Here is a 226924-nt window from a genome sequence, read left to right as displayed (position 1 = left end):
CTTTTAACACACTGTTGAGTTCTCAAGAAACGGACGCGTACTTCCTCACCAGAACCCGTTCCCGGATCCTCGTTCAGAGGCGTTCATTTCGTCTTGCGTTCTTTCGTTGTGTCTTAATTCTTTCAGCCGTTCAAGTCTCTGTCAAATTGACCGGACTTACTCGACCTGCTGGAATTAAGTCGCGCCCGCTTCCGGGACAACCCCTCTAACTTACCAGCTCATTCAGACCGCTCTGAACCGTCTTGAATGAACCAGAAGGGAGTGGGATTTGCCGGGCTTCTGGTGAGGCTCTTGCGAGCCCCTCGGCCGCCCTGCGCGAAGCAACTCTAGCAGTCTCCCGCACCTACTTCGCGCCACACAGGTAATCGTAGGGTCCTTCCCTCGCCACAAGATCGTCAAACCTTGGTCATCGCCGCCCGCACGACACCCGAAGTCAAGCCGTCAGCAAGTCATCCGCAATCGTGCCTCGGTACGAAGGTAGCCACGAGCAGACTGCGCTCTCGGAGGTGCCCGCCATGACCCGCTCGGAGTTCGACGACATCCGTGCCTTCCTCGCCGACCCGGCGACCCATGCGGGAGACCTCCTGCGCATCGCCCGGACCCTGATCGACGACCTCGAACAGGCACGCGTGCGCGAGGCCGTCCTGCGTACCCAATACCTGCGGCTGCTCACGGCGGCGCGGACGACCGTGGCCGCGGACATGGTCGGCGCGCCCGACCCGCTCGCCTTCCTCACGCGCGAGCTGGCCGAGCGCGGTCAGCTGCCCGAGGACGAGGTCGCCGTGCAGCAGATCCTGTCCGACGCCCGTACGGCTGAGGCGCTGCTCGCCTGCATGCAGGAGGAGCAGCAGCAGCAGCAGCAGCTACCGCAGGAGCCGCCGGTCGTGCGGGTGCGCGGGATGCGCCTGCGGCGATGCGTCGGCGCGCACCGGACGCTCCCCCGGTGAGCCGGCCCGGCCGCTGATCGCTCAGGGCTGATCCCCCAGCGGCTCAGGCTTGGACCGGATGAGGACTGTGGCCATACCCGGCCTTGGCCACCCGGCTGTAAGACTGCGCGTATGTGGCAACGTGGGCTGAACTGGTCGGCAATCATCCTGGTCGGGATATTTGGTGTGATGTGGATCGGTGTTGTGATCTATGCGGACCAGGTGTCTTCCCTGTGGGTGCGTGCCGCTCAGGTGCTCTTCGGGGCGTTGCTGCTCGGGTGGGCCGTGCTCAAGGCGGTCGTCCTGGTCAGGGGTCAGGAGGGCTGAAACCGGTATCCCATTCCGGGCTCGGTCAGCAGGTGCACGGGGTGGGCCGGGTCGCGTTCGAGCTTGCGGCGCAGTTGGGCCATGTACTGACGCAGGTAGTGCGTCTCCTTCAGGTAGCCGGTGCCCCACACCTCGCTCAGCAGCTGCCGCTGGCTGATGAGTTTGCCGGGATTGCGAAGCAGGATCTCCAGGAAGTGCCACTCCGTCGGCGTCAGCCGTACGCCACCTGAGATCGTCTTGCCTGCGAGGTCGATCACGTGGTCGCCCAGCCGCACCGTCGCGGGTTCCTCTTCGTGCTGGTTCGTGCGGCGGGTCACCGCGCGGATGCGGGCCAGGAGCTCGTCGATGCCGAAGGGCTTGGTGACGTAGTCGTCGGCTCCGGCGTCGAGCGCGTCCACCTTGTCCGTGCTGTCGGTACGCCCCGACAGCACGATGATCGGAACCTTCGTCCAGCCGCGCAGCCCCTGGATCACCTCGACGCCGTCGAGATCGGGCAGTCCGAGGTCGAGGACGACCAGGTCGGGGTGCCAGTCGGCGGCCTGGCGCAGCGCCGACGCGCCGTCGGGGGCGACCGCGACCTCGTAGTGCCTGGCCGCCAGGTTGATGCGCAGAGCACGCAGGATCTGGGGCTCATCGTCGACGACGAGCACGCGGGTCACGGGGCCCTCCTCAATGAGACCGTCATGGTGAGCCCTCCTCCGGGGGTGTCCTCAAGGAGCAGCGTGCCGCCCATCGCCTCGGTGAGGCCGCGCGAGAGTGCGAGACCGAGGCCCACGCCGGTGTGGTTGTCGCGGTCGCCGAGTCGTTGGAAGGGCATGAACACCCTTTCATGCGCTTCCGTGGGTATTCCTGGCCCCCTGTCGATGACGCGCAGTTCGACGCGTTCGCCGTGCCAGCTCGCGGTGACCAGCACGGGCTCGGCTTCGAGGCTGTAGCGGACGGCGTTGGCCATCAGGTTCACCAGGACGCGTTCGAGCAGCGCCGGGTCGGCCTGGAACTCGGGCAGGTCGGCCGGCACGTCACTTTGACCCGGTCGCGCAGCGGGCCGAGGTCGTCGATGGCACGCGGCAGCACATCCTCGACGGCGACGGGCCGCAAGGTGACGCCCAGGACGCCGGCCTGGAGGCGGCTCATGTCGAGCAGGTTCGACACGAGCCGGTTCAGTTTGATCAGGGATTCGCCGGCGGTGGCCAGCAGTTCGGCGCGGTCGTCGTCGGACCAGACGATGTCGGTGCTGCGCAGGCTCTCCACGGCGGCCATGGCCGAGGCGAGGGGGGTGCGCAGGTCGTGGCCGACGGCGGCGAGCAGTGCGGTGCGCATGCGGTCGGCCTCGGCCAGCGGCTCGGCGCGCTCGGCCGCCTCGCGCAGGCGTTCCTGGCGCAGGGCGACGGCGGCCTCGGCGGCGAACGCCTCCATGACGCGGCGGTCGCTGGCGTCGAGCAGCCGGCCGCGGGTCGCGAGCACCAGCCGGTCGTCGATGGTGACCACGCCGCTCCCGGCGTCCGGCCCGGTGCGGTCCGGTGTGGTGGCGGGCGGGGTGGTGATCGGGGGGCCGCCGGACGTGGCGACGATGCGCCACTCACCCGACGGATCGTCCCTTTCGAGCAGGGTCACCGCGGTCAGCCCGAACGTCTCGCGCAGCCGTCCGAGCAGCGAGGCCAGCGCGGACTCCCCGCGCAGCACGTGTCCGGCCAGTGTGGAGAGCACCTCGGCGTCCGCCCTGGACCGGGCCGCTTCTCTGCTGCGCCGGGCGGCCAGGTCCACGACGGTGCTCACCATGGCCGCGACCAGGACGAAGATGGCCAGCGAGAGCACATTCTCCGGCTCGGCGATGGTCAGGGTGTGCACCGGCGGCGTGAAGAACCAGTTGAGCAGCCCGAACGCGAGCACCGCCGCCGTGATCGCCGGCCACATCCCGCCCACCAGCGCGACGCCGACGACCAGCAGCAGGAAGAGCAGGATCTCGCTGGGCAGGCTCAGGTCGAGCGGCGCGATCACGGCGGTGAGCGCCGGCATGGCGGCAAGGGTCAGGGCCCATCCGGCCGACGTGCGCCGACGCGTCAGCGCACCCCCGGACGGCGGCCGGCCGGAGCCTGCGCTGACGGCCTCGTGCGGGACCATGTGCACGTCGATCGAGCCGGACAGCGTGGCCGTCGTCATGCCCACGCCGCGGGTGAGCAGTTGGGCGAGCCGTCCCCGCCGGGAGGCGCCGAGGACGAGTTGCGAGGCGTTCACGCCGTCGGCGAACGCGATCAGCGCGCGCGGGATGTCGTCGCCCACGACCTGGTGGTACGTGCCGCCGAGGTCCTCGACGAGTTTGCGCTGGCGTGTCAGGTTGGCCGGGTCGCTCGCGGTGGACAGGGCGTCGGCCCGGGTGACGTGCACGGCGAGCAGGTCGGCGCCCTTGGTCCTGGCCGCGATGCGGGCGGCGCGGCGGACAAGGGTGTCGCCCTCGGGGCCGCCGGTGAGGGCGACGACGACGCGCTCGCGGGCCTCCCAGGTGCCCGCGATGTCGTGGTCGGCCCGGTACGCGATGAGCTGCCGGTCGACCCGGTCCGCTACCCAGAGCAGGGCAAGCTCCCGCAGAGCGGACAGGTTGCCGACGCGGAAGTAGTTGGCGAGGGCGGCGTCCACGCGTTCCGGCGGGTAGACGTTGCCGTGGGCGAGACGGCGGCGCAGGGCCTCGGGTGACATGTCGACGAGTTCGAGCCGGTCGGCCCGCCGGACGAGGTCGTCGGGGACGGTCTCGCGCTGCGGCAGGCCGGTGATCTGCTCGGCCACGTCGCGCAGGGACTCCAGGTGCTGGATGTTGAGCGTGGAGACGACGTCGATGCCGGCGTCCAGGATGTCCTGGATGTCCTGCCAGCGTTTGGCGTGCCGGGAGCCGGGCGGGTTGGTGTGGGCGAGCTCGTCGACCAGCACGGTTTTGGGACTGCGGGCGATGACCGCGTCGGCGTCGAGCTCGGTGAACGTGGCGCCCCGATGGACGACGGTGCGGCCCGGCACGGTCTCCAGCCCGTCGAGCAGGCGGGCGACTTGGTCGCGGCCGTGGGTCTCGACCTGGCCCACGACCACGTCACGTCCGCGTTCCCTGGCCCGTCGGGCCTCGCTGAGCATGGCGTACGTCTTGCCGACGCCGGGCGCCGCGCCCAGGTAGACCCGCAGCCGCCCGCGCGACGTGCTTCCCATTTCTCCAGGTTACGGCTGGTACGGCGGCGCGACTCCCCAGCCCCAGTGCGGAACCGGCGCCTTCGGGGGCGGGGTCGCGCCGGGCTGGGAGTTGTGCACGGCCAGCCTGGTGCCCCATTCGATGTAGCCGGCGAACGCGGCCCTGAACTCGGGGTCGTCGGGCAGGCCGACCTCGTCGGCGGCGTCCATGAGGAGGTTCACCCAGCGGCGGCGCTGCGGTTCGGTGATGGCCCGGCCCAGGTGGTGGGCGAGCATGTGGGGATATCCGCCGCGTTCGTGGGTGTACCGGTCAGGGCCGCCGAAGACCTCGCTGAGCCACATGGCGACGTATTTGGGGTGTTCGGGGTCCATGTGGGCGAACAGCGGCCCGATGAGGTCGTCCTTGAGGACGGTCCGGTAGAACGCCTCGGTCAGCCGTTCGAACGCCTCGGTCCCGCCCGCCCACTCGTAGATGGTCGGGACGTCTTTTTCCGTCATGTAATCATGTAATCAGCAGTCGAGGTTGCAGGACAAGACTTGTCCGGAAACGACGAAGTCCCCGGTCGCCGTGTGGCGACCGGGGACTTCGGATTGGTAGCGGGGACAGGATTTGAACCTGCGACCTCTGGGTTATGAGCCCAGCGAGCTACCGAACTGCTCCACCCCGCGTCGGTGTGTCGTTATTAACTATACCGCCCTTCTGGACTCCTCCGACCCGGCCGGGCTTGTCCGGGCGCGTCGGCGGCAGACCATGGGCCTCATGCTGCTCGCACCCCTGCCGCCACGGCGCCGGCTTCCCCGTCGGCGGAGCATCCTGCTCCTCGCGTCACCCGTCGCCCTGGCCCTGCTCGTCATGGCGCCCATGTGGGCGAATGATCTCCGCTTGGCGGACATGAAGGATCGGCTCCTGGCCCATCCGCTGCCGCCCGAGACCTCGTTCAACGCCGCCGGCGCCCAGGGGTCGGTGGGGGTGCAGGAGGGCAACGGCGACCACTGCGACTTCCTGGTCAGGTTCTCGCTGCTCACCAGGCTGCCCGAGGCCGAGCTCACGAGCTACTACGACCGGATCAACGGCAGGGTGTACTTCCAGGATGGCGACCCCGCATCGGCGGTGGTCGAGGTCGTGGAGACCGACGATGCCGGATGGGACCTGCGGTGCCACTGAAAAGCAACGAGGTCCTGGCCGTCGGCCAGGACCTCGAATCTTGGTAGCGGGGGCAGGATTTGAACCTGCGACCTCTGGGTTATGAGCCCAGCGAGCTACCGAACTGCTCCACCCCGCGTCGCTGTCTTGCTTCTCAAGACTATCGGCGACGGGGTGCGGGCGCAAACCGAACGGGCTAGGTGGTGCCTCCCGCCTGTGTGCCCGAGGGTGTCGGCGTCGGTGTGGACGTGGCCGGCGGTGAGGCGGACGGCGAGGCGGACGGCGTCGCCGACGGGGAGGCGGAGGGAGAGGCCGAGGGCGCCGGGGTGGCCGCCGGCTTGGCGTTGGCGCTCTCGATCTGCTTCAGCGCCTCCTCCAGCCGCTTCTGCGCCTTGCCGTACTCGTCCCAGTTCGGGGGGCTGGCCTGGAGGGCCTTCTGGGCGTCCTCGTAGGCCTTCTGGGCGTTGGAGATGGCGGTGTTCATCGCCGACGTGTTCGTCTGGTTGGGCGTGCTCTGCTGGGGCTGGGTGTTCGGCTGCTGCTGCTCGCCGCCGAAGACCTGCTCCAGCGCCTGGTCGAGGGTGTCACCCGAGCCGACCTTGTTGCCGAACGCCACCAGCACCCGCCTCAGGATCGGGTACGGCTCCTGGCCGGTGCCGGCCTTGGTCTGCACGTAGACCGGCTCGATGTAGATCAGGCCGTTCGCGTAGGGCAGGGTCAGCAGGTTGCCGTACCTGACGTTGGCCTGGCCGAGACCGAGGGGGCCCAGCTCGCCCGAGAACTTGTTCTGGAAGTTGTTCTGGGCCTGACCGGGGCCGGGGACCGTGGTGTTGGACGGCATGCGCAGGATGCGCAGCTTGCCGTAGTCCTTGCCCACCGTGGAGCCCGCCGCCATGAAGGCCGCCAGGTTGGGGCCTTCCCGTGGGACGAAGGTCGTGGTCAGCGAGAACGACGGCTCGGACTCGTCGGGCATCGTCGCCGTCAGGTAGTACGGGGGCTGCTTGACCGACTGGTTGCCCTGCGAGGGGTCGCTGGGGATGTTCCAGAAGTCCTGGGCGCTGTAGAAGGCTGCCGCGTTGGTGACGTGGTAGCGCGACAGCATGTAGCGCTGCACCTTGAACAGGTCTTCCGGGTAGCGGATGTGCGCCTGGAGGTCGGGGCTCATCTGCGAGGCGGGCTTGATCGTGCCGGGGAAGGCGTTGGACCACGTCTTCAGCACCGGGTCGTTGCCGTCCCAGGCGTAGAGCGTGACCGTGCCGTCGTAGGCGTCGACCGTGGCCTTGACCGAGTTGCGGATGTAGTTGATCTCGTCCAGCGGCTGCTGGGCGACCACGCGGCGGTCGGTGGCCAGGTCGCGGGTCATGTCGCCGAGGCTCTCGCTCTGCGAGTACGGGTACGCGTTGGACGTGGTGTACCCGTCGATGATCCAGGTGATCCGGCCGTCGACGATCGCCGGGTAGGCGTTGCCGTCGAGGGTCAGGAAGGGCGCGACCTTCTCCACCCGCTCCCGCGGGTTGCGCACGTAGAGGATCTTGGAGTTGTCGTTGATGTCGCCCGACAGCAGGATGTTCATCTCGCCGTACTTGGCGGCGTAGACGAGCCGGTTGAGTGCCGAGCCGATCGGCACGCCGCCCTTGCCGGTGTAGGTGGTGTTCTGCTGGCCGGTCTGGCCGCCGGAGACCGGGTAGTCGAGCTCCTGCGGGGCCTTGGGGTTGCCGCCGGCGATGACGTACTCGGTGGAGCCGGGGTTCTCGCCGAAGTAGACGCGCGACTCCTTGAGGCCGGTGGAGGCGGCGAGGTCGCCGGTGACCGGCATGTCCTTGCTGTCGTAGGCGGGCAGGCCGCCCGCGTCGACCTCGTTGCCCGGCGCGGCGACGAAGCCGTAGCCGTGGGTGTAGACCAGCGCGCGGTTGATCCAGTTGTTCTGGGGCGCGGGCGGGCCGAGCAGCTCGCGGACGCCGACCACGTGGTCGACCAGCTTGCCGTCCTTGCCGGGGTAGCGGTCGACGTCGAGCTGGTCGGGGAAGCCGTAGAAGCCGCGGATGCGCTGGGTCTGCTCGAACGTGGACGACACCAGCGCCGGGTCGAGCAGGCGCACGCCGGTCACCGACTCGTCGCCGCCGGCGCTGACCTTGGTGGGGTCGGCCTGGGCGTTGTAGTCGATCACTTCGGCGTTCTTCACGTCGTAGGCTGATCTGGTGGCCTGGATGTTCCGGTCGATGTAGGCGGCTTCCTTGACCTGCTGGTTGGGCTTGACCTGGAACTGCTCGACCAGCGCCGGGTAGACGCCGCCGATCAGGATGGCCGAGAGCACGAGCAGGCCGAACGAGACGCCGGGCAGCATGCCGCCGGGGCGCACGACGCCGGCGAAGAACAGCGCGGCGCAGATCAACGCGATGATCGCGAGGATGTTCTTGGCCGGGAGCACCGCGTTGACGTCGGTGTAGGACGCGCCGTGCACGTAGCCGCGGTCGGAGAAGACCAGACCGAACCGGTCGATGTAGTAGGCGACGGCCTTGAGCAGGACGAACACGCCGAGCAGCACGGAAAGGTGGATCCGCGCGGCCCTGGAGGCGTGCACGCCCGGCGACTGCAGCCGGAAACCGCCGTAGAGGTAGTGGGTGATCGTGGCCAGGACGATCGAGATGATCACGGCGGTGAACAGGAAGTTCAGCACCATCCTGATGAACGGGTAGTCGAACATGAAGAACGAGATGTCCATGCCGAACAGCTCGTCCTTCTTGTCGAAGGGGGCTCCGTTCACGAACTGCAGCCACGTCTTCCACTGCCCCGCGAACGAGGAGCCGGAGAAGAGCGCGAGCAGGCCCATGCCGACGATGAAGATCAGCTTGCGGTGGGGGTCGATCGCCATGCGATAGCGGTCGGCTCCGCTGCCGCCGCCGAACACGGCGGGGCCGAACATCGGCCGGGTGCGGAAGGCCAGCAGCATGTTGCCGCCCGTGATGCCGACCATGAGCACCGCTCCGACGAGGAACAGCACGATCTCGGTCAGCAGCACCCCGGAGAAGACCGACGTGTAGTTGGTCGCGTCAAACCACAGGTAGTCGGTATAAATCCCAGAAAAGAGAAAAAACAGGGCCACGATCGCGACCAGCGCGATGGCCACAGGCAGAAGCAGCCGCGGCCGGCGTGGCAAGCGCATCGCCCTGCCGGCCCCTGGGGTCCGGAAGCTCAAGGCCAACCCCTCGTCGTGATGAAGAAACGGTCCGTGTCTGGCAACTTACACTGCAGCGCCAGCCGTACGGCTAACGCACGGCGCTCGCCGGAAGTTTCATCCGGCCTCACAAGCGGGCACATTGCCCTTCCCGGTGCGCAGCGCGTCGAGCGCGAGCACCGCGTCGTGCAACGTGTCGGCCTTGACCAGGCGCAAGCCGTCGGGCACGGCCTTCATGGCCTCCGCGCAGTTGTCCGCGGGGGTGAGGAAGACGGTCGCGCCGGAGTCGCGGGCCCCCACCATCTTCTGGGCGATGCCGCCGATGGGCCCGACCTGGCCCTCGGTGTCGATGGTGCCGGTGCCGGCGATGCGCCTGCCCCCGGTGATCTCACCCGGGGTCAGCTTGTCGAGTATGCCGAGCGAGAACATCAGCCCGGCGCTCGGGCCGCCGACGTCGCCCACGTTGATCTCGACGTCGAAGGGGAACTTGAACTTCTCCTGCATGAGCACGCCGACGAGGGGCTTGCCGTCCTTGCTGGCGATCGGCTGCAGCGACACGTCGAGCTTCTGGCTGCCCCTGGTCACGTTGAAGGTCACGGTCTCGCCAGGCTTGTGCGCCTTGACGGTGTCGCCGACGAACTGCGAGTCGGTGGCCGGCTTGCCGTCGACCGCGTTGATCTGGTCGCCCTTCTGCAGCTTGCCGTCGGCCGGCTTGCCCTTCTCGGTGGACAGCACCGTGACGACCCGGTCGTAGTGGATCTTCAGCTCGTTGAGCGCGGCGGCCTTGGCGGAGTCCTGGGAATTGGTCATCTCGACCGCGTTCTCCTCGTCGACCTTCTTCGCGTCGCGGCCGGGCGGGAAGATCGTCTCCTGCGGGACCACCGCGACGGTCGGGTCGAGCCAGCCGCGCAGCGCGGTCAGCAGGTCGATCTGGGCGGCCGGGCCGCCCTGGTAGGCCACCGTGACCAGGCTCAGCGCGCCGCTGGTGGGATAGGTCTGCCGGCCGCTGATCGAGATCACCGGCTTCTTGTCGATCTCGCCGATGGTGTTCTCGGTGGGGCCGGGACTCAGCACGACGTACGGGACCGGCCGGAACGCGCCCAGCACGCCCAGCGCGAGCACGAAGAACCCCGCGAGCAGCAGGGTGAGGACGCGTCGTGACATGGTGATGAGCTTATTCGCAGGCGCCGACCCACTCGGTCTCGCCATCGGCGAACACCTGGTGTTTCCAGATGGGGACCTCGGCCTTGAGGTCGTCGATGAGCCTGCGGGAGGCCTTGAACGCCTCGTCGCGGTGTGGCGCGGCCACGGCGACGATCACCGCCGTGTCGCCGAGCCCCAGGTCGCCGACCCGGTGGACGGCGGCCATCGCGGTGACGGGGAAGTCGGCCGCGACCTTCTCGGCGACCCTGCGCAGCTCGTCGGGGGCCGAGGGGTGGGCGGAGTAGGAGAGCCGGGTCACGGGTTTGCCGTGGTCCTGTTCGCGCACGGTGCCGATGAAGATCGCGGTGCCGCCCGCCGCGTGGTCTCCCACCGCGGCCAGCACCTCGTCCACGGACAACGGGGTGTCACGAATGCCGAGCAACCGGATGACGTCCACGGAAAGAGCCTAACCTCACGTTCCTACTGGCGACGCTTTTTGCGGACCTGCCGGACGATCGCCGCGGTGCCGATGACGGCCACCGTCGCGCCGGCCGCGGTGAGCGTGGCCTCCTTGACCGGCAGCCGCCTGCCGACCACGGTGGTCCTGTTCTCGCGGAGTTCGAGGAGCTGCCGGAAGGCGGCCTCGTTGGTCCACGTCGGCTTCCAGCCCGCCTCGCGCAGCGCCGAGCAGTCGACGACCCACGGATAGACGACATAGTGCAGGTCGGTGGCGGGGGCCGGGGTGATGCCGAGCCGGTGCAGGCGCTGTGCGGTGCCGAACGTGAGCCCGGCCGGCAGCTCGAACCGCCGGATTCCGGACAGCTCCTCGACCTGCTCCTGCTCCAGCCAGCCGTCGGAGCCCACGGCCACCACGCCGGTGACCGCCCCCTTGGCGGCCAGCTCCAGCGCCGAGACGAGGTCGTCGATGTGGCAGAACTGCCAGTTGGGGTTGCAGCCCTTGACCGTGAGCAGCCTCGGCGACTCGAAGTGCCGGGTGATGACCGTGTCGACGCCCGGACCGACGACCGCCGCCGGGCGCAGCACCGTGACGTCGAGGCCGGGGTGGCTGCGCAGCGACCGGCGGACCAGCGACTCGATCTCCAGGTAGTCGCCCACGACGCCGGTGTCGGGCTCGGCGGCCACCGGGGAGTCCTCCGGCAGGGGGACCTCGTTGTCGGGCGCGGCGCCGTACACCATGGCGCTGGTGACCAGGATCACCCGCCGCACGCGGGCGGCGGCGCAGGCGGTGAGCACCGTCTGCGCGGCTCTGAGGTTGTAAGCGCGCCGCTCCCCCGGCTCGGAGTCGACGGCGTAGTCACCGGCCAGATGGACCAGGACGTCGATGTCGGAGATCCGGTTCGCCAAGAGCGGATCCCGTACGTCGATCACTCTCCACGTGGCTTCCTGAACGTCGCCGCGCTCCTCGTCGATGGCCACCACTCTGCGGAAATCCGCGGAGGATGCGAGCCTCACGAGCAACTCGCGGCCGATGCCGGAGGCCGCGCCGGTGACGGCGACAACGGGTTGACGCGGGCGTTTCGAGGTAGGCACCAGGTCCTCACTTTGCACTGATCCGCCGTAGGACGACTAACGTGGCGGATGTGGACTCCTCCATCCTGCACGAGGTAGAGCGGTGACTGACCTGCCAGGTCGCGAAAACGACCCTAACGAGAACCCGTTCGCCATGTTCGGCAACCCTGAGCAAATGGCTCAGGCGATGCGCCAGTTCGCCGACATGCTGTCGGCGCCCCAGGGTTCAGGCCCTGTCAACTGGGACATGGCCAAGAACATCGCACGACACGCCGTGGTCGCCCAGGGCGATCCGAGCGTCATGGAAGGCGAGCGCCGCCAGATCGTCGAGGCGCTGAGCCTGGCCGACCTGTGGCTGAACGAGGCGACGACGCTGCCGAGCGGCGTGTCCAACCCGCAGGCTTGGAGCCGGTCGGAGTGGATCGAGAACACGGTCCCGGTCTGGCGCAAGCTTTGCGAACCCGTTGCCGAACGCATGGTCGAGACCATGGGCGGCGCGCTCGGCGGCTCCGGGCTGCCGCCCGAGGCCCAGCAGATGGCCGGGCCGCTCATGGGCATGCTGAAGCAGATGGGCGGCATGATGGTCGGTCAGCAGATCGGCCAGGCGCTCGGCTCGCTGGCGCGCGAGGTCATCGGCACGACCGACATCGGCCTGCCGCTGTCCGGCACCGCGGCGCTGCTGCCCGGCGGCATCGCGTCCTTCAGCGAGGGCCTTGAGATCCCCGCCGACGAGATCCGGCTCTATCTGGCGCTGCGCGAGGCCGCGCACCACCGGCTGTTCCAGCACGTCCCGTGGCTGCGCTCGCACCTGCTCGGGGCCGTCGAGGAATACGCCAGGGGCATCACCGTGGACACCTCCGCGCTGGAGGAGCAGATCCGCGGGCTCGACATCAACAACCCCGAGGCGATCCAGGAGGCGCTGAGCGGCGGCGCGCTGCTCAAGCCCGAGGAGACCGAGCGGCAGAAGGCCGCCCTGGCCCGGCTGGAGACGATGCTCGCCCTGGTCGAGGGGTGGGTGGCCACGGTGGTCGACCGGGCCGCCGACGGCAAGCTGCCCTCGGCGGTCGCGCTGGCCGAGACCGTACGCAGGCGCCGGGCGACCGGCGGGCCCGCGGAGCTGACGTTCGGCACCCTGGTCGGGCTGGAGCTGCGGCCCCGGCGGCTTCGCGAGGCCGCGGCGCTGTGGCGGGCGCTGGAGACCGAGCGCGGCGTCGACGGGCGCGACGCCCTGTGGGGCCACCCCGACCTCATGCCGACGGCCGAGGATCTCGACGACCCCGACGCGTTCGTACGCGGTGAGGCCGCCTGGGACATCTCCCAGCTGGAGGCCAAGCCCGGCGACGAGAACGGCGAGCAGGACGGCGACCAGGACGGCGGCCGGTGACCCTGCACGACGACGCGGTGGCGGTGCTGTCCTCCTGGACCGCGCCGACCCCCGAGGAGGAGGCGCTGCGCGCCGAGTTCCTCGGCCATCTGCGGACGTACGACGACGCCATGTGGCGCGCGTGCGCACCCGGTCACCTGACGGCCACCACCGCCGTGCTCAGCCACGACGGCGCCCGGGTGCTGCTCACGCTGCATCCGAAGGCCGGGCAGTGGCTGCCCATGGGCGGCCACTGCGAGGACTTCGACGCCACGCTGGAGGCGGTGGCGCTGCGCGAGGCCACCGAGGAGTCGGGAATCTCCGGACTTGAGCTGCTGCCCGGCCCGCTGGCCGTGGACAAGCACGAGGTCTGGTGCCATCCGCCGCGCAGCTGGCACCTCGACGTCGAGTACGCGGCCGTGGCCCCTCCCGGCGCCGAGGCCGTCATGAGCGACGAGTCGCTCGACCTGCGCTGGTTCCCCGTCGACGAGATTCCCGAGCTGTCCGACGAGGCCACGCGCCGGCTGGCCGCACGCGGACGCGCCGCGCTCAGCTCGCGCTCGCGTTCGCTGGGCTAGAGTCCTTCGCATCGTTCCAAGGGGGGCCGCGTGGAGACTTCTGCCGTTGGCGGCACGATCGTGACGCCTGCCCGCAAGCCGCGGAAGCTGCCCGGCAACGTCCTGACCTGGCTGGCCGTGACGCCCTTCGCGGCCTGGGCCGTGGCCAGGGTGGCCGGGCTGGAACGCGGGTCGCTGCCCACGCAGCTGATGACGGCGACGCCGTACGCGGCGGCCGGGTCCCTGGTCCCTCTCCTGATCGCGGCGGTCGGGCGCAGGCGGGCCGCGACGGCCGTCGCGCTGCTCACCACGACCGCGCTCGGGTTCAGCGTCCTGCCGCGCGCGCTGGGCACGGCCGAGGCCACGACCGGCAGGCCGTTCAAGGTCATGACCATCAACATGCTGTTCGGCAGGGCCGACGCGCAGGTGATCGTGAACCTGGTGCGCGAGTTCCGTCCCGACGTGCTGAGCACCCAGGAGCTGACCCCCGGCGCGGTGGCCGACATGGACGCGGCCGGTCTGAAGGACCTCATGCCCCACCGCGTGCTTGAGGACGAATGGGACGCCGGCGGAAGCGGCCTCTACTCCAGGCACCCGCTCCAGCCGCTCGACGACGTGGTGCCCCCGGTCGGGCACAAGATGCCCGCCGCCATGGTGGCGCTGCCGGGCGGCAAGCCGGTCGAGTTCGTCGACGTCCATCCCTACCCGCCGCTCGGCCCCAACGTGGTCAACTGGAACGAGGCGCTGTCGAGCCTTCCCTCCGCCGGCGGCGAAACCGTGCGGATCCTCGCCGGCGACTTCAACGCCTCACTCGACCACGCCTCGTTGCGCAGGCTGCTGGCCAGGGGGTACAAAGACGCGGCCGACCAGGTCGGCGCGGGGCTGATCCCCACGTGGCCGGCCAACAAGCGGGTACCGCCGATCATCACCATCGACCACGTGCTGGTGGACGAGCGGGTGGGCGTCAGGGAGGTCAGCGTGCGCGACGTGCCGGGCACCGACCATCGGGCCGTGCTGGCCGAGCTCACCGTGCCCTGACGCGGGGTCAGCGGCCGGCGATCAGGGCGCGGGTGTTGTCCCAGCCTTCGAGACCCGGGTCGAGGCGTTCGACGTCGTCGAGCGTGCGCAGGCGGTGCCATCCGGAGATGGTGGCGACCCTGCGCGGGCCCGGTGCCTGCTCCCGGAGGACGGCGACGACGTCGGGATCGTCGAGGTCGGGGTCGGCCCAGGCCGGCAGCGGCAGCGAGCAGGCCAGCGCCGCCGCGCCGCCGTCCGCCGCGGGACAGATCGTGATCTCGGCCCGGCCCAGCTCCCTGAACAACTTGCCGACCAGCAGCGAGGGCAGGTCGGGCGCGTCGGCGTTGATCACCGCGGCCTGATCGCCGGACAGGCGGCCGAGGACGGTTCGCAGCGGCTCGTCCTCGTCGATGGCGACGATCTCCGTGCCGGGCCAGACGATGTCGTCGAGGCCGGGGACGGCCGTGATCAGGACCGGGGTGACGAACTCCAGGCCGGCGACCATCTCGTAGGTGTCCTCGGCCACGGCCGTCAGGAACTGCCGTGGATCGACGCCGGGGGGCGCCGCTTCGGCCATGCGGCCGCGTACCAGGACGGCGACGATGCGCGTCAACACTCCTCCGGTGCCGTGTGGGCCGCCGCAGAGAATCCTTCGAGGAACCCGCGCGCCCGCTCCGCCTTCGGATACTGTTCTACCAGCGCCCAGAACCCCGGGCCATGGCTCGGCACGATCAGGTGCGCGAGCTCGTGGATGATGACGTAGTTGATGACCCACTCGGGCAGGCCCTTGAGCCGGGTCGAGATCCTGATGGTGCCGTTCTCCGGGGTGCAGGAGCCCCAGCGATGCTGCTGGTTGTCGACCCATCGAACGCTCACGGGGTCGGGCCGGCCGTCGAGGTACTTCACCGACAGCTCCCTGGCCCGTTCGAGCAGGGCCTCGTCGGTCGGCCTTCGTCGTTCTTCCTTGGCGGCCAGCCGGTCGAGCATCCGGCTCACCCATTCATCCGCGTCTTCGCCGCTCAGCCAGGCGGGCAGGAGCACGATCGTCTTGTCGCCGTCGCGGTAGGCGGAGACCGTACGCCGGCGACGAGAACTGCGACGGACCTCGACTGTCTCGGGGGGCACATAAGCACGTTAGCCGAGACTGGCGAAATTCCACAGAGGGTGGACGTTGTTTTCGCTGGTCAGATGATTAAGAGCCGGTGAATTTGGGCATGCGCCTTTCCCGATGCGCCGCCAGGCCCTCCAGCAGGTCGGATGATGCCATGGTGACGGGCTGGGCCAAGGATTCCCACCTCAGAGCGGCTTCCAGGTCTTGATGCTCTTGGTTCAGGGCGACCTTTGTGAGGCGGGTGGCGACTGGAGCCATCTCTGCGATCTTCTTGGCGATGACCGAAACCTCGGAGAGAAGGTCATTCTTCGGGAAAGATTGATTTACCAAGCCTTTATCTGCCGCTTCCGTACCCGTAAGGAGACGGCCGGTCAGGAGCATCTCGCGGGCCAGTGCCGTACCGGCTCTTCTGGGCAGCAGGTAGGTGGCGGCCATGCCCGGGTGCAGCCCGAGCCGGGTGAAGGGGGCCAGCAGTTTGGCGTCGTCGGCGGCGTAGACGAGATCGCAGGCCAGGGCCACGCACAGGCCCGCGCCGACGGCGGGGCCGTTGACCGCGGCGACGGTGGGCACCTCCAGGTCGGCGATCATCAACCAGGTGCGGTAGAAGGCGAGCATGCGGTCGCGCAGCGGCGGCACGGCCTCGGCGCCGCGCTCGCCGATCCATGACAGGTCACCGCCCGAGGAGAACGCGCTGCCCGCTCCGGTGACGACGACGCAGCGCAGGTCGCGGTCGGCGGCCAGGGTGGTCATGGTCTCGCGCCATTCGGCCGTCATGGTGTCGGTCATGGCGTTGCGGAGTTCCGGGCGGTTGAGGGTGAGGACGGCTACTCCGTCGTCTGTGCGGTCGACCAAGATCTCGCTCATGCGGCGAAGCGTAACGCTCCGCGGGGCGCGGATGCGGTCCCTGGGCTACCTCGGGTGCGCTTGCGGGGGACGTTGTCCACAGGGTGGGCGTCGTCCTCGGAGGTTGTCCACAGGCGGCGCGGAACCGGCTCGGGATCTTGGTCGGACGTGCGAGCCTTCCGGCCATGAGGCCACGTGTGAAGCCGGCCCTCCGGCGAATCCTCCGCGACGAGCACACCCTGCAGTACGGCGTGCATCCCCTCCGGGCCATCACGCTGACCGGCCTGACGAGATCGGTGCGTCAGTGGGTCGAGGGGCTCGACGGCACCCGCGACCTGCGCCGGGTGATGCGCGACGCGGCGGCGGCCGGCCTCGACGAGCCGTGCGCCCAGGCCCTGCTCGACTATCTCGCCACGCGTGGCGCCCTGCACGACGCCGGCCCGTTCCCCGAGCCGTTGCGGGAGCTCTCCCTGGCCGAGCGGGATCGGCTGAAACCCGACCTCGACGCGCTCGACCTGGCCTCCAACACCCCCGAGGGCGGCGTCGAGCTGCTGCGACGCCGGCGGGAGGCGAAGGTCAGGGTCTACGGGGCCGGGCGCGTGGGGGCGCAGATCGTCGCTCTGCTCGCGGCCGGCGGAGTCGGCGACATCCGGGTGATCGATCCCGGGCCGGTCCGGCCTGGGGACATCACGCCGGGTGGGCTGACATGGGCCGAGGTGGGGCTGTCCCGGGAGGAGGGCGCGGCGGCGGTCGCCCGGCGGCTGCTCGCTCCCCCGCCGAAGAACGCGCCGGCCGTTCCGCCCGGCGGCACGACCGCACGACCCAGGCGGCCGGGCGTCACGCCGTCCGGCACCGCCGCTGGGCGGGTCTCTCCCGCTGTGCCGTCCCCTCCGGCTGAGGTGTGCCAGGGCGCTGTTCCGTCGTCCAACGTGCTGGCCGGAGCTCCGCATCTGGGGGACGGCACGGCGCGTCCCGACCTCGCCATCCTCGCGCCCGTGGGGCCTCTGGGCGGGGTGCTGGTCAACGAGCTGGCCGACTTCGGCATCCCGCATCTGCTGGCGTCGGCCTTCGAGGGGCACGGGTCCGTCGGCCCGCTGGTGTTTCCCGGTGAGACGACGTGCCTCCACTGTCTCGACCTGACCCGCCGCGACCACGATCCGGCCTGGCCCATCGTCACTGCCAGGCTGGGCGGCTATCCGCCCGGCGAGATCGCCTGCGACGCGACCCTCGCCACGCTCGTCGCTGCCGCGGCGACCGGCCAGGCGCTTGCTCACCTCGAAGGCCGGGCGACCTCTGTGACGAACGGCACAATGGACGTAATGCCTGATTGGTGCTGGAAAAGACGGTCGTGGAGTGGTCATCCGCAATGTCGTTGTATGCGAAACAATCCATATTCGCTAACAATGGACGTGTCACCTACCAGCGACTGACGTGCTCAGGGGACGACCACGAAGGGGGGAAGCGGCATCTCGGGCGAGGTTCCGCGCATGAGTGTGAGCGATCTTCCGCGCCGGGCAGTCACCCGCTCAGCCAAGTTGGCCACCCTTCCGCTCGGGTTCGCCGGGCGGGCCGCCCTCGGCCTCGGCAAGCGCATCGGCGGCAAATCAGCAGAAATCGTGGCCCAGGAGGTTCAGCAGCGCACCGCCGAGCAGATCTTCAAGGTGCTCGGCGAGCTCAAGGGCGGGGCTATGAAGCTCGGGCAGGCACTGTCGATCTTCGAGGCGGCGCTTCCGCCGGAGATCGTCGGCCCCTACCGGGCGACCTTGACGAAACTCCAGGACGCCGCTCCTCCGTTGCCGGTCGCCACCGTCCACAAGGTGCTCGCCGAGCAGCTTGGGGACGATTGGCGCAAGCACTTCCTCTCGTTCGACGACCGGCCCACGGCCGCCGCCTCGATCGGCCAGGTGCACAAGGCCGTCTGGAACGACGGGCGGGAGGTGGCCGTCAAGATCCAGTACCCGGGGGCGGGCAAGGCGCTGCTGGGCGACTTCACGCAGCTGGCCCGGCTGGGAAAGATGTTCGGAGCGCTGCTGCCCGGGCTCGACATGAAGGCGCTGCTGGCCGAGCTGCGCGAGCGGATCGCCGAGGAGCTCGACTACCTCCGCGAGGCCGAGGCACAGCACGCCTTCGCGCTGGAGTTCAACGGCGATCCCGACTTCCACGTCCCTGATGTGGTGGCGGCCAACGAGATGGTGCTGGTCAGCGAGTGGATGGACGGCACTCCCCTGTCGCGAGTGATCACCGAGGGCAGCAAGGAGGAGCGCGATCACGCGGGGCTGCTGTTCGTCCGGTTCCTGTTCTGCTCGCCTGCCCGGGTCGGCATGCTGCACGCCGATCCCCATCCGGGCAACTTCCGCGTGCTGGCCAACGGCAAGCTCGGCGTCCTCGACTTCGGAGCGGTCAACCGCCTGCCCGACGGCTATCCGAAGGTCTTCGGGCAGCTCACACGCATCTTCAACCAGGGCGACATGGACACCGTGATGACGGGTCTGCGTGACGAGGGGTTCATCCGTCAGGACATCGACATCGACCCTGATGCGCTGCGTGCTTTCCTGGCGCCGTACGTGGAGCCGACGGCCGTGGAGGAGTTCACCTTCAGCCGCGAGTGGTTGCAGGCCCAGGCGGCCAGCGTCACGGATCTCCGCCCGACGAACGTGGTTCGCCAGCTCAACCTGCCGCCGTCGTACGTGCTCATCCATCGGGTGCATGCGGCCGGCGTCGGGGTCCTCTGCCAGCTCGGCACCACGGCGCGCTTCCGTGACGAGGTGATCCGCTGGGTTCCGGGCTTCGCCGACGACCCGAACGGCGAGGCACTGGCGATCGGCTGATCAGGCGACGCTTGCCCTTCGTGGGCGGAGGCGGCGCCTTGAGTTATGGACAGGCACGACCGGCTTGGGAGATGTACGGCTGCTTGGGCGGGGCGCGGCTGGCTCCCCTGAAGTGAGGGTGATCGCAGCATTCGCTGCAGATGCGCTCAGGCCGCGCAGCGGGATGGCGAGGAAAGGGTGAGGAACATGGGCCTCATCCTCGCCTTCCTAGGCAGCCGACAAAGCGTGTCACCGTAAAGGTGGTTATCGGTCTTCCTCGACCGTCGCCCTCCCCCTCCACCTGGCTGTCGGTTCCGAGCTCCGGCCCCTTCGCTTGAGCTTGAGCTTGAGCCATGGGCTATGGGCTCCTGGCTTCCGCGCTCCCTACTCAGGACGGGCCAAGCTTCCGGCTTCCGGTTCCGGGCCCCCTGCTCCCGGCTCGGGGCCGGTTCCGGGCTTTGAGCCATGGGCTATGGGCTCCCGGCTCCGCGCGCCCGACTCACGGTGGCCCAAGCTTCCGCCTTCCGGTTCCGGGCTCCCCGCTCCGGGCTCGGGGCTTGGGGTCCGGGCTCCGGGCTTGGGCTCCTGGCTCCGCGCTCCCCACTGCCCGGGCTCACGGCTTGGGGATGACGTTCCTGGATGCGGGGCAGAGGACGCCTTCAAAGAACATGTCCAGGGCAATGGCGCTGAGCACGGACCAGCGACGACGTTCCTGGATGTGAGGCAGGGGGCGACCTTGGCGGGCGCGTCCGGGGGGATGGTGCCGGGGTGGGTCAGGGGTGGCGTTCTTGGATGCGGATCAGGTTGCCGGAGGGGTCGCGGACGGCGCAGTCGCGGACGCCGTACGGCTGGTCCATCGGCTCCTGGACGATTTCGGCGCCGCTGGCCTTCAGGCGTTCGAAGGTGGCGTCGAGGTCGGTGGTGGCCAGGTTCACGCCGGCGTAGGTGCCCTTGGCCATCATTTCGGTGATGGTGCGGCGTTCGTCGTCGGTGATGCCGTAGCCGTTCGCGACCGGTGGTTGCAGGACGATGGAGGTGTCCGGCTGGCCGGCGGGGCCCACCGTGAGCCAGCGCATCCCCTTGTAGCCGACGTCGTTGCGTACCTCGAAGCCCAGGGCGTCACGGTAGAAGGCGAGGGAGGCTTCCGGGTCGGTGTGCGGGAGGAAGCTGGAGTGGATGGTGATGTCCATGGAAGTCACGCTAATTGGGGTCAGGTAAGCGCGGTCTCTCGGTTCCTGATGGGTCTGGTCACCTGTTTCGCCACGCACGACGGCATCCCCGCGGTCGCGCTCGCCGCACGACGACGGTAGACGCTCGGCGGCACGCCGACCAATTCGGTGAAGCGAGTGCTGAAGCTGCCCAGTGAGGAACAGCCGACCGCGAAGCAGACCTCGGTGACGCTCATGTCGCCGCGGCGCAGGAGCGCCATCGCGCGTTCGATGCGGCGGGTCATCAGGTAGCCGTACGGGGCTTCGCCGTACGCGCGGCGGAACTCGCGGCTGAGGTGGCCGGCTGACATGTTCACACCGCGGGCCAGCGCCTCGACGTCGAGCGGCTGGGCGTAGTCGCGGTCGATGCGGTCGCGGACGCGGCGCAGCAGGGCGAGGTCACGCAGGTGCTGCGCTTCGGCGGGTCTGCTGGTCACATGCGCCATCGTACGTCGGCCCGAGGTCGGCCGGGACCGCCGGCCACCCAGCTCACAACGCACTCTCCGCCCTCACGAGCCTTCGCGGAGGCGAGTCCGATATGCCGGAAAGAGCCGAGGCGCCGAGGACCAATGGGTGGAAGCGAGGTTCCCGGTCGCACAAGAAGGCCATCCAAGGTCCGGATTGGTGAATCAGGCTCAGATGGTGAATCAGGGAAGGAGACAGACGGCCAAGGCTCTCAATTCAGGCGGCACCCTGCAACGCAGGCTGCGCCGTGCATCGCAGGCTGCGCCGTGCATCGCAGGCGACCGGACCACAGCTCATTCGACAGAGCGCAAAGGTCGCCGCCCCGCAGCACATCGCGCTGTGCCCAGACGTCCCGCAGCTCGCCGGACGGAGCACGAAGGTCCCGCAGCTCACCTGGCCAAGCGGAGAAATCCCGCGCCCACTCCACGGAACGCAGAGGACTCGACAGCTCACCACGCTAAGAACAGACATCCCGCAACTACGCCGGACGGAGCGCAAAAGTCCCGCAGCCCCTGGACGACCGCAGAAGTTCCGCGACTCACCCCACAGAACGCAGACAACCCGCAGCTCAGCCCGCTGAACGCACAGATCCCGCAGCTCGTCCGACAGAACGCGGAGGTGCGGGCATGGGGAGAGCCGGGCGCTGGGTGCGCCCGGCTCTTCAGATGCAGGTGGGGATCAGGAGATCCTGCGCCGGCGGCAGGACCTCCTTGATCACACCTGCCGGCTCAGCGCCTTCCGCAAGCGGTCGTTGGCCCGCTTGACCTCGCGTCGCGCCCGCTGTACGCGGCTTACGCGCAGGATGAGACGCTGCTCCTCCGCTTCGCGGTGGAGAGTTTGTATTCGGTCGTTGACCAAGTCATGAAACAGATACGGCACGGCCAGGCTCCTGGTGGAAGAAGTGCTCATCGGTGTTCTTGTTCTCTCTCGTTCGTAGGGCGGGTGGATGGTCAGGCAGCGACCGGGTGCTTGCGGGGACGCCCGCGCGGACGCTTGCGGGGAACAACCGTTCCCCTGAGGATCAGTTCGCCGCCCCAGACTCCCCAGGGCTCCTCGCGCTCCAGCGCGCGGGCCAGGCAGGCCTGCTGGATCGGGCAGCCGCTGCAGAGAGCCTTGGCGAACTCGACGTCCTCGGGTGACTCTGCGAACCACAGGTCAGGGTCGGTACGACAGGGGATCTTGGCTTCGTCGATCAGGTCCATGATCGTCTTGGCCCCCATCTGCTTCTCCTTTTGATCGAGCTTTTTGATCTTGGTCGGGCACCTCGGAGGTGGTCGGGGATCGCGGAAAAACAAAGAGGCCGCGGATCCTGTGTGCGGATCCGCGGCCTGGGGGCTGCTATGTGCCGGTCAGGTTATGACCGGAGCATCCCTCCAGGGTTGCGGACCGCACAGTCCACCCTTGGTGAGCTGGTTGGTCGGGGCAGCGATACCTGCGCCATAGACAGGAACGCCTTGCGGAGCGGCGACACCCGCGTGAGCCCTCGCACGGACGGCGGGGGCCTGGATACGGGCAGACTTCTCCTGCCGCAGCTTGGCCGGCCCATCGGCGAGCCTCACCGAGTCACGGCACGCGGAGGCGAGCCACTGCGTGGCCGACATCTGGATGCTCATCACCGGGGCTCACCTCCACTCTCATCAGATCGTCGGAAACAGGAGTGTCCGACTCGCTTGTCCATGACCCTAAACCGGGAAGCCAGGAAGGGGCAACATATTTTCTACCTGCGATTTTGTGACACAACCACGGTGTCACAACGTGCTGCGAACCGACTACTTCGCCACGCGGATCATCGCCTCCTGGACGACGGAGACCACGAGCTCGCCCGACGCGGTGAACATCTCGCCGCGCGCGAGCCCCCGAGCCCCCGCCGACCAGGGGGCCTCCTGGGCGTACAGGAGCCAGTCGTCGGCGCGGAACGGGCGGTGGAACCACATCGCGTGGTCCAGGGACGCGCCGATCACGTTCGAGGCTCCCCAGGCCATCCCGTGGGCCAGCAGGATCGTGTCCACGAGCGTGAAGTCCGAGGCGTAGGCGGCCAGCACGACGTGCAGCAGCGGGTCGTCGGGCAGGTCGGCGTCGTAGCGGAACCACACGTTGGTCTGGGCGCTGCGCAGCTCGGGGTTCAGGTGCGCCTCCCACGTCAGGGGCGAGACGTAGCGGGCGTCCACGGGGCGCGGGCGCGAGAGCCACTCCCGCAGCTCGGGGTGGTCGCCCAGCACCTCCGACATCCTGTCCTGGAACGTCGGCAGCGTCTCGGGGGCGGGCACGACCGGCGCCACCGACGCCTGGTGCTCCACGCCCTCCTCGAAGATGTGGAACGAGGCCGACATCGTGAAGATCGCCTTGCCGTGCTGGACGGCGACGATCCGGCGGGTGGTGAACGACCGGCCGTCACGCAGGCGCTCGACGTTGTAGACGATGGGGATGGACGGGTCGCCCGGCCTGATGAAGTAGGCGTGCAGCGAATGGACGTGCCGGTCCTTGGGGACCGTGCGGCCGGCCGCCACGAGGGCCTGCGCGGCCACCTGGCCGCCGAAGACGCGCTGGATGCGCTCCTCCGGGCTTCGGCCCCGGAAGATGTCCAGCTCGATCTGCTCAAGGTCGAGCAGGTCGAGCAGCTCCTTCAGCGCCTCGTTCACAGGGCCCCCTCACAGACGAACATTCCATGGACAAGTCTGACGTGCCACGCCTGTTCCCCCAAACCCGCCCTGCCTTGCCGGAATGCCCCCGTCTCGTCGTTTCGCCCGGTGGGGAAGGGACTCACGCGCGCGGGGGCCGGCCGTACGTGAGGGATCTCACCCGCGGCACAGGCCGAGGACGGCCTCGCCGTAGCGGTCGACCTTGACCCGGCCGATGCCGGCGATCGACAGCAGCTCCTGCTCGGTGGCCGGCGCGCGTTCGGCGATGGCCTGGAGCGTGACGTCGGTGAAGACGACGTACGGCGGGATCTTGGCCTCCTTGGCGGTGGCCGTGCGCCAGACCTTGAGGCGTTCGAGCAGGGCCTCGTCGTAGTCGGCGGGGCAGGTCGCGCACCGGCCGAGCTTCTGCTCGGCCGCGGCCACCAGCGTCTTGGCGCACACCCGGCAGCTCACCGGCGCGGCGACCGTGCGGCGTTCGCCCGCCGGGGTCGTCACGCGGGGCGGTGTGGAGGCGCGGCCGGTGAGCCCGTCGAGGAAGCGGGAGGGACGGCGGCTCTTGCGCCCGCCGGGCGCGCGGGCCAGCGCCCAGGAGATCGACAGGTGCTCACGGGCGCGGGTGACGCCGACGTAGAGCAGCCGCCGCTCCTCCTCGATCTGCTCGGGGGTCTCGGCGTAGATGATCGGCAGCATGCCGTCGGTGACGCCGACCAGGAAGACCGCGTCCCACTCCAGGCCCTTGGCGGCGTGCAGCGAAGCCAGCGTGACGCCCTCCACCGGCGGCGCGTGCTGCTCGGAGGCACGGCGTTCCAGCTCGGCGACGAACGCGGGCAGGTCGGCGCCCTCGGCGGCCATGTCCTCGGCCAGGTCGGCCAGGGCCTTCAGCGACTCCCACTTCTCCCTGGCCTTGCCGCCGCCGGGCGGGGAGGGGGTCAGTCCGACCCCGGTCAGGATGTGGTGCACCTCCGAGGCGAGCGGCTCGCCCGCGGCCGACCGCGCGGCGCCGCGCAGCAGCACGACCGCCTGCCGCACCTCGGGACGCTCGAAGAACCGCTCCGCCCCGCGCAGCACGTACGGGATCTCGGCCTTGGACAGGGCCTCCTCGTAGGACTCCGACTGGGAGTTGACCCGGAACAGCACGGCGATCTCGCGCGAGGGCACCCCCTTGTCCAGCAGCTTCCTGATGGCCCGCGCGACGCCGGCGGCCTCGGCCGGCTCGTCGTCGTAGTCGGAGAAGACCGGTTTGGGGCCGTCGGGGCGCTGGGCGATGAGTTCGAGGCGGTTGGGGGTCTTGGACTTGGCGATGACCAGGTTGGCCAGGTTCACGACCTGCGGGGTGGAACGGTAGTCGCGGACCAGCCTGATGACCGCGGCCTTCGGGTGCTCGACGGCGAAGTTGGTGAGGTAGCGGGGGCTGGCGCCGGTGAACGAATAGATGGTCTGGTTGGGGTCGCCGACCACGCAGATGTCGTCCCGGCCGCCGAGCCAGGTGTCGAGCAGGAGCTTCTGGAGCGGGTTGACGTCCTGGAACTCGTCCACGACGAAGTAGCGGTACTGCTGGCGGATCTGGGCCGCGACCTCCTGGTGCTCGGTCATCACGGCGGCGGTCAGTTCGAGGATGGTCTCGAAGTCGACCAGGTGGCGTTCGCGGCGGATGCGCTCGTACGACTCGTACAGCCGGGCCACCTCCTCCGGCGAGCCGGGCGGCGTGCGGTGGTGCTTGGCGGCGGCGGCCACGTAGTCCTCGGGGCCGATCTGGGAGACCTTGGCCCATTCGACCTCGGCCGCGATGTCCCGCAGCTCGGACCGGTCGGGATTTTTCCGGATCTGGCGGCAGGCCTCGACCAGCACCGGCAACTTCGACTCGATGACCGAAGGGGCCTCGCCGCCGATCACCCGCGGCCAGAAGTAGGTGAGCTGGCGCAGGGCGGCCGCGTGGAACGTACGGGCCTGGACGCCCGGCGCCCCCAGCGCCCGCAGCCGCTGCCGCAGCTCCCCCGCCGCGCGGGTGGTGAACGTCACCGCGAGCACGCTGGGCGCGTCGACCACCCCGCTGCGCACGGCGTGGGCGATGCGGTGGGTGATCGCCCTGGTCTTGCCGGTGCCGGCGCCGGCGAGCACGCACACCGGGCCGCGCACCGCCTCGGCGACCTCCCGCTGTTCCGGGTCGAGGCCGCTGAGGACGTCATCCACGCTGTTCACCCGATCTTCCTCCCCGCAAGTGGCGCCGAAGCACTTTATTCTGGCAACATGCGGCCCGACGTATGTTCATAGTCACCGAGATGCAAAGGAATGGTCTCTTCCCCCACAATGGGGCCGACCATGCCGCATGGGGGAAAGGAAGGCCGTGCGAACAGCGGTTTTCGCGGGCGCGCTGGTGCTCGCTGCCGTGGCGCTCACACCAGCCGTCGCGTTCGCGGCCGAGCCGCCCGTCCCCGTGGTGACGAATCCCACAGACCCCGACGGCCTCGGCGGGCTGGCCACGGAGACCCTTTCCTACGGCCGCCAGCGCAACCAGGACATGGACGTGTGGTGGACGCCCGACGGCCAGAAGCGCCCCGGCGTCTTCCTGATCCACGGCGGCTGGTGGTCCGGCGGCGACAAGAAGTACATGAAGGAGATCACCCGTAGCTACGCCGACCTCGGGTACACGGTCTTCAACCTGAACTACCGCCTCTCCGGCGAGGCCGCCTGGCCGGCGCAGCGCACCGACGCGCTGGCCGCCATCGCCCTGGCCCGCAAGAACGCCGACCGCTGGGCCTTCGACGCGAGCAAGTACGTCGTGGTCGGCTTCTCGGCGGGCGGGCACATCGCCGCCTCGGTCGGCACGTACGGCAACGGCATCGCCGGGCTGAAGGGCGTGGTCGGGCTGTCGCCGATCATCTCGCCGCTGCGCGCGTACGCCGACGGCGAGAAGAGCGCCGACCACGACAAGCGCAAGCTGCGCGAGGCCGCGATCCGGCTGGCCGGCGGCTGCGAGCCCAAGGGCAAGTGCTCGCGCGTGTGGGCGAGCATGGAGGTGGCCTGGCACGCCAGCGCCAAGGACGCCCCGATGCTCACGGTGCACTCCGAGGACGAGTTCGTGCCGCCGTCGCAGAGCCAGCTGCTCAAGCAGATGCTCGGCCAGGTGGGCGTGCCGATGACGATCATGACGGCGCCGGGCACCAACCACAGCGCTCCCCTGTACCGGGAGCCGGGCGTGGCCGAGCGGGTGCAGGCCTGGATCGCCGAGCGCATCGGTTAGAGGGCCCAGGGCAGGGATTGGCGGGTAGGGATTAAGCGGGCGCCTCCGCGTTGTTGCACCGAGCGCCTGATTTCCTGACCTTGGAGGGACAACCCGACATGGCGCTCACGGTCTACAGCACTACCTGGTGCGGCCCCTGCAAGCGGCTGAAGTCTCAGCTCGCGCGCGAAGGCATCACGTTCAAAGAGGTCGACATCGAGCGCGACCCGGCCGCCGCCGAATTCGTCATGAGCGTCAACAACGGCAACCAGACCGTTCCGACCGTGGTGATCGAGACCGCCCACGGCCGGATCGTCCGGACGAACCCCTCCGCCCGTGAGGTCAAGGACCTGCTCGGCGCGGCCTGATCACCAGTCGCCGATGAGCTCGCCGCCGTACCAGGTCTCGATCAGGCGGCGGGCTATCGACACGGGGGGCGGCAGGCGCACCTCGCCCGTCCGGAGCGCGGCCACCAGCTCGTCGCGGGTGAACCAGCGGGCCTCGGCGATCTCGTCGGCGTCGGGGGTCAGCGCGGTCGTGGTGGCGTCGGCGAAGAAGCCGAGCATGAGGCTGCGCGGGAACGGCCAGGGCTGGCTGCCCAGGTAGCGCGGGTTGACGACGTTGACGCCGACCTCTTCGGCGACCTCGCGGACCACCGCGTACTCCAGGGACTCGCCCGGCTCCACGAAGCCCGCCAGGATCGACAGGCGCCCCTCGGGCCACTGGGGGCCGCGGGCCAGCAGGCAGCGGTCGTCCTCGTCCCTGATCAGCATGATGACCGCGGGGTCGACGCGCGGGAAGTGCTGGCTGGAGTCGTTCGGGCACACCCGGACGTGGCCGCCGGCCTGCACCGCCGTACGGGCGCCGCAACGGGGGCAGAACTGGTGGGTGGCGTGCCAGGCCTCCAGCGCCACCGCGTGGACCAGCAGGCCCGCGTCGCGGTCGCCGAGCAGCCCGCCCACCTGGCGCAGGCCCGCCGGCACCGGACGGCCCTCGGGGGTGTCCTTCAGGCTCATCGGCATCGTCACCCGGCCGTTGAGGTCGGCGACCGGCGCGCCGGGCAGCGGCGCGGCCACCGCGAAGTAGGCGGTGCCGCCCTCGACGCCGAGCAGGTAGCGCTCGCCCGGCGGCGCCTCGGCGGAGGTGTAGAGCACCGCGTGCACCTCGTCGCCCGCCCGCCGCACCAGAGTGTGGCCGTTGTCGATCACCAGCACCCTGGTCCCGGGGTCGGCCCACGCCTTCTCCAGCCATCTGTCGTCGGCACGCAGCGCCGACGATCTGTCGATGGTCCCCCGTGCCAGGAGCAGTGGGCCTATGAGTTGCTCTTCCGCGGTCTTTTCCACTGGCCGCCCCTCCCCAAGTTCCTTGTCATCCTATGACCTCGCAGTTAGCCGCCGATTAGGGTGTGCGGGCACCGCGGCGATCATTCTCGGGCTAAGATCATCGAGTTAGGTTAGCCTTACCTGATTCTTCGGGGGTGCCTTCGCGTTGCGGCTCTACCTGACCGCGCTCAAGCCGACGGACTCGGTGACGCACGGCTTCCTGCCCGCGGCGCGGGCCCTCGGGTGCGAGGTGACCGTCCTGACCGACCGGCCGGAGCAGCACCCCGGCTCGGTGCGGTGCGACGTGCGCGACCCGCGCGCCCTGATCGACGCGGTCGAGCACCTGGGCAGGCCCGACGCGATCTTCTCCAACTCCGACCACCTCCAGGCGGAGACCGCCCTCGCGGCGGCGTACTTCGGGCTTCCGGGCAAGGACTGGCGGGCCTGTCTGGCCGCCAAGAACAAGTTCCTGACGCGCCGCGCGCTCGCCGCGGCCGGCGTCGAGACGGTGCGGTCCCTGCGGCTCGCGCCCGCCGATCCGGTGCCCGAGCGCCTCCCCAGCGCCGTGGTGCTGAAGCCCCGCGAGGGGGTGGCCAGCGAGGACGTCGTGCTGGTCGAGGACGACCTCCCCCGCGCGGTGGCCGCGGCCAGGCGGCGGCGTCCGGGCGAGACGCTGGTCGTGGAGGAGTACCTCGAAGGGCCGCTGCGCACCCTGGAGACCCTCGGGGACGGCTCGGCGACGCGGGTGCTGGGCGGCTTCGCGACCACGCTGGGCCCGCTGCCGCACTTTGTGGAGGAGCGGCTCGACTGGGCGCCCGCCGCCGACGCCCACGTGCTGGCCGCGCTGCGCGCCCTCGGGGTGGGCTTCGGCGCCTGCCACACCGAGTACGTCCTGACGCCCGCAGGCCCGCGGATCGTCGAGGTGAACTACCGGGCGATCGGCGACCACTGCGACTTCCTGCTGGCCGACGTGCTGGGCGTGCCGCTGTTCGAGTGGATCCTGCGCGTCCACCTCGGGGAGCCGGCGCCCGAGCCGCCGCTTCCGTCCCGGCACGGCTGCGCGGTCAGCGTGGTCGCCGACCGGCCGGGCGTCGTCAAGGAGGGGCCGCCGGAGGAGGACGTCGAGGACGGCGGCGTACGGCTGTGGCACCGGCCGCTGCGGGCCGCCGGGGACGTCATCGAGCTGACCCACACGAACCGGGACTACCTGGGCGTCATCCGGGCCGTGGGACCGGACCGGGCCCGCGTGGACGCCGCCGTCGAGCGGTACCGGGCGGCCCGGCCGTGGGTGGTCGGGTGAGGTCGCGGGAGGCGTACCTGGCCGCCCGGGTGCTGGACGCGCTGGTCCGCGAGGACTACGGCGGGCTGGCCGCCCGTCTCGACCGGACCAGCGCCGGGGCCGGGCTGCTGCTGGCCGACGGGCGGTGGGTCCGGATGGTCCCCGGGTCGCCGTTCCAGGACTTCGTGGTGGCGCCGGACGAGCGGCTGGGGCTGGAGCAGGTGCTGGAGACGCTCGTGGAGGTGTCCGACGCGGCCGACGCCGAAGGGGTGGCGGCCTTCTTCGACGAGTGCCTGACCGCCCTGTCCGCGCTGGAACTGCACGACGCGCACGCCGAGGAGGTGCTGCGGCGCGGGCCGACGTACGAGTCGCTGGCGGCCTTCGCCGACCACCCGGTCTACCCCACCTCGCGGGCCAGGATCGGCGCCTGCGACCGCGACCTGCTGGCGTACGCGCCGGAGTTCGCGCCCTCGTTCGCGCTGCGATGGGCGGTCGTCCCCCATGCGGCCGCCGAGCTGCCCGCGGACGTGCCGAGACCGGCGGGCGAGGGCGTGCTGTTCCCGGTGCACCCGATGGCCGTCGGCGAGGTGCGGAAGATCGACGGGGTCCGGGTGCTGGAGGAGGAGGCGGTCACCGTACGGCCCACCCTGTCCATGCGGACCGTCGAGGTGGGGCCGCGCACGCACCTCAAGCTGCCGCTGCCGGTGAGCACGCTCGGCGTGCGCAACCGGCGCTCGATCAGGGCGGGCACCCTGGACGACGGCGCGCGGGCCGAGCTGCTGCTGCGCCGGCTCGCCGATCCCGGCGTGCTCCTGGCCGACGAGCAGACCTACGCGCACGCGGGCCACGAGTACCTGGCGTGGATGGTCCGGCGGCTGCCGGAGGGCCGGATCGTCCCGGTCGCGGCGCTGGCGGTGCCCGGCGTGCTGGACGGCCTCGGCCCGGACGTGCTGCCCCGCTACCTGCGCCTGCTGCTGCGCTGGAACGTGCGGCTGTTCGTCCGGTACGGCGTCGCGCTGGAGGCCCACCAGCAGAACCTGGCCCTCGTCCTGCGGGACGGCGACCTGCGGCTGCTGGTCAAGGACAACGACGGCCTGCTGGCCTCGCCGTCGAGGCTGGTGGCGGCCGGGATCGACGTGCCGGCCTTCTCCGACCGGCGCATGCTCACCGACGACCCGCACGCGCTGGCCGACGTGTTCGTCACGATCACGCTGCACCTGGCCGCCGCGGCGGTGGCGTTCGCCGTGCTGCCGCCGGCGCGGGCGGCGGCCCTGGTGCGCGGCACGCTCGCCGAGGCGCTCGACGAGCACGGCGACCACCCCATGGCCCGGCTCCTGCGCGCCAGGACGCTCGACGCGGCCAGGCTCACCGGCAAGTCCATGGTCACCGCCGGGACGCTCGTGGCCAAGGAACGGTCCGGGGCGCGGGACGTGAACAAGTTCTACGGCATCACCGGGCCCAACTACCTGAGGAGAGCGTGAATGGACGTCCTGGCCATCGGGGCGCCGGCCGAGGAGGCGACGCTGGCGGCCCTGCTGCGGTGCTGCGTGCGCGAGGTGGCCGGGCCGAGGGGGCTGGTCTGGCCGGCGCCGCCGTACGTGCTGCTGCGGGTGGCGGGGACGCTGCTGCGCGCCCGTACGCACGGTGGAGCCGCGCTGCGCCTCGACGGGCCTCCGGAACGCCTGGAGGGCGGCTCCTGGCAGCCGCTGACGGTCGCCGAGCTGGTCCGGCTGGCCGAGGCCGACCTGACCACCTTGAACCTGACCGCCCTCGCCGACCCGGCCGACCTGACCGACCTCGCCGATCCGGCCGACCCGACCGACCTCGCCGATCCGGCCGGCCTCGCCGGCCTCGCCGACCGGCGGGACGAGCGGGCGCGCCAGGGCCCGGGAGCCGGCGCGGCGCACCTCTCCGTCGAGCCCAACGGCGAGTTCGCCCGGCAGGTGGCCGCCAGCAGGGACGCCATCGCGGCGATCCTGGCGGCCAGGGCGCGGGCCGAGCCGCCCGCCGACCCCTGGCTGGCCTCGGAGCAGGCGCTCGTGCACGGGCACCCGTTCCACCCCACCCCCAAGGCCCGCGACGGCGCGGACTGGCTGCGCTACGCCCCCGAGGCCCACGCCGCCTTCCCGCTGCGGCTGCTCGCGGTACGCGACGACGCGCTGGCCGAGGAGGGCGACCTGACGGCCCTGGACGCGCTCGGCCCGGCGCCCGCCGGGCACCGGCTGCTGCCCGCCCATCCGTGGCAGCTCGCCCTGCTGCGTCCGGCTCTCGGCGCCGAGCTGGCCGATCTCGGGCCGGGGCCGCTCGCGGTGCCGACCTCGTCGGTGCGGACCGTGTACGTCCCGGACGCCGAGGTGTGCCTGAAGTTCTCCCTGGACGTCCGGATCACGAACTGCGTGCGCAAGAACGCCTGGTACGAGCTGGCCGGGGCGGTCGAGCTCACCTCCCGGCTGGCCCCGCTGATCGCCGAGGTCGCGGCGCGGCACCCGGCCGTCCGCTGGCTGCCCGAGCCCGGCTACCGCACGGCGCTCGGGCAGCGCGAGGGCCTGGGCGTGATCGTCCGGGCGAGCCCGTGGACGGTCTGCGACCCCGGCGTCACCCCGGTCCTGGCCGCCGCCCTCGCCCTGGACGCCGCCCCGGCCGACCCCCTGGCCTGGTGGACGGCGTACGTGTCGGCGGTCGCGCTGCCGGTCGTGGACCTGTACGTCCGCCACGGCGTCGTCCTGGAAGCCCACCTGCAGAACGTGCTCGTCGGCCTGGACGCCGCCGGCCGGCCCGTCCGGGCGATCTTCCGCGACCTGGAGGGCGTCAAGCTCGTCGCGGGCCGTCACGACCTGGGCGGGCTGCACCCGGCCGTGGCCGCCGCGCTCACCCACGACCCGGCGCGGGGCTGGGCGCGCGTCGTCTACTGCCTGTTCGTCAACCACCTCACCGAGATCGCCGCCACCCTGGCGGGCCCCGACGACGAGCTGCTGCGCGCGTTGTGGCGGGCCGCCCGCGACCTGCTCGCCCGCCAGGCCGCCGAGCTCGGGCAGCCGCTCCCGCTGCGCGACCTGCTGGCCGGGGCGCCGCTGCCCGCCAAGGCGAACCTGCGCGTGCGGTGGGCCAGGGCGGCCGACCGCAACGCCGGTTACGTCCCGATCGCGAACCCACTCGCGTGAACCGCGTCCCGGAGGTCGAACCCGCTCGCGTGAACCACGTTTCGGAGCCCGAACTCGCTCGCGGGAACCGCGTCACAGAGCCTGAACCTGCTCGCGGGAACCGTGTGCTGGAGGTCGCTGCCCGGCTGCCGGCGCTGCCCGCCTACCTCTACGACCTGCCCGCGCTCGACGAGCACGTCGCGTCGGTGCGCGCGGCGCTGGGCGAGGTGGAGCTGTACTACGCGGTCAAGGCCAACCCCGACGCCGAGCTGCTGCGGGTGCTGGCCCGGCACGTGGACGGGTTCGAGGTGTCGTCGGCGGGCGAGCACGCGCACGTCTCCGCGCTGTTCCCGGGCGCGCGGCTGGCGCTCGGCGGGCCCGGCAAGACCGACGCCGAGCTGCGGCTGCCGCACCACCGCCTGCACGTGGAGTCGCCGTACGAGCTGCGCCGCCTGCTCGCGACCGGGCTGGAGGCGGACGTGCTGCTGCGGGCCAACCCGGACCTGCCGGTCGAGGGGGCCGCGCTCACGATGGACGGCCCCTTCGGCATGGACGAGGCGGCCCTGGCCGAGTGCCTGCCGCTGTTCACCGGCCGCGTACGGCTGCGCGGCCTGCACGCCCACCTGGCCAGCGGCCTGGACGCCGCCCAGCTCCTCCGGCTGGCCGGGGCACTGCTGGAGACCGGGCATCCGGAGGTCAATCTGGGCGGGGGCATGGCGGTGTCGTACACGTCGGGTGAACGCTTCGACTGGGCGGCCTACGGCGAGGGCCTGGCCGCGCTGCGGGCGGGGCGGCGGCTGCGGGTCGAGCCGGGCAGGTCGCTCACCGCCTACTGCGGCCACTATGTCACCGAGGTCGTGGACGTGAAGCGGGTGCGCGGCCAGGCGTACGCGATCGTCCTGGGCGGGACGCACCACCTGCGGACGCCGGTGGCCAAGGGCCACGACCAGCCGTTCACGATCCTGCCGACGGGCGACGGGCCGGGGGTCGCCGGCGAGCCCGTGACCTTCGTCGGCCAGCTCTGCACCCCCAAGGACGTCTTCGCCCGGAACATCGTGACGTCAGTGCGGGCAGGGGACAAGGTGGTGTTCGGCATGGCCGGGGCCTACGCCTGGAACATCTCCCACCACGACTTCCTCATGCACCCCCGCCCCGCCTTCCACCACCTAGGACTCTGAGGCGGGGACACCCTCGACGAGCGCGACCAGCCCGTCGGCGTCGAGCAGGTTGACCGGCCGGACGGTCCTGTTGGCCCGGACGTAGTGGAAGGCCGCGCCCACCTTCTCCAGCGGCACCCCGGCCAGGTGCGACCACGCCAGCCGGTAGGCGGCGAGCTGCACCGAGGCCGTGCGGGCCGCCTTCCCCCTGGGCGGGACGCCGGTCTTCCAGTCGACCACCTCGTAGCCGCCGTCGGGCAGCTCGAAGACGGCGTCCATGCGCCCGCGCACGAGCCGGTCGGCGATCATGGTCTCGAACGGCACCTCCAGGTCGACCGGCCGCCGGTCGGCCCACTCGCTCTCCTCGAACCGCTCCTGGAGCTCGGCCAGCCGCACGTCGGCCTCCTCCAGCTCCTCCAGCGGGTCGAGGTCGAAGTCGTCGATCAGCCGCTGCTGGTCCCACCGGCTCTCCAGCCACTTGTGGAACGACGTGCCCCGGCGGGCCAGCGGCGCGGGCTTGCGCGGCACCGGACGGCGGATCCTGCGGGCCAGCTCGGCCGGGTCGGTGGCCAGCGTGACCAGCGACGACACGGTCAGCTTGGCCGGCAGCTCGACGACGGTCGCCGGTCTGCGCCGGTTCAGCTCGCGCTCGCGCAGCAGCAGGTCGGTGTCGCGCTCCCAGGCGCGCAGGCGCTCCTCCTCGAACGGGCGCAGCGGCTCGTCGTCCTCGTCGGCCAGGTTGCCGGCCAGGGCGTCCTCGACCAGCCGGGCGCCGTCGAGCACCGACTCGTAGCGCAGGCCCTCGGGGGTGACCGGCCAGACGGCCTCGGCCGGCTCGGCGAGCAGCGGGTTCGTCGCGCCCTCGGCCAGGTCGCCGGCCCAGTAGGACACCCGGTCGGCCGTGTCGCGGATCTCCAGCAGGAACTCCGACGGCTCCAGCGGCTTGGTCGCGCTCCCCCAGCGGTAGCCGGAGGCGATGAGGTGGTAGTGGGCCCGGGTGACGGCGACGTACGCCAGCCGCCGCTCCTCCATCAGGTCGCGCTCACGGCACTGCTCGTCGAACGCGGCCAGCTCGTCCTTGCTCAGGCCGCCCAGCCGGGGCAGGTCGGCGGCGTCGCCGCGCAGCGGGTAGGGCAGCTTGCGCGGATTGTCGGTCCAGCGGCTGTTCATCACCGGCGTGGCCGGGAACACGCTGCCTGTCGCGACCGTGCCCTTCGAGCTGAGGAGCTGCGACAGGCCGGGCACGACCACGACCGGCCACTCCAGCCCCTTGGACGCGTGGACGGTCATCAGCTTGACGCTGTTGCTCTCGCCGACCCGGCCCGCCTCCAGCCCGAACTCCTCGCTCTCGGCCGCCTGGAGGTAGGCCAGGAACGCGCCCAGCGTCGGGTCCTCGGCGTCGCCGGCGAACCTGGCGGCCGCGTCGATGAAGGCGTCGAGATCGGCCCGCGCGGCGAACGCCCCGGCCGTGCCGCTGCGGGCGGCCACCTCGATGTCCAGGCCGAGCCGGCGTTCGATCTCGGTGACCAGGTCGGGCAGCGGCTGGGCGGTGTGGCCGCGCAGGCTGCGCAGCTCCTGGGCGAGCGCGACCAGCCGGGTGCGGGCCAGCGGCGAGAACGACTCCAGCCACTCGGGCCGGTCGGGCAGCTCGTCGAGCGCGTCGACCAGGCTGCCGCGCTCCTCGGCCAGGTCGGCGACCACCTGGTCGAGCGGGTCGTCGGCGCGGTGGCTCTCGCTCAGCTCGCGGGCCAGCTCCCTGGCGTGCTCCCCCAGCACCCGCAGGTCGGCCGGCCCGACCCGCCAGCGCGGCCCGGCCAGCAGCCTGGCCAGCGCGTCGCCGGCGGTGGCGTCGTAGAGCACGCGCAGGGTCGCCACGATGTCGCTGACCTCGGGCACGGTCAGCAGGCCGCCCAGCCCGACCACCTCGACCGGGATGTCGCGGTCCTCCAGCGCCTTGCGCAGCGCGGGGAACTGCGAGCGCTTGCGGGCCAGGATCGCGACGTCCTGGGGCTGGAGGGCGAGGGTCTTCTTGCGTTCCTTCTCGCCCCAGGGCAGGCCGTCGGGGGCGGTCTCCTGGCCGAGGATCCTGGCCACGCCGTCGGCGATCCACTTCGCCTCGTCCTCGGCGGTCTCGTGGAAGGCGCAGGTGACGCGGCCGCGTTCGACCCGGTTGGGGCCCGGCACCAGCACGGGCACCTCGCGGGCCTCCATGCGCAGCGGGAGCTGGACGCGGGCGGCGACGTCGAGCACCCGGTCGCCGTTGCGGAAGCTGACGCTGAGCTGGCGGACCGGCGCCTCCTCACCGGCGCGGGTGCGGAAGTCGCGGGGGAAGCGGCGCAGGTTGCCGGCCGAGGCGCCGCGCCAGCCGTAGATGGACTGGCAGGGGTCGCCGACGGCGGTGACCGGATGGCCGCCGCCGTAGAGCGAGCGCAGCAGGACGAGCTGGGCGTGGCTGGTGTCCTGGTACTCGTCGAGCAGGACCACGGAGTAGCGGGACCGTTCGATCTCGCCCACTTCCTTGTGGTTGGCGGCGATCCGGGCGGCCAGCGACATCTGGTCGCCGTAGTCGATGACCTCGCGGCGGCGCTTGAGCCGTTCGTACGCCTCCACCAGCGGCAGCAGTTGCTCCCTGGCCGCGTGCACGCCGACCGGCTTGCGCTGCGCCGCGGTCGTGCGGCCGGGCAGCGCGGCCAGCCGGGCCTCCAGCCACTCCCCCACCCGCCGGACGTCGGCGGGCCCGCGCAGGTGCTCCGACAGCTCGCCGGCCAGTTCGAGCAGGGCGGCGGTGACGGAGGGCGGGCCCAGCTCGATCTTGTCCATCGGCCCGTCGTACAGGGCCACCACGCGCGAGGCGAGCTGCCACGACACCGCCGGGGTGACCAGGCGCATGGTGGGTTCGAGCGCCTCGCGCAGGGCGTGGTCGGTGACCAGGCGGGCGGCGTAGGCGTGGTAGGTGGAGACGGTCGGCTCGTTGTCGAGCGCGCCGGGCGCGACCAGGCCCGCCTCGGCGAGCCCGGTCAGGCGTTCCCTGACCCGGACGGCCAGCTCGGCCGCGGCCTTGCGGGTGAACGTCAGCCCCAGCACGTTCTCCGGTTTGACCAGGCCGTTGGCCACCAGCCAGACCACCCGCCCGGCCATCGTCTCGCTCTTGCCCGAGCCCGCGCCCGCCATGACGACCATCGGTTCGAGCGGCGCCTCGATGACCGCGGCCTGCTCGCTCGTCGGCGGCAGGATGCCGAGCTTGTCGGCCAGTTCGACCGGGTTCAGCACACCTGGCCCCCGTTGTCGTTGACCGGGCAGCTCGCCCGCGCCGCGCACGTGCGGCAGCCGTCGTTCACCTTGGCCTGGAAGAACGGGCCCGACATGCCCGTGGCGACGGTGTCGACCAGGTCGCCGGCCCAGCCGGGGTTCTTGTCGTCGGCCAGCGCGCCCTGCCGCTGCTCGGTGGCGGCGTTCTTGCCGGCCGCCTTGCCGAGCTGGACCAGCGCGGCGCCGCCGGGCTCGGTCATGCCGTGCCGGGCGAACGCGCCCAGCAGCGCGGCGAGCTGGTAGACGCCGAGCTGCGGATGGCGGTCGAGCTCTCCCGCCTTGGGCTTGGAGCCGCCGGTCTTCAGGTCGATGATCACCGCGCGGCCGTCGTCGTCGCGCTCGACCCGGTCGACCCGGCCCTTGATCTGCACGCCCTCGGAGACCGTGGCGACGAACGACTCCTCGATGGCGACCAGCTCGCGCGGGTTGTCCTTCTGCCAGCGCAGGAACTTGCCGATCATCTGCTCGGCGACCTGGCGCTGCTTGCGGTTGTACCAGACGCCGCCGAAGTCGAGCTCGTTCCAGACCTGGTCGAGCCGGTCGCCCAGGGCGTCCTCGCCGGGCAGGTCGGTGGCGGCCAGCATGGCCAGCGCGTGGATGACGTTGCCGAGGCCCTGGGCGGTGCTGGTGCCCGCGGCGCCGACCGCCGTCTCCAGGAGCCAGCGCAGGCCGCACTTGGTGAAGCTCTCGACCGCGGACGGGGAGATGTTGACGATGTCGTCCGGCCAGCTCAGCGGGCGGTCGTCGGTGATGGGGGTGAGGGCGTACCAGTCGTTGGGGTGGGCGCCCTGGACCCCGGCGGCGGCCAGGCGGGCGAGCTGCCGCGCGGCGCGCTGCCGGAGCTTGGCCGGTTTGGTGGGGTCGGTCACCGCGCTGCGCAGGTCGGCCACCAGCGCCGACATGGTCAGCCAGCGCGCCCGGTCGTCGACCGTGGCCGACTCGACCTCGCCCGGCATCAGCTCCGACAGGAACCGGGAGGGCCGCTCGTCGGTGTCCTCGCCGCCGACCGCCGTGACCACCAGCCGCCGCCTGGCCCGCGTGGCCGCGACGTAGAACAGCCGCCGCTCCTCGGCCAGCAGCTTGGAGGCCAGCGACGCGGCGCTCGGCTCGGCGCCCTCGACCACCTCCACCAGGTCGTCGGCGCCCAGCAACGACCCGCGCAGCCGCAGGTCGGGCCAGACCCCCTCCTGGACGCCCGCCACGACCACGATGTCCCATTCCAGGCCCTTGGAACGGTGGGCCGTGAGCACCCGCACGGCGTCGCCGTCGGGCGCGCGGTCGGCCAGCGTGTCGCCCGGGATCTCCTGGGCGGCCAGGTTGTCGAGGAACACCTCGGGGCCCGCCTTGGGCATGCGGTCGACGAACTTGGCGGCGTGGTCGAACAGCGCCACCACCGCGTCGAGGTCGCGGTCGGCCTGCGCGCCGCGGGAGCCGCCGGACAGGCTCTGGTCGGTCCAGCGCCCGCCCAGGCCGCTGGCGTGCCACACGGCCCACAGGAGGTCTTCGGCGGTGCCCTCCTGCGCGGCGGCCTCGCGGGCGGCGGCGAGCAGCTTGGCGACGCGTTCGGCGGGGAGGGCGACGTGCGGCTCGACGCGGGTGAGCTCGCGGGCGTCCTGGATCGCCGCCACCAGCAGCTCGCCGGACGACCGCGCCCCGGTCTTCCCGGCGACCGGCTCCTCCGCGACCGGCTCCTCCGCGACCGCCCCCTCTCCCGCGACCGGCTCCTCCGCGGTGGCCGGCTTTTCCGCGACCGGCTCCTCTTCGGCGGCCGGCTCCTCCGCGACCGGCTCCTCTTCGGTGGCCGGCTTCTCCTCGGCGGCCATGGCCTCGTTCTCGGCTATCTTGAGCGCCCGGCGCAGGCGGCGCACGCCGATCATGTCCGTGCCGCCGAGCGGGCCCGTCAGCAGTTCCTCGGCCACCCCCTCGTCGAGCTGCGCCGGATCGAGCGCCACCCGCAGCATCGTGAGCAGCGGCCGCACCCCCGGCTCCTGGGCGATCGGCACCTCGTCGCCGGCGATCATCGTCGGCACCCCGGCGTTGACCAGCGCCCGCCGCAGCAGCGGCACCTGGCGCTTGGCCGAGCGCACCAGCACCGCCATGCGGTGCCAGGGCACCCCCTCGATCAGGTGCGCCCGCCGCAGCGTGTCGGCGACGATCGCGGCCTCCTGGCTGGTGCTGTCGGCCAGCAGGACGCGCACGTCGCCGGTCTCGACGCCGGCCGCCGGGACCAGGTCGCGGTGGCCGTGCCGCTGGTCGTGGTCGGGGGCCGGGGCGATCGGGAGGCGGGCGGCGACCCGGCGCGAGGCCTCCAGCAGGTCGGCCCCGCTCCTGCGGCACACGCGCAGCGCCACCACCGGCGCCTCGCGCCCGTCGAGCGTCCTGAACCGCTCGGGGAACTTCATGATCCCCTGGACGTCGGCGCCCCGGAACCCGTAGATCGACTGGTCGGGGTCGCCCACCGCGACGAGGTCGCGCCCGTCGCCGGCGAGCTGGTCGAGCAGGTACTCCTGGGCGGGGTCGGTGTCCTGGTACTCGTCGACGAACACCACGTCGTGGGCGGCCCGCTCGCGCTCGCGCACCTCGGGCCTGGTCAGCAGCGCCGAGGCGGCCCCGATCAGCTCGGCGTAGTCGTAGGTCTCCTCGGGGTCGAGGTCGAAGCGGTCCTGGTAGCGCTGGTAGAACCGGCCGGTGGCGATCCAGTCGCTCCTGCCGTGCAGCCGGCCGAGCGCGACCAGCCGCTCGCCGTCGAGGCCGCGCTCGGCGGCCCTGGACAGGAAGTCGCGCACCTCCTCGGCGAAGCCGCGGGTCTTGAGCGCCTCGCGCAGCGACGGCGGCCAGTCGAGCGCGCCGTTCTCCAGCTCGCCGTGGAGCAGCCGGCGGATCTCCAGAAGCTGCTCGGGGCCGGTCAGCAGGCGCGGCGGCGCCTTGCCCTCCAGCACGGACTCGCGGCGCAGGAGCGCGTAGGCGTAGGAGTGGAAGGTCAGCGCCAGGGGCGAGCGGGTGGTGCGCCGCAGCCGCCCGGTGACGCGCTGCCGCAGCTCCTCGGCCGCCTTGCGGCTGAAGGTGAGGATGAGCACCCGTTCGGGGTCGGCCCCGCGCCGTTCGATACGCTCGACCACGCTCTCGACGATCGTCGTCGTCTTGCCCGTGCCGGGCCCCGCGAGGACGAGGAGCGGGCCGCTCCGGTGCTCGACCACGGCACGCTGGTGTTCATCCAGCACTGGAGGCTCAACAGGGCCTCCGCTGCCACGCCGCACCAACCGCCAGGTCTGACCACTCACAGCACTAGATTCCACCAGACCACACGGACAGATCGTGCCGACTTACCCGGTCTCCCCCGCGATCCGCCTACGGTATCGAGGCAAATATCCGAATATCGTGCGACACGCCGAAGCCCCGGTTTCGCCGTGAGCGTCGCGCTGCCTGGGGCGATGCGACGATCCGCACGATTGCCCCACACACGCAGCGTTGTCTCTTGTAACGTTGGGTTGATACCCGCGCCTCTGCTAGGGGGTTGGTCACATGCGCTGGCAGGTCCACTCCGAAACGTCGCTCTACGCCGACCAGTGGCTGGACATCCGCATCGCGGATGTGGAGCTGCCCGACGGGCGGCACCTCGATCACCGGCTGGTTCGCACCGCACCGGCCGCGGGCGCGGTCGTCACCGACGACAGGGACCGGGTGCTGCTGATCTGGCGTCACCGCTTCATCACCGACAGCTGGGGGTGGGAGGTCCCGCTCGGCCAGGTCGACGAGGGCGAGATGCCCATGGCCGCGGCCGCCCGCGAGGTCGAGGAGGAGACCGGCTGGCGTCCGGGGCCGCTGCGCCCGCTGATGTCGGTCCAGCCGACCAACGGCTTCACCGACAGCCTCAACCACATCTACCGTGCCGACACGGCCACCCACATCGGCCCGCCCAGCGACCCCTGGGAGGCCGAGCGCATCGAGTGGGTGCACCTGTCGGGCGTCCGGCGCCTGGTCGAGGCCGGCGAGATCGTGTGCGCCACGACCCTGTCGGCGCTGCTCTACCTGCTCGTCGAGCGCCTGCCGGCCGCGCCGCGTCCCCTCGGTTACGAGACCGGCAAGCCCTTCATGCTCTCCGACCTGCCGATCGACCTCTGAGGCCGCGCCCTCAGGAGAACAGGTGGTCGACCACGCGGGCCGTCGCCTTGCCGTCGTCCTTGGGCGCGTACGTGGCCCGGAAGGCCTCGTAGCGGTCGGCGTGCGCGGCGGCCACCTCGTCGATGGAGCGCAGCGCGTCGATCACCTCGGCCGACGTCGGCAGCACCGGGCCGGGCGCCTGCTCGGGCAGGTCGAGGTAGAGCCCCCGCTTGGAGGAGTACTTCGCCAGGTCGTAGCCGTAGAAGACGATGGGCCGGCCGGTGGCGGCGAAGTCGAACATGACCGAGGAGTAGTCGGTCACGAGGACGTCGGTGACCAGCAACAGATCCGCCATATCCGGATAAGTCGTGACGTCGTGGGCGATGTCGGGGACGGCGGGCATGGCCTGCATCGGATGGGCGCGTACCAGGATCTCGTGGTCGGCGCCCAGGGCCTCGCGGGCCTTGGCCAGGTCGAGCTTGACCATGGCGTTCTTGCGGTCGTAGTCGCGCCAGGTCGGCGCGTAGAGCACCACCCGCTTGCCCTCGGCCAGCCCCAGCCGTTCGCGGACGGCGGCGGCCCGGACCTCGCGCTCGGGCGAGTTGAGCACGTCGTTCCTGGGCAGGCCGCTCTCCAGGATCTCGCCCTTGTAGCCGAAGGCCCGGCGCAGCACCGTGGTGGCCCACGGCGACTGCGACAGCAGCAGATCCCAGCCGCGCACCTCGGCCGCCTGCCGGTACCAGATCGGCGGACGGGGGTCGCGGGCCATGTGCGGCTGGTCGTTGCCGATGCGCTTGGCCGGGGTGCCGTGCCAGGTCTGCAGCACGACCTGGTCCTCGCGGGCGCGGAACCAGGCGGGCAGGAACGAGTTGGTGACGATGTGGCTGGAGCGGGCCAGCGCGGCGTGGTGCTCGCGGCTGCCCGCCCGCACCGCCCGCGCGCCGCCCGGCGGCACGAACGCGGCGTCCTTGACGATCCAGATGTGCTCGCGGTCGTCGCCCCTGCGCAGCCGCTCCTCGTAGATGGCGCGCACGCTGTCGGCGTAGAGCCGGCCGTCGTTGACGACGTAGACGGTCGCGTCGTGCAGCGGCTCGCTGCGCTGGGCCGGGTAGAAGACGCGGCGCAGCACGTGGGTGCCGGCCACGCCCCGCTCGTCGTTGGGACGCCCCTCCTCGACCGTGATCACCGGCACGTCGAACCGGGTGGAGATCATCCGGTACGCCCGGCTGTCGACCGTACGCGGCTCCTCGTCGAGCCCCGGCAGGGCGGCGTGGTCCATCCGGAACGGCACGATCTCGCCCGACGGGTGCCGGAAGGACATGTTCCAGGTGCCCGAGGCCAGCGGCACGGACTCGCCGAAGCGGTCCATGGACGAGGGCGTCACGCGGACGGTGAAGTCGTCGCCCGACCGGTCCATGGGCAGCGAGTACGACAGCCCCGACCGGTGGCGCAACGTCAGCACCCGGGGGCCGGGCGCGTCGGGGTAGTCGCCGCGCAGGACCAGCGTGGAGCCCTCCCAGACGGCGGAGGTGATCACCGGGCGGATGCGGTGGGCGGAGACCACGACGCGGTCGCGCCGGTCGCCGAGCACGGTGATCTCCCGGTCGCCCACCGGGGTGCGCGTCTCGACCAGGTCGGCGAGCATGACGGAGGCCGCCGGGTCGCCCTTGGGCTCGACCCACAGCCGCCGGCCGTCCTTCTCCTGGAGCAGCGCGGGCACGGCGAGCCCGATCGACACCTCGGTGCCGCCGCCGGACGGCGTGAAGTCGGCGGCGATGCGGTGGCCGCCCAGCCTGGCGTGGCCCTTGGTCACGCTGCGGCCGGGCAGGAAGACCTTGAGTTCGAGTCGTTCGTCCTGGACGGACACGCCGGTCAGCTCGGCCCTGTTGGGCTGGAGCACGACCTGCAGCGCGCGGTCGGACGTCCAGACCGGACGCACCCACCAGCCGGGCTTCAGCTTGAGGCCGGCCGGACGCTCGGGCCTGCCGATGGCCGAGCCGCGCAGCAGGCCGGTCGCCCGCGCGCCCCGGCTCCAGAAGACGATCTCGGCCCGCCACGTCGTCGCGTCGGGCACCCCCGGACGGTGGCGCAACCGCCGCCGCACGGCGTGGACCATGCCGCGCACGGCCCCGCGCCAGCGCAGCGGCCACGGGCTCAGCTCGGCGGTGAAGCCGGACCAGTCGTAGTTGCAGCCGGGCTCGCGCGCGCCGTGGGTGGCCTCGGGGGCGAGCACCCGCTTGGTGCGCATGCGGATCGGCGGCAGCCAGCGCGGCCCGCGCAACACCACGGTCGCCCAGTTGAACCTGCGGCTGCGCACCGACAGCCCCGCCAGGTAGGCGAAGCCGGTGACGCGCAGCCTGCCGTCGACCCACACGATGTCGTCGATGTGGGTCACCGGCACCATGTCGGCGCGGCGCAGCCGGTAGAGGCCGGGCGGCAGCTCGTCGCGGAAGGGCAGGTCGGCGTACCAGCTCAGGCCCTTGCGGATGCGCTTGGACGGCTCGGCCGCCGCGGTGACGACCTTGACCAGCGTCTCGCCGTCGACCAGTTCGTCGTCGGGACGGTGCTCGATCAGGTGGCAGATGACGCGGCGGGCGACGGGCAGGTCGCGCTTGACCTCCGCGGCCACGCCGGCCAGGTAGGGGCGGATCAGGGTGAGCATCTCGCGGCGCCGCGCCGGGCCGCGCTTGACCGCGAGGTCGATGCGCGACCCCAGAGGCCCGCTGAGCACCTCGGTGTCGAACGCCGCGTCGCGGCCGCCGGGCCCGACGGCACGCATGACCGCCTCAAGAGGCTCGCCACGATCGCAGAGATCCTGGACAGCCTTGAGGCGGTCGGCGAGCGTGTCGCCGCTGTGGCGCTGGGCTGTGACGCCGGTGGCCATCGTGGAGGCACCGCCTTTCGGGCCTGTCAGTGTTCAGCCCATGGTAATGGGAGTCACATGTCACAGAAGCGCCTCAACAGCGAAACCGCAGGTCAGGACCCTTACTGAAAATCGGCTGAACGCCCGTCCCAGCGCGCCCGGCTCATGTCCACCCGTTCGCCGCGCAGCGGGGTGCCCTCCTCGCGCCAGTGGGCCAGGCATCGTCGCAGGTGGTCGGGGGCGGCGCCGCTGCCGTCGGCGTGCACGACCCGCCACCACGGGACGCCGCCGCCCCAGGTGGACATCACCTTGCCGACCTGGCGGGGGCCGCCCTCGCCCAGGTACTCGGCGATGTCGCCGTAGGCCATGACCTTGCCGGGCGGGATGCGTTCGACCAGGTCGAGCACCCGCTCGGCGAAGGGGTTCAGGGGGTCCATGCGGCCGGGCCCGCGTCGATGATCTCGTCGAACTTGCCGATCTCCATCACCGTGCCGCCGGACAGGACCTCGATCACGCCGTCGCGCAGCGCGTAGACCTCGCCGTCCTCGCCCACCAGGCGGGCGCCGAGCGCGGCCGACAGCCGCAGGAGCTGGGCCACCTGCCAGTCGGAGCCGGGCTCGCCCACGACCTGGCCCTGCCAGCGCGCCACCGCGTGCCGGCCGCCGTCGTGGCCGGCCACGATCTCCTCAGATCCGCGCAGCTCGAAACCGGCCGGCGCGATGGCCTTCGCGAGCTCCGCGAAGGCGAGTGGCGACTCGCGCACCACCCGCAGCTCGTATCCCATGACGCGCGACCATAGCGGATCTTTAACGTCCACGCGGGCGAAGTACGAGCGGTTCATCACTCCTTGCGCTGATTGAGGACGATGATCGCCCCGCAGAACGTCACCAGCGCGACCAGCACACCCCCTCCGTACAGCCACAACCGCCACGGATCGGCCCCCGGACGGGTCGGCACCGGGGAGTCCTCGCCCCGGCCGAAGTGGTCCTTTCCCGGCGTGATCACGCTGCGCCGCTGACCGGTCAGGCGCTCGGCGGCGTTGAGCGCGGCCCCGGCGTCCACCACGCCGAACCCGGTGTTGTCGTCGTAGCCGGCGGCCGGACGGCCCCGCGCGCTGGAGGCCAGCGCCTGGGCCACCTGCTCGGGCGGCAGGGCGGGATAGCGCGACTTGATCAGCGCGGCCACCCCGGCCACGAGCGCGGCGGCCGAGCTGGTGCCGTCGGACAGCTCGTACCCGCTGGGCCGCTTGACCACGGGCACCTGCACGCCGGGCGCGCCGACGAGGACCGACAGGTTGTCGCTGCTGAACGTGGCCTTCCTCCCCTGCTTGTCGGTCGCGCCTACGCCGATCACGCCCGAGTAGCCGGCCGGGAAGCTCCAGAACGAGGTGCCCTTCTCCTTGGCGTAGGGCGTCTGGCCGTCGTTGCCGACGGCGGCCACCAGCACCACGCCCTTGCTCAGCGCGTACGACACCGCCTCCCGCTCGGACCTGACCGGCCCGTAGGAGCCGATCGACATGCTGACGACCTGGGCGCCGTGGTTGGCGGCGTAGCGCAGGGCGCGGGCCAGCGAGCTCTCCGGCGACTGGAGGTCCGTGGGCGGCAGCAGGTCGAACGCCGGCTCGTCGTCGGTGGCCAGGGGCAGCGACAGGATGCGCGCCCCGGGCGCGACGCCGATCAGCCCGTCGCCGGCGCCGGAACCGGCGATCAGCGCGGCCATGGCGGTGCCGTGCCGCCCCGGCTGCACCTCGCGGGCCACCGTGCCCGAGCTCATGTCGGGCCCGGTCGTGACGCGGCCCTTCAGCTCCTTGATCCCGGCGTCCACCGCGCTGTCCACGACGGCCACCGTGACGCCCTCGCCCTTGGTCACGTTCCACGCCTGCTCGACGTTGAGCGCGTCCAGCACCCATTGCTGCTGGTCCCTGATCGGGGCGGCCGTGGGCCCGAGGAGGACGAGCAGCGTGGCCGCGAGCGCCCGTACGGCGGTCAGCACACGTTCCCCTGGGTGCACGGCGGGACCTTGGGAGGATCCGCCAGGAAGTAGGCGATCTGGTTGCCGACCGACTTGGCCGCCGGCCAGAGCTCGCTGTGCAGGATCTCCTCCGGAGGGATGGCGGCCCTGGTGCGCCCGTCGGCGTACCCGGCGGTGGAGAAGACGATGTACGGCCCGGCGCCCACCCAGCCGGTGCGCTGGCGCTGCTCGGTGCCGAATCGTTCGGTCACGGTGCCGGGGAAGGCCACGGGCAGCACGCCCACCCGGTCGTCCTGGCCCAGTTGCTCGCCCGCCGACACCCTGGACTCCTCGTCCTTCAGCACGGCCACGCCGACGGTGATGACGAAGGTGGAGGTCTGGTCGACGTACGTGGCGCGCAATAGCGTGAGGCATCCGTGGCTGTCGAGGACCCCGGCGACGGAGGCGTCCACGCCCTTGCCGCAGTCGGTCTCGGGGGCGATGCCGACCCGCCTGGCGTACTGCTGGGCGCGGTCGAGGCCGAGGTACTTGACCTCCTCGGGGAAGACGCCCGTGGCCGGCCACGCCTGCCAGCGCCGGGCGATCTCCTCCTGCTTGTACTGGTTCTGCTCGGCCGGGGTCAGCGGACGCGAGCGCGTCTCGTTGAGCAGCCCGATCGTGCCCAGCAGCACCACGAGGGCCGACACGGCCACGACCGCGCCGACCAGCACGACGAAGATGCGCCGAAAGCGCACGCCCTGCTGGAGGGCCGCCAGCTCGGCGCGTTCCCTGGCCGCGGTGCGCGTCCGGGAGTTCGCCGCCGGCCAGGCGCGCACGCGGGACCGGCGGCCGGTCGACGCCCCGAGCGGGTTGCTGCGTCCCGATGTGGCCTCGCCGGCGCGCGGTAGCCCTGAGGTCGACCTACGTGCCTTCACCACCCTGGCCTCGTTCCCGCGTTCGGTCGGTGTCTATTTCGTCCCCGTTAGCAGGCGGATCATGCGTCGTGTGCGCCGTGGTCGCGCCGGACGCGCCTGACCAGGAAGAAGATGACCGCCAGCGACGCGAGCGCCCCGCCTGCGGCGCCCGCGGCCACGGCCGCGTAGATCGTCACGCGCCGGTGGTCCCTCGTGGTGACCCTGATCGGCCCGGCCGGGCCGCCCGCCAGGGGCCGGGCGGGGTCCTGGGCCTGCGGGCCGGTCGCGGTCTCGGTGTGCGTGGCCAGGCGGGCGGCCTCGGCCAGGGCCTTGCGGGCGTTGACGACGCCGAAGCCGGTGCCGGTGTCGTAGCCGCCGGGCGGGCGGTCGTCGGCGCTGTCGGCGAGCGCCTGGACGACCAGCGGCGGCGACATCCGCGGATATCTCGCCTTGATGAGGGCGGCCACCCCCGAGACGAGCGCGGTCGCCTGCGAGGTGCCCCGGCCGACCCAGTACTCGTCGCCCGGCCCCGCGCCCATGATGTCCACGCCCGGCGCGGCCACCAGCACCGAGGAGTTCCAGTTGGAGAACGTGGCCCTGCGCAGCCGCCGGTCGGTCGCCCCCACCGACACCACGCCGGGGAAGGACGCCGGGTAGGAGTAGGGCGCGAAGTCGCCGGCGGTCTTCCTGTCGCCGTCGTTGCCGGCCGCGGCCACCAGCACGACGCCCCTGGAGATGGCGTACCGGATGGCCGCCCGTTCCTCCCGGGTCGCGAGCTCCTTGGAGATCGACATGTTGACGACGTCCGCGCCCTGGTCGACGGCGTAGCGGATGCCCCTGGCGACGACGTCCTCGAAGCGCTCGGCCGAGTTGAACTCCCGGAACCCCGGCTCCTCGTCCTCCAGGATGACCCGTACCGACAGGACGCCGGCCTCGGGCGCGACGCCGATGACGCCCTTCCTTCCGCCCGGCCCGTGGCCGTGCCCGGCGATCAGGGAGGCCATGTACATGCCGTGCAGCCGCGGCGGCGCGACGCCCGGCGGGTTCGCGCCCGCGGTGAAGTCGCGGCCCACGGTCACCGAGCCGGCCAGGTCGCGGTGGGCCGGATCGACCCCGGAGTCGAGCACGGCCACCGTGACCCCCGAGCCCTTGGTGACGCGCCAGGCCGCGGGCAGGTCGAGCGTCTCGATCACGGCCCGCTGGCCGCCGCGCACGTCGTCGTCGGCGTGGGCGGGCGGGGCCGTCGGAAGTACCGCGAGCAGGACCGCGGGGGCGGCGGACAGCGCCCTCACGGCGCGGCGGCTCAGCACCGCCATCCCTCGGCCGCGCAGTCGGGCATCCGAGGGGTGCTGAGGCCGAGCAGCACGCGTTCGGACAGCTCGGCGGCGAAGGCGAAGATCGCCGGACGTGACTCGCCGGACGTGGTCGCGGGCCGCCCGTCCACCTGGCCCGCCGTGGTCAGCACGACGTACGGGCCCGCCTGGCGCACCGACCCGGCCTGCCGCATGGAGGGGGTGAACCGCTCGGCGACCGTGCCCGTGAAGCTCAGCGGCCGCAGCCCCGGCACGGGCTTGCCGTTGTCGGCGAACGCGCTCCTGGCCCGGACCGCGCGTGACTCGTCGGGCAGCGCCACCACGCCCACGGTGACGAGCACCCCGCGCAGCGCGTCGATGTAGGTGGCCCGCAGCACGCCTCTGCATCCGGCCTCGCGCAACGCCTTGACCGCCTTCGCGTCGACGGACCCGGCGCCGCAGCCGGTGTGCGGCGAGATGCCGATGCGCTCGGCCCGCTCCTGCCCGCCCTGCTCGGCCGCGTACGGCAGAGCCGCGGGGAAGACGCGCCCGGCGGGCCAGGCGCGCCAGCGTTCGGCGACCTCGCGCGTGGCGGCGGCACGCAGCTCGGCCGCGCTCGGGCCGCGGGTCAGCTCGGTGCCCGCCGCGCTCCCGGCCACCCCGGCGGCCACCGCGCAGATCAGGGTCAGCGCGGAGGACACCACCAGGGTGGGCCAGGGGCGGGCGTGGTTCACGACACCGACCTTAAGCGCCTCGGGGGGAGGTTCCCCGGAAAACGCCTCAGTAGCTGGGCAGGCTGGGGTCGACCGTCTTGACCCAGCTCAGCACCCCGCCGCCGACGTGCACCGCGTCGGCGAAGCCCGCGTTCTTGACGATCGCGAGGGCCTCGGCCGAGCGCGCGCCCGACTTGCAGTGGAGCACGATGCGCTTGTCCTGGGGCAGCTTCTCCAGGGCCGAGCCGTTGAGGAACTCGCCCTTGGGGATCAGCGTGGCGCCCGGGATGGACACGATCTCGAACTCGTTGGGCTCGCGGACGTCGACCACGTAGATGTTGTCGCCCTTGTCCATCATGGACTTGAGCTCCGCCGCGGTGATCGTGGAGCCGCTGGCGGCCTGCGCGGCCTCGTCGGAGATCGCGCCGCAGAAGGCCTCGTAGTCCTCCAGCAGCTCGGTGACCGTCGGGTTCTTGCCGCACAGCACGCACTCGGGGTCCTTGCGGACCTTGACGTCCCGGTACTTCATCTCCAGGGCGTCGTAGATCATCAGCCGGCCGACGAGCGGGTCGCCGATGCCCGTCAGCAGCTTGATGGCCTCGTTGACCTGGATCGAGCCGATCGACGCGCACAGCACGCCGAGCACGCCGCCCTCGGCGCACGAGGGCACCATGCCGGGAGGCGGGGGCTCGGGGTAGAGGCAGCGGTAGCAGGGCCCGTGCTCGGCCCAGAACACGCTGGCCTGGCCGTCGAAGCGGTAGATCGAACCCCAGACGTACGGCTTGCCGAGCAGCACGGCGGCGTCGTTCACCATGTAGCGGGTGGCGAAGTTGTCCGTGCCGTCGACGATGAGGTCGTAGCCGGAGAAGATCTCCATGACGTTCTCGGTGGTCAGGGTCGCGTTGTGGACGACGACCTCGACCAGCGGGTTGATCTCGCGGACCGACGCCGCGGCGCTCTCGGCCTTCAGCCTGCCCACGTCGGACTGGCCGTGGATGATCTGGCGCTGCAGGTTGGACTCATCGACGACGTCGAAGTCGATGATGCCGAGGGTGCCGACGCCCGCCGCGGCCAGGTACATCAGGGCGGGCGAGCCCAGGCCGCCGGCGCCCACGCACAGCACCTTGGCGTTCTTCAGCCGCTTCTGCCCGGCCATCCCGACATCGGGGATGATCAGGTGGCGCGAGTAGCGGCGCACTTCGTCTACGGTCAGCTCTGTGGCCGGCTCGACCAGCGGTGGCAACGACACGTTCTACGCTCCCGTTTCAGGGGGTCACATCTCTAGCTGAAACCTACTCGGCGAGTGGGGCATTCCCCAATCTCGTCTCACCGATCAGACGGCGCGCCTCCGCCGCCACCACGCGGGGCATCTCCATCATCGCCACGTGCCCCGCCGTCGGCAGCAGCACGAGCCTGACCTGCCGGAAAGTACGGGCCGCCTTCGCCGCCATGGCCGGGCGCACCAGGCGGTCGTGCCGGCCGTGGACGATGAGCGTCGGGGCCTCCACCTTGGCCGCCTGGCGCCACAGGTTGTCCTCGCCCCGCCGGAAGTACTCGGCCACGATGCCCCTGGCCGAGCCGATCATGGCCTCCCCCGCGTACGGGACGTCGTCGCGCCGGCGCATCTCCTCCACGGCGTCGGCCAGGCGCACCGGGTGGACGGCGTTCACGTCCGCCCAGACCATGGCGAAGGAGGCGTTGATGCGCTGCTCGGCGGGGAGCAGGCGCAGCTTGCCGGCGAACCACTCGCCCACCCTGGGCACGGCGGCGGCGGCCACGCGGACCGGGCCGTACCTGGGGAGCAGGTCGGGCAGGGCGGGCGAGACGAGCGTGAGCGAGCGGACCAGGTCGGGCCTGGCCGCGGCGACCCGCACCGCGACGGCGCCGCCCAGCGAGTTGCCGAACAGGTGGGCCGGGCCGGTGTGCTCCATCAGCCCGATCACCGCCGTGGCGTGGCCGGCCACCGTGTAGTCGCCGTCCCGCGGCGCCGGGGAGAAGCCCGCGCCGGGCAGGTCGAGGGCGTGGCCGGTGACGGTGTCCTTGAGCTCGTCCATGAGGTCGGTCCAGTTGGTGGCCGAGCCCGCCAGCCCGTGGACGAACACCGCCTGCTCGGCGGGGCCGCCGTCGGGGGTGGATCGCACGTGCACCGGGCCGATCATGCGTCCCGGCCAGTGAGGGACCGGCTCCACCGCTGTCATACGTCCTCCTTGTCGCTCTTCCACGATAACCAGCGCGCTCGGGCGGGGTCTGCATTCCGTACAGACGCCGCCTTCTCTGACCTATCAGAGCAGCACTGGACATACGGGACGCGAGGGGGGAGGTCGCGCTCCGCGCGGCGAGCACGGGGGACATGGGGGGCAGGCCCGAAATTTCCGCTCATAGATGTCTAATGGATCTCTTGGCGGCTTAAGTGCCCGGCAAAAGCTGTCTGTCCCCGTTTACCAGGTTCGATACGGGTAACCATGAGGAACGGATACAGTGCGCGACCTACCGGACACTCTTGGTTAGCGGCCGGAAAGTCGCGATCACCGGAAATCCATCGGGGAAGCGTAACGGCATTTCCCGAACGATCCCGACGACAGCATCGTCCAGCATTTCTCATGCCTGGCGCACAGGTGTGCCGGCGAGCATTTTCCGCGAGCCGTAAATACACGCATGGCCGCCGCCTTCCGGCGCGTCCAGCCATGCCGTCATTTCACGAGAAAAGCACGGCCGACACTGTCGGAACCCGATGTGATGGGCACTCCGTCATATGCACATAATCGGACATATCATGGCATTTCATTCGATAGAGCTGTAATGCAAGCAATAAGATTGCTAATGCATAGCAAAATAGGGCCACTCCTGTTTGCTGTAGCTCTGTCTCGGAAATGACATTTCACGGATGGCTCATCAGCTAGTCGTTCAAGACCTGGTTCCCGGCCTCTCGGGAACGTCGAGAACGGGGCAACCAATCCTTTAGGGGGAAAACGCAATGCCCAAGCTCAAAAGTGTTATCGCAGGTCTGGCCGTCAGCACCGCGCTGACCGGCGGCGTGGTCAGCCTGGGCGCGACGACCACCGCCAACGCCAGCACCGCCAACAACGTCACCAGCCCGACGACCCTCAGCTGGGGCGATGGGGACGGTCACGGCTGGTGGCACCGTCGTCACCACCGCTGCAACAGGAACCGCCACGGCTGGGGCGGCGGCTGGGGCGGCGGCGGCTGGGGCTGGGGCGGCGGCTGGGGTGGCGGCTGGCGCCGGCACCGCGGCGGCGGCGTCTGCGTCAAGATCTTCAACGAGAACACGAACGACAACACCGAGACGAGGACCAGCAACGAGCTGCGCGAGGACCGCCGGGCGCGCGGCGACCGCGACGACTGATCGCGCGGGGATGGTGCCCGTAATCCATGGATGGTCGCTCTTCACGGCGAAGTGAAACCGACCGGCGAGTATTGGGCTCTCAGGCAGTGACCGCACCCGGACCTTGCTGTCCTGCCTGAGAATCCATTCTCCTCTGTCACCGCGGCAATTCCCGGTGAGGGCTCCACTGGCATTATGCCGGTGGGGCCCTCACTGCGTTTCTCCCTCGAATGCGGGATCCGCCTCCCCCGCAATGCCGGACCCCCTCGACCCTGGTAGTCCGAAATGTCCGATTATGCACCATGATGCTCCATAGTGTCGGACAAGAGAGGACAATGTCCGTTTGTGGGGCATTCGGTCGGATATATCCCTGGCATGGATGCTCGCTAGCGGACATCCACGCCGCTCCGCAGAAATCCGGAAAGGCTCGGACGAAGCGGAGCGTCGAGTACGGGGCAATCAATCCTTTTAGGGGGAAACACAATGCCCAAGCTCAAAAGTGTTATCGCAGGGCTCGCCATGGGCACCGCGCTGACGGGCGGTGTGGTCAGCGCGGGCGCGGCGACCACCGTCACCGGCGCGAGCGCCGCCAGCGTCTCCGGCTCGGCCACCGCGGCCACCCTGGCCGGCTGCTTCCGGGAGGTCCGGTGCGGCTGGGGCGGCTGGGGCCGCAGCTGGGGCAACCGCTGGGGCGGCGGCTGCCACCGCCGCTGCGGCTGGGGCGGCGGCTGGGGCTGGGGCCGCGGGGGCGGCTGGGGCTGGGGCCGCGGCGGCGGCTGGGGCTGGCGGCGTAACAACGCCCCCCGGGTCCGCGTCGTCATCCACAACTCCAACCACAACAGCAACCACAACAGCACCAACGTCCAACGGCGCGACGAGCGCGACCACCACGACGACTAGGCGGCGGTCTCACCAGGGGAAGCCCGCCCAGCGAGAGCCCACCTGAGAAGTGAGACCACGCCGACGCAGAGGAGTGCCCGCATCCGGCCGACCGGCTCTCTCGACGGAGAGCGAGGATCGCCTCCCGGATGCGGGCACTCGACGTGTCCCGCGTCCTTCCCGAGCCGGCCCGCCCCCTCCGTGCCGCCGCACGGGATCGTCACCCGATGCCAAGACCGTACGGACGAAGAAGGTGAAACGAGTGAGTGCCCGCATCCCGTGCCAGGAGTTCGTTCTCGACGAGAACGAAGGTCCGGTGGGATGCGGGCACTCGGTCGCGCCCCGGGTTCAGAACCTGCGGTCAGCTCCAGTCGCGGTCGTCGTCATTGCGGACCTGCTGGCGGACGTCACGCGCGATCGCGTCGCGGTTCCGGTTCCGGTTGACGATGATGATCCGGATCCTGGGGAGCCGGTGGCGACGCCAGTTGTTGCGCCAGCCCCAGCCGCCGCCGCACCACGAACGGCGGAAGCAGCCGGACAGAGTGGTGGTGGTCGCCCCGGTGGTGACGTTCGTGGCGGCTTCGGCGCTGGTGGTCGTGGTCGCCGCGCCGAGGGCGATCACTCCGCCGCTCAGGGCCGTGCTCATGGCGAGCCCTGCGACAATACTCTTGAGCTTGGGCATTGCGTTTCCTCCTAAAGGTTTGGATGCCCCGTTTCTCGACGCTTCCGGATTCCCAGGAAACGACGTGGACGGTATGGCTTGCCATGCCTGCCATCCATGACCTTGATATATCCCCATGAATAGCCAGCAAACCGCAATTGTCCAGTTTTGCCGGTAGCCACAGATTCGCATGGCGACTCGCGCGCAAACGCAAGTGAGGGCTCCCCGGCCGATGCCGGTGAAGCCCTCACGAGAATTTCCGAAGACGCGGAGAGAATGAACCCTCCGGCGCGCCGGACCGTCATTCAGTCCCTTTTCCGAGCCCGGTACCCGGTGGTCGAATTCAGCGCGGCGCCGCCTTCATGAGGATGACGGTTCCGTCCGCCGTCAGCGCCAGTCGCGGTCGCGGTCGTGGTCGCGGTCGTGGTCGCGGACCATCGGCCGCACGGCTTCGGTGTCCGTCACCCGGTTGCGGTTGAAGTTGCGGTTGTGGATGGTGACCTTCACCTTGCCCACGCGGTTGTGGTGACGGCGCCAGCCCCAGCCGCCGCCCCAGCCGCCCCAGTTGTTGCCCCATCCCCAGCCACCGCACCGGGACCTGCGGAAGCAGCCGGCCTGGAAGCTGGTGGACGTGACGACACCGGCGCTGGTGGCGGCGTCGGCGCTGGTCGCGGTGGTCGCCGCGCCGAGCGCTACGACACCGCCGCTCATGGCCGTGCTGACGGCGAGGCCTGCGAGAATACTCTTGAGCTTGGGCATTGCGTTTCCCCCTAAAGGATTGGTTGCCCCGTTCTCAACGCTCCCCGGTTGCCAGGGAACTGCCCTTGGACGACCTGTGACGAGCCATCCGTGAAATGTCATTTCCTGGACGCGGGCATGGCAACACAGAACCGCCGCCTTTTTGCTATGCATTAACAGCCTTATTGCTTGCATTAAACATTTATTGACTGATATGCCATGATATGTCCGAATCTATCATGATCGCCGGGCGAGGGGGTCGGCCAAGGACGAGCGGCCTCGGAAACCCGAGCACGGCCCCTCGACCCGCGTCGAGTGTCGGTGATCAACCGATTTAACCGGTGGCAATTGATGCGGCTTATTGGGATTTGAAGACAATGTCCGCTTTATGGCTATTGGCCGTTATGTGAGCCAGAACGCGGACAGCCGGATCCTCGGCACACCGTGAGAGCCACACACCTTCTGTGCCGCCCTCGGGGCCGAGCAGGCGTTGCGGCTACCGCCACGCGACACTGAGCCCGGCCTGCGGCTTGTGCGCGTAGATGCATGCGCGTCCAGCCACTCCAGCACGTCGGCCGTGGGAATGCTCGTCCACCGCCATGAGCACGACCTGCTCGGCTTCCCGCTCTGTCGGGCGCGCGGTCACCACTCGCCCAGCCCCCTGGCTGTCGAGGCGCGAACCTGAAGGTGGACCCCTCACCCGATCAGCCGCCCCGCCGATTACCGCGCGCGATTACCGCGCGGCGATCGCCTCACGCCGGCGCGCCTGGCTGGTCCGCCGGGTGTCGCACGCGACCTGATCGGTCTCTTAGGCGGTCAAGGCTCGCAACGGGAGCATCCGGGCCGGGGTCGGCGGCTCGTCGCCACTCTTCAACACCGCAACGGTCACCGTCGCCGGCCCTCGCGCGCACCTCAGTGCCGCCCCAGCCTTCCGGCCAGGCGGTCTTCCCTACGTCACGGTGTGCGGGGGCGAACGTCCTGGGGGCGTCGTCGTACGGACCGACGTGGCAAAGGGGGTCAGGCGGACTTGCGGGCCTTGCGCTTCGGCGGGGCCTTCTCCTCTTCCTTGGCCTCCTCGGCCCCCTTCGCCGCCTTGGCGGACTTGCCGCCCGCCGCCTTCTTCGGTTTGGCCGGTTCCCCGGTCCGCTCCCGTTTCGCGGCCTCGACGCTGGCGCGCAGGGCGGCCATGAGGTCCACCGCCGGCCCCGCCTCTTCCTCCTCCGGCGCCGCGACGACCTCCTTGCCCGCCACCTTCGCCTCGATCACCTGCTGCAACGCCTCGCGGTAGGTGTCGTGGTACTCGCTCGGATCGAAGTCCGACTCCATGGTGGTGATCAGGGACTCGGCCATCTTGAGCTCCTGCGCCCGGACCTCGATGTCCTCCTCCAGGAACTCGAAGTCGGGGGCGCGGATCTCGTCCGGCCACAACATGGTCTCCAGGACGAACACGCCGTCCCGCACGCGCAGGGTGGCCAGCGACTCCCGCTGCCGCAGCGCCACCTTGACCACGGCCACCTGTCCCGAGCTCTCCAGGGCGTCGCGCAGCAGCACGTACGGCTTCGCGCCCTGCGCGTCGGGCTCCAGGTAGTACGACTTGGCGAAGTAAATGGGGTCGATCTGCTCAGCGGGGGTGAACTGGAGGACGTCGATCCTGCGCGACGTGCTCAGCGGCAGGTCCTCGAAGTCCTCGTCGGTGAGCACCACCATCTCGCCCGTGGCCAGTTCGTACCCTTTGGCGATGTCCGCGTACGGGACCTCCTCGCCGTCGACCGTGCACACGCGCTTGTAGCGGATCCTGCCGCCGTCGTCCCGGTGGACCTGGTGGAAGCTGACGTCTTTCTGCTCGGTCGCCGAGTAGAGCTTCACGGGGATGGTGACCAGCCCGAAGGAGATCGCACCTTTCCAGATGCTGCGCATGGGCACTCCTCAGCAGTAGCGGGCTCACCATATGGGCACATACCCGTCATGGGGCAACCAATGCCATACCCGATTGAACCAATGCTGGCCGTACCTGGGGAACTACCCTCCGATCGCGACCGGTACGGCCTGGAGGTCAAGTGGGACGGCATCCGCGCGCTCGTGCACCTCGACGGCGTCCTGAGAGTGACGGGACGGCATGGCGTGGAGTACACCCGGCGATACCCGGAAATTTCAGCGTTCGGGGTCAAGAACGCCGTGCTCGACGGCGAGGTCGTGGCGCTGGACCGGCGCGGCAGGCCCAGTTTCGTCCGGCTCCAGCACCGCATGCACCTGACCGACCCGGAACCGGCCGTGCTGGAGCTCTATCCCGTCACGTACATGCCCTTCGACCTGCTCTGCCTGGACGGCAGGCCGCTGTTCGACCTGGCCTACCGCGACCGCCGCGCGCTCCTCGACGAGCTGGACGTCGGCGCGCCCCCGTACTTCCCCGGGGACAGCGACCTGCTGGCCGCCACGCGGGAGCAGGGCCTGGAGGGCGTGGTGGCCAAGCGGCTCGACTCCCCCTACCGGCCGGGCGTGCGCTCGCCGTGGTGGATCAAGGTCAAGCACCTCAGCACCCGGGACGTCGTGATCGGCGGCTGGAAACCCGGCAAGGGCCGCAGAGCGGGCGGGATCGGCTCGCTCGTCATGGGCGTCTTCACCGGTGAAGGGCTGACGTACGTCGGCCACGTGGGAACCGGGTTCACCGACGCCATCCTGGACGACCTCCACCAGGAGCTCCAGCCTCTGGAGATCCCGCGCAGCCCGTTCACGAACGCGGTCCCGTGGAGAAATCGGTGGGTTAGGCCCGATCTCGTCGGGGAGGTGGGCTACACGATGTGGACCGACGAGCTGCGGCTGAGACATCCGGTGTGGCGCGGGCTGCGCGCCGACAAGCTCCCCGCGGAGGTGAGGCTGTGAAGAAGGTGCCGGTCAGGGTCGACGGGCGCGAGCTGACGCTGAGCAACCTGGACAAGGTGCTCTACCCGGAGATCGGCTTCACCAAGGCCGAGGTCATCGACTACTACAGCCGCGTGGCCCCCGTCCTGCTGCCGCACCTCGCCGGCCGGCCCCTGACCGTCAAGCGGTATCCCAACGGCGTCACCGGCCAGTTCTTCTTCGAGAAGAACGCGCCCGAGCACACGCCCGACTGGGTCAGGAAGGTCAACCTGCCCGCTCCCGGCAGCACCAAGAACCGCGAGAGCATCGACTTCGCCGTCATCGAGGACCTGCCGACGCTCGCCTACTACGCCAACCTCGCCGCGCTGGAGCTGCACGTGCCTCAGTGGCGCGTGGACGACGACGGCGCGGCGCTGCCGCCCGACACGCTCGTGTTCGACCTGGACCCGGGCGCGCCGGCGACGATCGTGGAGTGCTGCCGGGTGGCGCTCACGCTGCGCGAGGTGCTGAAGGGCGAGGGGCTCGACGCCAGGCCCAAGACCAGCGGCAACAAGGGCATGCAGCTCTACGCCGGCTGGGACTGCCGCGAGGAGCCCTCGGCGTACGCCAAGAGGCTGGCCCAGGTCCTGGAGAAGGAGCATCCGAAGGAGATCGTCAGCGTCATGGCCAAGAAGGCCAGGCCGGGCAAGGTGTTCATCGACTGGAGTCAGAACAATCCGGCCAAGACCACCGTGGCGCCGTACTCGCTGCGGGCCAGGGAGCGGCCGACGGTCTCGACGCCGCTGCTGTGGAAGGAGGTCGAGGACTGTGAACACCCCGATGACCTGGTGTTCACCGCGCCTGACGTACTCGCCAGAGTGGAGAAGCACGGCGACCTTTTCGGCCGGGCGTAGTCTGGACCCGTCCACACCAAGAGGGGGACCGAAGATGTCGGAAATGGACACCCGCGGGGACGAAAGTGTCTACGACGAGGAGGAGGAAGAGGAGTTGTCGCCGGAGACGCCCGAGGCCGACGCCGCCGAGCAGCATCGTGAGATCCGCGAGGAGACCGCCGGGGCGCGCCGGGAGCTTCCGCTCGACGCCGACCCCGCCGACGCGGCCGACCAGGACCGCGTCGTGGACTACGACGACGACTACCGCTGAGCACGGGCCGCCCGCCAGACCGAGCGCGTATGACGATGACCGCCGAGGTGTCGGCTGCCCGCACGTAGGATGTCGGCACAGTTCGCTGAGAGACCAATGGAGACCCGCGTGACCGCAACCCCGGACGCGAAGCCCCGGGGCACCCGGCTGCCCCGACTGGCCCGACGCCGGCAACTGCTGAGCGCCGCGCAGGAAGTGTTCGTGGAGAACGGCTACCACGCGGCCGCCATGGACGAGATCGCCGATCGGGCCGGGGTCAGCAAGCCGGTGCTCTACCAGCACTTCCCCGGCAAGCTGGAGCTCTACCTCGCGCTGCTCGACCTGCACGTCGACGACATGGTCAACCGCTGCCGCGAGGCCCTGGCCTCCACCCACGAGAACAAGCTGCGGGTGCAGGCCACGTTCAGCGCGTTCTTCGACTTCGTCTCCACGCAGGGGGAGGCGTTCCGGCTGGTCTTCGAGTCCGACCTGCGCAACGTCGCGCCCGTGCGCCAGCGGGTGGAGCGGTCCCTGCAGGAGTGCGCCGAGATGGTCAGCGCGGTCATCCAGGAGGACACCGGCTGCACCAGCGACGAGGCCCACCTGCTCGGCGTCGGCCTGGTCGGCATGGCCGAGGTGAGCGCCCGCTACTGGGTCACCGCGCAGGGCTCGATCCCCAAGGACGCGGCCGAGCAGCTCATGGCGCGGCTGGCCTGGCGTGGGATCAGCGGTTTTCCGCGTACGGCATAACCCGTTCGCTGGGCGCGATCATTCACCGCCTCCGGGCCCGCGAACGGCGACGATGGGATCGAGCGCTAACCCAGTCGACTAGGGAGCCACGATGGAAATCAAGATCGGCGTACGCTCGGTACACCGCGAACTCGTTGTCGAGACCGACCTCTCCGCCGAGCAGGTGGAAGAGGAGATCAGGAACGCGCTGTCGGTAGATCGCGGCGTCTTCGCCATCACCGACGTCAAGGGCCGGCGCGTGGTCGTGCCGGTGGCCTCGCTCGGTTTCGTCGAGATCGGTGAGGACGAAGCAAGGCCGGTCGGCTTCGGCGGCACCCTCTAACCACGCCAAGAGGCCCACGACGAGGGTACGGCCGTGATCAGCCGTACCCTCACAGCCACACCCGCCGCGCCTCACCAGCCACACGCGCCACACAGGGCTAACCAGCCGTACAGGGCTAACCAGCCGTACAGGCCGCGCACCGGCATCACGGGCCGGGCCGCACCGGCATCAGGGGTCGCATGCCTCGCCGTCGCCCGGTCGTCCGAGGCGGCAGCCCCGGACGTGAGGGCGGCGCCGCTCGGCGTGATCCCGGCTCTGGTCGCTCGTCGGGCATCCCGCGCTTCCCCTCCGCAGCACGACGCGCGAAGTCCAGCGATTCGGCCCACATCTCGTCAAGGAACTGCCGTAGCGGCGCGAGGCCCTCATGCCTGGGACGGTACATCCCCTTTCGTCCCCTCGCACCGCCAAAAGACCGGACCGGTCTCCTTCAGCACCCGGCAAGATGCGGCCGAGCCCGCGGGCCAGGCCATCCACGGTCGTCCCGCCCACCGGCCGGCGCTAGATGCCGAGGGCTGCCATCCGCTTGTTGTGCGCCTCCGTCAGCGTCGCGAAAAGGCGTGAGATGTCGGGCGTCTCGCCGCCCGCCGCCCTGGCCGACTCCACCAGCAGCAACGCCAGCTCCGGCCGTGCCGTCGCCACCTGCTGCCCCTGGCTGAGCGCCTCGCCGACGAGCCGCCGGGCCCACAGCGCCAGCCGCCCGCCCGCCGTCGGATCGGCCTCGATCCCGGCCCTGACCCGCTCGACGGCGAACTGCGAGCGCGCCTCGTCCACCAGCACCTCGTCCACCAGCTTGACGATCGACGGCTCCAGGTGCCGGGCGGCCTCCCGGTAGAAGTCGAGCGCGATCCCGTCGCCCACGTACGTCTTGACCAGGGCCTGCAGCCAGTCGGCCGGCCGGGTCTGGGCGTGCCAGGCGTCGAGGGCCGTCACGAACGGCGCCATCGCCTCCTCCGGATCGGCCCCCAGCTCGGCCAGGCGGTCGCGCAGCAGGCGGAAGTGGGCGTACTCGGCCACGGCCAGCTCGCTGAGCGCGGCGCGGTCGGCGAGCGAGGGCGCCAGGGTGGCGGCGTCCTCGGTCATCCGGGCGTAGGCGCTGAGCTCGGCGTAAGCTAGAACCCCGAGCAGGTCGACGACTCCAGGAGACTCCTTCATGGAGGCAGCGTACTTCCCGAAATATGCGGGAACATAAGCGAGCTCGGCCAGCGTTGTGGTATCGAGTACACTGCTCTGTGAAAGTGCGACCGCACTGTGTTAGTTCGGGGGATTCCCCCGATAACCCCCGATTCCCCGGGTGCGCGGTCGCTGATGACGCGAGAGGGCTGGCTCTACCGCGAGGACCCACGTAACGGGGGCTGTTTTCCGCCCGTCGGTCCCGGCAGGCCCGCCTTCATTTGAGACTGAGGCAGGCCACGCTGACGACTTTCCGAGACCTCGGAGTCACACCAGAGATCGCCGATGCCCTCGAGACCGAGGGTATCGTCACACCGTTCCCCATCCAGGAGATGGCGCTCCCGCTCGCCCTGAGCGGCCAGGACCTCATCGGCCAGGCGCGCACGGGCACGGGCAAGACCTACGCGTTCGGCATCGCGATGCTCCAGAGCATCGGCAAGCCGCGCAAGAACCGCAAGAAGCCCCGCGGGCTGGTCGTCGTGCCGACCCGCGAGCTGGCCGTCCAGGTCAGTGAGGACCTGGTCACCGCGGCCGGCAAGCTCGGCTCCCGAGTCCTGACCGTCTACGGCGGCCGGGCGTACGAGCCGCAGATCGAGGCGCTCAAGGCCGGGGTCGACGTCATCGTCGGCACCCCGGGCCGTCTGCTCGACCTGGTCAAGCAGAAGCACCTCGACCTGAGCCAGGTCACCTCCCTCGTGCTCGACGAGGCCGACCGGATGATGGACCTGGGCTTCCTGCCCGACATCGAGCGGATCTTCAAGCTGATCCCCGCGGAGCGGCAGACGATGCTGTTCTCGGCCACCATGCCGGGCGAGATCGTCACGCTGTCCCGCAAATACCTCAACCGTCCCACCCACGTGCGCGCGGAGATGGAGAGCGGCGAGGGCGAGACCACCCCGCAGGTGCGGCAGATCGTCTGGCGCGCCCACCGGATGGACAAGATCGAGATCGTCGCCCGGCTGCTCCAGGCCGAGGGCCGCGGGCTCACCATGGTCTTCTGCGAGACCAAGCGGGCCTGCGACATGGTCTCCGAACAGCTCGACACGCGTGGTTTCGCGGTCGCGGCCGTCCACGGCGACCTCGGCCAGGGCCAGCGCGAGCAGGCGCTGCGCGCCTTCCGCAACGGCAAGATCGACGTGCTGGTGGCCACCGACGTGGCGGCCCGCGGCATCGACATCGACGACGTCACCCACGTGGTCAACTACGACTGCCCCACGGACGACAAGACGTACGTGCACCGCATCGGCCGTACCGGCCGGGCCGGGCGCACGGGCATCTCGGTCACCTTCGTGGAGTGGGAGGAGCTGACCCGCTGGAAGATGATCAACCAGATGCTCGGGCTCGACTTCGCCGAGCCGGAGGAGACCTACTCCACCTCGCCGCACGTCTACACCGAGCTGAACATCCCCCCGGGCACCAAGGGCGTCCTGCCGCACGCGAGCCGTTCGCGCGCCGGGCTGTCGGCGGAGCGCATCGAGGACCTCGGTGAGACCGGCCGCACCCGCACCCGCGGCGGCAACCGCCGGCGCGAGGAGCGCGAAGAGCGCGAGCGCCCGCCGCGCGCCCAGCGCCAGCGTCGCCGCACCCGCGGCGGCAGGGAACTGGCCGAAACCGCACCCGCCGAGACGCCGGAGGTCGAGATCGTGGCCACCAAGACGGAGGAGACTCCCGCCATCTTCACGCCCGACGAGGTCCAGACGGCGGCCGCCGAGCCGAAGCGCACGCGCGTCCGCAGCAGGGGGGCCGCGTCGTCGGCCATCGAGCAGGCGCTGACCGAGGCACCGGAGACCCCGGTGAAGCGGACCCGCACCCGCAAGGCCGCCGACCAGCCCCAGGCCGCCGACCCGCGGCCGCGCGAGGAGGCCGAGGAGGCCGCCGAGGCGCCCGCGCGCAGCCGGGCGGCCGAGGCGGCTCCGGTGGAGCCGGTCCGGAGCCGGGCGGCCGAGGCCGCGCCCGAGCCGGTCGTGGCGTCCGTGCCGGAGCCGAGCTTCCTGGCCACGCCTCCGCCGCCGGTCCGCAAGGAGCCGGAGCGCATCATCCCGCCGAGCCCGTTCGCGGTGATCTTCCAGTCGCCCGACCTGGCCACGGACGACGATGACATCGCGCCGTCCGCGGCGACCGAGCGCAAGCAGCAGCGCCGCCAGTCCCGTGGCGGTGGCGGCGGCGGCAACCGCCGCCGCGCGGGCTAGCGACAACGGAACAAGGCGCGCATCCCGTTCGCGGGGTGCGCGCCTTTTTCGTCCGTAACGGCGCCGAGGCCGGGAGGGAGCCGTACGCGCCCCTCACGGCCTCACGGACGCACCGCCCGCCATATGCGCCCTCCACGCATCGCAGGGCCCGAGAGGCCGCCTCAGAGCCCGCCACGCCCGACTGGGGACGAGGACGTCGCCCGCCCACCTCCGGAGCGTGAAAGCCGCAAAGCTCACAAGTCGCCACAACTCGCACCAGCGTCGAAGCTTTGCCGGTGTCGAGGCGCTGACCTCTGGGTATTGTTGCCCCACGTGAGTACGCCGCGATTCCTCGACCTGCCACCCGGTGTGACGCCGCAGAAGCTCGAAACGCCCCATGGCGCGTTCGCGGCTCTGGAGGCGCTTCCGGTCAGCGGCGTGGTCGAGCGCTGGCCCGCCCTCCTGGTCCCCGGCCTGACCGGCAGCAAGGAAGACTTCATCGCGGTCCTGATGACCCTGGCCCAGTCCGGCCGCCGGGTGGTGGCCGTCGACCTGCGCGGCCAGTACGAGACCCCGGGCCCCGACGACCCCGCCGCCTACACCTGCGCCGCCCTCGGGGCCGACGTCGACCTGCTGGCCCAGGCCATCGGCGGCGGCGACCCCGTCCACCTGGTGGGCCACTCCTTCGGCGGCCTGGTCGGGCGGGAGGCCGTGATCGACGGGCGCACCCGGTTCGCCTCGTTCACGCTGATGAGCTCGGGCCCGGCGGCCATCGAGGGCAGGCGGGCGCGCAACGGCCGGGAGATCATGGACGAGATCCCGGCCCTGGGGCTCGAACACCTCTGGCACCACCGGATGGAGCCCGAGGCGCTGGCCGCCGACGTCTCCGACGAGATCCTGGCGTTCCTGCGCAAGCGGCTGCTGACCAACTCCCCCACCGGCCTGGCCCGCATGGCCGAGCAGGTCCTGCACGCCCACGACCGCACCGACGAGCTGCGCCAGATCGAGATCCCCACCCTGGTCCTCTACGGCGAGCACGACGACGGCTGGTCGCCCGAGACCCAGTCGGAGACGGCCGCCCGGCTCGGCGCCGACTGCGTGGTCGTGCCCGGCGCGGTCCACTCCCCCGCCGTCGAGGCGCCGGAGACGACGGCCGCCGCGCTGGTCAGGTTCTGGAACGCGGCCGAGAAGCACTATTTGGACACAAGGTCCAACGCCCTGTAATCCTTTACTTACTATGACGGACGAACTCGTCGTCCAGGCGCCGCGGAGCGCGACCTGGCAGGTGCACCTCGACCGTTCGATGTGGGTGGGCGGCGTCCGCGGCCTGATGTTGCAGGCGCTGCACCCGCTGGCCATGCTCGGCGTCTGGCAGAACTCCACCTTCCAGGACGACCCCTTCGGCCGCCTGCGCCGCACCGCCGACTTCGTGGGCCGGGTGACGTTCGGCAGCCCGGCGGAGGCCGACGAGATCGGCAGGCGGGTGCGCGGCATCCACAAGGCGCTGCGCATCACCGATCCGCGCACCGGGCGCACCCACCGGGTGGACGACCCGGAGCTGCTGCTGTGGGTCCACTGCGCGGAGGTGTCGTCGTACCTGGAGGTGGCCAGGCGCGGCGGGCTCGGGCTGAGCGAGCGGCAGGCCGACCGTTACCTGCGCGAGCAGCGCAGGAGCGCCTCCTACGTCGGGCTGCACCCTGAAGACGTGCCGGGCTCGTGCGCCGAGATGGACGCCTACTTCAAGCAGGCCCGGCCCGCCCTGCGGGTGACCGAGGAGGCGGCGGCGGCCGTGCGGTTCCTGCTGTGGCCCCGGCTGCCGCGCGGGCTGCGCATGCTGTCGCCGGGCAAACCGGCCTACTTCCCCTTCGGCGCGCTCTGCTACTACACGCTCCCGGAGTGGGCCCGCCGCATGTACGGCGTGCTGCCCGAGGTGCCCCCCGCGGCGGTCACCGCGGCGCTGAGGGCGTTCCGGCTGGGCATGAACGCGCTGCCGGAGCCGGTGCACGACCGGGCGTTCATGCCCTCGACGCGGGCGATGCTGGCGGGCGCGCGGGCCCGGCTCGGCGCGGCCGGCTACGACGTGAGCAAGGGGCTCAAGGGCCTGACCGACCCCCGTCGCTGGCCGGCGGCGCAGGCCGCTTGACCGTTCCGCCGGGGATCAGTCGGCCAGGCCGTCCCAGGGGTTGCGGTCGGAGCCGGCGGCCTGGCCCTCCGGGCAGTGGCGGCGGAAGTCGCACCACGAGCAGAGCGGGCCGGGGCTGGCGGCGAACACCGCGTCGAGCTCGGCGGGAACCTGGGCCGGGCCGACGACGGGACGCTCGCCCGCTCCCCGGCCCTGCGCCGAGGCCGGGCGCTTGGTCGAGGTGGGGGCGCCCATCACGGCGCGGTAGCGGTCGTCGGCGGTGGCGGCCTCGACGGCGATCTCCTCGGCGCGGCGCAGGTGCCGGCCCAGCGACTCGTCGGTGTGGCGCCACTCGACGATCTCGCCGGTGGGCAGGTGGTGCAGCTCGACCGCCCGGCACGGGGTGCGCATCATCGTGGAGGCCGCGATGGCGTACGTGGCCAGGGCCAGGGACGAGCGGGCGTCGTCCTGGGTCAGCGGGCGGCGGCCGGTCTTGTAGTCGACCACGACCAGCTCGTCGCCGCGCCGGTCGAGCCGGTCGATGCGCCCGGACAGCGCGACCACCTTGGTCCGCGTGGCGACCGTGCGCTCGACGCCGACCGGATCGTCCGCGGGATCTAAGGTCGTGACATATCCGGACACGAGGTCGCGGGCCCGGCCCAGCCACTCGGCCGACTGCTCGGCGTCCCTGAACCCCTCGGTGATCCACCCGTTCGTGAGCAGGACGGCGGCCGTCAGCGGCGTGCGCCGCTCGTACGGCTCGCGCCACCAGGCCGCCAGCGCGTTGTGCACGCTGGCCCCGACGCTGTTGTGCGCCCAGGCGGGCCCCTTGGAGGGCTGCGGCCGGTCCAGGTAGGTGAACCGGTAGCGGCGGCGGCAGTCGAGCCAGGTGTTCAACCGCGACGGCGTGCACGCGTAGAGCCGCCGCGGCATCCCGTCCAGCGGAAGCTGGTCGTACACCTACTCGTCGCCGGGGCCGAGCTTGATGCCGGAGACCCTGGTGCCGTCGGTCAGCGGGCCCTCGTCGTCGCGCGCGGCGGCCGGGTCGCGGGTCAGCGAGCCCGACACCCAGTCGTCGAAGTGCGGCTCCAGGTCGCCGACGGTGACCTCGTCACCGTGGTTGGCCAGCACCCGCGTGTCGGCCGGCAGCGTGAACAGCCGGCCGCCGATCGAGGTGAGCTGGTCGGCCAGCGCCGGGTACTCGCCGCCGAGCTTGCCCGGCCCGTCGGCCTGCAGGGCCTTGCCGGTGAAGACGGCGCCCAGCGCCTCGCAGTAGAGCGAGATCCCGCCGGGCGTGACGCCGGGCGTCTCCATGACGTCGAGCTGGACGTCGGCGACGCCGAAGACGCCGTCGTCCTCCATGTCGATGTCGGGCCAGGTCTCCCGCCAGGTCTCCCGCCACAGCGGCTTGTCCTTGGGGTGCAGGGCGACGACCGCCTCGTCTCTGCTGGCCACCTCGATGGCCGCGCCGACGTGGTCGGGCAGGCCCGCGGTGCAGATGACGGCCAGCACCTCACGCTCGCCCACCTGCTCGAGGATCTTCTCGGCGTCACGCGCCGCGTCGATGACGATGACTTCGTCGTCGTCACCGATGATCCAGGTGTTGTTCTCGACCTTGTGCTCGGTGCCGTCGATGTCGACGACGCCCTCGGTCACCACTCGCTCGATACGCGCTGTCACGCTTCCGAACTTTAGCCCGTCTGCATGAGAGCGCGAATCGCGTTGATGATGAGTTGCACGGCGAGCGCCGAGAGCAGCAGGCCGGCGATCCTGGTGACCAGCTCCACGCCGTTCTCCTTGATGACGCGGATGATGCTGACCGAGAAGCGCATGAACAGCCACAGCAGGATGTGCACGGCGGCGATGGCCAGCATCAGCGCGGCCAGCCCGTCGGCGCGTCCCTCGGCCTGCTGGGCGAAGACGATGGTCGCCACGATCGCGCCGGGCCCGGCCAGCAGCGGCGTGCCGAGCGGCACCAGGGCGACGTTGACGTTCGAGCGCACGGTGTCGGTGCGCGGCTCGGCCGTGCCGCGCAGCAGCTCCAGGGCCACCAGCAGGAGCAGCAGGCCGCCGGCGATCTGCATGGCCGGCACCTCGACGTGCAGGTACGACAGGATGGCCCGCCCGAACACCGCGAACACCACCACCAGGCAGAACGCCGTCACCGCGGCCTGCCAGGCGATGCGCCTGCGCTCGGCCGGGGTGCGGCCGAAGGTGTAGGCGAGGAAGAGCGGGATGACTCCCGGCGGGTCCATGATCACGAACATCGTCACGAACGCCTCGACGAAGAACCTGACCCCGGACACCGCTCCCCCAACCGGCCGCCCGGGGGAGGCGATCCTGTGCTCAGCCCCGCGCCCGATCCCGCGGGCGCGCGATTACCGGCCCTCAGTCTTCCAGCAGCGGCGAGAACCCGCCGAACGGCACCTCGAACTCGCGGTCGCGGGCGTCCTGGAGGGACAGCTCGGCCAGCGCGATCATGCAGCCGGCCTCGGCGGGCCAGGCGATGGTCCACAGCCAGTTGCCGAGCGCCTCGCCGGCGTAGACGGCCCGGTCGTCGATGCCGGCCAGGCACCACATGGCCGTGGGATGCCCCAGCACCTCGATCTTCGCGTTGGGCGGCCCGGAGTCGAACCCCTCGCCGGGGTCGGGCCCGTCGAGCCCCGCGAACGTCGCGCCGAGCCCGACGCCCGGTTCCTCGGCGATGACCAGCAGGTCGGCCGGCCCTTCGATCGGCGAGGGCCCGCTGAGCGCGACCACGCTGGCCCGCGAGCCGGTACGTTCGTCGCCGACCTCGCCGAACCCGGTGACCGTCCAGCCGGGCGGCAATGGCCAGGGCAGCCACACGGGCACCACCGAGCGTTTCCGCATGGCCTCCAGCGATTCGCCCGTGGGCGGTCGCGGAGGCTGGTACGGCAGGACGTCGCCGTGCGTGTCGCAATGGAACGCACTGGACGGGGTGCTCGACCCGTGAAGCGGGCCGAAGCACCTTGGGCAGGTAGGAGCCGCTCTCACAGCTACCCACGGTGCTTCCTCCGGCACGGTCGCGTCAAGACCGGGACCCGTTATCCCGTCGTAATCTTGGTCATGTGCGCGTAAATTGTGTCGGCGCGATCATTTTCGACGCCTCTGACCGGCTTCTTCTCATCCGGCGCGGCCGCCCGCCGGGCCTGGGCCTGTGGTCGCTGCCGGGCGGCCGGCTGGAGCCCGGCGAGACCGACGCGGACGGCGTCCGCCGCGAGGTCATGGAGGAGACCGGGCTGAGCGTCGAGGTGGGCCGCCTGGCCGGCACGGTGGAGCGTCCCGGGCCGGGCGGCGTCACGTACGTGATCCGCGACTACCTGGCGACCTGCGCCGGCGGCGTGCCCGTGGCCGGTGACGACGCCGCCGACGTGCGCTGGTGCGGCCCCGGCGAGCTGGCGCTGCTGCCGCTCACCGAGGGGCTGCTCGGCTGCCTGGCCGAGTGGGGGGTGCTCACCGGCTGGCGGTGAGGCTGGAGGTCCACAGGATCAGGTGGTCGGTGTCGTACGTCGTGGACCTGCCGAGCGCCACCACCTCCGTGCCGCTGATCGCCACGGCCGTCAGGGCCTGCATGCCGAGGCCGGAGAGCCGGTCCTTGGTCAGGGCCATGCGGTTCCACGACAGGCCGTCCTGGGAGACCCAGGCCGCGCTGTCGCCCTCGCCGGGGACGCCGTGCCAGCCGACCGCCACCAGGCCCTGGTCGCCGGCGGCCAGGTCGTGCACGGCCGCCGCCTGGTCCGCGGGCAGCCAGGCCGTCGTCCAGCTCTCGCCGTCGTCGTCGGACACGGCGGAGAAGGCGCGGCGTGAGCCGTCCGTCACGGCCGTGCCGATGGCGACCAGCTTGTCGTGGTACGTCGTGACCTGCCGCAGCCCGGCCGACGTGGCGTCCGGCGGGGTGACCCGTTTGCGGGCGGTCCAGTTCACGCCGTCGTCGGAGAACCAGACCACGCTGTTCTCCCGGTCGCCGGTCCCCGACCCGCCGACCGCGACGTAGCCGCCCTGGGTCGCGATCACGTCGTGGACGCGCACGCCCGAGCCGCCCTGGGGCAGCTTCCTGGACCGGGTGTACTTGCGCAGGTCGGGCGTGAACCACATGGCGGCGGCCGCCGAGCCCGCCTGGTCGCGGGACTCGCCCGCCAGCACGTACCCCTTCTTGCCCGCCGCCACGGCGTGGGTGTCCAGGTAGGGCCGGTCGCGGTCGCGGGCCAGGTCGCCCGAGACCGGCACGCGCCGCCAGTTCTCGCCGTCGTCGGAGGTGACGAGCAGGGGGTCGGTGACGGCCAGGTTCGTCTGGGTGCTGCCGGCCGCCAGCCAGCCGCGCCCGCCGTGGGCGACGTCCTCCAGGATCTGCCTGCCGGGGCCGCCGAGGCTCATCGACTTCCAGCGCTGCCAGTTGCTGATCGTCCACAGGCCGGCGTCGCCGGAGGCCGCGCCGACCGCGACGTACCGGCCGCCGGCGGCCGCCAGGCGGGTGGTCTCGCGCGAGACCCTGGTCAGGCCCTCGACCTGGCCGAGCGGGACGCGGGATGCGGCCCCGCGCGGCGGCGCGGCCATCAGCACGAGCTGGTTGTCGACGTCGGAGGCGGCCTGGTCGCCGCCGGCGAACAGGGTGCCGCCGTCGGAGATCGTGAACCCGCGCAGCGTGGCGCCCGCCAGGTCGCCGAGGTCGGCCCGCTTGGCCCAGCCGCGCCCGTCGGCGCTGGTCAGGACCGCGTACTTGCCCAAGGTGGCCTGGCTGATCGCGGCCACGCCGGACCGGTAGGAGACCAGCGACTCCACCCCGGGGCTCTCGCCGCTCAGGCCGCCGATGGAACCGCACTGCGACCACTGGGCGCCGGTGGGCGAGCAGTAGACGCGCACGCCGCCGTCGACCGTGCGCTGCCTGGTCGGCACCAGGACGAACCGTTTGGGCAGCACGGCCACCGTGCCCGTACGCGGCTCGGCCTCGGGGAGCTGGAAGCCGGTCGCCTGCCAGGCGCGTCCGCCGTCGGACGAGCGCAGCACCCGCGAGCCGGTCCCCTCGATGGGACGGCCGACGGCCACGACCGTGTCGCCCTGGGCGACGACCGCCCTGATCTCCTGGACGTCCAGGCCCCTGGTCTCCACGCGCTCCCAGGCCCGGCCGTCGGACGAGCGCCAGGCCGCCGGGCCGGGACCGCCCTCCCCCGGCGTGGCGCCGACGGCGACGAAGCCGGAGGCCGTCCTGGCGATGTCGTAGATCTGGTCGCCGGGCCGGAACGCGGCCATGCCGGTCGCGTTGACCGTCGTCCAGCTGAAGCCGTCGACGCTGGTCCACAGGCCGCGCTCGCCGGACGGGCCGTCGCCGCCGCTGGCCAGCCAGCGGCCGTCGCCGCCGACCACGCGCTGGACGATGGGCGTGGAGGCGCCGCTCACCTGGCCGAGCTGCCAGTGCTTGCCGGCGTCGGGCGAGAAAAGGAACAGCGGGCGCGGGGTCGGGCTGGTGGTGTCGCTGCCCACCGCGACCACCGCGCGGCCGACGGAGACGATGTCGTTGAGCTTCTGGTTGGTGCCGACGCCGGCGGCCGGGACGGTGAAGAGGTCGTCGCCCGAGCGGCCCGTGCCGGCCTCCAGGCGCAGTCCGGTGGCGTCGGTGTCGCTCCAGCGCCATACGAGCACCCCCGCGGCCACCAGGAGCGCCAGGGCCATGGTGAGGACGACGGGGGCGGCCCTGCTGCCCCGGTGCACGGGGCTGGACCTGCGGACGGCGGCCGGGGCCGGGCCTCTGTGGTGCCTGCCGCCGGCGCCGCCGGGGCGCGGCGGGCCGGTGGCGACCAGCAGGTCCGGTCTCGTGGGACGCCCGCCGGGCGGCCGGCCGACCCGCCTGACCTCGGCGTCCTCCTCACCGGCCGCCGCCGGCCCGGCGTCCCGCACCTCGAGGTCACGGGCTTCGGGGTCACGGGCTTCGGGGACGGGGGACTCCGGATCACGGGACTCGGGGTCGTGCGGTCCGGTGGCCTGGTGGTCAGGGGCTTCGGACCGCGGGGGCGGGGGCTGGGTGGTGGCGGGGTCGTGGGCCTCGTCGGCGGGGAGCGGCAGGTGGTAGGGCGGCTCGCGGTAGGGGCCTGCGGGGGCCGTGCCCTCCTGGGGGCCGTCTGCGGGCGGGGCCGGGGGCCCTGACGGGGGCTCGGAGGGAGGTTCAGTGGGCGGGGGCGCGGCGGGCGGTTCCTGGCGGGGCGGGCCGCCGGCGACGAGCTTGTCCGGGCGGTTGACGATGCGCCGGGGACGGCGGCGCGGCTCCACCTCGGGCTCGGCCGTCGGCGAGCTGTATGGTCTGCGCCCCTTGGGCGGCTCCTGCGGGGATTCCTCCGGGATCGGGGACGCGAACGGCGGCATGCCCCAAGGGGAGGTCAGGGGTAAGCCCCGGGCCCGGTCGTCGGTGGGCCCGGGCGGGGAGTGGCGGATCCTGGGCTCCCCGGAGGAGGACCCGGCCTGCCCGGAAGAGGTCCCGGCCTGCTCGAAGGAGGTCCTGGGCTGCCCGGGAGAGGTTCCGGGCGGCTCCGGGGAGGGGGGTTCCGCGGCGTCCTCAGGACGCGGGTCGTCGTCGTCCGGCGGTCGCCGTGGCGGAACGCTGGGGCCGGAGGCCACGCGCCGCACCTCCTAGTCGAACTCGTCGTACAGGTGGAACCCGTCGAATCGGACCTGGTCAACCGGGTGCGCGGGGAAACGGTGAGCGGACGGCCGGTTCTTACGGACCGTTCCACAAACCCCGTCCCACCTTATGCGCCTATTTTCTACCCCGTCCCACCAAAACGATCACCTCCGTGACACCCTCGCCTGTCCCACAGGAACCAGACCAGCATGCCTGAGCCGGATTGGCGAGACCTCTCTAGCGAGATTTCCCGCACCTCTCGCCTGATTTATCCGGAAACAGCACTAATTGCCCGCTTTTTGGATATATAGAACACACCAATCGCGTACACCCCGAGCTGCACCACCGTTCCCGACAACGCCTGCCACGGGATGGGCGTCTTGCCCTGATCCAGCGCGTCCTCCAGGCTGCCCGAGGCCGCGCTGAGCCCGAAGGCCAGCATGTTGTTCATCACGTGCAGCGCGATCGGCGCCTCCAGCCCACCGGTCCGTACGGCCAGCCAGCCCATCACCGCGCCGAAGGCGAACACGTCGAGCAGCCCCACCCACGAGTAGCCGTGCAGCGACGCGAACAGCAGGGACCCGATGAGGATCGCCCACACCGGATTGCGCACGTGCACGCCGACCGCCTGGACGAACCAGCCGCGGAAGATGTACTCCTCGGTCGCCGCCTGGAACGGCACCAGCAGCACGATCACCACGAGGGCGGGCAGGAACCGCCCCCAGCCGACCCAGCCGAACAGGTCGGAGTACCCCTCCCCCGACAACGACAGGGCCATGACCTGCGCGATCTGGCCCAGCACCAGCGCCAGCACGGCCAGGCCGAGGCAGCGCAGCAACCACGACCAGCGCAGCCGTCCGGCGACCGACGACAGCGTGCCGGGCCTGCGGCGCTGGACGAGCGCGGCGGTGCCGAAGACCAGCGGCAGCACGGCCGCGATCGACAGCAGCACCATCACCAGCCCGAACACCGGATCGCCGAAGATCTGCCCGGGGTCGGTCGGCGTGGGCAGGCCGAGGATCAGCTCGGCGGCCTTGCCCACGAGCAGCACGCCGGTGCCGACGACGAAGAACCCGACGCCGACGACGATCGTGCCCACGACGGCCCGCCACGGCTCGTTCGCCGCAGTACGGGCGAGATGGTCGTAACGCGCCCCCTGCGGCGTCGGCAGGAACCAGGACCGCTGCTGCGGCACGGGCGGCGGCCCATAAGGATAGACGGGCGGCCCAGGCGGCTGACTGCCATATGGCGGATTCGGTCCAGGGTTCTCCTGCATCCATACATTCTGTCTGCCGGGTGAGCATTAGTTCACAGACGACCCACCCCTTTGGGCGGATGCTCGGAGTCGTACGGCATTTTGCCCTTCCGAGTTTGGGAGCAGTCATGTCAAGGCTGGGACCTTTCATCACCCTGGCGGCGGGCGCGGTCCTGGCCGCGGGGCTGGGCGTCGCCAGCGTCACCGCGACCCCGGCGGCCGACCCCGCGCCCCCCACCCGCGCGGCGGCGGGATCCCCCACCGAGGCCGCCCCAGCGCCGTCCCCGTCCGTGTCGCGATCCGTGTCGCCGTCCGTGTCGCCGTCCGTGTCGCCGTCCGTGTCGCCGCCCGTGTCGCCGCCCGTGTCGCCGCCCGTGTCGCCCGCGCCCACGGAGGCCGCGAAGATCCCCAAGGCCGACTACGGCGGGTACGTCAAGGGCAACGGCGGCCTGATAGCGATCTCCGTCCGCGACGGCAAGGCCGTCGGCTACTTCTGCGACGGCAGGTCGGAAGCCTGGTTCAAGGGCGGCGAGGCCGGCGGCAAGGCCGTGCTGAAGGGCCCTGGGACGGCCCGGCTGACCGCCACGCTCGGCGTGGGACGCGCCAGGGGCAGCCTGTCCGTCGGCGGCGGCAGGTGGACGTTCACCGCGCCCGCCGTGGTCCGGCCGTCCGGGCTGTACCGGGCGACCGCGCAGGTCAGGGGCGCGAGGTTGCGCGCGGGCTGGATCCGCGTCCCGCGCCCCGGCGGCGGCTACGACCAGGTCGGCGCCGCGTTCCTGGGCCAGACCCAGGTGGAGATCCCCCGGCTGGACGCCGGGCGGCCCACCACCCCCGTGACCGTCGCCGGCGCCACCGTCCTGCCGAAGGACGTGGACGGCTTCATCGAGGAGATGCAATGACCGCCGTCCACCGCCCCTCGCACCGGCCCTCGCACCGCACGGCCGCCGTGCTGCTGATCCCGCTGCTGGCCGGCGGCCTGGTGGCGCTGGGGCTCGGCGTGTACGGCCGGGCGCACACGCCCACGGGGTTCGCGATCGGCCCGGCCGGGTTCTCCGGCGCGCTGCCGATGAAGGCGTGGCTGACGACCGGGGCGTTCGCGCTGGCGATCGTCCAGGTGGTCTCGGCGCTGTCGATGTGGGGAAGGCTGGGGATCGAGCTCCCGGACGCCGTCCACCGCTGGTCGGGGCGGCTGGCGTTCCTGCTCACGATCCCCGTCGCCTTCCACTGCCTGTACGCCCTGGGCCTGCAGTTCGACGTGCCGCGCGTGCTGGCCCACTCGCTGCTCGGCTGCTTCTTCTACGGCGTGTTCACGGCGAAGATGCTGGCACTGCCCAAGCGCGACGCGCCGGGCTGGACGCTGCCGGTGCTCGGCGGGCTGGCGTTCACGGCGCTGGTCGGGCTCTGGCTGACCTCGTCGTTGTGGTTCTTCACCGCGGTGGGCGTCAGGGTGTGAACGACTTCGTCCTGGACAGGCCGGCCGCCCGGCCCTTGGCGGCCACGACGAGCGCCATCTTGCGGGACGCCTCGTCGATCATCTCGTCGCCCAGCATGACCGCGCCGCGCCGCTCCACGGTGGTGTAGTGCTCGTACGCCTCCAGGATCAGCTCGGCGTGGTCGTAGTCGTCCTGGCTGGGCGAGAACACCTCGTTGGCCGCCTCCACCTGCAGGGGGTGCAGCACCCACTTGCCGTCGAAGCCGAGCGCGGCGGCCCGGCGGGCGATCCGGCGGTAGCCCTCGACGTCCTTGATCTGGAGGTAGGGGCCGTCGATCACCTGGAGGTCGTGCATCCTGGCGGCCATCAGCAGGCGCATGAGGATGTAGTGGTAGGCGTCGCCCTCCTCGTAGCCGGGCGGCTGCTCGCCGACCACGAGGGTGCGCATGTTGATCGAGGCCATGAAGTCGGCCGGCCCGAACACCAGGGCCTCCAGCCTCCTGGACGACCCGGCGATGGCGTCGGCGTTGACCAGGCCGCGGGCGTTCTCGATCTGGGCCTCGATGCCGATGCGGCCCACCTCGTAGCCCATCGACCGCTCGATCTGGGTCAGCAGGGTGTCGAGCCAGACGACCTCGGTCGGGTCCTGGACCTTGGGCAGGATCAGGCAGTCGAGGAACTCGCCGGCGCCCTCCACGACCTCGATCACGTCCCGGTACGTCCACATCGTGGTCAGGTCGTTGACCCTGACCGCGCGGGTCCTGCCGGTCCAGTCGCCCTCGCGCAGCGCGGTCACGACGTTCTTGCGGGCCTCGTCCTTGGCCAGCGGCGCGACGGAGTCCTCAAGGTCGAGGAAGACCTCGTCGGCGGGCAGGGTCTGGGCCTTCTCCAGGAAGCGGGGGTTGCTGCCCGGCACGGAGAGCACGGAACGACGTGAGCGCATGCGCCCACGCTAACGGCTGCGGGGCGGCCCGCGGCAGGCGTCCCCCGTCTATGGGCACGATCAGCTGTTCCAGTAGCGCTGCTCGCGCCACGGGTCGCCGTAGTTGTGGTACCCGGCCTGTTCCCAGAAGCCGGGCCGGTCGCGGTCGAGCAGGCGCAGGCCCTTGACCCATTTGGCGGACTTCCAGAGGTACAGGTGCGGCACCAGCAGCCGGGCCGGGCCGCCGTGCTCGGCGGGCAGCGGGTCGCCGTCGAAGGTGTGGACGATCCACGCCCTGCCGCCGCGCAGGTCGGCGAGCGGCAGGTTGGTCGTGTAGCCGCCGTGGCAGTACGCCTGCGCGAACTCCGCCTGCGTGTCCACGTCGTCGAGCAGGACGTCGATCGACACGCCCTGCCAGTCGGTGTCGAACTTCGTCCAGCCGGTGACGCAGTGGAGGTCGGTGTGCGGGGCGCTCTGGGGCAGGTCGAGCAGCTCGTCCCAGGTCCAGACGCGTTCCCGGCCGGCCTCGGTGACCAGGGTGAACGTCCAGTCGGCGGTGTCGACGCGGGGCGTCGGGCCCGCGGACAGGACGGGGAAGCCGGGCGTGAGGTACTGGCCGGGCGGCAGGCGGTCGTCGTGCCCGCCGCGGCCCTTGAAGCCCTTCGAGACGACGGCCACGGTCAGCTCCCTCCCTGCACGGGCGTCTCCAGCAGGCCGAGCCCCGGCATCGCGGCCATCATCCGGCCCGGCGCCTCCACCAGGGTCATGAGCACGTTGTCGCAGTTCGGGCAGCGCAGCACGGTGCCGGGGGCGGGGCCGTACACGGTGGCCTCCCCCAGCGGGCCGTTCATGCCGCACTGCGCGCAGACGCCCTGGGCCGCCGTCATGTCCCGGCCGAAGAACTGGGCCAGCGGGCCGGCCGCGGCGTTGCCGTCCACGGGTTGTTGCATGGTGTCTCTCCTAGCCGTACCGCTCGGTGCGGATGTCGGTGGGCGGGTAGCCCAGGGCGGTGAGGATCGCGGCGACGTGCTCGACGAACGCGGTCGGGCCGCAGACGTAGGCCAGCGGCTCGTGGGCGGGCGGCCAGGCCAGCCGGACCAGTTGCGAGCGGTCCAGCCGGCCCACGGGCTCGGGCCAGTCGGTGGGGGCCGAGCGGGTGTAGACGAAGGTCACCTCGGCGCCGGCGGACTCCAGCTCGTCGCGGTAGATCACCTGGCCGGGGTCGCGCACGGAGTAGACGAGCCGCACCGGGGTGCCGTCGCCCAGCCGGGCGCGGTGGCGCAGCATCGAGCGCAGCGGCACGACGCCGGACCCGCCCGCGACCAGCAGCAGCGGCCGCCGCTCCGGCATGGGCTCCCACACGAAGTAGCCGCCGATCGGGCCGCGCACCTCCACCTGGTCGCCGGCCCCGGCCACCTCCACCAGGTACGGCGACACCTCGCCCCCCGCCACCCTGACCACGGTGATCGAGGGCCGCTCGCCGGGCGCGCCGGCCAGCGAGTACGCCCGGGTCGCCTGGTAGCCGTCGTCGGCGGTCAGCCGCACGTCCACGTGCTGGCCGGCGCGGTGTCCCGGCCAGCCCGGCACGTCGAGCAGCAGCGTGCGCGTCTGGTCGGTCTCCGGGACGACCTCGGCGATCGTGGCCGGCTGCCAGGTCAGTCGTCGTAGTACCGCTGTTCCCGCCATGGGTCCCCGAAGTTGTGATAGCCGGACCGCTCCCAGAAGCCCGGGCGGTCCTCGTCCATGAGCCACAGCTCGTGGATCCACTTGGCGCTCTTCCACAGGTAGTGGGCGGGCACCAGCATCCGCACCGGGCCGCCGTGCTCGGGCGGGATCGGCGCGCCCTCGTAGGCGTAGACCAGCCACGCCTTGCCGTCCACGATCTCCTCGACCGGCAGGTTGGTGGCGTAGCCGCCGTAGCTGACGGCCAGGGCGTACCCGGCCGCCCGGTCGGCGCCGGTCAGCAGCCGGTCGAGGGACACGCCCGTCCAGGTGGTGTCGAGCTTGCTCCAGTGGGTGACGCAGTGGATGTCCACGGTGATCTGCTCGGCGGGCAGCGACAGCAGGTCCGTCCACGTCCAGGTGGGCTCGCCCGCGCCGCCCCTGACGGTGAACGACCACCGCTCGGTCCGGATGTGCTGCGTCGCCCCCGCGGTGAGCACCGGGAAGCCCTCGGCCAGGTACTGCCCCGGCGGCACCCGCCCGGCCAGCTCCGGCCGCGGCCGCCGGAAGTGCTTTCCGGCGAAGCCGCGAGAGACGATCCCCATGAATGCGGTTCTCCCCGGCAAGGCGCCCGGCGGACACCAGAAAAGGGCAAAGTGTTCAGCCGGTGAATCCGTGGGCGCGCAGGCGGGCGATCAGGCCGTCGATGCCGCACGGCTGGTTCCAGCCGGTCGAGGAGAAGATCTCGTCCCTGCCGCCGACGGCCCGGCCGCCGGGGTCGTCGGTCACCTCGTGCAGGATCACGCCCTGCGGGGGCGTCGACCAGGCGACCTGGCGTCCCTCGACGACTTTGCCGGTCGCTCTGGCGCGGTTCATGAACAGCAGCACCCGGGTGCCCGGGGGGACCGCGCGGGCGAAGTCGGCCACGCTGTGGACCGGCGTGCCGGCGTCGTCCACCGCCGCCCCCTGGTAGAAGGCGAGGTCCGCGACGTCCGCGGCGGCGCCCTTGAGCCGCTCGCCGACCCGGGTGCGCATCAGGACGTAATGGGTGCGGTCCCCCGGGATGCCCTCCTCGACCACGGGCCCGGCGACCCAGCCCGTCACGTGGCCGGTGACGACGGTCTCCACCTTCCCGGCGAGCGCCTCCGGCGTCGGGCGCGCCGGGTAGTCGTACACGACCTGCCGCAGGACGCGCGGGTCCAGCGGGCCCGTACGGGCGGAGGCCCGGCACGCGGACGGCGGCTCCGGAGCGGCGGCGCCGCAGCCCGCGACGAGGACGAGCACGAGGATGAACGACCGCATACCGGTGAAACGCGCGCAAGCCCCAAGCGGTTCGGGGGTTTCCGGGGGTTACAGTCTGATCGTGAGCGACGACATCGCGGCCATCGAGGAGGGCGCCAAGAAGTCCGGCATCCTCTGGCTCGCCCTCGACCGCCCGCGCCTGGCCTGGCACGCCTGGCACGACGGCGCCATCTACCTCGTGACCGGCGGCGGCGAGCAGGACCTGCCGGGGCTCGGGGCGCTCGACCGGGTGCGCGTGACGCTGCGCAGCAAGGACAACGGCGCGCGGCTGGTGGAGTTCGACGCGGAGGTCTCGGTCGTCGACCAGGCCGCGGCGGCCGACGCCGTGGCGGTGCTGGCCAAGGAGCGGCTCAACGCCCCCGACAGCGAGCACCTGACCGAGCGCTGGGCCCGCGACTCGACCGTCCTGCGCCTGACACCGCAACGCTGACCCCGGCCGCGCCCGGCCCGCGTGCCGGGCCCTGTTCCGGGCCGTGTGCCGACCTCTGCGCCGGGCTCACACCTGGGCGGTGATCTCGGCCGGGCGGTCCGGGGCGGGGGCGGGGGCGCCGCCCGAGGTGGCGGTCTGGGCGAGCAGCGCGCCGCCGAGCACGATCATCCCGCCGACGATCTGGAACACCCCCAGCGTCTCGCCGACCAGCGCCCACGCGACCACCGCGCCGCCGATGACCTCCAGCGAGGCGACCGTCGCCCCCACCGCCGCCGACAGCCGCCGCACCATGTTCATGCTGAGGATGTACGCCAGCGCGGTCGCCACCAGCACCAGCCACAGGTACGCCCCCAGCACCGGCAGCGTCGTGCCGCCCTGCGGGGCGACGGAGGTCGTGAAGGCCTCCCAGGGGATGTCCCAGGGCTGGGCGAAGGGGATGAGCACGACGGCCGAGCCGACCATGCCCCAGGCGACCAGGCCGAGCAGGTCGATGTCGGGGCCCAGGCTGTCGCCCATCAGGAAGTAACCGGCGCAGCACGCCCCGGCCAGCAGGCCGAGGAGCAGGCCGACCGCGTCCAGGCGCATGCCCTGCCACGCCTCGACGACGATCGCCAGGCCGACGAACGCGATCACCGCGCCGACGTACGCGGCCCCGGCCAGGCGTACCTTGCGGACGAGCCTGACCCAGGCCACGACCATCACCGGCGCCATGAACTCCAGCAGCAGCGCGATCCCCACCGGCAGCCGGGTGATGGCGACGAAGTAGAGCGACTGCACGCCCGCGACGGCCATCACGGTGTAGAGCCCGAGGAACGGCAGCCGCGCCCGCGGGATGCGCAGGGCCCGCGGCTTGACCACCGCCAGCACCGCGACCAGCAGCAGCCCGGCGCCCGCCATCCGGGTCCAGACGGCCTCGACCGGTGCCAGCCCGGCGGTGATGAGGTACTTGGCCATCGGCCCGGAGAACGCGAAACAACACGACGACACGAATGCCAGTGCGAGCCCCGCCAGCCTCATGGTGTACCCCTAGTGCCCGTAATCAGCGTTAAATGCGTTTGATACTGACATGCCAGGCAACCGGGGCGCAACGGCGTCTCACTGTTAGCCTGGCCCACGTGAAGATCTTCGTGGCCCGGCTGGCGGGGACCCCCGTCTTCGACCCCACGGGCGATCAGATCGGCCGGGTCCGCGACGTCGTCGTGGGCCTGCGCATCACCGGCAACCCCCAGGTGCACGGCATGGTCGTCGAGGTGCAGCCGCGCCGCCGGGTGTTCCTGCCGATCACCCGTGTGCGCCGCATCGAGGCGGGCGCGGTCGTCTTCACCGGACGGCTGAACATGCGCCGGTTCGAGCAGCGCGCCTCGGAGACGCTGGTCATCGGCGAGGTGCTCGACCTGTCCGTACGCGTCGGCGACGAGCCCATGACCGTCTACGACGTCGCCATGGAGGAGACCCTGCCGTCCCGGTGGGAGATCACCAGGGTCGCCCTCTTCAAGGGCCGCCGGCGCGAGCCCAGGACGGTCGGCTGGAACGAGGTGTCCGGCTTCGACACCCTGCAGAAGGACCAGGGCGCGGCCGGGCTGATCGCCGCGTTCGAGTCGCTGCGCGCCGCCGACATGGCCAGCGCCCTGCACGAGCTGCCCAGCAAGCGGCGCATCGAGATCGCCCGCGAGCTCGCCGACGACCGCCTGGCCGACGTGCTGGAGGAGCTGCCGCCCGACGACCAGATCGGCATCCTCGGCACCCTCGAACCCGAGCGGGCCGCCGACGTCCTGGAGGAGATGAGCCCCGACGACGCCGCCGACCTGCTGCACGACCTGCCCGAGGACCAGGCGGCCCGGCTGCTGGCGCTCATGGAGCCCGGCGAGGCGGCCCCGGTGCGGCGGCTGCTGACCTACGCCGACGACACCGCGGGCGGCGTGATGACCAGCGAGCCGGTCGTCCTGCCGCCCAACGCGACGGTGGCCGAGGCGCTGGCCCACATCCGCCAGCAGGACCTGCCGCCGGCCGTCGCCGCCCAGGTCTACGTGACCAGGCCGCCCACCGAGACGCCGACCGGCACGTACCTGGGGGTCTCGCACTTCCAGCGGCTGCTGCGCGAGCCGCCCTCGACGCTGCTCGGCCGCGTGCTCGACCCGTCGCTCGACCCGATCAGGCCCGAATTCACCCTGCGCCAGGTCCACGCCTTCCTGGCCAACTACAACCTGGTCGCCGCCCCGGTCGTGGACGAGCTGGGCAGACTCGTCGGCGCGGTGACCGTCGACGACGTCCTCGACCACCTGCTTCCCGATGACTGGCGCGAGGGGGACGCCCGTGACCACTGACCGGCTCGACCAGCCGCGGGCGCTGCGGCGCTCGCTGCGCCCGCACTACGACCCCGAGGCGTTCGGCCGCCTGTCGGAGCGCATCGCCCGCTTCCTCGGCACGGCCCGCTTCATCGTCTACATGACGGTGTTCGTGGCGATCTGGGTGATCTGGAACGTCGCGGCTCCGCCGGCGCTCAAGTGGGACCCGTACCCGTTCATCTTCCTCACGCTGATGTTGTCGCTCCAGGCCAGCTACGCCGCGCCGCTCATCCTGCTCGCCCAGAACCGCCAGGACGACCGCGACCGCATCCAGTACGAGCAGGACCGCGAGGCCGCCGACCGCAACCAGGCCGAGATCGAGTACCTCACCCGCGAGATCGCCGGCCTGCGCCTGGCCCTCAACGAGGTCGCCACCCGCGACTACCTGCGCGCCGAGCTCGGCCGGCTGCTGGAGGAGCTCAACAAACGTCAGTGACGTCGAGCCTGGCCAGCAGCGTCCGCACCGCGCCGACGTCGCCGTCGCCCAGCAGGTCGAGGAACTGGTTCTTGACCCCGCGCAGGTAGGTGGGCGTGGCCTCGGCCAGCCGCGCGGCGCCCGCCTCGGTCAGCACCGCGAACAGCCCGCGGGCGTCGTCGGAGCACGCCTCCCGCCCGACCAGCCCGTGGCGCTGCAACCGGTCGATCAGCCTGGTCAGCCCGCTGCGCGAGAGCAGCACGCGGTCGGCCAGGCCGTTCATGCGCAGCCGCCGCCCCGGCGCCTCGGCGAGCTGCGCCAGCACCTCGTACGAGGCCAGGGGAAGATCGTGGGCCACCAGCAGCTCGGCCTCCAGGCGGCGGGCGATGCGCACCTGGGCCCGCTGCAACATCCGCCAGACCGCCAGCTCCTCGGCGGTGAGCCCCTCGTCGCGCAGCAGAGTCACGCAGTAACCTTAGACGTTGTTGCACAGACACCTAACAGCGCGGATTAACTGAGCGGCGCCCCGGGTTCATACCATGGAGGGGCATTTCTCACTGGCTTTCAGCGCCTGTCACACATAGACCGACTAAGGAGGGACGGCACTCCCTCGTGCCGAGACTTCGATGGCACCAACCCAGGAACAGGTGACGGCCGCCCTCGCCACCGTCATCGACCCCGAGATCCGTCGCCCGATCACGGACCTCGACATGGTCAAGAACATCGAGATCGCCCCCGACGGCGCGGTCCGGGTGGGCGTCTACCTCACCGTGTCAGGCTGTCCGATGAAGGACACCATCACGCGCGACGTGAAGACGGCGGTCGGCAAGGTCGGCGGCGTGACGGACGTCCAGATCGAGCTCGACGTCATGAGCGCCGAGCAGCGCAAGACCCTGCAGACCAAGCTGCGGGGCGACCGGGGCCCGGAGAAGGAGATCCCGTTCAACCAGCCCGGCTCGCTGACCCGCGTCTTCGCCGTCGCGAGCGGCAAGGGCGGCGTGGGCAAGTCGTCGGTCACCGTCAACCTGGCCGCCGCGATGGCCTCCAACGGCCTCAAGGTCGGCATCGTCGACGCCGACATCTACGGTCACAGCATTCCTCGCATGCTGGGCGCCGCCGAGCGTCCCACCAAGGTCGAGGACATGATCATGCCGCCGTCGGCGCACGACATCAAGGTCATCTCCGTCGGCATGTTCAAGCCCGAGGGCAACTCGCCGGTCGTGTGGCGCGGCCCGATGCTCGACCGGGCGCTCCACCAGTTCCTGGCCGACGTCTACTGGGGCGACCTCGACGTCCTGCTGCTCGACCTGCCGCCGGGCACCGGCGACATCGCCATCTCGGTGGCGCAGCGGCTCCCGTCTGCCGAGATCCTGGTCGTGACCACGCCCCAGCAGGCCGCCGCCGAGGTGGCCGAGCGGGCCGGCTCGATCGCCGCCCAGACCCACCAGCAGATCGCCGGCGTCATCGAGAACATGTCCTGGCTGCCCTGCCCCCACTGCGACGAGCGGGTGGCCGTGTTCGGCGAGGGCGGGGGCCAGACCGTCGCCGACGCCCTGACCCGCACGCTGGGCTCCCGCGTCCCGCTGCTCGGCCAGGTGCCGATCGACCTGCGCCTGCGCGAGGGCGGCGACGAGGGCAAGCCGCTGGTGCTGACCGACCCCGACTCGCCCGCCGCCGCCGAGCTGCGGAAGATCGCCGCCGGTCTGAGCAAGCGCTCCTCCAGCATCAAGGGCATGCAGCTCGGCCTGTCGCCCAACCGTTCCTGACCCTTCCACGCAGAAGACGGGCCCGCCCAGCGAAAGCTGGGCGGGCCCGTCGCGCGTCTGCAGGGCGTGTCAGGTGGCCTCGGAGTCGTAGGGGGGCAGCTCGCCATAGGCGAGCTCCGACGGCGGCTCAGGGGCGTCGTAGGGCGCGACGGCGGCCGGCTCCAGGTCTCTGGGACGGCCGTTCCAGTCGTCCTCCAACTCGTCGAGGAGGTGCTTGCGGACGAAGTTCTTCGGGTTGAGGTCGGCGGGGTCGAAGTTCTGGAACTCCGGCCCGAGGCCCGCCCTCAGGTCGTCGCGCGCGTTGTTGGCCATGCGCCGCAGGTTGCGCAGCGTCTTGCCCGCCTGCGAGGCGGCCTGCGGCAACTTGTCAGGACCGAAGACCAGGAGCGCGATGACGATCAGCGCTCCGACCTCCATCCACCCGAGTCCGAACACCGTACGCTCCTACCCGCAGTCCACAATGCTCTCCACGCTCTCCACAGACTAAAGGCTCCAGCCCGTGGCTGAACCGTCCCCCATGGGTCATATCACTCAGGACGGGCTGGGAGCCGGCTGGTCGTCGGCGACGACGGTGAGGGTGGCGGTGCGTTCCTGGCCGGCGCGCTGGTACTTGATGGTGATCTTGGCGCCCGGCGCCTTGCTGCGGATCAGGGCGATCAGCTCGTTGCCGTCCTGCAGCGCGAGCCCGTCGACCTCCAGGATGACGTCGCCCGCCTTCAGCCCGGCCTTGTCGGCGGGGCCGTTGGCGTCGACCGGCTGGCGGCCCTCGGCGGGCTCGGAGGCGATGCGCACGCCCTGGCCCTTGTAGTCCTTGTCCAGCACGATGCCGATCTTGGGACGCTTGGCCTTGCCCGTGGTGATCAGCTCCTCGGCCACCCGCCGCGTCTGGTTCACCGGGATCGCGAAGCCCAGGCCGATGCTGCCGCTCTGACTGTTCACCGAACGGCTGAGGGTGGCGATGGCCGAGTTCACCCCGACCACCTCGCCCCGGCCGTTGACCAGCGGGCCGCCGGAGTTGCCTGGGTTGATGGCGGCGTCGGTCTGGATGGCGCTGATGTAGGCGGGCTCCTCGGTGGCGGCGCCCGTCTCGTCGCCGGCGATGACCGGACGGTTGAGCGAGCTGACGATGCCCGTGGTGACCGTGCCGCTGAGGCCGAGCGGCGAGCCGATGGCGATCACCGGGTCGCCCACCACGACCTGGTCGGAGTTGCCGAGGGTGATCTCCGGCGTGCCGAAGGTCTCCTCGGGCTTGACCACGGCCAGGTCGGAGCCCGGGTCGCGGCCGACGATGCGGCCCGCGGTGGTCTTGCGGTTGTTGAACATGATCTTGATCTCGCCGCCCTTGGCGGCCATGGCGACCACGTGGTTGTTGGTCACCACGTAGCCGTTCTTGATCAGGAATCCGGAGCCGGAGGCGCCCTCGGTGTTGGTGCCGTTGCCGACCTCCAGCGAGACCACGCTGGGCAGGACCCGCGCGGCCACGCCGGCCACCGAGTCGGGCGCCCTGTTGGTCGCGCCCGTCGGGGCCGGGCCGAGGCTGTAGGACGGGTCGGTGCCGCTGCTGCCCGACCTGGTCAGCAGGTACGTGCCCAGGCTGCCGAGCACGGAGGCCACCAGCGCGATGGCCACGGCGATCGCGATCAGCGCGCCGGCGTTGAGTCCGCGCCTTGGCAGCGCGCCCGCGCCTGGGCCGCCCTGCGGCGGCGGCGCCCATCCCGGGCCCATGCCCAGGGCCTGCCGCGGCGGCGGCGGGTGGTTCCCGCCGTACGCGCCCATGAAGGGCGGCGGCTGCATCGGCCGCGGGCCGGTCTCCGCCGGCCCGAAGGAGGGGGTCTCGTAGGCCCGCGTGCCGCCGGGGCTCTCGAACGGGCTCTCGAACCCCCGCGTCCCGGCCGGGCTCTCGAACGACGGGCCCTCGTACGCCCGCGCACCCCCGTCCTGCGGCGGCACGCCATCGGCACGCCCCGGCGACTCGTACGGCGACGCGCCCGAGCTGTCGGAACGGCCGGGGGGTTCGTACGGTGACACGCCCGGATTGTCGGGGCGGCCCGACGGGTCGCCCCAGGACGCGCCGAACGAGGCGGGCGGGTCGGAGCGGCGGTCCGCCTGCTCGCCCGGCTCGTCGGCGGGCAGGAACTCCGGCCGCCCCTGTGGCTCGGGGAAGTCCGACGTCGTGCGTCCTTCGCCCGGGCGCGTCTCGTCGGTCATCTACGTCTCACCACTCCTTGCTCGGCCACCGCAATCTTTGCTCTGGCGGCATACGAGGGTCATAAAAGGCTTTGTTTGCGACAAATCCCGAACCCAGATCGTATGCCCCTGGCATCGTCGACTACGCCACCCGAGTATCCCAGGCGAGCCCCCGGTTCAAGGCGTGGCGGTGGGCGGCGCGCTGGTGGCCGGTGAGTGCTGGACCCGCCAGAGCTCGACCGGCGGCGGCGAGGTCTGGGCCCCTGTGCCCGAGACCGCGAAGAAGGTGCCGAGTGCGACGGCGGCGGACACCACGCCCACCGCGACGTACGCCCCGCGCCGCCTACCGCCCCGCCCAGGGCCCGAGGCCCCAGCGGTGGCGTCCCTGCGCGGGCGGTTGTCCAGGGGCGCGATGCTGTGGGGCCCAGGGATGGGCACCCCCCCGAACGTACGGGTAGGGAAAGGGCGCTCCCTCGGCGGCAGCGGCCCACCGGGCTCCGCCATGCGCAGCAGCGACATGGTCAGATCGGCCGGCATCGCCGGGCCGTCGAGCGAGCGCAGGCGCGACTTCAGCGCCCGCATCGACTCGACCTCGCGCCGGCAGTCAGCACAGAAGGTCAGGTGGGCGAGCGCGCGATCGCGCTCGGTGTGGTTCAGCTCTCCGTCGACGAGCGCCGAAACGCGTTCTCCTAGATGAGCCATATCAGACTTCCTCCCCACTGATCACGGTCGGGGGGAGTTGGGTAGTACGGGGGGCTCGATGGTCGAGCGCCTCCCGCAACTGCGCCCGGCCACGGTGAATACGGCTTCGGACCGTACCCAGCTTGACGCCGAGCGTGGCCGCGATCTCCTCGTAGGACAGGCCCTCGATGTCACACAGCACGATCGCGGCCCGGAACTCGGGGGCGAGCGCGTCGAGGGCGGCTTGGATATCGGGCTCCAGGTGGGCGTCGTCGAACGCCTGCGCCGGCGACGGCTCACGGCCGCGCAGCCGCTCGGCGGCGTCGTCGGCCAGCCCCTCGAACCGGATGCGCTGCTTGCGCCGCGCCATGTCGAGGAACAGGTTCGTCGTGATCCGGTGCAGCCAGCCCTCGAACGTGCCGGGGGTGTAGCTCGACAGCGACCTGAAGACCCTGACGAAGACCTCCTGCGTGAGGTCTTCGGCATCGTGGACATTGCCGGTAAGCCGGTACGCCAGCCGGTACACGCGTGCGGAATGAGTCCGCACCACTTCCTCCCACGTGGGAGGCGTCCAATCAGACGACACGGGAGTATCCGCCTGGTGGTCGCTTTCGTCCACCAGCACTCCTCTCTCTGGGACCACCGCTACCGTCATAGTGCCTGGTTTCGTCCCTTCGTGCGCACTGCCTGCCTTCCGGACCGGCAAAGCCCGTTTAAACCTGCAACGCCTTCGGACCGTCCTGAGTTCCCGTCCCGGCGTGACTCCCCTAGGCTGCGATCGGTGACCAATCGCACGAAAGTGGGGGGAGGAGGCCGATGACCAGTCCGGTGGAGGCCACTCTGGCCTATGCGGAGCAGTTCCATCACGAGGATGAGATCCTGCACGCGGCGCGTCAGCGCGGGCTGGAGATGGGTGCGGTGCCCATCCTTCCCGGGGGCGGGGCGGCGCTCTGCTTCCTCGCCACCGTCGTCAACGCCAAGTCGGTCGTCGAGATCGGCACCGGCTGCGGCGTCTCGGGGCTGTGGCTGCTGCGCGGCATGCGCGGCGACGGCACGCTGACCAGCGTCGACGTCGAGCCCGAGCACCAGCGGCTGGCCCGACAGGCGTTCGCCGAGGCGGGCTTCTCCGGCGGGCGGGTGCGGCTGATCTCGGGCCGGGCGCTCGACGTGCTGCCCCGGCTCTCCGACGGCGGCTACGACATGGTCTTCGCCGACGGCGCCAAGCAGGAGTACGTCGACTACCTGGCCGAGGCGGTGCGCCTGCTGCGCGTCGGCGGCGTGGTGGCCTTCGACAACGCGCTGTGGCACGACCGGGTGGCCGACCCCACGCAGCGCGACCCCGACACGGTCTCGCTGCGCGAGCTGGGCAAGCTGGTGCAGGGCGACGACCGGCTGCGGTCGGTGCTCATGCCACTGGGCGACGGCCTGCTGGCCGCCGTGAAGATCGCCGACTAGCCGCCGCCCGAGCCGGGCCCCGGACCAGCCCCGGACCAGCCCCGGACCAGCCCCGGACCAGCCCCGGATCAGACCGGGTCAGCCCCGGGTGAGCCACTCCAGCAGCACGCGCACGCCGAACCCGGTCGCGCCCTTGGTCAGGGTGCCCTCGTCGACCGTGCTGCGGCCGACCCCGGCGATGTCGAGGTGCGCCCACGGGCGCTTGCCCGCGAACTCCCGCAGGAACAGCGCCGCCGTGATGGACCCGGCGCCGTACCGGGTGCCGCTCTCGACGTTGGCCAGGTCGGCGATCGACGACTCCAGGGCCGGGGCGTAGTCGTCGATCAGCGGCATGCGCCAGAGCCGGTCGTCGCTGGCCTGACCGGCGGCCAGGAGCTGGGCGGCCAGGTCTTCGTCGGAGGCGTAGACGGCGCCGACGTTCCGGCCGAGCGCCACGGAGATGGCCCCGGTGAGGGTGGCGATGTCCACGACGGCGTCGGGGTCGAGCTCGGCGTCGGCGTAGGCCAGCGCGTCGGCCAGCACGAGCCGGCCCTCGGCGTCGGTGTTCAGCACCTCGACCGTGCGGCCGCCGTAGTGCCTGATGACGTCGCTGGGACGCTGGGCGGTGCCGGACGGCATGTTCTCGGCGGCGGCGATCAGGCCCGTCACGCGGACGGGGGCGCCCAGCCGGGCCAGCGCGGCCAGCACGGCGATCACCACCGCGCCGCCCGCCATGTCGGTCTTCTGGGTCTTCATGTTCTCGGTCGGCTTGAGCGACAGGCCGCCAGAGTCGAACGTGATGCCCTTGCCCACCAGCACGACGTGCCGCTCGGCCGGCTGCTCGGGGACGTAGGAGAGCTGGATCAGCCGGGGCGGCCGGACCGAGCCGCGCCCGACGGCCAGGATGCCGCCGAACCCCTCGGCCTGGAGCTGCTCCTCGTCCCACACCCGCACCGGCAGGCCCTGCTCGGCGGCGCGCTCGGCGAGCCAGGCGGGATGCTTGACCGAGGACGGCATGTTGGCCAGGTCGCGGGCCAGCGCGACGGCCTCCGCCACGATCTCGGCCCGGCGCACCGGCTCGGCGTCGGCGCCGGCGAGCTCGATCGCCCGCACGCCCTTCCGGCCCTCTTTGCCGATCTTGAAGGTGTATCCGGCCAGCAGCGCGGCCTCGGCGAACGCGGCGACGTCGCCCTCGGGCGGCACCACGGTCAGCGTGTCGCGGCCCTTGACCTTGCGCGCCAGCGCCGCGCCGGCCCTGCGCAGCGCCCGCGGCGAGCCGTCGCCCACGCCGTACAGGAGCACGCGCCCGACCCCGCCCGCCCGCGCCACCGGGACCTCGACGATCTCGCCGGCCTCGCCCTTGGCCTCGTAGTGGGCCAGCAGGTCGGCGACCGGAAGGTGCAGCTCGACGTACGGCTCGACAGCGGGACGCAGGTCGGAGGCATAGGGCACGGCCAGCAGCTCGGCACCCTCGGGGACCTCGGCGACCGCGGAGACGGTGGTCTCGATGGGCACGGAACCCTCCAAACGTCAGCGACCCTGGCGCCGGACTTACGCCAGGGTCGGAGGATCAGGTTGTCTCGGGAGCGCTCAGCCGACGACGTTCTTCAACGCCTCGCCGAGCGCCTTTGCCTCGTCGGCGGAGATCTCCACGACGAGCCGGCCGCCACCTTCGAGAGGGACCCGCATGACTATGCCGCGCCCTTCCTTGGTGACCTCGAGCGGACCATCGCCGGTCCGCGGCTTCATCGCCGCCATGCGTGCATCCCTTCCTGCCTTGGGCTCCCGCGGCCCGCGATTTCCGACCGCCCGAGGGGGTGGTCGGCGCATTCACGTCTTCTGTGATGTCCTATTCTCCCGCATCGAGAGCCCTCATGGGTAACGATCTCCTCCCAGAATGCGTTGTCGAGGCAGGCGATGGCGTCCAAACTGGACTTCGTGCACGCTCGCGCCGCTCTCTTCGACCTGTACGGAGACCACCTGCGTGCGCGCGGTGGGCAGGCGACCGTGGCCGCGCTCGTACGGCTCATGAACCCCCTGGAAATCGCCGCTCCGGCGGTCCGCACGGCGGTCTCGCGGATGGTCCGGCAGGGCTGGTTGCGGCCGCTGCGGCTGCCTCAGGGAGCCGGCTACGGGCTCACCCCGAAGTGTGTCAGGCGCCTGGATGAGGCAGCGCTGAGAATTTACCGATCAGGGACACTCGCCTGGCACGGCCGCTGGCACGTGATCGTCATCGAGCCGGTCAGGGAGCGCCAGCGCCGGGAGCGGATCAGGGCCGACCTGACCTTCCTCGGCTACGCCTGCCTGTCGGAGACGACGTGGATCGGGCCGCGCTCCTCCATCGAGCTGGACAACCTGCTGGACGGCGAGGGCGTGCGGGCCGACCGGTTCGACGCGGCGCTGGAGGGCGACCCGCGCGAGCTGGTGGCGCGGGCCTGGGACCTGGCGGCGATCGGCGAGGCGTACGAGCACTGGCACGCCGAGGCTGTCACGCTGATCAGCACCCTGCCCGAGGACGCCCCGCCCGACCGGGTGTTCGCCACCAGGAGCAGACTGGTGCACGGTTGGCGCAACTTCCTGTTCCGCGACCCCGGGCTGCCGGCCGAGCTGCTGCCCGCGGGCTGGCCGGGCGAGAAGGCCCGCACGTTCTTCGAGCAGGAAGCCACCAGGCTGCTGCCCGCAGCCGCCGCGTTCGTCGACAGGGAGCTCATGTGATCCGTTACGACATGGCCGACGCCGTCGCCACCGTCACCCTCGACCGTCCGGAGTCGATGAACTCGCTCACGGCCGAGGTCAAGGCCGCGCTGCTGGCGGCGGTGGGCCAGGCGGCGGCCGACCCCGAGGTCAGGGCGGTGCTGCTCACCGGCTCGGGCCGGGCCTTCTGCGCCGGCCAGGACCTGCGCGAGCACGCCGCCAACCTGGCCGCGGGCCGCGGGCTAGCCGACACCGTGCGCGAGCACTACAACCCGATCGTGGAGCTGATCGCGACCATGCCCAAGCCGGTCGTGGCGGCGGTCAACGGCGTCGCCGCGGGCGCGGGCGCGGCCCTGGCCTTCGCCTGCGACCTGCGCGTCGCCTCCGACAAGGCCAAGTTCGCGCTGGCGTTCGCGGGCATCGGGCTGGCTCCCGACTCCGGCGCGTCCTGGACGTTGCAGCGCCTGGTCGGCCGGGGCCGGGCGGCCGAGCTGCTGCTGCTCGGCGAGCCGCTCGACGCCTCCGCCGCGCTCGACCTGGGGCTGGTCACGCGCGTGGTGCCCGCCGACGACCTGCCGAAGACCGCGCACGAGCTGGCCGTACGCCTGGCCGCCGGGCCGACCGCGGCCTACGCCGCCACCAAGCGCGCGCTGGCCCACTCCGCCACGCACTCGCTGGCCGACTCGCTCGCGCTGGAGGCCGACCTGCAGGACGCGTGCGTGGCCACCGCAGACCACCAGGACGCCACCCGCGCCTTCCTGGCCAAGGAGCGGCCGGTGTTCAGGGGCCGCTGAGCGGCCGGTCCCACGCGGGCGCTCAGCGCGCCAGGCAGCCCTCGATGTGGTCGTTGACCAGCCCGATCGCCTGCATCAGCGCGTACGCGGTGGTCGGGCCGACGAACCTGAAGCCGTGCTTGCGCAGCTCCTTGGCCAGGGCCTTGGAGCCGGGGGTGATGGCGGGCACGTCGGCCATCGTCCGGGGCACCGGCGCGTCGGGGTCGGCGAACCGCCACACCAGCTCCGACAGGCCCTCGGGCAGGTCGAGCGCGGCCCTGGCGTTGCCGATCACGGCCTCGATCTTGGCCCGGTTGCGGACGATCCCGGCGTCGCCGAGCAGCCGTTCGACGTCGCGCTCGGTGTAGGCGGCCACCTTGACGGTCGAGAAGCCGTCGAAGGCGGCGCGGAAGTTCTCCCGCTTGCGCAGGATCGTCAGCCACGACAGGCCCGACTGGAACGCCTCCAGCGCCACGCGTTCGAAGACCTCGTCGTCGCCCTTGACCGGGCGGCCCCACTCCTCGTCGTGGTAGGCGATGTACATCGGGTCGCCCATGCCCGGCCAGGTGCACCGGATGAGTTCGGTCACGGGCGCTCGTCCTTGTCCTTGTCCTCGCCCGGGGACGCGTGCATGGAGTCGTCGTCGTCCTTCTCGGGCTCTTCCTGCTCGGGCTCGTCGTGCGCGGGCTCGTCGTGCGCGGGCTCGTCGTGCTCGGGGGCGTGCCGGTCGTGCTCCTCCGACGGGTCGCGCAGCTCGGCGGTGGGCGCCTCGGGCTCGTGGTCGGTGCGCAGCCGGGCGCCGGGCGTGGCGTAGATCTCCTGGCGCGCGTGCAGCCGGCTGGACAGCAGCTCCGACACCCGCTGCTCCAGGACGGCGATCCTGGTGTCGCGGGCGCTGATGGCCTGGGCCGCCCGGCGCAGGGTCTCGTCGACGCTCTGCGTGTGGTAGCCGACCAGGTTGACCGGCAGTTGCAGCGCCATGAAGTCGACCGCCGTGAGCTGTCCGGCCTCGGGCAGGTCGAGCGGCGGGACGTCCGGCGGGAACTCGGTCAGCTCCCCGCCTCTGCCGAGGGAGACCAGGACCACGCAGGCCAGGATGGCGATCGCGGCGATGGCGAGTATGACCAGCACATTGGCATCGTACTCATATGGACGAGCACGTTCAGCGATCCACCACAAGTGCGGGCAATCGGGGCAGCCTGGTCAGCCGGTGGCCTCCCCCAGCTCGGCGATGCTCGGCCGGACCGGCTGCGGACGCGCTTCGAGGTGGGCGAACGCCTCCTCGACCGTGGTCGTCCAGGAGATCGCGTCGAAGACGTCGGCCCGGGTGAAGCCCTCGGCGTGCATGCCGGAGACGAGCTGCCGCAGCGGCTCGTACAGGCCCCAGGGGTCGAGGATCACCAGCGGGCGGTCGTGGATGCCGAGCACCCGCGCCGTCCAGATCTCGAACAGCTCCTCCAGGGTGCCGATGCCGCCGGGCAGCACGAGGAAGGCGTCGGAGCGGGCGTCCATGACGCCTTTGCGCTCGCGCATCCCGTCGGTGACGATCAGCTCGTCGGACTCGGTGTCGGCCACCTCGATGTCCACCAGCACCTGCGGGATCACGCCGACCGTGAACCCGCCGGCGGCACGGGCGGCGGAGGTGACCGCGCCCATGCACGAGACCGTGGCGCCGCCGCTCACCAGCGTGTGACCACGCCTGGCGAGCTCGGCGCCCACCTCTGCGGCCAGGTCGACGTACTTCCTGTCGATGCGGAGGCTGGAGGCGCAGAAGACGCAGATGTTCACGGGCCGACAGCCTATTGGGGCTCCGCGGTCTGGGCGGCGGCGGCCTCCAGTTCCTCCTCCCGCTGGCGGGAGCGGGCCCGGTCGGAGTCGGCGATGATCCGCACGGCCTCGTCGGGGTCGTCGGTGACGGAGATCAGGTCGAGGTCCTGGGCGGCGATCTTGCCGGTGCCGAGCAGGGTGTTCTTGATCCAGTCGAGCAGGCCGCCCCAGAACTCCGAGCCCATCAGCACGACCGGGAACGAGGTGACCTTGTGGGTCTGGACCAGCGTCAGCGCCTCGAAGAGCTCGTCGAGCGTGCCGAAACCGCCCGGCAGGGCGATGAAGCCGCGCGAGTACTTGACGAACATCGTCTTGCGCACGAAGAAGTAGCGGAACTCGATGCCGAGGTCGACGTAGTCGTTCATGCGCTGCTCGAACGGCAGCTCGATGCCGAGCCCGACCGACACCGCGCCCTCGACCTCGGAGGCGCCCCGGTTGGCCGCCTCCATGACGCCGGGGCCGCCGCCGGTGATCACCGCGTAGCCGGACTCGGCCAGCGCCCGGCCGAGCCGCCGGCCCATCTGGTATTCGGGGGTGCCCTCGGGGGTGCGGGCCGAGCCGAAGACCGTGATCGCCGCGGGCAGCTCGGCGAGCTGGCCGAACCCCTCCACGAACTCGGCCTGGATGCGCAGCACCCGCCACGGGTCCATGTGCACCCAGTCGGAGGGACCCTGCCGGTCGAGCAGCCGCTGGTCGTGGGTGGAGCTGGGGACGAGACTCCCGCGCACGACCGCCTGCCCCTGACGGCGTTCGGCTCGTTGCTTGTGTTCCATGCTGGTCACGCTAGTCCTCTCCGTACCGGCCCGCGGCGCCGTTCCCGACCGGGGCCGCGCCCGCCGAAGCGGGCACTTCGAGGATGAACGCCCAGGTCGAAGGCCAGATGACGGCTCCGAAAAAATCTTGAGAAAAGCAGGGAACCGAATTTCGACCCCCCTGCGTCTAACTGCCGAGGGTGCTGCTCGGGACTGAAAGTGGCTTTCCCCGCCAAATGGCCGGCGAGGAAAGCCACTTTCATTTTGTCAGCCAGTCGAGCAGGGCCCGCTCGCTCTCCGTGATCTTCGGGAGCGACACGTACTCGCCCTGCTGGTGTGCCAGGTTGGGGTCGCCGGGGCCGTAGTTCACGGCCGGGACGCCGAGCGCGGAGAAGCGGGAGACGTCCGTCCAGCCCAGCTTGGCGCGCGGGGTTCCGCCGACCGCGGCGGCGAAGGCGGCGGCCACGGGATGCGTCAGGCCGGGCCGCGCCCCGGGCGCCGCGTCGAGGAAGCTCACCCGGTAGCCCTCGAACACCTCGCGCACGTGCTGCTCGGCCTGCTCGACCGTCAGGTCGGGGGCGAAGCGGTAGTTGACGGTGACCACGCACTCGTCGGGGATGACGTTGCCGGCCACGCCGCCGCGCACGGCGACCGCGTTGAGCCCCTCGTGGTACTCCAGCCCGTCGACCACCGGCAGCCGCGCCTCGTAGGCGTTGAGCCTGGCCAGCACCGGCTCGATGCCGTGGACGGCGTTGACCCCGAACCACGACCTCGCGCTGTGGGCCCGCTTGCCGGTCACGGTGACGTCGGCGCGCAGGGTGCCCTGGCAGCCGCCCTCGATCACGCCGTCGGTCGGCTCCATCAGCACCGCGAAGTCGGCCGCCAGCCACTCGGGATGATCCCTGGCGACCCTGGTCAGGCCGTTGCGCTCGGCCTCGATCTCCTCGCAGTCGTAGAAGACGTACGTCACGTCGCGGTTGGGGGCCGGGACGGTGGCCGCCAGCTTCAGCGCGACCGCCACGCCCGCCTTCATGTCGGAGGTGCCGCAGCCGTAGAGCAGGTCGCCCTCCACCCGGCTGGGCAGGTTGTCCGCGACCGGGACCGTGTCGAGGTGGCCCGCGATCAGCACCCGCTCGGCCCGGCCGAGGTCGGTGCGGGCCACGATCGTCTCGCCGGAGCGGTCGACCTTCAGGTGCGGCAGCGCGGACAGCGCCCGCTCGACCGCGTCGGCCAGGGCCTTCTCGTCGCCGCTCACCGACTCGATGTCCACGATCGCGGCGGTCAGCGCGCGTACGTCCTGTGTCAGGTCCAGCATCAGGTGTTCACTCCATGTTCGCGCAGCACCTCGTTGAGTGCCGCCTTGTCGTGCCGCTGCTCCGGCTCCAGACGCTTGATCACCAGCACGCACGGCAGCCCGAACGTGCCGCCGGGGAACTCCTTCTGCCGCGTGCCGCCGACCGCCACGCACCAGTCGGGCACCCTGCCCCTGGCCAGCTCCTCGCCCGTCTGGACGTCGATCACGGGGATCGTGCCGGACAGGATCGTGCCCGCCCCGATCACCGCGCCCCGGCCCACCCGCGCGCCCTCGACGATCATCGAGCGGCTGCCGATGAACGCGTCGTCCTCCACGACGACCGGCACCGCGCCCGGCGGCTCCAGGACGCCGCCGATGCCCACTCCGCCGGACAGGTGCACGTTCTTCCCGATCTGGGCGCACGAACCCACCGTGGCCCACGTGTCGACCATGGTGCCCGAGTCCACGTACGCGCCGATGTTCGTGAACGACGGCATCAGCACCACCCCCGGCGCCAGGTACGAGCCCCAGCGCGCGATGGCGCCCGGCACCACCCGCACCCCCTCGAAGGAGGTCTTGAGCGGCACCCTGTCGTGGTGCTGGAAGTCGCCCACCTGGGAACGTGCCATGCCCAGCAGCCGGAAGGCGAGCAGGATCGCGCGCTTGGCCCGCTCGTCCACCACGACCTCGCCGCCGACCAGGCGGGCGACCCTCGCCTCGCCCTTGTCCAGCAGGTCGACGGCGCCGACCACCTGGATGCGCGCCTCCACGTCGGCCGGGGACAGCTCCGCGCGTCGTTCCCACAGCTCGTCCACCACCGGGGACATCACGTGACTCATGGCCACGGAGCTTATCCGGCCGGGTAGGTTCTTCAGGGTGCGCCTGCGCTTCTCCCGTGGAGTCATCACCATCGCGATCATCGTCGTGGTGCTCGCCGTCGGCGTCTCCGTGGGGCTCTATCTCCTGCTCAAGCGGGCGACGCCGCTGGTCCTGCCGGAGGCGTACTGCATGGTGCGCACCCCCGAGGGCGTCCTGACCCTCGATCCGGAGCAGGCGCAGGTCTCCGCGACCATCGCCGCGGTCGCGGCCCGCCGCCGGCTGCCCGAGCGGGCCGTCGTCATCGCGTACGGCACCGCGTTGCAGGAGTCGAAGCTGCGCAACCTCTCCTGGGGCGACCGCGACTCGGTGGGCGTGTTCCAGCAGCGCGAGTCGCAGGGCTGGGGGCGCAAGAAGCAGCTGATGGACCCGGTCTACGCCAGCAACAAGTTCTTCGCCGCCCTGGTGAAGGTCAAGAACTACCGCAAGCTGCCGCTGGCCGAGGTGGCCCAGGAGGTCCAGCGGTCGGCGGGCGGCTACGCGTACGCGCAGCACGAGCAGGACGCCAAGATCCTGGCCGCCGCCTTCACCGGCCGGGTGCCCAGGTCCGTCCACTGCTGGTATCCGCCGCCCAAGCAGACGCCCGCGCCGCAGGCCAGGACCGCCGAGGCGCGCAAGCAGCTCGCCAGGGCGCTCGGCGACCCGGCGATCACGACGAGGAAGCGGGGCTGGCTGGTGGCGTCCTGGTCGGTGGCCTACGCGGAGAAGTACCAGCTTCGGCGCGTCGGCTACAGCGGCGCGACCTGGGTCAACGACGTCGAGGCGGACGGCTGGAAGAAGGGCGGCCGGGCCGGCGACGGCGAGGTCGAGCTGTCCTGACCGCCGGCCGCGCCCCCGGCCGGACGGACGTCAGGTGGCGCGGGTGACGATGGTGATCGAGCCCGGCGGCAGCGGCTGGGCGTAGCTGGCGCTCCACGCGTGGCCCTGGATGCGGTCGAAGGAGAGCAGACGGCCGTCGGAGGCGTGGTAGTCGGCGAAGTCGAGCAGGCCGCGTTCGGGGTTGCCGGTCTCGCCCTCGCTCCTGAAGGCCGCGGTGCCGCGCTGGATCGGGAAGAACTCGACGCCCTCCATGATCAGCATGCTCTTGGCCGGGACCATGCCCTGCGTCGGCACCTCGGTCCACAGCAGCACCTCAAGATGGGACGCCTCGCCCGCGGCCTTGCCCTCGCGCACCTCGACGGAGAGCCACAGACGGCGGCGGGCGACGTCGCGCAGCAGGTACTCGATCCACTGCCGGCCCTGCCAGGAGACGTGCATCGCGCCGAGCACCCGGTAGGGGGAGCCGTGCACCTCGATCCGGTCGGCGACCTGGATCGTGCGCGGGTCGGCGTAGTCGGTGCCGGCGTGCCCGGGGGCCTCGACCGGCGCGGGCAGCGGGGCCTCGACCGGAGCGACCTCGGCCGGTGGCGGCGGCGCGCTCGACCGGCCCCTCCTGTCCTGCCGCATGGTGGCCAGGAACGCCCCCAGCAACAACAGGACGGTGGCGATGCTCAGCCCGAGTACGACCATGGAGGTCATGCTCATCCGTCAGCTCGCTCCACTCGCGGTCTGTCTCGGCAGACGCCTTTTTCAATTTGTCCGTGGCAATTTGTCCGTGCGCTACGACGGGCGATCCTACTGGAGGCGGCGCACGGCCGCACTGATGCGTTCGTCGGTGGCGGTCATCGCGACGCGGATGTGCCGTCCACCAGCCGATCCGTAGAAGTCTCCCGGCGCGACCAAAATCCCGATTTCGGAGAGCTTACTCACCTGATCCCAGGCGTTCTGCCCATTCGACGCCCACAGGTACAGACCGGCGGTCGAATGGTCGATCGTCCACCCCGCCCGCTCCAGCGCGGGACGCAGCACGGCGCGCCGCGCGGAGTACAGCTCGCGCTGGCGTTCGGCGTGCGCGTCGTCGCCGAGCGCGACCGTCATCGCGTCCTGGACCGGCTTCGGCATGAGCATGCCGGCGTGCTTGCGCGTCTCCAGCAGCCGCTTGACCAGGACGGGATCGCCCGTCACGAACCCCGCCCGGTAGCCGGCCAGGTTGGAGCGCTTGGAGAGCGAGTGGACGGCGAGCAGCCCCTCGTGGGAGCCCCCGCAGACGTCGGGATGGAGGACGGAGACCGGCTGCTCTTCCCAGCCGAGCTCGATGTAGCACTCGTCGGAGGCCACGACCGTGCCGCGCTCGCGCGCCCAGGAGACCACCTTGCGCAGGTGCTCGGCGGGCAGCACGCGCCCGGTCGGGTTGCCCGGGGAGTTGATCCAGAGCAGGTCGACGTGTTCCGGGCCGACCGACAGCGTGCTGTCGGAGGCGGTGGCGGTCGCGCCGGCGAGCCGGGCGCCCACGTCGTAGGTGGGGTAGGCCAGCTCGGGGAAGACCACCCGCCGGGCGCCGAGGTAGGTGGGCAGCCAGGCGACGAACTCCTTGGAGCCGATCAGCGGCAGGACGTCCTGCTGGTCGACGGTGACGCCGTGGCGGCGCCGCAACCAGCCCGCGGCGGCCCCGCGCAGCGCCTTGGTGCCGTGGGTCAGCGGGTAGCCGGGGCTGTCCGCCGAGTCGCGCAGCGCCTGCTGGACGGCCTCGGGCACCGGGTCGACCGGCGTGCCGACCGAGAGGTCGACGATGCCGTCGGGATGCGCCAGGGCGCGTTCCTTGTACGGTTCGAGCCGGTCCCAGGGGAAGTCGGGCAGCTTGTTCACGGTTCTCCAGGGTCGTTCGGGGCCGTACGCGCCTTGCCGCGGACGCGGGCGCACGGGGCCCGCCCGACGTGGACGGCCCCGGCGCACGCGACTCGCTAGTGGTCCTCGCCCTGCGGCGGCAGCGCGGCCACCACCGGGTGGTCCTTCTCGATCTTGCCGACCTTCGAGGCGCCCCCGGGCGAGCCCAGGTCCTCGAAGAAGTCCACGTTCGCCTTGTAGAAGTCCTTCCACTGCTCGGGAAGGTCGTCCTCGTAGAAGATGGCCTCGACGGGGCACACAGGCTCGCACGCGCCGCAGTCCACGCACTCGTCGGGGTGGATGTAAAGCATGCGCTCGCCCTCGTAGATGCAATCGACGGGGCACTCCTCGATGCACGCCTTGTCCAGGACGTCCACGCAAGGCTGCGCGATGACGTAGGTCACCTCGAGCTCCTTTTTCTCCGCACCATGGCATGACTCTGACCGCGGTTTGCTACGCCCTAGTATTGCCGTGCTTGCCAGCTGGCCGAAACGGAGGGTGGCAAACTCATGGCCGCACGCCTCGTCGTCGCGATCACAACTCAGGACATAGGCGCACGGATCACCACTCGAAGGCGCGTCCCAGAAGGCTTTCGGGACGCCGTCGGCGTGCTCGAATCCTGGACGGACGGCGTGTTGCGCGTTCGCAAGCGGGACGGCACTTTGGTGGAGATCGACGAGGAATCGCTGGTCGCGGCCAAGGTCGTTCCGGTCGCGCCTCCTCGACCTCGGGCGAAGTAACGGTAAGTATTCGTTGTGTGACCGTACGTATCTGCGCCGCCGTAGCAGCCGTTCTCGCCAGCGCCGGATGCGGCGCGTCCACATCCCAGTCCACGTCCGAGGGGGCCAAGGACCTGCCGGTGCTCAACGTCCGGGCCGCCTCGCTGAAGCAGGGCTTCGGCACGATGGCGCGCCTGGCCGAGGCCGCCAAGCGCGAGGGCCAGCTCACCGTGATCGGCCTGCCGCACGACTGGGTGAACTACGGCGAGATCATCGACACCTTCGCCGACAAGTACGACATCAAGGTCAACGAGCTGGAACCGGGCGCCAGCAGCAAGCGTGAGCTCGACGCCGCCGACCAGCTCAAGCCGGACGTGTTCGATCTCACTCTGGACATGGCCGTCTACGGGGCCGACAAGTTCGCGCCGTACAAGGTGACGGGCTGGCAGGACCTGCCCGACTTCGTCAAGGACCCCAAGGGGGCCTGGTACGGCGCGTACGGCGGCTACATGTCGATCGGCTACGACCCGCGCGAGGTCAAGGCCCCCGCCTCCTTCGCCGACCTGCTCAAGCCCGGCTACCGCGTCGCGCTCGACGGCGACCCGCTGCGCTCGGCGGCGGCGTTCGGCGGCGTGATGGCCGCGTCCATGAAGGCCGGGGCCAAGCCGGACGCCCGGCAGGGAGTGGACCTGTTCGCCAAACTCAAGCAGGCCGGGCAGCTCGTCGAGCCGGCCAAGGCGAACGTGATCATCGACTGGGACCACCTCAACGCGACCCGCAGCGCCGACCACGCCGACTCCTGGGAGGTGACGATCCCGCGCGACGCGCCGTTCGGCGGGTACCACGTCCAGGCGATCAGCAAGACCGCCCCGCATCCGGCCGCCGCCCGGCTGTGGCAGGAGTTCCTGTTCTCCGACGAGGGCCAGAACCTGCTGCAGAAGGGCTACGCCCGTCCGGCGCGCGGCGAGGCGATGCTCATGAAGGGCAAGCTCGACACCGAGCAGGCCGCCCGGCTGCCCAAGGCCGCCGGCCCTCCCGTGCTCATGATGATCCCGCAGACGGACGCGGCGAAGGCGTACTTGAAGCGGGAATGGAGCAAGAGCGTGGGATGAGTCCGTTGTGACTTGATATGTCGTAGAGACGATCAGGCTCTAAAGTGAACGGACAGCACGGCCACGGGGGCCCGATGTCTGACGAATGTGAGCTGATCGTCTTGCGATACGACGCACCGAGCTTGGAGCGGTGGAACAGTCGCGCCTACGACAGCAGTTTCGGGTACGTCTCCACCCAGGGCGCGCCGCTGGTCGACCTCCTCGACCCGCAGCCCGGGGAGCGCGTGCTCGACCTCGGGTGCGGCACCGGGGTGCTGACCGCGCAGATCGCCTTCAGGGGCGCGGACGTGCTGGGCATCGACGGTTCCGCCGCGATGATCGAGAAGGCGCTGGCCCAGTACCCGGGGATCGACTTCATCATCGGCGACGGCCACGACTTCACCGTGGTGGACCCCTACGACGCCGTCTTCTCCAACGCGGCGCTCCACTGGATGAGCCGCGACCCCGCCGCCGTGATCGCCAGCGTCCGCGAGGCGCTGAAGCCGGGCGGCCGGTTCGTCGCGGAGATGGGCGGCGCGGGCAACTGCGCGGAGCTGACCGCCGCGATGCTGACCGCCTGGCGCGAGTACGGCCTGCGCGAGCCCGACCTGCCCTGGTACTTCCCCACGCCCGCCGAGTACGCGCGCCGGCTGGAGCAGGAGGGCTTCGTGGTCCGGCTGCTGGAGTACTTCGACCGGCCGACGCCGCTCGACGAGTGCCCCGGCGGGGCCGCCGACTGGGTGCGCATGTTCGCCTCGTCCGTGCTCGAAGGACTGCCGCCGGAGATCGTGGAACCCCTGCTCGGGCGGGTCAACGAGCTGGCCGCGCCCGCCCTGCGCAGGGAGACGGGCTGGATGGCCGACTACGTGCGTCTACGCTTTGCCGCTGTTCGGCGCTGATGCGTAGTGCATGATGCGTAGGGCTGTTTTGCCGGACTATGGTCTGTTCCGTGGGCGGCGAGATGTTGGCTGCGCCGCTTGCGCGGCGTGAGGGGCTGGTGAACGGAACGGGATGAACTTCTGCCTGAGCGACCTCGTTCCACCGTTGAGGTGGAGCGACGCGTCGACGATCACGCTACTGACCGGGCAGCCGGATCTGCCGGACGCGTGGTGGCGAAGCCTGCCCATGCCGCTGGTGCTCGCAGCCATCGGCCCGGAGTCGCTGGGCGAGCTGCTGACCGAGATCGCGCTGGAGCACTGGCCGGCCGCCGCCGTCGGTGACGTCCTGCCGGCTCTGCACGTCCTGGACCCGGACGAGGCCGACGAGCCCGCCGTCGCCATCGCGCTCGACCGCGCCGGGTCGTGGACGGGGCTGCTGTCGCTGACCGGGCGGGAGCTGGTGGACCAGCCGTTCATCCAGGCCCGGCCGGTGCTCAACACGTTGTTCGGGGCGGTGCTCGTCCGGCTGGCGCATCCGTACGCGGGTGGGCGGCAGGGCGAGGCGCACGTACCGGCCGCTCTCGCCCCTGAGCCCGCGCCGCGGGAGCTCGCGTTCCCTGACGGCGGGGCCGCTGAGGACGGGGCCGTCGAGGGCGGGGCTGTCGAGGAGGCGGCCGGCCGTGACGGTGAGCGGGTGCTCGACGCCGACTCCGAGCCGGTCGTCGAAGAGGTGCCGCTGCCCGAGGCCGAGCCCGTGCTCGACGCCGCCGACGAGCCCGCGCCCGAGCCCGCCGCCGCGGAGGCGTCCGCGCTGGAGGCGGAGGGGGTCGGCGGCGAGCCCTTCTCGCCGGACGATCACGACGAAGAGGGTGAACGGCGCGAACCCGCCGACGTCCCTGAGGTCGTTGAGGAGCGGGACGGGGAGGAGCCGGTCGAGGCCGCACAGCCCGAGGCCGCACCCGCACAGCCTGAGGCCGCACAGCCTGAGGCCGCACACCCTGCGGTGCCCGCCGATCACGCCGAGCCCGAGGCGTACGCTGAGGCCGCCGCGCCCGAGGCGCACGCCGCGCCCGCCGAATCCGAGCCCGAGACCGAGACCGCCCCCGAGCCCGAGACCGAGACCGCCCCCGAGCCCGAGCCCGAGCACGCCGACTTCGAGCGTCCCGAGCCTGAGGCCGACGCCCGGCACGCCGAGCTTGAGGCCGAGCACGCCGAGCCTGTCGCCGACGCCGGGCACGCCGCGCTTGGGGTCGACGCCGAGCACGCCGAGCACGCCGCGCTTGAGGCCGATTTCGGGCACGCTGAGCCCGACGAGGCGGACGCCGGGCACGCCGAGGCGAGCGGTGAGGAGTTGCCCGAGCTGATCGAGGCCGCGTTCGCCGGGCTCGACGACAAGAGCTGGGCCGTGGCCCAGAACCGGGTCTTCACCGACGAGCCCTCGGCGGTCGACCAGCTCGCCAAGCTGTTCGCCGTCCCCCCGGCCGACATCTCCGCCACCGAGCAGGAGCTGCGCGTCCGCCTCGACCAGTGGCTGGCCAGCGAGCAGGCCGCGCCGTTCCGCGCCCACCTGGACGAGCTGCGCAGGACGCTGGGCCCGGCCGCGCCCAAGGAGCAGCTGATCGGCGCGGCCGACTGGCACGCCAGGGAGATCCGCGCGCTGGAGGTGCCGGCCTGGCAGTTCGTGCTGGCCACGCTGCCCGCGCAGCCGAACCCGCCGGCGGACTTCCAGCAGCCGCACTCGGCGTTCGCCGCGATGCAGCCGCCGCCTCCCATGCCGCCGCCCCCCACGCCGCCCCCGCCCATGCCACCGCCGCCGTCCCAGGCCGGTCCGCCCGGTCCGCTGCAGTTCCAGGCGTTCACGCCGGTCCCGCCGCCGCCCGCGGAGGGCAACGGCGGGGCGGAGCAGAACAAGCCGTACCAGCCGCTCAAGGACGTCTCCCAGACCAGGCGCTGCTTCCGCCAGCCGGACGGCCGCTGGTGGCTGCGGATCGACGTGACCGCCGAGCAGCTCGCCGGCGGCGAGTGCGCCCTCCCGACGGGCTTCGCGGCCTACCTGGGCCTGTCCCCCGGTGAGAGCCGGGCGGTCAGGAGCGCGGCGGGCGAGCTGACCATGACCTGGCACGGCAGGCCGGTGCTGGAGTCCATCGAGCGCCTGCTCGTGGACGTCGGCGCCAAGGAGGGCGGCCACCTGTTCCTCACCCTGTCGGACGAGGGCGTCCTGCGCGCCCGTCACCTGCCGGTCGCCGCCCAGAACGCCGAGAGCATCACCAAGGCGCTGCGCCTGGTCGGCTACACGGCGCCGGGCGGCACCCGGGACCAGGCGGCCAGGGTGATCGCGACGAGGATCGGGCTCACCGGCCCCGTCGGGCTGCCCGACCTGCTCACCAGGCTCCGCGAACGCGGCGACCGCGACCTGCTCGCCCTCTTGGACTGACCGCCCGTGCCGCGGCTCGCGATCGGCCCTGACTTTCCAGGGGAGCTCGGCGCACTGGCTCAGCCGGTGCGCAGGGACGCCGTGGTCGCGCTGCGCCGGTTCCTGCTGAACGTGTCCGGAGCCCCGCACCCCGAGCGGGTGCGGGGCTGCCGGGACGCCAAGGTCGCCACGCTGCGCCTGGCCGACGGGCATCGCGGCGTGGTGGTCCGGCAGCGCGACGTCTACTGGCTGCTCGCCGTGCGGCCCGATCCGGAGGCGTGGTCGTACGCCCAGCGTCACCGGTACGGCGTCAACCCGGTGATCGGCGTCGTCGAGGAGTGGGACGCCGAGACACTGGACCGGGTCGAGCCCGCCTTACGCAGGTCGGCCCGCCCCTCGCGGCTGTTCGACCAGATCTGCGACGGCGACCTGCTCGCGCTCGGCATCGACGTGCACGCGCTGCCCCTGGTCAGGCTGATCTCCACCGAGGCCGACGTGGCCGCGCTCGAACCGCTGCTGCCGCCCACCCAGTACGCGCCGCTGGCCGTCCTGGCCAGGGGCGGCACGCTGTCGGAGGCGTGGCGGGAGCTGGACGACTGGCGCGCCCGCGACGAGGAGCCGGGCGCGATCGACCCCGACGACCTGCACGCGGCGCTGCTGCGCAGCCCGGACCGCGCGGTGTTCGCCGCCGACAAGGTGGAGCTCGACCGGGTGCTCGGTGCCCCGGACTGGTGCACGTTCCTGCACCCGACGCAGCACCGGCTGGCCAGGGCCGGACGGTACGAGCAGCCGGCGCTGGTCGTGGGCGGCGCGGGCACCGGCAAGACGATCATCGCCCTGCACCGGGCGGCCCACCTGGCGGCGCGGGGCAGCGGCCCGGTGCTGCTGGTGACGTTCTCGCAGAGCCTGGCCGAGGAGCTGTCCGGCCGGCTGGACGTGCTGATCGACGACGAGACCGTCCGCAAGCGCGTCGAGGTGGACAACGCCGAGCGCCTGGCCATGCGGATCGTCGCCGACGCGGAGGGACGCCGTCCCGCCCTGGTCGGCCCGGGGGCCCGGTCGCTGGCCCAGCTCACCGACGAGGCGATCCGGCTGCTGTCGATCACGACCGGCGACCTGCTGGACGACGTGGAGCCGGGGCGCAAGCCGTACCGGCACATCGTGGTGGACGAGGCGCAGGACATCAGCCCGGCGCAGTGGCGGCTGCTGCGGGCGGCGGCGCCGCACGCGCACGACGACCTGTTCGTGGTGGGCGACCCGCACCAGCGGGTGACCGACACGCGGGTGGTGCTCGGCGCGGTGGGCATCCCGGCCGTCCGGCACGACCTGCGGATCTCCTACCGGCTGCCGCAGGAGATCCTGTCCTACGTGGTCCGGCTGCGCGGCGGCGGCCCGGCGAACGGCCTGGTCAGGGGCGTGGCCGAGCTGTACGGCTACCGCGCCACGCACAACGGCCGGCGGCCGGTGGTCCGCGCGTACGACACGCCGGAGTCCGAGCTGGCCGGGCTGCGCGCCACGGTCGGCGGCTGGCTGGCGGACGGCGTGCCCGAGGCCGAGATCGCCGTCGGGACGCGCACCCCCACGCTGGCCCGTGCCGCCCGGGAGGCCCTGGACGGGCTGGACGTGCGCGTGGCGACCTTCCAGCACCTGAAGGGCCTGGAGTTCGAACGGGTGGCGCTCGTCGGCGTGGCGGAGGGCGTGGTGCCCGGACCGCTGCCCGAGGAGCCGGCCGCGCGGGCCCGAGCGCTGCAACGCGAGCGGAGCATACTGTTCGTCGCCTGCACACGGGCCCGAACGATGCTCTATATCTCGCATTCCGGAAGGGGGAGCCCATTTCTGTCCCCCTGATCACATAGTCTGAACTGCGGATATCTTCCCTTTGCCGGTTGGACCTCAATGAACCTCAGCCTGAGCGACCTCGCGCCACCCCTGCGCTGGACCTCCCCTGGTCAGATCGCGCCGATCGTGGAGGAGCCCCAGCTGCCCGAGGCCTGGTGGCAGGCGATCCCCCTCGACCGCGCGTGCGCGATCGTCGGGACGCAGACCGTGGCGGGTCACCTGGCCGATCTGGCCGTGGCCTGCTGGGGGCACCTGCTGCTCGGCGACATCCTGCCGCTGCTGCGTTTCTCCGACCCCGCCGAGGCCGAGCGCACGCCGGAGTCGCTGGGCAAGGACGTGGTGCAGAAGCTGTTCACCGGTGTGTTCGAGCGGCTGCTCGAACCCGCGCCCGCCGCCCTGCCCGTCCCCGCCCGGCCCGACAAACCCCTTCCCGAGCTGATCGACGCGGTGTTCGCGGCCCTCGACGAGCGGCAGCGCGCCATCGCCCGCGACCGGCTCTACGCGGCCCAGCGCGCCACGCTGGACGAGCTGGCGCAGCGTTTCTCGGTCACCCGCGAGCGGATCAGGCAGATCGAGCGGGACCTGCGCGACCACGTGGAAGCGTGGCTGGGCTCGCCGGAGGCGGCGGCGCTGGTGGCGCACGTGACGTGGCTGAGGGGCAGGCTGGGGTCGGCGGTGCCGGCCGACGACCTGGCGGCCGCCGTGCCGTGGCACCGCGGCGACCTGCGCACGCTGGGCATCCCCGCGTGGCGGTTCGTCCGCACGCTGCTGACCGGGTACGAGCAGGCCGACGGGTGGCTGGTCTCCGGCGGGGCCGACGAGCTGCGGGAGAAGACGCGGCAGTTGTTCACCGACGGGCCGCGGCCGCTCGGCGAGGCGGTGTCCATGGTGGCCCAGCTCGGCGTCCGCGAGGACGTCGCCGAGCGGTGGATCCTCGCCGTGCCGCAGCTCCGGGTGCTCGGCCGGCACGTGGTGCCCTGGCCGCGCAGCATCAACGAGAAGGCCGAGGCGGTGCTGGCGGTGGCGGGCACGCCGCTGTCGCCCGAGGAGATCCAGGAACGCATCGGCGAGGACTACAGCCTGGTCGGCATCCGCAACCAGCTCACCGCCGACGAGCGCTTCCGCCGGGTTGACCGGAACAAGTACGGGCTGACCAGGTGGGGCGGCGACGAGTACCTGGGCATCAGGGAGATGATCGCCAGGGAGATCGAGCGGGCCGGCGGCGAGGCCTCGGTGAGCACGATCGTGACGAACCTGACCTCCCGCTACGACGTGAGCGAGAGCTCGGTGCGCGCCTACTCGGGCGGGCCCGGGTTCGAGCGCACGCAGCGGGGCTGGATCAGGGTGGCCGGGACGTCGCCGACCGGGGAGTCGGAGCCGTACCAGCCGCGCAAGGACGTCTCGGAGACGCGGCGCAGCTTCCGCTCCCGCGACGGCCGGTGGTGGCACCGCGTGGACGTCAACGCCGAGCACCTGCGCGGGTCGGGCTCGCCCCTGCCGACGGGGTTCGCCGCCTACCTGGGCATGGCTCCCGGCGGGTCGCTGACCGCCTCGACGCCCTCGGGCGACGTGGTGATCAGCTGGCACAACCAGCCGACCATGGGGTCGATCCGCAACGTGCTGGCCGACTTCAAGGCGAGCGAGGGCGACCACGTCTTCCTGACCGTCTCCGACGGCGGCGAGCTGCTGACCCGCTACCTGCCCGCGGCCGCCGTGGCGATGCCGCCGCTGAACCGGGCGCTCTACCTCATCGGCTACACCGCCCCGGTGCACTCCGAGATGGAGGGGCTGCGGCTGATCGGGGCCCGCATCGGGCTGCCGGACACGGCCACCCGCGAGGAGGTGCTGGCCAGGCTGCGCGAGCGCGGTGACCGGGACATCCTCGGCTTCCTCGGCGGGTGAGGGCTAGGCTCGGGTGATGTTGCGGATCCACGACACCCGGGCCAGGCAGGTCGAGGAGATCTCGGGCGGGCGGGCGGTGCGCGTGTACACGTGCGGGCCGGCGCTGCACCGCCGCGTCCATCTGGGCGACCTGCGCACGTACGTGCTGTCCGACCTGGTCAGGAGGGTTCTGGAGGGGCGGCGTACGCGGGTGGTGGCCTGCCGGCACGTCGCCGACCTCGGGCGTCCGGGCGAGGAGCCGGGGGCGCGTGACCTGGCCCTCGCCCACGAGGAGGCGTTCCGGGGCGACGCGGCCGCGCTCAACCTGCGGCCGCCGGAGCACGCCCCGCGCGCCGGGGAGACGGTCGACCTGATGATCGAGCTGATCGCCGGGCTCGTCGAGCGGGGGCACGCCTACCCGGCGCCGGACGGCTCGGTCTACTTCGACGTACGGACGTTCCCGGCGTACGGCGAGATCTCCGGCACCCGCCTGGACGACCTCGCGCCCGCCGGCCCGGCCGACGCCGCCGACCCGCACAGGCGTTTCCCCGCCGACTGGGCCCTGTGGCGGCCCGCCGACGGCGACCAGGGCCGGGACGCGCCGTGGGGCCGGGGCCTGCCCGGCCCGCACGTGGCGTGCTCGGCGGTGTCGCTGCGCTTCCTCGGCGAGCGGATCGACCTGCACGTCGGCGACGCCGCCCGGCGCTTCCCGCACCACGAGGACGAGCGCGCCCAGTCGGACGCGGCGACCGGCCACCAGGTGGTGCGCCACTGGGTGCACGGTGAGCGCCCGCTGTTCGACGGGCGCGAGACGGCCGAGTCGGCGAGGTCGGCGCAGCCGGCGGGCGAGGCGGTGCTGCTGTCCGACGTGGTGGCGGCCGGGCTCGACCCGCTGGCGGCGCGCCTGGCCTTCCTCGGGCGCCGCTACCGGGAGCGGCTCGACCTGTCCTGGGACGTCCTGCGGGCCGCCGACCGCACGGTGCGGCGGTGGCGGGCGCGGGTGGCCGAGTGGTCGGAGTCGCCCAGCGCGCCCATGGCCTCGTCGTACGCCGAGCGCGTCGGGGCGGCGCTCGACGACGACCTGGACACCCCGGCGGCGCTGGCCGTCCTGCGGGAGCTGGAGCTGGACGAGTCGGTCGCGCCCGGGTCGAAGTTCGAGACGTTCCTGCACCTGGACCAGGTGCTGGCGCTCGACCTGTCCACGGAGATCGGCAAGCCGCGGGTGCCGCCCGCCGGGGCCGGCGAGCTGCTGGCGCAGCGGGAGCGGGCGGTGGCGGCCAACGACTGGGCGGCGGCCGACCGGCTGCGGGACGAGCTGGCCGACCTGGGGGTTCGCGTCACCGACACCCCGGAGGGACAGAGCTGGGCCCTCTGATCGCCCGCCCTGCGCGCGAGGCCGCTCCGACCACCTGAAACGGCCGGAGCAGTGAGCCGGTACTGCCAGACTTGTTCCAGTCCGGCAAGATGGAGGTATCGGTGAGACCCTTTGCGTGGATGCCGTGGCCTTTGCGGTGGTTCGCCCGGGTGTTGACCGTGCTTCTCGTGCTGGCGCTCGTGCTGGCCGGGGTCCTGGTGTACACGGTACGGAAGTCGTTCCCGCAGGTGGACGGGTCGCTGCGGCTGCCCGGTCTAACCCACAAGGTCACGATTTATCGCGATAAAACGGGGATTCCGCATATCTATGCCGATACTGCGGCCGACCTGTTCATGGCGCAGGGCTTCGTCCACGCCCAGGACCGGTTCTTCGAGATGGACTTCCGCCGCCACACCACCGCCGGACGGCTCTCCGAACTCTTCGGAAAGGCCACGCTCGGCAACGACAAGGCGCTGCGGACCATGGGCTGGCGCCGGGTTGCCGAGCAGGAGCTGCCGGGCCTCGACCGGCAGACCCAGGACTTCCTGGCCGCGTACGCCAAGGGCGTGAACGCCTGGCTGGAGGCCAACCCCAACGCCTCCGACCGCAGCCTCGAGTACTCGGTGCTCAAGCTCCAGAACGGCGAGTACCGGCCGGAGCCGTGGACCGCGGTCGACTCCGTCGCCTGGCTGAAGGCCATGGCATGGGACCTGCGCTCCAACATGGAGGACGAGATCGACCGCGCCCTGGCGCTGACCAAGCTGCCCAAGGAGCGCGTCGAGCAGCTCTACCCCGGCTACCCGTACGACCGCCACGCCCCGATCGTCGGCGAGGGCGCGCTCGCCCAGGGCCGCTACGACCAGCAGGCCGAGCCGCGGATCGGCGGCGTCCGCGCGCTGTCCCAGGCCGCCGCGACGCTCGACGCCGTGCCCAGCACGATGAGCAGCGAGGAGCGCGAGGGCATCGGCTCCAACTCGTGGGTGGTCTCCGGCGCGCACACCACCAGCGGCAAGCCGCTGCTGGCCAACGACCCGCACCTGTCCCCGCAGATGCCGTCCGTCTGGTACCAGGCCGGGCTGCACTGCAGGAAGCTGTCCGAGCAGTGCCCGTACGACGTCACCGGGTTCACCTTCTCCGGCGTGCCCGGCGTGATCATCGGGCACAACGACAAGATCGCGTGGGGGTTCACGAACCTCGGTCCCGACGTGGCCGACCTCTTCCTGGAGAAGGTGGACGGCGACACGTACCTGTACAAGGGCGAGCAGGTCAAGCTGGAGACGCGGCAGGAGCAGATCAAGGTGGCCGGCGGCGACCCCGTCACGATCACCGTGAAGAGCACCCGGCACGGCCCGCTGATCAACGAGGTCATGCCGGACGCCCGGCCGAGCGGCGAGGCGAACGCCGTGGCCCTGCAATGGACCGCCCTCACCCCCGGCAGGACCGTGGACGCGATCTTCGCGCTCAACAAGGCGGGCGACTGGCCCGCGTTCCGCTCGGCGGCGGCGCTGTTCGAGGTGCCGTCGCAGAACCTGATCTACGCCGACACCAGCGGCAAGATCGGCTACCAGGCGCCCGGGCGCATCCCCGTACGGGAGAAGGGCGACGGCACCTGGCCGGTGCCCGGCTGGACCGGCGAGTACGACTGGAAGGCCGACCCCATCCCCTACGACCAGCTCCCCACGCTGGAGGACCCGGCCGAGGGGTTCGTCGTCACGGCCAACAACGCCGTCATCGACCCCCGCCGCTACCAGCCGCTGCTGACCAAGGACTGGTCCTACGGCTACCGCTCCCAGCGCATCCGCGAGCTCGTCGAGTCCGCGATCGGCAAGGGCAAGATCGACGCCGGGACGATGTCGGACATCCAGCAGGACACCTCCAACGAGTTCGCCGGGACCCTGGTGCCCGCGCTGCTGCAGGTGGACCTGGCCGGGCCCGCCCGCCAGGCCCGCGAGCTGCTGCGCACGTGGGACCACTCCCAGGGGCTCGACTCCGCCCCCGCCGCCTACTACAACGCGGTGTGGCGGCACCTGCTCATGCTCACGTTCGACGACGACCTGCCCGAGCAGGTGTGGCCCGGCGGCGGAGACCGCTGGTACGACGTGGTCGCCAACCTGCTCACCGCCCCCGACGACCCCTTCTGGGACGACGTCACCACGAAGAACCTCACCGAGACCCGCGACGACATGCTGCGGCAGGCGATGGCCTCGGCCTACCACGAGCTGTCGGAGCTGTTCGGCGCCGACGTCAAGTCCTGGAAGTGGGGCGACCTGCACCAGCTCGAACTGGTCAACGGCACGCTCGGCACCTCGGGACTCGCGCCCGTGGAGGCGCTGTTCAACCGCGGCCCGTTCGCCGTGCCCGGCAACAAGGACGCGGTGAACGCGACCGGGTGGAACGTGCAGAAGGGGTACGGGGTCACGGCGGTGCCGTCGATGCGCATGGTCGTCGACCTGTCGGACCTGGACAAGTCCCGCTGGATCAACCTGACGGGCGCCTCGGGACACGCCTTCCACGACAACTACTGGGACCAGGCCGAAGCCTGGGCGCGGGGCGACCTGCTCCCGATGTACTCCAAGCCCGAGTCCGTCCAGCACGCCGCCGTCCACACCCTCACCCTCACCCCCTGACCCGTCGCGTCCGTCCCCGCACGGCGCCCGGCCGGAACCCTGTCCGGAAGCGGTCACGGGCGGAGGGTGATTTCCCATGCGTAATCGTCTGTCATGAGAACGAGGCGGCGCATCGTCCCCTCCCGCTCCCGTTCGAGAGGACACCCATGGACATCCCGGCCCGAGCCACCCTGATCAACAAGAAGTCCGGGCTCGCCCTTGACATCAAAGAATGCGACATGTCCGACGGCGGCTGGGTGATCCAGTGGACCCCCCACGGCCGGACCAACCAGATCTTCCGCCTGGAACCCGCCGACGGCGGCCACAGGTTCATCGCCGAACACTCCGGCAAGGCCCTCGATGTCAGCTGGGCGAACCAGAACGCCGACTTCGCGATGCAGTGGGGCGTCAACGGCAGCCCCAGCCAGATCTGGTTCCTCAAGGAGCACGAGGCGGGCGTCTACCGGCTCTTCGCCAAGCACTCGGGCAAGGTGCTGGCGGTCGCGAACGCCTCCACCGAGCCGGGCGCGCGCGTGGTGCAGTTCGAAACCGGTCATGAGGAGAACGAACTCTGGCTGCTCAAGGCCGTTCCCTAGGGGCGCGTCCTCCCTGGTGGGCGGCCTGGCGGGGGCCGGTGGCGCGCCCGGTGTACGACCGTGGTCGTAGTCGAAGGCCAGACCGTGGTCCGACGCGCCGGGCCGCCGGCCGCTGTCAGCATGGCCGCATGACTCGCCTCCGGTACTCCGATCGCCTCTGGTACTCCGTCGGGGTCTTCCTCCTGCTCGTGGGCCTGGCGCACCTGGGCGTGCTCGTCGTGGCCGGCGGTCCGTGGGAGGGGGCCGTGTCGTGGCGCAAGCCGTTCACGTTCGGGGTGTCGTTCGGGTTGAGCGTGCTGACCCTGACCTGGGTGTCCCAGTGGTTACGGCTGCGTGCCCGCGCGTTCGTCCTCGGGGCGTTCGCGGTGGCCTCCACGGTCGAGGTGGCGCTGATCACCCTTCAGGCGTGGCGCGGCGTGCCGTCCCACTTCAACATGGAGACGCCCCTCGACACGGCCATCGCCCGCACGCTGGCCGCGTTCGGCGTCACGCTCATCGCCATCGCGATCACCATGACGATCGCCGCCTTCCGGCCGGCGCCGGAGGTCGCCCCGAGCACCCGGCTGGCCGTACGGGCCGGCTTCGCCACGCTGCTGGCGTCCATGGTCTTCGGCGGCGTGATGATCGCCCGTGGCGTCGTGGCGGTGATGACGGGCAACCAGCAGCTCGCCTACACGGTCGCCACGGCGCTCAAACCGGCCCACGCCGTGCTCATGCACGGGGTGCTCCTCCTGCCGGCCCTGTCCTGGCTGCTGTCCCGCACGCTGCCGTCCGAGGGCGCGCGGCTGCGGGCCGTACGCCTGGCCACCTGGGCGTACGTCGCGGTGGCCGCGGTGGTCTCCGGCCTGGCCGTGGCGGGGGTGGCGGTCGTGGGGCCGTCCACGGCTTCGGTGTTGTCGGCCGGGGCGATCTCGGCCCTGGCCATCGCGGCGGTCGCGCTGGGCCGGTTCAGCCCCCGCCCCGGCCAGGCGAAACATTGAGGTCGCGGTAATGGGTCAGCCGTTATGCCGTCGCCGCCGCCACCACACGGGCGCGCGGGGATAGCCGCCGTCGTCCAGGTCGGCCAGCCGCTCGAACACGTTGTACGACGCCTGATGCCCGCACACCACCACCGACACGAGCATGGCCAGCAGGTAGAGCGGGAGCATCGGCAGGCCGGCGCAGCAGGCCCACTGGGTGGCGTGCCGTGCTTCGTGCCGGATGAGCCGGTCGTCCAGCTCGTCCTGCCTGGTCAGGACGACGTTCCCGACCGTGAACGCGCCCGCGATGGGGAAGCGGTAGCGGTAGCCGAAGGCGAGGATGAGCCCGTCGGGGCCGGGCCGGCGGGCCGCGCCGCCGACGATCGAGATGAGGAGGCCGAGCGGGGTGGCGAGGTTCACGTAGTTCACCGCCCGCCGGAACCGATGGCGCCTGTTCATGCGTCTCAGTCTTGACCAATCTTGACAAGTCGGAATAATGATCTGCGTCCTGAAATCTCCCACAAGAGCAGGATTATGAGATTCTCCATCCTGGGCGCGCTGCTCGGCGCTGTTGCACTGGCCGGAGCCGGCGGAGTCGCGATCACCCAGACATCAGCCACCGATCCCCTACGTTCCACCGATTCTCCTTCCGGCGCGCAGGTGGCGTTACCCGTCGCCGCGACCCCGACGGCGACGCCCACGGCGACGCCCTCGGTCGGGGATTACACCGCCACGACGAAGGTGGTCAAGAAGAAGGGCGTCTCGTACTTGAATGTGTCCGTCAAGTACGACGGAGCGGCCCGCTTCACCGTGAAGCAGAAGGTGTGCAGGAGCAAGTCCTGCAGGAGCGCCACCGCCCAGTTCCCCGTCACCACCGGGGCCGGGCAGACCACGAAGAAGCTGGGCAAGGGCACGTACAAGGCGAGGGGCAAGCCGGCCGTCAAGGTCAAGCCGCTCCCCTGGCCGACCCGCACCGTGACGGTCTCGCCGACCGCCACGGCCGCGCCGAGCGCGACGGCGACCGTGACGTCCACGGTGACCGAGCAGGCCACGGTGACCGCCACGGTGACCCAGCCCGGCCCGACCGTGACCGTGCCCGGCCCGACGGTGACCGTGCCGGGGCCGACGGAGACGTTCACCTGTCAGCCCGCCCCGCCGACGTCCCCGCTCCCGCCGTCCGACCCGCCGTCCGAGCCGCCGACCGCCACGCCGTCGACCTCGGTCTCGGAGTCCCCGGACGTTCCGGACGCCCCGGCTCAGGCCCCCGTCCCACCGGCGAGCGACACCCCGACCCCCACTCCGACGCCGACGCCGACGCCGACCGCGACGGACGTCCCGACCGACACCCCCACCGGCGCCCCGACCGACGTCCCCACGGACGTCCCGACGGACATCCCGACGTGCGCGCCGCCCACGGATCTCCCCTCCGAGACCCCGACCCCGACCCCGACCGCGACCTCCACGGACACCGGCGCCCCCACCGACACCCCGACCCCGCCGGAACCCCCCACCCAGTAACCCCCGACCGACACACCACATGACTCAGGCCAGGCCCCAACGCCTGGCCTGACTCATGTCCCCCGCCCCCTCTTCCATCCGGGCCGCCAACCCCGTAGGGACGCCGCGCCACCGCTCCCCGGGCCGGTCAGTGTGGGGCGGCGGTCAGCAGGCGGGTGAGGGTTTCGGTGAGCCAGCGTTCGTAGGTGTCGGCGGTCCAGCTCAACATCTCCCGCCCCAGCAGGTACGTCTCCGCGTGCACCAGGACGGCGGTGGTGTCGGTCAGCCAGTCCAGATCGTGCCCGCCCGCCAGCAGCCCGTCGGCGGCCATCTTGTCCCAGAAGGCGCGCATGTTCGCCCGGGTGGCCGCGCGCCCGGCCCGGGTGGCGGCGGCCAGGTCCGGCTCGGTGGGCGCGGCCTGCAGCGCGACGGCCAGCAGGTCGCCGGCGCGTTCGGCCATCTGGCGGCTGCCCCCGGCCAGGGCGGCGATGCGCTCCCCGGCGGTGGTGGCGGTGCCGGCGCGGACGTACCAGTCGCGGCCGGTGATGTCGACGGCGGCCCCGTCACCGGCGAAGGCGACGTCGACGCAGCGTTTGAGCAGCGCGGCCTTGGTGCCGAAGCGCAGGTAGACGGTCCGGTCGCCGACCTCGGCGGACCGGGCGACGGCGGTCAGGGTGGTGGCCGCGTAGCCGTTGCGGAGGAACAGCTCGGTGGCGGCGGTCAGGATCTTCTCCTCGGTGGCGGCGATGCGGGCGGCACGCAGATCACGCTTGACGGGCTCCGACATAGAATGCAGTATAACTGCATCGATGCAGCGTAACTGCAAGGAGGGTATTTGCCGTGTCGCACCTCCCGCGCCTGGACGGCGTGCACCACCTCAAGCTCCCGGTCACCGACCTGGACCGTTCCCTGGCCTGGTACCGCTCCCGGTTCGGGTACGAGATCGACATCGAGTTCGTCGAGCAGGGCGTGCCGATGGGCTACGCGCTCGCCCATCCGGCCGGCGGTCCCGTACTGGCGCTGCGGCTGGACCCGGAGCGGGCCAGGGCCGCCGCGGGCTTCGACTACTTCGCCATCGGCGTCCCGGACAAGCAGGCCATCGAGGAGCTGGCCGCCCATCTGACCGCGTCCGGCGACAGCCACGCCGGCGTGCACGAGGCGACCATCGGCTGGATCCTGCCCGGCCTGCACGACCCGGACGGCCACGAGATCCGCTTCTACACCACGCAGCCGCGCCCCCCGCGCGAGGCGGACGCGGACGAGGAACGTCGCGGCAGCGGCACCCGTCCGGCCGAGACCTCCTGAGGAGCGCGCCATGCCCGTGGTCCGCGACCAGGACGGGCGCCCGGAGGTCTTCGCCCGCGGCCAGGACACCCGCCTGCGGCACAGCCGGCAGCGGCCCGAGGGCGGCTGGTCGCAGTGGCCCCGGACGCTGGTCTGGCTCGCCGACATCGCCGGATGCAGGCGGCAGCAGGCGGCCGACACCATGTGCTCGTCGGCGCGGGCGCTCCTCGCCGACGCGCTCGACCGGCACGACCGCCGCCCCACCGGCCGGGCGTAGCGGCGGGGTCAGAGGTTTTTGAACCGGCCGTCGTGGGAGAGCAGCGGCGGGGTCAGAGGTTCTTGTAGCGGCCGTCGTGGTAGAGCAGCGGCGAGCCGTCCGCGGGGGTGCCGAGGGCCGTCACCTGGCCGAGCACGATCGAGTGGTCGCCGCCGTCGTACACCGCCGTCGTGGCGGCCTCGACCGTGGCCAGGGCGCCGGTGAACAGGGCCACCCCCGAGTCCCCGCGATGGTGCTCCCACCGGGCCAGTTGCCCGTTCAGCGGACGGCCGCGATGGGCGAAGAAGCGGGAGGCGTCCTCCATCGAGGCGTGCAGCACCGACACGCCCCACACCCCGGCCTCGATCACGGCGTCGTGGAAGCGGGCCACCTTCTCGGCGCAGAAGAGCACGAGCAGGGGGGCGAGGGAGACCGACGTGAAGGAGTTGACCGTCATCGCGTGGTCCACGCCGCCGAGCCGGGTCGTGACGATCGCGACTCCCGTGGCGAAGCGGCCGACGACCTTACGGTAGTTTCCCGGGTCCACATGCCGCTCTATGGAATGCACGACGTTACTTTATGCCTCTACGTCGGATTCTTTGGAGGTGGGTATCCCCGCAACAGCCACGAACCCCCACCGGATGAGGGCGAGCACATGAACGCCACCACGAGAGCCAGCAATCCGCCATAGAGGTAGACGTACCCCGCCGCACCCTGAGAGATCACCAGATCTCCGGCGCTGAGTTCGAGGGTGAACGGCATCGTCACCAGCAGCCAGCCGAGCCCGACCGCGAACGCGGCGAGCTTCGTCCGCATGAGCCTGGCCGCCCCCAGCGGGAGGAGGAACAGCGCGAGCACCCACCCGATCGCCACCCACGGCACCGCGCCATGCTGGTCGAGCGCGTGCGTGAACCCGCCCACGACGCCGAGCACGACACCCAGCACGAACAGCATGCCGTACGCCGCCCCGCCCAGCGCCGACTCCGCCTGGCTGCGATGCTCCATGGGGAACGAGGTTAGTGGATGCCCGCGAAGAGATCGTTCTCGCGGTTGTGCGGCTCGCCGAGCCCGCCGGCGTCGACCGGCGGCCCGGGCACCGGCGGGCCGGGCACGCCGATGGCCAGGACGAAGTGCTCCACGCCGAGCACCTCCTGCCCGATGTTGTTGGACAGCGCGTACCAGGGGCCCTCGACGGTGATCTGGGTGGCGTGGGCGCGCATGGCCTCCCGCTTGTTGCCGACCCAGGGGCGGGCGTCGATCTCGGTGGTGATGTCCTCGTCGGGGCTGCCGAAGGGGATGTCGTCGACGTCCTCGACGAGGAAGCCGGTGCCGGAGTCGGGCAGCGCCTCGGCCGTGCGCCGCATGACGGACCTGGGCACGGCCGTGTGGTAGAACTTCGCGATCTGCCACGGCTCGTCCTGGCGCGGGGCGGGCCGGCCGCCCGGGACGTAGCCGGGCTTGGCGGCCAGCTCGAAGGCCCGGCGGGCCACCCGGTGGGCCTGGATGTGGTCGGGGTGGCCGTAGAAGCCGTTGGCGTCGTAGGTCACCAGCACCTGCGGGCGCACCTCGCGGATGACCTTGACCAGCTCGCCGGCCGCCTCGTCGAGGTCGGCCTGCCAGAAGGCGTTGGGCCGGTCGTTGGTGGCGACGCCCATCATGCCGGAGTCGCGCCAGCGTCCGGGCGAGCCGAGGAAGCGGTGGTCCTCGACGCCGAGCGCCTGGCAGGCCGCCGCCAGCTCGCCGATCCGGTACGGCCCGAGCAGGTCGTCGCGGTCGGCCGCCAGGTGGGCGAGGTCGGCCGGGATGACCTCTCCCTCCTCCCCCAGCGTGCAGGTCACCAGCGTGACGTGGGCGCCTTCCGCGACGTATTTGGCCATGGTCGCGCCGGTGCCGATCGACTCGTCGTCCGGATGGGCGTGCACGAGCAGGAGGCGGCGATCAGTCATAGTCATGAGCGTAACAATGGCTGGATACTGGCAGGATTGAGCCCATGAGTGAGAGCTTCCCGCGACTGTCGGCACGGACCCGCCGGTTCACCCTGGGAGTGCCCAGGGGGTTCACGATCTCCCCCGACGGCGGACGAGTGGTCTTCCTGCGGACGAGGTCCGGCACCGACCCGGTCACCTGCCTGTGGGAGCTCGACACCGAAACCCACGTCGAACGCCTGGTGGTCGATCCGCGCACCCTCCACGCCGACGACGAGGACCTGCCGCCGGAGGAGCGCGCGCGGCGCGAGCGCAGCCGCGAGGCGGCCGGCGGCGTGGTGGCCTACGGCGCCGACGCCGCGCTGACCAGGGCTGCCTTCGCCCTGTCCGGCGGGCTCTACGTCGTCGAGCTGGCGAGCGGCCAGACCCGCAGGCTGGAGACGCCGGGCGCGGTCATCGACCCCCGCCTGTCCCCCGACGGGCGGCAGGTCGCCTACGTCACCGGCGGCGCGCTGCACGTCCAGGACCTCGACTCGGGGCGCGGCGAGGTGCTCGCCACGCCGGAGTCGCCGACCGTCACCTACGGCCTGGCCGAGTTCATCGCCGCCGAGGAGATGGACCGGATGCGCGGCTACTGGTGGTCGCCGTCGGGCGACGCGCTGCTGGTCGAGCGGGCCGACGAGGAGCCGGTCGAGACCTGGTACATCGCCGACCCGGCCAACCCCTCCCGTCCGGCCGCCGCCCAGCGTTACCCGTCGGCCGGCACGCCCAACGCCCGCACCGAGCTGTTCGTGCTCGGGCTCGACGGGTCGCGGGTGGCGGTGCCGTTCGAGGAGGAGTACCTGACGACGGCCGCCTGGGACGAGCACGCGCTGTCGATCGTGACGATGACGCGCGACCAGAAGACGCTGCGGCTGTTCTCCGTCGATCCGGCGACCGGCGTGTCCACGCTGGTCCGCGAGGACACCGACCCGGCCTGGGTGGACATCGTGACCGGCGTGCCGGCGCACCTCGACGACGGCTCGCTGGTCTGGGTGGCCACGTCGGAGGGCGGCCACCGGCTGTTCGTCGGCGACCGCGCGGTCACGCCGCCCACCCTCCAGGTCCGGTCGGTGCTCGACGTCGACCACGACAGCGTGTTGTTCAGCGCCAGCGGCGGCGACCCGACCGACATCCACCTGTGGACCTGGGACGGCCACTCGCTGCTGCCGGTCTCGACCCGGTCCGGGGTGTTCTCGGGGCGGATGTCCGGCGGCGTCGGCGTGTTGTCGGAGCAGAGCCTCGACGCCGAGGGCGTCTCGACCACGGTGGTGCGGCGCGACGGCATGGCGGTCCCGATCCCGTCGTACGCCGAGCGTCCGGGGCTCGACCTGCGGGTGTCGCTGGGGCGTTCGGGCCGCCGGGAGCTGGCCACGGCCGTGGTGCTGCCGTCCTGGTACGAGCAGGGCTCGGGCCGGCTGCCGGTCCTGATGGACCCGTACGGCGGCCCGCACGCGCAGCGGGTGCTCAACCGGCGCGGCGCGTTCCTGGAGAGTCAGTGGTTCGCCGAGCAGGGCTTCGCCGTGATCGTGGCCGACGGCCGCGGCACGCCGGGCCGCGGTCCGGCGTTCGAGCGGGCGGTGCTGGGCGACCTGGCGACCCCGGCGCTTGAGGACCAGATCGACGCCCTTCAGGGCGTGGCCGAGCAGTACCCCGATGACCTCGACCTGTCGAGGGTGGCCATCCGCGGCTGGTCGTTCGGCGGCTTCCTGGCCGCGCTCGCCGTGCTGCGGCGTCCCGACGTCTTCCACGCGGCGGTGGCGGGCGCGCCGGTGACCGACTGGCGGCTGTACGACACCTGCTACACCGAGCGCTACCTGGGCCACCCCGACGAGCAGCCCGAGGTCTACGACAACTCCTCACTGTTCGCCGACGCGCCCAAGCTCGAACGCCCGCTGCTCCTGGTCCACGGCCTGGCCGACGACAACGTGGTGGCCGCCCACACGCTGCGCCTGTCCTCGGCGCTGCTGGCGGCCGGCCGCCAGCACAGCGTGCTGCCGCTGTCGGGCGTGACGCACATGACGCCCCAGGAGGTCGTGGCCGAGAACCTGCTCCTGCTCCAGGTCGACTTCCTGAAGAAGGCGCTGGGCTAGGCGGCGCGCAGGGCGTCGAGCAGCCTCGACGCCCCCAGGCCGATCAGCACGGCCAGCCCCATGACCAGCAGGAACACCCACAGGGGAGCGCCGAGGTAGGCGAGCAGGCCCTGCGCCACGGCCAGGATCAGCACGCCGAGCACGGTGCCCGCCACGCCGGCGCGCTCGCCGTACGGGCTGGTGCCGCCCAGGAGGACGGCGGCGAGCGCGAACACGGTGCTGTAGAGCCCCTGGTCGCCCGAGGGCGCCGCGCCGAGGCGCAGCAGCAGTGCGATGCCGCCCGCGGCGGCGAGCATGCTCGACCCGGCCAGGCCGAGCACCGCGCCGGGCCACCCGGCGCCCAGCTCCTTGCGCACCTCCTGCCGGTTCCACAGCAGGCCGCCGGCGATCGAGACGACCGCGAACACGGCGAACCCCAGCGGGCCGGGATAGAGCGCGGCGGTCTGCAGCGGGATCGTCCCGTCGCCGAGCAGCGCGACGGCCAGGGCCTCGCACACGACGGCGGCCCCGAGCGTGACGGCCCAGGCGGGGGCCGACAGCAGCATCGTGAGCGTGCTCATGGCGGCCCCCAGGAGCCCGGCGAGCACGAGCGCGAGCAGCATCGCCACCGGCAGCGGCACCCCGGCCCCGGCGGTGGACGCCACGAAGGCGCCGCTCGCGGCGGCGACCGCGCCCACGGCGAGATTGGGCGTGCCGGTGCGCAGCGACAGGCCGAACCCCATGACGATCAGACCGAGCTGCCCGGCGTGGGCGAGGATGTCGAGCAGGCGGTCACTGACCGTAGTGATCAGGACGAGTGCCAGGCCCAGCAGGGCGAGGAGTCCGAGCACGCCTTCCCAGGCGCGCTGCCAGGTGCTCACTCCGACGATGCTGACAGCGCCGGACGATCATCGCAACCCCCGCGGGCGCTACCGCGGGGCCGCCCGCTCCAGCAGCTTCTGGAGCACGGACTGCTCGTCGGTCGTGAGCGCGGCCAGCGGCGAGCCCTCGGTCAGCAGGCCCAGCAGGCGCTCCCGCAGGCCGGCGCCCTCCTGGGTGAGCACGAGCAGCTTGGCCCGGCGGTCGTTCGGATGGGGGCGGCGCTCCACGACCCCCTGCTGCTCCAGCCGGTCGATGACGAACGTGGCGTTGGAGGGCTCGCACCCCATGCGCCCCGCCAGGTCGCTCATGGTCATCGGGCCGGTCAGCTCGCGCAGCGCCACCGCCTGGGCGGCGGTGAGGTCGAGCGCGGCCGCGCGTTCCCTGACGTGCCCCTCGATCTGCCTGGCGAGCGCGCCCACCAGGCCGCACAGGTTCCGCTCGGCCGCGGCCCGCGCTTCGGCTTCGGACGTTGTCATACCCCAAAACTACCTCAAGCTTGGATGTTTGCAACTTGAAAGGTTCTAGCTATAAGTTTCCGCCATGAGCACTTCCGAGAGCCTTCGTCTGCGCCGCCCGTCCGCCCTCCGGTCGCTGCGGGTCGGCGACCTCAAGGTCACCTTCGTGCCCGACGGGAGCGTGCGGCTCAAGCCGTACGGCTGGCTGCCGGGCACGACCGAGCGCGACTGGGCCGAGCACGCCGACCACCTGGACGAGACCGGCAATCTCGTGGCCGGCATCGGCGGCCTGCTGGTGGAGTCGGGCGAGCGGGCCCTGCTGATCGACGCGGGGGTGGGCCCGGTGCACCAGCCGGACGACCCGGCCGACCCGCTGATCGGCGAGCTGCGCGGCGGCGACCTGCCGGCCAACCTCGCCCGGCTGGGCCGCCGTCCCGAGGACGTCGAGGCGGTGGCCTTCACCCACCTGCACATCGACCACATCGGCTGGGCCTGGCACCCGGCCGACGGCGGGCCCGCGTTCCCGTCCGCCGCGTACCTGTTCGCCGAGCCCGAATGGGCCGAGCGGCACCGGACCCTCGACTTCGGCACGCCGGAGGAGGCCCTGACGGCCATGGCCCCCCGGGTCAGGACGTTCGGCGACGGGGAGGAGATCTTCCCCGGCGTGCGGGCCGCGTTCGCGCCCGGCCACACCGCCGGGCACACCGCCTACACGATCACCTCGGGCGGGCAGCGGCTGCTGGCCTTCGGCGACGCCCTGCACTCCCCCGTGCAGGTGCGCCATCCCGAGTGGCCGGCCGGCTCCGACCTGGACCGCGTGGAGTCGACCGTGCACCGGCGGCGGCTGGTCGAGGAGCTGCTGCGGCCGGACACGATCGGCTTCGGCATCCACTTCGCCGACGTGGTCTTCGGCCGCGCGCGTAACACGGCCGACGGGCCGGTCTGGGAGCCCGTGGCCTAGGGAGTGGGGGCGGGGGTGCCGTGCCAGCTCGCCCACAGGGCCGCGTACGAGCCGCCCTCGGCGACCAGCTCCTCGTGCGGGCCCAGCTCGGTGATCCGGCCGTCCTCCACGACGGCCACCCGGTCGGCGTCGTGCGCGGTGTAGAGCCGGTGGGCGATGGCGATCACCGTACGGCCCTCCAGGACGGCGGCCAGCGAGCGTTCCAGGTGGCGCGCGGCCCGCGGGTCGATCAGCGAGGTGGCCTCGTCGAGCACCAGCGTGTGCGGGTCGGCCAGGACCAGCCGCGCCAGCGCGAGCTGCTGGGCCTGCGCGGGCGGCACGGCGACGCCGCCGGACCCGACCTCGGTCTCCAGCCCCTCGGGCAGCGTCCGGACCCAGTCGAGCGCGTCGACGGCGGCCAGCGCCGCGCGCACCGCCGCGTCGTCCGCGCCGGGGCGGGCGATCAGCAGGTTGTCGCGGACGGTGCCCTTGAAGACGTGGTGCTCCTGGGTGACCAGCGCGACGTGCCCGCGCAGGTCGTCGAGCGGCAGGTCGACCAGCGGCACGCCGCCCACGCTGACCTCGCCGGTACGCGGCCCGTGGATGCCGGCCAGCAACCGCCCGAGCGTGGACTTGCCGGCCCCCGACGGGCCGACCATGGCCAGCCGCTCGCCCGGCTCGACGGTCAGCGACACGCCGTGCAGCACGTCGCGGCCCTCGCGGTAGGCGTACCTGACGTCGTCGGCCCGCAGCAGCTCGCCTGCCGGGCGGGCGGCCGAGGGCTCGCGGTCGTCGGGCACGTTGGCCACGCCCAGCAGCCGGGCCATGGCCGCGCCGCCCACCTGGAGCTCGTCGATCCACATGAGGAAGCGGTCGAGCGGGTCGATGAGCTGCTGGGCGTAGACCAGGGCGGCGGTGACCTGCTGGACCGTCACCCAGTCGTTGGTGTAGAACAGGCCGCCGACCAGCAGCGTGGAGACCACCGGGATCACGTAGCCGAGCTCGACCGCGGGGAACCAGAGCGTCCGCAGGCCCAGGGTGTAGCGCTCGGCGGCGTAGGAGCGGCGGATGTCGCCGTCGGTGCGCTCGCGCCGGCGCTGCTGGAGGCCGAGCGCCTCCACGGCCCGCGCGCCCTCGACGGTCTCGGCCAGGCCCTCGGTCATGTCGGCGTACGCGGCGTTCTCGCGCAGGTAGCCGTCGCGCGCCCGCTTGAGGTACCAGCGGGTCGCGAACCAGATCAGCGGGCCGGCGACCAGCATCGGCAGCATGAGCTGCGGGCTGACCAGCACCAGCGCGCCCATGGTGATCACGAAGGTGACCAGCGCGATGAGCGTCTCGGGCACGGCGTGCCGGACGGTCCTGGACAACGAGTCGACGTCGCGGGAGGTACGGGTGATCAGGTCGCCGGCGCCCGCCCGCTCGACCGTGGACAGCGGCAGGCCGAGCACCCGGTCGACGAACTCCTCCCGCAGCTCGGCCAGCACCTTCTCGCCCAGCCTGGCCGAGGCGAGCACGGCGAAGCGGACCAGCAGGCCCTGGAGGAACAGGAACGCGCCGATGACGACGGCCACCAGCAGCCCGTCGACCTCGCCGCCGTCCTGGACGGCCTGGACCAGGCTGCCGAGCTGCCACGGCACCACGAGCCCGGCGACGGCGGCCAGGCCGTGCAGGGCCAGGGCGACGGCGAGCTGCCGCGGGTACTTCAGCGTCAGCCTGCGCGCGTAGGCGCGCACCTGTTTCCGGTCGGCGACCGGCAGGATCTCGCGGGCCACGGTCAGCCCTCCCCTCGGGTCACGGTCGCGGCGTATTCGGGGGACGCGTCCAGCAGGTGCCGGTGCGTCCCCTCGGCGAGCACCCGGCCGCCGGCCACGTAGACGACGTGGTCGGCCCGGTCGAGCACCAGCGGGCTGGTCGTGCAGATCATGGTGGTGCGGCCGGCGCGCGCCTTGGCCAGCCGCTCGGCGATGCGGGCCTCGCTGTGGGCGTCGACGGCGCTGGTGGGCTCGACCAGGATGAGCACCTCGGGGTCGGCGACCAGGGCCCGTGCCAGGCGCAGCCGCTGCTGCTGGCCGCCGGAGAACTCGCGCCCCGCCTCGGACACCTGGGCGTCGAGGCCGTCGGGCAGCGCCTCGACGATGTCCTCGGCGCAGGCCGCGTGCAGGGCCGCGCGCACGTCTTCGTCGGTGGCCGCGTCGCGGACGTCGAGCTCGTTCCTGAGCCTGCCGGTGAACAGCCGGGCGTCGTTGCCGGCGACCAGGATGCGCGCGCGGATCTCGGCCATGGGCAGCGTGGCCAGCTCGACGGCGCCGAAGGTGACGTCGCCCGGCGCGTACCGGCCGAGGCGGTCGGCGATGGCGGCGGCCTCCTCGGGCGCGTCGGCCGCGACGGCGGTGAGCATGCCGGGCTGGAGGGTGACGCCGCTGTAGCAGTCGCGCAGCACGCCGCCGCCGCTGGTCTCGGTGCCGCCGGCGACCTCGGGCTCGATGGCCAGGATGCGGATGACGCGGCGGGCCGCGACGTGGCCCTTGGTGAGCTTGTCAGCGGCCTCGGTCAAGGTGCGCAGCGGGCCGATGAGGAAGGCGGCGTAACCGTAGAGCGCGACCAGGTCGCCGGTGCTGATCTCACCGCCGACCGCGAACGTGGCGCCGATGCCGGTGACGACCGCGATGAGCAGGCCGGGCAGCAGGATCTGGGCGCCTTCGAGCAGCGACTCGACCCGGGCCACGCCCACCCCGGCGTGGCGCACGCGCTGGGACTCCTCGCCGTAGCGGCCGGCGAACACCTGCTCGCCGCCGATGCCGCGGAGCACCCGCAGGCCGGCCACGATGTCGGCGGCCCTGGTGGACAGGTCGCCGGTCAGCTCGCGCTGCCGCTTCTGCCGCCGGTGCAGCGGCTTGAGCAGCGGCGAGACGGCGAGCGCCATGAGCGGCACGCCGAACAGCACGAGCAGCCCGAGCGGGACCGAGGTCGCCAGCAGGATCACGGTGACCGCGACGATGGCCACGACGGACCCGGTGCCGCGCAGCAGGATGTCCATGGAGCTGCCGATGTGGGCGATGTCGGAGTTGCCGACGCTGACGACCTCGCCGGTCGAGACCTTCTTGGGCAGCGTCGCCCCGAGCCGGGCGGCCTGCCGCGCGGTCACCTGGACGGTGCGGTAGGCCGCCGACAACCAGTTGAACACCGCCATCCGGTGCCGCATGATCCCGGTGAACGCCTGCAGCAGCCCCAGCGCGAGCAGGATCGACGCCCAGGTCAGCAGCGCCCTGGTGTCCTTGGCGGTGACCGCGTCGATGCCCTTGCCGAGCACCGCGGGCACGAGCGCCTGCACCAGCCACCACAGGGTGGCGAAGCCGATGCCGGCGAGCAGGGCACGCGCCTGGCGCCGCGCGTTCCACCACAGGTAGCGGAGCGGGCTGCGGATGTCGGGCGTGCCGGGATCGGCCTCAGGAAGGGAGCGCATGGTCTGACAAGGTTGACAAGCCATCGCCCGGCCCGGCAAACGGTTTTTCGCCTGGCCAACGATCGGGAACGCGCCCGCGCCTGGCTAACGATCCGGCACGTGCCTGAACGTGCGCACGGTGTAGAGCAAGGTGACCAGGGCAGTCAGCGCGAGCAGCAGGTAGCCCACGGTGTACGACCCGGACGCGCCGTAGACGGCCCCCATCACCAGCGGCGGGAAGTACCCGCCGAGCCCGCCGGCCGCGCCCACGAGCCCCGTCACCGTCCCCACCTTCGACGCCTCGACGAGCTTGGCCACCAGGGCGAAGACGCCGCCCGTGCCGAGCCCGAGGAAGAAGGCGATGAGCACGAAGCACGCCCCGGCGGGCACCTCGGCGGGCGGCCTGAACGACAGCGCCACCGCCATCACGACCGTCCCGGCCAGGGAGATGAGCAGCACCCTGACCGGCCCGATCCGGTCCGACAGCGTGCCGCCGATCGGCCGGGCGGCGACGGCGGCGATCGAGAACCCGGCCGTCCGCAGCCCGGCGCCCGTCTGGGCGAAGTGGTAGACGTTCTGGAGCAGGGTCGGCAGGTACGTCGAGAACGCCACGAAGCCGCCGAAGGTGACGGCGTACAGGAAGGCGCACTGCCAGGTCGCGCTGAGCTTCGTGGCCGCGCGCATCCGGGGCAGGGCCGGGGCGGTGGCGGGCGACCAGGCCGGCGAGTCGCGGCTGCCGCCGATCATGATCACGCCCATCAGGGCGAGCGCCGCGGCCATGAGCAGGTGGGTCGCGAACCGGCCGAACTCCTCCACCAGGCGGGGGGTGAAGAACGCCGACAGCGCGGTCCCGCCCATGCCGGCGCCGAACACGCCGGTGGCGAACCCTCTGCGGGCGGCCTCGTACCAGGCGTTGACGAACGGGATGCCGATGGCGAACGACGTGCCCGGGATGCCCAGCAGGAACCCCGAGAACAGCAGCCACCCGTACGACTCGGACCAGCCCACGAACAGGACCGGCACGATCGAGACGAAGCAGATGACGGCGAACATGCGCCGCCCGCCGAGCCGGTCGGCCAGCACGCCCACCGGGACGCGGCCGAGCGAGCCGACCAGCACCGGGATCGCGACCAGCAGCGAGGTCTGTGTCGCGGACAGGTGCAGTTGCCTGCTGTAGCTGCCCGACAGGGGGCCGATGAGGTTCCAGGCCCAGAACGTCACGGCGAAGGCCGCCGTGGCCAGCGCCAGGTTCCGCACCTGACCTTTACGGAGCACAGACATACACCCTGTGTAACAGAGGGTCACCTTCTGTGATGAAGTGGGGGTATGAGCGCCGAGGATCTCCTGCTGAAGACCGGTCGGTTCCTCCGCAGATCGGCCACCAGTGGTGACCTGCGGACTCTCTATCTGAAAGGCGGCACGGAAGGCGACGCCTTCTACCGCGACCGGTGGAGCCACGACAAGGTGGTGCGCTCGACGCACGGCGTGAACTGCACGGGTTCGTGCTCGTGGAAGGTGTTCGTCAAGGACGGCATCATCACCTGGGAGACACAGGAGACCGACTATCCGGGCGTGGGCCCCGACCGGCCGGAGTACGAGCCGCGCGGCTGCCCCCGGGGGGCGGCCTTCTCCTGGTACACCTACTCGCCGACCCGGATCCGCTACCCGTACGCGCGGGGCGTGCTGGTCCAGCTCTATCTGGAGGCGCGGGAGCGGCTGGGCGACCCGGTCGCCGCCTGGGCCGAGGTCACCACCGATCCGGACAAGCGGGCGAGCTACCAGGGCGCGCGCGGCCGGGGCGGGCTCGTCCGGGTGACCTGGGACCTGGCCGTCGAGATGATCGCCGCGGCGCACGTGCACACCATCCAGGCGTACGGGCCCGACCGGGTCGCGGGGTTCTCCCCCATCCCGGCGATGTCGATGGTCTCGCACGCCGTCGGCTCCCGGTTCGTGTCGCTGATCGGCGGCACGATGCTCTCCTTCTACGACTGGTACGCCGACCTGCCGGTGGCCTCGCCGCAGGTGTTCGGCGACCAGACCGACGTCCCGGAGTCGGCCGACTGGTGGGACGCCGCGTACCTGATGATGTGGGGCTCCAACGTCCCCGTCACCCGCACGCCGGACGCCCACTGGATGGCCGAGGCGCGCTACCGGGGCCAGAAGGTCGTGGTTGTCTCGCCCGACTACAGCGACGCGGCCAAGTTCGCCGACGAGTTCCTGAGCGTGCGCCCCGGCACGGACGGCGCCCTGGCCATGGCCATGGGCCACGTGCTGCTGAAGGAGTTCTTCGCCGACCGGGAGGTGCCCTACTTCACCGACTACGTCAAGCGCTGCACCGACCTGCCCTTCCTGGTCACGCTGCGCGAGCACGAGGACGCGTACGTGCCGGACAAGTTCCTCACGGCCAAGGACCTGGGCTCGGCGGAGGAGGCGGCCGAGTGGAAGACCGTGCTCATGGCCGCGTCCGGCGAGCCGGTGGTCCCGAACGGCTCGGTCGGCTTCCGCTGGACCGACTCCGGCGAGGGCCGCTGGAACCTCGACCTGGACGTCGACCCGAAGCTCACCCTGTACGGCGGCGAGTCGGCCCAGCTCCTGCTGCCGCGCTTCGACGGCGAGGGCGTCCTGCGCCGGGGCGTGCCGGTCGCCCGCGTCGGCGGACGGCTGGTGACCACGGTGTTCGACCTGCTGCTCGCCCAGTACGGCGTGCCCAGGCCGGGCCTGCCCGGCGCCTGGCCCGGCGGGTACGACGACGCGGCCGAGCCGTACACGCCGGGCTGGCAGGAGCCGGTCACCGGCGTCCCGGCCGAGCGGGTGGTCAAGATCACCCGCGAGTTCGCCAGGACGGCCGAGGCCACCCGCGGCCGATGCATGATCATCATGGGCGCGGGCGCCACCCAGTGGTTCCACGGCGACACCATCTACCGGGCGTTCCTGTCGCTGCTGCTGCTGACCGGCTGCCAGGGGCGCAACGGCGGCGGCTGGGCCCACTACGTCGGCCAGGAGAAGTGCCGCCCGCAGAGCGGCTGGGCGGTGCTGGCCGGCGCGCTCGACTGGTCGCGCCCGCCGCGGCAGGCGCCCGGCACGCCGTACTGGTACCTGCACACCGACCAGTGGCGTTACGACCGGTTCGACGCGGGCGCGCTGACCTCGCCGCTCGGGCCCGGCGCGTTCCGCGGCAGGCACACGGCCGACCTGGTGGCCGAGGCCGTGCGCAACGGCTGGATGCCCATGTCGCCCGCCTTCGACCGCAACCCGCTGGAGCTGGGCGAGCATGAGGACCCGGTGGCGTACACGCTGGAGGAGCTGCGGCAGGGCAGGCTCCGGCACGCCGCCGAGGACCCCGACGACCCGGCCAACTGGCCGCGGGTGCTGACGCTGTGGCGGTCGAACCTGTTCGGCTCGTCGGCCAAGGGCAACGAGTACTTCCTGCACCACCTGCTCGGCGCCACGTCCAACCTGGAGCAGCCCGACGCGGAGGCGCCGCGGGGCAAGCTGGACCTGCTGCTCACGCTGGACTTCCGGATGACGTCCTCGACGATCTACTCCGACATCGTGCTGCCCGCCGCCACCTGGTACGAGAAGTACGACCTGTCCTCGACGGACATGCACCCGTTCGTGCACGCGTTCAACCCGGCCATCTCGCCGCCCTGGGAGACCAGGACGGACTTCGCGGCCTTCCACGCCATCGCCAGGGCCTTCAGCGCGCTGGCCAAGGAGCGGCTGGGGGTGCGCAAGGACGTCGTGGTGGTCCCGTACCAGCACGACACGCCGGGCGAGACCGGGCAGCCCGGCGGGCGCGCGCCCGGCGCGCCCGAGCCGACGCTGAAGGTGGTCGAGCGCGACTACGGCGCGGTCGCGGAGAAGCTGGCCGCGCTCGGGCCGCTCACCGAGCGGCTCGGCCTCCAGGTCAAGGGCGTGACCTTCATGCCGGACGAGGAGGTCGCCTGGCTCGGGCAGCGCTGCGGCCTGGTGCCGCGCGGCGTGGCCAAGGGCCGCCCCGAGCTGGACACCGACGCCAAGGCGTGCGAGACGATCCTCGCGCTGTCCGGGGTGAGCAACGGCAGGCTGGCCGCCCAGGGCTTCCGCCAGCTCGCCCGGCGCACCGGCCGCAGCTTCGACGACCTGGTGGACGAGGGCCACCGCATCGTCTTCGCCGACACCCAGGCCCGGCCCACGCACGTCGCGGCCAGCCCGGAGTGGTCGGGCAAGGAGGCGCACGACCGCCGCTACTCGCCGTTCACGATCAACGTCGAGAACGGCAAGCCCTGGCACACGCTCACCGGCCGCATGCACTTCTTCCTCGACCACGACTGGATGCACGAGTACGGCGAGGCCCTGCCGGTCTACCGCCCGCCGCTGGACATGGCCGAGCTCTTCGGCGAGAGCGCCACCCTGCGCTACCTGACCCCGCACTCCAAGTGGTCGATCCACTCCGAGTACCAGGACAACCTGCTCATGTTGTCGCTGTCGCGCGGCGGCCCGACCATCTGGATGTCCACCGAGGACGCGACCCGGCTCGGCATCGCCGACAACGACTGGATCGAGGCGGTCAACCGCAACGGCGTCGTGGTGGCCAGGGCCATCGTGTCCCACCGCATGCCGGCGGGCACGGTCTACATGTTCCACGCCCAGGACCGCCTGATCGACGTGCCGAAGTCGGAGGAGACCGGCCGCCGCGGCGGCATCCACAACGCGCTGACCAGGGTGCTGATCAAGCCCACGCACATGATCGGCGGCTACGCCCAGCTCTCGTACGCCTTCAACTACCTCGGCCCCACGGGCAACCAGCGGGACGAGGTCACCACCATTCGCCGCAGGTCGCAGGAGGTGCGCTACTGATGAAGATCATGGCTCAGATCGCCATGGTGATGAACCTGGACAAGTGCATCGGCTGTCACACCTGTTCCGTCACCTGCAAACAGACCTGGACCAACCGTCCCGGCGTCGAGTACGTCTGGTTCAACAACGTCGAGACCCGCCCAGGCCAGGGCTATCCCCGCCGGTACGAGGACCAGGAACGCTGGCGGGGCGGCTGGAAGCTGGACCGCAGGGGCCGGCTGACGCCGCGCGCCGGCGGGCGCTTCCGCAAGCTGGCCAACATCTTCGCCAACCCGCTCATGCCCTCCATCCAGGACTACTACGAGCCCTGGACCTACGACTACGAGAACCTGACCCGCGCCCCGCTCTCCGACGACGTCCCGGTGGCGCCGCCGAGGTCGCTGATCAGCAACGAGCCCATGAAGATCGGCTGGAGCGCGAACTGGGACGACAACCTGGGCGGCGACCCCTCCCCCGACCCGGTGCTGGGGAAGGTGTCGGAGCAGGTCAGGCTGGAGTTCGAGCAGGCGTACATGTTCTACCTGCCGCGCATCTGCGAGCACTGCCTGAACCCGTCCTGCGTGGCCTCGTGCCCGTCGGGGGCCATGTACAAGCGGGCCGAGGACGGGATCGTCCTGGTGGACCAGGACAGTTGCCGGGGCTGGCGGATGTGCGTGACGGGGTGCCCGTACAAGAAGGTGTACTTCAACCACCGGACCGGCAAGGCCGAGAAGTGCACGTTCTGCTACCCGCGGGTCGAGGTGGGGCTGCCGACGGTGTGCTCGGAGACCTGCGTGGGCCGCCTGCGCTACCTCGGGGTGCTGCTCTACGACGCCGACCGGGTGAGCCAGGCCGCCTCGGTGGCCGACGAGCGGGACCTGTACGAGGCCCAGCTCGGCGTCTTCGTCGATCCCGACGACCCGGCCGTGGCCACGGCGGGGCTGCCCGCCGACTGGATCGAGGCGGCCCGCAGATCCCCCGTCTACGACCTGATCATGAAATATCGCATTGCGCTCCCCCTGCACCCGGAGTACCGGACGTTGCCGATGGTCTGGTACGTCCCGCCGCTCTCCCCCGTCGTGGACGCCCTGGCGAACACCGGGCACGACGGCGAGGACGCGGACAACCTGTTCGCCGCCATCGAGTCGCTGCGCATCCCCGTGGAGTACCTGGCCGAGCTGTTCACCGCGGGCGATCCCGTCCCGGTGACGGCCGCGCTGCGCCGTCTGGCGGCGATGCGCTCGTACATGCGGGGGGTCAACCTGGGGCAGGAGCCGGTCCTGCCGGACACCGGCCTGACCGAGGACGACATCAGGGCCATGTACCGCCTGCTGGCCCTGGCCAAGTACGAGGAGCGGTACGTGATCCCGACCGCGTACGGCAACGTGCCCGGCGTGGTCGAGGAGGCCGGCTGCAGCCTCGACTACTACGGCGGCCCCGGCATGCAGGCCCCCTTCGGGGAGGCGTCGGGCAAGCCGCTGCCGGTCTCCGTCGAGTCCTTCCACGGCCTCAAGGACCGCCAGACCAGCGACGAGATCACCCACGACCGGGTGAACCTCCTCAACTGGGACGGCCGGGGCATCCCAGCAGGACTCTTCCCGCCGAAAAAGGGAAAATCATGAACAAGGCCGTGATCTGGCAGGCCGCCGCGCACCTGCTCGCCTATCCCGACGAACGCTTCCACCGCCGCCTGCCGCTGATCAGGGAGGCCGCCGAGCCGCACTTCGCGGCGTTCCTGGCGCGGATCGCGGACCTGGACGCGGGCGACCTGGCCGCGCACTACGTCGACACGTTCGACCTGCGCCGGCGCTGCTGCCTCTACCTGACCTACTACACCGACGGCGACACCCGCCGCCGCGGCGCGTCCCTGGCCGCGCTCAAGCAGCGCTACCGGCTGGCCGGCTGGGAGCTGATGGACGACGAGCTGCCCGACTTCCTGCCGGTCGTGCTGGAGTTCGCGGCGCTCGACCCGTCCGGGGTGGCGGTGCTGCGCGAGCATCGCGTCGGGCTCGATCTGCTGCTGTCCGCCCTGACCGAGCTGGACTCGCCGTACGCGGAGGTGATCGGGGTGGTGTGCGCGGCGCTGCCGCCGCCCACGGCCGCCGAGCGCGCCGCGGCGCATCGCCTGGCCGCCGCGGGGCCGCCCGCCGAGACCGTGGGAGGGTACCGGTGAGCTGGGGCGAGAGCATGTTGTGGGTGGTCGCGCCGTACGTCACTCTGGTGATCTTCATCGGCGGCCTGATCTGGCGGTACAGGTACGACAAGTTCGGCTGGACCACCCGCTCCTCGCAGCTCTACGAGAGCCCGCTGCTGCGCGTGGCCAGCCCCGTGTTCCACTACGGCCTGATCTTCGTGATCATCGGGCACGTCACCGGCCTGCTCGTCCCGCTCTCCTGGACGGACGCGATCGGCGTGTCGAACGAGGCGTACCACGCCAACGCCCTGATCTGGGGCGGACTGGCCGGGCTGGCCACGCTGGTGGCGCTGGCCCTGCTGGTCTACCGCCGCCGGACGAACGGGCCCGTCTTCCTGGCCACGACGAAGAACGACAAGACCATGTACGTGGTGCTCGCCGCGGCGATCGTCGCGGGCGTGGTGACGACGGTGGCGGGGTTCGTGCCGAGCGAGGTGAGCTACCGGACGACGGTCGCCCCCTGGTTCCGCGGCATCTTCGTGCTCAACCCGGACGCCACCGCGATGGGGCACGCGAGCATCCTTTACAAGGTGCACACCGTGATCGGGATGGCGTTGTTCGTGCTTTTCCCGTTCAGCCGCCTCGTGCACGCCCTTTCGGCCCCGATAACCTATTTGTTCCGCCCTTACATCGTGTATCGGGCCCGGTCCCGATAGCGCGCCGCGCCGCCCGGAACGGGGGCCGGTGCGTCAGAATCGTTGGCTGTGGAGCACGGGTACACCAACAGCACGGTCGGCGACGGCGCTCTGGTCGTCAAGTGTTACCAGGGCCCGGAGGCCGCCTTCAGGCTGGGCACGGAGAGCAGGTACCTGCGCCGGCTGCGCGGCCGGCTGCCGGTGCCGCGCGTGCACCAGATCACCGCCACGAGCCTGACCACCCGCTTCGTGGCCGGCGCCCACGGCCAGGACCTGCTGGACGAGGGCCGCGCCGCCGAGGTGCTGGCCGAGTGCGGCCGGGTGCTGGCCCGCATCCACCGCCTCGGCATCGTGCACGGCGACTACGGGCCCCAGAACCTGCTGTTCGACCCCGCCACGTTCGAGACCACCGCGATCCTCGACTGGGAGTGGGCCCATCCGGGCCGGCCGGTGGAGGACCTCGCCTGGTGCGAGTGGATCGTCCGCAGCCACCACCCCGAGCACGTCCCCCTGTTGCCGCGCTTCTTCGACGCCTACGGCGGCCCGGTGCCGGCCTGGGCCGAGCGGCAGGCGTCGATGGTGGCGCGCTGCCGCGACCTGCTGGAGTTCTGCGGCCGGTGGGAGCCGGGCGGGGGCGGCGAGAAGTTGTGGCGCGAACGCCTCGACCTCACTGCCGCCTGGAGCGCCTGAGGCGTCCCGCCGGGCCCGAGCCCCGGTGGCGAGGCCCGGACGTCCTGACGGGATCAGCCGCAGTGGCTCCAGCCGCTGGTCCACACGTACGGCGACTCGTCCCAGGCGCCGCCCCACTTGACGCAGGTGTCGACGGCGGACAGGATCACCGGCCCCGCGTACGACTTGAACTCACCGGCGTCGGTCTTGGTCGCGCCGCCCTGCACGGTCAGCGTCGCCCGCATCCACCGCGTGTACGGCGTCTTGTTGACCGTCACGACGCAGTTCTTGCCGGTGCCGGAGTTGTAGGACAGGTAGATCGTGCCCAGCGCCGTGCTGCCGGACTTGAACGGGTGCGAGTCGATGACGCGGAACCCGGACCCGCACACCCCGGCCGGGTCCACGGCGGCGACGGCGGCCTGTGCGGGCAGGGCGCTCGCCAGTCCGCAGGCGAGCACGCCCGCGGCGAAGAGCGTCTTGGTGATCTTGCGCATGTTCATCCTTACTGTCGCTCTTGAACGCCCGTCAGCTTCGCGCAGCGAGTGATCAAGAAAGCGAACAGCAGGCGAACAACACACAAATGCGATTTCGGTTCCCCCGTAATCCACGGCCTTCCGGCTCGCCCGGCGGACGACCGCGCAGGTGCGGCGGGGTCACCCCAGCGCCGCGGCGAGCCGCGTGATCTCGCCCACAGCGGCGCCGAGCGCGGCGACCTCCGCCGCGCTGAGCGTCGGGTTGGCCTCCCGCCTGGCCCTGGCCGCCGCCAGGTGCTCCGCCTCCGGCAGGACGTCGCCGAGCCCGGCCAGCAAGCCGCCCAGGACGGCCTGCGCCACGTCCGCGATCCCGGTCGCCGGCTGCACCGCGACCTCGGCGAGGATCACCGCGGACATCGCGCGGTCGAGGGCGGGCGGCCCGTCCTCGGCGTTGGACCAGTCGATCACCATCGGTCCCCGGGGCGTCAGCATGACGTTGTCGGGATGCAGGTCGAGGTGGAGCACCCGGTGCCCGGGATCGGCCGCCGTCCTCGCCGGGAGCTCGTGCAGCCGGCGCAGCAGCCGCGCGAGCATCGTCCCCGCCTCCCCGGCCCGCATCCGGCCGGTCAGCAGGGCGTGCAGCATCGTGGGCCCGGCCAGGCGCTCCATGACCAGGTCGGCCGGCCCGTGACCGCCCGGGTACACCCGCGGGACGGGATAGCCGCAGGCCGCCACGTGGGCCATGACCGCCGCCTCGCGCCGCGTGTCGGCCGGGAGACGGTTGCGCCGCAGCACCCGGTCGGGCCCGATCGCGTACACGTCCGCGGTGCGGCCGGTTCCCAGCAGCTCGCCGATCTCCATCCGGGCCCGCCCTCCTTGTGGTGACAGAGAAGTCTCGCGCGACATGCGCCCTGCTTCGGGGCAGGATCTCACCATGGTGTCGGTATTGCAGAATGTCGCGATCGACTGCGCGGATCCGTACGAGCTCGCCCGGTTCTGGAGCGAGGTGACCGGCTGTCCCGTCCACCCGGAGGACCGACCGGGTGACGAGGAGACCCGGGTGATGCTGAAGGAGGGCCCGATCCTGCACTTCAACAAGGTGCCGGAGCCGAAGGCGGCCAAGAACCGGCTGCACCTGTGCCTGCGTCCCGACTCCACGCGGGACCAGGAGGTCGAGCGCCTGGTGCGCCGGGGCGCCACCCTGATCGCCGACCTGCGCGAGCCGGACGGCACGGGCTGGGCGGTGCTCGCCGACCCCGAGGGCAACGAGTTCTGCGTCCTGCGCAGCGCCGCGGAGCGCGCCGGGACGGCCCCGCACCCCTGAAGCCGTCCCGCGCTCGCGCGCGCCCGCACGGCCCCTCTCAGGGCCGTGCGGGCCTCAGCCCTTGATGCAGATGAGCTGCCGCAGGTGCGCCACGACCTCCACAAGGTCCCGCTGCGCGGCCATCACCGACTCCAGGTCCTTGTACGCCCCCGGGATCTCGTCGATCACCCCGGGATCCTTGCGGCACTCGACCCCGAACGTCTGCTCCTCCAGGTCCTTGACCGTGAACGTCTTCTTGGCCTTGGTCCTGCTCATCTTCCGCCCGGCCCCGTGCGAGGCCGAGTTGAACGCCCGCGGGTTCCCCAGCCCCTTCACGATGTACGTGCCGGTGGCCATCGAGCCCGGGATGATCCCCAGGTCCCCGCTGCCCGCCCGGATCGCCCCCTTACGGGTGACGAGCACGTCCACCCCGTCGTAGCGCTCCTCGGCCACGTAGTTGTGGTGGCAGGAGATGGGCTGGTCGAAGCCGATGCCGGGAAGGTGGCGGCGCAGGACGTCGCAGACCAGGCCCATCATCAGCGCCCGGTTGCGGCGCGCGTAGTCCTGGGCCCAGTACAGGTCGCGGCGGTAGGCGTCCATCTCCGGGGTGTGGCCGAGGAACACCGCCAGGTCCCGGTCCACCAGGCCCTGGTTGTGGGAGAGGCCGCGGGCCACCCCGATGTGGTGCTCGGCCAGTTCCTTGCCGATGTTGCGCGACCCCGAGTGCAGGACCACCCACACCCAGCCCTCGTCGTCGGCGCACACCTCCAGGAAGTGGTTGCCGCCGCCGAGCGTGCCCATCTGCGCCTCTGCCCGCTCGCGGCGGGCGCGGACGGCCGGGGCCAGGTCGTCGAACTCGCGCCAGAACTCCGCCCAGCCCGCCGTCCTCATCCCGTGCACCTTGGCGGGATCGACGGGCCGCTTGTGGTGCTGGAAGCCGACGGGGACCGCCTGCTCCAGCTTCCCCCGCAGGTAGGCCAGGTTGTCGGGAAGCTGCGACGCCTTGTACGACGTCTTCACCGCGGTCATCCCGCAGCCGATGTCCACCCCGACGGCCGCCGGCGACACCGCGTCCTTCATCGCGATGACCGACCCGACCGTCGCCCCCTTGCCGTGGTGCACGTCGGGCATGACGGCGACGCCATGGACCCAGGGCAGGTTGGCCACGTTCCGCAACTGCTGCATCGCCTGCGGGTCGACCGTCTCCGGCTCCGCCCACATCCGCAGCGGATGCCTGGTGCCGCTCACCTCGTTGTACGCCATGTCGCCTCCTCCCGGCCGTCTTCATGAACACGATCTATCTGGCCAGACACGACATACCCCCTGCAACCGAATTAGTACGGCCCCCGCCGCCGGAGATCTTGACAAGCCCGGTCCGGGCCCGCCCTCCATTGGCTAGGGTGACCGTGGTGTGCCGACATACACCATGTATGCGCGCACCCGGGAGATATACCGTTGAGAACGGCCCGACCCCTGCAACCGATCGTGGCCGGGCAGCAGCTCGCCGTCGCGGAGAAAACGGGGCGCACATGATCGCCGTCGCCGGCCGGCCGGACGAGCACCCGCTGGTCCACCAGGCGCTCGTCTACTCCAGCGACGCCGGCTTCCTGGCCGCGGCCGTGCCCTTCTGCCGCGACGGGCTGGCCGCCGGGGGCGGAGTGCTCGTGGTGGCCACGGCCGCCACCGTCGACCTGCTCGCGCGGGCGCTCGGCGGCGAGGCGGGCGGGGCGGGCGAGGTCGAGTTCGCCGAGGCCGGCGGCTGGTACGACGCCCCGGGCCGCACCCTGGCCGCCTACGGCCGCTACCTCGACGCCCATCCCCGCGCCAGGGTGATCGCCGAGCCCGTCTGGCACGGCCGCACACCGGCCGAGGAGGCCGAGTGGACCCGGTACGAGTCGGCGGTCAACGCCGCCTTCGCCGCCCGCGCGGCCTGGATGGTCTGCGCCTTCGACGCGCGCGCGGTGCCGGACCGGGTCGTCAGAGGCGCCCGCCGGACCCATCCGGGGCTGCTGACCGGTGACGGCCCCCGTGCCAGCGCCGATTACGTCGAGCCCGGGTCCTTCAGCCACGACTCCGACCGCGACCCGCTGCCGCCTCCGCCGCCCGGGGCCGCCGGGCTGCGTTTCGACGGCGACCTGCACCGCGTGCGCCGGCACGTGCGGGCGACCGCCGAACGGCTCGGCCTGTCCCGTCCCCTGACCGACCGCCTGCTGCTGACCGTCAACGAGGTCGCCGCCAACGCCGTCGAGCACGGCGGCGGGCACGGCGACCTCGCGATCTGGACCGACGGGAACGCCGTCGTGTGCGACGTCACCGACCCGGGCAGGCTGACGGCTGTCCTGCCCGGCTACCTGCCGCCCGCCCCGACCGCCCTGCGCGGGCACGGCCTGTGGGTGGTGCGCCAGCTCTGCGACCTGCTCCAGGTGCGTTCGGAACCGGCCGGGACCCGCTTCCGCCTGCACCTGCTGCGCGACTGACGGCACGGGCCGCCGCGGGGCGCCGCGGGCCGCTGCGGGGGCTGCTCGGCCGGGGCTCAGCGCTTGGGGCCGGCGTCCGTCCAGCCGGCCTCCAGGACGGCCTCGGAGCTCGACACCGCGCCCGGCTCAAGTCCTCCCCGCTGCCCGCGCGGCTCGACCAGCACGGTCTCGGTGCCCAGCGCCCGCCCGGTGGCCTCGTCGAAGATCAGGCGGCTCTCCCGCAGCCCGGTCCTGTCGTCGTCCTGCCGGATGGCCGCGGCCGTGCCGGTGCGGCCCTCGGCGTCGGTGACGTTCTCGATGACCTTGACGGAGTCGAGCCCGGCCAGCATGCGGAAGGCGGCCCCGCGCACCTGAGGCGTCACCGGCATGTCGACGATCAGCCCGACGCTGACGGTGAACAGCCAGACGTCGGAGGACATCTCCACGCTGGACGACTCGGTCGAATGCCCGTCGTAGCTGTCGAGCAGCCACTTCTTCAGCTTCGCCGGCTCGTCCGGCAGGCCGCGCAGGTCCTTCATCGTGACGTTGCGGCCGAGCCAGAACACCTTGTCGCCGTCCACCAGGGGGGTGTGGCTGGTCGTGGGCCTGCCTTCCGAGGTCGGCAGGCGCAGCCGGCTCAGCTTCTTCGCGGGCGGCACCACCTCGATCTCGCCGGGCGAGCCGGCCCGCTCCCAGGCCAGCCGGTCGGCCTCGGTCGCGGGCAGCGCGCCGAGCCGCTGCTGGCGGCTCCACTGCTCGCCGCCGGTGGCGCGCGGCGTCCACTCCTCGTTGCGCTCCCGGTCCACCACCAGGTAGCCGCCCTGGACGGCCGGGTAGACGTACCTGCTCACCGACGAGGTGTACCACCAGGCGCCGGTGCGGTCGGGCTGCCGGTCGGCCTTCTCGGCGGCGGCCAGCAGCACCTCCCGGGCGGACAGCGTGACCTTGCGCGGCGTCGCCGACGCGCTCTGCCCGGCCTGCGGAGCCTGCTTCCTGGGCGCCGGAGCGGCGTTCCCCGCCACCACGACGGCCACCGCGGTCGCCCCCGCCGCCAGGACCGCGAGCCCCCACACGGGCCGGACGGCCGGGCGCCGGCGCCGGGGCCCCCGCGGCCCGGACATGGCGCGCGCGAGCTCGGCGGCCCTGGTGTGCTCGTCCACCGGCCGGTCGCCGAGGTGCGCGGGCCGTGCGGCCCGGAGTTCGTCCATCGGGTTCATGACCACTCCTCGCTGAGGTTGCGCACGTAGGGACGGGACGGTTCGGCGGCCTCCATGGCTCGGGCGAGCCGCTTGCGGGCCCGGTGCAGCCGGACGCGGAAGGCCGCCGACGAGCAGCCGACGACCCGGGCGCCCTCCTTGGGCGACAGCCCGTGCCAGGCGACCAGCATGAGCACCTCCCGGTCGTCCTCGTGCAGCTCGGCCAGCGCCCGCAGCACGCCCAGGCGCTCGGTCACCTGCTCGGCGACGTCCGGGCGGCCGTCCTCGGTCCACGAGCTCAGCTCGGCGGCCAGCGCGTCCCTGCGCGCCCGCGAGCGGGCGTCGTCGCGCAGGAGGTTGCGCGCCACGCCGAGCAGCCACGGCAGCGGCGGCTCCGGCACGTCGTCCAGCCGCCGCCACGCGATGGCGAACGTCTCGCTCACCACCTCGTCGGCCACCTGCCGGCCCGCACGACTGACCACGTAGGCCCACACCCGTTGTCGGCATTCGTCGTACATGCCGGTGAAACGGTGGGAATCATCCGTCACCGCGCAGCCCCTTCGTCCCTGGTGCGTTCTTCTGACACCGGGAAGTGGTGGGAACGTCCGTGTTGTTACAGCTCGCCGGGAAAAAGCAGAAGCCCCGCCCCGGTGGCGTTCCGGGACGGGGCCTGCTCGGCCTGGCCTACTTGGCGTTGGCCTTGAGGTAGTCGCTGTTCATCTGGGCGATCGTGTCCAGCGGGATGCCCTTGGGGCACACCGCCGTGCACTCGCCGGTGTTCGTGCAGCCGCCGAAGCCCTCGGCGTCCATCTGGTCCACCATGGCCTTCGCGCGGGTCAGGCGCTCGGGCTGGCCCTGGGGCAGCAGGCTGAGGTGGGTGATCTTGGCGGCGGTGAACAGGGAGGCCGAGCCGTTCGGGCAGGCGGCCACGCAGGCGCCGCAGCCGATGCAGGTCGCGGCGTCGAACGCGGCGTCGGCGTCCTCCTTGCGCACCGGGACGCTGTGCGCGTCCGGGGCCGAACCGGCCGGCACCGAGACGAAGCCGCCCGCCTGGATGATGCGGTCGAACGCGCTGCGGTCCACGACCAGGTCCTTGACCACCGGGAACGGCGCGGCGCGCCACGGCTCGATGGTGATCTCGGCGCCGTCCTCGAAGTGGCGCATGTGCAGCTGGCAGGTCGTCGTGGCGCGCTGCTCGCCGTGCGCCACGCCGTTGATGACCATGCCGCACATGCCGCAGATGCCCTCGCGGCAGTCGTGGTCGAAGGCGATCGGGTCGTCGCCCTCCAGGATCAGCCGCTCGTTCAGCACGTCGAGCATCTCCAGGAACGACATGTCCGGGGACACGTCCTCCACCCGGTACGTCACCATGCGTCCGGCGTCCGAGGGGGCGCTCTGACGCCAGACCTTGAGGGTCAGGTTCACTTGTAGCTCCGCTGGGTCATCTTGACGTACTCGTACTCGAGCGGTTCCTTGTGCAGCACCGTCTCGCCGGAGGGCGTGCGCTCCCAGGCCGAGACGTGCGCGAAGTGCTCGTCGTCGCGCAGGGCCTCGCCGTCGGGGTCCTGCGACTCGGCGCGGAAGTGGCCGCCGCAGGACTCGGTGCGGACGAGGGCGTCCAGGCACATGAGCTCGGCCAGGTCGAAGAAGTCGGCGACGCGGCCGGCCTTCTCCAGGACCTGGTTCAGCTCCTCGGCGGTGCCGGACACCTTGACGTTCTTCCAGAACTCCTCGCGCAGCTCGGGGATGCGCTCCAGGGCCTTGCGCAGCGACTCCTCGGTGCGCTCCATGCCGCAGTAGTCCCACATGAGCTTGCCCAGCTCGCGGTGGAAGGAGTCGGGGGTGCGGGTGCCGTTGACCGACATCAGGCGGTCGATCCTGGTCCGGACCTTGATCTCCGCCTCGGCCACGGCCTCCTCGTCCACCTCGCCGTACGGGCCGTTGGCCAGGTAGTCGCCGATCGTGGTGGGCAGCACGAAGTACCCGTCGGCCAGGCCCTGCATCAGCGCCGAGGCGCCGAGCCGGTTGGCGCCGTGGTCGGAGAAGTTGGCCTCGCCGATCACGAACAGGCCGGGGATCGTGGACTGCAGGTCGTAGTCCACCCACAGGCCGCCCATCGTGTAGTGGACGGCGGGGTAGATGCGCATCGGCACGTCGTAGGGGTTCTCTCCGGTGATGCGCTCGTACATCTCGAAGAGGTTGCCGTACTTCTTCTCCACGGCGTCGCGGCCGAGGCGGCCGATGGCGTCGCGGAAGTCGAGGTAGACGCCGAGCCCGCCGGGGCCGACGCCGCGGCCCTCGTCGCAGACGTTCTTGGCGGCGCGGGAGGCGATGTCACGCGGGACGAGGTTGCCGAAGGCCGGGTAGATGCGCTCCAGGTAGTAGTCGCGCTCCTCCTCCGGGATGTCGCCGGGGGCCCGGTCGTCGTCCTTGCGCAGCGGCACCCACACCCGGCCGTCGTTGCGCAGCGACTCCGACATCAGCGTCAGCTTCGACTGGTACTCGCCGGAGACCGGGATGCAGGTCGGGTGGATCTGCGTGTAGCACGGGTTCGCGAAGTACGCCCCCCGCTCGTGCGCCCGCCAGATGGCCGTCGTGTTGCAGCCCTTGGCGTTCGTGGACAGGAAGAACACGTTGCCGTAACCGCCGGTGGCCAGCACCACGGCGTCGGCCAGGTGCCGCTCGATCTCGCCGGTCACCATGTCGCGCACGATGACGCCGCGCGCCCGGCCGTCGGAGACGATCAGGTCGAGCATCTCGTGGCGGGTGTGCATCTCCACGGTCCCGGCCGCGATCTGCCGCTCCAGCGCCTGGTAGGCGCCCAGCAGGAGCTGCTGGCCCGTCTGGCCGCGGGCGTAGAACGTGCGGGAGACCTGGGCGCCGCCGAAGGAGCGGGTGTCCAGCAGGCCGCCGTACTCGCGGGCGAACGGCACGCCCTGGGCCACGGCCTGGTCGATGATGTTCACCGACACCTGGGCCAGGCGGTAGACGTTCGACTCGCGGGCGCGGAAGTCGCCGCCCTTGACGGTGTCGTAGAAGAGCCGGTAGATCGAGTCGCCGTCGCCGCGGTAGTTCTTGGCGGCGTTGATGCCGCCCTGGGCGGCGATGGAGTGGGCGCGCCGGGGCGTGTCCTGGTAGCAGAACGACTTGACGTTGTAGCCCAGCTCGCCCAGGGTCGCCGCGGCCGAGCCGCCCGCCAGACCGGTGCCGACGACGATCACGTTGAGCTTGCGCTTGTTGGCCGGGTTGACCAGCTTGGCGCTGAACTTCCGCTTCTCCCACCGCTCCTCGATGGGACCGGCGGGCGCCTTGGTGTCCCGGATCTCCGAGCCTTCGGTGTACTTCACTTCACAACTCCGAACGTGATGGCGAGGGGCGGGGCCAGGAAGCCGACGACCAGGACCGCCGAGACGAGGGCGGCCGTCAGGCGCAGGCCGCGGTAGCGGCTGCGGTTGGCCCAGCCCAGCGTCTGGAACGCGCTCCAGATGCCGTGCCGCAGGTGCAGGCCGACCATGACGACGGCCACGAGGTAGATGAGGGTCACCCACCAGCGGGAGGGGTCGAAGCCGGCGACCATGCGGTCGGCGGGCTCGGAGTCGAAGCCCTTGGGGTTGACGACGCCGAAGGTCAGGTCGAGCAGGTGCCAGATCACGAACAGCAGGATCGTCAGGCCGCCGAACCGCATGATGTGCGTGGCGTAGCCGTTGGCCTGCGACTTCTTGGCCACATACTTGACCGGCCGGGCCTTGGCCGCCTTGCGCGCCAGCGAGATCGCGGCCCACATGTGCAGCACGACGGAGACGACGAGCCCGATCTCCAGGATCGTCAGCACCGTCCGGTACGGCGCGATGGGCTCAAGGAGCGTGCGCAGGGCGACGGCGTACTCGTTGAACGAGTCCTTGCCGAGGAAGATCTTCAGGTTGCCCAGCATGTGCAGGACGAGGAAGGACACCATCACGGCGCCCGTGACGGCCATGACGACTTTCTTGCCGTTCGACGAGCTCAGGAACCGGCTCGGCTTCTTGGACGTCGGTGCGGGCGAGGCACCCTTGGGGGCGTTAACAGGCGCGGTGGCGGCGCCGCGCTCTATCGTGGCAGTCACGTTTGAACGCTAGGTATCCAGCAATGATCCGTCCAAGTCATCACGGATCTGGTTTCCATAGCTTCCGGCTATGATGCTTGGTTTATACGGTCGGCATAAGGAAAAATGCTCGGCCGGTGCGAGGAAAATCACATGCAGTTGCAGCAGCTCGCCTACTTCGTCGCGGTCGCGGAGACCAGGCACTTCACCCAGGCGGCCGAGCGCATGCGGGTCGCCCAGCCCTCGCTCAGCAAGCAGATCAAGGCGCTGGAGCACGACCTCGGCGCCCCGCTGTTCTCCCGCGCGCGCGGCAACGTCACGCTGACGGCCGCGGGCGAGGCGCTGCTGCCGCTGGCCCGCCGGATGCTGGCCGACGCCGACACCGCCCGGCAGGAGGTGGCCGAGCTGGCCGGGCTGCGCCGGGGCCGGGTGCGGCTGGGGGCCACGCCGTCGTTGTGCGCGGGCCTGCTGGCCGACGCGCTGGCGCGCTTCCACCGGGCGTACCCGGGGGTGGAGCTGCTGGTGGAGGAGGGCGGCTCGCGTGACCTGGTCAGGGCGCTGGCCAGGGGGCAACTCGACCTGTCGCTGATCATCATGCCACTGCAGAGCGACGACCCCTCCCTGGTGACCGAGGAGATCCTGCGGGAGAACCTCGTCGTGGTCGCGCCCTCGCACGAGCGGGCGCGGGGGCCGTACCTGCGGATCGAGGACCTGCGCGGCCGGCAGATGGTGATGTTCCGGCGCGGTTACGACCTGCGCGAGGCCACCCTCACCGCCTGCCGCCAGGCCGGGTTCGAGCCCCGGTTCTCGGTGCAGGGCGGCGAGATGGACGCGGTGCTGCGCTTCGTGGAGGCGGGGCTCGGCGTGGCCGTGGTGCCGTCGATGGTGCTCGACGGGCGGCCGGGGCTGTCCGGCACCCCGCTGGCACCGCCCGGCCTGAGCCGGACGATCGCCCTGGCCCACCGCAAGGACGTCGAACCCACCAGGGCCGCGCAGGCGTTCCGGGAGACCCTGCTCGCCTTCGTGGTCGAGGCCGGCCAGGAAGGCACGCTTCCGCAAGGGGTCGAACTCATCGCAGAATGAGCAGCAACAGCCCGACTCCCCCGGGAAGGCGTGTGTGACGGCAAACCTCAACGAGCCGCTGACACTGCTCCTCATCGAGGACGACGACGGCGACGCCTTCCTCGTCGAAGAACTGCTCAACCAGGCCGAGGCGCCACCGACGATCTTCTGGGCGCGCAGCCTCCAGGAGGCCAAGGCCAAGCTCGACCCGACGATCCAGTGCGTCCTCGTCGACCTCACCCTGCCCGACGCCAGCAGGCTGGAGGCGCTGGAGGAGGTGCTGGCGCTGGCGCCGCACGCGGCCGTGCTGGTCCTCACCGGCCTCAGGGACGTGCACGTCGGCGTGACCGCCGTGCAGGCGGGCGCCCAGGACTACCTGGTCAAGCAGGACATCGACGCCCGCCTGCTGGCCAGGTCGATCAGGTACGCCATGGAGCGCAAGCGTGCCGACCTGGCCCAGCTCAGGCTGTTCGAGGCCGAGCTGACCGCCAAGGAGAACGCCCGCCTGGAGAGCGGCCTGCTGCCCGTGCCCCTGCTGCGCACCGACGCGATCACGCACCAGATCCGCTACCTGCCTGGAAACCAGGGAACCCTGCTGGGCGGCGACTTCCTCGACATGGTCCAGACCCCCGACGGCTCGGTGCACGTCGTGGTGGGCGACGTCTGCGGCCACGGGCCCGACGAGGCCGCGCTCGGCGTGGCGCTGCGCATCGCCTGGCGCACGCTGGTGCTGGCCGGGCAGACCGACGACACGCTGCTGCGCACGATGGACGCCCTCCTGCGCGCCGAGCGCAAGGCGCCCGAGATCTACACCACGCTCTGCATGGCCACCTTCACGCCCGACCTGCGCCAGGCCCGGATGCGCGTGGTCGGGCACCCGCCGCCGGTGCTGGTCCGCGACGGCGTGCCCGCGGTGCTGGCCGGCACGCCCTCGGGGCCGCCGCTCGGCATCTTCCCCGACGCGCAGTGGACGGTCATCGACGTGCCCCTGGGCGAGGAGTGGTCGATCATGCTCTACACCGACGGCCTGATCGAGGCGGCCGTCGGCGGGCAGAGGGAGCTGCTCGGCGTCGACGGCCTGATCGGGCTGGTGCGCGAACACGGCGTGATCGACCTCGACCGGCTGATCAGGCACGCCGGCAGGCTCAGCGACGACCTCGCGGTGGTCCTGGTGTCGAGGAGGAAGGCATGAGCATCCATCCGCTGCCGCCGCCGAAGCGGCCGACCGGGCTCGGCAGGCTGCCGGTGGCCCGCTGGTTCCTGGCCATCGGCGTGCTGGCGGGGTTCGCGTTCGCGACCGGCGTGGTGGTCACCATGTCGATGATCGCGCAGGCGCGGGCCCTGGGGCCGAGGCCCGCGATGGCCGCCCAGCTCGACCGGCTCAACGTGGCGCTGATCGTGCTGTTCGGGGTGCTGCTGGCGGGCGGGGCGGGCCTGGCGTTCGTCATCAGGTACGCCGTGCTCAAGCCCATCGACCAGCTCACCGAGCAGGTCCGCACGGTCGCCGCCGGCGACTTCGACCACCGGCTCGGCGTCGACCGGCCGGCCGAGCTGAGCGAGCTGTCCAGCCACGTCGACTCCATGCGCCGCCGCATCGTCTCGGCCTGGCGCGGGGCCGCCGACCAGGCCGACGAGCTGCGCCGGTCCAACGGCGAGCTGGAGCAGTTCGCCTACGTCGCCAGCCACGACCTGCAGGAGCCGCTGCGCAAGGTCGCCAGCTTCACCCAGATGCTGGAGCAGCGGTACGGCCCGCAGCTCGACGACCGCGCCCGCCAGTACATCCACTACGCCGTCGACGGCGCCAAGCGCATGCAGCTCCTGATCAACGACCTGCTCGACTTCTCCCGGGTGGGCCGGGTGAGCGGCGAGCGGGTGCCCACCGACTCCGGCCAGGCCCTGGACCGGGCCCTGGAGAACCTGTCGGCCACGATCGAGGACAGCGGCGCCACCGTCACCCGCGACGGCCTGCCCGTGGTCGAGGGCAACCGGACGCAGCTCACGCAGCTCTTCCAGAACCTCGTCGAGAACGCGGTCAAGTTCCGCTCCGAGGACCCGCCGCGCGTGCGCCTGACGGCCGAGCGGAAGGGCGACATGTGGGAGTTCAGCTGCTCCGACAACGGCATCGGCGTCGACCCCAAGTACGCCGACCGCATCTTCCTGATCTTCCAGCGGCTCCACCCCCGCGACGTCTACCCCGGCACCGGCATCGGCCTGGCGCTCTGCCGGAAGATCGTCGAGTACCACGGCGGGCAGCTCTGGCTGGACGCCGAACCGGCCGGCCAGGGCACGACGTTCCGCTGGACGCTGCCGGCGGCCGGAGGCGACGCATGACGGACTGGCGCCCGATCGACGTGCTCCTCGTGGAGGACGACCAGGGGGACATCCTGCTCACCAGGGAGGCCTTCGACCTCAACAAGGTGCGCAACCGGCTCAACGTGGTCAACGACGGCGAGCAGGCGATGGCGTACCTGCGGCGGGAGGGCGTTTACGCCGGCGCGCCCCGGCCCGACCTGATCCTGCTCGACCTCAACCTGCCCCGGATGAACGGCCTGGAGGTGCTGACCGAGGTCAAGGCCGACGCCGCCCTGCGGACGATCCCCGTGGTGATCCTGACGACCTCGGAGGCGGAGGAGGACATCCTGCACAGCTACCGGCTGCACGCCAACGCCTATGTCGCGAAGCCGGTGGATTTCGAGCAATTTATCCGTGTTGTCCGGCAAATAGATGATTTTTTCGTGACCGTAGTGAAGCTGCCGGCGCCCGGCCCGCGGCCCTGACGCGTATACGTGACAGGAATCACAGTAGGTCATCGAAAAAGTGAGTGACCCCGCTCACAAAATCGTATGCGGTCGTCGTAACGTATCCCCCACCAATGCGCGCCCAGAGCGGTACCGCACCCGCCGTACGCGCGCCCAGTGAAACGACCCGGACCCCCCTGTGTGCAGGGTCCGCGGGAGGTGGAGAGGTCCGCGATGACCCAGACGACGCCCGAAGCCCCGGTCAGAAGGCAACGTGCCCAGGTGAAGGTGCGCACGCTGCGCACCGACAGGTGGTGGCTGGTCCCGCTGCTGACGTTCCTCGGGCTCAGCTCGTTCCTCGTCTACGGCGTGTGGGCGATCATCGACGGCAGTTATTTCGTCGATCCGTACATCGCCCCGTTCGCCTCGCCCTGTCTGACCACGGCGTGCCCCGAGGGCGCGCGGCTGTTCGGGTGGGCGCCGATCGGCGACTGGTTCACCCTGCCGCCGGGGCTGCTCATCCTCGGACTGCCGGGCGGGTTCCGGCTCACGTGCTACTACTACCGCAAGTCGTACTACCGGTCGTTCTGGCTGTCGCCGGCCGCGTGCGCCGTCCAGGAGCCGCACGGGAAGTACACCGGTGAGACCCGGTTCCCGCTGATCCTGCAGAACATCCACCGGTACTTCTTCTACGCGGCCATCGTGATCGGCCTCGTCCTGGCCTACGACGCCGTCCTGGCGCTGGTGCACAAGCCGCAGGGCCTCGGCACCTGGATCCTGGTCGTCAACGCCGTGCTGATCAACACGTACACGTTGTCGTGCCACTCCTGCAGGCACATCACCGCGGGCAGGCTCAACCACTTCTCCCGTCACCCGCTGCGCTACAAGGCCTGGACGTTCGTCTCCAAGCTCAACGCCAAGCACCAGCAGCTCGCCTGGGCCTCGATGTTCTCGGTCATGATCGCCGACTTCTACGTCCGCATGGTCGCCAAGGGCGTCATCGCCTTCCCGTTCGCATAAAGGACTTCTTCCAGTGGAAATCGAGCGTCACGAATACGACGTCGTCGTCATCGGTGCGGGCGGCGCCGGGCTGCGGGCCGCCATCGAGGCCCGTCAGCAGGGCAAGCGCACGGCGATCGTCTGCAAGTCGCTGTTCGGCAAGGCCCACACCGTCATGGCCGAGGGCGGCGCGGCCGCCGCGATGGGGAACGTCAACTCCGACGACAACTGGATGGTGCACTTCCGTGACACCATGCGGGGCGGCAAGTTCCTCAACAACTGGCGCATGGCCGAGCTGCACGCCAAGGAGGCCCCCGACCGCGTCTGGGAGCTGGAGGCATGGGGCGCGCTGTTCGACCGCACCAAAGACGGCAAGATCAGCCAGCGGAACTTCGGCGGTCACGAGTACCCGCGGCTCGCACACGTGGGCGACCGTACCGGCCTGGAGCTGATCCGCACCCTCCAGCAGCGGGTCGTCGCGCTCCAGCAGGAGGACTTCGAGACGCACGGCGACCACGAGGCCTACATCAAGGTCTTCGCCGAGTGCACCGTCACCCGCCTGCTGAAGGACGGCGACCGCATCTCCGGCGCGTTCGGCTACTGGCGCGAGACCGGCAACTTCCTGCTGTTCGACGCCCCCGCCGTGGTCCTGGCCACCGGCGGCATCGGCAAGTCGTACGTCGTCACCTCCAACTCCTGGGAGTACACCGGCGACGGCCACGCCCTGGCCCTGCTCGCCGGCGCCAACCTGATCAACATGGAGTTCATCCAGTTCCACCCCACCGGGATGGTCTGGCCGCCGTCCGTGCGCGGCATCCTCGTCACCGAGTCCGTCCGGGGCGACGGCGGCGTGCTGCGCAACTCCGAGGGCAAGCGCTTCATGTTCGACTACATCCCCGAGGTGTTCAAGGACAAGTACGCCACCACCGAGGAGGAGGGCGACCGCTGGTACACCGACCAGGCCAACAACCGGCGCCCGCCGGAGCTGCTGCCCCGTGACGAGGTGGCCCGCGCGATCAACGCCGAGGTGAAGGCCGGCCGCGGATCCCCCCAGGGCGGCGTCTTCCTCGACGTCTCCACCCGCCTGCCGGCCGAGGAGATCAAGAAGCGGCTGCCGTCGATGCACCACCAGTTCAAGGAGCTGGCCGACGTCGACATCACCGCCGAGCCCATGCAGGTGGGCCCGACCTGCCACTACATCATGGGCGGCGTCGAGGTCGACGCCGACACCGGCGCGGCGGCCGTGCCCGGCCTGTTCGCGGCGGGCGAGGTGTCCGGCGGCATGCACGGGTCCAACCGGCTGGGCGGCAACTCGCTGTCCGACCTGCTGGTGTTCGGGCGGCGCGCGGGCGCGGGCGCGGCGGCCTACGTCGACGGGCTCGCCGCCCGTCCCAAGGTCGTCCAGGAGCTCGTGGACGCGGCCCGCGAGGAGGCCCTGGCGCCCCTCCAGCGCGACGGCGAGAACCCGTACGAGGTGCACCACGAGCTCCAGCGGACGATGAACGAGCTGGTCGGCATCATCCGCAAGGCCGAGGAGGTCTCCGAGGCCATGGAGGTCGTGGAGAAGCTCAAGGAGCGCGTGCGCCAGGTCGGCGCGGCCGGCTCGCGGATCTACAACCCGGGCTGGCACCTGGCCATCGACCTGCGGAACATGGTCCTGGTCTCCGAGTGCGTCGCCCGCGCCGCCCTCCTGCGCGAGGAGAGCCGCGGCGGCCACACCCGCGACGACTTCCCCGGGATGAACCCGGAATGGCGCCGCAAGCTGCTCGTCTGCTCCACCGAGGACGGCAACAGCGTCCAGGTCGTGGAGAAGGTCCAGCCGTCCATGCGCGAGGACCTGATCACCCTGTTCGACCGGGACGAGCTGAAGAAGTACCTCACCGACGAAGAGATGGCCGAGTTCGACGGGATTGCCAAATGAGTTACAAGGCGAAGTTCAAGGTCTGGCGTGGTGAGGGCGGCGAGGGCAAGCTTGAGGACTTCACCGTCGAGGTGAACGAGGGCGAGGTCGTCCTCGACATCATCCACAGGCTCCAGGCGACGCAGGCCCCCGACCTCGCGGTGCGCTGGAACTGCAAGGCCGGCAAGTGCGGCTCGTGCAGCATGGAGATCAACGGCAAGCCGCGTCTGGGCTGCATGACGCGGATGTCCACCTTCTCCGAGGACGAGACCATCACGGTCACCCCGATGCGGACCTTCCCCGTCATCAAGGACCTGGTCACCGACGTTTCCTTCAACTACCAGAAGGCCCGCGAGATCCCCTCGTTCACCCCGCCGGCGGGCGTGCGGCCCGGCGAGTACCGCATGCAGCAGGTCGACGTCGAGCGCTCGCAGGAGTTCCGCAAGTGCATCGAGTGCTTCATGTGCAACAACGTCTGCCACGTGATCCGCGACCACGAGGAGAACAAGCCGGCCTTCGCCGGTCCGCGTTTCCTCATGCGGATCGCCGAGCTGGACATGCACCCGTACGACGTGGCCGACCGGCAGGAGTCCGCCCAGGAGGAGCACGGGCTCGGCTACTGCAACATCACCAAGTGCTGCACCGAGGTCTGCCCCGAGCACATCAAGATCACTGACAACGCGCTCATCCCGATGAAGGAGCGCGTGGCCGACCGCAAGTACGACCCGCTGGTCTGGCTGGGCAACAAGATCTTCAAGCGCGCCAAGTAGGCGGCAGAGCGGAAGCGGGGGCCGGATGGATCCGGCCCCCGCTTCCGCTTTGTGCTACTTGCGGCCCCAGCGCTTCTTCCGGTGCTTGGGGTCCTGCATCTCCTTGGTGGCGCCCTCCGGGGGCTGCGGCGGCAGCGGCTGGACGACCGTCGCGGCGTCCCCCTCCGGCGGCAGGTACGGCGGCGGCAGGTAGCCCTCCGGCGGCCCCGGCTGCCCGGCCTGCGGCTCCATCGGCGGGCGCGGCTGCACCGGCTGCTTCGGCTCGAACAGGGACGGGCCCTGCTGCCAGGGCTCGGAGTCGCCGCTCTCGGCCGCCGCCGCCGGGGCGAGCGGGAACTCGCGCTCGTCCTCGTACGGCTTCCCGCCGCCCGGCGGGATCTCGGCCGGCGGCTGCTCGGCCGGGATCAGCGGCTCGAACGGGTCACGGTACTCCTGGGCGGGCTGCGGCGGCTCGTTGTAGCTGTCGAACTCGTCGGGGTGCAGGACCACGGGCTCGGGCGCGGTCGCCGGCGTCGTGGGGGGCATGGCGGCGGGCACGGTCGGCGCCGGCTCGGGCGGGTAGCCGCCCTGGGGCCCGTACGGGTCGTGGTAGGCCGGGTCGTGGTGGGCCGGACCGTAGCCGGGCTGGCCGGCCGGGTAGGTCTGGATCGGGACGAAGCTGATGATCGGCGCGTACGCCGTGCCGCCCGGGTAGCCGGGGGCGGGGAAGGACGCCGTGGCGTAGCCGGGGCCGGCGGGGTAGCCGGGCGGCGGCGCGTCCGGGCGGCCCATCGGGGAGCCGGCCAGCGGGGGGCCCGCCTTGCGCACGGCCGCCGCGTGGGCCATGCGGCGCAGCCGTCCCTCGAAGATGAGCACCGCGAACAGCGCGAGCAGGACCAGCACCAGCGCCGGGATGCTGAGCTTCTGCGTCAGCGACTTCTGGTCGAACTCCGGCGCGGCCGCGCGCACCTCCAGCTGGACCGAGTCCGTGCTCGGGGCGGTGTCGGCCGTCAGCGGGGCGGTCGCGGTGGGCGGGTCCGTCGGCGCGACGGACGGCATCTCGACGGACGGCTCCGTCGTCTGCTCCGTGGGCAGCGGCCCGGCCGTGGTCTGCGCGGTGGGCAGGGGCGCCAGCGGCTGCTGCGTCGTCTCCTGGACGGGCGGCGGCGTGGGGGCCGCGGTGGTCTTGGGCGGCTTCGGGGCCTTCGTGGTCTTCGTCGGGCTCGCGGTGACGGTGTGGGTGATCGTCGTCTCCGGAGCCTCCTCCGGCGTGGGCGTGCCCAACGTCGTCGTGACCGTGACCGTGGTCTGCGGGTCGCAGGTCTGGCCCGCGTCGCACGGCTCCACCGCCGGGTCGAACGCCGCGCTGCCGACCGAAGCGCTCGCGCTCTGCCCCACGAAGGGGGCCACGCCGACGCCCGTGAGCCCGAGCGCTAGGACGATCGCGGACACGGCCGTCGCTCGCGTGCGTGCCACCGGAGCCCTCCGCATAGTCCCGGAACCATGGTCAAGGGAATACTAGTCGGGTCAAAGCAACAGTAAAGACGGAATTACCATACGTTTCGCGGCTTATGGCGGCGTTTAGCTCGCGTAACCAGCCACAAAGCCCCGAGCAGGACGCCGATGGCCCCGATGACCAGCGAGAAGCCGCGCGGCCCGTCCAGCGGGCTGGCGTACGCGACCGGGCGAACCGGTTTCCGCGCCTCCACGACCTGCACCGGCCACGGCGCCCCGGCCCCCGACTCCGGCGCCAGACTCACCGCCCCGCCCCCGGGAACCCCTCCCCCTTGCACCCCACCACCGACGCCCCCGGGCACCATACCCCCGGCGACACCTCCGGGCATCATGTCCCCGGCCGTGCCGCCCGGCGCCACGCCCCCGGCGGCGCTCCCCGGCGCCACACCTCCGGCCACACTCCCCGGTGGCATGACGCCGGGCAGGCTCTGGTGTGTCATCCCCGGCACCGCGCCCTGCGCCAGCCCTGCCGCGCCGGACAACCCCCCGTGCGCCGCACCCCCAGGCAGCCCCTTCTGAACGGCACCCCCGGGCACGCTCCCCGTCACACCACCCGGCAAGCCACCCGCCGCGCCACCCGGCAGGGGCCCTGTCAGGCCGCTCGCCGCGCCACCGGGCAGGCTGCCTGCCGCCAGGCCGCCGGGGAGGCCGTTTCGTGCCGTTCCCCGAGTGCCGGCGGGTGCCCGGCCGGTCGTCCCAGGGGTGACGCCCTGGCCGACGCCTCCCGCACGCGGGAACGCGCCCAGGGTTCCGCCCGTGCCTCCCTGTCGAGGCGTCCGCGCCACGCCCCCGCCGCCGACGCGCGGGAGCGCCCCCCGGGTTCCACCCGTGACAGGCAAGCCTGCGGCTCCTCCGGGGAGGCCGCCCCTTCCCGCCGTCGTACCGGTCAGGCCGGGGAGGCCGCCTCGGGTCTTTCCGCCTGTCCCGGGCGTCAGCCCGGCGACGCCTCCACCCGTCCCCGCGAGGAGCCCGGCGGCGCCCGTCTGCTGCCCCTGTGCGCCTGCCACCTGACGGCCGGGCCGCCGCCGCTTGTGGGGGGCCGTGGCCGGGACGGGCACCGCCTGACCGCTGATCGTGGCGGCCTCGCGCGGCATCTCCTCGGCGACCTGCATGGACGTGGTCCTGTTGATGGTGGTCAGCCCACCGGAGGGCGTCCGCATCCTGGCCACCGCCGCGAGCACCACCTCCTTGGCCCCCTCGGGCGCCTGGAAGGTCACGTCGAGCGCCCGCTCACCGTAGATCGGCCCGAGGGCGCAGACCCGCGCGCCGGGCAGCGTACCGCCACCGGAAGGCGAGCCCTCCACACCGGCCAACGCCCGCGCGGCCAGCACCCCGGCCGCCTGCCGCCCCCCACCGACCTGCCCCCCACCCGGCCCGCCCTCAGCCGGAAACACCCCTCGACCACCCTCGGCCTGAGCCATGCCCTGACCACCTTCGGCCTGGGATGCGCCCTGACCACCCTCAGCCCGAGACACGCCCTGACCACCCTCAACGCGGGACATCCGCCGGCCGTCCTCAGCCCGAGGCACTCCCCGACCGCCCGCAGCCCACGGCGCGCCCTGCCCTGCCTCCATGCGCGGGACCCGCTGGCCTGCCTCGCCGCGCGGCATCCCCTGAGCCCCGCCACCCGGCGGCATCCACTGACCGGCCCCGACCGGCGGGGCGGCGTCCTGGGCGCCCGGACCGAACTGTGCCGCCTCCCGGTCCGCCCCCGCCTGCGGCGCGCTATGACCGGCCTCAAACGGCGCCGCGCCGCGACCGGCCTCGGCCCGCGGTGCTCCGCGACCGGTCTCCGCGCGGGTCAGGTGGCGGCCCGGCCCGGGACGCCACGGCTCCGGTTCCTCCGGAAACGCCCCGGCATCCGGATCCGTCGCATCTCCCGCGCTCCACGGCCCCGGCACGGGGTCCCCTCCGGAGGCCGGAACCCCGTCAACAGCCTCAGAACCCTCAACCCCACCAGCGGACAGCCGGGAAGCACCGGAGGGCGACGGGCACGCCAGCCCCGACAACGCCGCAGCAGGGCTGGTAGCCACCGCGACCTTGGCCCCCTTGCCCATCCCGTTGAGCCGGACCCTGAAACGCTGGACGTCACCCGTCCTGATCCACTGGCCCACACCCTCGGGGCCGCTCACGCGTTCGAGCACGAGCGTCACCCCCGCCGCCGCCACGGGCACGGAGGGCAACGCCACCAGGATCAGCGCTCCAGAAAGGATCCAGCCACGCCGCATCACTCCACTCCCCCACTGCGACAAATCACGTGTAGTAATCGTTATGTCACAGAGAGAGACGGTCTAATCCTGCCGCAGCAGACTCTCCACGGTCTTCATGATCGGCAGGTCGGCGCCCAGCCACTCCACGTCGTAGTACTCCCCCGGCCCCAGCCAGCGAAGAGCCAGATGCTCCCGGGCCTCGGGCGTGCCGGAGGCGAGCGTGGCCAGCCAGACGCGCAGGACGTACCCCTCCGACAGCGCCCAGTCCTCGCCCACGCGCGCGCCCACCGCTATTTCCACGCCGAGCTCCTCGCGGCACTCCCGAACGAGCGCGGCGACCTCGCTCTCCCCCGGGTCCACCTTGCCGCCGGGGAACTCCCAGCCCCCGGCGAGCGCGGCGGGGGCGGCGCGCTGCGCGGCCAGCACCCTGCCGCCGGGGGCGACGATCACCGCCGCGACCACGATCGTGCTCATGCGTTCGTCATCCTCATAGTGCGGGATTCTGCAGCTTCTTGAGCTGGTCGAGCACATCGGGGTTCTGCAGGGGACGGGTGAAGCCCACCTTGTTGTCGCGCGCCTGGTAGCTCGTGACCTTGATCGGCCCGCAGAGCGTGCACCGGGCCTCCACCATCTTCCCCTTGGACACGACGAGTCCGACGTGGCCCGGACTGTCGGCCGACGTGCCCGGACCCGCGTTGAAGAACACCAGGTCACCGGGCTGCTCCTGGCCCGCTGACACCTTCACCCCGAACGGCCACTGCGTGAACGTCGTGCGCGGGATGCTCAGCCCGGCGGCCCGGTAGGCCGCGTAGATGATGCCCGAGCAGTCGAACGCGTCCGGCCCGGTGCCGCCCCACAGGTACGGCTTCCCGCGCTGCGCCAGCGCGAACTGCAGGATCTTGGCCACGACGTCGCTGGGCGCGGCCGCCACCAGGGGGTCGTCGCACTCCTCGGCGGCCTGCGGCGGCACCTCCACCTCACCCGACTTGGCGTACTTCCTGGCGATCTCCTCGACCTGGTCGACGTACCACCAGGCGCGGTTGTAGGTGAACAGGGCCCGCCGGACGTTCTCCGGAGCGCCGTTGCGCTTGAGCATCTTGGCGGCCCCGAGGATGGCGTCGGCGGGGTTGTAGACGTCGCCCACGCCGTCGCCGTCGCCGTCGGAGGCGTAGCCGTTGAAGGTCGAGGAGATCGGGATCTGCGCCTTGCCGCCCCAGGTCGAGATCAGGAACTGCATCGGGCCGGCCGCGCCCGCGTAGTTGGTGCCGCTCTTGACGCCGGGCAGGTCGGAACGGCCGTGGTCGGTCTCGCGCTTACCCACGGCGGCCAGGATGGTCCACTGGACGCCGATCTTCTTGCCCCACTTCTTGTACAGGTCGAGGTAATCGCCCGGGATGTCGGCGGCGCCCGAGTCGGACACCTCCTGCACCTGGGTGCCGCCCTCGCAGTCGACCGAGCCCTCGCCGCCGCCGTTCAGGAAGGACGGCATCGTGACCAGCAGCATCGGCGAGATGATGATCGCGGCCAGCAGCAGGATCCCGGCGAGGCCGAGCAGCAGCCCCAGGCGGGTTCGGGAGGACTTCACCGCTAGCTGTCCCCGTCCTGGCCCTCGGTGGCGGGCAGCACGTCGAAGATCCGCCAGTCGGCGCCGAGCTGGCTCACCGTGACCGCCAGGTCCTCGACGTCCTGCCGGTTGCCGCTCTTCGCGGTGACCTGCCTGGTCTCGGTCACGACGAAGACGATGGAGGTCTTCTCGATCTGCCTGATCTCCTTCAGCCTGGCCGTGGCCTGGGAGACGATCTGGTCGTCGCGGTTCTGCTGGACGGTGCCCGCCGAGGTGAGCGTCCGGGCGAGGATGTTGCCCAGCTCGGCGGTGGTGAACGTCTTGACCCTCGTGGCGTACGCCGCCGGGTCCTCGTCGTACCGGAAGGTGCCGTAGACGGCGGTGAAGCGCTCGGCGAGGTCCGCCGCCGCGGCGAGCTGCTCCTTCTTCATCGGCAGGTACGAGTAGACGTCGAACGGCGCGGCGCTGGCCGTGGCCAGCGGCTTGCTCGCCGCCGCCGAGGGCGCGGACGCGGACGTCGTGCCCGTGGCCGGGGCCTGCTCGGGCGGATCGTCCGAGCTCGGCCACATCGTGAGGTAGACGCCGACCGCGGCGATGACCACGACGATGGCGGCGAAGGCCAGCCCGCGCTTGTCACCGGACTGAGCCATGGTCAGTCCTTGCCTCGGTTGGGCTTGAGCCAGAAGGGCACCGACGGATCGTCACCCGAGCCGCCGTTGCCGCTGCCGCGCAGCCACAGCGGCGGCGCCTCGGACGAGCGGGACGACGGCTCGTCCGAGCCGAAGATCCTGGACCCCGACGACGCGCCGGACGGCCGCGCCGCGGACCCCCCGGACCTGGACCCGCCGCCGTTGCGGGACCCGCCGCCGTTCCTGGCTCCGCCACCGCCGCCGAACAGCCCGCCGCCGGAGCCACGCGACCCCGAGGACGTCGAGCCGCCCGACCCGCCGGACCCGCCGAACCGGGAGCCCCGCGAGCCGCCCGAACCGCCGCCGCGCGAGGCCCATCCGCCGCCCGACCGCCCGCCGAACCAGCCACCGCCGCCGCCACTGCCGCCGCCGCTGCCGCCGCCGCTGCCGGAACCGCTGGAAGAACCGCCGGAGGTCGTGGCTCCGGCGGCCATGCCCCCGGACGGGGTGCCGCCCGCGCCACCGGAGCCGCCGCGGGCGCCGGTCGCCGCGGGGCGGGTCCTGCCGGCCTGGCTGCCGAGGTTGAGCGGCGGCGCGGTGCCCCTGCGGGGTTCGAGCGGAGGCCGGGCCCCCGCCTTGCCGCCGTGCTGGTCGGTGTCGAGCGGCGCGGCACCCACCGGCATCCGGGTGCCGGCCGAGACGCCCTCACCCTCCTCGCCGCGCATCCGCGCCTGGGCGACCGCGGCGCCGGCCGCCGCGCCCGCGCCGCTGCCGGCCGCCGCCGCCCTGATGAGCGGCTCGGCCTTGCGCAGGCCCCACCGGCCGAGCTTGGCCCCGGCGACCGGCGGCAACACGTTCGCGGCCCGCTCCAGGACGGGCGAGCTCGCGGCGTCGCCGAGCATGCGGGTGGTGACCGTGTGGCCGCTCAAGGACGCGAACAGGTGCTGGAACGGACGCCGGTAGAAGAACACCGCGATCGTCAGCAGGGCCATGAACAGCACCTGGAGACCCCAGGGCATGGCCGTGGAGATGATCAGGGCGTACCCGTAGACCAGGACGCTGAGCACGAGCGTCAGCACCGCCTGCCTGAGCAGCGTGCCGACGAGCATCTCCACCCACCGCATGGCGATGATGCGCCCGCTGCCCGGATGCACGCCGACCAGCAGGAACACCGGCCCGAGTATCAGCAGCAGCAGGAAGCCCACCTTGAGCACCAGCAGCGAGACCGCCACCAGGAAGATCAGCAACCCGGCCACCACCGCCGCGATGAGCGCGCCGACGGCCACGCCGAGCCTGCTCGACCAGTCGCGGCCGGAGAAGACGGTGTAGCGGGAGTCGTTCTTGAGCAGCTCGGCGACCTTGGCGTACTCGGCCTGGTGGGCGGCGATGTCGGGGGCGGGCTGGCCGGCCACGGCCGGGGCGATCGACTGCGTCTCCAGCATCTTGCGCCCGAAGTCGCGCACGATCGGCTGCTGCGGGTCGGCGGTGCCGAACATGCCCACCAGCCACGGCTTGCAGACCAGCGTGGACCACAGGGCGTCGGCGTTCTGGTCGACGCCGGCCGTGCCGACCTGGCCGTAACCGCCCGGTTTGACCTGCGGGTTCGTCTGGCCGGGTGGCGGCAGGCAGGACGCGCCGCCGGCGCCCGGCAGGCCGGAGAAGGCGGAGTTGACCACCTCGCCCGTCTTGTCGGTCACGACCTTGCCGAGCCCCGTGAAGTCGCCGGGCCTGCTGAAGAACCACACGGCCACGGTGACCGCGAGGACCATCCAGATCACGCCTTCGGCGGTGGTGGTGGCCCGCTTGCGGATCAGGCCGTACCAGGCGAGCCAGATCGCGCCGAGGATCACGATCGGTCGCAGGAACGGCCAGTACATGGCCTCGGACAGGTTCTGGACGATGTCGTCGACGACGTCCTTGATGGACTGGAGCGGTCCTTCCGTCGCGGCCGCCTGGTACGTCGTGATCGTCAGCCGGTCGATGGCCTTGGCCGCGGTGAAGACGCCGTTGGCCCACATGTTGCCGAGCACGGCGACGTAGTCGGAGCAGCCGAGCCCGTGGGTCTGCCAGAACTGGCCGGCCATGCCGAACTGGCCGTAGTTCGTCGTCGGGGCCTGGACGCCGCCCGCGGGAGGCGGCGGCTGGATCATGCCGTCGGTGCCGCCGCCGATCATCTCGGGGTTGAGCGGCCCCGACAGGTCACAGGGCGCCGCGGCGACGGGCGTGGAGAAACCGCCCACCACCAGCGGAACCGCGAGAACGGCGCTCACGAGCGCGAGCACCAGCGCCAGTCGTCGGGATAGTCGGATCTTCATGACCGTACCTCCTGCGCCCTGCCCACGCCCCCTCGAAGATCATCATGCCCGCCACCGTCTGGTCTGTCGTGTGTCGGGTTCGTGTCGAGCCAGCGGAGCAGTTCTTCGGAGATCAGGTCTACTCCGATGCGCCCGGCTCTGCCATCCAGATCACGGAAAACGCATTCGCCGTTGCCGAGCGAGCGGAGCACGGCCTTGTGCTCCTCCGACGGCTCCACGCCGAGCAGCGACATGACGTGGTCCACCTCCACCCTTTCGGTGGAACGGAACGCGAACACCGAGGACAGGCAGTTGGTCACCTGCTCGTTCAGCAGGTCCCCGGCGTTCTGGGAGACCAGGACGAGCGCGGTGTTCCTCGACCGGCCCATGCGGCTGACCTCGGGGACCAGCTTGGCGCCCTCCGGCGTGGAGGTGATCGCCCACGCCTCGTCCAGGAAGATCGCCTTGGGGGCCCGCCGGTCGAGGCCGTTCATCAGCCTGCGGGCGAACTGCGAGACCAGGTAGAGCAGGGCCACCGACAGCCGCTGCTCGTAGGAGTAGTCGTCCCTGGTCGTGGCGACGTCGGGCAGCGTCAGGCCGCCCAGGGTGAACACGGTGGTCCACCCCTCGCTGTCGATCTGGTCGCCGCCCGAGGGGTCGAAGCAGAGCCTGGCCAGGTGCATCTCCGACATCGACCGCAGCACCGCGCCCAGGTTCTTGGAGGCCGGGTCGTCGGCCTGCTCCAGGTAGTCGACCACCTTGCCCAGCGACGGGTCGGAGCCGTTGGACACCGCGGCCACGGCCTGGATCATGGCCGACTCGCGCTCCTCCGACATGCGGGGCAGCAGCAGCCGCAGCGTCTCGGTCGCCATGGTCTTCTTCGCCGCGATGTCGTCGCCGAACGAGAACGGGTCGAGCAGCCCCGGCGCGGCCGAGCCCAGCGGGATCACCCTGGCCTTGCGCCCGCGCTTGTCCAGGAGCTGGACCAGCGACTCGGCGTCGCCCTTCGGGTCGATCACCGCGACCGTGACCCCGCGCAGCGCCATCTGGTAGATCATCAGCAGCGCGAGCGTGGTCTTGCCGCCGCCCGGCTCGCCGGTGATCGCGATGGCGGTCGGCCGGTTGCGGCTCGCGGCCAGCAGCGGGTCGAAGTGCACGATGCTGCGCGCCCTGCCGACCGTCTCCCCGATGTACGGCCCGAGCCAGCCCTCGCTGCCGTCGTCGAGCCGGTCGCCGAGGTCGACGGTGGCCGTGGCCATGCCGCCCGCGATGGTCCGCAGCGGCTGGCGCTGGGCGTAGGCGTTGACGCGCACCTTCTCGCCCGGCAGCGCCTCGCAGAACAGCGAGAACTGGTCGCCGGTCGAGTTCACCACGTCGATGCCCATGTCGCGGTAGTGCTCGACGACCGCCTCGACCCGCTGCACGCAGATGTCCTCCGTGGGGGCCGAGACGATCAGGCGGTGCCAGCCGTACACGAACGGCAGTCGTTCCTTGGTGATGCCGTGTTCGAGCATGCGGGCCGCGTCGATCTGCTCGGCCAGCGCGATCGGCGCCTCGGCGCCCGCCTCGCGGATGTGGTGGTCCATGTCGCGGGCGTGGGCCAGCTTGCGCGCGACGTCCTTGGACGCCTTGACCGGCGGGATCAGCCGCATCCTGGACGAGATCTCCACCGGGAAGGGCAACTGGTCGGCGAAGTGCATCCACGGCTCGCCGTCGGGGAACGGCATCAGGTCGGGGAAGCGGGCGAACGACAGGTGGGCCACGTACGAGTCGCCCTGCGGCTGCACGATCCGCAGCAGCGACCTGCCGTTGTGGATCTCGCCCTCGACCAGCGACTCGATCTCGCCCTTGCCCCAGCGCCGCTTCGGGCTGGCCGAGGGCGACGGGTCGCCGACCGCTCCTGCGGCGGCGTGCTGGAACAGCCAGGCCACCTCGACGGACGTGGCGTGCCTGGCGTACAGGGCGCTGGAGGCCAGGGCCCGGCCCAGCCGTTCGGCCGACTCCGTCCAGCGGCCGATCTCGCTGTCCGGGACGTGGTCGTCCTCCATGCCGAGCGCCTTCTCGGTCTTCTGGTAGAAGCCGAGGAGCTGGGCGAGCACGCCGCTGCCGAGCTGCTTGCCGCGCGGCCCGAGGCGGACGCCCAGGTAGACCTCCTTCGACCAGAAGTCCTTCGCCCAGACGTGCCGGTACATCTCCTCCAGGTAGTCGCGCCAGCCCGGCCCCTCGTCGGAGGTGGCGTTGAGCGCCATCGCCCACTCGGCCGCCGGGTAGGTGCGGTGCGCGACCCGCAGGTGGACCTCGGCGTCGGGCATCCTGATCGCGGCCAGCGCGATCGTGACGTTGGTGGCCAGCGCCTCGCGCTCCTCCGGCGTGACGAACTCGTAGCTGACCGTCGGAAGCCGGAAGTACGCCCACGCGCAGGTGTCCGTGAGCAGGATGCGGTCGTCGAAGTAGCGGACCGCGAGACGCTGGTGCGCTCGGGACGCCCTGCTCATGCCGCCCCCTCGGCGCATGAACGGGCCAGACCTGCTCGCATGTTCACTTAACGCTCACCGATTCTCGTGCCCGGGGGGTCACTCGCCAACTCCTCTTCGCTCGGTCGGACGGCCTGTCCGTGTGCCTGTACCGCGAAGCCTGCAACCACGACGCCGGCGAGGGCGAGGTAGGCCCGCCGTCCGGCCGCGCGCAACTGACCGGGGTCGACGATCTCCGCGCCGCCGGGCGCCAGGCCGTCCTCCCACGGGACCCTGACGATGGCCCGGCACCTGCCTCTGGCCACCGCCTCCGCCTGCTCGACGTCGGCCATCGAACGCCTGCTCACGCCGTTGACGACCATCACCGCACGCCTGCGCAGCTCGCCGCAGCCGTGCCCGTCGAGCCATTCGTACGTCATCGCCACCGCCTCGGCCGCCTCCTCGCTCGCCGGGACCACCAGCACGAGCTGGTCGGCGTACGGCAGGATGCGGGCCGCGAGCGCGGCGGCCGGGTCGATGACCGACAGCTTGTAGTGGCGGTCGAGCAGGCGCATCGACTCGCCCAGCCGGTGGTCGGAGAAGAAGCTGCGGTCGGCGAGCCGCTGCTCGGCGCCCGCGTCGGTGTCGGCCGAGATCACCTCAAGGCCGGAGGCGGTGCGGGTGGTGAAGCCCCGCATCGTCAGGTAGCCGCTGACCTGGTCGAGGCCGGACAGCAGCGACGTCAGGGTCTCCGGCGTCTCGGGCTCGATCCTGCTGGTCAGCGTGGTGCCGCCGGTGTTGGCGTCGACGGCGACGATCCGGTCGTCGCGGTAGGTGGCGAAGGTGTGGCCGAGCATGAGCGCCGTCGTGGACTGACCCGCGCCGCCGGTGCAGCCGAGCACCACGATCCGCCGGCTGCCGCCGAACACGGCCCTGGCCCTGGCCTCGTCGATCTCGGACCCGTCGGTGCGTACGCCGCCTCCGCCCACCACGACCTGGGCGATCCGGCGCCATCCGCCGGAGTCCCGGCCCACCACGGACTCGACCCTGCGCACCCGTCCCTCGGGAGGCCTGCCGCCTTCGCCGGGCCTGGGAACCGGCACGGGCGCCACGAGCCCACCCGCCCTGTCCCCGGGCCGGCCGCCGGCGGGCCGCCGCCGCGCCGCCACGTCCCGCCCAGGCTCGCCGTACACCTCGGAGGGCTCGTCCGGTACGCCCCCGTCCCCCTCGCCCTGGCCAGCCGCTACCTCCGTACGCGCAGCCGCAGGCCGCTCAACGACGGCACCCACGTCGGCGGACCCCCCCTGCTCGGTGGCAGCCTCCTCGCCCACGGAACCGCCCCTCCCGCCAGAGGCGTCTCCCCCAACAGGGACACCCTCCTCGCCAGTGACAGCCTGCCCCGAGGACGCACGCCCTTCGCCGACAACGGCCCGCTCACCACCAACGGCCGCTTCGCCTCGGGCGGAGGCTCCGCCGCGGGCGGGCACCTCGGCGCGGGCAGGCTCTTCGCCGTCAGCGGGCGCTTCGCTGCCTACAGGCGCTTCACTGGGGGCGGGGGCTTCGGCGGGGGCGGAGGCTTCGGTGGCGGCCTCATGCGCGGTCTCGAAGGACCGTTCGGCGCCGGGAGCGTCGGACCTGGAAGCGTCGAGCCTCGGAGCGTCGGATGTAGAAGCCTCGGGGCTCGGGGCGTCCGTGCTGGCGGCAGGAGCGGTCCGGTCGACGGGGGTGCCTTCGACCGCCGACTCGCCCTCGCCTGTGGGGACGCCTGCCCGTGCCGAGGCCCCCTTGCCGGGATGCGCGCTTTCTTCCGGATACGCGCCCTCGCCCACGGGGCCGGCTTCGGCTGGGGGTGGGGTGTCGGTGGGGGGCTGGGGGGTGGGGATCTGGTCTTCGAGGCGGAGGGGTGGGCCGGAGAGGGGCTTGGCGTCGGGGTCGACCGGGGGCCAGGAACGCTGCGCGCCCAGGATCACCGTCCCGGGCGCGACCCGCGGCGGCTGCCCCTTCCTGTGCTGGTCGCGGGCGATCGTGTTGTCGTCCTCGCGCCCCACGCCTTCGGGACGGCCGGTGACGCCCTGGCGGCGCTCGTCGGTGCTCTCACGACGTCCGGTGACGTCGTCGCGGCGTTCTGCGGTGCCGCGCTCGCCTTCCGCGCGACCCGCGGCCTCGCCGGGCGCGTCGGCGGTGGCGGCGAGCCTGCGCAGCCGCCGCAGGGCCTCGGTGTCGATCGGCTTGCCGGCCACGGGCTTGAGCCCCTCCGCCGGCCGGATCGGCACGACCGCCCCGCCACCCTGCACCTCGCCCGCATCGGCGTCCGCACGCTGACCCGACGCCCTGCGTGCGCTCGGCTGCGTCGCCTCCGAGGGGTCTCTCTCCTCGGGAGCAGCGATCTCGTGGCCGGGGGCGGCGCGGCGGGGGCGGGCGGGGAGGGCGCCGCCGGTGAGCTCGCGGCTGGCCAGCTCTCCGGCGGCGACGTCATGCTCGACCGGCGGCAGCGCCGGTCCGTTCTCATCCCCTGGGACCAGGACCAGCGGCACGTCCCGGCCGAAGGCGGGGGCGGGACGGCGGGCCTGCGGCGCCAGCGCGGGCGCCGTGCCCCGCCTGGTACGCGACCCCCACCCGGTACGCGCCTCCGCCACCGGCGCCTGCTGGGCGGCCGCCGCCGCGGCGGCCACGGCCGGACGGACCTGGCGCGGACCCGTGATCCGCTGCCCCTCACGCTTGCGCTGCGGCTGGCGGGACTTGCGCGCCGCCTTGGCCTTGACCCGGACCGGAGTGGTACGCCAGATGCGCCCCGAGAACGTGACCGCCTCGGGCTCGGACGTGGGCGCGAGCCGGTACCAGGCCTTGGGCTGGCCCAGGTAGCGCAGCTGGGACTCCAGAAGCTCGGTGAGCCGCTTCCCCTCGATGACGGGACGCGTGGACAACCACGTCACGATCCCCGGCGGGACCAGGAACAACACGTGCCACGGCATGGCCACCGGCACGCCCACCAGGATCAGCAGGAGCGACCACGGCACGAACACCCCGACGAACACGCCGATCCAGACGATGGGGAGCGGCATCGGGAGGCGAAGGTCGTAGAGCTTGTAGAGCCGCTTCTCGATGCGCCAGATGTTCGTATACGTGGGCAGGTCCACGCAGTCCTCCTCTCCACCCGCTCGTACATGACCGCCCTGGAGCGGTCTCAACCCTTTACTTGATGCCGAGAGCGCCCGCGATCGCCTTCGCCGTCACCTCGATGATGTTGGGAACGTAGAAGATCACTCCGATGGCCACAGCCAGGATGAGGAACTGGACGAAACGCGTGATCTCGCGGGTGAAGAGGAAGAAGAGCGCGACCACGGAGACGACGACCAGGAACAACGGGGCGAAGAAGGCACGCAGGAAGTTGGCGAGCCCTCCGGTGTCAATGCCGGTCGGCGACGGCGACGGCGTCATTTCGATCAAGGTGAGCACTACGGTCTTCAACGTCACTTCTTGTCCTCCCGGGGGGTACCGAACAACAGCGCGGCCGAGCGTCTATCCAACGGCCCGACCAGCGCCGCGGATGTCGGCGACGTACCACTTGTCGCCCTGCTTCTCCACGGTGAGGCGGTAGGCCTGCTCCAGCCGCCCGCCGACGGCGGCCGGGTCGGTGGCGCTCGGCGTGGCCGGAGCGTCGCCGTTGGGCACGATCCACACCACGACCGCCTGGATCTCTCGGGTGGCACCCCCCACAGGCACCACGATGTCCTTCAGCTCCGCGAAGGTGAAGGCGCTGCCGAAGCTCGGCAGGGTCTTCCCGGCGGCCACGTAGCGCTGCAGCCCGGCGGTGTCGCCGGAGGCGTAGTCCTTGAAGAAGCCCTCCAGTTGCGGCTTGAGCTCGGCCGCCGCCGCGTCGTCGGTCTCCGGCTTGGCGAGCTGCGGCAGGTCGGCGGGGGCCGGCGCGGGAAGGATCGCCGGACGCCCCGAGATGACGAACCGCCTGCCGTTGTCGTCGCCGGAGTAGTAGATCGGGACCGACAGCATGAGCCGGCGCGGCCCGGACTGGAAGGCCACGCTGACCACGGCGTTCTGGGCGTCGGTCGCCTCGATGTCGTACGGCTGGATCGCGACGGCGGCCATCTTGCCGAACCCGTCCCACCACATCTGCGCGTCCATGCCCTCGGCCAGGAACGCGGCGAGCTTCCTGGTCCGGCTGGCCGCGTCTTCCGGGCTGAAATTCAGATAGACCCCCGCGAACTGGGCGGCGAAAGCCATGCCCTGGTCGGCGGGGAATCCCTTGTGCGCCACGGCGGCGCCATTCGTCGTCGTGGGCTCCTGCTGGGTAAACCGCTCAAATGGGGCACGAATCCCATTCACCACGATAACCACAATAAGCGCCCAGAGAATGATGCGGCCGGCCCAGACCAGCCACCGTCCGCCGCCACCGGACCAGCCGCCCCGACGCGGCCTGCGCGAGGGCGGCGCGTCGAAGTCAGCCATGTCCGGGCGCGCGGAAAGCTCAGGCTCGCCAGCGATCCGAGGATCGTGCTGGACGGTAGACCTACGAGCCATCACGCCTCCGCTCGCGCCGATCCCCCCGGTTGGCGCGGTGTCGTCCGTTGCCGATCCCCATCATCCGCGGTGAAGTAGTCACCCTATCCGGTCCCGCCATTCTTCCAGGAAAGCCACGCCCATGCTGCAGGCATGACCGGCCTGACGGCAAACCGGATCCGTATGGCAGACGTCAGTGCCGCTTCCCGTCACTAACTGGCGGAATCACCATTTGACCAGGCCAGACGCCCATTTCCGCCTAGCGCGGCAGACATGGATTCCTGTCCAAAACAGGCATAGATGCTCACGACCTGCGCATTTGGCATGAGAGAGGACAGAGGGTGTTATGCACCACTTCTGGGGGTACGACAGTCTCGGCTCAGGCGGGCTCGGGGTCCTGGCTGGTGCGTGCCCGGCGACGGCTGTGCAGGTCGACGACCGTGGGCGGCACCGCGCGCTCCAGCGACCCCCGCAGGTCGGCGAGCATCGAGGCGGCGTCCCGCTCCCGCACGCGGCTGGCCAGCTCGTTGCGCTCGTCGACCTTCCTGCGCAAATACGCCTCACGGTTGACGCGCAGCCCGTACATGAGCTCGACCCTGATCAGGGCCAGCTCCTCCTCCAGGCTGATGCCCGCGAGGGTGGGCGCCGGACGTCGTTTCCGGATGATGCGTCGGATCATGAGGGCCTCCCGAGTCAGCGTGAACGCCGTGACGATTCGACGCGTAGGGACCCAAAGTGGTTGACGCGTCAGTTGTCCCGGAATCACATAATCCCGGAAGGGCCTGCGCGTTCGTCGTCCGGACGATGGGCTTTCGACGGCGATCCGCCGGTAACCTAGCGTAGCGAAAGTTAGCCCACCGTGATTGGACTGATGTGATGCGTCGCCTCGCCGCCGCCCTCCTGCCCGCCGCCGCGCTCGCCGCGTTCGCCCTCAGCGCGCCCTCCCCGGCCGCCGCCGCGCCCTCCTGGGTCACCGACAGCGAGTGCACCGAGGCGGGCGGCAAGGTCGCCCCCGTCGGCCGCGGCAAGGCCGTGTGCCAGGGCGGCACGTACGCGAACGAGCTCATCCACTTCGACAAGAAGCCCGCCGGCAACGGCGGCGGAGGCCCGCTGAGCGGCGGTGGCGGCCCGCTCAGCGGCGGCCCCGCGGCCCTGCTCGGCGGGCTGCTCGGATAGCGCGGGCCGGCGGATCAGACGTTGAAGCGGAACTCCACCACGTCGCCGTCGCGCATGACGTAGTCCTTGCCCTCGATGCGGGCCTTGCCCGCGGACCGGGCGCTGGCGATGGAGCCCACTTCGACCAGGTCGTCGAAGGAGACCACCTCGGCCTTGATGAAGCCGCGCTGGAAGTCGGTGTGGATCACGCCGGCCGCCTCGGGCGCCGTGGCGCCCTTGCGGATCGTCCAGGCCCTGGTCTCCTTCGGGCCGGCGGTCAGGTAGGTCTGCAGGCCCAGCGTCTCGAAGCCGACCCGGGCGAGCTGGCGCAGGCCCGACTCCTCCTGGCCGACCGACTGGAGCAGCTCCAGGGCCTCCTCCTCGTCGAGCTCGACCAGCTCGGACTCGATCTTGGCGTCGAGGAAGACGGCCTCGGCGGGCGCGACGAGGGCCGACAGCTGCTCCTTGAGCGCGGTGTCGGTCAGCTCGTCGGCGTCGAGGTTGAAGACGTAGAGGAAGGGCTTGGCGGTGAGCAGGTGGAGCTCGCGCAGCTCCTCCCGGTCGAGGCCGCTCTCGAAGACGGTCTTGCCGGTCTCCAGGACGGCCAGCGCGGCCTCGGCCGCCTCCAGCGCCGCCTTCTTGTCCTTGTTGTTGCGCGCCTCCTTCTGCAGGCGCGGCACGGCCTTCTCGACCGTCTGCAGGTCGGCCATGATCAGCTCGGTGTTGATGGTCTCGATGTCCCGCTTGGGGGAGATCTCACCGTCGACGTGCGTGACGTCGGGGTCGCCGAAGACGCGGATGACCTGGCAGATCGCGTCGGTGTCGCGGATGTTGGCGAGGAACTGGTTGCCCCTGCCCTGCCCCTCCGAGGCGCCCTTGACCAGGCCCGCGATGTCGACGAACTCCACCTTGGCGGGCAGCACGCGAGCCGAGCCGAAGATCTCGGCCAGCTTGGGCAGGCGGTCGTCGGGCACGCCCACGATCCCCACGTTGGGCTCGATGGTGGCGAACGGGTAGTTCGCGGCGAGTGCGTTGCCGGTCTTGGTCAGCGCGTTGAAGAGCGTGGACTTACCGACGTTGGGCAGGCCGACGATGCCGATGGAAAGGCTCACGGACAGCGAGTTTACTTGCTGAGCAGGTGCAGGCAGGTCACCGGACGGTAGGTCCCGGGCGCCGCGCGCAGGTAGCGCTGGACGCCGGCCGGGCAGGCCGCGGGCGTGGTCTCGAAGGAGACGACGCGCGCCCAGGCCGCGGACGAGTCGCACGCGGCCCTGGTCACGGCCGACCTGGCGACGACGTCGGCGGCCGGTCTGGCCACGCACGCGCCCTCGTCGAGCACCTGACCGCCGGGGCCCAGGCAGACGACGTTCGCTCCGCTTTCGAGCGTGTCGAGGGTGGTCGAGGGGCATTCGCCGGCCGTCGAGGCGATCGCGACGGATCTGCCGTACCAGCCTGTGCCCGCGCACGGGCGCTCCCGGCCGTCGAGGGCCACGCAGTCGCCGGGCCTGAGCACGCCGCCGCCACCGCCGGGCGCCCCGGCGTGCGGGGCCAGGGAGGACCGTACGCAGGCCGTGCGGCCCAGGCCGATGCGCAGCACGTCGTCGGTGTCGTCGGGGCAGTCGGCGGGCCGCGGCGGGTCGTGGGCGATGGCCAGCACCTCGAAGTCGCCGCCGTTGCACGGGATCAGCGCGTAGCGGTCGGTGACGCAGGCGCCGGGCGTCCAGCGCAGGGTCGGGCGGGTGGCCGCCGGCTCCTCGGCCCCGGGGCCGGTGATCACGGCTCCGGCCAGGGCGATCAGGGCGACCGACACCGCGGACACGGCGACGGCGAGGCTCGTACCGGTAGCCATCCCAATACTGTGCGTGACGGATCAGTCGGCGCACAAGCGGATTCCGCAAGCGTGTCGGGAAGATCCAGACGCGATGTGCTGCAATCATCGTTGGAGTGGATGTCGTCTCGCTGCTCATCGGACTCGCCCTCGGACTCCTCGTCGGCTTCCTGGTCGCCAGGACCCGCGCGGCGGTGCGGGTGGCCGAGGCCGACGCGCGGGCCAGGTCGGCCGCCGAGAAGCTGGTCTACGTCGAGGAGCAGCTCGCCGAACGGTTCCAGGCCCTGTCCACGCGCGCCCTCGACGTCAACAACGTGCGTTTCCTGGAACTGGCCGAGACCCGCCTGTCGGCCAGCCGGGCGGAGGCCGCCGGTGATCTCGACCAGCGCAGGCAGGCCGTCGAGCACCTGGTCGAGCCGCTGAAGGACGCGCTCGCGCGGGTCGAGTCGCAGCTTCGCGACACCGAGGCCGGGCAGCGTGCGGCGCGGGCGGAGCTGGTCAAGCAGATGGAGTTCGTGCAGCAGAGCAACGAGCAGCTGCGCTCGCAGACGACCGCGCTGGTCAGGGCCCTGCAGCGGCCCGAGGCCCGTGGGCGGTGGGGCGAGCTGCAACTGCGCCGGGTGGCCGAGATCGCCGGGATGCAGCGCCACTGCGACTTCGAGGAGCAGGTCGTCGAGGGCGCGATGCGGCCCGACATGGTGATCAGGCTGGCCGGCGGCAAGAACATCGTGGTCGACTCCAAGGTCTCGCTCGCGGCCTACCTGGAGGCGGCCGAGGCGGGCGACGAGTCGCTGGCCACCGTCCGGCTCGACGCGCACGCCAGGCACGTCCGCGAGCACGTCGACCGGCTGGCGGCCAAGGCGTACTGGCAGGGGTTCAACCCCTCGCCGGAGTTCGTGGTGCTGTTCATCCCGGGCGAGGCGTTCCTCGCGCCCGCGCTCGAACGCGACCCCGCGCTGCTGGAGTACGCCATGGCGCGGCGGGTGCACATCGCCACGCCGACGACGCTGATCACGATGCTGCGCACCGCCCACTACGCCTGGCAGCAGGCCGCGCTGAGCGAGAACGCGCGGGCGGTGTTCGAGCTGGGCAAGGAGCTGTACGAGCGGCTGTCGTCCCTCGGCAGGAACGTGGAGTCGCTGGGCAAGGCGCTGACGCGGGCGGTGGAGGCGTACAACAAGTCGGTCGGTTCGCTCGAAAGCCGCGTCCTGGTCACCGCACGCAAACTCAACGATCTGGGCGTCGTGGACGGCGATCTGGACGCCCCGGACATGCTCGAAGGGCTGCCGAGACCCCTGGCCTCGCCCGAACTGCTCGAAACCACGTCTCTGATTTCGCACTCGAACGGTAAGTTGGCAGGCGGGTCGCCGTAAACGGGGGTGGGACAGTGGCAGAGAAGGGCAGGCGTTCTGGCGTCAGGCTGACCGCTCGCGGCGCCATCGCGCTCACCTTGGTCGCCACCCTGGCGGGCTATGTCCTGAGCGCGGTGCTCGGCCTGTCCTACCTGGTGGGGGCCGCGTTCGTGGCGTCGAGCCTGCTCGGCGTGCTCCTGGTCAACAAGCGCGAGCTGCTGTCGCTGGTGGTCACGCCGCCGCTGGTGTTCTTCTGCGCGACGCTCTTCGTCGAGCTCGGGCGCGCGTTCGGCTCGGTGTCGATCATGCAGTCGCTGGCCCTCGGCCTGTACGGCTCGCTGACCCGCGGCGCCCCCTGGCTGTTCGCCGGCTCGGCGGTCGTGCTGGCCGTCGCCTGGCGGCGCGGCCTGCGCGACAACGTGCGGGAGCTGCGCGAGGAGCTGAAGGCGGGCGCGGAGATGCCGCGCCCGCGCCAGCCGTTCGTGCCCGAGCCGGAGGGCTACTTCGAGCCCAAGGTCTACGGCACCCCGCGCGGCGACGACTAGGACACGCGAAGGTCCTTGCGCAGCTCGTGCGGGAGCGCGAAGCGCATGCTCTCCTGCACCGACTCGACCTCGCGCACGTCGCCGAAGCCGTGCCCGGCCAGCCGCGCCAGCACCTCGTCCACCAGCTCCTCCGGCACCGAGGCTCCGCTGGTCACGCCGACCGTGGTGACGCCGTCGAGCCATTCGTCCTGGATGAAGCCGGCGTTGTCCACCAGGTACGCGGCCTCGGCGCCGTAGTCTTTGGCCACCTCGACCAGGCGCTTGGAGTTGGACGAGTTCTCCGACCCGACCACGATCACGAGCTGGGCCTCGGCGGCGATCTCCTTCACCGCGACCTGCCGGTTCTGGGTGGCGTAGCAGATGTCGTCGCTCGGCGGGTCGATCAGGGTGGGGAAGCGCTCCTTGAGGCGGGCGACCGTCTCGGTGGTCTCGTCGACCGAGAGGGTGGTCTGCGACAGCCACACGAGCTTGTCGGGGTCCTTCACCTGGACCTTCTCGACCGAGTCGAGGCCGTCGACGAGCTGGATGTGGTCGGGGGCCTCGCCCGAGGTGCCCTCGACCTCTTCGTGGCCCTCGTGCCCGATGAGCAGGATGTCGTAGTCCTGGGCGGCGAACCGCTTGGCCTCGTTGTGCACCTTGGTGACCAGCGGGCAGGTGGCGTCGATGGTGCGCAGGCCCCGCTGCCTGGCCTCCTCGTGCACGGCCGGCGAGACGCCGTGGGCCGAGAACACCACGATCTCGCCCTCGGGCACCTCATCGGTCTCCTCGACGAAGATGGCGCCCCTGGCCTCCAGCGTCCTGACGACGTGGGTGTTGTGCACGATCTGCTTGCGGACGTAGACCGGCGCGCCGTACTGCTCCAAAGCCTTCTCGACCGCTACCACGGCTCGATCGACTCCGGCACAGTAGCCGCGCGGCTTGGCTACGAGTACTCGGCGGGAAGTGGGGGTCTGGGGCTCCATACTTCTTATGCTACGTGGAGCGGCCATCAGGGCTGCGCGTGCGTGGTCGCCCGCCGTTTGCCAGACTGGCCGTCCAATACAGACCTCCCAGGGAGACGTCATGTCCCTCAGCGACGTGATACGCAACATCGCCAGAACCGTTACCAACAAGGACGAACTCAAGGAGAAGGCCAAGGATCTGCCGCTGCTCGTCGTCCAGACCACGCTCAGCGCGGCCGGGCAGGCGTTGCTGGTGGTGGACCGGGTGAAGAACTCCATCAAGGGGCTCGGCTCCAAGGAGGAGCAGGAGGAGGAGTCTCGTCCCTCCGCCGCCGCGCAGGTCGCCGCTCCCCCTGCCGAGGAGGAGAAGCCGGCGCGCAAGGAGCCGGTGATCTTCACGCCGCGTCCGGAGGCGGCGCCCAACGGGTCGGCCAAGAGCAAGCCGGACCCGGTCATCTTCGCCCCCGCGGGCAAGACCGCCGCCAAGCCGGAGACCGAGCCCAAGCCGGAGGCCGCCGCTGAGACGGAGGCCCCGACGAAGGCCCCGGCGAAGGCCGACGCGCCCGCGAAGGCCGAGGTCAAGGCCGAAGCGCCCGCGAATGCCGAGCCCGCCTCCGAACCGGAGCCCGCCGCCGAGGCCGAGCCGACCGCAGAGACCAAGGCCGTCGAGACCAAGGACGTCCAGACCAAGGACGTCGAGGCCAAGCCGGCCGCAGAAGTCGAGCCGGCCGCCGTGGCTGAGGTCGCGCCCGCGGCGGAGCCCGCCACCGAGAGCGACGCGAAGCCCGCCAAGACCGCCAAGGCCACGAAGACCGCAAAGAGCACGAAGACCGCCGCGACCGCCAAGCCCGCGAAGGCGACGAAGGCCGCCAAGGCCGCCGCCGAGCCCGCCGCTGAGCCCGCCGCCGTCACCGAGGTCGCCGAGGAGCCCGCGGCCGCCGCCGCGCCCCAGGACGGCGTGCTCAAGGCCGCCGCGGAGGCCGTCACCGAGCCGGCCGCCCCCGTGGCGGAGCCCAAGGCCGTCCCGGACGACCTGGCCGAGCCGCTGCCCGGCTACTCCGAGCTGACCGTGGCCTCGCTGCGGGCCAGGATGCGCGGCAAGTCCGCCGCGCAGATCGGCGACTACCTCGCCTACGAGCGCGCCACCCAGGCCCGCGACGAGGTCGTCCGCATGTTCGAGAACCGGCTGGCCAAGCTGCAGACCGGGGAGTAGTCGCGGCGAACCCGTAGTCTTCCGCCATGACCTCGAAGACCACACCCGAGTCTCCGCTGCCGATCCGCACGGTCCTGCAGATGGTGGGCGGCTGGATCGGCAGGCTCGGCACGGTGTGGGTCGAGGGCCAGATCACCGATCTGAGCGCGCGCGGCGGCACGGTGTTCCTGACCCTGCGTGACCCGGTGGCCAACGTCTCGGCCCGGGTCACGGCTCCGCGCGGCGTCTACGAGGCCGCCGAGCCGCGTCCCTCCGACGGCGCGCGGGTCGTGGTGCACGTCAAGCCGGACTTCTGGGTCAACAAGGGCTCGTTCGCCTTCACGGCGATGGAGATCCGGCCGGTCGGCGTGGGCGAGCTGCTGGCCAGGCTGGAGCGGCTGCGCCGGCTGCTGGCCACCGAGGGGCTGTTCAACGCCGACAGGAAGCGGCGGCTGCCGTTCCTGCCGGGCACGATCGGGCTCGTCTGCGGGCGCGACTCGGCCGCCGAGCGCGACGTGCTGGAGAACGCCCGCCGCCGCTGGCCGGCCGTGCGGTTCAAGGTGGAGGAGGTGGCCGTCCAGGGGCCGTACGCGGTCGGGGAGGTCACCGAGGCGCTGCGCAAGCTCGACGCAGATCCCGAGGTCGAGGTCATCGTCGTGGCCCGCGGCGGCGGTTCGCTGGAGGACCTGCTGCCCTTCTCCGACGAGACGCTCGTGCGCGCGGTGGCCGCCTGCCGCACCCCCGTGGTCAGCGCGATCGGCCACGAGCAGGACAGCCCGCTGCTCGACCTGGTGGCCGACGTACGCGCCTCCACGCCCACCGACGCCGCCAAGAAGGTCGTCCCCGACGTGGGCGAGCAGCTCGCGCTGATCCGCCAGCTCCGCGACCGCGGGCGGCGGGTGCTCAACGGCTGGCTCGACCGGGAGATGTCCTGGCTGACGTCGGTGCGCTCGCGGCCGTCGCTGGCCGATCCGGTGCGCGAGCTCGAACGCCGCGCCGAGCAGGTCGACGCGCTGCGGGAGCGGGCCAGGCGGTCGCTGACCGGCTCGCTCGACCGGGCCGCCGACGACCTCGCGCACCTGCGGGCCCGCCTGGTCGCGCTGTCGCCCGCGGCCACGCTGGAGCGCGGCTACGCGATCGTGCAGCATCCGTCGGGCGAGGTCGTGCGCCTGGCCAAGGACGTGCCGCCGGGCACCCCGCTGACGATCAGGCTGAGCGACGACCGGCTCACGGTCCGTACGGAGGACTAGGGCCCCCGCACGACGGCGGCGGCCAGGTCGGCGAGGCCGGCCTTGACGCCCTCCACCGTCATGCCCCGCTCCTCTCGCTGGAACTTGATCAGCCAGGCGGTGACCGGCGCGAGCAGCGAGTCGGCCAGGTAGGCGGCGTCAGCCCCCGGCCGGGCCGCAGCGAGCAGGCTCGCCAGATGCACCTGGTGCACCTTGTACGGCCCGCTGTAGCGCACCTTGCCCGGCCCGTTCTCCAGCAGCAGGAACAGGTCCTGCTGCTCGACGATGCGATCGACCAGCGCGTGCAGGAACGCCGTGACCCGCTCCGCGGGCGGCGCGCCGGGCCCGAGCGGCGGCGGGCCGCTCAGGAACGCCGCCTGGAACCGCCGTTCCCGCTCGTCGATCAGCGCGAGGACGAGCCCCGCGCGGTCGCCGAAGCGCCGGTAGACGGTGCCCACCCCGACGCAGGCGGCCTTGGCCACCTCGTCGAGCGAGAGCTCCTCGGCGCCGCGCTCGGCGATCATCGTGGCGGCCACCTCGATGATCTTCCGGCGGTTGCGCGCGGCGTCGGCCCGCTCGGGCTGGGGCTGCCCGACGACGGGCAGCAGAGGACGTGCGCACACGCCTGGAGCATAACTCCCCCGCGAACGGAGAGCTCTCCGGTATTCTCCGAATCGGAGAACTCTCCGATTATGAGGAGCTGAGCATGACCAACTCGTTCAACCAGCAGGTCATCGACGAATTCCGGGCCAACGAGGGCCGGGTGGGCGGCATGTTCGAGGGCGCGTCGCTGGTGCTGCTCACCACGACGGGCGCCAAGAGCGGCCGGCCGACGACCACCCCGGTGATGTACCTGGCCGACGGCGACCGCTATGTGATCATCGCCTCCAACGCGGGCGCCGACACCCACCCGGCCTGGTACCACAACCTGCGCGCCAACCCCACGGCGACGGCCGAGATCGGCACCGAGACGTTCGAGGTGAAGGCGGACTTCGTCGAGGGCGACGAGCGCGACCGGCTCTACGCCCGCATGGTCGAGATCGCCCCCGGCTTCGCCGAGTACGAGGCCAAGACCAGCCGCCGCATCCCGGTGGTGGCGCTCAACCGCACCGCCTCCTGACGGATCAGAAGGGGGCGTCGTCGGCGCCCGGCTCCGAGCGCCTCGCCATGGCGGCGGCGAGCTTGACCCGGGCGCCCTGCAGCCACTCCTCGCAGACGGCCGCGAGCCGCTCGCCGCGCTCCCAGAGCTCGATCGACTGCTCCAGGGTGAGCCCGCCCGTCTCCAGGCGGCGCACCACCTCGGTCAGCTCCTCGCGGGCCTGCTCGTACGAAGGTGTCTTCTCGTCTGCCACGGCCACCACCCTAGACGCCGCCGCGCCCGGCCACGGTCACCCCTTGGCGCGCTGCTGCAGGAGCCCGGCCAGCTCGGTCAGCTCGGGCCAGTCGGCCGTGCCGGTGATCACGAGGGTGACGTCGGGGAGCACCCGCACGAGCGAGCGCTGGTTCTTGTCCTCGCGGAAACGCTTCTCCCACGTCACGCCGCCCACCTGCTGGCTGCCGGACGACTTCGCGATGCCGGTCATGCGGTTGGCGAACTCGGCGGCCGGCTTCTCGTCGCTCTGGGCGAACATGGCGTGCTGCCGCGCGGCGGTGGCGTAGCCCAGGTAGAGCACCTGAGCGCCGTTCTCGCCCTTGGCGATCCTGTTGCTGTTGGGCACCCAGCCCGCGGGGTCCTTCTGCGGGGACCACACCTGGTAGGGCACGCCGTGCCCGAAGTTGGCGACGGTGATGGAGTAGTCGAGCCGCGGGATGTGCTCCTCGCGGCTCTGCGGGGCGACGAGCATGAAGAGCCCCACACCCGCCAGGCACACGAAGAGGGCTACCGCGTAGCCGTAGAAGTTTTGGCTGAACCGTCGCACACTTGGCGAGGTTACCCGCTGGCGGGCGCGGTCGCCGAAGCGGCGGGCCTGATCTGGCCGATGATCGCCAGCACGTCGTCGACCATCGCGCGGTCGCCGGAGAAGACGATCTCGCTGACGGCCGCGGCCAGGGCGCCGGTGACCACGACGACGAGCGCGGGCTCGTCCTCGAACAGGGCGGCGTTGCGCTGGGCCCAGGTGCGCAGCCGGTCGCGCATGACCACCTCGAAGCCGGGCGGGCCGTCGCCGCGCAGGAACAGGGCGGCCAGCTCGCGTTCCTCCAGGCAGCCTTCGAGGTAGGCGCGGGCGGCGTCGATGAACACCCGCATGGGGTCGCCCTCGCCGGCGGCGCGGGCCGTGCGGGCGGCCTGCTTGGTGCGCTGGGCCTGGCGGGCCTGCCATTCCTCCCACAACGTGAGGTAGAGGTCGGCCTTGCCGGAGAAATGGTGGTACAGGCTGCCCACGCTGGCGTCGGCCCTGGCGACGACGTCCGTCACGCCGGCCTCGGCGAAGCCCTTGGAGACGAAGACCTCCCGCGCGGCGGCCAGCAGCGAGCTCCGCGTCGCAGCCCCCCGCTCGGACGTGCGAGGCTGGGTCACCGCGTGTTCCACTTCGCTCATTCGATCTCCTCCACGGCGGGGGCGCATGTCCATGGTGGAGGCGAGATCTCCTACGCGCACGCGATATGGCGCAAAATCCGGTCTCCGTCATGCGGGGCACCCATATAGATATCCCTTTTCGCCGGTCCCTGACCATCGCGCGGCGGCCCTTGTGCAGCGGGCTGAGCCGGACTGGGCAGATTATCCCCCTCTGACCGGGAATAGACCGGCAACTACGATCGAGAGAGTTCTCAACGAGGAGGCTCATCATGTCCGATCAGACGTCGGTACCGGCAGCGCTCGCGACGGGCGAGCACGCCCCCGACCGCAACCTGGCGATGGAGCTGGTACGCGTGACGGAGGCGGCCGCCATGGCCGCGGCCCGCTGGGTGGGCCGCGGCGACAAGAACGGCGCCGACGGCGCGGCGGTCAACGCCATGCGCCAGCTGATCAACACGGTGTCGATGAACGGCGTGGTGGTCATCGGGGAGGGCGAGAAGGACCACGCCCCGATGTTGTACAACGGCGAGCGCGTCGGCGACGGCAGCGGCCCCGACTGCGACGTGGCGGTGGACCCGATCGACGGGACCAGGCTGACGGCGCTCGGCATGCCGGACGCGGTGTCGGTGATCGCGGTGAGCGAGCGCGGCTCGATGTACGACCCGTCCGCGGTGTTCTACATGGAGAAGCTGGTCACCGGGCCGGAGGCGGCCGACGTGGTGAACATCGAGGCGTCGGTGGCCGACAACATCAACGCCGTGGCCAGGGCCAAGCACTGCTCGCCGTCCGACGTCACGGTGGTCGTGCTGGACCGGCCGCGGCACGAGAAGCTGGTCAAGGAGATCAGGGAGACGGGCGCGCGGATCAAGTTCATCGTCGACGGCGACGTGGCCGGCGCGATCATGGCGGCCCGCGCGGGCACCGGCATCGACCTGATGCTGGGCATCGGCGGCACGCCCGAGGGCATCGTGGCCGCGTGCGCGCTGAAGTGCCTGGGCGGCGTGATCCAGGGCCGGCTGTGGCCGCGCGACGACGCCGAGCGCGGCAAGGCCGTCGACGCCGGGCACGACCTCAGCCAGGTGCTCACCACGAACGACCTGGTCAGGTCGGACGACGTGTTCTTCGCCGCGACCGGCATCACCCAGGGCGAGCTGATGCAGGGCGTGCGGTTCAGGTCGGGCGCGGCGGTGACCAGCTCGCTGGTGATGCGCGGCCGGTCGGGGACCATCAGGAAGATCGAGAGCGAGCACCAGCTCTGGAAGCTGCGCGCCTACAGCGCGATCAACTTCGACACGGCCGGCTGACCCGGCTCAGCGGCGGCGTTTGCGCCTGGGCGGTTCCTTGACCTTGATGTCGCCGGCGAAGTTCGTGGTGCGCACCTCGACCACGGGCCCGCCGGGCTCGACCGGCTGCCTGGTCAGGCGGACGGTCTCCCCCTTGGCGACCCTGATCACCTCAAGGTCCTCCGGCACGTTGATCTCCAGGCCGCCGAAGACCAGGGTGGCGTTGATGACGATCCGGCTGTTCTGCAGGATCGCGTCGCGGAAGTCCAGCTTGGTCGTGCCGAACATGGCCGTGACGTCGAGCTCGGCGGGCACCACCCAGCGCCCGCCGCGCTGCTCCTTCTTGAAGATGGCCGACACGGGCCGGCCGTCGAGGTTCAGCGGCTGCTCATCGGCCGGCAGCAGGTCGGCGGTGAGCCCGGCGAGGTCGCCGAGCGTGCGCGCGGAGTAGACGACGCCGAGCCGCTCCTCCAGCTCGGCCAGGTCGAGCCGGCCGTCGGCGTGGGCGTCCTGGAGCACCTGCGCGATGCGCTCGCGGTCGGCGTCGGAGGCGCGCAGCTCGTGCGGCTGCGGCAGGCCCGGCGCCGCCGGTGCGCGCCGGGACGTCACGAACTCCTCAGCAAGCCGCTCTCCGACTTCCTGCAGCTTCGGCAACCACGATCCCGCGCGTTCGTTCACACTTCTGACGATATCCGGCGGCCCGGGTATTCGCTCGCCCAAGAGCGGACCAACAGGGCGCACATCGGCGAATCCGCCCGAGCAACGCGCCGATCTCCCGAACTGGCTCTTCGTTCCCCTCGGCGTGCCGGTGGCCGTACGCCGGAATCGTCCCGGCTGCTCCGCCGTTGATCCACCCGACAGGCTTCTGACCGCTGATCCCGGGAGGCGGGCGTGCACCAACCGGCGCGATGGGGGCTCGGTGCGGCGGGCGCGGGCATCGCCGTGCTCGTGGGCCTGGATCTGACCAGCCTCGACGATACGAACCCGTTCCGGCGCACGATCAGCGAGCACGGTCTCGGCCCCGACGGATGGATCTTCGGGCTCGCCGTGGGGCTGCTCGCGGCCGGGTCGGCGGCCATCGGCGTCTCGCTGGCGCGCAAGCGGCTGGCTGGGGCGGTCGGCACGGTCGCGCTCATGGCCTGGAGCGTGGGACTGCTGCTGACGGCCTCGTTCCACAAGCACGACTGGGCGGTCGGGCCGAGCGCGAGCGGCAGCATCCACCGGGTCGGCAGCTTCGTGGCCTTCCTCAGCCTGCCGCTCGCCGCGCTGGTCATCGCCCGGCCCTGGCGGCAGCGGGAGCGCCGCCGGTCGGCGACGGTGGCGTTCGGGCTGGGGGTGTGCTCGGCGCTTTGGGTCGTGGGGATCGGCGCGGCCGTGCTGATCGGCGCGCGCCACGGGCTGCCGTGGTACCGGGTCCTGCCGCTCGGCCTGGTCGAACGGGGGCTGGCGGTGACCGAGGTGGCCGCGTTGCTGGCCCTCGGGGTGTGGGCGGCCGGGCGGCTGGCGGAGGCCGAGCCCGTGCGGGCGGTCAGGCGGGCCGTAGAGCGGCGATGAGGTCCTCCACGTAACCGCGGAAGACGGCCGCCATGTCCACCTGGCCGGGGTCGATCAGCCACTGGGTCTGCAGGCCGTCCATCATCGCGATCAGGCGGTCGGCGTGGGCCTCGGCGTCGAAGCCGCCCCGGAACTCGCCGCGCTCGGCGCCCGCGCGCAGCGCGGCGGCCACGTCGGCGCGCAGCCGCCGGTAGCGCCGCCTGGCCCACTCGTGGCCGGGGTGGCCGGGGGTCACCGCCTCGCCGCTGATCACCGAGAAGAGCTGGACGAGGCCCGGCACCCGCGCGTTGTGGTCGACGACGTCGGCCAGGGCGCGCAGCGCGGCGACGCCACCGCCGTCGAGGCCGCCCTCGTGGCCGTCGCGGCCCGGACCGAACCTGCGCCGGTCGAGCTCGTCGCGGTGGTCGAGGACCGCGATGAGCAGCCGCTCCTTGCTCCTGAAGTGGTGGAGCAGCCCGGCCTGGGAGAGCTCGACCCGCTCGGCGATGCGGGCCAGCGAGGCGCCGCGGTAGCCGTGCTCGGCGAACTCCAGCAGCGCGACCGCCAGGATGCGCTCCTTGCGCGCCTCTCCGGTCGCGTAGCCCCGTTTCACCCAGGCACCTTATCCGGCCCTGGCGTACGGCCCTGACCAGCCGCTAACCTGACTCCGCCTCACGTTTGATTCCCCCCCGATCAGGAGGCCGTCGTGCCGTCCCCGCGTGATCGCCAGGCCCGTGCCGCCACGTACGTCGTGTACGGCGTGCAGGGCCTCTCCTTCGCCACCCTGCTCGTCCAGGTGGCCAGCCTCCAGGCCGAGCTGGAGCTCACCGACGGGGCGCTCACGCTCCTGCTGCTGATCGTGCCCGTCTTCGCCGGCGTGGGCAGCGTCGGCGCGGGCACGTTCGCCGCCCGGTACGGCAGCAAGCTGCTGCTGCGGGTCGCGCAGCCCGCGGTGGCGCTCGCCGTGGTGCTCACCGGCCTCGCGCCCTCGGTGCCGCTGGCCGTCCCCGCGCTGCTGCTGTTCGGCCTGGCGGTCGGCGCGGTGGACGCGGGCATGAACATGCAGGGCGTGGCCGTCGAACGCCGGTACGGCACCGCCGTGCTGAACGGCTTCCACAGCGTGTGGAGCGTGCTCAGCCTGGCGGGGGCGCTGTGGGCGGTGTTCATGGCCGGCCTGGTCTCGCTGGCCGTCACGATGGCGATCCCCATGGTCCTGGCGGTGGCCGGCTCGATCTACGCCGGGCCGAAGCTGTATACGATCGCCGAGGAGAAGGTCGAGAACGTCGTCGAGGCCGCGACCGGCAAGTTCCCCTGGCGGCCGATCATCCCGCTCTGCCTGGCCATGGGCTTCCTCTACATCGGCGACGCGGCGGTGTCGAACTTCGCGACCGTCTTCATGGGCAAGGCCCTGCTGGCCCAGGACAGCGTGGCGAAGCTGGCCTACAGCGTCTACCAGGGCGCGACGCTGGCCGTGCGGCTCGGCGGCGACGTCGCGGTCCGCCGCTACGGCCCGGCCGCCATCGTCCGGCTCGGCGGCGCGCTGGCCACGCTGGGCTTCCTCGGCGTCGTGGTGGCCCCGAACCAGCCGCTGGCGATCGTCGCGTTCGGGCTGACCGGGCTGGGGCTGTCGGTGGTCGCGCCGCAGTCGTTCTCGGCGGCGGGCAAGCTGGACCCGGCGGGCACCGGGGTGGCCATCGCCCGGGTGAACCTCTTCAACTACGTGGGCTTCATCGTGGGCGCCGCGCTGATCGGCGGCATCGCCGACGCCACGGACTGGCGGGTGGCGTTCGTCGCGCCGCTGCTGCTGGCCGGCGTGATCATCGCGCTGGCGCCGGGCTTCGCGCCCGGGCGGGCCGCCGCGCGGGCGTGATCCGCACGCCTCCTCAGCCGCGCACCTCGGCCACCTGGACGGGACGCGACTCGCGCAGCGACAGGTCGGCGGCCTCGGCGACGTACAGGGCGGCCAGGGCGTCCTCGACCGGGCACAGGCCCTCGCCGCCGCGCAGGAAGGCGTCGATCTCGGCCGCGTAGGCGGGGCCGAACCTGGCGGCGAAGTCGGGCCAGGGCGGGCCGGGCGGCTGCAGGCCCTCGGCGCTGCGCAGCGGGGCGCGCGGGCCGAGCCCGGCCACCTGGGTGCCCTTCGTGCCCGCCAGCTCCATGCGCACGTCGTAGCCGGCGCCGTTGTAGCGGGAGCCCTGGAGGGTGGCCAGCGTGCCGTCGTCGAGGGTGAGCAGCGCGGCGCTGTTGTCCACGTCGCCGGCCTCCCTGAAGAACGCCGCGCCCCGGTTCGCGCCGACGGCGTGCACGGAGACGACCTCGCGCCCGGTCACCCAGCGCAGGGCGTCGAAGTCGTGGATGTGGCAGTCGCGGAAGAGGCCGCCGGACAGCGGGACGTACGCGGCGGGCGGCGGCGCCGGATCGGCCGTCACCAGGTGGACGCGGTGCAGCTCCCCCAGCTCGCCGGCCCGCAGCGCGGCGCGGGCGGCCCGGTGACCGGGGTCGAACCTGCGCTGGAACCCGACCCACACCCGCCGGCCCGCGCTCGCCGCCAGCACCCTGACCGTCTCGGCGACCGTGCCCGCCACCGGCTTCTCGCACAGGACGGGGACGCCCAGCTCGCAGGCCCGGATCAGCAGCTCGGCGTGCGTGCTCGTCGGCGTGGCGATGACCACGGCGTCGGCCTCGAACGGATCCCCCGGCCTGCCGTACGGCGAGGTCCTGACCGGGTCGGCCACGATCAGCTCGTCCACCAGGGGGTGCGCGGCCAGGTTCGCGGCGTGGAGCGCGCCGATCCGGCCCAGGCCCAGCAGTCCCACCCGCATACCGCCTCCAGTGCCGCTTTCCGCCTCAGTCCATGATATGTCCAGACATTCGGACTTTTAAGCCCTGGACGGCCTCCGCCGCCTGATGCACCGGCAGCCGGGCGAACCCGACCACGACCGCCGGCGGCCCGGACGAGAACCGCATCGGCGCGACCGGCTCGGCGGCCAGGCCGACCTCCTCGGCCGCGCGGACGACCCGCAGCTCGTCCCAGCCGTCCGGCAGGTCGAGGTAGACGTGCAGCCCGGCCTGGATGCCCCGGACGCGGATCTCCGGCAGCTCCTCGGCCAGCGCCCTGACCAGGGCGTCCCGGCGGCGGCGGTACTCCCTGCGCATGCGCCGCAGGTGTTTGTCGTAGCCGCCGGTGCGCAGGAAGTGGGCCAGCGCGTACTGCTCGATGACCGGGGAGCCCAGGTCGAGCTCGCTGCGGGCGCGGCCGATCGCCTCGGCCAGATGGGCGGGGGCGACGACCCAGCCGAGCCGGAGGCCGGGCGCGAGCGACTTGCTGACGCTGCCGGTCAGGATCACCCGGTCGGGCGCCAGGCCCTGGAGGCAGCCGACCGGGTCGCGGTCGTAGCGGAACTCGGCGTCGTAGTCGTCCTCCAGGATCGTCCGGTCGCCCGCGCAGGCCCATTCCATGAGCGCGGCCCGCCTGGCCGGGGAGAGCACGACGCCCGTCGGATACTGGTGTGCGGGCGTGACCAGCGCCGCGTCGCCCTCCATGGCGCCGGTGACCAGGCCCTCGCAGCCCACGGGCACCGGCACCAGGCGGGCCCCGGCCCGTTCCAGCAGCGGCACCTGGCGGCGGCTGGTGGGGTCCTCGACGATCAGGCGCAGGCCGCCGCGCCGGGCCAGGACGTGCAGCGCCAGGCTCAGCCCCTGGGCCACGCCGCCCACGACGACCAGATTGTCGGGATGCACGTCGGCCGCCCTGACCCGCCGCAGGTAACCGGCCAGCTCCTCGCGCAGCTCCGGGACGCCGCCGGGGTCGCCGTAGTCGAGCGCGTCGGACGGCACGGTGGCCAGGACGTGCCGTACGGCCGACGACCACCGCTCCCGGGGGAAGTGCCCCAGGTCGGGGGACGTGGCCCGATGCCCCCGGTACGGCCCGCAGGCGCCCCCGTCGGCCACCGGCCGGGGACGGGCGGACCGGACGGCCCCCAGCGGCGCCACCTCCGTCCCGGCCCCCACCCGCGAGACCAGGAACCCCTCGGCCACGAGCTGCTCGTACGCCTCCACCACCACGCCCCTGGAGACCTGGAGGTCGGCGGCGAGGTCGCGGGTGGCGGGCAGGCGGGTGCCGGGCGCGAGCCGCCCGAGGCGCACGCCGTCGCGCAGCTCGGCCGCGATCTGCCCGGCGATCCCTCCCGCGTCCCGATCTATGTGGATGTGCAGGTCGGCCATATTGGTCCTGTCATATAGCGGCCCATTGGACTGTTTGCCCGAACCATTGTCTCCCTACGATCCTGCACATGAGAAACGGAATCGCCGGAGCCGCCACCGCCATGTTCCTGGTGGGCACCCTGGCCGGAGTGTCCGGCCTGATCGGCTCCTACCCCGTGTACGGCGGCCAGGCCGTGCGCTACCTCGCCGCGGCGGTCATCCTGCTGGTCGTCACCAGGGCGCTCGGCCTGCGGTTCGTCCGGCTGACCGGGCGCGAGACCCTGTACCTGGGCGGGCTCACCCTGCTCGGGCTGGTGGTCTTCAACGTCTGCGTCGTCGAGTCCACCCGGGCCTCGGGGCCGGCGCTCGTGGGCACCGTCCTCGGCACCGTGCCGCTGGCGCTGGCGCTGGCGGGCGGGCGTCCGGCGCCGCGCCTGCTGGTGGGGGCGTCGGTGGTGGTGGCCGGCGCGACGCTGGCGACCGGGCTGGGCAGCGGGAACCCGACCGGCCTGCTGTGGGCGCTCGGGGCGCTGGTGGGCGAGGTGAGCTTCTCCATGCTGGCCATCCCGCTGCTGCCGAAGCTGGGGGCGATCCGGGTGTCGGCGTACTCGACGGCGCTGGCCGTGCCCATGCTGGCCGTGGTCGGCCTGGTGCAGGAGGGCTCCGCCATGTTCAGGACGCCGACCGCGGCCGAGGCGCTGGGATTCGCGTACCTGGCGGTCGTGGTCACGGTCGTGGCGTTCTTCCTCTGGTACACCTCGCTGCCCAGGCTCGGCCCCGGGACGGCCGGGCTGTTCGCCGGGCTCATCCCGGTCGGCGCGATCGTGACGGGGCTCGTGCTCGGCATCGCGACGCCGAGCGTCTACGACCTGGCGGGGGCCGGTCTGGTGATCGTCGGCATCCTGGTGGGGCTCACCGCGCGGCGCTCGCCGGAGCCCGTGCCGGCCCCGGGATGACCACCTGACGGGGGGCGTACCCTCTATGGACATGGACTTCGACTACACCGATCTGCTTCCCCTGGGCGCCGATGAGACCGAGTATCGGCTGATCACGTCGGAGGGGGTGCGGAAGGTCGAAGCGGCCGGGCGTACGTTCCTGGAGGTCGACCCCGAGGCCCTGCGGCTGCTCACCGAGACCGCGGTCCACGACATCTCCCACTTCCTGCGCACGTCGCACCTGGCGCAGCTGCGCAAGATCGTCGATGACCCCGAGTCCAGCGGGAACGACCGGTTCGTCGCCCTCGACCTGCTGAAGAACGCCTCGATCTCGGCCGGCGGCGTGCTGCCGATGTGCCAGGACACCGGCACGGCCATCGTCATGGGCAAGCGCGGCCGCCACGTGCTGACCGACGGCCGCGACGCCGAGCACATCTCCGAGGGCGTGTACGACGCCTACACCAAGCTCAACCTGCGCTACTCCCAGATGGCCCCGCTGACCATGTGGGAGGAGAAGAACACCGGCAACAACCTGCCCGCCCAGATCGAGCTCTACGCCGAGGACCCCCACGGCCACGCCGACGAGTACAAGCTGCTGTTCATGGCCAAGGGCGGCGGCTCGGCCAACAAGTCGTTCCTCTACCAGGAGACCAAGGCGGTGCTCAACGAGAAGCGCATGCTGGCCTTCCTGGAGGAGAAGATCCGCTCGCTGGGCACCGCGGCCTGCCCGCCGTACCACCTGGCCGTGGTGGTGGGCGGCACCTCCGCCGAGTTCGCGCTCAAGACCGCCAAGTACGCCAGCGCCCGCTACCTCGACTCCATCCCCACCGAGGGCTCGCCCTCCGGGCACGGCTTCCGCGACCTGGAGCTGGAGGCCAAGGTCTTCGAGCTGACGCAGAAGCTCGGCATCGGCGCCCAGTTCGGCGGCAAGTACTTCTGCCACGACGTGCGGGTGATCCGCCTGCCCCGGCACGGCGCGTCCTGCCCGGTGGCCATCGCGGTGTCGTGCTCGGCCGACCGCCAGGCGCTGGCCAAGATCACGGCCGAGGGCGTGTTCCTGGAGAAGCTGGAGACCGACCCGGCCCGCTTCCTGCCGGAGACCACCGACGAGCACCTGTCCGACGACGTCGTCCGCATCGACCTCAACAGGCCGATGCCGGAGATCCTGGCCGAGCTGACGAAGTACCCCGTCAAGACGCGGCTCTCCCTCACCGGCCCGCTCGTCGTCGCCCGCGACATCGCGCACGCCAAGATCGCCGAGCTGCTCGACAACGGCGGCGAGATGCCGCAGTACCTCAAGGACCACGCGGTCTACTACGCCGGCCCGGCCAAGACGCCCGAGGGTTACGCCTCCGGCTCGTTCGGCCCCACCACGGCCGGCCGGATGGACTCCTACGTCGAGCGGTTCCAGGCGGCGGGCGGCTCGATGGTCATGCTGGCCAAGGGCAACAGGTCCAAGCAGGTCACCGAGGCGTGCCAGAAGTTCGGCGGCTTCTACCTGGGCTCCATCGGCGGCCCGGCGGCCCGGCTGGCCCAGGACTGCATCAGGAAGGTGGAGGTGCTCGAATACCCCGAGCTGGGCATGGAGGCGGTGTGGAAGATCGAGGTCGAGGACTTCCCCGCCTTCATCGTCGTCGACGACAAGGGTGAGGACTTCTTCACCGACCGCACCGGGCCGGTGCTGAGCATCGGGCGCAGGTAGGGCCCGAGCGCGTCGAAGGGTGCCGGGCGGGCGGTCGAAGCCCCTCGGCACCGGACGACGGGGGGTTGCCCTCGGGCGTCTCAGGCCGCGACGGGGGCTCGGTGGGGGGCGACGACGCTGCCGTCAGGCAGGAGCAGACCCGTGTCCTCGAACAGCACCACGCCGTTGCAGAGGAGGCTCCAGCCCTGGTCGGGATGGGCCGAGATCACGTGCGAACGCTCACGGTCGGGCGAGTCCGCACTGGGGCATACGGGAAAGTGACTGCACATCATCGCGCACCTCTCAGATGGCGCTCCTGCTTCCTGATGTTCAAAAGGGCAACTGTCGCCCCGACGGCGTGCGAAGGTCCAGGGTGGCGCCGACCGGCTTCCTCGGCCGGCGGCGAACCTGTGTCTGGCGCATCTCCATCACGTCCTTCAACTTCTGTCGTCAGTGGTGGGACGTCGGCGTCCTACCCAGTCTCAGGGCCGGCACCGACAGTTTCCGTCGCTCGCGGGTTCTCGCCTGGTCTCATGTCCTAACCATGCCCCCGTCCCCTTTCGGCACCCTTACATCTTGCTGACGGCGTGCCATGGTTCCTGTCAATCAGCCTGCCGTACGCCGGAAAGTGCCCTACTAGGCATCATGCACATTTATCGGGGAGAGGGGTGTGCCGAGCGTCACAGTCGCTGTGACGTGCGGTAATACAACAAAGCGCGCATCCCGGGCAGGAATGCGCGCTGTGTCGACGTGTCAGGCGGCGTAGGACGGGTAACCGTAGCCGACGACCTGCGAAGTCGGGCGGACGCGCTCCTCGACCTTGCCGTTGCCGGTGTTGCCCTCGATCGTGGAGATCGTGCCGTCGCCGTTGTCCTTGACGACGAAGCCGACGTGCTGGATGTCGCTCAGGCTCTTGCTGCCGCTCCAGGAGAAGAAGACGACGGCGCCCGGCTTGGCCTCGGTGCCCCAGCGGTCGTTGGCGGCGAACCACTTGGCGTGGGTCACGGTGTAGGCGTCCCAGCCGACCTGCGGGCGGGCGCCGGTCTGCTCGCCGACCCAGGAGACGAACATCGAGCACCAGGCGGCGTTCAGGTAGTCCTGGCGGCTGCCGCCGTCGCGGGCGACGGTCTCGGCGGCGCGCTGGGAGTCGGCGTACCACTTCTGGAACTTGGTGCCGCCGCCGTTGGCGTCCTCGGACGTGCCGACCTGGGCGCGGGCCGTGGCCAGCACCTGGGCGGCGGTGACGTTCACCCGGCCCTGGGCCGAACCCTGCGCGGCCGACTGCTGCGCGGCGGTCTGGGCATCGGTCCGGCCCGCGGTCGCGGCGCTGACGGCGGCGGTGGCGCCGAGGGCGCTCGCGGCGATGGTCGCGCCGAGAGCGAGCTTGGCGATGTGGGACGTGGTCATCATGGCGTGCTTTGCCATCGGGGGGTGCTCCTTTGCTCACCGTCCGCGCATGAGGCACGGCGGGTCACAGGTGTGAATCCTGCGATGGTTGATGACGACAGATCTGCGGGGGCGCCTCGACACGGCTGCCCTGCCGTCGCGTACAAACAGGTACAACAGCGCCCTGACCTGGGTAATTCCCACCCCAAAGAATCCCCACAGGACGCTTGTGCGCGGACGGCTTATGCCGTCCGCGCACAAACTGGACCCAACTGACTCTCGCCACGATGCCAAGGCGAGACCTAGGTCGCAAGTCTGATGCACTTGCGAACTACTTGCAATAGTGTCCTCCAGAGATCTACTTCGAGAGGACGGACCCATGGGGGACTACACCCTTCCCGACATGCCGTACGACTACGGCGCGCTGGAGCCCGCCATCACCGGCGAGATCCTGGAGCTGCACCACGCCAAGCACCACGCGGCCTACGTCAAGGGGGCCAACGACACGCTCGACCGCCTGGCCGAGGCCCGCGACGGCGGCGACTTCGCGGGCCTGGTGGGCCTGGAGAAGACCTTCGCCTTCAACCTGTCAGGCCATGTCCTGCACTCGATCTTCTGGGAGAACCTCTCCCCCGACGGCGGCGACCGCCCCGACGGCGCGCTCAGGGCCGCCATCGACGAGCATTTCGGCACGTTCGAGGCGTTCCAGAAGCAGCTCACCACGGCCACGGCGTCGGTCCAGGGCTCGGGGTGGGGCGTGCTGGCCTGGGAGCCGCTGAGCCGCCGGCTGGTGGTCGAGCAGATCTACGACCACCACGGCAACGTCGGAATGAACACCACGCCGCTTCTCGTGTTCGACGCGTGGGAGCACGCTTACTATCTGCAGTACCGCAACGTGCGTCCGGACTACGTCGAGAAACTGTGGGGCCTCGTCAACTGGGCAGATGTGGCCCGGAGGTTCGCTGACGTAACGAGTCAGGCGGGTTGACTTAAGTTCGCAACAATTTATCGGCCCCGCCTCTACTGGTCGGTTTACACAAATAGGTAAGCTGCCTGGCATGCGTGCGCCCTCCGGTTACCTTCTCGCCGCGCGCTATCGGCTTGTGGAGCCGGTTGGTCGCGGCGGCATGGGCACCGTTTGGCGGGCGCATGACGAGTTGCTCGACCGCGACGTGGCGGTGAAGGAAGTACGGCTGCCCACCGTCCTCGACGAGGAGCTGCGCGCGGAGTTGTGCGCCCGCACCGAGCGCGAGGGCAGGGCGACGGCGATGGTGGCCCATCCGTCGGTCATCACCGTCTTCGACGTCGTGACCGAGGACGACCGTCCCTGGATCGTGATGGAGCTGCTCCGGGCCAGGTCCCTGGAGCAGCTCATCCAGGAGCACGGACCGCTCCATCCGCGCCGGGCCGCCGAGATCGGCCGGCAGATCCTCGGCGCGCTGCGGGCCGTCCACGCCAAGGGCATCCTCCACCGCGACGTGAAGCCCAGCAACGTCCTGGTGACCGAGGACCGCGCGGTGCTCACCGACTTCGGCCTGGCCGCGCTCGAAGGGGACGTCTCCATCACCCAGGCCGGCATCGTGCTCGGCTCGGCCGGCTACATCGCCCCCGAGCGGGTTCTCGGCTCCAAGGCCAGCCCCGCGGGCGACCTGTGGTCGCTCGGCGCGACGCTCTACACCGCCGTCGAGGGCCGCGGGCTGCACGGCCGCCGTACGGCCGCCGCCGCGCTGGCCGCGCTGACCAGTGGCGAGCCGATCCCGATGAGCAAGGCGGGCCCGCTGGCCCCCGTGCTCGACGCGCTGCTCAGGATCGATCCACAGACCCGGCTCGACTCCGTGCGCGCCTCGCTCATGCTGGCCCGGGTGGCCGCGGGCGGCTCGGCGGAGGAGCCGCTGGCCCCGCGCCGGCCCGTACGCCCGGTTCCCGTGGTCGCCTCGCCCCCTTTCGCGCGCAGGCCCGCGCACCGCGGGCTGCACAGGGCGGAGGCCACCGCCGCCGCGCTGTCGGTCCCGCCGCCGCGCCAGGAGCGCAGGCCGGGTGAGGGCGTCCACCGCAAGCGGGTCGAACCGCGTCCCAGTCCGTCCACTTATGTCCGTTTCAAGGCTGCGGTGATAAAGTTGTTCCTTCCTCGGCGGTTCTGGCCAAGAGAACTTCGCAAGCGAGGGTAAAGCACTTCCCAAGCGAGAATCGATATCTTCTTCTCATGCCGGAACAGCAGACACGCCTGCTCGCGGAGCGCTACGAGCTCATCGCCCCGCTCGGCCGGGGCACGATGGGGACCGTGTGGCGCGCCCGCGACCGCGCGCTCGGGCGCGAGGTGGCGGTCAAAGAGATCCGCCAGGACCAGGGGCTCACCGAGGACCAGCGGGCCGAGCTACGCGAGCGCATGGTCCGCGAGGGCCGCATCGCCTCGCGGATCAACCACCCGTCCGTCGCCGCCATCCACGACGTGCTCATCCAGGACGACAGCCCCTGGATCATCATGGAGCTCATCGAGGCGCGCTCCCTGGAGCAGGTGATCGAGGAGGAGGGCCCGCTGCCGCCGCGGCTCGTGGCCGAGATCGGCGTCGACCTGCTCGGCGCGCTGCGCGCCGCGCACTCCCAGGGCATCACGCACCGCGACGTCAAGCCGGGCAACGTGCTCATCACCGAGAGCGGCCGCGTGGTCCTGACGGACTTCGGCATCGCCAAGGCCGAGGGCGACTCGCGGCTCACCAAGACGGGCATGGTGATCGGCTCGCCCGGGTACACGGCCCCGGAACGCGCCAGGGGCGAGTACACCGGGCCCGAGTCCGACATCTGGTCGCTGGGCGCGACGCTGTACTTCGCGGTCGAGGGGCGGCCGGCGTACGAGCGGGCCACGATCGCCGAGACGCTGGCGGCGCTGCTCAGCGAGAGCGCCGACCCGCCCACGCAGGCCGGGCGGCTGCGGCCGGTGCTGAACGGGCTGCTCAACAAGGACTACCGGCAGCGGCTCAGCGCCGCCAAGGCGGAGACCCTCATGCGGATGGTCGCCGACACGCCCACGAGCGAGATGCCGGCGCTCACGGCGGAAGCCCTGATGGCCCAGGAGGCCGCGTTGCCCGACCCCTTCACCGACTCCGGCCCACGGCGTCCCGCCGGCTCTCAGGGGCGCCCTGCAGGGGCTCAGGAGGCGTACGGGGCGGGCGCGCCGCCCGTCGCGGGCCCGCAGCCCGGCTCAGGCACACCGCCCGGCTCGGGCCCGCAGCCTGCGCGTCCCGCCGGTGGGCGGCCGTCCGGGCCTCAGGGGCCGTCCGGGGCTCAGGGGGCCGGGCCCGTGCCGTCCGGGCCGCAGGAGCCCGCCAGGAGCCCGCTGGGAGCGCCGACGATGCCCCAGAGCACCGCACCCGGCCGACCGCCGCAGGCGGGCGACGCCGGCGACGAGGGCTTCGAGGGCGGCTTCGACCCCGACCGGACCGTCAGCGTCATGCGCCCCAAGGGGCCGTTCCCGCCGGGGCCCGAGCAGGGCGGCGGCCGTCCGCCGCAGCGCCCCGACGACGAGGGGACCGTCACGACCAGGCACATCGCCACGCCGAGGAGCGGCTCCCCCGGCCAGCAGGTCTACCCGCCGGCCCAGCAGCCGCCGCACGCCGCGCGGCAGCAGGGCCCAGGACAGCAGGGTCCCGGACAGCAGGGCCCGGGACAGCAGGGCCCGGGACAGGGTGGCCCGCAGCAGGCCGGTCCGCAGCAGGGCGGCCCGGTGCCGGGCGGGCCCGGACAGGGTCGGCCGGGGCAGCCGGTGCCGCCCGCCGCCGGCCCGCACCAGGGCCAGGGCCTCGGGACCGACCTGTTCGCCATCGCAGGCCCGCCCGAGAAGCCGCAGGCGGGCAACCGCAACGGCATGCTCGTGCTCATGGCCGTGGCGGCGGCCGCCGCGGTGGTGATCGCCGTCCTCATCGTGGCGCTCATCTCCAGCTGAGCGTGCCGTTCTCCGGTACGACGGCCCGTCCCCGGCCGGGGCGGGCCGGGGCGGGCCGCCCCCGGACTGATCGCCCGGCCGTGGGACAGACTGGAGTCATGAGCGAGTTCAGGATCGAACATGACTCGATGGGCGAGGTCCGGGTGCCGGCGGGAGCGCGGTGGCGGGCCCAGACGCAGCGGGCGGTGGAGAACTTCCCGGTGTCGGGACGGCCGCTCGAACCGTCCCACATCGCCGCGCTCGGCCTGATCAAGGCGGTCGCCGCCGAGGTCAACGGCGAGCTGGGCGTGATCGACAAAGACCTGGCCGAGGCCGTCGCGCAGGCCGCCGCGGACGTCGCCGACAACGAGCACGACGCCCACTTCCCCATCGACGTCTTCCAGACCGGCTCCGGCACCTCGTCCAACATGAACGCCAACGAGGTGATCGCGACGCTGGCCGAGGAGCGGCTGGGACGGCCCGTGCACCCCAACGACCACGTGAACGCCTCCCAGTCGTCCAACGACGTCTTCCCGACCTCGATCCACGTGGCGGCCGCGATCGAGGTGACCTTCCACCTGCTGCCCTCGCTCACCCACCTGGCCGAGACGCTGCACGCCAAGGAGGCCGAGTTCGCGCAGGTGGTCAAGTCGGGCCGGACCCACCTGATGGACGCCACGCCGGTGACCCTCGGCCAGGAGTTCGGCGGGTACGCCGCCCAGATCGACCACGGCGGCACCCGCGTGCGCACGGCGCTGAACCACGTACTGGAACTGCCCCTGGGCGGGACGGCGGTCGGCACGGGCATCAACACGCCGCCCGGCTTCGCGCGGCGGGCGATCGAGAAGCTGGCCGAGGCGACCGGCATCCCCTTCCGCGAGGCCGCCGACCACTTCGAGGCCCAGAGCGCCCAGGACTCCATCGTGGAGCTGTCCGGGCAGCTCAAGGTGGTGGCCGTGTCGCTCAACAAGATCGCGAACGACCTGCGCTGGATGGGCTCGGGCCCGCGCGCCGGCCTCGGCGAGATCAACCTGCCGGACCTCCAGCCGGGCTCGTCCATCATGCCCGGCAAGGTCAACCCGGTGATCCCGGAGGCCACGGCCATGGTCGCGGCGCAGGTCATCGGCAACGACGCGGCGATCACCTTCGCCGGGGCGTCGGGCAGCTTCGAGCTGAACGTCCAGCTCCCGGTCATCGCCCGCAACATCCTGGAGTCGATCAGGCTGCTGGCGAACGTGTCCAGGCTGCTGGCCGACCGCTGCGTGGCCGGCATCACCGCCAACGTCGAGCGCCTGCGCGAGTACGCCGAGTCCTCCCCCTCGATCGTCACCCCGCTCAACAGGCACGTCGGCTACGAGGAGGCGGCCAAGATAGCCAAGCAGGCGCTGGCCGAGCGCAAGACCATCAGGGAGGTCGTCGTCGAACGCGGCCACGTCGCCGACGGCACCCTGACCGAGGAGCAGCTCGACGCCGCCCTCGACGTGCTGTCCATGACCCGGCCGCCGGCGGAGGGGTGATCCACATAGGTCGGCTCGGATCTATGTCGGTTGCACCCATGCGTCCCGGCGCGGCGAGCGCCTAGGGTTCGGGGTATGGCGAAGGAGCTGACTGGGCGGACCGCGCTGGTGACGGGGGCTGGGGCCGGCATCGGCGCCGCCTGCGCCCGGCGTCTGGCCGCCGCGGGGGCCAAGGTCCTGGTGGTCGACAGGCAGGGCGAGGCGGCCGGGAAGGTGGCCGCGGAGGTCGGCGGGGTCGCGGTGGTGGCCGATCTGAGCGATCCGGCCTTCGCGGCGTCGCTGCCCGACGAGCCGGTGGACATCGTGGTGAACAACGCCGGGTTCCAGCACGTGGCGCCGGTCGAGGACTTCCCGCCGGAGGTGTTCTCCACCATGATGCGGGTGATGGTGGAGGCGCCGTTCCTGATCGCGCGGCGGGTGCTGCCCGGCATGTACGCGCGGGGGTGGGGGCGGTTCGTGAACATGTCGTCGGTGCACGGGTTGCGGGCCTCGCCGTACAAGTCGGCGTACACGACGGCCAAGCACGCGCTGGAGGGGTTCTCCAAGGTCGTCGCGCTGGAGGGGGCGGCGCACGGGGTGACGTCCAACTGCGTGTGCCCGGCGTACGTGCGCACGGCGCTGGTCGAGGCCCAGATCGACGACCAGGCCCGGGTGCACGGCATCGGCAACGACGAGGTCGTCTCGACCGTCATGCTCCAGCCGGCCGCGATCAAGCGGCTCATCGAGCCCGAGGAGGTCGCCGAACTGGTCGCCTACCTCTGCGGCCCGCACGGCTCCTTCATCACCGGCACCTCCCTCCCCGTAGACGGCGGCTGGACGGCCCATTAGTGAGCACGCGAGGGAGTGCCGGTGGCTGGAGGAGCGGCGGGAGCGCAGCGACCAGAGCGGAGGAAGCCACCGGCATCTGGCGACCGAGCCCGCCTCACGGAGTGAGGCCATGAGCAGGCGAGGGAGTGCCGGTGGCTGGAGGAGCGGCGGGAGCGCAGCGACCAGAGCGGGGGAAGCCACCGGCATCTGGCGACCGAGCCCGCCGCACGAAGTGCGGCCATCAAAAGCAGGCGGCGGGAGCGCAGCGACCAGAGCGGAGGAAGCCACCGGCATCTGGCGACCGAGCCCGCCGCACGAAGTGCGGCCATCAAAAGCAGGCGGCGGGAGCGCAGCGACCAGAGCGGGGGAAGCCACCGGCATCTGGCGACCGAGCCCGCCTCACGGAGTGAGGCCATGAGCACGCGTTTCTTGGAGTTGTTGGCGCGGGAGGCGTCGGCGGTCGAGTTCGAGGGGCCGATCGTGGAGGCCAGGGCGCAGGGCGCCGATCCGGCCACGATCGAGGAGCTGGAGCAGGCCAAGGTCGAGGCGCTGAAGGTCAGGGCGCTGCTCAGGCGGCGGGCCAGGCGGGAGGCCGAGCTGTCGGCGCTCTACGACACCGCCGGCGACCTGGCCGCGCTGCGCGACCTCGACGCCGTGCTCGAAGCCATCGTCCACCGGGCCAGGCAGTTGCTGGCGACCGACATCGCGTACATGACGTTGCACGACCCCGAGCAGGGCGACACGTACATGCGGGTCACCGACGGGTCGATCTCGGCCAAGTTCCGGGCGCTCAGGCTGGCCATGGGCGCCGGGCTGGGCGGGCTGGTCGCGCAGACGGCCACCCCGTACGCGACCGCCGACTACTTCGCCGACGCCAGGTTCCGGCACAAGGACCACATCGACGTGGCCGTCAAGGAGGAGGGCCTGGTCGCGATCCTGGGGGTGCCGCTGCGGCTGGGCCAGCGGGTGATCGGCGTGCTGATGGCGGCCAACCGCAGCGCCAGGCCCTTCCACCAGGAGGAGGTCTCGCTGCTGGCGAGCCTGGCCGCGCACGCCGCCGTCGCCATCGACAACGCCCGGCTGCTCCAGGAGACCAGGAACGCCCTGGAGGAGCTCTCCCAGGCCCACCGCACCGCCAGGGCGCACGGCGAGGCCGTCGAGCGGGCCGCGCTGGCCCACGACCGGATGACCTCGCTGGTGCTGCGGGGCGGCGGCATCGAGGACGTCGCCGCCGTGGTGACCGAGGTGCTCGGCGGGTCGCTGGCCGTGCTCGACGACCTGGGCCGCCCGATCACGGGCGACGTGGGCGAGCTGGACGCCGGGGTGTTCGAGGCGGCGCAGGCGTCCAGGGCGCTGGGGCGTACCGTGCGCAGGGGCGACCAGCTGATCGCGTCGGTGGACGTCGGCGGCGAGCCGTTGTGCACGCTCGTCCTGCGCAGCGACGACGCCGACGAGCGCATCCTGGAGCGCGCTGCGCTGGTGTGCGCGCTGCTGCTGCTGTTCAGGCGGAGCGTGGCCGAGGCCGAGGGCCGGGTCAGGGGCGAGCTGCTGGAGGACCTGATCTCGCGGCCGGACTCGCCCGGCCTGGCCGACCGGGCCCGGCGGCTCGGCGTGGACCTGCGGGCGCCGCACGTCGTGGTGGTGGCCAGGCACGGCGGCCAGCGGGAGCGGGCGGCGTTCTGGGCCTCCTCGCACGCCACGGTCCGGCACGGGCTGGCGGCGGGGCGCGGCGACGAGGTGGTGCTGCTGCTGCCGGGCGTGGACGCGGGCGGTCTCGCCCAGCGGGTGGCGGCCGAGCTGAGCGCGTCCCTGCACAGCCCGGCGACGGCGGGCGCCTCCCCGGCCCGCCTCCCCGAAGCCTCACCCGGCGGCCCGCCGGGCGGCTCGGGAGGAGGCGCAACCGACCGAGCGCGGGACGTCGCGGAGGCCTACCAGGAGGCGCGGCGGTGCGCCGAGGCGCTGCTCGCGCTCGGCCGGGCCGGCGACGGCGCGAGCCCCGCCGAGCTGGGCTTCGTCGGGCTGCTCGTGGGCGACGGCCGCGACGTGCGCGGCTTCGTCGGCCGCGTGGTCGGCGCGGTGATCGACTACGACGCCCGCCGCGGCACCGCGCTCACCGACACCCTGTCGGCCTACTTCGGCACGGGCGGCTCACCCTCCCGTACGGCCGAGGCCATGCACATCCACGTCAACACCGTCACCCAGCGCCTCGACCGGATCGGCAAGCTGCTGGGCGACGGCTGGCTTGAGCCCGAGCGCGCGCTGGAGATCCAGCTCGCCCTCCGCCTGCACCGGCTCGGCCACACATCCTCCCCGCAGACTGTGGGTCCCGGCCCCATATAAGTGACGCCGGTCACTCCTTACCGTGACCGGCATGGCCACTTCCATCAAGAGGATCGTCGCCGCGAGCCTGATCGGCACCACCATCGAGTGGTACGACTTCTTCCTGTACGGCTCGGCAGCCGCTCTCGTGTTCAACAAACTCTTCTTCCCCGAGTCCGATCCGCTGACCGGCACGCTGCTGTCGTTCCTCACCTACGCCGTCGGATTCGTCGCCCGCCCGCTCGGCGGCCTGGTCTTCGGCCACTTCGGCGACCGGGTGGGCCGCAAGACCCTGCTGGTGGTCAGCCTGCTGATGATGGGCGCCGCCACGTTCCTGATCGGCTGCCTGCCGACGTACGCCACGCTCGGCTCGTCGGCGGCGCTGCTGCTGACCGCGCTGCGGCTCGTGCAGGGCTTCGCGCTCGGCGGCGAGTGGGGCGGCGCGGTGCTGATCGTGTCCGAGCACGGCGACACGGACCGCCGCGGGTTCTGGGCCTCCTGGCCGCAGGCGGGCGCGCCCGGCGGGAACCTGCTGGCCACGGGCGTGCTGGCGGTGCTGGCCGCCTGGCAGTCCGACGAGGCGTTCCTGTCGTGGGGCTGGCGGATCCCGTTCCTGCTGTCGGGGGTGCTGGTGATGGTCGGCCTGTGGATCCGGCTGACGATCACCGAGTCGCCGGTGTTCCAGCAGGCCGAGCCGGAGCCGACCGCGCCGATCGTGGGCGTGCTGCGGCGCCACTGGAAGGACGTGCTCACCGCCATCGGCGCCCGTCTGGCCGAGAACATCTCGTTCTACCTGTTGACGGTGTTCGTCATCACGTACGCGAAGAACGCCAAGATCGACAACTCGACTGTGCTGAACGCGGTGCTGCTCGCCTCGGCGATCCACTTCGTCACGATCCCGATGTGGGGCGCGTTGTCGGACCGGGTCGGCCGCCGTCCGGTCTACCTGGCCGGGGCCGCCGGGATCGGCGTGTGGATCTTCGCCTTCTTCCCGCTGGTGGACACCGGCAACTTTCTGGCGATCACCCTCGCGGTCACCGTCGGCCTGCTCTTCCACGGCATGATGTACGGCCCGCAGGCGGCCTTCTTCTCCGAGCTGTTCGGCACCAGGACGCGCTACACCGGCGTGTCGATCGGCGCCCAGCTCTCGGCGATCGTGGCCGGCGCGCTGGCCCCGCTGATCGCGGTGGCGCTGCTCAAGAGCTACTCCAGCAGCGTGCCCATCTCCGTCTACCTTGGCCTGGCAGCGGTGCTCACGCTGGTCGCCGTCTACACCGCCCGCGAGACCCAGGGACGCGACCTGGCCGAGAGGATCCACGCGCGATGAAGGTCACCACCCCCCGCCTCACGCAGCACTTCCTGACCGTCGAGGGCCGGACGTCCGGCGAGCCCGTGCTGTTCGTGCACGGCAACGTCTCCTCCGGCGCCTTCTGGCGCGACAGCATGGCCGCGCTGCCCGCCCGCTACCGCCCGCTCGCCCCCGACCTGCGCGGCTTCGGCGACACCGACCCCGAGCCGGTGGACGCCACCAGGGGCCTGCGCGACTGGTCCGACGACCTGGCCGAGCTGGTCGAGGCGCTCGGGCTGGACGGCGTGCACCTGGTCGGCTGGAGCCTCGGCGGCGGCGTCGTCCTGCAGCTCCTGCGCGACCGTCCGGCGCTGGTCAGGAGCGTCACGCTGGTCAACCCGATCTCCCCGTACGGCTTCGGCGGCACCGAGGGCCCGGACGGCACGCTCACCCACCCCGACGGCGCGGGGTCGGGCGCCGGAGCGGCGAACCCGGACTTCGTGGCCCGGCTCAAGGCGGGCGACATGTCCGACGAATCACCGACGTCCCCCCGCAACGTGCTCCGCACCGGCTACGTCAAGCACCCGCGGATCCCCGACGAGGACTTCTACCTGCGGTCCATGCTCACCACCCGCGTGGGCGAGGCCAACTACCCGGGCGACGCCGCCGGCTCCCCCGCCTGGCCCGGCGTGGCCCCCGGCAAGCACGGCGTGCTCAACGCGTGCGCCCCCACCCACTTCCGCCTGGACGACCTGCACGAGATCGGCCCCAGGCCGCCCGTCCTGTGGATCAGGGGCGCCGACGACGTGATCGTCTCCGACACCTCGCTGTTCGACCTGGCCCACCTGGGCGCGATCGGCGTCGTGCCCGGCTCCCCTGGCACCCCGGCCCAGCCGATGGTGACCCAGACCAGGGCGGTCCTCGACCGCTACGGCCGCTACCGCGAGGTCGTGCTGGACGACTGCGGCCACAGCCCCCATCTGGAACGGCCCGCCGAGTTCGCCCGCCTGCTGGCCGAGCACCTGGAGGAGGTCTGATGCTCCTCGCCCTGACCCTGGTCGCGAGCCTGCTCACCGCGCCCGCCGCGGACGGTCCGGCCGCGGACGGCCTGACCGTGCCCGGCGCGGAGAAGCTGATCAGCGCCACCCTCGACGACCTGACCACGGCCGGCACCGCACTGACCGGCCACACCGACCCGGCCGACTGGGCCGGCCTGCACTCCAAGGCCACGGTCAACCCGACCGGCGTGCCCGGCACCCAGCTCGACGGCTACTTCCCCGACACCTCCACCGGCAACGCCACGCACGGCTGGAACCACGACTCCCAGTTCGTGATCAGGCTGCCCGACCGGTGGAACGGCGGCCTGGTCGTCAGCGGCACGCCGGGCAACCGGGAGCAGTACGCCAACGACTACACGATCTCCGACTGGGTGCTGTCCAAGGGCTACGCGTTCGCCGCCACCGACAAGGGCAACGTGGGCCTGGCCTTCCACGAGGACGGCCGCCGCCCCGGCGACGCCATCGCCGAGTGGAACGACCGCGTCACCCAGCTCACCGTGGCCGCCAGGTCCGTGGTCAGGCAGCGGTACGGCCGCCCGCCGGCCCGTACGTTCATGGCCGGCCTGTCCAACGGCGGCTACCTGGTCAGGTGGCAGCTGGAGAACCGCGCCTGGCTCTACGACGGCGGCGTGGACTGGGAGGGCACGCTCTTCCGGGTCAAGGGCGACAACCTGCTGAACTTCCTGCCGCCCGCGCTGAAGGCGTACCCGGACGAGGCGGGCGTGCGGGCGGCCGGGTTCGCGCCGGGGTCGGAGTTCCTGTGGCCCTTCCACCGGCAGTACTACTGGGAGCTCACCCAGCAGCTCTACCAGAAGGAGCTGGACCCGTCGTACACGGGCGCGGCGGCCGACTACGACTACGACGCGCGCCGGCCGTACGCCGCGATGGCCAGGATCGGGCTGACCGGCAGGATCACCAAGCCGCTGATCACGATCCACGGGACGCTCGACTCGCTGCTGCCGATCTCCCGCGACTCCGACGTCTACGCCAGGATGGTCGGCCCGCACCGCCCGTTCCGCTACCACCGGATCGAGGGCGGCAACCACCTCGACAGCCTCGTCGACGTCTATCCCGACCGGCTCAGGCCCATGCTCCCGGCCTTCAGGGACGCCTTCCAGGAGCTGGAGGACTGGGTCACTCCTTGAGGTAGCGATGCCTGCCCGCGCGCGCCCAGCGCACGATGTGCCGCGCCCCGGGCAGGCGCCTGCCGAGGCGGTGGAGCGCGGTGTCCCGGCCCATGGGCGAGCGCCGCTGGGGGTCCACCGCGACGGCCGGGCGCGTCTCGACCCGGCCGCGGCGCACCTGGAGGCCGAACCGCAGCCCGATCTCCTCGTCGGACGAGCGCAGCGACGACAGCCAGGCGCCCGGCCCGAGCTGCTCCTCGCTCGGCAGGTGCCGCTTGACCGGGATCTTGGCGACGAGCTGGCCGGCGAGCTTGCCCGGCACGCCGGCCTCGACCAGCGCGGGCGCGCACACCTCGCGTTCCCGGCGGCCGGTGCTGCGCAGCACCAGCTCCAGGGGCGGCCCGCCGCTCGGCGGCACGTACGGGACCGGCAGCACGACGTACACGTGGCCGTCGAGCTGGCGGACGGTCACCCCCGGCGACACCAGCGCGATCGACTCCGAGAACGAGCGCGGCTCGACGGCCAGGCCCAGCTCCCCCTTGTCCGACCAGCACGGCACCACCAGCCGCATCCTGGGCCGCTGGGCCAGCACGCCCAGGCAGTTGAGCGGCCCCTCGGCCCGGCCGACCCGGCTCCTGGCCTGGTTGGCGCCGCTGAACATGCGGACGTGCACCTCCCACTGCCCGGGGCTGAGCGGCTGGCCCATGGCCGCGCTGGTGACGTCCAGGCGGGCCTCGCCCCTGATCTGCACGCGGACCCGGCGGCGGCCGTCGGGGGAACGCTCGACGTGCTGGGTGACCGGCAGGAAGTGCACCACGCCGGTCGTGCTGTGCCGGACGTAGACGTCGATGCGGGCCCGCTCGACGTCGGCCGTGATGTCGGTGACGTCGTCGGACAGCAGCTTGGTGTCGACCGAGCGCGGCGGGATCCAGTGCAGGCGCTCGCCGTCCACCCGGTAGCGGTCGGGCAGGCCGTCGCCGGACATGACCTCCACGGTCAGGCCGAGCACCAGGATGTGGGCGTCCCAGCGCATCTCGGTGAGCTCGGCGCGCAGGCCCGCGCGCCGGGTGGAGTTGGCGAACATGACGATCTGGTCCAGGCGTCCGCGCCGGACGAACGCGGCCACCGCCCGGAGCTGGACCGGCAGGTAGCGGTCGACGCGCTCGGGGAAACGCTCGCCGACGAGCTCCTGGACGACCCGGAAGTGCATGCCGCGGTCCACGGAGGAGTCGGCGAACCTGGCGGTCAGCAGCGGCCTGAGCACCGCTGAGCGGAACCAGTAGGCGTACATGCGGTCGCGCTGGCGGCCGGCGCCGACGTAGGTGTCGATGTCGGTGAGCAGCGTGTTCAGCCCGGCCACGATCACCCGGGGGTCCTCCTCGGGCGCCTCGGGCCGCGGCCCGAGCTGGCAGCAGACCTCCTCGGCCAGGACGGCGATCACCTTGGCCGCGAGGTAGGCCCGCATGACGAACGCCTGCTCGGCCAGCCGGCCGCCGGGCATCCCGAAGCCCAGCTCGTGCTCCTCCAGGAAGGCCCGGCGGTAGAGCTGCTGCGGGACGAGCAGCGTCATCAGGCGCTCGCGCAGGATGTCGGCGCGGGCGCTGCTGCGCTCGAACGCCACCATCGGCGGGCCGTAGTCGCGGGCCAGCCGCCCGATCAGCACGTCGGCGTCGGTCTCGACCGCGCGCTCGTGCATGCGGGCCAGCGCGTCGCGCGCCAGCCGGTCGGTCTGGTCGAGGAAGTAGACGTAATCGCCCTCCGCCGCGGCCATGCCCATGTTGCGGCCGCGAGAAGGCGACCCGGTGTGCGGCAGATGCAGCACCCGGACGTTCTCGCGGAGATCGGCGATGGTGTCCAGCCGTTCCCCGATGCCGTCCGTGGAGCCGTCGTCCACGAAGATCACTTCGTAGTCGGCGGCGGGCAGCGTCTGCTCCAGCGCGGAGCGGATGCACGCGTCCGCGGTGTCACCCGGGTTGTGGACATTGACGATCACACTGACCTTCGCACCCATGCGGCCAGCGTGCGCCGCTCATACACGATCGGGTGAGACGGCTTGCCGATTACAGAAGAAGAGTTGACCTGTTAGTACCATCCTGTGGACTGTGAGTGCCCCCACGCGCCACAAGGCGTGCCGTAACGGCCCTTGATGTAGCCGAGACCCCACGCGATCTGGGTGGTGGCATTGGTCTGCCAGTCGCCGCCCGCGCTGGCCATCTTGCTGCCGGGCAGGGCCTGCGGGATGCCGTACGCGCCGGAGTAGCGGTTCATCGCCCGCTCGTTCCAGCCGCTCTCCTTCTGCCAGAGCAGCTCCAGGCAGCCCCACTGGTCGGCGCCCCAGCCCTTGGCGGCGAGCATCTGCTTGGCGACGGCCTTGTTGCTGCCCGGAGAGGGGTTGCTGCCCGGCGGGAAGTTGGCGGGCGGGAAGCCGCTGCCGCCCGGCGCCTTCTTGGGCACGACCCAGTTGAGCTTCTTGGTGCCGCCGCGGTTCTTCTTGAGCAGGTCGGCCCGGTATGCCTGCTCGGCGGCGTTCTTCAGCGCGTCGGTCTCGGGGTCGGGGGCGAACAGGTTGCCTCCGGCGAGCGCGCCGAGCTGCTCGGCCGTGAACGGATCGACCGGCGGCTTGCCGGCGTTGTCGACGGCGCGATAGGCGACGTAACCGCCACCGCCCACGACCACCACCAGCGACACGACGACGACGGCGACGCGCTTGGGGGTGAAACGCGAAGGCCGGCGGCGCGCCGAGCGAAGGTCATCCTTCGGGGGGCGCTCACTCAACTGCGGACCGGGGCTCACGATCCATGAGCTTGCCCTGTCATGGGGGGTGGTCCGCAACCGGAACGCGGGATTCGGTTGACGTTCTCTTGGCCAACCAGCAGGTAACAACCTTTTTCACGAAAAATTGTGAATTTCGTCACAGACTGGTGGGCGCCTCCCTTCGAGCGCCCGCACCGAAGGGAGGCCGCTTTCAGGCTTCCGCCCCATCTTCAGGATCTGATCCGCACCCGGTCACAGTTTGATGACACAACCCGGATATAGGGGACATGGAATAATAATGTGCGCGTGGCCGGCATCCTCCTTGTAGAAGACGATCCCTCCGTCCGCACAGCCTTGGAGCTGGCGTTGACGCGGCAGGGACATTCCGTCACGTCCTACGCGACGGGCGAGGAGGCTCTGGACCACATCCGCGCCCGCCGCCCCGAGATCGCGATCCTCGACGTCATGCTGCCCGGCATCGACGGCGTCGAGGTCTGCCGCCGCATCCGCAAGCTCGACCAGCTCCCCGTCATCCTGCTCACCGCCCGCGGCGACGACCTGGACGTGGTGGTCGGCCTGGAGGCGGGCGCCGACGACTACGTGGTCAAGCCGGTCGAGCCGCGGGTGCTCGACGCCCGCATCCGGGCCATCCTGCGCAGGGCCGAGTCCGCGACGTCCGACCGCATCACCTTCGGCGACCTGGTGATCGACCGGGGCGCGCTCAAGGTCACGCTGGCCAGCAAGGAGATCCACCTGACGCCGACCGAGCTGCGGCTGCTGCTGGAGCTGGTCCGCCATCCCGGCCAGGTGCTCAACCGCCGCTACCTGCTGCGGGTCGTCTGGGACCACACGCACGTCGCCGACTCGCGGCTGGTGGACGCCTGCGTCCAGCGCGTCCGCGCCAAGATCGAGCCGAGGCCGGCCGAGCCGGTCTTCATCCACACCGTGCGCGGGTTCGGCTACCGGTTCAGCCCTCCGTGATCCCGCTGCCCACCGGGCTGCGGGCGCGCCTGGTCATCACCTTCACCCTCGTCGCGGTCACCGCGTCCACGCTGGTCGCCACCATCGGCTTCGAGCTGGCCAAGACCGCGCTCGTGACCAGGGCCGAGACCACCTCCCTCGACCTGGTGACCCGCGAGCTCGGCCGCATCACCTTCCCCGTGGGCAAGCTCAGGCCGGGCGAGGCGGCGCCGTCCATGAAGGAGCTCGACCAGGTCGTCAGGACGCTGTCCAGCCCCGGCCGCAGCGTCCTGGTCGAGTACGGCAACCTGCTGTCCGCCGACGGCCCGATGACCATGAAGGACGTCCCCAACGAGCTGTACGGCCGGGCCAAGCAGAACGTCGTCACCCAGCGCAAGGTGATCGGCAACGAGCTGTGGCTCATCGTCGGCGCCGAGGTCCACCGGTACGAGCCCGGCGTCGCCCCCGAGGCCACCGGCCTGCGCGCGTTCGTGTTCTTCCCGCTGCACGACGAGGAGAGCCAGCTCGCGACGCTGCGCAACACGCTCACCCAGGGCGGCGCGGTCATCGTGCTGATCGCGCTGGTGGTGGCGCTGCTGTCGGCCCGGCAGGTGCTGCTGCCCGTACGGCGGCTCAGCGCGGCGGCGCAGGCGCTCGGCCAGGGCCGGCTGGACACCCGCCTGCCGGTGCACGGCCAGGACGAGCTGGCCGAGCTGACCGCCAGGTTCAACGACGCGGCGGCGGCGCTGGAGCTCAGCGTGTCGGAGCTGCGCTCGCTGGAGGCCATGTCCCGCAGATTCGTGGCCGACGTCTCGCACGAGCTGCGCACGCCGCTCACCGCCATGACGGCCGTGGCCGACATGCTCTCGGAGGAGGCCGGCCGGCTGCCCGACGCGCCTGCGGAGGCCGTACGGCTGGTGCTGCGCGAGATCGGGCGCCTGCGCGAGCTCGTCGAGCACCTGATCGAGGTCAGCAGGTTCGACGCCGGCACCGCGACGCTCAACGTGGAGCCCGTGAACGTCGCCGACGCCATCCTGGACTGCCTGGAGGTGCGCGGCTGGAGCGACGAGGTGGACGTGACCGCCTCCCAGGGCCTGACCGTCAATCTCGACCCGAGGAGGTTCGACGTCATCGTGGCCAACCTGGTCGGCAACGCGCTCAAGCACGGCCTGCCCCCGGTGGAGGTCACCGCGCGCGGCACCGAGAACGGCCTGGAGGTGAAGGTGCGCGACCACGGCAAGGGCATCCCCGCCGAGGCGCTGCCGCACGTCTTCGACCGCTTCTTCAAGGCGGGCGCGGGCCGGGCCCGCAGCCAGGGCAGCGGCCTCGGCCTGGCCATCGCCCGCGCCAACGTGCACCTGCACGGCGGCACGATCTCCGTACGCGCCCAGCAGCCCGGCACCCTGTTCACGGTCTGGCTACCGCACCAATGACGGCGTCCACGACCGTGCGCGGGGTCCTCGTCGGCGTCGCGGCCCTGCTGGCCGTGGCCGCCTGCGGCATCTCGCCGACCGACGTCCAGACCAAGGGCGCCGCGCCCACCATCAAGCTCCCGCCGCCCTCGAAGACCATCTATCTGATCAGGAACAAGCAGCTCACGCTCGAACCCGCCGACGTCGAGAACGGCACCGTGGGCAGCCTCCTCGGCGCCCTGTTCGCCGCCTCCGAGCAGCCGCTCGGCGACCGCACCACCGAGCTGCACGGCCTGGAGTACGTCGGCATGAAGGACTCGCTCGACCCCGTGCAGCGCGACGAGAAGCAGCTCCCGCGCACGTCCACGCTGACCGTGTACTTCAAGGGCGACCGGCCGCTGAGCAGGCTCGGCAAGGCGCAGATCGTCTGCACCGCGCAGCAGGACGCCGCGTTCGAGCAGGTCAAGATCGTCCGGGAGAGGGACGGCCGCCCCGCCAAGGCGGAGGGGCGGCCGTACACCTGTCCGGAGCTCAGGTGAGCCCGTCGCGGCTCACATCGTGATGTCCTCCAGCATCTCCGTCACCAGGGCGGCGATCGGGGACCGCTCGGACCTGGTGAGCGTGACGTGCGCGAAGAGCGGGTGGCCCTTCAGCTTCTCCACCACCGCCACCACGCCGTCGTGCCGGCCGACCCGCAGGTTGTCGCGCTGGGCGACGTCGTGCGTGAGCACCACCCTGGAGTTGGCGCCGATCCGGCTCAGCACCGTGAGCAGCACCCCGCGCTCCAGCGACTGGGCCTCGTCCACGATCACGAACGCGTCGTGCAGCGACCGGCCGCGGATGTGCGTCAGCGGGAGCACCTCCAGCATGCCCCGGTCGAGCACCTCCTCGATCACCTCGGGCGAGGTGATCGCGCCGAGCGTGTCGTAGACCGCCTGCGCCCACGGGCCCATCTTCTCGCCCTCGGTGCCCGGCAGGTAGCCGAGCTCCTGGCCGCCGACGGCGTACAGGGGGCGGAAGACGACCACCTTGCGGTGCTGGCGGCGCTCCAGGACCGCCTCCAGGCCCGCGCAGAGCGCCAGCGCCGACTTGCCGGTGCCGGCCCGGCCGCCCAGCGAGACGATGCCGATCTCCGGGTCCATCAGCAGGTCCAGCGCGATGCGCTGCTCGGCCGAGCGGCCGTGCAGGCCGAAGACCTCGCGGTCGCCGCGGACCAGGCGGACGGACTTGTCCGGCGCGACCCTGCCGAGCGCCGATCCCTTGGCCGACAGCAGCCGCAGGCCGGTGTGCGCGGGCAGTTGCCTGCCCTCCTCCAGGTCGGCCGTGCCCTTGTCGAAGAGCGTCTCGACGTCCTCCGCCGTCACCTGCAGCTCGGCCATCCCGGTCCAGCCGGACTCGACCACCAGCTCGGCGCGGTACTCCTCGGCCGCCAGGCCGATCGAGGCCGCCTTGACCCGCATGGGCAGGTCTTTGGAGACCAGCACGACGTCGCAGCCCTCGGCCGCGAGCGAGCGCGCGACGGTCAGGATGCGCGTGTCGTTGTCGCCCAGGCGGAACCCGACGGGCAGGATGGACGGATCGCTGTGGTTGAGCTCAACCCTGATCGTTCCATCCCCTGTCGGCATCGGCTCGTCGAGCCTGCCGTGCTGAACCCGCAGGTCGTCGAGGTAGCGCAGGGCTTTCCTCGCGAAGTAGCCGAGCTCGGGATGGTGCCGCTTACCTTCCAGCTCCGTGATGACCACGATGGGAAGGACGACGTCGTGCTCGGCGAAGCGCGTCAATGCCGCCGGGTCGGCCAGCAGGACCGAGGTGTCGAGCACGTACGTGCGCTTGGCCGGCTGGTGAGTAGGGTTGCTCGAGGACACTGCCACACGTTCTCCCCCGGGCGCCCATAGGTGCGGGCACCCTGCAGACGAGGTGGGAACCGGACCGGACCCGCGTCCCCGACCGCAACCTGCCGGCGGAGCCGGACTCCGGCCCCCCTCGGCAAGTGTCGGTGCAAAGGCGGGCCCTCTCCGGGATGCCCGGCCTGTGGCCGGACACTTCCAACGTTACGTCTTGGATACCCGAATGTCGCATCAAGAACCGTAACGCCGGTGTCTCGCAGCGTAATCGCGCAGCGCCCGCAGGAAATCGACCCTGCGGAAGTCCGGCCAGTAAGCCTCGTGGAAGTAGAACTCGGAGTGAGCGCTCTGCCACAACATGAATCCGGACAGACGCTGCTCGCCCGACGTACGGATGAGGAGGTCCGGGTCGGGTTGGCCGCGAGTGTAGAGATGCTCCGCGATGTGTTCGACATCGAGGACCTCCACGAGGTCCTCGATGCTGGCGCCCTTACTCGCATGCTCCTGGAGGAGTGAGCGCACCGCATCGGCAATCTCACGTCTTCCTCCATACCCAACTGCAACGTTCACAATCAGGCCCGGACGGTGTGATGACGCTTCTTTTGCATTTTTCAGGACATTGGCCGTGCGGTCGGGGAGGAGGTCGAGCGCGCCCACCGGGCTGATCCGCCAGCCCTCGTCCACGAGCTCCTGGACCACGTCCTCGATGATGCGCAGCAGCGGCTCCAGCTCCTCGCGCGGCCGGTTGAGGTTGTCGTTGGACAACATCCAGACGGTGACGACCTCGACGCCCGTCTCCCGGCACCAGCCGAGCAGCTCCGATATCTTGTCCGCGCCCTTGCGGTGGCCGGTCGCCACGTCGCGCATGCCCATGGCACGCGCCCAGCGGCGGTTGCCGTCGATGATGACCCCGACATGCCGGGGAACGCTGTCCTTGGACAGCTTGGTCTCCAGCCGGTGTTCGTACAGCCGGTAGACCAGGTCGCGCAGGCCCACGGAGTGCCTCCCCAGCGGTGCTGTGCCTTTGGTCGAATGACCCAACAGGCAATTATCACCGCGTTTCGCCCGTGCCTGCTCCCGCAATGGGATTCCTGGCGAGATCTCTTCCGCCGAGACACCCCTCGGCTTCATGGACCAGTTCGCGAACGAACTCGGACAACTCCGCCGACGTCAGGACGGCCCTCATGCCCACGCCGGTGGCCCCCCACGCCTCGACGTAGGCCCTGCGGGTCAGCCGCCACTGTCCCGGCGCGGGCTGCCAGATGGGGATGGTGCGCAGCTGGCAGCGCAGCTCGCCGCCGCCCACCAGGCCCGAGCGGGTGCGGTAGCGGAAGGAGAACAGCTCGCTCTCCGGCTCCTCGTCGGGGAAGCGGTCGTCGGGGTCGTTCCACCGCCGGGCCGCCCCCCTTCCCTGCCGCGCCTCGTCGACCCCGCGCGCCAGGCGCGCGAGCAGCCAGCCGCACCGCTCCCCCACGCTGCCGTACGGCGTGCCGTCGCGATGGAGCTCAAGGGTGATCTCGTACGGCGTGCCGACGGTGTCCGTGCACGCGACGGGCGTGACCGTCAGGTACGATCCATCGACACAGCGTAGTCCCCCCACGCCCTTCCCCGTTTCCGGCCCCAAGTCAGCTAAACCCGTAGAAACCCCTGGCTGTCTCCCCGAGCACCAGGTCCCGGTCGGTTCCGCCGAGCAGCGCGCCGGTGACCTCCCAGACCGTCCGGTAGTCGGCCGCCTGCAGGGCCACCGGCCAGTCGCTGCCGGCCATCAGCCGGTCCGGGCCGAACAGCTCGACGGCGTGCTCCACGTACGGCCGCAGGTCCTCCACCGTCCAGTTCCGGTGGTCGGCCTCGGTGACCAGGCCGGAGACCTTGGCGTACACGTTGGGGAACGCGGCCGCGCGGGCCAGCCCGCCGGCCCACGGCTCCCACTCGCGGTCCCTGATGCGCGGCTTGGACAGGTGGTCGACGACGATCTTCAGGGACGGGTGCCGCCCGGCCAGCGTCACCACGTGGTCGAGGTGCCTGGGCAGCAGCGAGACCACGTCGAACGTCAGCCCGGCCGCCGCGAGCAGGCCCAGCGACTCCAGCACCTCGTCGCGGACCAGCCAGTCGGGATCGGGCTCGTCGTGGATCAGGTGCCGGACGCCGCGGAACTTCGGATTCCCGGCGTAGCGGGCGATCGCCTCGGCGGCCTCGTCCGGGCGCAGCAGCGGGATCCATCCGACCACCGCGCCGACGAAGTCGTGGGCGCCGGCCAGGGCCAGCAGGGCGTCGGTCTCGGCGTACGAGTCGGCGGCCTGGACCAGCACCGTCCGGTCCACACCGGTCCGTGCCAGCTCAGGGGCCAGGTCGTGCGGCGCGTAGGTCCGGTAGAGGACGCCCGCCTCGGGGGTGAGCCAGGGGTAGTCGCCGGTTTCGAGATCCCAGAAGTGCTGGTGCGCGTCGACAATCACCCCCCAAACCTAGGATGTCTCGATATTTCAGAGCAAGGGGTGCCAGCCGTGCTGACGCCAGCCCGGCGGCTGGTGCCATTCGGTCCAGCCGAAGCCGGTGCGGCCGTCGTCGGACGCCAGCTCGCACAGCGCCCTCGGGAACTCGGCCACCGCCCCGTCGGGTGAGACCAGCAGCACCGGGGCGAACGCGACCGGCCGCACGGTCACCGCGCGGCCCGGGAAGCTCAGCAGCGTCTCCGCCGGGCGGTCGCCGTCGAACCGGGTGCCGGCCGTGAAGCCGTCCGCGTGCTCGATCAGGCCGCCGGGCGGCACCGTGAACGCCGGCCACGGCAGCGGCATGCCCAGGTTGACCTGCGTGCCGTGCAGGTGGGTGCCGTCGGAGAGCCGGCCGCTGCTCCACGTCCAGGACAGCGACCACCAGTCCCTGACGCCCCAGCTGTGGTCGCGCTCGCCATGGCCGCGGAAGGGGCGGCCGTCGACCGTCCCGGTGACCTCGCAGGGGACCTCGTAGCGGGGGGTGAGCTGGTAGCCGTACACGCCGCCGCGGGTGTGCCATTCGAGGTCGAGCGACAGGCCCGGGGCGGCCAGGCGCAGCCGCGCGGTGCGCAGGGGGTCGGTCGCGGTCAGGTCGGCCTCGTAGGCGTCGGCGGACATCGTCAGGCCGGTCGGCGGGGCCTCGTGGTCGGTGATCTCCACCAGGCCGCCGCCGCGCCGGACGAGCCGGGCCCAGAACCAGGTGCGCTTCCAGTTGGGGTAGAGCCCGATGCGGACGTATCCGCCCAGTTCGCCGTCGTCGGCGACGAAGTCTAGGTAGTAGGACTCGTTCCACAGCGGATCGTCGCCGGGCTGGTGGAGCTGCTCGTCCTGCTCGCCGAGGGGCCAGTCGCCCATGTTGACGATGCGCATGCCGTACCGCCTCCCAAGCGCTTGCTACGGGCAAGCCTAGCGGCGATCCCGGCGGAACACGAAGAGCAGCCGAGCCCACCCGCGCGGCTTCGCGGCCGGCATGAGGCCGCGGGCGCGCAGCCAGGCGGCGAAGTCGTCGGCGTCGGCCCGGTAGCCGGGCGGCGGGACGGCACGGGCCGCCGCGTAGGCGGCGAACTCCGCCGCCAGGGCGGGCCCCGCGGCACGGGCGGCGTCCGGGCGTAGCCTGGCCACCACGCCGCGCCGCTTGGCGAGCAGGGCGGACGCCTGCACGCTCAGCCGCCCGGCGTCGAAGCCTGCGGGCGGATCCGCCCCGGCCACCAGGCAAGCGACCACCCGCCCCTGCGCCTCCGCCAGACGCGCCCGCGCCCCGTCACCGACCGCGCCCCCACGCCGCGCCCGTGCCTCCTCACTCACCGCGCCCGCCCACGGTCTGCTCGGCCCTGGACATGGCGGCTCGGATGCGGGCCAGTTCGGCGGCGAGCGCGGCGTCGCCCGGGTAGTCGGCGTCCCACTCCAGCAGCACCCCGGGCGGGCTGGTCCGGGCGCACAGCTCGGTCAGCAGCCCGAGGACGGCCGGCGGCACGGCGGCGGTGTGCGTGTCGTGCCAGATCCCGTGGTGCTCGTGCCCACCGGCGACGTGCACGTACGCCAGGTGCTCCAGCGGCAGCGCGTCCAGCGCGTCCACGGCCGACAGCCCCAGGTTGACCTGGGCGGCGTACAGGTTGGCGAGGTCCACCAGCAGCCCGGCCCCGGTGCGCGCCACCACCTCGGCCAGGAAGCGGGCCTCGGTCAGCTCGTCGTCCGGCCAGCCGAAGATCGGCGCCACGTTCTCCAGGGCCAGCGGCACGGGCAGCGCCTCCTGGGCCAGCCGCACGTTCTCCACGACGATCTCCAGCGATTCCCGCGTCCGCGGCACCGGCAGCAGGTGGCCCGCCTCCACGCCGCCTCCGCGGACGAACGCCAGGTGCTCGCTGACCAGCGGCGAGTCCAGGGCCCGCGCGCAGGCGGCGAGGTGGGCGAGCCGGGCCGGGTCCGGCGGCTCGGCGCCGCCGACGCCGAGCGAGACGCCGTGCGGGATCACCGGCACGCCCCTGGCCCGCAGCACCCGCAGCGACTCGGGCAGGTCACCGGGGTCGATGTTCTCGGCCACCACCTCGACGAACCCGACGCCCGCCAGCCGCTCGATCGTCAGGTCGAGCTCGGGCCGCCACCCGATGCCCACCCCCAAGCCCGGCAGATCCGACAGGTCCGGCATGTCAGATCCCCCCGCCGCAGCCGCCGCCCCCGCAGCCGCCGCCCCCGCAACCGCTTCCGCCCCCGCAGCCGCTTCCGCCGCCGCATCCCACCGCGCCGGAGCCGCCCGCGTCGGCGCTGTGCGACTGGGCGCCGCCACGCCGCCGACGGGTGGCGACCGTACGGGCCGGGGAGCCGTTGAGCGCGAGGACGAGGTTGGCGTCGTCCAGCTCGCCGAGGCCGTACAGCGCGACGGCCACCGGACCCGCGGACGTGCCCGGCGGGTGGTCCAGCTTGGCCCGGTCGAGCGCGGCCTGCCCGGAAGCGGTGAGATCGGTGGGGAACGTGCGCCGATGCCTGGCGATGGCGCTGGGCGCGCCCACGACCGTCCCGGCCAGGACGCCGAGCGCGGCCAGGGGAAGCGGCGAGGTGCCCTCGACGGCCACCGACAGCGCCTCCACGGCCGCCCCGGCGAGCGCCAGCAGCGCCAGCACCCGTAACCGGACGATGAGCCGGTCCACCTGGGTGAAGGAGCCGGTGGGGTGGACGGCGCCGATCCTGCCCAGCCGGTGCCTGAGGCCGTCCAGGGTCTCGCTCCGGCTCACGCGCTCCCGCACCGTGCTCGCCCACGCGCCGGGGTTGCGCTCGACCTCGTCCAGGACGGCGTCCTCGACCGGCTCGCCGGTGCTCCGGGCGCCGGCCACCGGGTGCACCCGTCCGTCGCGGGACACGCGTACGGCCCCTGACGCCGCCAGCAGCCCGACGGCGGTGTCGGCGACGCGCCTGGCCCCGCCCGCCAGGAAGGCCAGCTCGTACGGGCCGAGATCGTGCGGCCGGGGCTCGACGGCGGCCCCCCGGATGGCGGCGTGCTCACGCCGGACCGCGAGAACGGTGGCCCCGGCCGCTCCGGCCAGCGCCACCGCGAGGATGAGAAGGAACAGATCCATACGCCCTCCCCTCGTGCGACCCGTCGGGCCGCGTACCGGGAAGACGTATAAGGAAGGCATAAAGGTTCCGCGGGGGGGGGGGGGGCCCCCCCCCCCCCCCCCCCCCCCCCCCCCCCCCCCCCCCGCGCCCGCTCAGCCGAGCCGGTCGAGCAGGGCGTCGTACTCGTCCCACAGCTCCTTCGGCAGGTGGTCGCCGAACTTCTCGAAGTGGGCCGGGATCAGGGCCGCCTCCTCGCGCCACACGTCGCGGTCGACCGACAGCAGCGTGCGCAGGTCCTCCTCGGACAGGTCGAGGCCGTCGGTGTCGAGCTCGGCGGGCAGCAGGCCGATCGCCGTCGGGTTCGCCTTGGCCTCGCCGTTGAGGCGGTCGACGATCCACTTGAGCACGCGGCTGTTCTCGCCGAACCCGGGCCAGATGAACTTGCCCTCGTCGTTCTTCCTGAACCAGTTGACGTAGTAGATGCGCGGCAGCTTCGCGCCCTTGACCCGGCCGATGTCGAGCCAGTGGCCGAAGTAGTCGCCCATGTTGTAGCCGCAGAACGGCAGCATGGCGAACGGGTCGTAGCGCAGCTCGCCCACCTTGCCCTCGGCCGCGGCGGTCTTCTCGGAGGCGACGTTGGCTCCGAGAAAGACGCCGTGCTCCCAGCTCAGCGACTCCGTGACCAGAGGCACGGCGGTGGCGCGGCGGCCACCGAAGAGAATCGCCGAGATGGGCACGCCCTTGGGGTCCTGCCACTCCGGTGCGATGGTCGGGCACTGGGAGGCGGGTGTGGTGAAGCGGGCGTTCGGGTGGGCGGCGGGCTCGTCGCTGTCGGGCGTCCAGGAGCGGCCCTTCCAGTCGGTCAGGTGCGCCGGGGGCTCCTCGGTGAGCCCCTCCCACCACACGTCACCGTCGTCGGTCAGGGCGACGTTGGTGAAGATGCTGTTGCCCCAGAGGGTCTTGATCGCGTTGGCGTTGGTCACCTGGCCGGTGCCGGGCGCGACGCCGAAGAAGCCGGCCTCCGGGTTGATGGCGTACAGGCAGCCGTCGTCGCCGAAGCGCATCCAGGCGATGTCGTCGCCGATCGTCTCGACCTTCCAGCCCGGGATCGTGGGCTGGAGCATGGCCAGGTTCGTCTTGCCGCACGCGCTCGGGAAGGCGGCGGCGACGTAACGGGTCTCGCCGTCGGGCGGCGTGAGCTTGAGGATGAGCATGTGCTCGGCCAGCCAGCCCTCGTCGCGGGCCATGACGCTGGCGATGCGCAGCGCGTAGCACTTCTTCCCGAGCAGCGCGTTGCCGCCGTAGCCCGAGCCGTAGGACCAGATCTCGCGGGTCTCGGGGAAGTGGCTGATGTACTTGGTGGAGCTGCACGGCCAGGCCACGTCGGACTGGCCCGGCCGCAGCGGGGCGCCGACGGAGTGGACGGCCTTGACGAAGCTGCCGCGCTGCTCGATCAGGCGCAGGGCCCGGTCGCCCATGCGCGTCATGATCCGCATCGACACGGCCACGTACGCGGAGTCGGTGATCTCGACGCCGAGCTGCGAGATCTCGCCGCCGAGCGGGCCCATGCAGAACGGGACGACGTACATGGTGCGGCCGCGCATGCAGCCCGCGAAGAGCTCGGAGAAGGTCTGGCGCATCTGCGCTGGAGCGATCCAGTTGTTGGTCGGGCCTGCGTCCTCCTCGCGCTCCGAGCAGATGTAGGTACGGTCCTCGACCCGCGCCACGTCGCTGGGATCGGACTTGGCGTAGAAGCTGTTCGGGCGCGCGGCGAGCCGGGTGAGCGTGCCCTGCTCGACGAGGAGGTTGGTCAGGCGCGTCCACTCCTCCTCCGAGCCGTCGCACCACTCGATCCGGTCGGGCTGGGTCAGGGCTGCGATCTCGTTCACCCACGCGACCAATTCGCGATTGCTCGTCGGCGCGGGCACTTCCACGGAAACGGACACGACTGCGACTCCTCCACTCTCTCAGGGCCCAGACATCATTAACGACGAAGGCGCATGAAAGCCAATTGGCATAGACCTGTTGGCGCGACCGTCGCCGCAGGCAGCGACCCTGACGATCCGGGGAGCCTACCCAGGTCTCCGAGATTTAAAAGAGGAATTCGGGGGCGTGGTCCAGGCCAATTAGCGTGGTCTAAACCAATTACCGCAGTGGTTTAGTCCAATTTCCTGAGCCGTTTCCGCCGGTGTTCTCAGGAATTGACGTCGGGGCCCGCGTTGCGCACTCTGTCGACGTGCTGGAGGGCGTCGCGCAGCTCGGCCAGCCAGGTGTCGGTGTTCTTGCCGACCAGCCGCACGCACCAGGCGAGCGCGTCGCTGCGGCTCCTGGCCACCCCGGCGGCGACCAGCGTGTCGAGCACCTGACGCTCCGACTGGCGCAGCCGCGTCATCACGGGCACGGAGAGTGTGGTGAACATCACAGTCTCGCCCCCGCACCGCACGCCCCAGGAGACCTTCTGGCGGAACCGGCGCTCCGCCTCGCGGGCGATCTCGATCCGCCGCTCGCGGGTCTCCTCCCGAAACCGGCGGGCCAGCCCCTCGATGAGCGCGAGCCGCTCGGCCTCGGGGGTGTCGGCGGGCGGGTCGGGCAGCGTGCCGAGCACCGCGATCTCCTCGCGGTCGCGGACGATCTCGGGGGCCCCGGTGAACCACCCCTCGGGGAGCCGGCCGGTGAACCAGCCGCGGACCTGCGCGCTCATTTCATCTGCTGACATGTAATCACGATTACACAGTTGCGCGCGAAATGCACGAGCCGAACCGCGGTTCATGCCGAAGGGGTTCGCTCAGCGGACGCGGGCGGCCGCGACGGGGCTGACCCGGACGACGCCGGCCAGGTTCCGCGTGCTCAACGGGGAGATCTTGACGACGTCGCCGGTGCGCGGCGCCTGCAGCACCTTCCCGTCGCCCCAGTAGATCGCCACGTGCGAGATGTAACCCGGGTTCGTCGGGTCGTTGCGCCAGAAGATCAGGTCGCCCGGCTGCGCCTGGGCCAGCGGCACCTGCGGCCCGGCCACCCACTGCTGGTGGGTCACCCGCGGCATCCGCACGCCCGCCTGCCCGTACGCCCACTGCACCAGCCCCGAGCAGTCGAACGTGTCGGGCCCCTCGGCCCCCCACACGTACGGCCGGCCCAGCTTGGACACCGCGGCCTTCAGCGCCGTCGTGAGCTGCTCCACGGTCATGAACGACCCGGACGGCCAGTTCTTCGGGGTGTCGGCCCTGGGCCGCGGCTGGACGGGGTTGACCGTGGCCACCTGCGTGCCCTTGGGCATCGCGGCCAGGATGGCCCGGCGCAGCGCGTCGGAGTTCGCACCCGGGGCGCTGACGATGAGCGCGTTGTCGCGCGGGAGGCGCAGCCTGCGCCCGGTCTCCTTGGACACGACCGCGTCCACCGCGCCGAACCCGGTGGTGGCGTACGCGCCGATGCGCAGCGGCCCGGCCGGCCCGCTCACCCGGCTGTGCAGCGCGAGCCCGCCGTCGTTGCCCAGCACGAACGAGACCGCCACGTCGCCGGAGGCCACGTTCTGCCACAGGGCGTCCGAGGACGCCGTCACCTTGGGGGTGTAGGCCCGGAACGTGGACGGGTTCACCGCGAGCGTCTGCACCCGCTTGCCGTCGAGCGAGATGGAGGCCGCGTCGGCCAGCTCAAGGGCCCGTACGCCGCGCAGCCTGGCCACCTTGCGCAGCAGCTCGTCCGTGAACGGCTTGCGGGTGAGCACGAAGAGGTTGGGCTTGCGCAGCTTGCCCAGAGGGGCCACGGGCTGGTCGGCACGGGACTGGGCCATGAGCGTCTGCTTCGGCACCGGCCGCGCCCGCACCACCTCGACCGGCGCCTGCTCCTCCCCCGTCTGGACCAGCACCAGCACGTCGGTGGTGAGCACGGCCACCAGCATCACCACGATGAAGGGGATGAGCCGGGATAAGTCTCGGCGTTTCCGCGTCTTCACCAGAAAGCTGAGGTCCTGCGCGATCGCCGGCGAACGCGAAAACGCCGCCGGGCCGACGTGGGCCCGGCGGTCTGGATCTGCGGGGGTCAGTTGCCGATGTACGGCACAGCCTCGAGGATCTCGACGGTGTTCTGGCGGCCGTTGGGCATCGAGTACGTCGCCTTCTCACCGATCTTCTTGCCGTTGATCGCCGAGCCGAGCGGCGACTTGGGCGAGTAGACGTCGATCGGCGCTCCGCTCTCCTCGCGGGAGGCGAGCAGGAAGGTGACCTCGTCGTCGTCGCCGACGAACCGGATCGTCACGGTCATGCCGGGGCCGACCACGCCCTCGGTCTTGGGGGCCTCTCCCACCTTGGCGTTGTCGAGGATCTGGCGGAGGTGGAAGATCCGGGCCTCCATCTTGCCCTGCTCGTCCTTGGCGGCGTGGTAGCCGCCGTTCTCCTTCAGGTCGCCCTCCTCACGGGCGGCCTCGATCTTCTTGGCGATGTCGACGCGCCCGGGGCCAGAGAGATATTCGTACTCCGCCTTCAGGCGGTCGTACGCCTCCTGCGTCAGCCATGTGACGTTCTCATCGCGAGAGTCGGCCACGGGTTCTCCTTGCTTGCCTAGGGGGCCCTGAGATCACTTGAGGATGTGGACGGTTGAATTGCGAAAGGCTAACAACTTAACCGACCGGACGCTTCCCCAAATGTCTCACTATACGAGATTGCAGTACTGGATGTGGACGGAAGTGGCCTGACCACTGGTGTCGAGGCTCTCCTTGAGCTGCTTACTACCCTCACCAGCCGGGATTCTTACTTCCTTGCTACCGACTTCCGCGTGGTAGACGTCCAGTGCCCTGATCCGGCAGACGGCCACTCTATCGTCGGGCTTGTACACCTCGAAGGTGATCTCCGCGCGCCCGGGCGCGTCGATGCTGAACGAGACGACCTGCGCCGGGGCCTCCGAGCCGCCGCCGGCCGTCATCGACCACATCACCCATCCCCAGCCGCCCGCGACGATGGCCACCAGCACGCCGATCACGACATGCACGACCAGCCGGCCGCCTCTCTTCGGACGGTCGGGGAAGTCGTCGGGTGTGCCGAGAACGGGTCCGTTCCCGACATCTTCGGTGACCATGGCGGAATCTCCCTGCACTCCCTGAGCGTTATCCGAGACAATTGTCGCCCGCGGGGGGCGTGCCCTCGCGACCGCCCAGCAGAAACTAACCTCTCTGGACGAGTGACCGGTCCTCCACCGAGGAGACCCTGTGAGGAGAACGCGCCCGTGAGTGCACCCCTGAGGTTGATGGCAGTCCACGCCCACCCCGACGACGAGTCGAGCAAGGGCGCCGCCACGATGGCGCGTTACGTGCGCGAAGGCGTGGAAGTGCTGGTCTGTACCCTCACGGGCGGTGAGCGGGGTTCCGTGCTCAACCCGAAGATGGACCGGCCCGAGATCGTGGCCAACATCGGCGAGGTGCGCCGGGCGGAGATGGAGCGGGCCCGCGAGATCCTCGGCGTCCAGCAGCGTTTCATGGGCTTTGTCGACTCCGGCCTGCCGGAGAGCGAGGAGGAGGAGCTGCCCGAGGGCTGCTTCGCCGTGCAGAAGCTTGAGGACGCCTCGGCCCCGCTGGTGGCCGCCGTGCGCGAGTTCCGCCCGCACGTGATCATCACCTACGACGACGACGGCGGCTACCCGCACCCCGACCACATCATGACCAACAAGGTGTCCGTCGAGGCGTTCGAGGCGGCCGGCGACCCCGACCGCTACCCCGGCGCCGGCGACCCGTGGCAGCCGATGAAGCTCTACTACCAGATGGGCTTCACCAAGGAGCGCTTCGAGGCGCTGCACGAGGCCATGACCGAGCGCGGGCTCGGCTCCCCGTACTCCGACTGGATCTCCCGCTGGGAGGACCGGCCCGCCAAGTGGCCGGTGACGACGCGGGTGCCGTGCGGCGAGTACTTCCAGATCCGCGACGAGGCGCTGCTCGCGCACGCCACCCAGGTCGACCCCGACGGCTTCTGGTTCGTCTGCCCGCGCGAGCTGCAGCAGGAGATCTGGCCGACCGAGGACTACCACCTGGCGCGCTCGCTGGTCGACACCGAGCTGCCCGAGGACGACCTGTTCGCCGGCATCCACGCCGAGGACGTCTCACCCGCCTGCCACTGACCGGACCACGGCATACGGGTGGCAGACTGAAGGTGTGACAGTTCTCGCAGCTGGTGATGTCAGTCCGGGTCTGCTCGGCTTCGTCGTCGTCGCCCTCATCGGGCTGGCCCTCTACATCCTCATCAAGTCGATGAACAAGCAGATGTCGAAGATCCAGGTACCGCACGAGGGCGAGACGGACAGGAAAGCCGATTAGATGCCTATCGAAGTAGTCGACAACTCGACGGAGTGCCGCTTCGAGATCCTCCTCGACGGCAAGGTCGCCGGGTTCGCCGACTATCGACTGCTGCCCACGAAGGTCGTCTTCACGCACACCGAGGTGCTGCCCGCCTACGAGGGCCAGGGCCTGGCGAGCAGGCTCGTCGAGTACGCCCTGCGCACGAGCGTCGACACCGGGCTGCGCATCGTGCCGCTGTGCCCGTACGTGGCCCGCTACATCGAGCGTCACCCCGAGTTCAAGGAGCACAGCGACTCGTCAGTCGCGGGGTGACCAGGCGCGTTCCAGGGCCTTGGGCAGGCCCCACCAGCCGAGCGGGGTCAGCACCTCGTCGGCGTCCACGATGCCCAGGTAGGTCCACAGGCTGACCACCGAGGCGAACAGGCCCTCGGTGGCGTCGAGGTCGTCGTCGTCCTGCTCGCCCGACTCGATGTCGTCGGACTCGGCGATGAGCCTGGCCAGGCGTTCCGGCGAGGCCAGCACCCCGGGCCCCATGCGGGCCAGCGCCGCCACCGCGGCCAGCCAGTCGGCGTGCTGGATCGCGCACAGGTTGGCCAGGGCGGCGTCCTCGTGGCCGAGCTCCCCCTCCAGGTCGGCGAACTCCTCCGGCACGTCGTCGTCCTCGGACAGGTCGGAGATCGGCCCGGCCACGCCCGCCGCCACCGCCAGCCACAGCTCCCGGTCGTCGTCGGGCATCGGCCGGTCGTCGAAACCGGCGCAGGCGCGCAGCACGTTCGCGGGGTAGCCGGGCAGGTCCAGCAGCACGCGCAGGCGCGCGGCGGCCAGCTCCAGCTCGACCAGGGGCAGCTCGGGCGCCTTGGGCAGCTCGCCGACGATGCGGCGCAGCTCCGACAGCGCGAACGCCTCCTCCTCGTCGAGGGCGGCGAACAGCTCCTCGTCCTGCTCGTCACTGACCGCGAAGCCGGGCACCCGGCCGTCGGGCAGCGGCGTGGCCAGCCAGTGCTCCTGGAGCTCCTCGTACGCGCGGCGGGCGGCGTGGTCGCCCAGGGCCAGCGCGTCGGGGTCGATCTGGCCGGCGGCGACGCGCTCCTCCAGGAAGGAGACCATGCGCCCGAACATCTCGGCCGCGACCGGGCCGCGCTCGTCCTCCTCGGGCCAGACGAAGTAGCTGGGCGTCATGAGGATCGGCTCGGTGCCGGTGGACTCGACCCAGCGCTGCACGTCGCCGACGGTGGCCACCCCCGCCTCGATGGAGCTGAGCGCGGCCTTGGCGGAGTCCCAGAACGGCTGCGAGAGCGGGTTGCCCGCCGACACCATGGCCCGCCGCAGATCGGGCAGCGCCACCAGCGCCACGCCCGAGGGCACGGCCAGCAGCGCGCGGGCGACGTCCCTGCGCGTGACGGCGGCCGGCGGGCGGCCCGCGTGGGCGCAGACGTAGTCGATGTCCACGCCCGTAACCTACGCCGTCCGCCCCGCCCGAGTCAGCCGCGGGGGTGGCGGCCCGGCCCCGGTGACGCGGTTTAGGGTGAGCGGGGGAGGTCCTGATGAACCGGTTGAACGACGCCACGAGCCCTTACCTGCTGCAGCACGCGGGCAATCCCGTCGACTGGCACCCGTGGGGCGAGGAGGCGTTCGCCGAGGCCCGGCGCCGGGACGTGCCGCTGCTGATCAGCGTGGGTTACTCGGCGTGCCACTGGTGCCACGTGATGGCCCACGAGAGCTTCGAGGACGCCGACACGGCCGCCCTCATGAACGAGCACTTCGTCAACGTCAAGGTCGACCGCGAGGAGCGGCCCGACGTCGACGCCGTCTACATGACGGCCACCCAGGCCATGACCCAGCAGGGCGGCTGGCCGATGACGGTGTTCGCCACGCCCGACGGCCATCCGTTCTACTGCGGCACGTACTTCCCGCGCCCCCACTTCCGGCGGCTGCTGGCCGAGATCCACCGGGTGTGGACCGGCGACCGGGAGTCGGTGCTGGCGCAGGGCGCCAAGGTGGTCGAGGCGCTCAACCAGAACACCGCGTTCCCGCGCGGCGGCACGCCGGAGGCGGAGACGCTGGAGCGGGCCGTCGCCAACCTGCGCGAGTCGTTCGACCCGGTCAACGGCGGGTTCGGCGGCGCGCCGAAGTTCCCGCCGTCGATGGTCCTGGAGTTCCTGCTGCGCCGCGGCGAGCGCGAGATGAGCGGCCGGACGCTCGAAGCCATGGCCCGCGGCGGCATCTACGACCAGCTCGGCGGCGGTTTCGCGCGGTACAGCGTCGACGCCGAGTGGGTGGTCCCGCACTTCGAGAAGATGCTCTACGACAACGCCCTGCTGCTGCGGGTCTACACCCACTGGTGGAAGGCGGGCGGCGGCGACCTGGCCCGCCGGGTGGCGCTGGAGACGGCCGGCTGGATGCTGCGCGAGCTGCGCACGCCCGAGGGCGGCCTCGCCTCGGCCCTCGACGCCGACAGCGAGGGCGTGGAGGGCAAGTTCTACGTCTGGACGCCCGAGGAGCTGCGCGAGGTCCTGGGCGACGACGACGGCCGCTGGGCCACCGGGCTGTTCGACGTCACCGGCACGTTCGAGCACGGCACGTCGGTGCTCCGGCTCCCGCGCGACCCCGAGGACCCGGTGCGGTACGCCGGCGTGCGCGGCAGGCTGCTGGCGGCCAGGGAGCTGCGGGTGCGGCCGGGCCGCGACGACAAGGTCGTGGCGTCCTGGAACGGCCTGGCCGTCGCGGCCCTCGCGGAGGCCGGCGTGGTGTTCGAGCGTCCCGACCTGGTCGAGGCCGCCACGGCGGCGGCCGAGCTGCTCGCGGACGTGCACACGAGCGGCGGGCGGCTGCTGCGCACCTCCCGCGACGGTCGCGCGGGCGCCAACGCGGGCGTGCTGGAGGACTACGCGAACGTGGCCGAGGGCCTGATCTCCCTCTATGGCGTGACCGGCGCGACGAAATGGCTCCGGCTGGCCGGGACGCTGCTCGACACGGTCCTCGACCGCTTCTCCGACGGCTCCGGCGGCTTCTACGACACCGCTGACGACGCCGAACGGCTGTTCCAGCGCCCACAGGACCCCACCGACAACGCCACGCCCTCCGGCCAGTACGCGGCCGCGGGGGCCCTGCTCTCCTACGGCGCGCTGACCGGCTCGGCCAGGCACCGGGAGGCCGCCGCGGCCGCGCTCGCCACGGTGTCGGTGCTGGCCGACCGGCACGCCAGGTTCGCCGGCTGGGGGCTGGCCGTGGCCTGCGCGGCGCTCGACGGGCCCGTGGAGGTGGCGGTCGTCGGCAGCCCCGCCGACCCGCGTACGGCCGCCCTGCACCGGGCGGCGCTGCTGGCCGACGTGCCGGGCCTGGTGGTCGCGCCCGGCGACGGCGAGGCCGGCGGCGAGCCCTTCCCCGCGCTGCTGGAGGGGCGCGGGCCCGTCGGCGGCGCGCCGGCCGCCTACGTGTGCAGGGGGTTCGCCTGCCGGCTGCCGGTCACCACGGTGGAGGAGCTGCGGGCCGAGCTAGCCGGTGCCTGACGGCCGGCCCAGGTTGTCGCGCTGGGTGTCACGCTGGGTGTCGCGGCCCTCGTCCGGGGGGCCCTGAGGCTGGTCGGAGGGGGCCGTGGGCGCGTCCTGGGGGCGTTCGTCCTGGCGGTCGCGGCCGGTCCTGCCGTTGTCGCCGGAGCCGTCGTCGGTGGGCGCCTCGGTGATCGCCGGGTCGCCGAACGGCTGCTGATCGGTGGGGCCGGCGTCGGGGTTGTCCCACTCGTTCTGGTCGGCGGGCGGGGTCGGCTGCTGGTCGCGGACGTCGCGGCCGCGGTCGGGCGGCGAGTAGGAGGACTCGTAGCCGTACTGGGAGGGCTCGGGGAACTCCTCGACGGGCTCGCCGGCCATGGCCTCGGTCATGAACGCCCGCCAGATCTGCGCCGGGAGCTGGCCGCCGAACTGCGTGCCGTAGCCGGGGATGGTGACGGTCTCGTCGTCGCTGCGGAACATGTTCACGGCGACGGCGAGCTGCGGGACGAACCCGTTGAACCAGACGTTCTTGGAGTCGTCGGTGGTGCCGGTCTTGCCGGCGACCGGACGGTCGTAGAGGCGGGCGGCGGTGCCGGTGCCGTACTTGACGACCTGCTGCATCGCGTAGACGGTGTCGGCGGCGGCCTGCTCCCCCACCACCTTCGTGGCGACGGGCTTGACCGTCTTCTTCTCGCCCTTGCCGTCGGTGACCGACTTCACCACGTGGGCCTCCATGTGCACGCCCTTGTTGGCGAAGGTGGAGAAGCCCGAGGCGTTCTGGACGGCGCTGACCGAGGACACGCCGAGCGGGAAGGTCGCGTACGCCTGCTGCCCCTGCAACTGCTCCTTGGGGATGCCCGCGGCCTCGGCGACGGCCGCGACCTTGTCCAGCCCGACCTTCTGGCCGAGGTCGACGAAGGCCGTGTTGACCGAGTTCTGGGTGGCGCTGACCAGGTTGATCTGGCCGTAGGAGCGGCCGCTGTCGTTGGGGATGGGCTTGTCGGCCGAGGCCACCCGCAGCGGCGAGTTGCCGTCGACCCTGGTGGACAGGTCGAAGCCGTTGTCGAGCGCGGCGGCCAGCGTGTACGGCTTGAACGTCGACCCCGCCATCCGCTTGGCCGAGAACGCGTTGTCGTAGTCGCCGACCTGGTCGTGGCGGCCGCCGTAGAAGGCGACGACCTCGCCGGTGGCCGGATCGACGGCGGCCAGCCCGGTGCGCACCTTCTTGGGCGTCGAGTCCGGGAGGACGTCCTTGACCGCCTGCTCGGCCGCCGTCATGAGCTTCTTGTCGAACGTCGTGACGATCTTCAGGCCACCGCTGTTGATGGTCTCGTCGGAGTAGCCGCGCCGGTTGAGCTCGGCGGTGACCTGGTCGAGCATGTACTGGCCCTGGCCCTTGAGCTCGAACGGCTTCTTGGGCGCCTTGAGCACCGGGAACCGCTCGGCGGCGGCCTGCTGACGCGACAGCGCGCCCGTCTGGCCCATGGCGTTGATCACGGCCTGCCACCGGGAGCGGGCCGCGTCGAGGTCGGCGCCCTCGGGGTCGGCGAACCGGCTGGGCTGCTGGATGACCGCCGCCAGGTACGCGCCCTCGGCGACGGTGAGCTTGTCGACGTCCTTGCCGAAGTAGGCGCGCGCGGCCGACTGGACGCCGTTGGCGCCGCGGCCGAAGTAGATCGTGTTGAGGTACTGCTCCAGCACCCAGTCCTTCGACTTGGACTGGTCGACCTTCATCGCGATGAGGATCTCTTTGAACTTGCGGGTGACCGAGCGCTCCTGGCTGAGACCGCTGTAGTAGTTGCGCACGAGCTGCTGGGTGATCGTGGAGCCGCCCTGGAGCTGCTGCCCGGTGACGGTGGACCAGACGGCCCGCGCGGTGCCCTTGAGCGAGACGCCGCCGTCGTTGTAGAACGAGCGGTTCTCGGCGGCGATGACCGCGTCGCGCACGTGCTTGGGCACCTTGGCCAGCTCGACGTTCCGGCGGTCGACGCCCTGCCGGGCGAGGACCGTCTTGCCGTCGCGGTAATAGATCACCGAGCCTTCGGCGGTGGCCGATTTCTGCGTGCTGTCGGGAATGGGAGTCATCGCCCACGCAATGGCGAAAAGACCGGCCAGCACGGCGATTCCGGCGCCGAAAGAGATCAACACTATTCGGAGTACGCGCCGTTTCCGCATGCCTTTTCCACCACCGCCCCGCATCCGAGACCCCCCTCTGAGACACCCTCGCCCAACCCCCGCAAGCTGGGCGAATGTCAAGGGTAAACGATCGATAACGGTGCCTCGTCCCTAAGCGATGGTACGTCTAGCGCCCGCCGCGGCGCGGAACATCGGCGACCAAAGGCAGCACTCGGTAAGGAACCGGTGTGTCGAGTGCGATGATCGAAGAAGTCCTGAGCACCCCCTGAACATCCACGATTTGGTCGATGACCCTTTGCAGGTCGGCATTCGTCCGCGCGACCACCCGGCACAGCAGGTCCGCGCCGCCGGTGATGGTGTGCACCTCCAGCACCTCGGGGATGTGGGCCAGCCGGGTGGCGACCGGGTCGTGCCCGGAGACCTGCCTGATCTCCATGGTGACGAACGCCGTCACGTCGTAGCCGAGCGCCACGGGCGACACGTCGGGCCCGAACCCGGTGATCACGCCCCTGGCCACCAGCCGGTCGAGCCTGGCCTGGACGGTGCCGCGGGCCACGCCGAGGCGGCGGGAGCACTCCAGCACGCCCAGCCGCGGCTCGGCGGTCAGCAGCGAGATCAGCCGGGCGTCCAGTTCGTCGATCGTCATGCTGTACAAGTTCTCCGACTCGGACCCGGGATGGGTGGACAGATTGTGCACTCGTTCAAGTAACTGTTGCACAACTCGTCCAGCTAAATCGAGAGTTGGAGGTATGACTGATGTCTTTCCGGTTAACGGCATGGACGCCGTGGTGTTCGCCGTGGGCAACGCCCGGCAGGCCGCCCACTACTACTCGACCGCTTTCGGCATGCGACTGGCGGCCTACCGCGGGCCGGAGAACGGCAGCCGCGACGAGGTCGCCTACGTCCTGACCTCGGGCAGCGCCACCTTCGAGTTCAGGGCCTCGATCCGGCCCGGCACGGACATGGCCAGGCACGTCGCCGAGCATGGTGACGGCGTGATCGACCTGGCCATCCAGGTGCCCGACGTGGAGGCCGGGTACGCCTACGCCGTCGCCCACGGCGCCACGGGGCTGGTGGAGCCGTACACGCTGGAGGACGAGCACGGCAAGGTGGTGCTCGCGGCCATCGCCACCTACGGCGAGACCCGGCACACGCTCGTGGACAGGTCCAACTACGGGGGCGCGTACCTGCCCGGTTACGTGCCGGCCGAGCCGCTCGTCGCGCCGCCCGCGACGAAGACCGGACGCCTGTTCCAGGCGGTCGACCACTGCGTCGGCAACGTCGAGCTCGGCAAGATGGACGAGTGGGTGGAGTTCTACCGCAAGGTGATGGGCTTCACGAACATGGCCGAGTTCGTCGGCGACGACATCGCGACCGAGTACTCGGCGCTGATGTCCAAGGTCGTGGCCGACGGCACGCGCAAGGTCAAGTTCCCGCTGAACGAGCCGGCGATCAGCCGCAAGAAGTCGCAGATCGACGAGTACCTGGAGTTCTACGGCGGGCCCGGCGTGCAGCACATCGCCCTGGCCACCAACGACATCCTCACCACCGTCGACCACATGCGCGCGGCGGGCGTGCAGTTCCTCGACACGCCCGACTCCTACTACGACGACCCCGAGCTGCGCGAGCGCATCGGGCAGGTCAGGGCGCCGATCGAGGAGCTGAAGAAGCGCAAGATCCTGGTCGACCGCGACGAGGACGGCTACCTGCTGCAGATCTTCACCCAGCCGGTCCAGGACCGTCCCACGGTCTTCTTCGAGCTGATCGAGCGGCACGGGTCGCTCGGGTTCGGCAAGGGCAACTTCAAGGCCCTGTTCGAGGCGATCGAGCGCGAGCAGGAACGCAGGGGCAACCTTTAGTTTGTCCCGACTTAGTGGGGGTGATCTGGATTTTATGGGACCATCACCACTTTCTGGGCTGATGGGGCGCCGGCGGCGGGGAGCCGCCGGCGCCTCCGGCTGTTCCCCCTCCACGGTGACGAGTCGTCGGGAACGCGTGACCCAGCGTAAGATTCCGGTCACGGGTTGAAGGGGGCTGGTTCACCTATGCGGATCAGAAGACGCGGCGCGGCCGTGCTGGTGGCGCTGATCAGCGTGCTCGCGTGCGCGCCCACCGACGAGCCGCCGCCCCGCTCGGCCGCCGGCCGCCACACGGGCGCGCCGGGCATCGGCGACCCCGACTTCCCCGAGGACGGCAACGGCGGCTACGACGTCGCCCACTACTCGCTGACCGTCGACTACACCCCGGCCACCAAGCGGCTCACCGGCCTGACGAAGATCCGCGCCAAGGCCACCCAAGACCTGTCGAGCTTCAACCTCGACCTCACCGGCCTCGACGTCGCCAAGGTCAGCGTCGACGGCTCGCCTGCGCGCTTCTCCCGCAAGGGCGGCGAGCTGACCGTGACCCCGGCCGCGCGGCTCGCCGCCGGCTCGCCGTTCACCGCCGAGATCTCCTACTCCGGCAGCCCCACGCCCGCCAAGGACACCGCCAACCTGGGCACGTACGGGTTCATCCCCACCGCCGACGGCGCGTTCGTGGCCTCCGAGCCCAACGGCTCCAAGACCTGGTTCCCCAGCAACGACCACCCGGCCGACAAGGCCACGTTCGACTTCGCGGTCACCGTGCCCGCCGGCCTGACCGTCGTGGCCAACGGCGAGCAGAGCGCGCCGCCGTCCACCGCGGGCGGCCGCACCACCTACCGGTGGAGCGAGCGGCACCCGATGGCCACCTACCTCGCCACGGCCACGATCGGCAAGTTCGAGGTGCGCCAGGGCCGTTCGCCGGGCGGCATCCCGACGTACGCGGCCGTCGATCCGAAGTTCAAGACCGGCCTCGACCGCGTCTACGACGTCTCGGGCGAGATCACCGACTACTGGAGCACGGTCTTCGGCCCCTACCCGTTCTCCTCGACCGGCGCCGTC

At 71.7% G+C, this 226924-nt stretch carries 215 protein-coding genes and 2 tRNA genes (1 of these 217 running past the window's edge); 94 read left to right on the top strand and 123 right to left on the bottom strand.

Going from position 1 to position 226924, the window contains the following annotated elements:
- Nucleotides 1–515 precede the first annotated feature (515 nt).
- A complete protein-coding gene (locus ACIBST_RS32235; RefSeq protein WP_397177139.1) occupies nucleotides 516–947 on the top strand; it encodes a hypothetical protein in 432 nt (143 codons plus the stop codon).
- A 293-nt stretch (nucleotides 948–1240) separates the two neighbouring features.
- On the opposite strand, the gene ACIBST_RS32230 is transcribed toward ACIBST_RS32235, so the two are convergent.
- The 5 genes from ACIBST_RS32230 to ACIBST_RS32210 form a co-directional block, all read right to left on the bottom strand.
- Nucleotides 1241–1912: a response regulator gene (locus ACIBST_RS32230; protein ID WP_397177137.1), complete on the bottom strand. Its 672-nt coding sequence runs from the start codon at nucleotides 1910–1912 to the stop codon at nucleotides 1241–1243.
- Nucleotides 1909–2271 (bottom strand): sensor histidine kinase, encoded by a 363-nt coding sequence (locus ACIBST_RS32225; protein WP_397177135.1) that lies wholly within the window; start codon nucleotides 2269–2271, stop codon nucleotides 1909–1911. Before ACIBST_RS32225 ends, ACIBST_RS32230 begins: the two co-directional genes overlap by 4 nt.
- A complete protein-coding gene (locus ACIBST_RS32220; protein ID WP_397177133.1) occupies nucleotides 2211–4442 on the bottom strand; it encodes a DUF4118 domain-containing protein in 2232 nt (743 codons plus the stop codon). Before ACIBST_RS32220 ends, ACIBST_RS32225 begins: the two co-directional genes overlap by 61 nt.
- Before the next feature lie 9 nt (nucleotides 4443–4451).
- Nucleotides 4452–4919, bottom strand: coding sequence for a group II truncated hemoglobin (locus ACIBST_RS32215; RefSeq protein WP_397177131.1), 468 nt, complete (start codon nucleotides 4917–4919; stop codon nucleotides 4452–4454).
- A gap of 94 nt (nucleotides 4920–5013) precedes the next feature.
- Nucleotides 5014–5090: transfer RNA gene (locus ACIBST_RS32210), tRNA-Met, on the bottom strand.
- 223 nt (nucleotides 5091–5313) lie between these two features.
- Here ACIBST_RS32210 and ACIBST_RS32205 point away from each other — a divergent pair.
- Nucleotides 5314–5586, top strand: a complete 273-nt coding sequence (locus tag ACIBST_RS32205; protein ID WP_397177129.1) for a hypothetical protein — start codon at nucleotides 5314–5316, stop codon at nucleotides 5584–5586.
- A 41-nt stretch (nucleotides 5587–5627) separates the two neighbouring features.
- Here ACIBST_RS32205 and ACIBST_RS32200 read toward each other — a convergent pair.
- The 5 genes from ACIBST_RS32200 to ACIBST_RS32180 all read right to left on the bottom strand — a co-directional run bounded on the left by ACIBST_RS32200 (nucleotide 5628) and on the right by ACIBST_RS32180 (nucleotide 11437).
- Nucleotides 5628–5704, bottom strand: a tRNA-Met gene (locus tag ACIBST_RS32200).
- A 57-nt stretch (nucleotides 5705–5761) separates the two neighbouring features.
- Nucleotides 5762–8728, bottom strand: a complete 2967-nt coding sequence (locus ACIBST_RS32195) for a UPF0182 family protein (protein WP_397177127.1) — start codon at nucleotides 8726–8728, stop codon at nucleotides 5762–5764.
- A gap of 129 nt (nucleotides 8729–8857) precedes the next feature.
- Nucleotides 8858–9904 carry a PDZ domain-containing protein gene (locus ACIBST_RS32190; protein ID WP_397177126.1) on the bottom strand — a complete coding sequence of 349 codons (1047 nt, stop codon included), beginning with the start codon at nucleotides 9902–9904 and terminating at the stop codon, nucleotides 8858–8860.
- Nucleotides 9905–9914: 10 nt separating this feature from the next.
- Nucleotides 9915–10340: a molybdenum cofactor biosynthesis protein MoaE gene (locus tag ACIBST_RS32185; RefSeq protein WP_358294316.1), complete on the bottom strand. Its 426-nt coding sequence runs from the start codon at nucleotides 10338–10340 to the stop codon at nucleotides 9915–9917.
- A gap of 23 nt (nucleotides 10341–10363) precedes the next feature.
- A complete protein-coding gene (locus ACIBST_RS32180; protein ID WP_397177157.1) occupies nucleotides 10364–11437 on the bottom strand; it encodes an NAD-dependent epimerase/dehydratase family protein in 1074 nt (357 codons plus the stop codon).
- Between the two features lie 130 nt (nucleotides 11438–11567).
- On the opposite strand from ACIBST_RS32180, the gene ACIBST_RS32175 reads away from it, so the two are divergent.
- Genes ACIBST_RS32175 through ACIBST_RS32165 form a run of 3 tightly spaced genes read left to right on the top strand, consistent with a single transcriptional unit; the run spans nucleotide 11568 to nucleotide 14371 of the window.
- The gene (locus ACIBST_RS32175) at nucleotides 11568–12797 is read left to right on the top strand and encodes a zinc-dependent metalloprotease (RefSeq protein WP_397177124.1); all 1230 of its coding nucleotides are present in this window, start codon (nucleotides 11568–11570) and stop codon (nucleotides 12795–12797) included.
- Complete coding sequence (locus ACIBST_RS32170; protein WP_358294320.1) at nucleotides 12794–13354, top strand: NUDIX domain-containing protein; 561 nt, start codon at nucleotides 12794–12796, stop codon at nucleotides 13352–13354. The genes ACIBST_RS32175 and ACIBST_RS32170 overlap by 4 nt, the downstream gene beginning before the upstream one ends.
- A 30-nt stretch (nucleotides 13355–13384) precedes the next feature.
- Complete coding sequence (locus tag ACIBST_RS32165; protein ID WP_397177122.1) at nucleotides 13385–14371, top strand: endonuclease/exonuclease/phosphatase family protein; 987 nt, start codon at nucleotides 13385–13387, stop codon at nucleotides 14369–14371.
- Nucleotides 14372–14378: 7 nt separating this feature from the next.
- On the opposite strand, the gene ACIBST_RS32160 is transcribed toward ACIBST_RS32165, so the two are convergent.
- The 3 genes from ACIBST_RS32160 to ACIBST_RS32150 form a co-directional block, all read right to left on the bottom strand.
- Nucleotides 14379–14963: a hypothetical protein gene (locus ACIBST_RS32160; protein ID WP_397177121.1), complete on the bottom strand. Its 585-nt coding sequence runs from the start codon at nucleotides 14961–14963 to the stop codon at nucleotides 14379–14381.
- Entirely contained in the window at nucleotides 14960–15475 is a 516-nt protein-coding gene (locus ACIBST_RS32155; RefSeq protein ID WP_352319320.1) for a M48 family metallopeptidase, read from the bottom strand. The genes ACIBST_RS32160 and ACIBST_RS32155 overlap by 4 nt, the downstream gene beginning before the upstream one ends.
- 67 nt (nucleotides 15476–15542) lie before the next feature.
- Nucleotides 15543–16325 carry an enoyl-CoA hydratase/isomerase family protein gene (locus ACIBST_RS32150; protein WP_397177119.1) on the bottom strand — a complete coding sequence of 261 codons (783 nt, stop codon included), beginning with the start codon at nucleotides 16323–16325 and terminating at the stop codon, nucleotides 15543–15545.
- Between the two features lie 164 nt (nucleotides 16326–16489).
- Between ACIBST_RS32150 and ACIBST_RS32145 the strand changes: the two genes are divergently transcribed.
- Together ACIBST_RS32145 and ACIBST_RS32140 are read left to right on the top strand one after the other, a co-directional pair.
- Nucleotides 16490–17734, top strand: a complete 1245-nt coding sequence (locus ACIBST_RS32145) for a ThiF family adenylyltransferase (protein ID WP_397177118.1) — start codon at nucleotides 16490–16492, stop codon at nucleotides 17732–17734.
- Nucleotides 17735–17797: 63 nt separating this feature from the next.
- On the top strand, nucleotides 17798–19132 hold the full coding sequence (locus ACIBST_RS32140) for an ABC1 kinase family protein (RefSeq protein ID WP_397177156.1): 1335 nt from the start codon (nucleotides 17798–17800) through the stop codon (nucleotides 19130–19132).
- Between the two features lie 752 nt (nucleotides 19133–19884).
- On the opposite strand, the gene ACIBST_RS32135 is transcribed toward ACIBST_RS32140, so the two are convergent.
- The 6 genes from ACIBST_RS32135 to ACIBST_RS32110 form a co-directional block, all read right to left on the bottom strand.
- Nucleotides 19885–20301 carry a VOC family protein gene (locus ACIBST_RS32135; RefSeq protein ID WP_352352819.1) on the bottom strand — a complete coding sequence of 139 codons (417 nt, stop codon included), beginning with the start codon at nucleotides 20299–20301 and terminating at the stop codon, nucleotides 19885–19887.
- A gap of 20 nt (nucleotides 20302–20321) precedes the next feature.
- Complete coding sequence (locus ACIBST_RS32130; protein WP_357987330.1) at nucleotides 20322–20765, bottom strand: helix-turn-helix transcriptional regulator; 444 nt, start codon at nucleotides 20763–20765, stop codon at nucleotides 20322–20324.
- Nucleotides 20766–21498: 733 nt separating this feature from the next.
- Nucleotides 21499–21693 carry a hypothetical protein gene (locus ACIBST_RS32125; protein ID WP_352319311.1) on the bottom strand — a complete coding sequence of 65 codons (195 nt, stop codon included), beginning with the start codon at nucleotides 21691–21693 and terminating at the stop codon, nucleotides 21499–21501.
- A 41-nt stretch (nucleotides 21694–21734) separates the two neighbouring features.
- Nucleotides 21735–22004, bottom strand: a complete 270-nt coding sequence (locus tag ACIBST_RS32120) for a WhiB family transcriptional regulator (protein WP_352319337.1) — start codon at nucleotides 22002–22004, stop codon at nucleotides 21735–21737.
- 549 nt (nucleotides 22005–22553) lie between these two features.
- Entirely contained in the window at nucleotides 22554–23423 is an 870-nt protein-coding gene (locus ACIBST_RS32115; protein ID WP_352352821.1) for an acyl-CoA thioesterase II, read from the bottom strand.
- Nucleotides 23424–23579: 156 nt separating this feature from the next.
- Entirely contained in the window at nucleotides 23580–25613 is a 2034-nt protein-coding gene (locus ACIBST_RS32110) for an ATP-dependent DNA helicase UvrD2 (RefSeq protein ID WP_397177154.1), read from the bottom strand.
- A 154-nt stretch (nucleotides 25614–25767) separates the two neighbouring features.
- Between ACIBST_RS32110 and ACIBST_RS32105 the strand changes: the two genes are divergently transcribed.
- Nucleotides 25768–26664, top strand: a complete 897-nt coding sequence (locus ACIBST_RS32105; RefSeq protein WP_397177116.1) for an alpha/beta hydrolase — start codon at nucleotides 25768–25770, stop codon at nucleotides 26662–26664.
- A gap of 98 nt (nucleotides 26665–26762) precedes the next feature.
- Nucleotides 26763–27011 (top strand): mycoredoxin, encoded by a 249-nt coding sequence (locus tag ACIBST_RS32100; RefSeq protein WP_397177114.1) that lies wholly within the window; start codon nucleotides 26763–26765, stop codon nucleotides 27009–27011.
- Here the strand turns inward: ACIBST_RS32100 and nudC are convergent, their stop codons facing one another.
- Entirely contained in the window at nucleotides 27012–27986 is a 975-nt protein-coding gene (nudC, locus tag ACIBST_RS32095) for an NAD(+) diphosphatase (RefSeq protein ID WP_397177112.1), read from the bottom strand.
- Nucleotides 27987–28131: 145 nt separating this feature from the next.
- Here nudC and ACIBST_RS32090 point away from each other — a divergent pair, with 145 nt between their 5' ends.
- The 4 genes from ACIBST_RS32090 to ACIBST_RS32075 all read left to right on the top strand — a co-directional run bounded on the left by ACIBST_RS32090 (nucleotide 28132) and on the right by ACIBST_RS32075 (nucleotide 33562).
- Complete coding sequence (locus ACIBST_RS32090; RefSeq protein WP_397177111.1) at nucleotides 28132–29265, top strand: siderophore biosynthesis protein; 1134 nt, start codon at nucleotides 28132–28134, stop codon at nucleotides 29263–29265.
- Nucleotides 29262–30725, top strand: a complete 1464-nt coding sequence (locus ACIBST_RS32085) for an IucA/IucC family protein (RefSeq protein ID WP_397177109.1) — start codon at nucleotides 29262–29264, stop codon at nucleotides 30723–30725. The genes ACIBST_RS32090 and ACIBST_RS32085 overlap by 4 nt, the downstream gene beginning before the upstream one ends.
- Entirely contained in the window at nucleotides 30726–32405 is a 1680-nt protein-coding gene (locus ACIBST_RS32080; RefSeq protein ID WP_397177107.1) for an IucA/IucC family protein, read from the top strand.
- A gap of 104 nt (nucleotides 32406–32509) precedes the next feature.
- Nucleotides 32510–33562 (top strand): type III PLP-dependent enzyme, encoded by a 1053-nt coding sequence (locus ACIBST_RS32075; RefSeq protein WP_397177106.1) that lies wholly within the window; start codon nucleotides 32510–32512, stop codon nucleotides 33560–33562.
- Here the strand turns inward: ACIBST_RS32075 and ACIBST_RS32070 are convergent.
- Together ACIBST_RS32070 and ACIBST_RS32065 are read right to left on the bottom strand one after the other, a co-directional pair.
- Nucleotides 33551–36811 (bottom strand): ATP-dependent helicase, encoded by a 3261-nt coding sequence (locus ACIBST_RS32070; RefSeq protein ID WP_397177104.1) that lies wholly within the window; start codon nucleotides 36809–36811, stop codon nucleotides 33551–33553. The genes ACIBST_RS32075 and ACIBST_RS32070 overlap by 12 nt on opposite strands.
- Complete coding sequence (locus tag ACIBST_RS32065) at nucleotides 36805–40071, bottom strand: ATP-dependent helicase (RefSeq protein ID WP_397177102.1); 3267 nt, start codon at nucleotides 40069–40071, stop codon at nucleotides 36805–36807. The genes ACIBST_RS32070 and ACIBST_RS32065 overlap by 7 nt, the downstream gene beginning before the upstream one ends.
- Before the next feature lie 301 nt (nucleotides 40072–40372).
- Here ACIBST_RS32065 and ACIBST_RS32060 point away from each other — a divergent pair, with 301 nt between their 5' ends.
- Nucleotides 40373–40972 (top strand): NUDIX domain-containing protein, encoded by a 600-nt coding sequence (locus tag ACIBST_RS32060; protein WP_397177101.1) that lies wholly within the window; start codon nucleotides 40373–40375, stop codon nucleotides 40970–40972.
- A gap of 10 nt (nucleotides 40973–40982) precedes the next feature.
- Here ACIBST_RS32060 and ACIBST_RS32055 read toward each other — a convergent pair whose 3' ends face one another.
- The 9 genes from ACIBST_RS32055 to ACIBST_RS32015 form a co-directional block, all read right to left on the bottom strand.
- Nucleotides 40983–43835 carry a CDP-glycerol glycerophosphotransferase family protein gene (locus ACIBST_RS32055; protein ID WP_397177099.1) on the bottom strand — a complete coding sequence of 951 codons (2853 nt, stop codon included), beginning with the start codon at nucleotides 43833–43835 and terminating at the stop codon, nucleotides 40983–40985.
- A 101-nt stretch (nucleotides 43836–43936) separates the two neighbouring features.
- Complete coding sequence (locus ACIBST_RS32050; protein WP_352319290.1) at nucleotides 43937–44251, bottom strand: MGMT family protein; 315 nt, start codon at nucleotides 44249–44251, stop codon at nucleotides 43937–43939.
- Entirely contained in the window at nucleotides 44239–44598 is a 360-nt protein-coding gene (locus ACIBST_RS32045; protein ID WP_357987375.1) for a hypothetical protein, read from the bottom strand. Before ACIBST_RS32045 ends, ACIBST_RS32050 begins: the two co-directional genes overlap by 13 nt.
- A 56-nt stretch (nucleotides 44599–44654) precedes the next feature.
- Entirely contained in the window at nucleotides 44655–45824 is a 1170-nt protein-coding gene (locus ACIBST_RS32040; protein ID WP_397177097.1) for a S8 family serine peptidase, read from the bottom strand.
- Nucleotides 45800–46600 carry a hypothetical protein gene (locus ACIBST_RS32035; RefSeq protein ID WP_397177096.1) on the bottom strand — a complete coding sequence of 267 codons (801 nt, stop codon included), beginning with the start codon at nucleotides 46598–46600 and terminating at the stop codon, nucleotides 45800–45802. Before ACIBST_RS32035 ends, ACIBST_RS32040 begins: the two co-directional genes overlap by 25 nt.
- A gap of 158 nt (nucleotides 46601–46758) precedes the next feature.
- Complete coding sequence (locus ACIBST_RS32030; RefSeq protein ID WP_397177094.1) at nucleotides 46759–47988, bottom strand: S8 family serine peptidase; 1230 nt, start codon at nucleotides 47986–47988, stop codon at nucleotides 46759–46761.
- Nucleotides 47982–48704: a hypothetical protein gene (locus ACIBST_RS32025; RefSeq protein WP_397177092.1), complete on the bottom strand. Its 723-nt coding sequence runs from the start codon at nucleotides 48702–48704 to the stop codon at nucleotides 47982–47984. The genes ACIBST_RS32030 and ACIBST_RS32025 overlap by 7 nt, the downstream gene beginning before the upstream one ends.
- Nucleotides 48705–48750: 46 nt before the next feature.
- Nucleotides 48751–49932, bottom strand: a complete 1182-nt coding sequence (moeZ, locus tag ACIBST_RS32020; RefSeq protein ID WP_397177091.1) for an adenylyltransferase/sulfurtransferase MoeZ — start codon at nucleotides 49930–49932, stop codon at nucleotides 48751–48753.
- Nucleotides 49933–49975: 43 nt separating this feature from the next.
- Nucleotides 49976–50881: an alpha/beta fold hydrolase gene (locus tag ACIBST_RS32015; protein WP_397177089.1), complete on the bottom strand. Its 906-nt coding sequence runs from the start codon at nucleotides 50879–50881 to the stop codon at nucleotides 49976–49978.
- A 776-nt stretch (nucleotides 50882–51657) separates the two neighbouring features.
- On the opposite strand from ACIBST_RS32015, the gene ACIBST_RS32010 reads away from it, so the two are divergent.
- Nucleotides 51658–52047 carry a hypothetical protein gene (locus ACIBST_RS32010; protein WP_397177087.1) on the top strand — a complete coding sequence of 130 codons (390 nt, stop codon included), beginning with the start codon at nucleotides 51658–51660 and terminating at the stop codon, nucleotides 52045–52047.
- Between the two features lie 462 nt (nucleotides 52048–52509).
- Nucleotides 52510–52926 (top strand): hypothetical protein, encoded by a 417-nt coding sequence (locus tag ACIBST_RS32005; RefSeq protein ID WP_397177085.1) that lies wholly within the window; start codon nucleotides 52510–52512, stop codon nucleotides 52924–52926.
- Between the two features lie 340 nt (nucleotides 52927–53266).
- Here the strand turns inward: ACIBST_RS32005 and ACIBST_RS32000 are convergent, their stop codons facing one another.
- The 3 genes from ACIBST_RS32000 to ACIBST_RS31990 all read right to left on the bottom strand — a co-directional run bounded on the left by ACIBST_RS32000 (nucleotide 53267) and on the right by ACIBST_RS31990 (nucleotide 56221).
- Entirely contained in the window at nucleotides 53267–53587 is a 321-nt protein-coding gene (locus tag ACIBST_RS32000; RefSeq protein ID WP_397177084.1) for a hypothetical protein, read from the bottom strand.
- Nucleotides 53588–53953: 366 nt separating this feature from the next.
- Nucleotides 53954–54325 carry a hypothetical protein gene (locus ACIBST_RS31995; protein ID WP_397177082.1) on the bottom strand — a complete coding sequence of 124 codons (372 nt, stop codon included), beginning with the start codon at nucleotides 54323–54325 and terminating at the stop codon, nucleotides 53954–53956.
- Between the two features lie 996 nt (nucleotides 54326–55321).
- A complete protein-coding gene (locus ACIBST_RS31990; RefSeq protein WP_397177080.1) occupies nucleotides 55322–56221 on the bottom strand; it encodes a Ku protein in 900 nt (299 codons plus the stop codon).
- Between the two features lie 81 nt (nucleotides 56222–56302).
- On the opposite strand from ACIBST_RS31990, the gene ligD (ACIBST_RS31985) reads away from it, so the two are divergent.
- From ligD (ACIBST_RS31985) to ACIBST_RS31965, 5 genes are all read left to right on the top strand, one after another.
- On the top strand, nucleotides 56303–57184 hold the full coding sequence (ligD, locus tag ACIBST_RS31985) for a non-homologous end-joining DNA ligase (RefSeq protein WP_397177079.1): 882 nt from the start codon (nucleotides 56303–56305) through the stop codon (nucleotides 57182–57184).
- Nucleotides 57181–58056, top strand: coding sequence for a non-homologous end-joining DNA ligase (ligD, locus tag ACIBST_RS31980; RefSeq protein ID WP_397177077.1), 876 nt, complete (start codon nucleotides 57181–57183; stop codon nucleotides 58054–58056). The genes ligD (ACIBST_RS31985) and ligD (ACIBST_RS31980) overlap by 4 nt, the downstream gene beginning before the upstream one ends.
- Before the next feature lie 43 nt (nucleotides 58057–58099).
- Entirely contained in the window at nucleotides 58100–58306 is a 207-nt protein-coding gene (locus ACIBST_RS31975) for a hypothetical protein (RefSeq protein ID WP_397177075.1), read from the top strand.
- A 108-nt stretch (nucleotides 58307–58414) separates the two neighbouring features.
- A complete protein-coding gene (locus ACIBST_RS31970; RefSeq protein WP_352319259.1) occupies nucleotides 58415–59035 on the top strand; it encodes a TetR/AcrR family transcriptional regulator in 621 nt (206 codons plus the stop codon).
- Nucleotides 59036–59126: 91 nt separating this feature from the next.
- Entirely contained in the window at nucleotides 59127–59357 is a 231-nt protein-coding gene (locus ACIBST_RS31965; RefSeq protein WP_397177073.1) for a DUF3107 domain-containing protein, read from the top strand.
- 498 nt (nucleotides 59358–59855) lie between these two features.
- Here ACIBST_RS31965 and ACIBST_RS31960 read toward each other — a convergent pair whose 3' ends face one another.
- Nucleotides 59856–60509 (bottom strand): ferritin-like fold-containing protein, encoded by a 654-nt coding sequence (locus ACIBST_RS31960; protein ID WP_397177072.1) that lies wholly within the window; start codon nucleotides 60507–60509, stop codon nucleotides 59856–59858.
- Nucleotides 60510–60859: 350 nt separating this feature from the next.
- Here ACIBST_RS31960 and ACIBST_RS31955 point away from each other — a divergent pair, with 350 nt between their 5' ends.
- The 3 genes from ACIBST_RS31955 (at nucleotide 60860) to ACIBST_RS31945 (ending at nucleotide 64838) form a co-directional block, all read left to right on the top strand.
- Nucleotides 60860–62716, top strand: a complete 1857-nt coding sequence (locus tag ACIBST_RS31955; RefSeq protein WP_397177070.1) for a DEAD/DEAH box helicase — start codon at nucleotides 60860–60862, stop codon at nucleotides 62714–62716.
- Nucleotides 62717–63028: 312 nt separating this feature from the next.
- A complete protein-coding gene (locus tag ACIBST_RS31950; RefSeq protein WP_397177068.1) occupies nucleotides 63029–63919 on the top strand; it encodes an alpha/beta fold hydrolase in 891 nt (296 codons plus the stop codon).
- A 13-nt stretch (nucleotides 63920–63932) separates the two neighbouring features.
- Nucleotides 63933–64838: an oxygenase MpaB family protein gene (locus tag ACIBST_RS31945; RefSeq protein WP_397177066.1), complete on the top strand. Its 906-nt coding sequence runs from the start codon at nucleotides 63933–63935 to the stop codon at nucleotides 64836–64838.
- A gap of 15 nt (nucleotides 64839–64853) precedes the next feature.
- On the opposite strand, the gene ACIBST_RS31940 is transcribed toward ACIBST_RS31945, so the two are convergent.
- The 4 genes from ACIBST_RS31940 to ACIBST_RS31925 form a co-directional block, all read right to left on the bottom strand.
- Nucleotides 64854–65777, bottom strand: a complete 924-nt coding sequence (locus ACIBST_RS31940) for a RecB family exonuclease (protein ID WP_397177064.1) — start codon at nucleotides 65775–65777, stop codon at nucleotides 64854–64856.
- Nucleotides 65778–66497 carry an MBL fold metallo-hydrolase gene (locus tag ACIBST_RS31935; protein ID WP_352352854.1) on the bottom strand — a complete coding sequence of 240 codons (720 nt, stop codon included), beginning with the start codon at nucleotides 66495–66497 and terminating at the stop codon, nucleotides 65778–65780.
- An 11-nt stretch (nucleotides 66498–66508) separates the two neighbouring features.
- Nucleotides 66509–67123 (bottom strand): MarC family protein, encoded by a 615-nt coding sequence (locus ACIBST_RS31930; RefSeq protein WP_352319244.1) that lies wholly within the window; start codon nucleotides 67121–67123, stop codon nucleotides 66509–66511.
- A gap of 82 nt (nucleotides 67124–67205) precedes the next feature.
- Nucleotides 67206–67832 carry a DUF6758 family protein gene (locus ACIBST_RS31925; protein ID WP_397177063.1) on the bottom strand — a complete coding sequence of 209 codons (627 nt, stop codon included), beginning with the start codon at nucleotides 67830–67832 and terminating at the stop codon, nucleotides 67206–67208.
- Between the two features lie 74 nt (nucleotides 67833–67906).
- Here ACIBST_RS31925 and ACIBST_RS31920 point away from each other — a divergent pair, with 74 nt between their 5' ends.
- Nucleotides 67907–68308, top strand: coding sequence for an NUDIX hydrolase (locus ACIBST_RS31920; protein ID WP_397177062.1), 402 nt, complete (start codon nucleotides 67907–67909; stop codon nucleotides 68306–68308).
- Here the strand turns inward: ACIBST_RS31920 and ACIBST_RS31915 are convergent.
- Both ACIBST_RS31915 and ACIBST_RS31910 read right to left on the bottom strand, forming a co-directional pair.
- Nucleotides 68292–71192 (bottom strand): hypothetical protein, encoded by a 2901-nt coding sequence (locus ACIBST_RS31915; protein ID WP_397177060.1) that lies wholly within the window; start codon nucleotides 71190–71192, stop codon nucleotides 68292–68294. The two genes, ACIBST_RS31920 and ACIBST_RS31915, sit on opposite strands and share 17 nt — an antisense overlap.
- A 524-nt stretch (nucleotides 71193–71716) precedes the next feature.
- On the bottom strand, nucleotides 71717–72643 hold the full coding sequence (locus tag ACIBST_RS31910; protein WP_397177058.1) for a lysostaphin resistance A-like protein: 927 nt from the start codon (nucleotides 72641–72643) through the stop codon (nucleotides 71717–71719).
- A gap of 188 nt (nucleotides 72644–72831) precedes the next feature.
- Here ACIBST_RS31910 and ACIBST_RS31905 point away from each other — a divergent pair, with 188 nt between their 5' ends.
- On the top strand, nucleotides 72832–73602 hold the full coding sequence (locus ACIBST_RS31905; RefSeq protein WP_397177056.1) for a hypothetical protein: 771 nt from the start codon (nucleotides 72832–72834) through the stop codon (nucleotides 73600–73602).
- Entirely contained in the window at nucleotides 73599–74156 is a 558-nt protein-coding gene (locus ACIBST_RS31900) for a DUF6529 family protein (RefSeq protein WP_397177054.1), read from the top strand. The genes ACIBST_RS31905 and ACIBST_RS31900 overlap by 4 nt, the downstream gene beginning before the upstream one ends.
- Here ACIBST_RS31900 and ACIBST_RS31895 read toward each other — a convergent pair.
- The 6 genes from ACIBST_RS31895 to ACIBST_RS31870 are packed head-to-tail and all read right to left on the bottom strand — an operon-like array spanning nucleotide 74146 to nucleotide 78021.
- Nucleotides 74146–75078 (bottom strand): HpcH/HpaI aldolase/citrate lyase family protein, encoded by a 933-nt coding sequence (locus ACIBST_RS31895; RefSeq protein WP_397177053.1) that lies wholly within the window; start codon nucleotides 75076–75078, stop codon nucleotides 74146–74148. The two genes, ACIBST_RS31900 and ACIBST_RS31895, sit on opposite strands and share 11 nt — an antisense overlap.
- Nucleotides 75079–75138: 60 nt before the next feature.
- A complete protein-coding gene (locus ACIBST_RS31890) occupies nucleotides 75139–75735 on the bottom strand; it encodes a sulfite oxidase-like oxidoreductase (RefSeq protein ID WP_397177051.1) in 597 nt (198 codons plus the stop codon).
- A 2-nt stretch (nucleotides 75736–75737) separates the two neighbouring features.
- A complete protein-coding gene (locus ACIBST_RS31885; protein WP_397177050.1) occupies nucleotides 75738–76007 on the bottom strand; it encodes a DUF6510 family protein in 270 nt (89 codons plus the stop codon).
- Between the two features lie 10 nt (nucleotides 76008–76017).
- Nucleotides 76018–76743 carry a ferredoxin reductase gene (locus ACIBST_RS31880; RefSeq protein ID WP_397177048.1) on the bottom strand — a complete coding sequence of 242 codons (726 nt, stop codon included), beginning with the start codon at nucleotides 76741–76743 and terminating at the stop codon, nucleotides 76018–76020.
- Entirely contained in the window at nucleotides 76713–77324 is a 612-nt protein-coding gene (locus tag ACIBST_RS31875; RefSeq protein WP_352319223.1) for a molybdopterin-dependent oxidoreductase, read from the bottom strand. Before ACIBST_RS31875 ends, ACIBST_RS31880 begins: the two co-directional genes overlap by 31 nt.
- Before the next feature lie 55 nt (nucleotides 77325–77379).
- Nucleotides 77380–78021 carry a hypothetical protein gene (locus ACIBST_RS31870; RefSeq protein ID WP_397177046.1) on the bottom strand — a complete coding sequence of 214 codons (642 nt, stop codon included), beginning with the start codon at nucleotides 78019–78021 and terminating at the stop codon, nucleotides 77380–77382.
- A gap of 61 nt (nucleotides 78022–78082) precedes the next feature.
- On the opposite strand from ACIBST_RS31870, the gene ACIBST_RS31865 reads away from it, so the two are divergent.
- Nucleotides 78083–78451, top strand: coding sequence for a hypothetical protein (locus ACIBST_RS31865; protein WP_397177044.1), 369 nt, complete (start codon nucleotides 78083–78085; stop codon nucleotides 78449–78451).
- A 66-nt stretch (nucleotides 78452–78517) separates the two neighbouring features.
- Here ACIBST_RS31865 and ACIBST_RS31860 read toward each other — a convergent pair whose 3' ends face one another.
- On the bottom strand, nucleotides 78518–79405 hold the full coding sequence (locus ACIBST_RS31860; protein ID WP_397177042.1) for an EamA family transporter: 888 nt from the start codon (nucleotides 79403–79405) through the stop codon (nucleotides 78518–78520).
- A gap of 161 nt (nucleotides 79406–79566) precedes the next feature.
- On the opposite strand from ACIBST_RS31860, the gene ACIBST_RS31855 reads away from it, so the two are divergent.
- Both ACIBST_RS31855 and ACIBST_RS31850 read left to right on the top strand, forming a co-directional pair.
- Complete coding sequence (locus ACIBST_RS31855; RefSeq protein WP_397177041.1) at nucleotides 79567–80775, top strand: magnesium transporter MgtE N-terminal domain-containing protein; 1209 nt, start codon at nucleotides 79567–79569, stop codon at nucleotides 80773–80775.
- Complete coding sequence (locus tag ACIBST_RS31850) at nucleotides 80765–81232, top strand: DUF1003 domain-containing protein (protein WP_397177039.1); 468 nt, start codon at nucleotides 80765–80767, stop codon at nucleotides 81230–81232. Before ACIBST_RS31855 ends, ACIBST_RS31850 begins: the two co-directional genes overlap by 11 nt.
- Here the strand turns inward: ACIBST_RS31850 and ACIBST_RS31845 are convergent.
- Nucleotides 81216–81677 carry a MarR family winged helix-turn-helix transcriptional regulator gene (locus tag ACIBST_RS31845; protein WP_397177037.1) on the bottom strand — a complete coding sequence of 154 codons (462 nt, stop codon included), beginning with the start codon at nucleotides 81675–81677 and terminating at the stop codon, nucleotides 81216–81218. The two genes, ACIBST_RS31850 and ACIBST_RS31845, sit on opposite strands and share 17 nt — an antisense overlap.
- A 160-nt stretch (nucleotides 81678–81837) precedes the next feature.
- On the opposite strand from ACIBST_RS31845, the gene ACIBST_RS31840 reads away from it, so the two are divergent.
- A complete protein-coding gene (locus ACIBST_RS31840) occupies nucleotides 81838–82977 on the top strand; it encodes an Mrp/NBP35 family ATP-binding protein (RefSeq protein WP_397177035.1) in 1140 nt (379 codons plus the stop codon).
- Between the two features lie 69 nt (nucleotides 82978–83046).
- Here ACIBST_RS31840 and ACIBST_RS31835 read toward each other — a convergent pair whose 3' ends face one another.
- From ACIBST_RS31835 to sigE, 4 genes are all read right to left on the bottom strand, one after another.
- On the bottom strand, nucleotides 83047–83412 hold the full coding sequence (locus ACIBST_RS31835) for a sec-independent translocase (protein WP_397177033.1): 366 nt from the start codon (nucleotides 83410–83412) through the stop codon (nucleotides 83047–83049).
- Between the two features lie 96 nt (nucleotides 83413–83508).
- A complete protein-coding gene (locus ACIBST_RS31830) occupies nucleotides 83509–85185 on the bottom strand; it encodes a S1C family serine protease (protein ID WP_397177031.1) in 1677 nt (558 codons plus the stop codon).
- A gap of 156 nt (nucleotides 85186–85341) precedes the next feature.
- On the bottom strand, nucleotides 85342–85866 hold the full coding sequence (locus ACIBST_RS31825) for an anti-sigma factor family protein (protein ID WP_397177030.1): 525 nt from the start codon (nucleotides 85864–85866) through the stop codon (nucleotides 85342–85344).
- A 1-nt stretch (nucleotide 85867) separates the two neighbouring features.
- Nucleotides 85868–86500: an RNA polymerase sigma factor SigE gene (gene sigE, locus ACIBST_RS31820; protein WP_352325382.1), complete on the bottom strand. Its 633-nt coding sequence runs from the start codon at nucleotides 86498–86500 to the stop codon at nucleotides 85868–85870.
- Nucleotides 86501–86661: 161 nt separating this feature from the next.
- Here sigE and ACIBST_RS31815 point away from each other — a divergent pair, with 161 nt between their 5' ends.
- Nucleotides 86662–87300, top strand: coding sequence for an O-methyltransferase (locus ACIBST_RS31815; protein WP_352325381.1), 639 nt, complete (start codon nucleotides 86662–86664; stop codon nucleotides 87298–87300).
- 78 nt (nucleotides 87301–87378) lie between these two features.
- Here ACIBST_RS31815 and ACIBST_RS31810 read toward each other — a convergent pair whose 3' ends face one another.
- Both ACIBST_RS31810 and ACIBST_RS31805 read right to left on the bottom strand, forming a co-directional pair.
- Complete coding sequence (locus ACIBST_RS31810; protein WP_397177028.1) at nucleotides 87379–88794, bottom strand: leucyl aminopeptidase; 1416 nt, start codon at nucleotides 88792–88794, stop codon at nucleotides 87379–87381.
- Nucleotides 88795–88869: 75 nt separating this feature from the next.
- A complete protein-coding gene (locus ACIBST_RS31805; protein WP_020545024.1) occupies nucleotides 88870–89037 on the bottom strand; it encodes a DUF3117 domain-containing protein in 168 nt (55 codons plus the stop codon).
- A 159-nt stretch (nucleotides 89038–89196) separates the two neighbouring features.
- Between ACIBST_RS31805 and ACIBST_RS31800 the strand changes: the two genes are divergently transcribed.
- Both ACIBST_RS31800 and ACIBST_RS31795 read left to right on the top strand, forming a co-directional pair.
- Nucleotides 89197–89994, top strand: a complete 798-nt coding sequence (locus ACIBST_RS31800) for a PaaX family transcriptional regulator C-terminal domain-containing protein (protein ID WP_397177026.1) — start codon at nucleotides 89197–89199, stop codon at nucleotides 89992–89994.
- Between the two features lie 11 nt (nucleotides 89995–90005).
- Nucleotides 90006–90767 carry an enoyl-CoA hydratase-related protein gene (locus ACIBST_RS31795; RefSeq protein WP_397177152.1) on the top strand — a complete coding sequence of 254 codons (762 nt, stop codon included), beginning with the start codon at nucleotides 90006–90008 and terminating at the stop codon, nucleotides 90765–90767.
- A gap of 22 nt (nucleotides 90768–90789) precedes the next feature.
- On the opposite strand, the gene ACIBST_RS31790 is transcribed toward ACIBST_RS31795, so the two are convergent.
- The 6 genes from ACIBST_RS31790 to ACIBST_RS31765 form a co-directional block, all read right to left on the bottom strand.
- Nucleotides 90790–91335 (bottom strand): DNA-3-methyladenine glycosylase I, encoded by a 546-nt coding sequence (locus ACIBST_RS31790; protein WP_397177024.1) that lies wholly within the window; start codon nucleotides 91333–91335, stop codon nucleotides 90790–90792.
- A complete protein-coding gene (locus tag ACIBST_RS31785; protein WP_397177023.1) occupies nucleotides 91332–91877 on the bottom strand; it encodes a hypothetical protein in 546 nt (181 codons plus the stop codon). Before ACIBST_RS31785 ends, ACIBST_RS31790 begins: the two co-directional genes overlap by 4 nt.
- Nucleotides 91878–91949: 72 nt before the next feature.
- The gene (locus ACIBST_RS31780; RefSeq protein WP_397177021.1) at nucleotides 91950–92534 is read right to left on the bottom strand and encodes a TIGR00730 family Rossman fold protein; all 585 of its coding nucleotides are present in this window, start codon (nucleotides 92532–92534) and stop codon (nucleotides 91950–91952) included.
- Nucleotides 92535–92545: 11 nt separating this feature from the next.
- On the bottom strand, nucleotides 92546–93346 hold the full coding sequence (locus ACIBST_RS31775; protein WP_397177019.1) for a TIGR00730 family Rossman fold protein: 801 nt from the start codon (nucleotides 93344–93346) through the stop codon (nucleotides 92546–92548).
- Nucleotides 93347–93584: 238 nt separating this feature from the next.
- Nucleotides 93585–94640, bottom strand: coding sequence for a succinyl-diaminopimelate desuccinylase (dapE, locus tag ACIBST_RS31770; protein ID WP_397177018.1), 1056 nt, complete (start codon nucleotides 94638–94640; stop codon nucleotides 93585–93587).
- Nucleotides 94640–95458, bottom strand: coding sequence for a 2,3,4,5-tetrahydropyridine-2,6-dicarboxylate N-succinyltransferase (locus ACIBST_RS31765; RefSeq protein ID WP_352325370.1), 819 nt, complete (start codon nucleotides 95456–95458; stop codon nucleotides 94640–94642). Before ACIBST_RS31765 ends, dapE begins: the two co-directional genes overlap by 1 nt.
- On the opposite strand from ACIBST_RS31765, the gene ACIBST_RS31760 reads away from it, so the two are divergent.
- Complete coding sequence (locus tag ACIBST_RS31760; RefSeq protein ID WP_397177016.1) at nucleotides 95457–96314, top strand: hypothetical protein; 858 nt, start codon at nucleotides 95457–95459, stop codon at nucleotides 96312–96314. The genes ACIBST_RS31765 and ACIBST_RS31760 overlap by 2 nt on opposite strands.
- Nucleotides 96315–96344: 30 nt before the next feature.
- Here ACIBST_RS31760 and ACIBST_RS31755 read toward each other — a convergent pair whose 3' ends face one another.
- The 3 genes from ACIBST_RS31755 to fdxA all read right to left on the bottom strand — a co-directional run bounded on the left by ACIBST_RS31755 (nucleotide 96345) and on the right by fdxA (nucleotide 98602).
- A complete protein-coding gene (locus ACIBST_RS31755) occupies nucleotides 96345–97019 on the bottom strand; it encodes a DUF4178 domain-containing protein (RefSeq protein WP_352352881.1) in 675 nt (224 codons plus the stop codon).
- Nucleotides 97020–97109: 90 nt separating this feature from the next.
- Nucleotides 97110–98180, bottom strand: a complete 1071-nt coding sequence (gene dapC / locus ACIBST_RS31750) for a succinyldiaminopimelate transaminase (RefSeq protein WP_397177014.1) — start codon at nucleotides 98178–98180, stop codon at nucleotides 97110–97112.
- A gap of 95 nt (nucleotides 98181–98275) precedes the next feature.
- Nucleotides 98276–98602: a ferredoxin gene (fdxA, locus tag ACIBST_RS31745; RefSeq protein WP_106240826.1), complete on the bottom strand. Its 327-nt coding sequence runs from the start codon at nucleotides 98600–98602 to the stop codon at nucleotides 98276–98278.
- Between the two features lie 105 nt (nucleotides 98603–98707).
- On the opposite strand from fdxA, the gene ACIBST_RS31740 reads away from it, so the two are divergent.
- From ACIBST_RS31740 to ACIBST_RS31695, 10 genes are all read left to right on the top strand, one after another.
- A complete protein-coding gene (locus tag ACIBST_RS31740) occupies nucleotides 98708–98938 on the top strand; it encodes a hypothetical protein (RefSeq protein WP_352325366.1) in 231 nt (76 codons plus the stop codon).
- Nucleotides 98939–98955: 17 nt separating this feature from the next.
- Nucleotides 98956–100029 (top strand): ABC transporter substrate-binding protein, encoded by a 1074-nt coding sequence (locus ACIBST_RS31735; RefSeq protein WP_397177012.1) that lies wholly within the window; start codon nucleotides 98956–98958, stop codon nucleotides 100027–100029.
- A 101-nt stretch (nucleotides 100030–100130) separates the two neighbouring features.
- Entirely contained in the window at nucleotides 100131–100907 is a 777-nt protein-coding gene (locus tag ACIBST_RS31730) for a methyltransferase domain-containing protein (protein ID WP_352325364.1), read from the top strand.
- A 226-nt stretch (nucleotides 100908–101133) separates the two neighbouring features.
- Nucleotides 101134–103320, top strand: a complete 2187-nt coding sequence (locus tag ACIBST_RS31725; protein WP_397177010.1) for a hypothetical protein — start codon at nucleotides 101134–101136, stop codon at nucleotides 103318–103320.
- A gap of 66 nt (nucleotides 103321–103386) precedes the next feature.
- Nucleotides 103387–105147 (top strand): UvrD-helicase domain-containing protein, encoded by a 1761-nt coding sequence (locus ACIBST_RS31720; RefSeq protein WP_397177008.1) that lies wholly within the window; start codon nucleotides 103387–103389, stop codon nucleotides 105145–105147.
- 48 nt (nucleotides 105148–105195) lie between these two features.
- The gene (locus ACIBST_RS31715; RefSeq protein WP_397177007.1) at nucleotides 105196–107040 is read left to right on the top strand and encodes a sigma factor-like helix-turn-helix DNA-binding protein; all 1845 of its coding nucleotides are present in this window, start codon (nucleotides 105196–105198) and stop codon (nucleotides 107038–107040) included.
- 16 nt (nucleotides 107041–107056) lie between these two features.
- Nucleotides 107057–108394 carry a cysteine--tRNA ligase gene (locus ACIBST_RS31710; RefSeq protein WP_397177006.1) on the top strand — a complete coding sequence of 446 codons (1338 nt, stop codon included), beginning with the start codon at nucleotides 107057–107059 and terminating at the stop codon, nucleotides 108392–108394.
- Nucleotides 108395–108513: 119 nt separating this feature from the next.
- Nucleotides 108514–111000 carry a penicillin acylase family protein gene (locus ACIBST_RS31705; protein WP_397177150.1) on the top strand — a complete coding sequence of 829 codons (2487 nt, stop codon included), beginning with the start codon at nucleotides 108514–108516 and terminating at the stop codon, nucleotides 110998–111000.
- A 146-nt stretch (nucleotides 111001–111146) separates the two neighbouring features.
- Entirely contained in the window at nucleotides 111147–111575 is a 429-nt protein-coding gene (locus tag ACIBST_RS31700) for an RICIN domain-containing protein (RefSeq protein WP_397177004.1), read from the top strand.
- A 128-nt stretch (nucleotides 111576–111703) separates the two neighbouring features.
- Nucleotides 111704–112555, top strand: a complete 852-nt coding sequence (locus tag ACIBST_RS31695; RefSeq protein ID WP_397177002.1) for a hypothetical protein — start codon at nucleotides 111704–111706, stop codon at nucleotides 112553–112555.
- Between the two features lie 15 nt (nucleotides 112556–112570).
- On the opposite strand, the gene ACIBST_RS31690 is transcribed toward ACIBST_RS31695, so the two are convergent.
- Nucleotides 112571–112993, bottom strand: coding sequence for a hypothetical protein (locus tag ACIBST_RS31690; protein ID WP_397177001.1), 423 nt, complete (start codon nucleotides 112991–112993; stop codon nucleotides 112571–112573).
- A gap of 75 nt (nucleotides 112994–113068) precedes the next feature.
- Here ACIBST_RS31690 and ACIBST_RS31685 point away from each other — a divergent pair, with 75 nt between their 5' ends.
- A complete protein-coding gene (locus ACIBST_RS31685; protein WP_397176999.1) occupies nucleotides 113069–114052 on the top strand; it encodes a hypothetical protein in 984 nt (327 codons plus the stop codon).
- 127 nt (nucleotides 114053–114179) lie between these two features.
- On the opposite strand, the gene ACIBST_RS31680 is transcribed toward ACIBST_RS31685, so the two are convergent.
- Nucleotides 114180–114818, bottom strand: a complete 639-nt coding sequence (locus ACIBST_RS31680; RefSeq protein WP_397176997.1) for a TetR/AcrR family transcriptional regulator — start codon at nucleotides 114816–114818, stop codon at nucleotides 114180–114182.
- A 53-nt stretch (nucleotides 114819–114871) separates the two neighbouring features.
- Here ACIBST_RS31680 and ACIBST_RS31675 point away from each other — a divergent pair, with 53 nt between their 5' ends.
- On the top strand, nucleotides 114872–115336 hold the full coding sequence (locus ACIBST_RS31675; protein ID WP_397176996.1) for a VOC family protein: 465 nt from the start codon (nucleotides 114872–114874) through the stop codon (nucleotides 115334–115336).
- 10 nt (nucleotides 115337–115346) lie between these two features.
- A complete protein-coding gene (locus tag ACIBST_RS31670; RefSeq protein WP_397176994.1) occupies nucleotides 115347–115592 on the top strand; it encodes a hypothetical protein in 246 nt (81 codons plus the stop codon).
- Between the two features lie 52 nt (nucleotides 115593–115644).
- Here the strand turns inward: ACIBST_RS31670 and ACIBST_RS31665 are convergent, their stop codons facing one another.
- The 3 genes from ACIBST_RS31665 to mshB are packed head-to-tail and all read right to left on the bottom strand — an operon-like array spanning nucleotide 115645 to nucleotide 117517.
- Nucleotides 115645–116139, bottom strand: coding sequence for a flavin reductase family protein (locus ACIBST_RS31665; RefSeq protein WP_397176992.1), 495 nt, complete (start codon nucleotides 116137–116139; stop codon nucleotides 115645–115647).
- A gap of 17 nt (nucleotides 116140–116156) precedes the next feature.
- Nucleotides 116157–116576 (bottom strand): DUF6113 family protein, encoded by a 420-nt coding sequence (locus ACIBST_RS31660; protein ID WP_397176990.1) that lies wholly within the window; start codon nucleotides 116574–116576, stop codon nucleotides 116157–116159.
- Between the two features lie 11 nt (nucleotides 116577–116587).
- A complete protein-coding gene (gene mshB / locus ACIBST_RS31655; RefSeq protein ID WP_397176988.1) occupies nucleotides 116588–117517 on the bottom strand; it encodes an N-acetyl-1-D-myo-inositol-2-amino-2-deoxy-alpha-D-glucopyranoside deacetylase in 930 nt (309 codons plus the stop codon).
- 44 nt (nucleotides 117518–117561) lie between these two features.
- Here mshB and ACIBST_RS31650 point away from each other — a divergent pair, with 44 nt between their 5' ends.
- The gene (locus ACIBST_RS31650) at nucleotides 117562–119628 is read left to right on the top strand and encodes a prolyl oligopeptidase family serine peptidase (RefSeq protein WP_397176986.1); all 2067 of its coding nucleotides are present in this window, start codon (nucleotides 117562–117564) and stop codon (nucleotides 119626–119628) included.
- Here the strand turns inward: ACIBST_RS31650 and ACIBST_RS31645 are convergent.
- Both ACIBST_RS31645 and ACIBST_RS31640 read right to left on the bottom strand, forming a co-directional pair.
- Nucleotides 119625–120488: a hypothetical protein gene (locus ACIBST_RS31645; RefSeq protein ID WP_397176984.1), complete on the bottom strand. Its 864-nt coding sequence runs from the start codon at nucleotides 120486–120488 to the stop codon at nucleotides 119625–119627. The genes ACIBST_RS31650 and ACIBST_RS31645 overlap by 4 nt on opposite strands.
- A gap of 48 nt (nucleotides 120489–120536) precedes the next feature.
- On the bottom strand, nucleotides 120537–120965 hold the full coding sequence (locus tag ACIBST_RS31640) for a MarR family winged helix-turn-helix transcriptional regulator (RefSeq protein ID WP_397176982.1): 429 nt from the start codon (nucleotides 120963–120965) through the stop codon (nucleotides 120537–120539).
- Between the two features lie 64 nt (nucleotides 120966–121029).
- Here ACIBST_RS31640 and ACIBST_RS31635 point away from each other — a divergent pair, with 64 nt between their 5' ends.
- A complete protein-coding gene (locus ACIBST_RS31635) occupies nucleotides 121030–121905 on the top strand; it encodes an MBL fold metallo-hydrolase (RefSeq protein WP_397176981.1) in 876 nt (291 codons plus the stop codon).
- Here ACIBST_RS31635 and ACIBST_RS31630 read toward each other — a convergent pair.
- The 3 genes from ACIBST_RS31630 to ACIBST_RS31620 all read right to left on the bottom strand — a co-directional run bounded on the left by ACIBST_RS31630 (nucleotide 121902) and on the right by ACIBST_RS31620 (nucleotide 126607).
- Nucleotides 121902–123656, bottom strand: a complete 1755-nt coding sequence (locus ACIBST_RS31630) for an ABC transporter ATP-binding protein (protein ID WP_397176979.1) — start codon at nucleotides 123654–123656, stop codon at nucleotides 121902–121904. The two genes, ACIBST_RS31635 and ACIBST_RS31630, sit on opposite strands and share 4 nt — an antisense overlap.
- A gap of 2 nt (nucleotides 123657–123658) precedes the next feature.
- A complete protein-coding gene (locus tag ACIBST_RS31625; RefSeq protein WP_397176978.1) occupies nucleotides 123659–125347 on the bottom strand; it encodes an ABC transporter ATP-binding protein in 1689 nt (562 codons plus the stop codon).
- 84 nt (nucleotides 125348–125431) lie between these two features.
- Nucleotides 125432–126607 (bottom strand): nitrate/nitrite transporter, encoded by a 1176-nt coding sequence (locus ACIBST_RS31620; protein WP_397176976.1) that lies wholly within the window; start codon nucleotides 126605–126607, stop codon nucleotides 125432–125434.
- Between the two features lie 45 nt (nucleotides 126608–126652).
- On the opposite strand from ACIBST_RS31620, the gene ACIBST_RS31615 reads away from it, so the two are divergent.
- Genes ACIBST_RS31615 through ACIBST_RS31595 form a run of 5 tightly spaced genes read left to right on the top strand, consistent with a single transcriptional unit; the run spans nucleotide 126653 to nucleotide 133663 of the window.
- Nucleotides 126653–130165: a nitrate reductase subunit alpha gene (locus tag ACIBST_RS31615; protein ID WP_397176974.1), complete on the top strand. Its 3513-nt coding sequence runs from the start codon at nucleotides 126653–126655 to the stop codon at nucleotides 130163–130165.
- Nucleotides 130165–131766, top strand: coding sequence for a nitrate reductase subunit beta (gene narH, locus ACIBST_RS31610; protein ID WP_397176972.1), 1602 nt, complete (start codon nucleotides 130165–130167; stop codon nucleotides 131764–131766). The genes ACIBST_RS31615 and narH overlap by 1 nt, the downstream gene beginning before the upstream one ends.
- The gene (narJ, locus tag ACIBST_RS31605) at nucleotides 131763–132317 is read left to right on the top strand and encodes a nitrate reductase molybdenum cofactor assembly chaperone (RefSeq protein WP_397176970.1); all 555 of its coding nucleotides are present in this window, start codon (nucleotides 131763–131765) and stop codon (nucleotides 132315–132317) included. Before narH ends, narJ begins: the two co-directional genes overlap by 4 nt.
- A complete protein-coding gene (gene narI / locus ACIBST_RS31600) occupies nucleotides 132314–132994 on the top strand; it encodes a respiratory nitrate reductase subunit gamma (RefSeq protein ID WP_397176969.1) in 681 nt (226 codons plus the stop codon). The genes narJ and narI overlap by 4 nt, the downstream gene beginning before the upstream one ends.
- A gap of 48 nt (nucleotides 132995–133042) precedes the next feature.
- Nucleotides 133043–133663: a phosphotransferase gene (locus tag ACIBST_RS31595; RefSeq protein WP_397176967.1), complete on the top strand. Its 621-nt coding sequence runs from the start codon at nucleotides 133043–133045 to the stop codon at nucleotides 133661–133663.
- Nucleotides 133664–133716: 53 nt separating this feature from the next.
- Here the strand turns inward: ACIBST_RS31595 and ACIBST_RS31590 are convergent, their stop codons facing one another.
- Together ACIBST_RS31590 and ACIBST_RS31585 are read right to left on the bottom strand one after the other, a co-directional pair.
- Entirely contained in the window at nucleotides 133717–134136 is a 420-nt protein-coding gene (locus ACIBST_RS31590; RefSeq protein ID WP_397176966.1) for a spore-associated protein A, read from the bottom strand.
- A gap of 159 nt (nucleotides 134137–134295) precedes the next feature.
- Nucleotides 134296–134976, bottom strand: a complete 681-nt coding sequence (locus ACIBST_RS31585) for a phosphotransferase (protein WP_397176964.1) — start codon at nucleotides 134974–134976, stop codon at nucleotides 134296–134298.
- Nucleotides 134977–135049: 73 nt separating this feature from the next.
- On the opposite strand from ACIBST_RS31585, the gene ACIBST_RS31580 reads away from it, so the two are divergent.
- Nucleotides 135050–135439: a VOC family protein gene (locus ACIBST_RS31580; protein ID WP_397176963.1), complete on the top strand. Its 390-nt coding sequence runs from the start codon at nucleotides 135050–135052 to the stop codon at nucleotides 135437–135439.
- Nucleotides 135440–135493: 54 nt separating this feature from the next.
- Here the strand turns inward: ACIBST_RS31580 and ACIBST_RS31575 are convergent, their stop codons facing one another.
- The gene (locus tag ACIBST_RS31575) at nucleotides 135494–136681 is read right to left on the bottom strand and encodes an RtcB family protein (RefSeq protein WP_397176961.1); all 1188 of its coding nucleotides are present in this window, start codon (nucleotides 136679–136681) and stop codon (nucleotides 135494–135496) included.
- A 266-nt stretch (nucleotides 136682–136947) separates the two neighbouring features.
- Here ACIBST_RS31575 and ACIBST_RS31570 point away from each other — a divergent pair, with 266 nt between their 5' ends.
- Nucleotides 136948–137895 (top strand): anti-sigma factor RsbA family regulatory protein, encoded by a 948-nt coding sequence (locus tag ACIBST_RS31570; RefSeq protein ID WP_397176959.1) that lies wholly within the window; start codon nucleotides 136948–136950, stop codon nucleotides 137893–137895.
- A 56-nt stretch (nucleotides 137896–137951) separates the two neighbouring features.
- Here ACIBST_RS31570 and ACIBST_RS31565 read toward each other — a convergent pair whose 3' ends face one another.
- The 5 genes from ACIBST_RS31565 to ACIBST_RS31545 all read right to left on the bottom strand — a co-directional run bounded on the left by ACIBST_RS31565 (nucleotide 137952) and on the right by ACIBST_RS31545 (nucleotide 143172).
- Nucleotides 137952–139091 (bottom strand): CU044_5270 family protein, encoded by a 1140-nt coding sequence (locus tag ACIBST_RS31565; protein WP_397176958.1) that lies wholly within the window; start codon nucleotides 139089–139091, stop codon nucleotides 137952–137954.
- A complete protein-coding gene (locus ACIBST_RS31560) occupies nucleotides 139088–139618 on the bottom strand; it encodes an RNA polymerase sigma factor (protein WP_397176956.1) in 531 nt (176 codons plus the stop codon). Before ACIBST_RS31560 ends, ACIBST_RS31565 begins: the two co-directional genes overlap by 4 nt.
- Before the next feature lie 136 nt (nucleotides 139619–139754).
- Nucleotides 139755–140495 carry a succinate dehydrogenase/fumarate reductase iron-sulfur subunit gene (locus ACIBST_RS31555; RefSeq protein WP_352352916.1) on the bottom strand — a complete coding sequence of 247 codons (741 nt, stop codon included), beginning with the start codon at nucleotides 140493–140495 and terminating at the stop codon, nucleotides 139755–139757.
- Nucleotides 140492–142417 (bottom strand): fumarate reductase/succinate dehydrogenase flavoprotein subunit, encoded by a 1926-nt coding sequence (locus ACIBST_RS31550; RefSeq protein WP_352352917.1) that lies wholly within the window; start codon nucleotides 142415–142417, stop codon nucleotides 140492–140494. Before ACIBST_RS31550 ends, ACIBST_RS31555 begins: the two co-directional genes overlap by 4 nt.
- Nucleotides 142414–143172, bottom strand: a complete 759-nt coding sequence (locus tag ACIBST_RS31545; protein WP_352352918.1) for a succinate dehydrogenase cytochrome b subunit — start codon at nucleotides 143170–143172, stop codon at nucleotides 142414–142416. The genes ACIBST_RS31550 and ACIBST_RS31545 overlap by 4 nt, the downstream gene beginning before the upstream one ends.
- 132 nt (nucleotides 143173–143304) lie before the next feature.
- Between ACIBST_RS31545 and ACIBST_RS31540 the strand changes: the two genes are divergently transcribed.
- The 7 genes from ACIBST_RS31540 (at nucleotide 143305) to ACIBST_RS31510 (ending at nucleotide 150620) form a co-directional block, all read left to right on the top strand.
- Entirely contained in the window at nucleotides 143305–144234 is a 930-nt protein-coding gene (locus ACIBST_RS31540; RefSeq protein ID WP_397176954.1) for a LysR family transcriptional regulator, read from the top strand.
- 34 nt (nucleotides 144235–144268) lie between these two features.
- Nucleotides 144269–145405: a PP2C family protein-serine/threonine phosphatase gene (locus tag ACIBST_RS31535; RefSeq protein WP_397176952.1), complete on the top strand. Its 1137-nt coding sequence runs from the start codon at nucleotides 144269–144271 to the stop codon at nucleotides 145403–145405.
- On the top strand, nucleotides 145402–146544 hold the full coding sequence (locus ACIBST_RS31530) for an ATP-binding protein (protein ID WP_397176951.1): 1143 nt from the start codon (nucleotides 145402–145404) through the stop codon (nucleotides 146542–146544). The genes ACIBST_RS31535 and ACIBST_RS31530 overlap by 4 nt, the downstream gene beginning before the upstream one ends.
- Complete coding sequence (locus tag ACIBST_RS31525) at nucleotides 146541–146990, top strand: response regulator (protein WP_397176949.1); 450 nt, start codon at nucleotides 146541–146543, stop codon at nucleotides 146988–146990. The genes ACIBST_RS31530 and ACIBST_RS31525 overlap by 4 nt, the downstream gene beginning before the upstream one ends.
- A gap of 195 nt (nucleotides 146991–147185) precedes the next feature.
- Entirely contained in the window at nucleotides 147186–147971 is a 786-nt protein-coding gene (locus tag ACIBST_RS31520) for a hypothetical protein (RefSeq protein WP_397176948.1), read from the top strand.
- Nucleotides 147972–147984: 13 nt separating this feature from the next.
- Nucleotides 147985–149871 (top strand): fumarate reductase/succinate dehydrogenase flavoprotein subunit, encoded by a 1887-nt coding sequence (locus ACIBST_RS31515; RefSeq protein ID WP_397176946.1) that lies wholly within the window; start codon nucleotides 147985–147987, stop codon nucleotides 149869–149871.
- Nucleotides 149868–150620, top strand: a complete 753-nt coding sequence (locus tag ACIBST_RS31510; RefSeq protein ID WP_352324162.1) for a succinate dehydrogenase/fumarate reductase iron-sulfur subunit — start codon at nucleotides 149868–149870, stop codon at nucleotides 150618–150620. Before ACIBST_RS31515 ends, ACIBST_RS31510 begins: the two co-directional genes overlap by 4 nt.
- A gap of 54 nt (nucleotides 150621–150674) precedes the next feature.
- Here the strand turns inward: ACIBST_RS31510 and ACIBST_RS31505 are convergent, their stop codons facing one another.
- The gene (locus ACIBST_RS31505; protein ID WP_397176944.1) at nucleotides 150675–152075 is read right to left on the bottom strand and encodes a hypothetical protein; all 1401 of its coding nucleotides are present in this window, start codon (nucleotides 152073–152075) and stop codon (nucleotides 150675–150677) included.
- A 1113-nt stretch (nucleotides 152076–153188) separates the two neighbouring features.
- On the opposite strand from ACIBST_RS31505, the gene ACIBST_RS31500 reads away from it, so the two are divergent.
- Nucleotides 153189–153353: a hypothetical protein gene (locus tag ACIBST_RS31500; protein ID WP_397176943.1), complete on the top strand. Its 165-nt coding sequence runs from the start codon at nucleotides 153189–153191 to the stop codon at nucleotides 153351–153353.
- Between the two features lie 1052 nt (nucleotides 153354–154405).
- Here the strand turns inward: ACIBST_RS31500 and ACIBST_RS31495 are convergent.
- The 9 genes from ACIBST_RS31495 to ACIBST_RS31455 all read right to left on the bottom strand — a co-directional run bounded on the left by ACIBST_RS31495 (nucleotide 154406) and on the right by ACIBST_RS31455 (nucleotide 166458).
- Complete coding sequence (locus tag ACIBST_RS31495; RefSeq protein ID WP_397176941.1) at nucleotides 154406–154798, bottom strand: (deoxy)nucleoside triphosphate pyrophosphohydrolase; 393 nt, start codon at nucleotides 154796–154798, stop codon at nucleotides 154406–154408.
- A gap of 13 nt (nucleotides 154799–154811) precedes the next feature.
- Nucleotides 154812–155909: an NlpC/P60 family protein gene (locus ACIBST_RS31490; protein ID WP_397176939.1), complete on the bottom strand. Its 1098-nt coding sequence runs from the start codon at nucleotides 155907–155909 to the stop codon at nucleotides 154812–154814.
- Between the two features lie 2 nt (nucleotides 155910–155911).
- Nucleotides 155912–156538, bottom strand: a complete 627-nt coding sequence (locus ACIBST_RS31485; protein WP_397176937.1) for a hypothetical protein — start codon at nucleotides 156536–156538, stop codon at nucleotides 155912–155914.
- 2 nt (nucleotides 156539–156540) lie between these two features.
- Nucleotides 156541–158832, bottom strand: a complete 2292-nt coding sequence (locus ACIBST_RS31480; protein WP_397176935.1) for a type IV secretion system protein — start codon at nucleotides 158830–158832, stop codon at nucleotides 156541–156543.
- The gene (locus ACIBST_RS31475) at nucleotides 158829–161306 is read right to left on the bottom strand and encodes an ATP-binding protein (RefSeq protein WP_397176933.1); all 2478 of its coding nucleotides are present in this window, start codon (nucleotides 161304–161306) and stop codon (nucleotides 158829–158831) included. The genes ACIBST_RS31480 and ACIBST_RS31475 overlap by 4 nt, the downstream gene beginning before the upstream one ends.
- Nucleotides 161307–161353: 47 nt before the next feature.
- A complete protein-coding gene (locus tag ACIBST_RS31470; RefSeq protein WP_397176932.1) occupies nucleotides 161354–164401 on the bottom strand; it encodes a TcpE family conjugal transfer membrane protein in 3048 nt (1015 codons plus the stop codon).
- A gap of 55 nt (nucleotides 164402–164456) precedes the next feature.
- Nucleotides 164457–164702: a hypothetical protein gene (locus ACIBST_RS31465; RefSeq protein WP_357974902.1), complete on the bottom strand. Its 246-nt coding sequence runs from the start codon at nucleotides 164700–164702 to the stop codon at nucleotides 164457–164459.
- Nucleotides 164703–164783: 81 nt separating this feature from the next.
- The gene (locus ACIBST_RS31460) at nucleotides 164784–165536 is read right to left on the bottom strand and encodes a conjugal transfer protein (RefSeq protein ID WP_397176930.1); all 753 of its coding nucleotides are present in this window, start codon (nucleotides 165534–165536) and stop codon (nucleotides 164784–164786) included.
- A gap of 622 nt (nucleotides 165537–166158) precedes the next feature.
- Nucleotides 166159–166458: a hypothetical protein gene (locus ACIBST_RS31455; protein WP_397176928.1), complete on the bottom strand. Its 300-nt coding sequence runs from the start codon at nucleotides 166456–166458 to the stop codon at nucleotides 166159–166161.
- 197 nt (nucleotides 166459–166655) lie between these two features.
- Between ACIBST_RS31455 and ACIBST_RS31450 the strand changes: the two genes are divergently transcribed.
- Nucleotides 166656–166955, top strand: a complete 300-nt coding sequence (locus ACIBST_RS31450) for a hypothetical protein (protein ID WP_397176926.1) — start codon at nucleotides 166656–166658, stop codon at nucleotides 166953–166955.
- A gap of 14 nt (nucleotides 166956–166969) precedes the next feature.
- Here the strand turns inward: ACIBST_RS31450 and ychF are convergent, their stop codons facing one another.
- Both ychF and ACIBST_RS31440 read right to left on the bottom strand, forming a co-directional pair.
- The gene (gene ychF, locus ACIBST_RS31445) at nucleotides 166970–168046 is read right to left on the bottom strand and encodes a redox-regulated ATPase YchF (RefSeq protein WP_397176925.1); all 1077 of its coding nucleotides are present in this window, start codon (nucleotides 168044–168046) and stop codon (nucleotides 166970–166972) included.
- 11 nt (nucleotides 168047–168057) lie between these two features.
- A complete protein-coding gene (locus ACIBST_RS31440; protein WP_397176924.1) occupies nucleotides 168058–168783 on the bottom strand; it encodes a hypothetical protein in 726 nt (241 codons plus the stop codon).
- 95 nt (nucleotides 168784–168878) lie between these two features.
- Between ACIBST_RS31440 and ACIBST_RS31435 the strand changes: the two genes are divergently transcribed.
- Nucleotides 168879–170135: a DNA recombination protein RmuC gene (locus ACIBST_RS31435; protein WP_397176922.1), complete on the top strand. Its 1257-nt coding sequence runs from the start codon at nucleotides 168879–168881 to the stop codon at nucleotides 170133–170135.
- Between the two features lie 14 nt (nucleotides 170136–170149).
- Nucleotides 170150–170659, top strand: a complete 510-nt coding sequence (locus ACIBST_RS31430) for a DUF6542 domain-containing protein (protein WP_397176921.1) — start codon at nucleotides 170150–170152, stop codon at nucleotides 170657–170659.
- Here the strand turns inward: ACIBST_RS31430 and ACIBST_RS31425 are convergent.
- Nucleotides 170656–171621 (bottom strand): 4-hydroxy-3-methylbut-2-enyl diphosphate reductase, encoded by a 966-nt coding sequence (locus ACIBST_RS31425; RefSeq protein WP_397176919.1) that lies wholly within the window; start codon nucleotides 171619–171621, stop codon nucleotides 170656–170658. The genes ACIBST_RS31430 and ACIBST_RS31425 overlap by 4 nt on opposite strands.
- 100 nt (nucleotides 171622–171721) lie before the next feature.
- On the opposite strand from ACIBST_RS31425, the gene ACIBST_RS31420 reads away from it, so the two are divergent.
- Nucleotides 171722–172813, top strand: coding sequence for a hypothetical protein (locus ACIBST_RS31420; RefSeq protein ID WP_397176917.1), 1092 nt, complete (start codon nucleotides 171722–171724; stop codon nucleotides 172811–172813).
- A 26-nt stretch (nucleotides 172814–172839) separates the two neighbouring features.
- Entirely contained in the window at nucleotides 172840–174042 is a 1203-nt protein-coding gene (xseA, locus tag ACIBST_RS31415) for an exodeoxyribonuclease VII large subunit (protein ID WP_397176916.1), read from the top strand.
- Here the strand turns inward: xseA and ACIBST_RS31410 are convergent.
- A complete protein-coding gene (locus ACIBST_RS31410) occupies nucleotides 174039–174644 on the bottom strand; it encodes a TetR/AcrR family transcriptional regulator (RefSeq protein WP_397176915.1) in 606 nt (201 codons plus the stop codon). The genes xseA and ACIBST_RS31410 overlap by 4 nt on opposite strands.
- An 83-nt stretch (nucleotides 174645–174727) precedes the next feature.
- Between ACIBST_RS31410 and ACIBST_RS31405 the strand changes: the two genes are divergently transcribed.
- Entirely contained in the window at nucleotides 174728–175141 is a 414-nt protein-coding gene (locus ACIBST_RS31405) for a nitroreductase family deazaflavin-dependent oxidoreductase (RefSeq protein WP_397176913.1), read from the top strand.
- Between the two features lie 4 nt (nucleotides 175142–175145).
- Here ACIBST_RS31405 and ACIBST_RS31400 read toward each other — a convergent pair whose 3' ends face one another.
- From ACIBST_RS31400 to ACIBST_RS31390, 3 genes are read right to left on the bottom strand one after another with little or no spacing between them, the layout of a single operon-like run.
- On the bottom strand, nucleotides 175146–175373 hold the full coding sequence (locus tag ACIBST_RS31400; RefSeq protein WP_352325447.1) for an exodeoxyribonuclease VII small subunit: 228 nt from the start codon (nucleotides 175371–175373) through the stop codon (nucleotides 175146–175148).
- Nucleotides 175374–175409: 36 nt separating this feature from the next.
- A complete protein-coding gene (locus tag ACIBST_RS31395) occupies nucleotides 175410–175940 on the bottom strand; it encodes a DUF4245 domain-containing protein (RefSeq protein ID WP_397176912.1) in 531 nt (176 codons plus the stop codon).
- An 11-nt stretch (nucleotides 175941–175951) separates the two neighbouring features.
- The gene (locus tag ACIBST_RS31390; RefSeq protein ID WP_397176911.1) at nucleotides 175952–176560 is read right to left on the bottom strand and encodes a TetR/AcrR family transcriptional regulator; all 609 of its coding nucleotides are present in this window, start codon (nucleotides 176558–176560) and stop codon (nucleotides 175952–175954) included.
- 248 nt (nucleotides 176561–176808) lie between these two features.
- Here ACIBST_RS31390 and glpX point away from each other — a divergent pair, with 248 nt between their 5' ends.
- Nucleotides 176809–177843 carry a class II fructose-bisphosphatase gene (glpX, locus tag ACIBST_RS31385; protein ID WP_397176909.1) on the top strand — a complete coding sequence of 345 codons (1035 nt, stop codon included), beginning with the start codon at nucleotides 176809–176811 and terminating at the stop codon, nucleotides 177841–177843.
- Between the two features lie 6 nt (nucleotides 177844–177849).
- On the opposite strand, the gene ACIBST_RS31380 is transcribed toward glpX, so the two are convergent.
- Nucleotides 177850–178500 carry a DUF1707 domain-containing protein gene (locus tag ACIBST_RS31380; RefSeq protein ID WP_397176907.1) on the bottom strand — a complete coding sequence of 217 codons (651 nt, stop codon included), beginning with the start codon at nucleotides 178498–178500 and terminating at the stop codon, nucleotides 177850–177852.
- Nucleotides 178501–178713: 213 nt separating this feature from the next.
- Here ACIBST_RS31380 and ACIBST_RS31375 point away from each other — a divergent pair, with 213 nt between their 5' ends.
- Entirely contained in the window at nucleotides 178714–179376 is a 663-nt protein-coding gene (locus tag ACIBST_RS31375; protein WP_397176905.1) for a DUF998 domain-containing protein, read from the top strand.
- Here ACIBST_RS31375 and ACIBST_RS31370 read toward each other — a convergent pair.
- Nucleotides 179351–179968: a TetR/AcrR family transcriptional regulator gene (locus ACIBST_RS31370; RefSeq protein ID WP_397176904.1), complete on the bottom strand. Its 618-nt coding sequence runs from the start codon at nucleotides 179966–179968 to the stop codon at nucleotides 179351–179353. The two genes, ACIBST_RS31375 and ACIBST_RS31370, sit on opposite strands and share 26 nt — an antisense overlap.
- A gap of 93 nt (nucleotides 179969–180061) precedes the next feature.
- Here ACIBST_RS31370 and ACIBST_RS31365 point away from each other — a divergent pair, with 93 nt between their 5' ends.
- Entirely contained in the window at nucleotides 180062–181225 is a 1164-nt protein-coding gene (locus tag ACIBST_RS31365) for an MFS transporter (RefSeq protein ID WP_397176902.1), read from the top strand.
- Nucleotides 181226–181238: 13 nt separating this feature from the next.
- On the opposite strand, the gene ACIBST_RS31360 is transcribed toward ACIBST_RS31365, so the two are convergent.
- Entirely contained in the window at nucleotides 181239–182177 is a 939-nt protein-coding gene (locus tag ACIBST_RS31360; protein WP_397176901.1) for a Gfo/Idh/MocA family oxidoreductase, read from the bottom strand.
- A 25-nt stretch (nucleotides 182178–182202) separates the two neighbouring features.
- Nucleotides 182203–183579, bottom strand: a complete 1377-nt coding sequence (locus ACIBST_RS31355; protein ID WP_397176900.1) for a PLP-dependent aminotransferase family protein — start codon at nucleotides 183577–183579, stop codon at nucleotides 182203–182205.
- 68 nt (nucleotides 183580–183647) lie between these two features.
- Between ACIBST_RS31355 and ACIBST_RS31350 the strand changes: the two genes are divergently transcribed.
- Together ACIBST_RS31350 and ACIBST_RS31345 are read left to right on the top strand one after the other, a co-directional pair.
- Nucleotides 183648–184514: a DMT family transporter gene (locus tag ACIBST_RS31350; protein WP_397176898.1), complete on the top strand. Its 867-nt coding sequence runs from the start codon at nucleotides 183648–183650 to the stop codon at nucleotides 184512–184514.
- 31 nt (nucleotides 184515–184545) lie between these two features.
- The gene (locus ACIBST_RS31345) at nucleotides 184546–186195 is read left to right on the top strand and encodes a fumarate hydratase (protein ID WP_397176897.1); all 1650 of its coding nucleotides are present in this window, start codon (nucleotides 184546–184548) and stop codon (nucleotides 186193–186195) included.
- 80 nt (nucleotides 186196–186275) lie between these two features.
- Here ACIBST_RS31345 and ACIBST_RS31340 read toward each other — a convergent pair whose 3' ends face one another.
- Complete coding sequence (locus ACIBST_RS31340; RefSeq protein ID WP_352327892.1) at nucleotides 186276–186464, bottom strand: DUF5999 family protein; 189 nt, start codon at nucleotides 186462–186464, stop codon at nucleotides 186276–186278.
- 463 nt (nucleotides 186465–186927) lie between these two features.
- Complete coding sequence (locus ACIBST_RS31335; protein ID WP_397176895.1) at nucleotides 186928–187599, bottom strand: CHAP domain-containing protein; 672 nt, start codon at nucleotides 187597–187599, stop codon at nucleotides 186928–186930.
- Between the two features lie 340 nt (nucleotides 187600–187939).
- Here ACIBST_RS31335 and ACIBST_RS31330 point away from each other — a divergent pair, with 340 nt between their 5' ends.
- The 9 genes from ACIBST_RS31330 to ACIBST_RS31290 all read left to right on the top strand — a co-directional run bounded on the left by ACIBST_RS31330 (nucleotide 187940) and on the right by ACIBST_RS31290 (nucleotide 199613).
- Complete coding sequence (locus tag ACIBST_RS31330) at nucleotides 187940–188548, top strand: superoxide dismutase (RefSeq protein ID WP_352330694.1); 609 nt, start codon at nucleotides 187940–187942, stop codon at nucleotides 188546–188548.
- A 70-nt stretch (nucleotides 188549–188618) separates the two neighbouring features.
- The gene (locus tag ACIBST_RS31325) at nucleotides 188619–189728 is read left to right on the top strand and encodes a serine/threonine-protein kinase (RefSeq protein ID WP_397176893.1); all 1110 of its coding nucleotides are present in this window, start codon (nucleotides 188619–188621) and stop codon (nucleotides 189726–189728) included.
- 35 nt (nucleotides 189729–189763) lie between these two features.
- Nucleotides 189764–191500 (top strand): protein kinase, encoded by a 1737-nt coding sequence (locus ACIBST_RS31320; RefSeq protein WP_397176891.1) that lies wholly within the window; start codon nucleotides 189764–189766, stop codon nucleotides 191498–191500.
- A gap of 98 nt (nucleotides 191501–191598) precedes the next feature.
- On the top strand, nucleotides 191599–192996 hold the full coding sequence (locus ACIBST_RS31315) for a class II fumarate hydratase (protein WP_397176889.1): 1398 nt from the start codon (nucleotides 191599–191601) through the stop codon (nucleotides 192994–192996).
- Between the two features lie 75 nt (nucleotides 192997–193071).
- A complete protein-coding gene (locus ACIBST_RS31310) occupies nucleotides 193072–193824 on the top strand; it encodes a 3-hydroxybutyrate dehydrogenase (RefSeq protein WP_397176887.1) in 753 nt (250 codons plus the stop codon).
- Nucleotides 193825–194217: 393 nt separating this feature from the next.
- Nucleotides 194218–196143, top strand: a complete 1926-nt coding sequence (locus ACIBST_RS31305; RefSeq protein WP_397176885.1) for a helix-turn-helix domain-containing protein — start codon at nucleotides 194218–194220, stop codon at nucleotides 196141–196143.
- A 31-nt stretch (nucleotides 196144–196174) separates the two neighbouring features.
- Complete coding sequence (locus ACIBST_RS31300) at nucleotides 196175–197449, top strand: MFS transporter (RefSeq protein WP_397176884.1); 1275 nt, start codon at nucleotides 196175–196177, stop codon at nucleotides 197447–197449.
- Nucleotides 197446–198447 carry an alpha/beta fold hydrolase gene (locus ACIBST_RS31295; RefSeq protein ID WP_397176882.1) on the top strand — a complete coding sequence of 334 codons (1002 nt, stop codon included), beginning with the start codon at nucleotides 197446–197448 and terminating at the stop codon, nucleotides 198445–198447. Before ACIBST_RS31300 ends, ACIBST_RS31295 begins: the two co-directional genes overlap by 4 nt.
- Nucleotides 198447–199613 (top strand): alpha/beta hydrolase family protein, encoded by a 1167-nt coding sequence (locus tag ACIBST_RS31290; RefSeq protein ID WP_397176880.1) that lies wholly within the window; start codon nucleotides 198447–198449, stop codon nucleotides 199611–199613. The genes ACIBST_RS31295 and ACIBST_RS31290 overlap by 1 nt, the downstream gene beginning before the upstream one ends.
- Here ACIBST_RS31290 and ACIBST_RS31285 read toward each other — a convergent pair.
- Together ACIBST_RS31285 and ACIBST_RS31280 are read right to left on the bottom strand one after the other, a co-directional pair.
- Nucleotides 199603–201603: a glycosyltransferase family 2 protein gene (locus tag ACIBST_RS31285; protein WP_397176878.1), complete on the bottom strand. Its 2001-nt coding sequence runs from the start codon at nucleotides 201601–201603 to the stop codon at nucleotides 199603–199605. The genes ACIBST_RS31290 and ACIBST_RS31285 overlap by 11 nt on opposite strands.
- Nucleotides 201604–201674: 71 nt before the next feature.
- Nucleotides 201675–202274 carry a lytic transglycosylase domain-containing protein gene (locus ACIBST_RS31280; RefSeq protein ID WP_397177148.1) on the bottom strand — a complete coding sequence of 200 codons (600 nt, stop codon included), beginning with the start codon at nucleotides 202272–202274 and terminating at the stop codon, nucleotides 201675–201677.
- Between the two features lie 378 nt (nucleotides 202275–202652).
- Here ACIBST_RS31280 and ACIBST_RS31275 point away from each other — a divergent pair, with 378 nt between their 5' ends.
- The 3 genes from ACIBST_RS31275 to ACIBST_RS31265 are packed head-to-tail and all read left to right on the top strand — an operon-like array spanning nucleotide 202653 to nucleotide 205257.
- The gene (locus ACIBST_RS31275; protein ID WP_125636689.1) at nucleotides 202653–203327 is read left to right on the top strand and encodes a response regulator transcription factor; all 675 of its coding nucleotides are present in this window, start codon (nucleotides 202653–202655) and stop codon (nucleotides 203325–203327) included.
- A complete protein-coding gene (locus ACIBST_RS31270; RefSeq protein WP_397176876.1) occupies nucleotides 203324–204739 on the top strand; it encodes an ATP-binding protein in 1416 nt (471 codons plus the stop codon). Before ACIBST_RS31275 ends, ACIBST_RS31270 begins: the two co-directional genes overlap by 4 nt.
- Nucleotides 204736–205257: a hypothetical protein gene (locus tag ACIBST_RS31265; protein WP_397176874.1), complete on the top strand. Its 522-nt coding sequence runs from the start codon at nucleotides 204736–204738 to the stop codon at nucleotides 205255–205257. Before ACIBST_RS31270 ends, ACIBST_RS31265 begins: the two co-directional genes overlap by 4 nt.
- A 12-nt stretch (nucleotides 205258–205269) precedes the next feature.
- Here ACIBST_RS31265 and ACIBST_RS31260 read toward each other — a convergent pair whose 3' ends face one another.
- From ACIBST_RS31260 to ACIBST_RS31200, 13 genes are all read right to left on the bottom strand, one after another.
- On the bottom strand, nucleotides 205270–206589 hold the full coding sequence (locus tag ACIBST_RS31260) for a PhoH family protein (protein ID WP_352323269.1): 1320 nt from the start codon (nucleotides 206587–206589) through the stop codon (nucleotides 205270–205272).
- Nucleotides 206590–206796: 207 nt separating this feature from the next.
- Entirely contained in the window at nucleotides 206797–207558 is a 762-nt protein-coding gene (locus ACIBST_RS31255; protein ID WP_357974621.1) for an isoprenyl transferase, read from the bottom strand.
- Between the two features lie 55 nt (nucleotides 207559–207613).
- Entirely contained in the window at nucleotides 207614–208162 is a 549-nt protein-coding gene (locus tag ACIBST_RS31250) for a hypothetical protein (protein ID WP_397176872.1), read from the bottom strand.
- Between the two features lie 25 nt (nucleotides 208163–208187).
- Nucleotides 208188–209015, bottom strand: a complete 828-nt coding sequence (locus ACIBST_RS31245; protein WP_397176870.1) for an amidohydrolase family protein — start codon at nucleotides 209013–209015, stop codon at nucleotides 208188–208190.
- A gap of 27 nt (nucleotides 209016–209042) precedes the next feature.
- Nucleotides 209043–209921: a hypothetical protein gene (locus tag ACIBST_RS31240; protein WP_397176868.1), complete on the bottom strand. Its 879-nt coding sequence runs from the start codon at nucleotides 209919–209921 to the stop codon at nucleotides 209043–209045.
- 36 nt (nucleotides 209922–209957) lie between these two features.
- A complete protein-coding gene (locus ACIBST_RS31235; RefSeq protein ID WP_397176866.1) occupies nucleotides 209958–210356 on the bottom strand; it encodes a hypothetical protein in 399 nt (132 codons plus the stop codon).
- Nucleotides 210349–211197, bottom strand: a complete 849-nt coding sequence (locus ACIBST_RS31230) for a DUF692 family multinuclear iron-containing protein (protein ID WP_397176865.1) — start codon at nucleotides 211195–211197, stop codon at nucleotides 210349–210351. Before ACIBST_RS31230 ends, ACIBST_RS31235 begins: the two co-directional genes overlap by 8 nt.
- 1 nt (nucleotide 211198) lies before the next feature.
- On the bottom strand, nucleotides 211199–212122 hold the full coding sequence (locus ACIBST_RS31225; RefSeq protein ID WP_397176863.1) for a TIGR04222 domain-containing membrane protein: 924 nt from the start codon (nucleotides 212120–212122) through the stop codon (nucleotides 211199–211201).
- Nucleotides 212123–212254: 132 nt separating this feature from the next.
- Nucleotides 212255–214048: a phosphoenolpyruvate carboxykinase (GTP) gene (locus ACIBST_RS31220; protein WP_397176861.1), complete on the bottom strand. Its 1794-nt coding sequence runs from the start codon at nucleotides 214046–214048 to the stop codon at nucleotides 212255–212257.
- A 248-nt stretch (nucleotides 214049–214296) separates the two neighbouring features.
- Nucleotides 214297–214818: a hypothetical protein gene (locus ACIBST_RS31215; RefSeq protein ID WP_397176859.1), complete on the bottom strand. Its 522-nt coding sequence runs from the start codon at nucleotides 214816–214818 to the stop codon at nucleotides 214297–214299.
- A 69-nt stretch (nucleotides 214819–214887) separates the two neighbouring features.
- Nucleotides 214888–215997 carry a C40 family peptidase gene (locus ACIBST_RS31210; RefSeq protein WP_397177146.1) on the bottom strand — a complete coding sequence of 370 codons (1110 nt, stop codon included), beginning with the start codon at nucleotides 215995–215997 and terminating at the stop codon, nucleotides 214888–214890.
- A gap of 140 nt (nucleotides 215998–216137) precedes the next feature.
- Nucleotides 216138–216638 (bottom strand): transcription elongation factor GreA, encoded by a 501-nt coding sequence (gene greA, locus ACIBST_RS31205; RefSeq protein ID WP_352323258.1) that lies wholly within the window; start codon nucleotides 216636–216638, stop codon nucleotides 216138–216140.
- Nucleotides 216639–216746: 108 nt separating this feature from the next.
- On the bottom strand, nucleotides 216747–217169 hold the full coding sequence (locus ACIBST_RS31200; protein WP_357974645.1) for a DUF4307 domain-containing protein: 423 nt from the start codon (nucleotides 217167–217169) through the stop codon (nucleotides 216747–216749).
- A gap of 147 nt (nucleotides 217170–217316) precedes the next feature.
- Here ACIBST_RS31200 and mca point away from each other — a divergent pair, with 147 nt between their 5' ends.
- The 3 genes from mca to ACIBST_RS31185 are packed head-to-tail and all read left to right on the top strand — an operon-like array spanning nucleotide 217317 to nucleotide 218691.
- Nucleotides 217317–218201 carry a mycothiol conjugate amidase Mca gene (mca, locus tag ACIBST_RS31195; protein WP_364337743.1) on the top strand — a complete coding sequence of 295 codons (885 nt, stop codon included), beginning with the start codon at nucleotides 217317–217319 and terminating at the stop codon, nucleotides 218199–218201.
- A gap of 34 nt (nucleotides 218202–218235) precedes the next feature.
- Nucleotides 218236–218397, top strand: coding sequence for a hypothetical protein (locus ACIBST_RS31190; protein WP_397176858.1), 162 nt, complete (start codon nucleotides 218236–218238; stop codon nucleotides 218395–218397).
- Entirely contained in the window at nucleotides 218398–218691 is a 294-nt protein-coding gene (locus tag ACIBST_RS31185) for a GNAT family N-acetyltransferase (RefSeq protein WP_397176856.1), read from the top strand.
- On the opposite strand, the gene ACIBST_RS31180 is transcribed toward ACIBST_RS31185, so the two are convergent.
- Nucleotides 218677–219828, bottom strand: a complete 1152-nt coding sequence (locus tag ACIBST_RS31180; RefSeq protein WP_397176854.1) for a hypothetical protein — start codon at nucleotides 219826–219828, stop codon at nucleotides 218677–218679. The genes ACIBST_RS31185 and ACIBST_RS31180 overlap by 15 nt on opposite strands.
- Nucleotides 219829–219923: 95 nt before the next feature.
- Here ACIBST_RS31180 and ACIBST_RS31175 point away from each other — a divergent pair, with 95 nt between their 5' ends.
- Nucleotides 219924–221888: a thioredoxin domain-containing protein gene (locus ACIBST_RS31175; protein ID WP_397176852.1), complete on the top strand. Its 1965-nt coding sequence runs from the start codon at nucleotides 219924–219926 to the stop codon at nucleotides 221886–221888.
- Here ACIBST_RS31175 and ACIBST_RS31170 read toward each other — a convergent pair.
- Together ACIBST_RS31170 and ACIBST_RS31165 are read right to left on the bottom strand one after the other, a co-directional pair.
- Nucleotides 221874–223952 (bottom strand): transglycosylase domain-containing protein, encoded by a 2079-nt coding sequence (locus ACIBST_RS31170; protein ID WP_397176850.1) that lies wholly within the window; start codon nucleotides 223950–223952, stop codon nucleotides 221874–221876. The two genes, ACIBST_RS31175 and ACIBST_RS31170, sit on opposite strands and share 15 nt — an antisense overlap.
- A gap of 217 nt (nucleotides 223953–224169) precedes the next feature.
- Nucleotides 224170–224649 carry an Lrp/AsnC family transcriptional regulator gene (locus ACIBST_RS31165; protein WP_397176849.1) on the bottom strand — a complete coding sequence of 160 codons (480 nt, stop codon included), beginning with the start codon at nucleotides 224647–224649 and terminating at the stop codon, nucleotides 224170–224172.
- 103 nt (nucleotides 224650–224752) lie between these two features.
- On the opposite strand from ACIBST_RS31165, the gene hppD reads away from it, so the two are divergent.
- On the top strand, nucleotides 224753–225862 hold the full coding sequence (gene hppD / locus ACIBST_RS31160; protein WP_397176847.1) for a 4-hydroxyphenylpyruvate dioxygenase: 1110 nt from the start codon (nucleotides 224753–224755) through the stop codon (nucleotides 225860–225862).
- Nucleotides 225863–226048: 186 nt separating this feature from the next.
- A protein-coding gene (locus ACIBST_RS31155; protein WP_397176845.1) for a M1 family metallopeptidase crosses the window boundary here: on the top strand, nucleotides 226049–226924 show its 5' portion. 531 nt of this gene lie beyond the right edge of the window; 876 of the gene's 1407 nt are visible here — the first part of the coding sequence; the start codon lies at nucleotides 226049–226051; its stop codon lies beyond the right edge, outside the window.

Source organism: Nonomuraea sp. NPDC049684, from assembly GCF_044465345.1.
In the GTDB taxonomy this organism is placed as follows: domain Bacteria; phylum Actinomycetota; class Actinomycetes; order Streptosporangiales; family Streptosporangiaceae; genus Nonomuraea.
Note: the sequence above shows the minus strand (reverse complement) of the source record. Positions and strands in the feature narration are given on the sequence as shown.

Coding starts and splice junctions, on each gene's coding strand:
- ACIBST_RS32235 (WP_397177139.1), top strand. CDS start 516: ATGACCCGCTCGGAGTTCGACGACATCCGTGCCTTCCTCGCCGACCCG.
- ACIBST_RS32220 (WP_397177133.1), bottom strand. CDS start 4,442: ATGGGAAGCACGTCGCGCGGGCGGCTGCGGGTCTACCTGGGCGCGGCG.
- ACIBST_RS32215 (WP_397177131.1), bottom strand. CDS start 4,919: ATGACGGAAAAAGACGTCCCGACCATCTACGAGTGGGCGGGCGGGACC.
- ACIBST_RS32205 (WP_397177129.1), top strand. CDS start 5,314: ATGAAGGATCGGCTCCTGGCCCATCCGCTGCCGCCCGAGACCTCGTTC.
- ACIBST_RS32195 (WP_397177127.1), bottom strand. CDS start 8,728: ATGCGCTTGCCACGCCGGCCGCGGCTGCTTCTGCCTGTGGCCATCGCG.
- ACIBST_RS32190 (WP_397177126.1), bottom strand. CDS start 9,904: ATGTCACGACGCGTCCTCACCCTGCTGCTCGCGGGGTTCTTCGTGCTC.
- ACIBST_RS32175 (WP_397177124.1), top strand. CDS start 11,568: ATGTTCGGCAACCCTGAGCAAATGGCTCAGGCGATGCGCCAGTTCGCC.
- ACIBST_RS32150 (WP_397177119.1), bottom strand. CDS start 16,325: ATGAGCGAGATCTTGGTCGACCGCACAGACGACGGAGTAGCCGTCCTC.
- ACIBST_RS32145 (WP_397177118.1), top strand. CDS start 16,490: ATGAGGCCACGTGTGAAGCCGGCCCTCCGGCGAATCCTCCGCGACGAG.
- ACIBST_RS32135 (WP_352352819.1), bottom strand. CDS start 20,301: ATGGACATCACCATCCACTCCAGCTTCCTCCCGCACACCGACCCGGAA.
- ACIBST_RS32130 (WP_357987330.1), bottom strand. CDS start 20,765: ATGGCGCATGTGACCAGCAGACCCGCCGAAGCGCAGCACCTGCGTGAC.
- ACIBST_RS32125 (WP_352319311.1), bottom strand. CDS start 21,693: ATGAGCACTTCTTCCACCAGGAGCCTGGCCGTGCCGTATCTGTTTCAT.
- ACIBST_RS32120 (WP_352319337.1), bottom strand. CDS start 22,004: ATGGGGGCCAAGACGATCATGGACCTGATCGACGAAGCCAAGATCCCC.
- ACIBST_RS32100 (WP_397177114.1), top strand. CDS start 26,763: ATGGCGCTCACGGTCTACAGCACTACCTGGTGCGGCCCCTGCAAGCGG.
- ACIBST_RS32080 (WP_397177107.1), top strand. CDS start 30,726: ATGGACGTCCTGGCCATCGGGGCGCCGGCCGAGGAGGCGACGCTGGCG.
- ACIBST_RS32060 (WP_397177101.1), top strand. CDS start 40,373: ATGCGCTGGCAGGTCCACTCCGAAACGTCGCTCTACGCCGACCAGTGG.
- ACIBST_RS32055 (WP_397177099.1), bottom strand. CDS start 43,835: ATGGCCACCGGCGTCACAGCCCAGCGCCACAGCGGCGACACGCTCGCC.
- ACIBST_RS32050 (WP_352319290.1), bottom strand. CDS start 44,251: ATGGACCCCCTGAACCCCTTCGCCGAGCGGGTGCTCGACCTGGTCGAA.
- ACIBST_RS32045 (WP_357987375.1), bottom strand. CDS start 44,598: ATGGGATACGAGCTGCGGGTGGTGCGCGAGTCGCCACTCGCCTTCGCG.
- ACIBST_RS32015 (WP_397177089.1), bottom strand. CDS start 50,881: ATGACAGCGGTGGAGCCGGTCCCTCACTGGCCGGGACGCATGATCGGC.
- ACIBST_RS32010 (WP_397177087.1), top strand. CDS start 51,658: ATGCCCAAGCTCAAAAGTGTTATCGCAGGTCTGGCCGTCAGCACCGCG.
- ACIBST_RS32005 (WP_397177085.1), top strand. CDS start 52,510: ATGCCCAAGCTCAAAAGTGTTATCGCAGGGCTCGCCATGGGCACCGCG.
- ACIBST_RS32000 (WP_397177084.1), bottom strand. CDS start 53,587: ATGCCCAAGCTCAAGAGTATTGTCGCAGGGCTCGCCATGAGCACGGCC.
- ACIBST_RS31995 (WP_397177082.1), bottom strand. CDS start 54,325: ATGCCCAAGCTCAAGAGTATTCTCGCAGGCCTCGCCGTCAGCACGGCC.
- ACIBST_RS31990 (WP_397177080.1), bottom strand. CDS start 56,221: ATGCGCAGCATCTGGAAAGGTGCGATCTCCTTCGGGCTGGTCACCATC.
- ligD (WP_397177079.1), top strand. CDS start 56,303: ATGCTGGCCGTACCTGGGGAACTACCCTCCGATCGCGACCGGTACGGC.
- ACIBST_RS31975 (WP_397177075.1), top strand. CDS start 58,100: ATGGACACCCGCGGGGACGAAAGTGTCTACGACGAGGAGGAGGAAGAG.
- ACIBST_RS31965 (WP_397177073.1), top strand. CDS start 59,127: ATGGAAATCAAGATCGGCGTACGCTCGGTACACCGCGAACTCGTTGTC.
- ACIBST_RS31960 (WP_397177072.1), bottom strand. CDS start 60,509: ATGAAGGAGTCTCCTGGAGTCGTCGACCTGCTCGGGGTTCTAGCTTAC.
- ACIBST_RS31955 (WP_397177070.1), top strand. CDS start 60,860: ATGGCGCTCCCGCTCGCCCTGAGCGGCCAGGACCTCATCGGCCAGGCG.
- ACIBST_RS31945 (WP_397177066.1), top strand. CDS start 63,933: ATGACGGACGAACTCGTCGTCCAGGCGCCGCGGAGCGCGACCTGGCAG.
- ACIBST_RS31915 (WP_397177060.1), bottom strand. CDS start 71,192: ATGCCGCCGTTCGCGTCCCCGATCCCGGAGGAATCCCCGCAGGAGCCG.
- ACIBST_RS31905 (WP_397177056.1), top strand. CDS start 72,832: ATGTCAAGGCTGGGACCTTTCATCACCCTGGCGGCGGGCGCGGTCCTG.
- ACIBST_RS31900 (WP_397177054.1), top strand. CDS start 73,599: ATGACCGCCGTCCACCGCCCCTCGCACCGGCCCTCGCACCGCACGGCC.
- ACIBST_RS31895 (WP_397177053.1), bottom strand. CDS start 75,078: ATGCGCTCACGTCGTTCCGTGCTCTCCGTGCCGGGCAGCAACCCCCGC.
- ACIBST_RS31885 (WP_397177050.1), bottom strand. CDS start 76,007: ATGCAACAACCCGTGGACGGCAACGCCGCGGCCGGCCCGCTGGCCCAG.
- ACIBST_RS31880 (WP_397177048.1), bottom strand. CDS start 76,743: ATGGCGGGAACAGCGGTACTACGACGACTGACCTGGCAGCCGGCCACG.
- ACIBST_RS31875 (WP_352319223.1), bottom strand. CDS start 77,324: ATGGGGATCGTCTCTCGCGGCTTCGCCGGAAAGCACTTCCGGCGGCCG.
- ACIBST_RS31870 (WP_397177046.1), bottom strand. CDS start 78,021: ATGCGGTCGTTCATCCTCGTGCTCGTCCTCGTCGCGGGCTGCGGCGCC.
- ACIBST_RS31860 (WP_397177042.1), bottom strand. CDS start 79,405: ATGGCCAAGTACCTCATCACCGCCGGGCTGGCACCGGTCGAGGCCGTC.
- ACIBST_RS31840 (WP_397177035.1), top strand. CDS start 81,838: ATGGCACCAACCCAGGAACAGGTGACGGCCGCCCTCGCCACCGTCATC.
- ACIBST_RS31830 (WP_397177031.1), bottom strand. CDS start 85,185: ATGACCGACGAGACGCGCCCGGGCGAAGGACGCACGACGTCGGACTTC.
- ACIBST_RS31825 (WP_397177030.1), bottom strand. CDS start 85,866: ATGGCTCATCTAGGAGAACGCGTTTCGGCGCTCGTCGACGGAGAGCTG.
- sigE (WP_352325382.1), bottom strand. CDS start 86,500: ATGACGGTAGCGGTGGTCCCAGAGAGAGGAGTGCTGGTGGACGAAAGC.
- ACIBST_RS31815 (WP_352325381.1), top strand. CDS start 86,662: ATGACCAGTCCGGTGGAGGCCACTCTGGCCTATGCGGAGCAGTTCCAT.
- ACIBST_RS31805 (WP_020545024.1), bottom strand. CDS start 89,037: ATGGCGGCGATGAAGCCGCGGACCGGCGATGGTCCGCTCGAGGTCACC.
- ACIBST_RS31800 (WP_397177026.1), top strand. CDS start 89,197: ATGGCGTCCAAACTGGACTTCGTGCACGCTCGCGCCGCTCTCTTCGAC.
- ACIBST_RS31795 (WP_397177152.1), top strand. CDS start 90,006: ATGGCCGACGCCGTCGCCACCGTCACCCTCGACCGTCCGGAGTCGATG.
- ACIBST_RS31775 (WP_397177019.1), bottom strand. CDS start 93,346: ATGGAACACAAGCAACGAGCCGAACGCCGTCAGGGGCAGGCGGTCGTG.
- dapE (WP_397177018.1), bottom strand. CDS start 94,640: ATGCTGGACCTGACACAGGACGTACGCGCGCTGACCGCCGCGATCGTG.
- ACIBST_RS31760 (WP_397177016.1), top strand. CDS start 95,457: ATGGCCACGGAGCTTATCCGGCCGGGTAGGTTCTTCAGGGTGCGCCTG.
- ACIBST_RS31765 (WP_352325370.1), bottom strand. CDS start 95,458: ATGAGTCACGTGATGTCCCCGGTGGTGGACGAGCTGTGGGAACGACGC.
- ACIBST_RS31755 (WP_352352881.1), bottom strand. CDS start 97,019: ATGAGCATGACCTCCATGGTCGTACTCGGGCTGAGCATCGCCACCGTC.
- ACIBST_RS31740 (WP_352325366.1), top strand. CDS start 98,708: ATGGCCGCACGCCTCGTCGTCGCGATCACAACTCAGGACATAGGCGCA.
- ACIBST_RS31725 (WP_397177010.1), top strand. CDS start 101,134: ATGCCGCTGGTGCTCGCAGCCATCGGCCCGGAGTCGCTGGGCGAGCTG.
- ACIBST_RS31715 (WP_397177007.1), top strand. CDS start 105,196: ATGAACCTCAGCCTGAGCGACCTCGCGCCACCCCTGCGCTGGACCTCC.
- ACIBST_RS31710 (WP_397177006.1), top strand. CDS start 107,057: ATGTTGCGGATCCACGACACCCGGGCCAGGCAGGTCGAGGAGATCTCG.
- ACIBST_RS31705 (WP_397177150.1), top strand. CDS start 108,514: ATGCCGTGGCCTTTGCGGTGGTTCGCCCGGGTGTTGACCGTGCTTCTC.
- ACIBST_RS31700 (WP_397177004.1), top strand. CDS start 111,147: ATGGACATCCCGGCCCGAGCCACCCTGATCAACAAGAAGTCCGGGCTC.
- ACIBST_RS31695 (WP_397177002.1), top strand. CDS start 111,704: ATGACTCGCCTCCGGTACTCCGATCGCCTCTGGTACTCCGTCGGGGTC.
- ACIBST_RS31690 (WP_397177001.1), bottom strand. CDS start 112,993: ATGAACAGGCGCCATCGGTTCCGGCGGGCGGTGAACTACGTGAACCTC.
- ACIBST_RS31685 (WP_397176999.1), top strand. CDS start 113,069: ATGAGATTCTCCATCCTGGGCGCGCTGCTCGGCGCTGTTGCACTGGCC.
- ACIBST_RS31680 (WP_397176997.1), bottom strand. CDS start 114,818: ATGTCGGAGCCCGTCAAGCGTGATCTGCGTGCCGCCCGCATCGCCGCC.
- ACIBST_RS31670 (WP_397176994.1), top strand. CDS start 115,347: ATGCCCGTGGTCCGCGACCAGGACGGGCGCCCGGAGGTCTTCGCCCGC.
- ACIBST_RS31660 (WP_397176990.1), bottom strand. CDS start 116,576: ATGGAGCATCGCAGCCAGGCGGAGTCGGCGCTGGGCGGGGCGGCGTAC.
- mshB (WP_397176988.1), bottom strand. CDS start 117,517: ATGACTGATCGCCGCCTCCTGCTCGTGCACGCCCATCCGGACGACGAG.
- ACIBST_RS31650 (WP_397176986.1), top strand. CDS start 117,562: ATGAGTGAGAGCTTCCCGCGACTGTCGGCACGGACCCGCCGGTTCACC.
- ACIBST_RS31640 (WP_397176982.1), bottom strand. CDS start 120,965: ATGACAACGTCCGAAGCCGAAGCGCGGGCCGCGGCCGAGCGGAACCTG.
- ACIBST_RS31635 (WP_397176981.1), top strand. CDS start 121,030: ATGAGCACTTCCGAGAGCCTTCGTCTGCGCCGCCCGTCCGCCCTCCGG.
- ACIBST_RS31625 (WP_397176978.1), bottom strand. CDS start 125,347: ATGCGCTCCCTTCCTGAGGCCGATCCCGGCACGCCCGACATCCGCAGC.
- ACIBST_RS31620 (WP_397176976.1), bottom strand. CDS start 126,607: ATGTCTGTGCTCCGTAAAGGTCAGGTGCGGAACCTGGCGCTGGCCACG.
- ACIBST_RS31615 (WP_397176974.1), top strand. CDS start 126,653: ATGAGCGCCGAGGATCTCCTGCTGAAGACCGGTCGGTTCCTCCGCAGA.
- narH (WP_397176972.1), top strand. CDS start 130,165: ATGAAGATCATGGCTCAGATCGCCATGGTGATGAACCTGGACAAGTGC.
- narJ (WP_397176970.1), top strand. CDS start 131,763: ATGAACAAGGCCGTGATCTGGCAGGCCGCCGCGCACCTGCTCGCCTAT.
- ACIBST_RS31590 (WP_397176966.1), bottom strand. CDS start 134,136: ATGCGCAAGATCACCAAGACGCTCTTCGCCGCGGGCGTGCTCGCCTGC.
- ACIBST_RS31585 (WP_397176964.1), bottom strand. CDS start 134,976: ATGGAGATCGGCGAGCTGCTGGGAACCGGCCGCACCGCGGACGTGTAC.
- ACIBST_RS31580 (WP_397176963.1), top strand. CDS start 135,050: ATGGTGTCGGTATTGCAGAATGTCGCGATCGACTGCGCGGATCCGTAC.
- ACIBST_RS31575 (WP_397176961.1), bottom strand. CDS start 136,681: ATGGCGTACAACGAGGTGAGCGGCACCAGGCATCCGCTGCGGATGTGG.
- ACIBST_RS31570 (WP_397176959.1), top strand. CDS start 136,948: ATGATCGCCGTCGCCGGCCGGCCGGACGAGCACCCGCTGGTCCACCAG.
- ACIBST_RS31565 (WP_397176958.1), bottom strand. CDS start 139,091: ATGAACCCGATGGACGAACTCCGGGCCGCACGGCCCGCGCACCTCGGC.
- ACIBST_RS31540 (WP_397176954.1), top strand. CDS start 143,305: ATGCAGTTGCAGCAGCTCGCCTACTTCGTCGCGGTCGCGGAGACCAGG.
- ACIBST_RS31530 (WP_397176951.1), top strand. CDS start 145,402: ATGAGCATCCATCCGCTGCCGCCGCCGAAGCGGCCGACCGGGCTCGGC.
- ACIBST_RS31525 (WP_397176949.1), top strand. CDS start 146,541: ATGACGGACTGGCGCCCGATCGACGTGCTCCTCGTGGAGGACGACCAG.
- ACIBST_RS31520 (WP_397176948.1), top strand. CDS start 147,186: ATGACCCAGACGACGCCCGAAGCCCCGGTCAGAAGGCAACGTGCCCAG.
- ACIBST_RS31510 (WP_352324162.1), top strand. CDS start 149,868: ATGAGTTACAAGGCGAAGTTCAAGGTCTGGCGTGGTGAGGGCGGCGAG.
- ACIBST_RS31495 (WP_397176941.1), bottom strand. CDS start 154,798: ATGAGCACGATCGTGGTCGCGGCGGTGATCGTCGCCCCCGGCGGCAGG.
- ACIBST_RS31485 (WP_397176937.1), bottom strand. CDS start 156,538: ATGGCTCAGTCCGGTGACAAGCGCGGGCTGGCCTTCGCCGCCATCGTC.
- ACIBST_RS31480 (WP_397176935.1), bottom strand. CDS start 158,832: ATGAAGATCCGACTATCCCGACGACTGGCGCTGGTGCTCGCGCTCGTG.
- ACIBST_RS31475 (WP_397176933.1), bottom strand. CDS start 161,306: ATGAGCAGGGCGTCCCGAGCGCACCAGCGTCTCGCGGTCCGCTACTTC.
- ACIBST_RS31465 (WP_357974902.1), bottom strand. CDS start 164,702: ATGACGCCGTCGCCGTCGCCGACCGGCATTGACACCGGAGGGCTCGCC.
- ACIBST_RS31455 (WP_397176928.1), bottom strand. CDS start 166,458: ATGATCCGACGCATCATCCGGAAACGACGTCCGGCGCCCACCCTCGCG.
- ACIBST_RS31450 (WP_397176926.1), top strand. CDS start 166,656: ATGCGTCGCCTCGCCGCCGCCCTCCTGCCCGCCGCCGCGCTCGCCGCG.
- ACIBST_RS31440 (WP_397176924.1), bottom strand. CDS start 168,783: ATGGCTACCGGTACGAGCCTCGCCGTCGCCGTGTCCGCGGTGTCGGTC.
- ACIBST_RS31425 (WP_397176919.1), bottom strand. CDS start 171,621: ATGGAGCCCCAGACCCCCACTTCCCGCCGAGTACTCGTAGCCAAGCCG.
- ACIBST_RS31420 (WP_397176917.1), top strand. CDS start 171,722: ATGTCCCTCAGCGACGTGATACGCAACATCGCCAGAACCGTTACCAAC.
- xseA (WP_397176916.1), top strand. CDS start 172,840: ATGACCTCGAAGACCACACCCGAGTCTCCGCTGCCGATCCGCACGGTC.
- ACIBST_RS31405 (WP_397176913.1), top strand. CDS start 174,728: ATGACCAACTCGTTCAACCAGCAGGTCATCGACGAATTCCGGGCCAAC.
- ACIBST_RS31390 (WP_397176911.1), bottom strand. CDS start 176,560: ATGAGCGAAGTGGAACACGCGGTGACCCAGCCTCGCACGTCCGAGCGG.
- glpX (WP_397176909.1), top strand. CDS start 176,809: ATGTCCGATCAGACGTCGGTACCGGCAGCGCTCGCGACGGGCGAGCAC.
- ACIBST_RS31360 (WP_397176901.1), bottom strand. CDS start 182,177: ATGCGGGTGGGACTGCTGGGCCTGGGCCGGATCGGCGCGCTCCACGCC.
- ACIBST_RS31355 (WP_397176900.1), bottom strand. CDS start 183,579: ATGGCCGACCTGCACATCCACATAGATCGGGACGCGGGAGGGATCGCC.
- ACIBST_RS31350 (WP_397176898.1), top strand. CDS start 183,648: ATGAGAAACGGAATCGCCGGAGCCGCCACCGCCATGTTCCTGGTGGGC.
- ACIBST_RS31345 (WP_397176897.1), top strand. CDS start 184,546: ATGGACTTCGACTACACCGATCTGCTTCCCCTGGGCGCCGATGAGACC.
- ACIBST_RS31340 (WP_352327892.1), bottom strand. CDS start 186,464: ATGTGCAGTCACTTTCCCGTATGCCCCAGTGCGGACTCGCCCGACCGT.
- ACIBST_RS31335 (WP_397176895.1), bottom strand. CDS start 187,599: ATGGCAAAGCACGCCATGATGACCACGTCCCACATCGCCAAGCTCGCT.
- ACIBST_RS31330 (WP_352330694.1), top strand. CDS start 187,940: ATGGGGGACTACACCCTTCCCGACATGCCGTACGACTACGGCGCGCTG.
- ACIBST_RS31325 (WP_397176893.1), top strand. CDS start 188,619: ATGCGTGCGCCCTCCGGTTACCTTCTCGCCGCGCGCTATCGGCTTGTG.
- ACIBST_RS31320 (WP_397176891.1), top strand. CDS start 189,764: ATGCCGGAACAGCAGACACGCCTGCTCGCGGAGCGCTACGAGCTCATC.
- ACIBST_RS31315 (WP_397176889.1), top strand. CDS start 191,599: ATGAGCGAGTTCAGGATCGAACATGACTCGATGGGCGAGGTCCGGGTG.
- ACIBST_RS31310 (WP_397176887.1), top strand. CDS start 193,072: ATGGCGAAGGAGCTGACTGGGCGGACCGCGCTGGTGACGGGGGCTGGG.
- ACIBST_RS31305 (WP_397176885.1), top strand. CDS start 194,218: ATGAGCACGCGTTTCTTGGAGTTGTTGGCGCGGGAGGCGTCGGCGGTC.
- ACIBST_RS31300 (WP_397176884.1), top strand. CDS start 196,175: ATGGCCACTTCCATCAAGAGGATCGTCGCCGCGAGCCTGATCGGCACC.
- ACIBST_RS31295 (WP_397176882.1), top strand. CDS start 197,446: ATGAAGGTCACCACCCCCCGCCTCACGCAGCACTTCCTGACCGTCGAG.
- ACIBST_RS31290 (WP_397176880.1), top strand. CDS start 198,447: ATGCTCCTCGCCCTGACCCTGGTCGCGAGCCTGCTCACCGCGCCCGCC.
- ACIBST_RS31285 (WP_397176878.1), bottom strand. CDS start 201,603: ATGGGTGCGAAGGTCAGTGTGATCGTCAATGTCCACAACCCGGGTGAC.
- ACIBST_RS31265 (WP_397176874.1), top strand. CDS start 204,736: ATGACGGCGTCCACGACCGTGCGCGGGGTCCTCGTCGGCGTCGCGGCC.
- ACIBST_RS31240 (WP_397176868.1), bottom strand. CDS start 209,921: ATGCGCATCGTCAACATGGGCGACTGGCCCCTCGGCGAGCAGGACGAG.
- ACIBST_RS31230 (WP_397176865.1), bottom strand. CDS start 211,197: ATGCCGGACCTGTCGGATCTGCCGGGCTTGGGGGTGGGCATCGGGTGG.
- ACIBST_RS31225 (WP_397176863.1), bottom strand. CDS start 212,122: ATGGATCTGTTCCTTCTCATCCTCGCGGTGGCGCTGGCCGGAGCGGCC.
- ACIBST_RS31215 (WP_397176859.1), bottom strand. CDS start 214,818: ATGTCAGCAGATGAAATGAGCGCGCAGGTCCGCGGCTGGTTCACCGGC.
- ACIBST_RS31210 (WP_397177146.1), bottom strand. CDS start 215,997: ATGCTGGTGGCCGTGCTCACCACCGACGTGCTGGTGCTGGTCCAGACG.
- ACIBST_RS31200 (WP_357974645.1), bottom strand. CDS start 217,169: ATGGTCACCGAAGATGTCGGGAACGGACCCGTTCTCGGCACACCCGAC.
- ACIBST_RS31185 (WP_397176856.1), top strand. CDS start 218,398: ATGCCTATCGAAGTAGTCGACAACTCGACGGAGTGCCGCTTCGAGATC.
- ACIBST_RS31175 (WP_397176852.1), top strand. CDS start 219,924: ATGAACCGGTTGAACGACGCCACGAGCCCTTACCTGCTGCAGCACGCG.
- ACIBST_RS31170 (WP_397176850.1), bottom strand. CDS start 223,952: ATGACTCCCATTCCCGACAGCACGCAGAAATCGGCCACCGCCGAAGGC.
- ACIBST_RS31165 (WP_397176849.1), bottom strand. CDS start 224,649: ATGACGATCGACGAACTGGACGCCCGGCTGATCTCGCTGCTGACCGCC.
- hppD (WP_397176847.1), top strand. CDS start 224,753: ATGACTGATGTCTTTCCGGTTAACGGCATGGACGCCGTGGTGTTCGCC.